The sequence below is a fragment of the Candidatus Paralachnospira sp. LCP21S3_A2 genome, assembly GCF_052118925.1.
Lineage (GTDB): Bacteria > Bacillota > Clostridia > Lachnospirales > Lachnospiraceae > Lientehia.
Window position 1 is genome coordinate 115,344 of sequence record NZ_JBQKGG010000003.1, and the last position, 166,127, is coordinate 281,470.

Here is a 166,127-nt window from a genome sequence, read left to right on the forward strand (position 1 = left end):
TTTTCTGTGATCCTGGCGCTGGGAATCTTTGTCATGCTGCCGATGTTCTTATCCAGTCTGTTTCGGAAGCATATCCCGTCCAGAGCACTCATGGGATTTATCGAGGGATTGATCCGCCTGGTGATCTTTATCGCCTATGTGCTGCTGATCTCTCTCATGAAGGATATCCGCCGGGTTTATATGTACCACGGAGCAGAGCATAAGTGCATCAACTGTATTGAGCACGGACTGCCCCTGACGGTAGAAAATGTGCGGAAAAGCTCCAAGCAGCATAAGCGCTGCGGAACCAGCTTTCTGTTATTTGTGGTACTGATCAGTATTTTATTTTCCATGGTGATCCAGACGGATACGGTGTGGCTGAAGGTGCTGCTTCGGATCCTTTTGATCCCTGTGATCGCCGGAATCTCCTATGAGATCCTGCGGCTGGCCGGAAACAGCGATAATCCGATCATCAATCTGATCAGCAAGCCGGGGCTGTGGCTTCAGGGGCTGACGACCAGAGAACCGGACGACGACATGATCGAGGTGGGGATCCGGTCGGTGGAAGCCGTGTTTGACTGGAAGAATTACGAGAAAGAAAACTTTTGATGTCATGGAGCATGTTTATCATGCAAAAGACACGGATGAGCCGGTGCGATAAGAGAACGGTTATTTTTCGGAAAAGCAGGGGGTGCCATGAAAGCAAAGGGAAGTTATGGAGAACTTCTGGACGAAGGAAGCCATTATCTGGCGGAACGCGGTATCACAGAAAGCCGTCTGGATGCCTGGTATCTGTTCTCTCATGTGTTTTCCATGGAACGAAGCCAATATTTTCTTCAGGCCAATGAGACGGTTCCGGAGGAAAAACGGAGGCAGAAAGAGGAATTCGGGCGGCTGCTGAGGCTTCGGGGAGAACGGATCCCTCTGCAGCAGCTTTTGAGAAGCCAGGATTTTATGGGACTTTCGTTTTTTGTCAATGAGCATGTGCTGATTCCAAGACAGGATACGGAAACGCTGGTGGAATGTGTCCTGGAGGACGAAAAGCAGGGGCAGCTTTGCAGAAGGGAAGGACAGCCTTTAAGGATCCTGGATCTCTGCACCGGAAGCGGCTGTATCGGGATCAGTCTGGCGGAATATCTGTGCAATGTTCAGGTGACGCTCAGTGATATTTCCGGAGAGGCTCTGGCTGTGGCAGAGGAAAATATCCGACGGCTTGGAAAAGAAGCTGTGTGCCGGACGGTCCGTTCCGACTTGTTTGAAAACCTGGAGGGCGGATTTGATGTGATCGTATCCAATCCACCCTATATAAAAAGTGCCGAGATTGAGACCCTGGAACCGGAGGTACGGGATCATGAACCGCGTCTGGCACTGGATGGAAGCGAGGATGGGCTTTTGCTTTACCGGAGGATCGGTGCGCGTGCGCCGGAGTATCTGGCAGCAGGCGGCCGGATCTATCTGGAAATCGGCTGGGACCAGGGAGCGGCGGTTTCGGAAATCTTAACAGAAAACGGATTTACAGATACAGAAATAATCAGGGATCTGCCCGGGCTTGAACGGGTTGTAACAGCAGGATTCCGGGGAAGAAAATAGAACAGGAGGAGTTTCATGTTTGACAGACTCGATGATATTCTGATTCGGTATGAAGAAATTATGGAAGAACTGAACAGCCCCTATGTGGTGGAAGATCAGAACCGCTTCCGTAAGCTGATGAAGGAGCAGAATGAACTGACCCCCCTTGTGGAGACCTATAAGGAATATAAGGGTGCAAAGCAGGATGTGGAGGACAGTCTTGCCATGCTGGATGGCGAGAATGACGAGGAAATGCGGGAAATGCTCAAGGAGGAGCTTTCCGGTGCAAGAGAAAAGATCACGGAACTGGAGCAGAAGCTGAAGGTGCTGCTTCTTCCAAAGGATCCCAATGATGATAAGAACGTTATCGTGGAGATCCGTGCCGGCGCCGGCGGTGATGAGGCGGCATTATTTGCGGCGGAGATCTATCGGATGTATGTTCATTATGCCGAGAGCAGACGCTGGAAGACGGAGCTTCTGGAGGCGGATGAGATCGGAATCGGCGGAATGAAGAGTGTAAGCTTCATGATCAAGGGCCAGGGTGCCTATTCTGTTATGAAGTATGAATCCGGCGTGCATCGGGTACAGCGTGTGCCGGAAACCGAGTCCGGCGGGCGGATCCATACCTCCACCGTGACCGTGGCAGTGATGCCGGAGGCCGATGAGGAAGTGGACATTCAGATTGATGAAAAGGATATCCGAATCGATGTAATGCGTGCGTCCGGAAACGGCGGTCAGTGTGTCAATACGACGGACTCTGCGGTTCGTCTGACTCATTATCCCACCGGAATCGTGGTATACAGCCAGACGGAGAAATCTCAGATCCAGAACAAGGCGAAGGCGTTTGCCCTGTTAAAGACCAAGCTGTATGATATTGAATGTCAGAAGCGGCATGACGCGGAGGCAGAAGCAAGAAGAAGCCAGATCGGAACCGGAGACCGCTCGGAGAAGATCCGTACCTATAACTTTCCCCAGGGGCGTGTGACAGATCATCGGATCGGACTGACACTTTATAAGCTGGATAAAATCCTGAACGGAGATATCCAGGAGATCATTGATGCCTGCATCGCGGCCGATCAGGCTGCAAAGCTGGCAAAGATGAATGAAAATTAACCTTGTAATCTGTTAAGAAATTGTTTATAATAAAGAACAAACAGCAAAGCCTTCCGGGACTTGGCAAAAGCGCCTGGGAAGGCTTTTTGTGTAACAGGAAGTTTTTTGCGTAACAGGAAGTTTTTTGCGTAACAGGAAGTCTTTTGTGAAAACAGAAGATTCTTTTACAAAGGAAATGGAGAACCAGTGTGATTCGGATATTTGTATGTCCGCAGTGCGGGAAAACGCGGGTAGTATCGAAATTCCTGAAGGCAGAATGTTATCAGTGCGGTGCACAGATGAAGCCTATGGATATTTCCTATACTGACTGGGTGGAGCTTCCGGAGAAAGAACGGGAAGCGCTTGCCAGGGACTGCCGGACAAAGGAAAGAGACAAAAGGGTGTAAGCCATAAGCAATAAAGCCGGCCGGGTACAAAAGGGCGGAGCATGAAAAAGACAGAAACAAAAGGATACACGCGGACAAAACATCAACACAAAAGGGAGGACTTGTATGTCTGGAACAGCTTGGGCGCTGCTGCCGCCGGTCGTGGCGATTGCACTGGCGCTGATCACAAAGGAAGTTTATTTGTCACTGCTCATCGGAATCCTTTCGGGAGCACTTCTGGTAACGGGATTTAACCCGCTTACTTCAGTAGAAACCACATTTACGATCATGGGAGAGAAGATCGGCGGAAACGCGGATATTCTGATATTCCTGGTACTCCTCGGAATCCTCGTGGCACTGATCACAAAATCCGGTGCATCGAGGGCCTATGGAAACTGGGCGTCCAAGGTCATCAAATCCAAGCGCGGAGCTCTGTATTCTACCGTGCTTCTCGGATCTCTGATCTTTGTAGATGATTATTTCAACTGTCTGACTGTGGGAACGGTTATGCGTCCCGTGACGGACAAGTATAAGGTAAGCCGTGCGAAGCTGGCATATATCATTGATGCAACGGCGGCGCCTGTCTGCATCATTGCACCCATCTCAAGCTGGGCAGCGGCAGTGGGCTCCTCTCTTCCGGAGGGAAGCGGGATCGACGGCTTTAATCTGTTCCTGCGGACGATTCCCTTTAACCTGTATGCAATCCTGACCATCGTGTTCATGCTCTATATGATTGGCCGGAACATGGATTACGGCGCGATGAAAAAGTATGAAGAGCTGGTTGCCAGAGAGGGAGAAGAAACCACTGACGGCGAAGAGGACTTGAAGATCACCGGCCGTGGCAAGGTGATGGATCTGATCATTCCCATTGCGGTCCTGATCGTGTTCTGTATCGCAGGAATGCTTTATACCGGCGGAATCCTGGACGGTGTCGGCATCGTGGAAGCATTTGCAAACTGCGATTCCGCAAGAAGCCTTGTGCTGGGCTCCTTCTTTACGCTGGTTGTAACCTTTATTCTGTATCTGCCGAGAAAGGTCATTACCTTCAAGGAGTTCTGTGAGAGCTTCACCGAGGGCTTTAAGGCCATGACACCGGCCATCATGATCCTCTGTCTCGCATGGACACTTTCCGGCGTATGCCGCGAGGATTATCTGAACATCGGCGGCTTTGTAGGAAGCGTGGTGGGTGGAAATATGCTGGTTGCCATGCTGCTTCCGGCCATTCTGTTTGCTGTGGCAACGGGACTGTCCTTTGCGACCGGAACCTCCTGGGGAACCTTCGGAATCCTGATCCCCATTGCCTTTGAGGTGGTTGGAACCGGAAACATCAATATGCTGACCATCACAACAGCAGCAATCCTGGCAGGTGCTGTCTGCGGCGATCATATTTCCCCGATCTCCGATACAACGATCCTTGCTTCGGCGGGAGCTCAGTGCAACCATATCAATCATGTATCCACCCAGATTCCCTATGCGCTGACGGTTGCGGCATGCTGTTTTGTGGGATATCTGGCGGCCGGCATTACGGCAAACGGCTGGGCCGGCACGCTGCTGGGTCTGGTCCTGCTTATGATCGTTCTGACGGTGATCGCAGGAAAAACAAAGAAAGCGAAAGCGTGACAGCCGGACGGCAGAGCATAACCGGCTCCGGATAACAAGTATTTTTCTATTATTTTTAGAAAACAGGAGGACGTTCGATGAATCTGTTCAAACATAATGTAATCGTTTCGGAACGGAGAGATATGGTAAAGCTGACGGACATCGTCAAAAAAGATGTGAAGGAGAGCGGGATCCGAAACGGGATTGTAGTGGTCCATTGTCCCCATACCACGGCGGCGCTTACCATCAACGAGAATGCAGATCCGGACGTTTCTCACGATATTTTGTATTCACTGGAAAAAACTTTTCCCACCAGGGATATCCGCTACCGTCATTACGAGGGAAATTCCCATGCCCATGTGAAATCCTCGGTCATGGGTGCGTCTGTAACACTGATCCTGGAGGAGGGAGAAATCATTCTCGGCGTATGGCAGGATCTGTACCTGTGTGAATTTGACGGACCGAGACAGAGAACGGTTTATGTAAAGGTAATGGAGGGATAAGATTGGAGATTCAGGAACTGGTAAAAAAACAGCGGGCTTTTTATGCCACAGGTGCGACACGCCCTGTGGCTTTTCGCCTGGAGGCCCTGGCGCGTCTGGAAACGGAGATCAAAAACCGGGAGAGTGAGCTGTTTGCGGCTTTTCGGGAGGATCTGAATAAGGCACCATCGGAGTCCTACATGACGGAAACCGGAATGACACTTTCGGAAATTTCCTTCATGAAAAAGCATCTGATCCGCTATGCAAGGCCGAAGCGTCATCTGACGCCTCTGGCGCAGTTCCATGCAAAGAGCTTTTCCATTATGGAGCCTTACGGTGTGACTCTGATTATGTCGCCATGGAATTATCCGTTCATGCTCTGTATGGAACCGCTGGTGGGAGCTATCGCGGCGGGAAACTGCTGCGTGTTAAAGCCGTCTGCCTACGCACCGGCCACGTCGGCGGCCATCAGGCGCCTCATCGAATCCGTGTTTCCGCCGGAATATGTGGCGGTTGTGGAGGGTGGAAGAGCCGAAAACGCCGAGCTTCTGGAGCAGCAGTTTGATTATATTTTCTTTACCGGCGGCGTGAAGGTCGGAAGGCTGGTCATGGAAAAGGCAGCAAAGAATCTGACACCGGTGACGCTGGAGCTGGGCGGCAAAAGCCCCTGTATCATAGATGAGACTGCGGACCTGAAGGTGGCAGCCAGACGGCTTGCGTTTGGAAAATTTTTAAATAGCGGACAGACCTGCGTAGCGCCGGATTATCTGCTGGTCCAGAGCTCCGTCAAGGATCGGTTTCTGAAGCTGTTCCGCGCGGAGACCAGGCGGATGTACGGAAAAAATCCGCTGGAGAATCCCGATTATCCGAAGATCATCAATGAGAAGCATTTTAACCGGATCAAGGGTCTGATGAACTCCGGAACGGTATTCATGGGCGGCGAAGTCAGGGAGGGCACACTCCAGATTGCCCCGACGGTTCTCGATCAGGTAAAGCCCTCCGATCCTGTGATGCAGGAGGAAATCTTCGGGCCGCTGCTTCCGGTACTGACTTTTGAGACCATTGACGAGGCCGAGAACTTTGTCCTGGAGCGGGAAAAACCTCTGGCCTGCTATATTTTCACCCGAAACAAAGAAACAGAAAGGCGGCTTCTCGGTTCCCTTAGCTTCGGCGGCGGATGCATCAACGATACGATCATTCACCTTGCCACCTCACGCATGGGCTTTGGAGGCGTTGGAAACAGCGGTATGGGAAGCTATCATGGAAGGAAAAGCTTCGAGACCTTCAGCCATGAGAAAAGCATCGTGAAAAAATACAACTGGATCGATCTGCCGATCCGGTATCAGCCGTACCGAAAATGGAAAGAAAAGCTGCTGAGGCTGTTCCTGAAATAAATACAGAACAGTTAAACTGGGGGAAGCCCGGGAACGTTCCAGACGACTCCGGCTGGCAGGCCTGGGTGGACCCGTGAAATCTTTTTGACGATCAGAGCTTGACAAACCATTGTTTTCGTTGTAACCTAATGGTAAATAAAATATACAATCAATTACCTGCGATAAGCAGGTAAAATTTAAAGCCAAATAGTATATTTAATTTACAATAAGAGGAGAGAAAATTATGTTAGCGAATCTGAATGATGTTCTGAAACCGGCACGAGAAAATCATTATGCAGTAGGGCTGTTCAATACCTGCAGTCTGGAATTTGCCCGCGGCGTGATCGCGGCAGCGGAGGAGACGAAATCTCCTGTCATCATTGGAACGGCGGAGGTGCTTCTGCCTCTGGCTTCTCTTGAGGAGATGGCGGATATGCTGATCCCCATGGCAAAGCGTGCCAGTGTACCTGTAGTTGTTCATCTGGATCATGGTCTGACGGCAGAGTGCTGCAAAAAGGCTCTGGAGCTGGGCTTCAGCTCCATTATGTATGACTGCTCCACAGACCCCTATGAGGAGAATATCAAAAAGGTAGCGGAAATGACGAAGCTGGCGCATTCTTGCGGTGCAACCATCGAGGCGGAGCTTGGACATGTGGGCAACAACCCGACAACTGGTGACGCGGCAGATCCGTCTGCATTTTATACCGAGCCGGAGCAGGCTCTTGATTACGCCACAAGAACCGGTGTAGACGCACTGGCGATTGCAGTCGGCACAGCCCATGGCGCATACAAGCTTCCTCCAAAGCTGGATTTTGCCAGAATCCGAGAAATTGCGGAAACCATCGGAACCAGCCTGGTGCTTCATGGTGGATCCGGACTGACAGACGATGATTTCCGCAAGGCCATCACTGAGGGAATCAGCAAGATCAATATTTTTACGGACATCAATCTTGCCGGAGCGAAAGCCGCGCATGATTTCTATGAGAACGGAGAGCATTTACTGACTGATCTTCAGCCTCATATGGTGGAGGCCATCAAGCAGGCGACCATGAAGAAGATGAGAGTGTTCCAGAATCGGTAATTAAGTGAAAGTGGACTTGGGAGAAGGTTAAAGAATATAAAACAAAAGCCACGCATGAGAGGTGCTGTCTTTTTGGGGAAGAGACAGAGCCGTCCTGCGTGGTTTTTATTTTCGTTATGACTTCAGTTTAAAGTAGACAAGCTGGACATTGCTGTTGGAATTTGCCTGGTTGCGCTTCACATCGAACATCCCCAGGGAATTGATAAAGGGGGTGAACTTGGAAAATCCGAAGTTTCGGACATCGAAATCGGGGAATCGTTTGGCCAGCTGATTTCCAAGCTCGGCGGAAAAGATCCAGCCGTCGTCGTCGGAGCATTCTTCCACAAGGGAAAGGATTGCTTTTTTGATGGTTTTCAGGTTCGTCTGGGGCTGAGGCTCCGGTTCCTGTTTTTTTTGTTTGGTACGCTTGGACTGGCTCCGGTTCTTCTTGACAGCCACTGCCTTTTCCGATTCTGCAGATGGCAGATCAGCCGGTTCCGTTACGGTCTCCGGTTCTTCCTGACTTGAGGATAAGAGAATATCCAGATATTTGAACTGGTTGCAGGCCGAAATAAAGGCCTTTGGCGTTTTACTCTCGCCCATGCCGATGACCTGCATGCCGGATTCCCGCAGCCGTGCTGCCAGACGGGTGAAATCGCTGTCGGAGGAAGCCAGACAGAAACCGTCCACGCCGCCGGTATACAGGATATCCATGGCATCGATGATCATGGCGGAATCTGTGGCGCTCTTTCCGGTGGTATAGCCGTACTGCTGGATCGGAATGATGGAGTTGTCCAGAAGCACCCGTTTCCAGGAACTGAGCTGAGGGTTCGTCCAGTCGCCGTAGATCCGCTTATAGGTGGCAATACCGCTCTTTGCGGTTTCGTCCAGAATAATCTTAATGTATTTTTCAGAAATGTTATCTGCGTCGATCAGAATCGCGAATTTTAATTCCTTGTTCATAAAAACCTCATGTCGTCTTATTTAATAGGAAATGACTTCCTGTTTTATTATAAAGCAGAGGGCGGGAAAACTCAATGGAAAGTAACCACAAAGCATATCATAAATTCCGATTCTGTTCAAACTCATGAAAACGTGCTATGATAGGGGCAGGGCCGCCGGCCGCGGAGAAACCCGGGAAAGTGAGCGGAAGATCTGTGACGGCGAGAACAGGAGGATATTTGGATTATGAAGGAAACCATACAGGATCTTACCACAAGAAGAAGTGTGAAGAGGTATCAGCCGACTCAGATTAACCGGGCAGATCTGGAGAAAATCTTAAAGGCGGGCATGAATGCACCCAGTGGTATGGGACGGCAGTCGGCAGTGATGGTGGTTGTTCAGGAGCCGGAGACGGTAAAGAAGCTGTCGCGCATGAATGCGGAAGTCATGGGGGTTCACACAGATCCGTTTTACGGTGCGCCGACGGTGATCATTGTGTTTGCCGACAAGGAGGTTCCGACCTATAAGGAGGACGGAAGCCTGGTGATGGGCAACCTGCTTAATGCGGCACATGCACTGGGGCTTGGCTCCTGCTGGATCCACCGGGCAAAAGAAGTGTTTAACAGCGCGGAGGGAAAAGCCCTCATGAAGAAGTGGGGCCTGAAGGACAGCCTGGAGGGGATCGGTCACTGTATTCTTGGCTATGGAGAGGGGCCGGAGCCTGCGGAAAAGCCCAGAAAGGACGATTATATTGTCTGGGCAGACTGAGTCTCAGAGGGTGATTCACGAGATTCCCCCGGTGTACGATGAGCATTCGCGCATCCTGATCCTTGGAAGCTTTCCGTCGGTGAAATCCAGGGAGGGACATTTCTTTTACAATCATCCGCAGAACCGGCTCTGGAAGGTTCTGGCGGTATTGTTCGGGGACTGCAGGTGTGAAAAAAATACCTGTGAGGGTACGGTTCCGTCTGCGATCGAAGAGAAAAAACAGTTTCTGCTGGATCATGGAATTGCCATGTGGGATGTGATCGCAAGCTGTGAGATCATCGGTTCCAGTGACAGCAGTATCCGGAATGCAGTTCCCAATGATTTAACGGAGATCCTCGGGCGGGCAGCGATTGAAACCATTGTCTGCAACGGCGGAACCTCGTACCGTTTATATGAAACGTATCTGCGGGAACAGACCGGCATGGAGGCGGTAAAGCTGCCGTCCACCAGTCCCGCCAATGCAGCGTTCAGCCTGGAACGGCTGGTAAAAGCCTGGAGTGTGATCGTGTGACGGAGAAGTAAAAAAGGAGTGATCCTTTACTACAGGAAAAACTGAGAGTTTGCAGGGCGCGGGGAACCGGCGCCCTGAATTTATAGGCCCTGAATTTTTACATATTCTATAGGGTATTTCAGCTTGATTTTTCTGTTTTGAACGTTTAAAATAAAACTGGAATATGGAAAAATTCAAATAATTAAAACGCTTCAGAGCCTGGCTCAGAAGCGTTACAAAAATTTACAGGAAAGGCAGGTGGACAGAATGGACGGCTGTGATTCTCACGGGCGAAGTAGCAGCATAGGACGGGAAATAAAAAGAACACAGCGGGCTTTCGGCCGTTCTGTCGTCGTCTGATTTCTGATTCTTTTTCTTTCTTATCCTATGAAAACCGGACTGGAACAAGGAGGATAAGAATATGGAACGTGCACAGGATTACACACAGGAGATCCTGAAGATCGTGCGAAGCAATGCCTCCCCGGCTGTCATGAGCAGCAGACTGGAGGATTTTCACGAGAACGATCTGGCAGACGCACTGCCGGAAATGACGGTTTCGGAACGATGTAAATTATATCGGATTCTGGATACCGATATGCTCTCCAATATTTTTGAGTATACGGAAGAGGACAACGCAGCGGCGTACCTGGGTGAGATCGATGTCAAAAAAGCGGCGGCGATCCTTTCCCGCATGGAGACAAATGCCCTGGCGGATGTCCTTCAAAAACTGGACAAAGACCGGAAGAAGATCTTAATTGATCTGCTGGAGCCGGAGGTGCGGCATGATATCGAGGTGATCGCATCCTATGATGAGGATGAGATCGGAAGCCGCATGACCACAAATTATATTGTGATCTCCTCGAAGCTGACGGTGAAGCAGGCGATGAGCAGCCTGATCTCCCAGGCGGCAAAAAATGATAATATTTCCACGATTTTTGTGGTGACGGATCAGCAGAAGTTCTACGGAGCCATTGATCTGAAGGAGCTGATCATCGCCAGGCAGGGCGACACCCTGGAGGATCTTGTAGTGACCTCCTATCCGTATGTGTATGCGGAAGAGGCCATCGATGACTGTATTGAAGAACTGAAGGATTATTCGGAGGATTCGGTTCCTGTTCTGGATAACGATAACCAGATCCTCGGTGTGATCACATCTGCCAGCATCATCGACCTGGTCGATGATGAGATGGGTGAGGATTACGCAAAGCTGGCAGGTCTGACGGCGGAGGAAGATTTAAAGGAACCGCTGGTCCAGAGTATGAAAAAACGTCTCCCCTGGCTGATCATTCTGCTGGGGCTTGGCATGGTGGTATCATCGGTGGTCGGTGCTTTTGAAAAGGTCGTGGTGGCCCTCCCGATCATCATGAGCTTCCAGTCGCTGATCCTTGATATGGCAGGAAACGTCGGAACCCAGTCGCTGGCTGTGACGATCCGCGTCCTGATGGACGAATCCCTGACCGGAAAGCAGAAGCTGGGGCTGGTATGGAAAGAAACCAGGATCGGGTTCTGCAACGGTGCACTGCTGGGGCTCCTGTCGTTCATCCTGATCGGACTGTATATTTTCTTCTTTAAAGGAAAAACGCTTCTGTTTGCTTATGCGGTATCAGCATGCATCGGAACGGCGCTTCTTCTGGCAATGGTGATTTCCAGTGCCGTCGGAACGTGCATCCCGCTGTTTTTCAAAAAGATCCATGTGGACCCGGCAGTGGCATCCGGCCCGCTGATCACGACGGTCAACGACCTGGTTGCCGTTATAAGCTACTATGGACTGAGCTGGATGTTCTTAATTGAAATGTTCCACATGGCCGGATAAATAAAGGAAAGTCATAAAATTTTATATGAGAGAAGAAAGGCTCAAACCGTTGTGGTTTGGGTCTTTCTTCTTATGTATGTGGTTTATCGTGTTCACAAAATCTTCACAAAAAATTAGCACTCACCTCTTGACATTGCTAATAATGCGTGCTATATTACACGTAGAACAAAGGAAGGGGAACAAGATAAGGAGCCTGAAATGATACATAGCTCCGGAGCGGTTCCGAAAAGCCTTCCGGTTCCAGAAAAGCAAGGTATAAAAGGAGAGATGACTTATGTTAATGCCTAGTATTTTTGGAGAAAACTTATTTGATGATTTCTTTGATGGCGGTTTTCCGTTCTATGATGATAAAGCATTGAGAAACACAGAGAAGAAGCTTTACGGAAGAAAAGCTGATCACGTTATGAAAACCGATATCAAGGAAATGGATAACGGTTACGAACTGGTGGTTGATCTGCCCGGCTTCAAGAAAGAAGAAGTCAAGGTTGCTCTGGAGGATGGTTATCTGACCATCAGCGCTGAAAAGGGTCTTGACAAGGACGAAAAGGAAAAAGATACCGGCCGGTACATTCGGAGAGAACGTTATGCAGGCGCCTGCACAAGAAGCTTTTATGTGGGCGAGGGCCTGACAAACGAGGATATCAAGGGCGAGTTTAAGCATGGTATTTTAACCCTGTTTGTTCCGAAGAAGGAAGTAAAGCCTGTAACCGAAAACAAGTACATTGCCATTGAGGGATAAGCCTCAGGGTTAATGAATCGACTCCGGCGTGTTTGACGCGCCGGAGCTGAGGAATAAAATAACGATACTTAACATACCTCTTGTCGAAGGCTGCTAAGGAGATCAATCAGATTTGGAGGAAAAGATAAAATGAATACTTTAAAAGCTGAAAAGAGAACCATGGACGTCAAAGCAAAGAAGCTGAGAAGAGAGGGATACGTCGTAGGCAACGTGTTCGGAAGAGAAATTAAGGGTTCGATTCCCGTAAAGATGGGCAAGAAGGAAGTGGAAAAGCTTCTGAAGACCGATGGAAAGGGAAGCCAGATCATGCTGGATGTGGATGGAACCCAGTACGATGTGCTGATTAAGGATGTTTTGTTCAATCCGACGGCAGGCCGGATTGATGAGATTGATTTTCAGGCACTGGTAAGCAACGAGATGGTTCATTCCGTTGCAGAGCTGGTATTTGAGAATCATGAGAAGATTGCCGAGGGCGTTCTTCAGATCAACCTGGAGGAGATTGCGTACAAGGCTCTTCCGGCAGCTCTTGTTGACAAGGTAAAGGTTGATGTCGGTGAAATGAAGATCGGTGATGTGATCCGGGTAAAGGATCTGACGCTGGCAGCCGACAAGGATGTTCATATTACAACGGATCTTGATGCTGTAGTTGCAACTGTAACAGCGGTTCATAACGCAGCAGTTCCGGAAGATGCCGATGCAGACGAAGAAACGACAGAGGAATAAAGCGGCAGGATACGAAAAAAAGACAAGGGAGAGCAGGAGAAAGTCCTACTCTCCTTTATATCTATATTATTATGACAGAAAAAGAGAGAGAGGGTGATGTCCTTGACGAAGAGAGACTATTATGAGGTACTCGGTGTCGACAGAAACGCCGATGAAGCCGCCATTAAGAGGGCATACCGGAAGCTGGCAAAGAAGTATCATCCGGATTCCAATGCCGGAGATAAAAAGGCGGCGGAGGCATTTGCGGAGGTGTCAGAAGCCTATGCAGTGCTCGGCGATAAGGAAAAGAGAAAATTATATGACCAGTTCGGTCATGCGGCCTTTGACGGTTCTGCTCAGGCAGGAGACACAGGAGGAGCAAATCCCGGCGGCGGGTATCAGAGCTGGCATTTTGAGGGTAATCCGGAGGATATGGATGATCTTTTCGGAAATATATTCGGGAAATCTTTCCGCGGCGGATCAAAGGGAAGCGGAAAGCATTTCTACCGGAGCTACAGTAGCGACGGAAGCGGAAATTTCTATGAAGATTTCGGAAACGGAAGTAGCGGCAGGTTCAGCGGCTTTGGAGCAGATGATTTTGGCGAAACCCGGAAGGGCCGGGATCTGACGGCCGAGGTGGAAGTCACCTTTGATGAGGCAGCCTTCGGCGGAAAGAAGACCATCCATTTAAAAAGCGATTCTGGAATAAAATCCTACGAGGTCAATATCCCTGCCGGGATCGAATCCGGAAAGACGATCCGTCTGAAAGGAAAAGGAATGCCCGGAGCCGGCGGCGCCGGAGATCTTCTTCTGAAGGTTCAGGTACAGGAGAAACCGGGCTTCCGCAGAGAGGGCATGGATGTGTATACCATGGTCAAAATCCCCTTTACGACCGCAGTGCTCGGCGGAGAGACTATGGTACAGACCATTTACGGAAATGTTCTGTGCAAGATCCGTCCGGGAACACAGTCCGGTTCCAAGATCCGTCTCAGAGGAAAGGGAATTGTTTCCATGAAGAATCCGTCTGTCCACGGAGACCAGTATGCAGTGGTGGAGATCGAGGTACCGAAGAATGTAAGTCCTGAGGTAAAGAAGAAACTTCAGGAGCTGGATGCATTGCTTGGCGGAAAAGGAAGCACCAGCAGTGCGGCATAATTGAATCAATAGGAAGAAACGGAGTCCCCCGGTGTATTACTGGCGGGACTTTGTTTTGTTTCAAAGGAACGTACTCCTGTGAGTCTGTCTGCACGGATGCTTCCGGCGGAGGATAACGGGATGAACATGGAAATTGCAGAATTTCTGTCGGAAAATGCTGGCATATCGGGTATAAAAGGGTATAATGGAAAGGAGGCACCGAGCTGCTTAAACAGTCTTCTCATAAAAAATGACAGACCAGACAGCGCGGCAGTCAAAAACAAAAAAAGACAGGAATTCGACCGCATGAAAGAAAATTTAACTACGGGACCTATTTTAAAAACCTTGACCAGACTGGCGATCCCCATTATGGCATCGTCCTTTCTGGGAACTTTATATAATATCACCGACATGGCCTGGATCGGGCAGCTCGGCTCAAAGGCCGTAGCCGGTGTCGGCGTCGGAGGCATGTTCACCTGGCTGTCTCAGGGGCTGGCCTCCATGGCGCGTATGGGCGGACAGGTCCAGACGGCTCAGTGCATTGGGCGCAGAGACCGGGAAAAGGCACATTGCTATGCCCAGGCGGCCCTGCAGCTTTCGATTCTCATGGGGCTGTTATTTGCTGCAGTCTGTCTGATTTTCACAAAACCGCTGGTGGGCTTTTTTCAGCTACAGGATAAAGAGGCGCTGGATGCGGCGCTTTCCTATACCAGAATTGCCTGCGGACTGATCGTGTTCTCGTTTCTGAGCCTGACCCTTACCGGCCTTTATACCGCACAGGGGGATTCCAAGACGCCGTTTTTTGCCAATCTTATCGGTCTGGCGGCCAATATGATCCTGGATCCGGTTCTGATCCTGGGCATGGGACCGTTTCCGAAGCTGGGAGCCGCCGGGGCTGCCATTGCCACTGTGACGGCGCAGGCCATTGTCATGAGCATCATGCTTCTGGGGATCCTGCGGAAAAACCGGGAAAATGTGCTGAAGGGAAGCCGCCTGTTTGCAAAAATTCCGAAGGAACAGCTGGTGGGGATCTGCCGGATCGGAATTCCCACGGCGATCCAGGGCATGGCCTACTGCGCGATTTCCATGGTGCTGACCCGTATGGTTTCCGCGTTCGGAGCAGAAGCTGTTGCCACTCAGCGGGTGGGCGGACAGATCGAATCCATTTCCTGGAATACGGCAGACGGATTTTCATCGGCTCTTAACGCTTTCGTGGCACAGAATTATGGAGCCGGAAAGATGGAGCGGGTGAAGAAAGGCTATCGGGCATCCCTCTGGACAGTAGGGGCCTGGGGGCTGTTGATCAACCTTGCGTTTGTGCTGGCGCCCGGAGCCATCGCAGGTGTCTTTTTCTATGAGCCGAAAGCGATTAAGACAGCTGTCGATTATCTGGTGATCGTCGGGTTCAGCGAGGCCTTCTTATGCGTGGAGCTTACCACGGTAGGAGCGTTGTCCGGACTTGGAAGGACAAAGCTGTGCAGCATCATCAGCATTATCTTTACCAGTGCAAGAATTCCGCTTGCAGTCTTTCTCAGTAAGACCGCTCTCGGTCTGTCGGGAATCTGGTGGGCACTTTCGATCACATCGATGATAAAGGGGGGAGTATTTGTATTTACCTTTTTCAGAGTGACAGGGAGAAAAAATCCGCAGAATTGCGGAAAGGAAACTTGCACGCAGAAAAAGGATGTGTTATGATGAGAGGCAAACAGGGAAAATGGTAGCAGGCTGCCAGGCTCCTTGTATTAACAAAAGGATTGTAGAGAAAAAATAATAGAATAATCAGAAGCGTTTGAACAGCAGCAGAACAGTTCTTAAATGACCTGTTCGGGAAGTCCGGTGTGATTCCGGTACGGTTTCTCTCCGCTGTAATAGGGACGAACGCTGTCAGATCCACTGAGAAATCGGGAAGGGACAGCAAGTAGGATTGAACCTTGAGTCAGAATACAGGCGGCTGGAGCTTCAGCATAAATGTCCGAAAGCAAATCGGAGGTTTATTTTTTGTGCCATAAACCGGTAAATGGGTTTGACACAAGGCGGTAAAAAATGACATTGAAGGAATCGGATGATTTCCGCGAACAGCTTTCGGTTGATATAAATGAACCACTTATGGCGTCTGAACGTGGATTACCCGCAGAACGGGGAAAACGTCAGACAGTATGAAATGAAAAGGAGGAACATATGAAAAAGAGAAGCAGAAAACTTCTGTCACTGCTGCTTGTGCTGGTCATGGCCTTTGGCATGGTATCAGTTACATCGGCTGCGGAGTCCGGACAGATATCGGCAGCTGTTCAGAGTGACGAAGAAACGGCTACAGCTCCGGCACCAAAGTTTGACAGCTGGAATAACCTGAAAAACAGTTCAGCGACGTATTATGAAGCGGACGATGGTGCAGCAAAACAGCTGTGGGTAGAAATTAAGCGGGACAATTCATCCTATACGGTCGATACGCTGACTGTAAACTGGCAGGTTTCGGATGATGGAATCAACTTTACGGATATCGAAGACGCGTCTGCAGCATTCAATTCGAATCTGTACAGCTACTATACTCCGGATATTAAGGCGGGTGAGACGAAATATTACCGTGCGGCCGTAACAAACAAGGGGCTTACCGAGGGTATGACGCCGACGACGGTTTATTCGTATGTAGCAACAATTGTATTTAAAACCGGTGAACGTCCTGGTCTGCTGATCGAAAAGCCCATGCTGCGCCAGAGTGACGGAACTCTGATTTCCGATGCGACTGTATCAGCAATCCAGTTATACGGAGGAAATAATGCTCTTCCCAGAAAGATTACCGGTGTCGGAACTTATACGGGTGAGCTGGCGAGATTTTATGAAGGTACCTATGACACAGATAAGTATGCGTTCTGCGGATGGCAGATCGATGGTACTTTCTATTCCGGGACAGCCGATCAGGAGAGTGCGATCAATGCGGTTCCTACCGAGGCGAATGGCTGGAAGAGCTTTATAAATGGAGATGGCTGGTATTTCTCCATGTACCGTGAAACTTATAATTTAAAAAGTCAGTACCGGCTTCAGTTTGCAGGTGAAAAAGTCGATGAAGGTGCATTAAGCGTTCTTAAGGTAATCCCTGTCTTTGAAGCGAAGACAGATATGGCTTATAAGATCACCATGACAGATTCCACCGGAGGAAAGGTACAGCAGGTTCGTGCTGATGGTGAAACTCATACGCTGCGGGCAAAAGCGGATTCTCTGTATCAGTTTTCTCATTGGGAGCAGTCTTCGGACGGAGAGACCTGGACAGCCATCGAGGGCGGAACAGAAACTCAGGTAACTCTGACTGCGGATACTTTTTATCGTGCCGTATTCGAGAGCCCTTATAACGTCACCGGTCTGGAAGTGAAAGAGTATGCGCTCCCTTCCGAGGGGGATACCTGGTACCTGAATGTAGGAACGACTGTAGATCAGGCATTGCCGGATTACCTCATCGCAGCAGTTTCTGTTTATGATGGCGAGACGGCCGATGAGGAGCATCTGCTTGGAAGCTACAATGCCCGTCTTACAACAGATGAAACACAGATGACAAACAAGGTGAAGATGAAGAAACGTCCCTCCGGCAATAACGGAAAGATCCTTGTGGTCATGAACACAGCAACCGGTAAGACGGCACAGACCGTTTACCAGCTAAAGGGAACTCTGGACGCATCTGCATCAGAGACGACTGTTAACTCTGCAAAAGCATTTTTTGGAACAGAGCCGGCAGAGGTACAGCTTTCCGCATCCGGCGATCCGGCGGTTAAGAGTGTGTTCTGGTCCGGCGGAGACAGTACGCTTGGAACAAGCAATTCCAGTGTTGTTAATGAGCATACCGGTCTGGTTACATACAGCCCCTGGAATCAGAACAGATCTGTTGCCTATACGGTAAGGACCGGCGACGGAAGATACGCTGAAGTAAGCGTTTCCTATAAGATGACAGTTGCCAGCAAGATCAATGCGAACGTCCTGAAGGTTACTGCGGGGGAAACGAAGGAGTTTGATGCAGTCAATGTACCGAGCCCGCTTGACCGGGATCGGTATAAGGTAACGGCAGTCTCTTCCGACGAGGATATTTTTAAGGTTGAGATGGTAACAAAAACCGTAAATCCCTGGACGGCCAAAAATGCAGTGGTTCAGTACAAGATCACAGCTGTTAAAACAGGAACCGCGAAGCTGACCATCTCCACGAATTTCCAGAATAACCCGGTAATCTGGGAGTGTCCGGTGGTGATCCAGAGCGCCGATATTCCGGTAACCGGACTCACGCTTTCCACCAATAAGACGGAGCTGACCAGGGGCGACAGCATGACCCTGGAGGCAGCGGTTGTTCCGGAGACCTCCCTGACAACAATCACATGGGAAAGCTCCGATCCGAAGACGGTCAGCGTAGAAGACGGAAAAATCACCGGCCTGAAGACAGGAAGCGCAACGATCACAGCGACAGCGACCGATGCAAAAAATAATAAGGTAACAGCAACCTGTGAAGTAACCGTAACAAAACCAGTTTACAGTGTTGAACTTTATGTTCCGAAGAACACTGTTGGAGAGAACGGCCTGACTGTATATCCTACAACCGGAAAGGATGAATCCGAAAAGGACACCTTTGCGGCAGACAGTGCTGTTTCCGGCATCACCCGTGACACAGAAAGCAACCAGCTTTATGATATTTATGAGTTTACTGCTTCCGAAGGAACGTATTCCTACCGTGCGGTAAGCGCAGACGGAAAGAGCCTTGGCGGCGGAGCCTTCAGCTTCCCGAACAGCGCGGCAGCCTCCGTGGACGGAAAGACCGCCCGCGTGACCCTGCGACTTGCAGAGGTTTCCGCGTCAAACGAGTTTGGCGGCAGGAAAGCGGAAGCAAAGGATTTCATTGCAGGACTGACAAATGAAGTAAGCGCTGTGACCATGGGCGATGCGTATACCAACGCAGACGGTTATGCCGTTTACCCGGCGCTGATCAGCGTCAATGATTCCCAGACCTACTACATGACACTTGTTCCGTCCGCAGAATATCGGGCAGCACATAACCTTATGGAGTATCGAAAACAGGATGTGACCGCGGAAAAGGACGCATCTGTCCTGAAGCTTTCTGCAGAGATGGCAGCAGGCTGCTTCACTGTCAATGCACCGTCGGATGCAGAGGTTTTCATCTGTGAGCAGATGTCTGATGGGATCGTAAATGAATACAAGCCTGACGGAACCGCTGTACAGGAAGACGGAACCGTTGATTATCAGTTCCACATTGCGATCACAGACAAGATGTTCTACCGCGTTGCCGGCGATTCCTATGTAACTTATAACGGAACCGTGGCAGACGGCAGCACCGAGCGCAAGGTCGTAACCGCAGAGATGTTAAATCCCTCCGGTGCTTCCAAGACAACGATCGACCGGAACACAGCATCCAATGGCGGCGCAAACATGGGTGACCTGTACCTCAATGTAAACGCACAGGGTTATCTGAAGCTTGACGCCGGCAGCAGCTACCAGCTGAATGCACAGCGTAACTGGTGGGGCAGCAATGTTACCTGGGTTCTGGGCAAAGATTACCGTCTGATCCAGCCTGATTTCCATTATCAGGTCGTTGATCTGGACGGACAGGCAAGCGACAGTGTCATCAAGGTAAACAGCGACGGTACTGTGACCGCAGTAGGAGCAGGCACGGCGATCGTTCTGGTAACTTATGATTCCATGACCCTGAACTACCATGATGAGATCAAGTATTCCTACGACAATTACGATCCTAACGGTTTCTACGGTGCAATCTGGCCGGAGGATACCGGAGTATTTGTTGTTTCGGTTGACGCCGGAAACAGCGGCATCAAGACTGGAATGACACTCAATGCAGATCTGAACAAGGATACCAGCAAGGAAGCAGGCGCCGCCATTGATGCCGAGCTGGATCCCATTTACTTCACCGGTGACCAGGGTGAGTATCAGTTCACTCCGGAAACCGAGGGCGTGAGCGTATCTGTTGCCAACCCGACAATGGGTGCAAATTCGTTAAGCTTCAGTGGATTTAAGACACTGAGCGCCAACGAGGACGGAAGCTACACCGTACCGCTGACAAACGGCAGAAACATCGTCAAGGTTGAAAAGAACGGAAATGCCGAGTATCAGGTGATCACCGGAAAACAGATCTCTGTCAAAGTAAATGGAAAGTCTCTGGAGGATGCAGTGGTTGCCCCCGGTGAGAATGTATCTGTAACCTTTGATACGCTGTTCAACCCGGTAACAAGAATGAGTCTGTACAACACAGATGCAGCAGCCATGTACCGCAGCATCAGCGGCATGGACGGTAAGATTGCCGGAACTGCCCGCGGTTCCTACGGCTATTACTTCTTTGGTTCCACTGCGGAAAAGCAGACCATTACGAACCTGGTGGAAGAGGAAACCGATGCTTCCGGTTATAACAATCCGATCGTTAGTGTGAAGGATGCACTGACCGTTCCGGAGGATTTCCAGGGTGACCAGTTTGTTCTTTCCAATGGTACATTCAACGTAGCCGGATTCGGTGCCGACTTCGGCGGACACCGTGCCGGCGTAAAGACCTGGGGCAACTTATCTCCGAACACGCTGGCATACATGGGCAAGCTGCCGGATCTTTCCATCACCGTCGGTACTCTGGATAAGATTGAGGTAACGGCTCAGCCTTCCAAGACCGAGTACCATGTAGGCGAAGCATTTGATCCCGCCGGCATGACCGTAACTGCTTCTTATACGAGCAGTAACGGAACCATTACCAGAGAGATCGATGGCTATACATTCAGCCAGGATGCGTTTACTGAGGCAGGAGAGCAGAAGGTAACCATCACCTATACGCAGGGCAAGGAAACCAAGACAGCAGAAGTTGCTGTTCAGGTGAAGGAAGCACAGGTTGAGAAGATCGAGGTGACAACACCTCCGACCAAGACCGTATACCGCGCAGGCGATACCTTTGATCCTGCCGGCATGGTAGTAACGGCAGCTTACAGCGATGGTACCACCAGGGAAGTAACGGATTACACCGTTGCACCGACCACCATTGCAGCGGATACCGAGAGCGTTGAGGTAAGCTACAACGGAAAGACTGCTTCCGTTCCAATCCAGCTCAGCAAGGTGGCATCTATTGCAGTGACAAAGATGCCCGCAAAAACCGAGTACACCGAGGGTGAGCTGTTTGATCCTGCCGGCATGAGTGTGGAGATCACCTATCAGGACGGCACCATCGAAGAAACCACCAATTACAGCTATGCACCGACCGGCCATCTGACGACTGACGATACTGAAATTACCATTTCCTATGCCGGAGCAGATGCAGTTGACGGAATCGCAGCTGCAAAGATTGCGGTCACTGTAAACAAGAAGGATACGGATGACGGAGAATCTATTCAGGTAACGGTATCCTACAGCAGAGGCGGTGCATTTGTGTCTGGTTCCGAGGGAACGCTGTTAAGTAAAGCTCCTGTTACGGTATATGATACCAACGGTGATGGAAAGTTTACCATGAGCGACGCGTTCCGATCCATGCATAGGGAGTATTATAATGGCGGGACAGACGGTTATGCAGATACGGAAAGCGGCTGGATTACCAGGGTTTGGGGTGTTAACACCGGAATGGTATCGTATGTTCTGAACCACTCCTGGGTATTCGGCACTACAGAAGAAATTCATAACGGAGATGATATGGCACTGTATGAGTATGTGGATACGACCATGTATTCTGATCTGTATACCTACTTTGACAGCGATAGCTACACGGCTGATCCCGGTACAGCAACGACATTCACCGTAACCGGAGTGAGTGTCATGAACAGCGGCAAGTGGGACAATGAGAATGTCACCAACGTGATTGCCGCACCCGTCGGTGCGACCGTAACGGTTTATGACCATAACGGAGCTGTAGTGGAAGGTCTGACAGCGACCACCGATGAGAATGGACAGTTTACGCTGACCTTCCCGAAGGATGAGGTTTATACCATTGAGGTAAGCGGAATCTGTGATTATACCTGTGCAGGCTGGGCCGGATCTGGAAACACCACCTATAAGAGTGCTCCGGTTGTTCCTGCCCGCTGCAAGGTAACTGTCGGCAAGGGCGCAGGTCTTCTGGGCGATGTGAATGGGGACGGTCAGGTCACTCTGGCAGATGCCATCCGTTTGCTGGATCAGGTAACTGCCGGAGAAAATGACATACTGCTGGCAGTCGGTGATATGGACGGAGACGGTCAGATTACTCTGGTAGATGCCATTGCGCTGCTGGATTTTGTAACCGCAAACCAGAACTAAAAGAAATAATAGAAGAATAATAGAAGAATAATAAAAGAATAATAAAAGAAATCCCCGCCCGGTCCACCCTGGTCCGGCGGCAGGTACATACAGAAGCTGCCTGCGCCGAACCGGGGACGTGGACTGTGACGGGGATTCCTATATCGAAAGAAACGACAGATTATTCTTCCGAAAACTGATCTTTTCCAACGCTACACAGTGGACATTCAAAATCTTCGGGAACATCTTCCCACTTCGTTCCGGGTGCGATCCCTCCTTCCGGATATCCAGCTTCCTCATCATATTCCCAGCCGCATACATCACAAATATACTTCATAGTTGTGTCCTCCTTCAAAAAAATGATAATGATTACTGTTATTATATTTATATTATATAGGATAAAGCAGAGAATGTCAATGATTATTCACGGTAAAGCCTTGAAAGCGGCTGGAAGCCGGAGTTTATTGGCAGCGAAGTTGATTTGCGTATCAATATTTATCGAGGTCAGGTTGACGGCACTGTTGACCTCAATGATCTCAATAACGCCATTAAAGTGCCGGATACTATTGATAAAGTGCCGGATAGTGACAATGAAGTGCCGGATACTATGAAAAAAATGCCGGATAGTGAACAGGAACAACAAATCTATAAATATGTATTGGAAAATGGTTCTATTACTACTGCTGAAACAGTAGAGATTTTAGATGTAAAACATCGTAGAGCCAGAGCTGATGCCTCCTATTTCATCGCATACCCTTCGTCATACGGGATGTACCAGACTGGGTGAAAACAATGTCAATCCCAAAGTTATGCAGTATGTCATGGGGTGCTGGATGTCCAGTGGACATCCGTTTAGCACCGACCGTAGCGGAGCGAAGAACATTCAGATGCACAGATCACCATGAATGTCTATAATTATATTGCGGAAAAGTCTCATGTGGAGAATGAGATGTTTAAAATGAACCTGCCGGAAATCGTACCTGCTGTGGTATAAACCAGAAGTCGTTGCCGTAAAATGTGGTAAGAAAATCAGACGAATATATTTTTCCAAGAATTTATCGTAAAAATGTGGTCAAATCAAGAAAATCGAGTGCGAAAGTAAGTGAAAATCCCTGTGAAGCTACGCGATACGCCATGCACAGCTCGGGAATAAATCCCCTCGCTGTCGGGTTGTCGCCCTGTAAAATAGCAAAAAAAGACGTCCTCGCAAGTAAACTTGCAGGGCGTTATTTTTGCTGCTTTGCATGGCTCGCAGCGTTCACACAATCTTCACAAAAGAATTAGCACTCACCTCTTGACAGTGCTAATAATGTGTGTTATAGTTCGTGTAGAACAAAGAAATGGTAAGGAGGTGTCCTTATGAACATCAATAAATTTACCCAGAATTCCATGCTGGCTGTACAGAACTGTGAGAAGCTGGCTTATGAATACGGAAATCAGGAGATCGATCAGGAGCATCTGCTCTCCAGCCTGCTGACGCTGGACGACAGCCTGATTAAAAAGCTTCTGGTGAAAATGGAGATCCAGCCGGAATACTTTATGAACCGGGTGGAAGAAGCATTAAATAAGAAAGTAAAAGTGTCCGGTGACACGAAGCTTTATGTCAGCAATGATTTAAATAAGGTTCTGGTCAATGCGGAGGACGAGGCAAAGCAGATGGGAGACGAATACGTTTCTGTGGAGCATCTGTTCCTGGCGCTGATCAAATACGCCAATAAGGGTGTTAAGGAACTCTTTAAGGAGTTTGGGATCACCAGAGACCGGTTTTTACAGGTGCTTTCTACGGTCCGTGGAAACCAGCGGGTAACAACCGATAATCCGGAGGCAACGTATGATACCCTTGCGAAGTACGGAACCGATCTGGTGGAGCGTGCAAGAAAGCAGGAGCTTGACCCGGTGATCGGCCGTGACAGCGAGATCCGGAATGTGATTCGGATCCTGTCCAGAAAGACTAAGAATAACCCGGTGCTCATCGGTGAACCCGGTGTCGGCAAGACGGCTGTTGTGGAGGGCCTGGCGCAGCGGATCGTCCGCGGTGATGTGCCGGAGGGCCTGAAGGATAAGATTGTATTCTCCCTGGATATGGGCGCACTGGTAGCCGGTGCCAAGTACCGTGGAGAATTTGAGGAGCGTCTGAAGGCTGTTCTGGAGGAAGTAAAGAAGAGCGAAGGCAAGATCATCCTCTTCGTAGATGAGCTTCATCTGATCGTTGGTGCCGGAAAGACGGATGGCGCCATGGATGCCGGCAACATGTTAAAGCCCATGCTGGCGAGAGGCGAGCTGCACTGTATTGGTGCAACAACCCTTGATGAATACCGGAAATATATTGAAAAGGATGCAGCTCTGGAGCGGCGGTTCCAGCCCGTTATGGTGGATGAGCCGACGGTGGAGGACACCATCTCGATCCTGAGAGGGTTAAAAGACCGTTATGAAGTATACCACGGCGTAAAGATCACCGACTCGGCGCTGGTAAGCGCGGCGGTACTTTCCAACCGCTATATTTCCGATCGGTTTCTGCCGGATAAAGCCATTGACCTGGTGGATGAGGCATGCGCCCTCATTAAGACCGAGCTGGATTCCATGCCGACCGAGCTGGATGAACTCTCCAGAAAGGTAACGCAGCTGGAGATCGAGGAAGCAGCTCTGAAAAAAGAAACAGATAATCTGAGCCGGGAGCGTCTGACAGTGCTTCAGAAAGAACTGGCTGATCTGAAGGAAGAGTTCGGCCAGAAGAAGGCACAGTGGGATAACGAAAAGAATTCGGTGGAGAAGCTTCGGAAGCTTCGTGAGCAGATCGATGATCTGAACAGCAAGGCGGAAATCGCAGAGCGGAACCACGAACTGGAAGAAGCCGGACGGATTCGTTACGGCGAACTGCCGAAGCTGCAGAAACAGCTGGAGATTGAGGAAGAGAAGGTCAAAGGCGAGGATCTGTCGCTGGTTCATGAGGCCGTTACCGAGGACGAGATCGCACGGATCGTTTCCCGCTGGACCGGAATTCCGGTGGCAAAGCTCAACGAGAGCGAGCGGAATAAGACGCTCCATCTGGCAGACGAGCTTCATAAGAGAGTCATCGGTCAGGACGAGGGTGTGACCAAGGTGACGGAGGCCATTATCCGTTCCAAGGCCGGGATCAAGGATCCTACGAAGCCCATCGGTTCGTTCCTGTTCCTGGGACCTACCGGTGTCGGAAAAACGGAACTGGCCAAAGCGCTTGCAGCAGCTCTGTTCGATGATGAATCGAATATGGTTCGGATCGATATGAGTGAATATATGGAGAAATACTCCGTATCCAGACTGATCGGAGCGCCTCCGGGATATGTTGGTTACGATGAGGGTGGTCAGCTTACCGAGGCTGTCCGGAGAAAACCGTACTCGGTGGTGCTGTTCGATGAGATCGAGAAAGCACATCCGGATGTGTTTAACGTATTGCTTCAGGTGCTGGACGATGGCCGGATCACGGATTCTCAGGGCCGGACCGTGGACTTTAAAAACACGATTCTTATCATGACCTCCAACTTAGGCTCTTCCTATCTGCTGGAAGGTATTGATGAGGCCGGAAATATCCGTCCGGAGAATGAGAAGCTTGTCATGGATGAGCTGAAGAATCACTTCCGTCCGGAATTTTTAAACCGGCTGGATGAGATCATTATGTTCAAGCCGTTGACCAGGGACAACATCAGCCATATCATCAATCTGATGGTGGCAGATGTCAACAGACGTCTGGAAGACAGAGAGATTTCCATCCGTCTGACAAAGGCGGCGGAGGATTACATTGTGGAGCATGGTTACGACCCGGTTTACGGTGCAAGACCATTAAAGCGGTTCCTCCAGAAGCATGTGGAGACCCAGGCGGCAACGCTGATCCTTGCCGATAAGGTACGCGCCGGAGATACCATCGTGATGGATGTGAAGGATGGCACACTGACCGCTTCTGTGGAAGCTCACTAAGCAGGAAGGAGACGATCATGGATTTACCCAAGGATCCCATGATCCTGTTAAGCGTTGTGAATACGAAGCTTCGCGATTTTTATCCGACTCTGGAAGCGTTCTGCCGGGAGGCAGACGTTTCCGAGGCGGAGCTTCGGGAAACGCTGGCAGGAATAGAGTATGAATATGATCCGGAAACGAATCAGTTTGTTTAATGATTCATGGAACCGGTGGAATATTGACCGCATAGAATAGTATAAGGCTTCTTTTGGAGGACAAAGTTGCAGAAGCGCAGCGTGACAGTGATATTGGCGGCTCTGCTGACCGTAAGCCTGATCGGGGCTCAGAAGATCCGGCAGAACAGTGGGAGACAGGGCGAGAGCGTCTCGGAAGCGGCTGGCAGGAGACAGGATGCTTTGGAAGCAGCTGATCTGAAAAGTATTACAAAACTCAATACAGAAGTAAAGAAACAGGTGGCACTGACCTTTGATGACGGTCCGGGTCCTTACACAGATAAACTGCTGGAGGGGCTTCGGGAGCGGGAGGTCCGTGCCACTTTTTTTCTGATCGGGGAAAACCTGGCGGGGCGGGAGGAGACGGTGAGGCGCATGGTACAGGACGGACATCTGATCGGAAGCCATACCGATACGCATGTGGAGCTGACAAAGCTGCCGCTTCCGGAGGCTTTATCCGAAATTCGGCGTACCAATGAGAAAATTGAGGCTGTCACGGGAGTCCCGGTGGAATATATCCGTCCGCCCTACGGCTCCTGGAATCGGGAACTGGAGCAGGAGGTCTGGATGACCGAGGCAGGGTGGACAGTGGATCCCAGAGACTGGGAGGTAAAAAACACAGATACGGTAACTGCTCATGTGCTGTCCCATGTAAAGGATGGCAGCATCGTTCTGCTCCATGATATATATGAAACCTCGGTGGAAGCAGCGTTTCGGATTGTGGATGCCTTGAAAGAAGAAGGTTATGAATTCGTGACGGCAGATTTCCTGATACCGGATTAATCCTCTTTTTTCAGCCAGTCCAGCCATTCTCCGAGCTTTTTTTCGTAGCCGAGATCGGTGGGGTGATAGAAGGTCGTTCCGACCACTTCATCGGGCAGATACTGCTGTTTCACATAATGGTTCGGGAAGTTGTGGGCGTACTGATAATCCAGCCCATGTCCCAGCTTGGCGGCTCCGCTGTAATGGGAATCCTGAAGATGGGGCGGAACGGTTTTGATCTTTTCGGAAGCCACCCGCTCCAGGGCAGCATCAATGGCCATATAGCAGGCGTTGCTTTTAGGTGCACAGGCAACATAAATAGCTGCCTGAGATAAGGGAATCCTTGCCTCCGGCATCCCGACACGTTCTACCACCTGGGCAGCGGCAGCAGCTACCTGGATCGCCTGGGGATCGGCATTTCCCACATCCTCGGCCGCACAGATCATGATCCGACGGGCAATGAACTTGATATCTTCCCCGGCATAGAGCATGCGTGCCAGATAGTAAACAGCCGCGTCCGGATCGGAGCCACGCATGCTTTTAATAAAAGCGGAGATGGTATCATAGTGGTTATCCCCGGTCTTGTCGTAGCTGACAGCGCGCTTCTGGATACATTCCTGTGCCACATCGAGTGTAATATGGATCCTTCCGTCCTCATTTTTCGGAGTGGAAAGCGCTCCGAGCTCCAGGGCGTTTAACGCACTTCTGGCGTCTCCGCCGCAGATATCTGCGAGAAATGAAAGGGCTTCCTTGTCGGCAGTGACATTCAGCGCTCCCAGCCCCTTTTCCTTATCGGTCAAAGCTCTGATTAAAAGCTCTTCGATGTCGGCCGGCGTCAGGCTTTCCAGCTGAAAAATAATAGAGCGGGAGATCAGCGCACCGTTGACCTCGAAGTAAGGATTTTCTGTGGTGGCACCGATGAGGATCAGGGTTCCGTCTTCCACAAACGGCAGCAGATAGTCCTGCTGTCCCTTATTAAAGCGATGGATCTCGTCAATGAACAGGATCGTTTTCTTTCCGTACATACCGAGGGCGTCCTTTGCCCTGGAAACGACCTCCTCCATGTCTTTTTTTCCGGCGGAGGTGGCGTTGATCTGGGTAAAGGACGCTTTTGTAGTATTGGCGATGACACGCGCGATGGTGGTCTTTCCCGTTCCGGGCGGGCCGTAGAGGATAATCGAGCTTAGCTTATCGGCGGCAATGGCTCGGTAGAGCAGTGTTCCTTTACCGATAATATGCTTCTGGCCAACGATCTCCTCCAGGGTAGTCGGGCGCATGCGGGCGGCCAGAGGCGCCTCCTGCTTCTGGGTGGTTTGTCTCATATAATCAAACAGATCCATAACTGCCTCCTGTTGCATTCAAACATATGTTCTTGCAGACCATTATAGCGCATGAGGAGCAGGATAGCAAGATGAATTTAATATAGAATTTTCGAGCAGCTTCCCGGCATATCGCCGCTGCGGGAGTTAAAAAGCCTGTGGAAAAAATGTGCCTGCCGTGGTAGGATAGAAGAACAGAAAAATGGCGGGAGCAGAGCCTGCTTTTTGAAGAGGAGAACGGACGATGAGTAAATTTTATGAACCGGAGATTTTAAAGCAGGTGCAGCAGATGGAGCTGGAGATCCTGCGGGATTTCATGGATGTCTGCGAGGAGAACGGGCTTCGCTATTTTGGATTTGCGGGAACCGGAATCGGGGCGATCCGTCACGGCGGGTTTATTCCCTGGGACGATGACATTGATGTGGCCATGCCGCGGGCGGATTTTGAAAAGGCTATGGCGATCATTGAGAAGCAGTATGCCGACAAGTATTATGTCCTCAATACGGAGCATGATCCGGCATATCCGCTGATGACCACCAGACTGTGTCGGAAGGGTACGCGGTTTGTGGAAGAAGCGATTAAAGATGTAACCTGTAATTTCGGGATTTTTCTGGATCTGTATCCGTATGATAATCTGGCGGACGGTAAGTTTGCTTACAACCGCCAGGTCTGGAGTGCCTGGTTTTGGAGCAAGCTTCTGATCCTGCGGAGTATTCCCCACCCTTATATGAGCCTGACCGGCTGGAAGCGGTCCGCGGCACAGGGGATCTGCGGCTTTGTGTCCGGCGTCATGAAGCTGTTTCATATTTCGCCGCAGTGGCTGTACCGTCGCTGTAAAAACCAGTGCCGGAAGTATGAAAATCAGGAAACAAAGCGTATGGGCTTCCCCTGCGATACCGATCCCAACTGGAATACCATTGAAAAGGCGGAAACGTATCCGCTGGTACAGTATGATTTTGAAGATCTGAAATTGAACTTTCCGAAGAATATCGATGGAATGCTCCGGAATTTTTACGGAGATTATATGATACTGCCGCCGGTGGAGAAACGAAAGACGCACTATCCGTATATTCTTGATTTCGGGGATGGGGTAAATCGGGCGGAAGAGAAAAAATAATACAAAGAGGCAGCCGGCAGAGAAGGGGGGAATGTTGGACCGGCTGCCATAGGAAAATGTCAATGATTATAAAAACGGTGACTTCGGGAAGCTAAGAGAGATAGAGGGTGTCCAGGAGCCAGAGTCCTTCGGTGGTCCGGAAGATTTTTTCGCGGACGCTTTCGATGGCAGGGCGGGACTGGTTTTCCTCAAAAATGTTCACCAGAAAGTCGGCTTCTACCAGGATCTGATAATCCAGATCGCGGATATCATGGTATGTGTGATGATGACCGATCAGATAGCAGATCCGGTCGATCTGTGCTGCGGTGAACCCATATTTTTCAAGCATCGGAGCCGCGATAACAGGGCCTTCAAGCTCCTGGTAGTTTCCGGCGGAAGAATGATATTTTTCTTCGCTTGGCTTGATCCCGATGTCGTGCATGAGTGCTGTGATCTCCAGAAGAAACTGCATTTCATCGGAAAGCTTCTCGGAGAGTCCAATCTGTCTGGCAAAGGACCAGACCTTTAAAAAGTGATTGACTCTGGCGGGGGTTTCCCGATAAAAAGAGGTCATTTCATGAAGAATGGCGGTAAACTGATCTTTCTGAGTCATATGAAAAGCCCCTTTCTGTTCCGTTTCTTATAGCATACCATGAGATGAGGAAAAAATCCAAGTTTTTTTGCTAAAAAAATGGTTTTCTAGTGCGAAGTATGGCATTTTATGCTAAGATAAAGGAAGCAAACGGTACGGGTAAGGCAGGTGACAGCGAACATATGAAAGAAAAGATCAACCGTCTCGCGAAAGGAATCTTGGAGGAGGAAGAACTCCAGGTTTCTTTTTCTGCTGTAAAAATCGAGGACAGTGTGGCATTGGACGACAGAAAACGGGGCGAGTTCCGGATCGCTGAGGATCATGGACGGCCGGTGAAGGGTCTGGTTTATTCGACTGACCAGCGGGTAAGTCCCATAAATGATAATTTTATGGGAAAAGACTGTCGGATCGTATACGAGGTGGATTCTGCCGGTGCAGATGCGGATCTGCAGGGAGAATTTCAGATCGTATGCAGCGCGGGGGAGTACCGGCTTCCGTATGTGTTCCATGTCTGTGCGGCAGACCCGGAGGGACAGCAGCTCACGGAGCTTTCGGACTTTGTGTCTTATGCGGAAACAAATCCGGAAGAGGCACTGCGCCTGTTTGAATCCCATGAGTTAAAAAAGCTGCCGTTTATGCAGGACATGTGTGTACGGACGATTTACGAGGAGCTCTGGGGACATGGTGACCGAAGGAATGCCATGGAGGAATTCCTTACGGCCTCCGGAGCAAAGCGTCCGGTTCACCTGACCTGGTCGGAGGACAAAAAGGAGTATCTGCTTCCGGAAGAATCCTTTTCGGATCGGATACTGGTGAAACCGAGCGGCCGGGGATATACTTGGGCGGAAGTAACTTCCGATTCGGAGTGGCTGGTTCCGGAGCAGGACAGGATCGCGGGCAGTGACTTTGCAGGAGAAGGAGCAGAAGTCCGTTATGCGGTACGGCTGGAGCTTCTCCATGCGGGAAATAATTATGGGGAGCTTCGGATCAGAGGGCTTTATGAAGAGCTACGGATCCCGGTCCATGTGAAGCTTCCGGGAGATCCGGAGCGGGAAATCAGGAGCTCCTATGAGCGGGACATGCTCCAGTTTTACACCTGTTATTTAAAGCAGATGGCGGGCGAGTATGAGGAACAGCCTGTGCTTGTTTCTATGCAGTCGGCGCTGGCGCGGGCATACAGCGAAGCACCGTATCCGGAGCTGATCCGCCTGTATCAGGCGGACACAGCGCTTCTGCAGGATAAGGCGGAGCAGGCAAGAGAATATCTGGAGGACGCAAAGGAAAAGATCCTGGATAACCGGGACAAGGATGTGGCTTCCTACTGTTATTATATGTATCTGAAGGCGAAGGAGAGTAAGGAGCCGGTACAGCGCCAGACCATGGTGAAGCTTCTGCGCCGTTATTATGAGGATGGAACCGCACCGGATATGGCCTTCTTTATTCTTATGCAGACCGATCCGGAGCTGCAGGAAAACGACAGCCTGGCCCTTTCCAGATTGAAGGGTCATTTCCGACGCGGGAGCCGGAGTCCGTATCTGTATCTGGCGGCCTGCCGGATCATAAAAAGAAATCCGGGACTTCTGCGGGTACTGGAGGATTTCGAGCTTCAGAGTCTCTGGTTCGGGCTGCGGTACGGACAGCTGGATAAAGAAGCGGCCAAAGCAGTGGCGCGTCTGGCGATCCAGATGAAAAAAGGGCCGGGAATCTGTCTGCGGCTGTTGAAAAAATTATATGAGCTCTTCCCGTCTGAAGAGGCACTGACGGCGGTGTGTGCACTGCTGATCCGCAGAGACTGCCGGGATGAAGAGGCTTTTCACTGGTATGAGAAGGGCGTGAACGAGGATATTCATTTAACGAGACTGTATGAATATTATCTGTATGCGCTTCCGGCAGATCATGAGGGAGCACTGCCGCGGATCCTGCTGTTGTATTTTTCCTATAATAATACGCTGGATTACCGGACGCAGGCAGCGCTGTATCTGAATGTGCTGACTTATATGCGGGAGGATACGGAAATCTTCCGGGCATATGAAAATCAGATTGAGGCATTTGCGGTCGACCAGCTGTTCCGGTGCCACATGAACCGGGATCTGGCGAAGATTTACAGCAGGATGATCCTGCCGGAAATGGTGGATGAACGGATTGCAAAGGTGCTTCCGAGACTTCTGTATGCCAGAGAGATCCGCTGTGCGGATCCGGCCATGTGCCAGGTGATCGTAGCATATGAGGAAATGCAGGGAGAGACGGCGGTACCGCTGCGGAATGGACGGGCGTATGTGCCGGTTTATCTGGAAAATGCTCATGTGTTTTTCCAGGATGATCACGGAAACCGGTACGGAAGTATCTGTTATGAAGAAGAGCCCATGATGGAAGTGCCGGAGCTGGAGGAAAAAACCAGAAAGCTGTACCCCGCTCATGAGATGCTTCGTCTGGGACAGTGTCGGAAAATCCTGGAAAAGGGCAATTATACGGCGTCGGAGATTGCCCTGTTAAAAGAGGTATCGCAGGAGGATGAGCTGGAGGAGCTGTTCCGGAGATATTTGGTTTCGGAGATCATTTCCTATTATTATCGGATCGAGGAAAGCGATGCCTGTGATGAATATCTTCTGGGGATCGATAAGAAATTACTGCGCCCCGATGACCGGAACAAGGTCATGGATGCGCTGATCACCAAGGATTTTTATGAAGATGCCTATAAGATGGTGCTTCGATACGGCTATCGGAATCTGAAGATCAGCCGGATCCTGAAGCTGACTTCACGGATGATCGTGAAGCGGCTGTTTGAGAAGGACTCCATGCTGCTGGAAATGGCGTGGTTCTGTTTTGACGCGGGACGCAGCGATGATGTGATCCTGGAATATTTATGCAGCCATTACAACGGGCTTTCCATGTCCATGTACCGCATCCTGCGGGAGGCCTGGGCAGGGCATGTTCCCTGCGGTGATCTTCCGGAGCGTCTGCTGGCGCAGATGCTGTTTGACGGAAGCGTGACGTATCTGGATCAGGTATTCCGGATCTATATGGAGGGAAAGTCCGTCGAGGAAATGCTGGTACGGGCATATCTGGCGGTGAAGAGCCGGAGATACTTTGAGGGCGCCGAGGACTGGGAGCCGGAGACTGCGGCATGGCTGGAAGTACAGGCGGAAGAAGATGAGGGAAAGCATGGACTTCCGGAGATCTGCCTGCTGGCGCTGACGAAGTATTACAGTGAGGCAGAGAGCTTGACGGATCAGCAGAAGGCCCTTTGCCGGAGTATGATTGAGGAATTGTATCAGAAGAGGATCCTGTTTTCCTATTATCAGAAGCTGGAAGGGATAATCCGGCTTCCGGATGCAATCCGCGGGAAATGTGTGATTGAGTATCATGGAAAGCGGTCGGATCAGATCTGGATCCATGAAACGCTGGAGCCGGACGGAACGAAGCTTGCGCCGGAACAGATCCCCCATATGTTTGATGGGTATTTTGTGAAGCTGGTATCACTGTTTTACGGGGAAACAATGGAGTATGAGATTAGGGACGGAGACGGAGCACTCCTGAACAAAGGAAGCGTCGCTTATCCGGATGACGGCCAGACCAGGGAGGGAAGGGCCGGCCGGCTCGACGAAATCCTTCGCGCCTTTGCCGGTGGAGATGACTCATTAAAGGAACGCATGATGACTTATGCGGTCCGTGATGAACTGACGGAAAAGCTGTTTCAGTCTTTGTAGTTTGAGGTGGATAAATGCTGCGAGTAGGAATCGATATTTGTGATGATTATACACAGGTCGCCTGTTATGATCCGCGTACCATGGAGGCGGAGAGTATCGGCCTGACGGAGGAGGAAGCTTCTTCCATGGTACCGACGGTGGTCTGTAAAGAAAAAGGAGCGGATTCCTGGTTCATCGGCGAGGAGGCATACCGCTGCGCCCTTTACGGAAAGGGTACTATGGTGGACAAGCTGGTGAAGCTGGCGAAAAAAGGCGGAACAGCGACCATTGAGGGCATCCGGTATACAGCGGAGGATCTTATGAAGATCTTTATCCGCCAGATTCTGGAGCTTCCTCTTGCCAGAAAGCCGAAGGAGGAGATCGGGACGGTGGTCTTTTCCTTCCAGAAAAAAGACAGTGCGCTTATGGAAATGGCCATGACGGTGACGGATGAGCTTCAGATCCCAAGGGAACAGGTCCATATGGCCAATCATGCGGAGGCATATCTGTTTTATGTACTGAGCCAGAAAAAAGAGCTGTGGATCAACCAGTCCTGTCTGTTCGACCTGTCGGAAAACGGGCTTCATTATTATGAATTCGGCGTGACCAGAGGCCGGAAGCCTCAGGTGGTCGAGGTGCAGCATGAGGAGCTGGAGGAGGGCTTCAGCCTGGAGATCCTGGAGACGAGCGCCGGGAAGAAGCTGGGAGACACGATCTTATCCTCCTGTGCGGAACGTCTGCTGCAGCGGAAGGTCATGACTTCCGTGTTTTTAACCGGAAAGGGCTTTGAAAGTACCGACTGGGCGCCGGGATTTCTCCGGTTTGTCTGCAATAAGCGGCGAGTGTTTGCAGGAACGGGCCTGTTTGCAAAAGGGGCGGCACGGATGGCATACGACCGGACGCTGGCGGAGAATCCGTATCCGTATATCTGCCTGTGCGAGGGAAGGCTTGCATCTACGGTAAGCATGCAGGTGTACCATGAGGGCAGAGAACGGGAGCTGGTTCTGGCACCGGCCGGAAGTGACTGGTATGAGGCGAAGGCATCGGCTTCGTTTATTCTGGATGATACAAACGTGCTGGAGTTTACGGTGACACCGGCGAAAACGGGACGGAGCGGACGGCTTCAGATCCAGCTGGATGAGTTTCCGGCGAGACCGAACAAGACAACAAGGGTGGAAGTGATCGCCGCGTTTTCCAGTGAATCAAAGATCAGTATCCGGGTCATTGACCGCGGATTCGGAGACTTTTTTCCGGAGACGGGAAAAATGATCCGGCAGGATTTTCAGATATAAATAAAAGGGGCAGTTATGAGCGGATTATTATTATGCAGGGACGGGAAAGCGAAGAAGCCTTATCCGGTGCCGGAGCTTGGGATCTCCCTTTACTCGGCGGAGGAGCTGTGTTATTACATTTATCATTATGTGTTTCTGCTGGAACCGGATTTTGTAGATGAGGAGCTTCTGGAGTTTATCGGAACGGGACTCGGCCTTTCCGGTCTGGAAGCAAAGATCCGGCGATGGATCGCCGAGGAGGCAGATCTGTCCCAGGTGCTTTATATGATCCTTCAGGACGTTCATTATTATAATGAAACAGAGCTGGCAGCCTTCCGGGCACAGCTTGAATGGTTAAAGAAAGCAAGACCGTCGGAGCGGGCAAAAAAGAAAGCAGACTATCTTCTTGAAACGCGGAAATATGAGGCGGCAATCCGTGCGTATGATCAGATTGAGGCAGGAGAGCCGGACGGCGGCATGACCAGAGAGTTTATGGGAGCACTGTATCATAATAAGGGAATGGCCTGTATCGGTCTGTTTGACGGTCCGCGGGCACTGTCGTGCCTGGAACAGGCCTACGAGAATCTGGAGCAGGAGAGTCTGTTAAAGGAAATCTTTCTGCTATGCCAGATGGAGCCGGAGCTGGAGCTGCCGTCGGCCATAAAAACAGCGGTGTCAGCAGAGCAGCAGATGAAGTGGAAGGAAGAATATGAAACATTCTGCACCCATCTGCGCTATTCCGGGAATGCAAAGGAGGTCGGAGCTCTCTGGGAGACGGATTCGATCCGGAGAAAAGCCGGGATCCAGAGACTTCTGAAAACCTGGAAGCAGGAATACAGGGAGATGACAAGAGTATGAATATTGCATTGATCGGATTTATGGGCGTGGGAAAAACAACCGTTTCCCACGCTTTAAGTAAGCATCTCGGCGCGGAGGAAATTGACATTGACCGTTGGATCGAGGAACAGGAAGGCCGGCGGATTCCGGAGATTTTTGAGACGGACGGAGAGAAGGCATTCCGTGATCTGGAAACGGCAGCGGTAAAAACGCTGGGAAACCAGGATGGAAGGATCTTATCCTGCGGAGGCGGAGCAGTGCTTCGCCCGGAAAACGTGGAGGCCTTAAAGAAAAACGGCGTGATCGTGCTTCTGACGGCAGAACCGGAAACGGTTTACGGCCGGGTGAAAAACGGACAGGACCGGCCGGTATTAAAGGGCCGCATGAGTGTTGAAGGGATCAGCGAGCTGATGGAGAAGCGTCGTCCGGCCTATGAGTCGGCGGCAAGCTTTTCGGTGGCAACGGACGGAAGAACTCCCCGGGAGATCGCCGAGGAGATTGCTCAAAAGGCAGAATGGGTCTGCGGAAAGGATAACTTATGGAATACGGACTGATCGGGGAGAAGCTTGGGCATAGTTATTCCAAACTGATCCATGAAAAACTGGCGGATTATACGTATGACCTTTGTCCGCTGAGCCGGGAGAAATTTCCGGTTTTTATGGAACAGCGTGCCTTTAAGGCAATCAATGTGACGATCCCTTATAAAAAAGAGGTAATCCCGTATCTCGATGAGCTGGATGATAACGCGGCAGCTATCGGTGCGGTCAATACGATTGTGAATAAAGAGGGCCGGCTTATCGGCCATAATACAGATTTTTCCGGGTTTGCCTACATGGTTCGGGAGAGCGGTGTGGAGGTTTTCGGAAAGAAGGCACTGGTGCTCGGAACCGGCGGTGCGTCCAATGCGGTTCTTGCGGTTCTGAAAAAGCTGGGAGCAGATCCGGTGATTTCGGTGAGCAGGACGGGAAAGAACGGTGCTGTGACCTATGAAGCCTGTGTGGCGGAGCATTCGGACGCATCCGTGATCGTCAATACCACACCGGTCGGCATGTTTCCCAACATGGATGCATCGCCCCTGGATCTGACACCGTTTAAAGCCTGTGAGGCAGTTCTGGATGTGATCTATAATCCGGGAGAAACGAAGCTGACGGCTCAGGCGAAGGGCCTGGGCATGAAGGGCGTGACCGGTCTTACCATGCTGGTTGCCCAGGCAAAGTATGCCTGCGAGCTTTTCCTGGAAACGACGCTGGATGATGCAGTGATCCCGGTGATCACGAAAGAAATCGCTGATCAGATGTACGGAGCGGAGGAACAGAAATGAAGCCGTTAAAGGTGAAGAATGTTTCTTTTGGAGAGGGAATGCCGAAGATCTGTATTCCCATCACGGGAAAAACGGAAGAAGAGATCGTTTCGGAGACAGCGCTGGTCAAAACTCTGCCCCATCAGGTGGTAGAGTGGCGTGCCGATCATTACAGGGAAATTACGGATCACGGAAAAACAGAGGCGGTGTTAAGAAGTCTTCGGGAGCTTTTACCGGAGTCGGTTCTCTTATTTACGTTCCGCACGCACCATGAAGGCGGCGCAAGGGAGCTTTCAGAGAAGGACTATCTGGAGATCTGTGAGCATGCTGTTTCCACGGGACTCTGTGACCTTGTGGATTTTGAATTGTTTACCGGCTGTAAGGAACGCTTTCTGAAAGGAGCGTCGGCACCGGGGCCGGAGGAAGGGCCGCTTCCGGGCTTTCTGGAAACAGCCCGTATGCATGGCGTGCCGGTGATCCTCTCCAGTCATGATTTCCGGAAAACGCCGGAGCCGGAAGAACTGCTGCTTCGGCTTCGTACCATGGAGCGGCTGGGAGCAGGGATCGCCAAACTGGCAGTCATGCCGAAATCGGAGAAGGATGTACTGGCGCTGCTTGCGGCAACCAGGGAAGCGGCGGACACCGTATCCTGTCCGGTCATTACCATGTCCATGGGAGCCATGGGCGTGATCAGCCGTGTAAGCGGCCGCCTGACCGGTTCCTGCATGACCTTCGGAAGTGCCGGGCGAGCTTCCGCACCGGGGCAGCTTCCCGCCGGAACGCTGTCGGAGATCCTGGAAATCTTATAATCTGCGGGCTAAACGGAACGGACGGAAATCAGAAAATGGATTGTTCCGCAGATCTGCCGGGGATGATGTGCAAAAAGGAGAATAAAGCATGGAAGAGATCGAAGAAGCCGTATTTAACGGGTTCTGCAAAACACTGAACGAGACCCGCTCGGTGTTCTGCGAGTTCGAGGTGCAGGACGGAAGGCTGTGTCTTGCCGAAGCAGACTGCGATTACGGAGCCTGTCCCCATACAGAGACCTGCGTGCTGATGAAACAGGCAGGAGATCTGATGGAGGAGTATAACAAATGATGACCGGCAGGCCGGGCCGGAGCTGGAACAGTGGCTTCGGCAGAATGGAGTAAATAGGAGTATGAAATAAGGGGATTCTTATGTGGTTATGGATTCTGGCTGTGCTGGCGGCTTATTTTATCAAGGGGCTGTGCGGCTTTGCCAATACGCTGGTGCTGACAACGATCCTGAGCTTTGGAACGGATAATGCCGATATTTCGCCGGTGGATCTTCTGCTGTGTTATCCCATGAACGGGATCATGACCTGGAAAAACCGGAAGAAGCTGGACCGGAGAGTTTGTCTGACGCTGTCAGTGCTGGTGCTGGCGGGAAGTATTCCGGGGGCGTTTCTTTTAAAAAATCTGGATGCTCATGTTCTGAAGCTTCTGTTCGGAGTGGTCGTGGTGTTCATGGGGCTGGAGAATCTGTGGCGGAAAAAGGGAACCATGCGTTCCTCTAAAATTGTTATGGGTATCATCGGTATGGCGGCCGGACTGCTCTGCGGACTGTTTGGTGTCGGAGCGCTTCTGGCGGCGTATATCAATCGCGTAACCGATGACAGCGAGGCATTTAAGGCCAATATCTGTGCGGTGTTTCTGGTGGAAAATACCTTCCGGGTGATCCTGTATTTATGCCTGGGACTGATCACCCTTTCAACCGTGAAGCAGGTATTATGGCTTCTGCCCATTGCGTTCGTAGGGTTGGCTTTGGGTATCATCAGCAGCAGGAAGCTCAATGAGAAGCATGCAAAGACCGTCATGGCGGTTCTGCTGATCGTATCGGGACTGTCACTGATCGTGAAAAATCTGTAGGAAAACATGGAGCATCGAGATTTTATGAAACATAGGATTCACCGAAAGAAACAGGATAGGATTTCGGTGCTTTGCAAATAAATGTCTACCCCAGCATAACATCTAACAGCATCATCACAGCGAATCCGGCAACGATCCCCAGAGTGGCGGTATAGGGGCGGGCACCGCGGTTCTGCTGACATTCGGGGATCAGCTCATGAACGACCACAAGGATCATGGAGCCGGCGGCAAAGGACAGGGCATAGGGAAGAATGGCTTCCACATAGACCACGAGGATTGCGCCGATGATTGCCGCAATGGGCTCCACCAGGCCGGATGCCTGACCGATGAGAAAGCTTTTTCGTCTGGAAAAGCCTTCCCGTCTCAGAGGAAAGGAAACTGCGGCACCCTCAGGGAAATTCTGGAGACCGATACCAAGAGCAATGGAGACAGCAGCCATCAGGCTTTCCGGTGATGTGCTGCTGTTTTTTAATGCGCCGAAGGCGACACCGATGGCAAGCCCTTCGGGAATATTGTGGAGCGTAATGGAAAGCACCAGCATAATGATCCGCTTCAGATTGCCGGAGCCGATCCGCAGTCTGGAAACGCTGACGGCTTTATCGGAAGCCCACATGAACAGGGCGCCGAAGAGAAAGCCGGCAGTAGCAACCAGCCAGGCAGGAGTACCGCCAGCGGCCTCGGCCCGTTCAATGGCAGGCTGCAGCAGAGACCAGAAGCTGGCAGCGATCATGACGCCGGACGCGAACCCCAGCATGACATTTAAGGCTGTCGGATTGGGGGATTTAAAAAAGGCAATGGTCGCAGCGCCGAGCGCCGTGATAAACCACGTTCCCAGCGATGCAATCAGTGCCATAAGAACAAATTGATCCATATTGCACCTCCTGGGTTATTATATGCCGCAGGAAGTAAAAGGGTTTTAGTCTTCGAATTGTTTCTTCTGTATCCTTAATTCACGCAATAATACCGCCGCGGAATAGACTGCCGTGCAGAGCTCTGCGGCGGGAAGAGCCGCCCAGACGCCGGAAAGCCCGAACAGCCCGGAGAAGAGAAAGGCCAGCGGCAGGACGATGACCAGCTGGCGGAACAGCGTCACCAGAAGGCTGGGAAGTCCCTTGCCGATGGATTCAAACACGGCGGAGGTGATGATGCTGAGCGCCGAGGGCAGGAAGCCCAGGCTGATGATCCGGAGAGCCCGTTCGCCCAGAGAAAGCATGTCCGGATCGGAATTGAAGATTTTCAAAACCGGAAGCGGAATGAGCTGGGAAAGAATCAGGCCCATGGTCATGATCACGGCAGAGATCAGCAGGGACTGACGGATCGCATCGGATTCCCGTTTTACGTTTCCGGCACCGTAGTTGAAGGCGATGATGGGACGGATCCCCTGAACCAGTCCGTTGACAGGCATGTAAACAAAGGTCTGAAGCTTGTAATAGACGCCGAATACGGTCACTGCCATGGCAGAAAATCCGGAAAGGATTCCGTTGAGTCCGGCCACCAGGACAGAGGGAAGTGCCATGATCATGGAGGACGGAATGGCAACACCGTAGATCTGCTTTAAGATCGGTCCGGTGATCATGTCTCTGCGGGGCTTTTTCAGGGGAAGACCGGCGCGGCCTCTGGCTACCATGAGGATACCGATGGAACCGGAAATAATCTGGCCGATAACGGTTGCGGCAGCAGCTCCGGCAACGCCCATGGCGGGAAAGCCCAAAAGACCGAAGATCATGATCGGGTCAAGAACCACATTGATGGCGCAGCCGATTCCCACAAGGACCAGGGGCGCGGTCATGTGGCCGGTGGCCTGCAGGATCTTTTCCGCAGTGATGTGAAAAAGCTGGCCGAAGGAGAACAGCATGACAATGTAGCCGTACTGGTAGCACATGGAACGGATCTGACTGTCCTCTGTATACATGCTGACAAAGGCAGGAATCAGAAGGCTGGTGAGAACGGCCAGGATCACATAATGGATTCCGGTAAGGATCATGCCGATGGCCGGCGTGTCATCGGCGGCCTGCTGGTTTCCGGCGCCCATGTTTCTTGCAATATAGGAATTCAGGCCGACACCGGTTCCCACTGCCAGGGCAAGGGAAAGATTCTGGATCGGGAAGATGATGGAAACAGCGGAGAGTGCGTTGCTGCTTAACCGGGCAACGAAGATGCTGTCCACGATGTTGTACAGAGACTGGATCAGCATGGAGATCATCGGCGGAACCGCCATTTTAATAAGAAGAGGGAACATGCTTCCCGTTCCCAGGGATGTATTCTGGTTCGTATTCTGGTTCATAAAAAATCCTCCTGAAGAGCTGCAAAAGAAAGAGGCTATATATTCCCGCTGTTTTGAATCAGAAAACAGAGAAAATATATAGCCTTATCGGCGAAGCTGTGAACTTGTTTTTATTTCTTTGCGGTCTGCTTGTCCGCTTTTCTGTCCTTTTTCTTTTTCTTGGACGGCGGCGGTGTGATGCCGGAACCGCGGACACTCTTGATCGCGGTTATGTAGATACCGCTGACAACGACCTTTGCCTCCTGCTTTACGGGAAGAACCGCAAATACCTTTTCATCACACATCAGAGTCATGATCCTGGGGCCGACCTTTGCCTTTACCACAGGAACCTTGGCGCGGCGGAGATATTTGGGGGTCTGTTCGTAAACCATCGGGGGAAAACCGGCATCCTTCAGCTTCATCCGCTTTTTATCGATGACCAGCATGGACACCGTTTGAGCCATGGCCTCCATCATGGACTGCTGTTCTGCCTGTTTTTTCTGGAGCTTGGTGCCGACAAAGTAAAGAACAACGAGAATGGCGGCAACGACTGCCAGGATAATAAGAATAATCGTTAACCATAAAGGCATGGGGGTACCCTCCTGAAATTTTTTCGTGCATTTTACATTATACCATTATTTGGGACAGGTTGCAAGCACCGGAAACACCAAAACTGGAGTTTTCTACCGGGCTTTTTGCAAAAAACAGTAAATATAAGGAAAAAACTCATTGACAGCTTGACATTGAGGTGTTAAGATGGAATGTGCACTATTGTGGTCTCATGTGCCCTGGGATCAAGTGTTAAAAATGGATAGCTTATAGTTGATTATAAAGAAAACAGGGGTGAAAGGTCAATGGAAAATTGCAGAATACGCCCGGTGAAAGCCGGCAAGAGCATGAGGATGAGCTTCGCAAGACAGAAAGAAGTTCTTGAGATGCCCAATCTGATTGAGATCCAGAAGGACTCCTATCAGTGGTTCCTGGACCAGGGGCTGAAGGAAGTTCTGGAGGATATTTCTCCCATCGCAGACTTTGCCGGACATCTGAGTCTGGAGTTTGTTGATTTTACCTTATGTAAGAACGATACCAAATATACCATTGAGGAGTGCAAGGAACGTGATGCGACCTATGCGGCTCCTTTAAAGGTGCGTGTACGTCTGATCAATAAGGAAACGGACGAGATCAGTGAACATGAAATTTTTATGGGCGATCTTCCGTTAATGACAGATACAGGCTCTTTTGTGATCAATGGTGCGGAGCGTGTAATCGTAAGCCAGCTGGTCCGTTCTCCCGGTATCTATTACGGAATCGCACACGATAAGGTAGGAAAGACCCTTTACTCCTGTACGGTAATCCCTAACCGCGGTGCATGGCTGGAATATGAAACGGATTCCAACGATGTGTTCTTCGCCCGTGTGGACCGGACGAGAAAGGTTCCCGTAACCGTTCTGATCCGTGCTCTCGGTGTGGGAACAAATGCGGAGATCCGCGAGCTGTTCGGTGATGAGCCGAAGATCGAGGCGAGTATCTTAAAGGATACGTCTGATAATTATGAAGACGGCCTCCTGGAGTTATATAAGAAGATCCGTCCCGGCGAACCGCTTTCCGTGGACAGCGCCGAAAGCCTGTTAAAGAGTATGTTCTTTGATCCCAGAAGATATGATCTGGCAAAGGTAGGACGTTATAAGTTTAATAAGAAGCTTCACCTTAAAAACCGGATCACCGGACAGATCCTGGCAGAGGACGTGGTAAATACCGAGACCGGTGAGATCATCGCAGCGGGCGGAGAAAAGGTAACAAAAGAACTGGCAGTCGAGATCCAGAATGCAGCAGTACCCTATGTGTTTGTTGAAACAGAAACGAGAAGCAGGGTCAAGGTACTGTCGAACCTGATGGTTGATATGGCTGAGTATGTTGACTTTGATCCGGCAGAAGCAGGTGTGACGGAGGCTGTGTTCTATCCGGTGCTGAAACAGCTCCTGGAGGAACATGCAGATGCTTCCGAGGAAGAATTAAAGGAAGCAGTTCACAAGTCCATTCATGAGCTGATCCCGAAGCATATCACAAGAGAAGATATCTTCGCATCCATTAACTATAATATGCATCTGGAATGGGGCGTTGGAAACGATGATGATATCGATCATCTGGGCAACCGCCGTATCCGTGCGGTCGGAGAACTGCTCCAGAACCAGTACCGTATCGGTCTTTCCAGAATGGAACGTGTGGTACGTGAACGTATGACAACACAGGACATTGAGGGAATTACGCCTCAGTCCTTGATCAATATCAAGCCGGTAACGGCGGCTGTGAAGGAATTCTTCGGAAGCTCCCAGCTGTCCCAGTTTATGGATCAGAACAACCCGCTGGCTGAGCTGACCCACAAGCGTCGTCTTTCTGCCTTAGGCCCTGGCGGTCTGTCCAGAGAGCGAGCCGGTTTCGAGGTGCGAGACGTTCATTATACCCATTACGGAAGAATGTGCCCCATCGAGACACCAGAAGGTCCCAACATCGGTCTGATCAACTCCCTTGCAAGCTATGCAAGAGTGAACCAGTACGGCTTTGTTGAGGCTCCTTACCGTGTGGTTGACCGTACAACCGACCCCAAGAACCCGGTGGTTACGGACGAGGTTGTATATCTGACCGCAGATGAAGAGGATAATTATATTGTAGCGCAGGCAAACGAAGCACTGGATGAGGAAGGCCATTTCATCAGAAATAACGTATCAGGCCGTTTCCGTGAGGAAACATCCGAATTCCAGAAGCAGAAGATCGATCTGATGGACGTATCTCCGAGAATGGTATTCTCCGTGGCAACTGCCATGATCCCGTTCCTGCAGAACGATGATGCGAACCGTGCGCTGATGGGATCAAACATGCAGCGCCAGGCTGTACCGCTTCTGTCCACAGAGGCTCCTGTAGTAGGAACCGGTATCGAGGCAAAGGCTGCCGTCGACTCCGGCGTATGCGTGGTGGCCAGAAATGCCGGTGTGGTAGAACGCTCCGCTTCCAATGAGATCATTATCCGTACGGATAAAGGAGAAAAGGATGTATATCATCTGACCAAATTCTCCAGAAGCAACCAGAGCAACTGCTACAACCAGAAGCCCATTGTCTACAAGGGTGACCACGTAGAAAAGGGTGAGGTGATCGCGGACGGTCCTTCCACGAAGGACGGCGAGATCGCACTGGGCAAGAACCCGTTGATCGGTTTTATGACCTGGGAAGGCTACAATTACGAGGATGCGGTTCTCTTAAGCGAACGCCTTGTTCAGGATGATGTATATACCTCCGTTCATATTGAAGAATATGAGTCCGAATCCCGTGATACCAAGCTGGGACCGGAGGAGATCACAAGAGATGTTCCCGGTGTCGGTGAGGACGCACTGAAGGATCTTGATGAGCGCGGTATCATCCGGATCGGTGCCGAGGTCCGTGCCGGAGATATTCTGGTCGGCAAGGTAACTCCCAAGGGTGAAACTGAGCTGACAGCTGAGGAGCGTCTGCTCCGCGCAATCTTCGGTGAGAAGGCAAGAGAGGTTCGTGATACCTCTTTAAAGGTACCTCACGGTGCTTACGGTATCGTTGTGGATGCCAAGATCTTCACCAGAGAGAACGGCGATGAGCTGGCTCCCGGCGTAAATCAGAAGGTTCGCATTTATATTGCACAGAAGAGAAAGATTTCTGTCGGTGACAAGATGGCAGGCCGTCACGGAAACAAGGGTGTTGTTTCCCGTGTACTTCCCGTAGAGGATATGCCGTTCCTGCCCAACGGTCGTCCGCTGGATATCGTTCTGAATCCTCTGGGCGTGCCTTCCCGTATGAATATCGGACAGGTGCTGGAGATCCATCTGTCTCTGGCTGCAAAGGCCCTTGGCTTCAACGTATCCACTCCTGTATTTGACGGTGCAGACGAGGATGACATCATGGGAACCCTTGATCTGGCAAACGATTATGTCAATATGGAATGGGACGAATTCAAGAAGAAATATGACGGCGAGTTAAAGCCCGGCGTTATGGAATTCCTGGAAGAGAACAAGGATCACAGAGAACTCTGGAAGGGCGTTCCGATCCGCAGAGACGGCAAGGTTCGTCTTCGTGACGGACGGACCGGCGAATTCTTCGACAGTCCGGTAACCATCGGACACATGCACTACCTGAAGCTGCATCATCTGGTAGATGATAAGATCCATGCGCGTTCCACCGGCCCTTACTCCCTGGTAACCCAGCAGCCTCTCGGCGGAAAAGCCCAGTTCGGCGGCCAGCGTTTCGGTGAGATGGAGGTATGGGCACTGGAGGCATACGGTGCGGCTTACACACTGCAGGAAATCTTAACCTCCAAGTCCGATGATGTTGTGGGCCGTGTAAAGACCTACGAAGCCATCATCAAGGGCGAAAATATTCCGACTCCCGGTGTTCCCGAGTCCTTTAAGGTACTGTTAAAAGAGCTTCAGTCCCTTGGCCTCGATGTACGTCTGCTGGATGAGGAAGGCGAGGAAGTGGAGATCGCCGAGGATACCGATTACGGCAATACCGATATCAATGCGCTTATCAACAGTGACCGGGTATTCAATAACTATGAAGAGTCCTATGGTGACATGGGCTATCAGAAGCAGGAGTTCAGCAGCGATGGTGAGCTGGTGAGCGCAGAAGGCGAAAAGACAGAGGATGCGGATGATGATTATGTAAATGATGATTATACCGAGGATTCTGACGATGACGCAGAGTAATACCGGAAACTGAATGGATATAGATTTAGAAGGGAGAACCACTCATGCCTGAAACAACGAATGAAACCTATCAGCCGTTGACCTTTGACGCGATCAAGATCGGTCTGGCTTCCCCGGAAAAGATCCTGGAGTGGTCCCATGGCGAGGTTAAAAAGCCGGAGACCATTAACTACAGAACCTTAAAGCCGGAGAAGGACGGTCTGTACTGCGAGCGTATTTTCGGGCCCAGCAAGGACTGGGAGTGCCATTGTGGGAAATATAAAAAGATCAGATATAAGGGCGTTATCTGCGACCGCTGCGGCGTTGAGGTAACAAAGTCCAGTGTCCGCCGTGAGCGTATGGGCCATATCGCCCTGGCTGCGCCGGTATCTCATATCTGGTATTTCAAGGGAATCCCCAGCCGGATGGGACTGATCCTGGATCTGTCCCCCAGAACCCTGGAGAAAGTCCTTTACTTCGCATCTTATATTGTACTGGATAAGGGAACCTCCGATCTCCAGTACAAGCAGGTGCTTTCCGAGAAGGAATACCGGGAAGCATACGATAAATACGGAAATACCTTCCGTGTCGGCATGGGTGCCGAGGCAATCCAGGAGCTGTTAAAGGCCATCGACCTGGAGAAGGATTCCGAAGAATTAAAGAATGCACTGAAAGATGCCAGCGGACAGAAGCGGGCAAGAATCATCAAGCGTCTGGAGGTTGTCGAGGCCTTCCGTGCCTCCGGCAACAAGCCCGAATGGATGGTTATGGATGTGATCCCGGTCATTCCGCCGGATCTGCGTCCTATGGTACAGCTGGACGGCGGTCGTTTTGCAACCTCCGATTTGAATGACCTGTACCGTCGGATCATCAACCGAAACAACCGTCTGGCAAGACTGCTGGAGTTAGGCGCTCCGGACATCATCGTCCGCAACGAGAAGCGTATGCTCCAGGAAGCTGTCGATGCGCTCATCGACAACGGCAGAAGAGGCCGTCCCGTAACCGGCCCCGGAAACCGTCCGTTAAAGTCTCTTTCTGATATGTTAAAGGGTAAGCAGGGACGTTTCCGCCAGAACCTGTTAGGAAAGCGTGTAGACTACTCCGGCCGTTCCGTTATCGTTGTAGGCCCCGAGTTAAAGATCTATCAGTGCGGTCTGCCGAAGGAAATGGCAATCGAATTATTCAAGCCCTTCGTTATGAAGGAGCTGGTTGCCAGAGGCATCACCCACAACATCAAGAGTGCCAAGAAGATGGTGGAGCGTCTTCAGACTGAAGTATGGGATATTCTGGAAGATGTTATTAAGGAGCATCCGGTTATGTTAAACCGTGCACCAACTCTGCATCGTCTTGGTATCCAGGCTTTCGAGCCGATCCTGGTAGAAGGTAAGGCAATCAAGCTTCACCCCCTGGTTTGTACCGCGTTCAACGCAGACTTTGACGGTGACCAGATGGCTGTCCATCTGCCCCTGTCTGTAGAAGCACAGGCAGAGTGCCGGTTTATGCTGCTGTCACCGAATAACCTGTTAAAGCCCTCCGATGGCGGCCCCGTTGCCGTTCCGTCCCAGGATATGGTTCTTGGTATTTACTATCTGACCCAGGAGCGTCCCGGATCTGTGGGCGAAGGCATGGTATTCAAGAGCATTAATGAAGCGATCCTCGCTTATGAAAATAAGGCTGTTACTCTTCACTCCCGTGTAAAGGTGAGAGTGAGCAAGACGATGGAAGACGGTAGCGTAAAGAGTGGTGTGGTAGAATCCACCGTAGGCCGGTTCCTCTTTAATGAGATCATTCCTCAGGATCTTGGATTTGTAGACCGGAGCGATCCGGAGAACGAGTTCAAGCTGGAGATCGATTTCCATGTAGGAAAGAAGGGCCTGAAGCAGATCCTTGAGAAGGTCATCAATACCCACGGCCCCATCAAGACAGCCGAGACGCTCGATGCGATCAAGGCCATGGGCTACAAGTACTCCACAAGAGCAGCCATGACTGTATCCATTTCCGATATGACCGTACCTGCGACAAAGAAGCAGCTGATCTCTGACGCACAGGCAACGGTTGACCGGATTGCAAAGAACTTCCGCCGCGGTCTTGTAACCGAGGAGGAGCGTTACAAGGAAGTTGTTGAGACCTGGAAGAAGACCGATGAAATCTTGACACACGATCTGCTGTCCGGCCTTGATAAATATAATAACATCTTCATGATGGCAGATTCCGGTGCCCGTGGTTCCGATAAGCAGATCAAACAGCTTGCCGGCATGCGTGGCCTGATGGCTGATACAACCGGCCGTACCATCGAGCTGCCCATCAAGTCCAACTTCCGAGAAGGTCTGGACGTACTGGAGTACTTCATCTCCGCTCATGGTGCAAGAAAGGGTCTGTCCGATACAGCTCTCCGTACCGCTGACTCCGGTTACCTGACAAGACGTCTGGTAGACGTATCTCAGGATCTGATCATCCGTGATGATGACTGCTGCGCCGGAAAAGCGATCCCCTACATGGAGATCAGCGCATTTACCGACGGCCGTGAGGTTATCGAGAGCCTGGAGGAGCGTCTGACAGGGCGTTTCATCGCTGAGGATATCGTCGATCCCGACACCGGCGAGGTAGTGGTGAAGGCAAACCAGATGTGTACACCGAAGCTGGCTGCCGCAGCCATGAAGGTGCTGGATAAGCTTGGACGCAAGTCCGTGAAGATCCGTACCATTTTAAGCTGTAAGTCCCATCTTGGTGTATGTGCAAAGTGCTACGGTGCCAACATGGCAACCGGCCAGCCGGTCCAGGTTGGTGAGGCTGTCGGCATCATCGCGGCGCAGTCCATCGGTGAGCCCGGTACACAGCTTACTATGAGAACCTTCCATACCGGCGGTGTGGCCGGTAACGATATCACACAGGGTCTTCCCCGTGTGGAGGAGCTTTTTGAGGCAAGAAAGCCCAAGGGCCTTGCCATTATCGCAGAGTTCGGCGGCACAGTCGCGATCAAAGATACAAAGAAGAAGCGTGAGATCGTTGTTACCGACAACGAGACCGGAAATTCCAAGACTTATCTGATCCCTTACGGATCCAGAATCAAGGTCCTTGACGGTCAGGTACTGGAGGCCGGTGATGAGCTGACCGAAGGTAGTATCAATCCTCACGATATCCTGAAGATCAAGGGCGTCCGCGCCGTACAGGATTATATGCTCCAGGAAGTACAGCGTGTATACCGTCTCCAGGGTGTGGAAATCAACGACAAGCACGTTGAGGTTATCGTTCGCCAGATGTTAAAGAAGATTCGCATCGAAAACAGCGGCGACAGCGGAATCCTGCCCGGCATCTCCATGGAGGTTCTGGACTTCGATGAGATGAACGAGAAGCTGATCGAGGAGGGCAAGCGTCCCGCAGAGGGCAAGCAGATCCTTCTTGGTATCACAAAGGCTTCCCTGGCAACCAACTCCTTCCTGTCCGCAGCATCCTTCCAGGAGACCACAAAGGTTCTGACGGAGGCTGCCATCAACGGTAAGGTCGATCCGCTGATCGGTCTGAAGGAGAACGTACTGATCGGTAAGCTGATCCCGGCCGGAACCGGTATGAAGCGTTACCGTTCCGTAAAGCTGAACACCGATGTAGAGCCCGATGATGAGATCGTTCTCTCCGAGGATTTCGGTGAAGACTTCGGCATGGATGAGCTTTCCATGGCCGAGGAACACGAAGCAGACGCCCCCGATGCAGAAACAGCAGAGGCTGATACTGCTGAAGCGGAAGAAGCAGAGGCTCCTGTGGCTGAAGAAGATACAACTGAAGAATAAAGAATTCGAAGGGGAATCCAGGAAATTGGATTCCCCTTCGTTCGCGAAATAGTAGAGCTCTGGAGCACGCGGGCAGGATTTCAACCAGCCGGAAGCGTGCATGTTTGCTGCGCAGGGGATGTTATGATCCATGGCAGCATGGTATTTAATATATCATGCATTAGCGAGGTAAGTTCTTTTTCGGATCCAAAATAGCAGCATTGAATTTCCGAAAATTTTTCAACTATGTGAAGGGCTTGGGAAACTATATCCAAAATCCGATACTTGCATAAAACAAAGTAGAGAATATCCCACATATTTCCTCAAAAGTCCAGCAATATGCTACAAAATATGAATTTTTCAAGGTACTATAGAAATAGAAAAAAGTTATTTATGGTTTTGACCCCGACATCATATAATAGGATTACAATTGAGAAAGGAGAATGAGGCCTTCTTTTTATTTGAACGATTTTGATATAAAATTTTTAGGTATATATTGTGATACAAATAGCTGAACATTCTGAAAATAAAAAGTTGGTTTGTTTTTTGATAATTAATAATATTAATTGGTCTATTCAGTCACATAAAAATGAAAATATAGATATATTGACATAAAAAATAAAAATGTGTTATCATAATAGAACAAATATATTATTGTTATATATTGATTATAGGAGGTGAATACAATGGGAATTAAATATTAATTTGGAGAGGCGGTGGCTATTATTATGAAAAAAAAGATGATTGCAATATTAATAGTAGTTGTGTTGATAGGGACTATTGGATTAATTCTTGTTATAAGAATGAAGCATACACCATTTTTTCTGGAAGCATCTCAAATAGAAAATATGAAGATAACTTATTTGGTAGGCGATGGGGAAATTCGAGAGAAAATATTAAAAAGAGATGAAATAGAAACGATATGCAACATGCTGAATTCTTTTGAAAAAGGCACTTGTAAATTGACTGATCCAGGAAAAGGTTGGAAAATATGGATTCAATATTCTGATAATAAGAGTTTACGCATTTTGGGTGACTTGTTGGTGATAGATGGTTTTGTGTGTAAAACGTATTCCGTACCTTTTGATAAGTTAAATGAATTGTTTCAGTACATTAATTCTTTAGATTAGTTAGGAGGTTGTTATGAGGAAGCGTATAAGATTTATATAATGATGGACATGGAAACCGTGGAGTATCTATTAATCTGGCATATACAGATTGGGTTATTCAATAGCTATTAAATTAGCTGAGATTAGTTTTAACAATCAAAGCTAATAAAAAGAGAGAAAGGCTGGAAGAAATTCTGACCTTCTTTTATTTAGTTATCATTGATACTCCTTGTTAATATTCGTGTTTCTTCGCGGATCCACTGCCCGGGCCAGACAGAGGCAACTAGTAAATGTGCCGGTTGGCTGGCCTGGGTGGAGCCGCGAAAAGGCAGATAAACTAAGCACGATAGCAGATTGCCCGTTCGGAAAACCTGTGCTATGATAACAGTAGTATGACGAGTCGGATGACGGGCAGCCGCATATCCGGCCGGAACGAATAATGCGCCGGCAGGCGTAAAAAAGGAGGAGCTTTTCATGGATCTTGGATTAAAGGGAAAAACCGCCGTGGTACTTGGCGGCAGCAAGGGAATCGGTTATGCCATTGCAAAGGCGTTTCTGCAGGAGGGCGCGAGGGTTGCCATCTGTGCAAGAAAGGAAGAGGAATTAAAGAAAGCGGCAGAGGAGCTTGGCGCTCTCGGCGAAGTATATTATGAAGCCATGGACGTGAGCAAGGAGCAGCAGGTGTATGATTTCGCCGATCATGTGGCTGCGAAGTTCGGAACGATTGATGCATGGGTGAACAATGTGGGAATCACCGTATTCAAAGAGGGCGATGAGTTCACCGATGCCGACATCGAGCTAATCACCGGCGTGACCTTCAAATCTGCCGTATTCGGCGGACAGGCTGCCTTCCGTTATATGAAGAAGCAGGGCGGCGGTGCCATTGTCAACATCAGTTCTCTGGCAGCGAGATGCCCCACAGCCGGAAGAAGTACCCTGTACGGCCCCATGAAGGCCGCCATCGTGAACCTGACCCAGACCCTGGCCGGTGAATATGCCGCTTACGGTGTCCGTGTCTGCTGCGTGATGCCCGGCTTTACAGCAACTCCCGCAGTGAAGGCAACGATCCCTCAGGCAGAGCTGGACTACAATGCAAGAGGCACGCTGTTAAACCGTGTGGCAGAGCCGAAGGAAATCGCAGCTCCCGTGGTATTCCTCTGCGGACAGGGTGCATCCTACATGACCGGAACCACCATCGAGGTATCCGGCGGACGGAGCGTGACCTTAAATCCCACCTACTCCTGGGACGAGAAGGCAAAAGCAGAGCAGGCGTAAAACAGGCGGGATCAGAAAATCCTGAAAGAAAAGAAAGATGGCAGCTGGCATGGATTTGCCGGCTGCTGTTGTCCTGGAGGAACAATCATGAGTAAACCGAGCATGGAGGAGCAGTTAAAAAGCGGAAAGATCCTGCCGCTCCTGTTAAAGCTGGCAATTCCCGGCACCATTGCCCAGATCGTCAATGCGTTGTACAGCATGGTGGACCGGATCTTCATCGGCCGCATGGAGGGCGTCGGCTTGACGGCCCTTGCGGGACTGGGGCTTACCATGCCCATCATTCAGATCATTTCGGCGTTCAGCTATCTGATCGGCCGGGGCGGCGCACCGCTTCTTTCTATAAAATTAGGGGAGAGCGACCGCGAAACAGCCGCGAAGCTCCAGGGACTTTCTCTGAGTCTCCTGCTGATTCTGGGCGCTGTTCTGACAGCGGTATTCTATGTGTTCTGTGATCCGATCCTGCGTCTGTTCGGCGCCAGCGCCGAGGCACTTCCCTATGCCTCTTCCTATCTGAAAATATATGTTCTGGGAACGATCCCGGTCATGATCAGCCTTGGAATGAATTCGTTTCTGAACGCCCAGGGGCAGGCTCTTTACGGGACTGTGACCGTGGTGATCGGTGCGCTCTTAAATCTGATCCTGGATCCGATCTTTATTTACAAGCTTCACATGGGGATCGCCGGAGCCGCGCTGGCAACGCTGATCTCCCAGACCGTTTCCGCCATCTGGGTGCTGTATCTTTTAGTGTTTTCCAGACGGCTTTCGGTACGGATCAGGTTCAAAAACATGGCGCTCAGCTGGTTCCATACAAAAAAGATCTGCGCCCTCGGTGTTTCGACTTTTATCTTTCTGTTCAATGAGAGTGTGGTTCAGATCCTGGTCAATCTGCTTTTACGCTACTGGAGCCCGGACAGTGCCTCCGGAGATCTGTATATTGGCTGCATGACCATTGTTTACAGCATGTCCCAGATCTTTTTCATGCCGCTTCAGGGAATTACCCAGGGCGCACAGCCCATTGTGGGCTACTGTATGGGTGCTTCTGATTACGGCCGTATGAAGAAAACGATCCATTATGCCCGGATCTGTTCTCTGACCTGCTCGGTGACACTGTGGCTGGTCTATATGCTCTTCCCCGGGCAGGTGGCAGCACTGTTTACCAATGATGGAGCACTTCTGGCAGCCTGTACCACCTCGATCCGTATTGCGTTCTGCATGAACTTTGTGATCGGTATGCAGATGGTGAACCAGCACATGTTCATCGCCATGGGAAATGCCAAGTATTCCCTGATCTTCGGACTTATGCGGAAGATCTTCGTACTGGTGCCGCTGGTTCTGGTGTTCCCGTTCTTTATGGGCGTCATGGGCGTGTTCCTGGCAGAGCCCGTGTCCAATGTGATCACGGTAACAGTGACTTATCTTGTATTTACAAGGTACATCAACGGACTGGAGAGGGAGGCTTTATGAAAAAATTGTTTATTGGCCTGATATCCTGCGTTGCCGGACTGCTAATCATTTTGAGTGTGATGGGTTCTTATAAAAAAAGAAAGCAGGCAGAGGATAGATGTTTAGCATTGACGACATTAGAATCACCGGACATGATTTATCTGGAGAAAGACAATCGGAAGGTAATGATATCTGCCGGCGATTCGGAATACGAGGAGATTCACCAGCTTGTGTCGGACTGCTGGGAAAACAGCTTGAAAAACGGAAAACTGGAATTTGTGTTATTATCGTATATCACAGAACCGGAAGAGGATACGATTCGACTGACGTATCATTATGATTCGCCGATCTTATGGCAGCGTTATGGCACGGATGGGATGGTAATCGAGGCAGATACGTATACATTTTTTCCGTTTTATAAGCCGTATGCAGAGAATGCAGTGATTTCCGAAAAGCAAAACTATACAACAGAAGCATATGTGATCCGATTTCATGCAAGTGAAGAACTGAGGGAGAAGCTCACGGAAATCTGGACAGATCATGCGGAAGCTCTTGGATAGAACATTCAGCCGGCCGGTCCGGGTGGGCCGTGAAAAGCGATTTTTTCGGAGTTTTTGTGCATTTTCCTGTCTGTTTCCCCCTTGACTTTTCTTCCGCCCGCTTCTATAATGAAAAACGATAGGCAAAATGCCCAGACGGAGACAGTAGGCCGGCAGGAAAGTCACAGAGACCCGGGGACAGGTGGGAGCCCGGGATGAGTAATGGCGGACTGAAGATCACTCCCGAGCAGCAGGCTGAAGAACAAAGTAGGCCGGGCCGGTTTCCCCCGTTAAAAGGAGCGTGTATGACCGGAAACGGTGTACGCAGAACAGGTGGTAACACGAAGAATAAGCTTCGTCCTTTTCTGGACGGAGCTTTTTATGTTAGCAGGATTCCGTTGGAATTCCTGCTAACATAAAAGCCCTGCCGGGCGGGATCGCACTGCGGCGCAGAGGAAGCATGCCGCGAGAGCGGCGCGCCGCAGGCGAAGAATGTGCCAAGGCACATTCTTATCGTATATTTATCGGATTTATTTAATCTATCAGGAGGTATACTATGTATAACAAAGTCCCCACAAACATGAATTTTGTGGAACGGGAAAAGAAGGTCGGAGAGTTCTGGAAAGAGAACGAGATCTTCGAGAAGAGTATTGAAAACCGGAAGAAGGGTGAAACCTATACCTTTTATGATGGCCCGCCGACTGCAAACGGCAAGCCCCATATCGGTCATGTGCTGACCCGTGTTATCAAGGATATGATTCCCCGTTACCGTACCATGAAGGGGTATATGGTACCCAGAAAGGCCGGCTGGGATACCCACGGACTTCCCGTTGAGCTGGAAGTCGAGAAGATGCTGGGACTGGACGGAAAGGAGCAGATCGAGCAGTACGGTCTGGAGCCGTTCATCGAGCATTGTAAGGAGAGCGTCTGGAAATACAAGGGCATGTGGGAGAAATTCTCGGATACCGTCGGATTCTGGGCGGATATGGAGCATCCTTACGTAACGTATGATAATGATTTCATCGAGTCCGAGTGGTGGGCATTAAAGAAGATCTGGGATAAGAAGCTGTTATACAAGGGCTTCAAGATCGTACCCTATTGCCCTCGCTGCGGAACTCCGCTGTCCAGCCATGAGGTTGCCCAGGGCTACAAGGATGTCAAGGAACGTTCCGCCGTTGTCCGCTTTAAGGTAAAGGACGAGGACGCCTATTTCCTGGCATGGACGACGACTCCCTGGACGCTGCCCTCCAACATCGCCCTCTGCGTAAACCCCGATGAGGACTATGCAAAGGTCAAGGCGGCAGACGGATATACCTATTATATGGCGACCGCGCTTCTGGACACCGTTCTCGGAAAGCTCGGAAAAGACGGTGCTCCTGCGTATGAAGTGCTGGAGACCTATAAGGGCAGGGATCTGGAATACAAGGAATATGAGCCGTTATTTGAGTGTGCGAAGAATGTGGCAGACAAGCAGCATAAGAAGGCATTCTTTGTGTTATGTGATACGTATGTTACGATGGGCGACGGTACCGGCGTGGTTCATATCGCTCCGGCATTCGGTGAAGATGATGCCCGTGTATGCAGAAAGTACGGCAATATGCCGTTTGTACAGCTGGTTGACGGAAAAGGTGACATGACCGCAGATACACCGTTCGCCGGACTGTTTGTCAAGGATGCCGATCCCAAGGTGCTGCAGTGGCTGGACGAGAGAGGACAGCTTTTCGATGCGCCCAAGTTCGAGCACAGCTATCCTCATTGCTGGAGATGCGGAACGCCTCTGATCTACTATGCGCGTGAGTCCTGGTTCATCAAGATGACCGAGGTAAAGGAGCACCTGATCCGCAATAACAACACTATCAACTGGATTCCCGAGAGCATCGGAAAGGGACGGTTCGGCGACTGGCTGGAGAACGTTCAGGACTGGGGCCTTTCCAGAAACCGTTACTGGGGAACTCCTTTAAATATCTGGGAATGTGAGTGCGGCTGCCAGCATTCCATCGGAAGCATTGAGGAGCTGAAGAGCATGTCTCCCAACTGCCCCGACAATATTGAGCTGCACCGTCCTTACATTGATGATGTGACCATCACCTGCCCCGACTGCGGAAAGCAGATGCATCGTGTTCCCGAGGTGATCGACTGCTGGTTCGATTCCGGTTCCATGCCGTTCGCACAGCATCATTATCCCTTTGAGAACGAGGATCTGTTCAAGCAGCAGTTCCCGGCACAGTTTATCTCCGAGGCTGTTGACCAGACAAGAGGCTGGTTCTACTCCCTCCTTGCCATCTCCACCTTGCTGTTCGACAAGGCGCCTTATGAGAACGTAATCGTTCTGGGCCATGTTCAGGATGAGAACGGCCAGAAGATGAGCAAGTCCAAGGGCAACGCGGTAGATCCCTTCGATGCACTGGAAACCTACGGAGCCGATGCAATCCGCTGGTATTTCTACATCAACAGCGCACCCTGGCTGCCCAACCGGTTCCATGGCAAGGCGGTTATGGAGGGACAGAGAAAGTTCCTGGGAACCTTATGGAACACCTACGCATTCTTTGTCCTGTATGCGAATATTGATAACTTTGACGCAACAAAATATACACTGGACTACACGAAGCTGTCTGTTATGGACAAATGGATCCTGTCCAAGATGAACAGCATGGTCAAGGCTGTGGACGACAACCTGGCAAACTACCGGATTCCCGAAGCGGCAAGAGCACTTCAGGAGTTCGTGGATGATCTGTCCAACTGGTATGTAAGAAGAAGCCGTGAGCGTTTCTGGGCAAAGGGCATGGGACAGGATAAGATCAATGCCTACATGACCCTCTACACTGCACTGGTAACGGTCAGCAAGGCAGCGGCACCCATGATTCCGTTCATGACCGAGGATATTTACCGCAACCTGGTCTGCTCCATCGACAAGACCGCGCCCGAAAGCGTTCATCTGTGTGACTTCCCCACCGTATGTGAGGAGCATATAGACAAGGAGCTGGAGGATAACATGGAGCATGTCCTGAAGGTTGTTGTCATGGGACGTGCATGCAGAAATACCGCCAATATCAAGAATCGTCAGCCCATTGGCAAGATGTTTGTGAAGGCACTGTTCACGCTTCCGGAGTTCTACGAGGAGATCGTGGAGGATGAGCTGAATGTGAAGAAGGCTGTATTCACCGATGATGTGCGTGAGTTCACAACCTATACCTTCAAGCCTCAGATGCGGACGGTAGGACCGAAGTACGGAAAGCTGTTAGGTCAGATCAAGGCAGCACTCTCCGGTCTGGACGGCAATGCAGCCATGGATGAGCTTAATGAAAAGGGCTTCTTATCCATGAGCATCGGCGGAACGGAAGTAACTCTCGGAAAAGAAGATCTGCTCATCGACATGACTCAGAAGGAGGGCTATGTGACCGAAGCAGATAAGGAAGTAACCGTGGTTATGGACACCAACTTGACGCCGGAGCTGATCGAGGAGGGCTTTGTCCGCGAGATCATCAGCAAGATCCAGACCATGAGAAAGGAAGCCGGCTTCGAGGTCATGGACCAGATCAATCTGTATCAGGATGAGAACGAGAAGATCGCCGGAATCCTGAAGGATTACACCGATCAGATCAAATCTGAGGTCCTGGCAAAGAATATTTACATCGGAAAGATCGCCGGATACGAAAAAGACTGGAATATTAACGGCGAACATGTTATGCTTGGTGTGGAGAAAGCGACTGTTTAAGAGCGACATCTGGGGTTACACCGATGGGGCCGCGAATAAAATGTTCAGTCGGGGGGCTGAAATGACCAAAGGAGGTAATCATGTCCAGCTATCAGTTTAATAAGGAACAGTTCAAGCAGGAAGTAGTCAGTAATGTAAAGAATCTTTACCGCAAGACCATTTCCGATGCGACACCGGCACAGGTGTTCCAGGCAGTAGCCTACGCTGTGAAGGATGTCATCATCGATGAATGGATTGCAACCCATAAGCAGTATGTGGAGCAGGACGCCAAGACCCTGTATTACATGTCCATGGAGTTCCTCATGGGCAGAGCCCTTGGCAATAATATCATCAATATCCGCGCCAGAGAAGGGATCCGCGAGGCACTCGATGAGCTTGGCTTTGATCTCAATGTGATCGAGGACCAGGAGCGTGATCCGGCTCTCGGAAACGGCGGCCTCGGCCGTCTGGCGGCTTGTTTCCTGGATTCCCTGGCAACTCTGGGCTATGCGGCCTACGGCTGCGGAATCCGCTATAAGTACGGGATGTTCAAACAGGCCATCCGTGACGGCTTCCAGATCGAGGAGCCCGATGACTGGCTGAAGGACGGCAATCCGTTTGAAGTGCGCCGTGACGAATATGCCTGTGAGGTTAAGTTCGGAGGCTATGTAAAGACCGAATGGAGAGACGGAAGAAACTGGTATGTCCAGGAGGGCTATCAGTCTGTCCGTGCAGTGCCCTATGATCTTCCGATTGTCGGCTACGGCAACAACGTAGTCAACAGCCTGATGATCTGGGATGCAGAGCCCATCAACACCTTTAACCTGGATTCCTTTGATAAAGGCGATTATCTGAACGCCGTAGAGCAGGAGAACCTGGCAAAGAACATCGTTGAGGTTCTTTATCCCAATGATAACCATTATGCAGGAAAAGAGCTGCGGTTAAAGCAGCAGTACTTCTTTATTTCTGCCAGCGTGCAGCGTGCCATCAAGAAGTTCAAGGCACTGCACAGCGATATCCATGAGCTTCCGGAGAAGGTGATATTCCAGATGAACGATACCCATCCTTCAGTTGCCGTGGCAGAGCTGATGCGGATCCTGGTGGATGAAGAGGGTCTGGGCTGGGATGAAGCATGGGATATCACAACGAGAACCTGTGCGTACACCAACCATACCATCATGGCAGAGGCACTGGAAAAATGGCCCATCGACCTGTTCTCCAGACTGCTGCCCAGAATCTATCAGATCGTTCAGGAGATCGACCGCCGCTTCGTTCTTCAGATCCAGGAGCAGTATCCCGGAAATGAAGAGAAGATTCAGAAAATGGCGATCCTCCGCGACGGACAGGTAAAAATGGCTCATCTTGCCATTGTCGGAAGCTTTTCCGTCAACGGTGTGGCAGAGCTTCATACCGAGATCCTGAAGAAAGAGGTTCTGAAAGACTTCTATGAGATGACACCCTGGAAGTTCAATAATAAGACAAACGGTATTACCCAGAGACGGTTCCTCCTTCACGGAGATGAGCTTCTCGCAGACTGGGTGACGAAGAAGATCGGAACGGACGAGTGGGTAACTGACCTGTCCAAGATCAAGGCGCTGGCCGGGTATGCGGACGATAAGAAGTCCCAGAAGGAATTCCAGGAGATCAAGTACAAGAACAAGGTACGTCTGGCCCGGTATATCAAGGAGCACAACGGCATCGATGTGGATCCCAATTCCATCTTCGATGTTCAGGTAAAGCGTCTCCATGAGTACAAGAGACAGCTCATGAACATCCTTCATGTCATGTATCTCTATAACCAGTTAAAGGACAATCCGGACATGGATATGGTGCCCAGAACCTTTATCTTCGGTGCCAAGGCTGCTGCCGGTTATAAGATCGCAAAGCTTACGATCAAGCTGATCAATTCAGTGGCCGATGTGATCAACAACGACAAGTCCATTGGCGGCAAGATCAAGGTCGTATTCATTGAGGACTACCGGGTTTCCAATGCGGAGATCATTTTTGCGGCAGCTGATGTCAGCGAGCAGATCTCCACAGCCAGCAAGGAGGCTTCCGGCACCGGCAACATGAAGTTCATGTTAAACGGTGCACTGACTCTGGGAACCATGGACGGCGCCAATGTGGAGATCGTGGAGGAAGTCGGAAAGGACAATGCATTTATCTTTGGCATGAGCGCCAAGGAGGTCATTGACCTGGAGAACAACGGCGGCTACAATCCCATGGATATCTTCAACAGTGACGCGGAGATCCGCCAGGTACTGATGCAGCTCATCAACGGCTTTTATTCACCGAAGGATCCCGAGCTGTTCCGTGACCTGTACAATTCTCTGCTGAATACCATGAGCACCAGCAAGGCGGATACGTACTTTATCTTAAAGGATTTCCGTTCCTATGCAGATGCCCAGAAGCGTGTGGACACCGCTTACCGTGACAGGACCTGGTGGACAAAGGCTGCGATCCTCAATGTAGCCTGCTCCGGAAAGTTCAGCTCTGACCGGACCATCCAGCAGTATGTCGATGAGATCTGGCATCTGGATCCTGTGACAGTGACCATGGAGTAAAAACAGAAAATAAATAAAAAAGCAAGTAACCGGCCCGCAGGAGAATGAATCCCTGCGGGCTGTGGTATCTGCAGAAAAATGCTCCGGGACGCTTTTTGCCCGGAGGAAGGAACGATACAGCACAGCGGGAGGGAGAGTATGAAACAAACATCCAGAAAAACAGTGGATCTGACAGAGGGGGTGATCTGGAAGCAGCTGTTGTTTTTTGCCCTGCCTCTTCTTGGCTCCAGCCTGATCCAGCAGCTTTACAACACGGTGGATCTTTTGTTTGTGGGGAATCTGGTTGGAAAGAATGCTTCGGCGGCCGTCGGCTCCAGCGGGATTCTGGTGGCCTGCGTGGTGGGATTCTTTACCGGTGTCAGTGTGGGAGCCGGGGTGGTGACGGCACAGCGGATCGGCGCAGAGGATGTGGCCGGGACAAAAAAGGCAATTCATACGGCTGTCTTTCTGGGACTTTTCGGCGGAGCGGTTCTGTCGGTGTTTGGAGTCCTTCTGGCTCCGGTGCTGCTTACCTGGCTTCATGTTCCGGAGGAGATTTTTTCGGACGCATCGGCCTATCTGCGGCTCTATTTTGGCGGACTGTTTTCCATTGTGACCTTTAACATGTGTGCCGGGATCATCCGTGCCACGGGGAATTCCAGAGTGCCTATGGTGATCCAGCTGATCGGCGGAATCATCAATGTGGCTGTGGATGCCGTGTTTGTGGCAGGGCTGCGCTGGGGAGTCCTTGGAGCGGCCATGGCCACACTCCTGTCCCAGACGGCGGCAGCACTTCTGGCGTTTGCTTTTCTGCTTCGGGAGGAAGAACCGTATCGCCTGCATATCAGATGCATCAGGCCGGACCGGGACAGTGCAAAACGGATCCTTGCCATCGGCATACCGGCCGGGCTCCAGAGTCTGGTCATCGAGTTTTCCAATGTGCTGATCCAGTACCAGATCAACGGATTTGATGTGGATGCCATTGCGGCATTTGCTGTTTATTTTCAGGCGGAGCTTCCCATCTACTATCCCATTGCGGCTTTCGGACAGGCAGCCACAACGTTTTCCGGTCAGAATACCGGCGCAGGAAACATGAAACGGGTAAAGCAGGGGGCGCTGGTCTGTATTGCCATGGGAATCGGAGTCACCGTTATTACCTGTGGGCTGATGACCGTCTTTGCCCGTCCGATCTTCGGCCTCTTCAACAAAGAAGAGGCAGTGATCGCTTACGGTATCCAGGCGGCCCGCTATTCCTTCCCCTTTTACTGGATCTATGTGATTCATGAGGTCCTGGCCTGTACCATCCGCGGGACAGGAAAATCACTGCCGCCCATGCTCATCATCTTAATGAATCTCTGTGTGATTCGAAGTATTCTGCTGTTCTGGATCATGTCCTTCTTCCACGACATCCGTGGGGTGGCCATTGTGTACCCCATTACCTGGGTACTGACCTCAACGGTGATGGTGCTGTACTACCGGTTTGGGCACTGGGAGAGGTTGACAGAAAAAATAGTTTTATAGTATAACTATATTAGTAGAAAAGGTACGCCGTTTCTTACGGTTGTACCTTTCTTTTGTAAAACAGAAAATTTCCCGGAATTTATCAGTCTATAAAAGCAGAACAGCAGGAAAGAGGGAGGACAGTGACAGAAAAAGAGATCTGTGAGCTTCTGGAGAAGAAGCAGTATAAAACGGTTAAGGAAGCGTTTGCGGAGATGAACGAGGTCGATCTGGCGGAGCTTCTGGAAGAGCTTCCGGAGAAACAGATGGTCATGGCATTTCGGCTTGTCGGAAAAGAAAAAGGTGCAGAGACCTTCAGCAACATGGAGGCGGAGCAGCAGCAGATCCTGGTAGAAGCCTTTACCGACCGGGAGCTGAAAGAGATCCTTGACGATATGTTTCTGGATGATACGGCAGATCTTCTGGAGGAAATGCCGGCTAATGTGGTAGAGCGTATTTTGTCCAATACAGATCTGCAGACCAGAAGGCAGCTGAATCAGCTTCTGAGCTACCCGGATGACAGTGTAGGCAGTGTCATGACGGTAGAATATGTGGATCTGAAGCCGCAGATGACGGTGAAGGAGGCGATCACCAAGATCCGCCGGGTCGGGATCGACAGCGAGACGATCTATACCTGTTATGTGATCCGGAATAAAAAACTTCTGGGGATCGTTACAGCCAAGGATTTACTGATCGGGAATGAGGACCGGGTCATTGAGGACATCATGGAGACGAATATTATTTCTGTGAATACCCATGATGACCAGGAGGAGGCCGCGAAGCTGATCCGCAAGTACGGCCTTATTGCACTTCCTGTTGTGGACCGGGAAGGCTGCATGGTCGGGATCGTGACTGTGGATGATGCTATGGAGGTGTTACAGGATGAGGCAACGGAGGATATTGCCCTCATGGCAGCTGTGGCACCCAGTGAGGATCCCTATTTTTCCACACCGGTCTGGAAGCATGCAAGAAACCGGCTTCCCTGGCTGCTTCTTCTGATGCTTTCCGCAACCTTTACGGGAATGATCATCAATAAATATGAAGAAGCCTTTGCGGCAATCCCGGCGCTGGTCGGTTTTATTCCGATGCTGATGGATACCAGCGGAAACGGCGGCTCCCAGAGTGCGGCGCTGATCATTCGAGGTATGGCTATTGACGAGATCAGTCTTGGCGACTTCTTTAAGGTCGTCTGGAAAGAGATCCGCGTGGCGCTTATGGTCAGTACGACTCTGGCCATCGTCAATGGGATCCGGATCTATATCATGTACGGCCAGAATATGAAGCTTGCGGTTCTGATCGGTATGACTCTGGTATGTACGGTCAGCCTGGCGGAGCTCATCGGCAGCAGTCTTCCCATGCTGGCAAAACGCCTGAGGCTGGATCCGGCGCTGGTGGCGGCCCCTCTGATCACAACCTGTGTGGATGCGGCGGCTATCACGATCTATTTTTCCATTGCGACCAGCCTGTTTAAGCTGTAAGACGGAAACGCTGAAAGCGGGAAGGATGCAGACGAATGTTCCAGACATGGAAGAAAGAAACAGGAGAACGAGATGCCAACAAGAAAAGAAATGAAAAAACGGAGTAAGCATGCTCTGAAACGTCATTATTTCATTTATCTGGCGGCCTGTCTCATTGCCGCATTTCTGGGGACCGAGTTTACCGGCACGCTGCGGTCTGTCCGGTCGATCCGTCCGGGAACAGAAACAGAGAGTGTTTCCGGCGTGGCGGCCTCCGGAGCCGGTATCAAAAAGGGAATTTACGATGTCTATACCGATATTGTGACGGGCGATACGGAGGCGGGAAAAACACGCTCCGAGGCCATAAAAGAAGCTGCTGTTCAGAAAGCGGAGAACGGAAATCCGGCTCTGGGGAGGACGCGCGGCGTTTTCGCACAGATCGTTAACAATATCACCAGCGGAACCTTTCTGGTGACTCTGGCAAGTGCGATCTTTAATATTACCGGCTCGGAAAATTCTGTGACAGCCGTGTTCCTGCTTGGGAGCATGCTGCTCAGCTTTTCCCTGTGGTTTCTTTTGACGAATATGTACCGTGCGGTATCCAGGAGGATCTTTCTGGAGGGACGGACCTATGAAAAGGTATCGATCCAGCGGTTTCTGTATTTTTACCGGGTCAAGAAATGGATCCATGTGTCCTGGGTCATGTTTGTGCGTGTGATCTGGGAAATGCTCTGGTGGCTCACCATTGCCGGCGGCGTCATCAAGCATTATTCCTACTATATGGTGCCTTATATTATCGCGGAGAATCCGACGCTTTCCGCAAGAGAAGCCGTCACCCTCTCCCGGCAGATGATGAAGGGGCACAAGTGGGAGTGCTTTGTGAACGGCCTGTCCTTCCTTGGATGGAACCTGCTGGGAATCGTGACCTTCGGTCTGCTTCCGTTATTCTTTACAAACCTGTATGAAAGTGCTTTTTACAGCGAATACTATGCGGTACTGCGCCACGAGGCGCGAAAAAACCGGATCGAAGGCTTTGAAAAGCTCAACGATACTTATCTGTTTGAGCCTGCGCCGGAACGGGTGCTCCGGAAAGCCTATGCCGATGTCTATGAAGTAAACCGGGAAAAAATACCGGAGCTTCAGCTTCACGGCTTCAGGGGCTTTCTGGCCAGATGGTTCGGTGTTGTCCTTACAGAATCGGAGGAAGAGCGTGCCTGTGAAAAGCAGGAGGCAAAAAGGCTTCAGTATACGGTCTACAAAAGTGCGGCAGAGGGACTTTCCTATCCCGGCCGTCTCCATCCGATCCCGGAGAGGGAGAAGCGGAGAAAGGCCGAGACGATCCTGTATACCAGATTTTATTCCGTGTGGTCGGTGATTCTTCTGTTCTTTACCTTTTCCTTCATCGGCTGGCTGTGGGAGGTAAGCCTCCATCTCATCAGCAACGGCGAGTTTGTGAACCGTGGCGTGCTCCATGGTCCCTGGCTTCCCATCTACGGAACCGGCGGTGTCCTGATCCTTTTACTCTTAAATCGTCTGCGGAAAAAGCCGGTGGCTGAGTTCTTTGGTGCTGTCGTACTCTGCGGCATTGTGGAATATTTCACGGCCTGGGCACTGGAGCTGACCCATAATGGCATGAAATGGTGGGATTACAGCGGTTATTTCCTGAATCTTCATGGCCGGATCTGCGCCGAGGGGCTTCTGGCGTTCGGACTCGGCGGAATCGCCATCGTCTATGTGGCTGCGCCCATGCTGGACAATCTGTTCCGGCAGATTCCGAAAAAAGCCGTGATCCTGCTCTGTGTGGTACTGGCAGGCATTTTTGTCACCGACACCGTATATTCCAAATTTAATCCAAATACCGGAAAAGGAATTACCAGTGCAGCAGCCGCGAAAGAGGATTCTTCCGTATAGATACCGACGTTTCTAACGGAACTTGACTCCCGCTTGAAATCGTCGGTATCCATTTCGTATCTATATTTCTCCACGGATCCACTGCCCAGGCCAGACAGAGGCGGCTTATAGATGTGCCGGCTGGCCGGTCTGGGTGGAGCTGCGAATGGTGACGTTTCCGAGACTGCAAAGCAGTGTAAAAGTATTGACTATCCGATGAATTTGTGGTAAGATGGGGGAGCGTATGGAAGCAAAGGGCTCTTTTTTTTTGGCCCGAATTACAAAAAAACGATAACGGAGGTGGAAGTTGTGCGTGTAAGAGTAACATTGGCATGTACGGAATGCAAGCAGCGGAATTACAACATGACAAAGGATAAGAAGACACATCCTGAGAGAATGGAAACCAAGAAGTATTGCAAGTTCTGCAAGACACACACGCTGCATAAGGAGACCAAGTAATTGGTGACTGCGGCAGGAAAGTGAGATCGAACATGGAAGAAAGCGCAAAGAAGAAAAAAAGTGTGTTCAAGAACCTGAAAGCAGAGTTCAAGAAGATTATCTGGCCCGACAAGAAGTCTTTCACAAGAGAGACCGTTGCGGTCGTGCTCACATCTGTGTTCCTGGGTGCAGTGATTGCATTGCTGGATCTGGTGATCAAGTTCGGCATCAATTTCGTAATATAAGGATAGGTGAGGGATATGGCAGAGTCGAATTGGTATGTAGTGCATACTTATTCCGGATATGAAAACAAGGTAAAAGTTGATATTGAAAAAACAATTGAAAACCGCAACCTGCATGACCAGATCCTGGAAGTGACCGTTCCTATGGAAGATGTTGTGGAGGTCAAAAACGGAGTAAAGAAACAGGTTCAGAAGAAACTGTTTCCCGGTTATGTCCTGATCAACATGGTTATGAATGACGAAACCTGGTATGTCGTAAGAAACACCAGAGGTGTGACTGGTTTTGTTGGACCGGGATCCAAACCGGTTCCCTTATCCGATGCAGAGATGCTGCCGCTGGGGATCCAGAAGGGCGAGCTTACCCTGGATCTGGAGCTTGGAGATGCCGTGGTTGTAACTGCCGGCGCCTGGGAGGGTACCGTTGGAAATATCCGCGAGATCAACGAGAGCAAACAGTCTGTTACCATCAATGTCGACATGTTTGGCCGGGAAACACCGGTTGAACTGAGTTTCACAGAAGTGAAAAAGATGTAGCTAAACGTCTGCCGGTTTTATCCGGGCAGCGCGTGGGAGGCGTAAAGCCGTTAATCGGGACAGCGTGTCTGTCCAATACCACATGATTTAGGAGGTGCCTAAAATGGCAAAAAAAGTAGTTGGTTTTATTAAATTACAGATTCCTGCTGGTAAGGCAACACCCGCTCCGCCGGTTGGTCCTGCACTGGGTCAGCATGGTGTGAACATTGTTCAGTTTACAAAGGAATTCAACGCAAGAACCGCTGACAAGGGAGATCTGGTTATCCCCGTTGTCATCACCGTTTATGCGGACAGAAGCTTCAGCTTCATTACAAAGACTCCGCCTGCAGCTGTTCTGTTAAAGAAAGCATGCAACATCAAGTCCGGTTCCGGCGTTCCCAATAAGACAAAGGTTGCTTCTATCTCCAAGGCAAAGCTTCAGGAGATCGCTGAGATGAAGATGCCCGACCTGAACGCAGCTTCCCTGGAAGCAGCAATGAGCATGGTCGCCGGTACAGCTCGCAGCATGGGTATCACCGTAGAGGACTAATTGAACAATGATGGTGTGGGAGGGATATTCCCGCAATTACCACTAGGAGGTTTGTTTTATGAAAAGAGGAAAAAAATACGCAGAAGCTGCTAAATTAGTTGACCGTACTGTTCAGTATGATCCCGCAGAGGCGGTTGCACTTGTTAAGAAGACTGCAGTAGCAAAGTTCGATGAGACCATCGAGGCTCATATCAGAACAGGCTGCGACGGACGTCATGCAGATCAGCAGATCCGTGGCGCTGTTGTTCTTCCCCACGGAACAGGTAAGACTGTCCGCGTTCTGGTTTTCGCTAAGAATGCGAAGGCTGACGAGGCTCAGGCCGCAGGCGCAGATTTCGTAGGCGCTGAGGAACTGATTCCGAAGATCCAGAATGAAGGCTGGCTTGATTTCGATGTAGTTGTTGCTACTCCCGATATGATGGGTGTTGTTGGACGTCTGGGCCGTGTACTTGGACCGAAGGGCTTAATGCCCAACCCCAAGGCTGGTACCGTAACCATGGACGTAGCAAAGGCAATCGCTGATATCAAAGCCGGTAAGATCGAGTACAGACTGGACAAGGCCAATATCGTACATGTACCCGTTGGTAAGGCTTCCTTCACAGAGGAACAGCTTGCTGACAACTTCCAGACGTTAATGAATGCAATTATAAAGGCAAAGCCCAGCACCTTAAAGGGTCAGTACCTGAAGAGTGTTACCCTGACCTCTACCATGGGCCCTGGTGTAAAGGTTAATACCGTAAAGTTCATGGCTTAATCGGTTCGGAAGCAGTCCGGTGAGAGAGCCGGAGGCGGAAGGATCTGCTGTGAAGATCAGGCTGCGGGAAAAACTTCCGCAGCCTGTAAAAAAAGAATTGACATGGGAGCGATCTTATGTTAATTTATACAGGTACGGTTTCCGTACATTCGCCGAAGACAGCAGGTACCGAAAGGTGTAAGTCGAAACGCCTGCCGAGGATAATAAGATTGACAATATGTGAATCCTTATAACCCTTGTATGTTCAGGCATAGAAGGGTCTTTTATTTTCACTGAAACTTGGTTTTGGTGGTCGGCGATAAAATAAAATAAGGAGGAAAATGGAATGGCAAAAGTAGAACTGAAGCAGCCGGTAGTAGAAGAGATTTCTGCACTGTTAAAAGACGCAAAGTCTGCTGTAATCGTTGATTACCGTGGTCTGACTGTTGAGCAGGATACCGAGCTGAGAAAGCAGCTTCGCGAAGCCGGTGTTCATTATAAGGTATACAAGAACACCATGATCAACTTCGCAATTCAGGGAACAGATTTCGAGCCCATGAAGGATCAGCTTGAAGGCCCCACCGCTCTGGCAACCTCTGCTACCGATGAGACTGCTCCCGCTAGAATCCTCAATACATTCGCTCAGAAGGCTGATAAGCTGGAACTTAAGGGCGGTGTTGTAGAGGGAACCTACTATGATGCAGAAGGCATTAAGGTGATCGCTACGATCCCCAGCAGAGACGAGTTACTGGGCAAACTGCTCGGAAGCATCCAGTCTCCCATCACGAATCTGGCTCGTGTACTCAACCAGATCGCAGAGTCCAAGGCAGAGTAATCTGCGGATTTCAAACGGTTTTGTCATCAGAAATTATAAAAGAGTATTTACGAATAATAAAATTTATGGAGGTAAATTCAAATGGCAAAGTTAACTACAGCAGAGTTTATTGATGCTATCAAAGAGTTAAGCGTATTAGAGTTAAACGACCTGGTAAAGGCTTGTGAGGAAGAGTTCGGCGTATCCGCAGCAGCAGGCGTTGTTGTTGCAGCAGCAGGCGCTGGCGCAGCTGCAGCTGAAGAGAAGACTGAGTTCGACGTTGAGCTGACCGAAGTTGGCCCTAACAAGGTTAAGGTTATCAAGGTTGTTCGTGAAGTAACCGGTCTTGGCCTGAAGGAAGCTAAGGACGTTGTTGACGGCGCTCCCAAGGTTCTCAAAGAGCAGGCTTCCAAGGAAGAAGCTGAAGAGATCAAGACAAAGCTGGAAGCTGAAGGCGCTAAGGTTACTCTTAAGTAATTTTGGTTTCGGTAAAAGTTTAAAGCTTGTGATGAAGGAGATGGAGAAATCCATCTCCTTTTTGTGATGGAGGATTTTCCATACAGATCCCGACATTTCAGACGGGAGTCAAGTTACGTTTCCTGTGAATCTCCATGCGCTGATTCGCCGCCATTCGCGCTGGAACTCGCCCTGCGGGCTCAGACAAAGACGCTCGGTGTCGGCTGCTGGCATGGATATTCACGATGGAAGCCTCACATACTCCCGCTTGAAATTTCCGGGATCTGGCTATGTCCCCTAATCGTCCAGCAAATATTGACGGTTATTATGCTTTCTGATATCCTATAACTATCATAAGGTTTGTCATATAAATGAGTGAGTCCATGCGGTGAATCAGTCTATTGATTACCGGAAAGGAGCGAATTATGGGAAAAACGCAAAGGGATTCTTTTGGAGATCGTTCGCCTGCAACAAAACGTTGTTCCTGGGTACTGATCGCAGTCAATGTGATATTGGTTCTTCTGCTCTGGGGACTTCCGATCCTGCGGGATTACGCCCAGGCGGTTATGGTGCGGACCTACAATCTTTCCATGGTTTATCTGGTGTATGCCTGCCAGGGGGTGATTCTGCTCCTGATCAGCTTTGACGCCTTTTTCTATTCTTACTGCCCGCGTTCCATGCGAAGAATCTGCCAGATCATAACAGCTCTGATCATGGCGGTTCTTGTGTTTGTGTGCCGGTTCCGTACGGATTTTCTGTTTCTGGTTTTTATGCTTCTGTTGTATCTGGTCAACTGGGGATTTAATGAGATCAAATACGGGAAGGGATGATAATATGAATAGGAATAAAAAGCTAAATATAATAAAAATGATAATTGTATTCGCTGTTTTGGGGATAGCGCTGATTATTTCGCGATTTTCTGAACATAAAATGATATATAACGCGAACACACTTGAAATAAACAGAATAATTTACTGCGGAGATGATGTTACGAATGAAATAAATGGGGCGAAATTAAAAGAAGAACTGATAAAGTTGAGAGTAAGAAGAAGCCTGGCTGTGATGAAATCTTATAGGCAGGAGGATTATTTAATAGAAATAGATGCAAATGCGGATGGGAAACCGTTACATATATTGATTGGAAATGAAAGTTTGTGTTATGAGGGAACAGGTAAAATTATAAAAAGAATCTCAGGAGGTGAAAAAATATTGAATAGTTGGAGTTCTCTGTATGCAGTGGATCAGTACTGACAATACAGAGAACTCTTTTCCATTTCACAGGAAAGTTCGTCCTATGAAATAAAAAACGAATCAGACTATTTTGCGGCTTCCCAGTCGGCTTCGCTGTCGAAGCATTCTACTTCAATCTTATAGTTCTTTACTTCGCCGGGCTTTAAGAAGTGGAGAGCGCCGTTTTTACGGAGTTCCGCGCGGCCTTCCAGCTTGCTGATGCAGGGCTCCAGGCCAAGGACATAGTCCCGCTCGCCCATCATCTTCCATTCGGTCATATAGGGAATCTCTTTTTCATCCCAGCGGATCGCCAGGCCGACATTTACATCGGGATTGTAGAGCTTCGCGCAGGCGGCATGATCCTCGAATTCATGATAGTAGCACTGCTCCTGGAAATTGGGGAGTGGCGTGAGCATCTGATCCCAGGTATCGAGATCCTCGGCGGCGCGGGGATCGCGGGGAATCACGTTCTTGGAAGAAACCTTCAGCTTTGCATGCTCGCTTAAAAGCGGATAGCCCATGTTCATATGGTAGAGCAGCATAAACGGCTCATCGGCGGAGCCTTCGTTTTTAATGGTGTCCTCGATCGTCAGCTTATTGCTGCCGTACTCACAGGAAATGGTTCTGGTGAGCGATAATTTTTGCTTGAAGATCTCCATGTCATTGATCTTTGCATGGATCTGAATTTTTCCATCTTCCTCAGTGTAATAAATCTGATCCGCAGGGGTGTTGGAAATCGTTCCATGGAGCGGGCAGGGAACATCACCGTCCACGCTGGGGGTACCGATGGACTGTAAACCGCAGGTGGTCAGGAAACCACAGGTGAATGATTTTAAAAATCCGAAGCCGGGCTGGTCGTAGTAAGCAGGCGCGACATAACCGGCAGGCCCCATATAATTCAGACTGACACCACGGAAAGAAAGGCGGGAAATATCAGCTGCGCGGTCTGCCGAAACTGTGAATTCCAGGCCGCTTCCGTTACGAACCTGAAACAGCCGCATACCATCACCTTTTCCTCCTACAAGACGGTGCTCTTCCACACCGCAGAACTGAGTATCATGTCCATAATAATTTCTGTTTACCATATCGGAATCCTCCTTGATCTGTCTCTCTCTGAAATGAAACGGGGGTGAAGAGGCAAGAGCGTTGTTCTGAAGTCTATTATAAAGCCGGGAGGCGGGACGGTCAATGGGGCAGGGAACCAAAATATTGGTTAAAATCTTGTTGAACTGTCCGGGGTATGCTATGATAGTACAATCAGAACAGGGAGCGATGCAATGATTTTTTTATATGAACAGTCGGATAAAAAAAGCCGGGAAGAACGGCTCCGGGAAGCGGGAGAATTTTATCTGAATAAGCTCGGGAGGTCAATGCCGCAGGCAGAGGACTGCTGGCGGGTAGAACGGACGAAGCGCGGGAAACCGTTTTTTCCGGATCAGCCGGGTCTGCAATTTTCTATCAGCCACAGTGGAAGTGTCTGGGCATGTGTCATGGCAGAGCATCCTGTGGGGCTGGATATTCAGAAACATACCCGGCTTTCCCATGAAACGGAGCAGGAAGCTGCAGAGCGGTACGGGCGTATGGCTGTCCGCTTTTTTCATGAACGGGAAGCGGCGTATGTGAAGAAAGATCCGGGAACAAGGTTTTTTCAGATCTGGGCGGCAAAGGAGAGCTATGTAAAATATACGGGCCGGGGAATTGAGGCAGATTTTTCAAGATTTTCGGTGATCCCGGATGAGACCGCAGCAGAAGAGACTGAGCGGAAGATGAAGCAGAAACATACGGAGCAGGGAGAGCTTCTCTTTTTCCGGGAATGGTCATATCCGGCAGGGATGAGCCTTTGTGTCTGTACGGAATGGCCGGAGGAACAGGAAATCTGGCTGCGGACAGAACAGGAACTGATTTTGAAGAGAACGGACAGAACAGAATTATTGGAATGGTCGATAAAAAAGACTGATAAGATATATAATAAAATGAAATAAACAAACAGATGAAATATTATTTCATGTTTTTATCCAATCCGGATAATTTCATATAAAGGCATCGTAAATGTTTCACTAAAATACACAAGTAATACTTGACAGCATGACATGTTTGATATAATATGATGGCATAGGGCGTTATTTCATAGTCATATAAAGTAAGTTTAGGAGGAAAGTTAATTATGTTAATGAACATGAAAGACTTATTAGCAGTAGCTAACGAGCACAATTTCGCTGTTCCTGCTTTCAATGTAAGTAGCAACATGATTCTGAAGGGTGTTATGCATACATGTGAAGAAATGCAGGCTCCCGTTATCATCGCTATTCATCCCGATGAGCTCTCTTTCGTAGAGGACAGCTTTGTAAAGGCAGTTATCGAGGAAGCACATAAAGCAACGGTTCCCGTATGTATCCATCTGGATCACGGCGCAAAGTTTGAGCAGGTTCTGCGTGCAATTCAGGACGGTTTCACTTCCGTAATGATCGATGGCGCTCACCTTCCTTTCGAAGAGAACATTGCTATCACAAAGAAGGTAGTTGAGGTTGCTCATCCCGTAAACGTATCCGTAGAGGCTGAGCTTGGAACAATCGGTACCGCTGATGACTACGGCGAAGCTGGTTCCAAGAAAATTATCTACACTGAGGTTGATGATGCTGTTAAGTTCATCAAGGAGACAGATATTGACTGCCTGGCAATCGCAATCGGTACTGCTCATGGTCTGTATCCGAAGGACAGAAAGCCGAAGTTAGCTCTTGACAGACTGAAAGAGATCAAGGCTGCTGTAAGCATTCCGCTTGTACTTCACGGTGGTTCCGGTAACCCCGATGATGAGATTGCTCAGTCCGTAAAGCTTGGTGTAAACAAGATCAACATCTCCAGCGATATCAAGGATGCCTTCTATCAGGAATGCCGTATCGTTCTTCAGGACAAGGCAATCCGTGAGCCCATGGCTATCTACCCTAAGTGCATCGATGCTATGAACGAGGTTGTCCGTCATAAGATCAACCTGTTCGATGATGCAGACAAGGTTAAGTTCTACAAATAAGTCTTGTTTTAAACATAGTTAATCATTGCACGATTGGCACCCCCGGAAGCTTTCCGGGGGTGCGTTTGTTTTAATATGAAATGTCCCGGGATCTGTATGGACAGGATTCCGGGACATTTTGCTGACATTTATAATTTTACAATCTTCATCATATCAATAACGCCGTTTTTCTCATGAGGTCCGCCGGAGATCACGATGGTATCACCTTCTTCTACGATACCGGATTTCAGGGCAATCTCTTTTGCGTGTTCAAAGAGACTGTCGGCACTCTGCTGCTCATCAGAAGGAAACGGATAAACGCCCCAGGTGAGGTTCAGCTGCCGGAGGGCTTTCCGGTCCACAACAGGAGCAATGATGGGAACGGCGGGACGGTAGTCGGCTATCATACGGGCACTCCGGCCGGTTCTTGTCACGGCAACGATGGCCTTGGCGTCCAGATAGTGGGCGGAGGTTACGGAAGCAATTCCGATGGCAACCGGAGTGATCTTCTCCAGAGTCAGAAAGTCGTGCATTTCCGCGAACCTTGCTTTATAGTCGATATCCTTTTCGGCGGCTTCAGCGATCTCGGCCATGGTATGGACCGCCTCGGTGGGGTAGTCTCCGGCTGCGGTTTCACCGGAAAGCATGATCGCGGTGGTGCCGTCATGGATGGCATTGGCAACATCGGATACCTCTGCTCTGGTAGGGCGGGGACTGTGGGTCATGGACTCTAACATCTGGGTGGCAGTAACAACGTGCTTGCCGGCACGATAGCATTTCTCAATGATGCTTTTCTGGATTCCGGGCAGCTCACGGAACGGGATCTCCACGCCCATGTCGCCTCTGGCGACCATGATACCGTCTGCCAGATCCAGGATCGCGTCCAGATTTTCAATGCCCTGTGTGTTCTCGATTTTGGCAATGATCTGAATCTTCTTTCCGCCGTTGTCATCCAGAAGCTTTCTCATTTTACGGATATCATCGGCAGTTCTTGTAAAGGAAGCGGCAACAAAATCCACATTCTGGGAGATTCCAAAGAGAATATCGTTCTTGTCCGTTTCGCTGATATAAGGCATGGGAATGTCGAGGTTGGGGATATTGATGCTCTTGCGGTTGCTGATCGTTCCACCGTTGATGACACGACAGACCACATCGGTTCCATCGATCTTTTCAACGAACATGGCGATCTTTCCGTCATCAATGAGAATTCTGGTTCCGATGCTGACACAGGAAGCCAGACCGCCGTAGGTAAGCCCGATCCCTTCAATTGTTCCCGGTTCGGTACTGGTGCTCAGAGTAAAGCTTTGACCCGGCTCCAGAACGACGGAACCCTCGGCGAAATCACGAAGCCGGATCTCGGGGCCCTTGGTATCCAGAAGAAGGGCGATAGGTCTGTTCAATTCGGCACTGACACGCTTGACCCGATCCATACGGGTACGCTGTTCCTCATGGGAGCCGTGTGAAAAATTAAAACGGGCGCAGTCCATGCCGTTGCTGATCAGGGAACGAATTGCGTCATCATTGTCAACAGCGGGACCCATGGTACAGATAATCTTGGTTTTTCTCATAAAGTCTCCTCCTTTTTGTGGATGAAATCAATCAATGACTTATTGGAAACAGTCTGTCCACCCGGAACTGAACGATGGGGCAGACCACAGATCTTACAGCGATTTCATCAGCTGGATATATTCCAGATTTTCATATCCGAATTTTTCATAAAGCGGGATCACATCCGAGTTCTTCGGTGCAACCTCCAGACGATAGCCGGCGGCGCGGTCCCTGTATTCTTCAAAGAACCAGCGGAAAAATTCCCCCGCATAGCCCTTGCCTCTTGCTCCGGGAATCAGATAAAGCTCCTCCAGAATGATCATGGGGCCACCGGCCTCGGTGCTCCAGGAATGGGCGATAATGATATAGCCTGCCGCCCCATCCTGATCCTCCAGCATCAGACAGCGTACATAGGGAGATCCGGCGATGGCTCCGGCCAGATTCCTTTCCTGGGTTTCCCGGTCGAAATCATGGAGCGCAGCATCGGACGTATAAAAATCTGCCGACATTTTCAGAAAAATTTCCTTGTCGTCAAGTGTCATATCCCTTATAATCATAGTGAAAAATCCCTTTCCGGCCGACAGAATCCATAATCTGAAAAGGAAAAAAATCGGCCATAATAATATCATAGTGGATAATGAAAGAAATTTCAAGTAAATAGAGCGTTAAGAGATGAGGAGGTGCGTCCAATGACAACAAAATGGGTTAAACGAAGAAGAGCAAGGAGAATTGAACTGGCGGTCTTTCTGGTCGCCCTGGCAGTCTTCTGTTATTCCGGGTGGAGGCTGTTCGGGATCTGGAGAGAATATAAAAAAGGAACGGATACGTATGATAATCTGGCATCGGAGGCAGAAAAGATCCTGTCTGCGCCCGATGAGGAAACCCCGGCAGCAGACGGAAACAGTCAGGCGGAGACGGAAAATGATCCGAAAGCGGTATCTCTTTATGAACTCATGCACGGACAGAATCCGGATTATGTGGGCTGGATCACCATTCCGGATACGAAGATCGATTATCCCATTGTTCAGTGCAGCGACAATGATCATTATTTAAAGCACACGTTTGGGCAGGAAGAGAATGCAGCCGGAACACTGTTTGTGGACAGCAACATCACGGATGGCATGGACGCCCGCCATGTGATCATCTATGGCCATAACATGAAGAACGGTTCCATGTTCGCAGGCTTGAAAAAATTCCGGGAAGATGACTTTTATGAGAACCATAAGACCTTTACCGTCTATACGGCGGATCATGTCTATACGTATGAGATTTTTGCGGTTCATGTGACCAGTCCGGACAGTGATGCTTACACGATCGGTTTTGGAGAAATGGCAGATTTTGTGGATTATGTGAGCCGGATGCAGAGCCAGTCCCTCATGAATACCGGAGTGATCGTGGGGGAAGAGGATCATATCATGACCCTGTCCACCTGTGTGAATCAGAACAGGGACCGGCTGGTGATCCAGGCAAGACGTTTAGAAAATTAAGTTTAAAGTGCCGGTGTACTGAAAAAAGTGCTTGCAATTCTGAAGAAAATGAGGTAAGGTTATTCCCAGATGGAGCGCATCTCCAGAAATAGGCTTGGCAATCGAACGAAGACGTTCCACAAAGGGCGTCTTCTCTTTTTTTAAAGCTGTTATACGGCGGCGGTCCGGGCCTCGAGGAACAGAAAAAGTGATGGAGGAAAAATCTATGTGTGAAAAGGTACTGAATGTGGAAGAGATTTTCGGTGAAAATGTCTTTAACCTTGGCAAGATGAGAGAACGTCTTCCAAAGAAGGTATTCGCCGAGGTAAAAAGTATCATTGACAACGGCGGAGAGCTTTCTCTGGCAACCGCAGATGTTGTGGCAAAGGCGATGAAGGATTGGGCAGTGGAGCATGGTGCAACCCATTATACCCACTGGTTCCAGCCGTTGACCGGCATCACCGCAGAGAAGCATGATTCCTTTGTGACGCTTCCCGATGAGAACGGCCACATGCTGATGGAATTTTCCGGAAAAGAACTGATCAAGGGTGAGCCGGACGCTTCTTCCTTCCCCTCCGGCGGCCTGCGTGCAACCTTTGAGGCAAGAGGCTATACGGTATGGGACTGCTCTTCCCCCGCATTCTTAAAAGAAGATGCAACCGGAATCGTGCTCTGTATCCCGACTGCGTTCTGTTCCTATAAGGGTGAGGCACTGGACAAGAAGACACCTCTTCTTCGTTCCATGGAAGCTCTCTCCGAGCAGGCACTCCGGATCGTTCATCTGTTTGGAAACAAGGAGGCAACGAAGGTAACTGCTTCCGTCGGACCGGAGCAGGAATACTTCCTGGTTGACCGTGACTTATATATGCAGAGAGAGGATCTGATCTATGCAGGCAGAACCCTCTTCGGCGCACCGGCCCCCAAGGGACAGGAGCTGGATGACCATTACTTCGGTGTCATCAAAGAGCGTGTCGGCGCATTCATGCACGACTTAAACGTAGAACTCTGGAAGCTGGGAATCTCCGCAAAGACCCAGCACAACGAGGTGGCTCCCGCACAGCATGAGCTGGCGCCCATTTTCGATACGGCAAACATCGCCGTAGATCATAACCAGCTGGTTATGGAGACCATGAAGCGTGTGGCTGTAAAGCACAATCTGACCTGCCTGCTTCATGAAAAGCCTTATGCAGGCGTAAACGGCTCCGGTAAGCATGACAACTGGTCCATCGGAACCGACAACGGCGTGAACCTGCTGGATCCCGGCGAAACACCGAATCAGAACATCCAGTTCCTGCTGGTTCTGGCCTGCATCATCAAGGCTGTTGATATTCATGCAGACCTGCTTCGTCAGTCCGCCTCCAACGTCGGAAATGACCACAGACTGGGAGCAAACGAGGCTCCGCCCGCAATTATCTCCATTTTCCTAGGCGAGCAGCTGGAGGATGTGGTAAAGCAGCTCATCGAGACCGGTGAAGCCGCTTCCTGTAAGGAGGGCGAGAGACTGTACACTGGTGTCAGCACCCTGCCGGATCTTCAGAAGGATGCCACAGACCGGAACAGAACCTCACCGTTTGCATTTACCGGAAACAAATTTGAGTTCCGTATGGTTGGCTCCTCCGATTCGATCGCAAGCCCCAACACCACGCTCAATGCCATTGTGGCAGAGGCATTCTGTGAGGCGGCCGATGAATTAGAGAAGGCGGATGATTTCGATATGGCTGTTCATGATATGATCAAGAAGTACTTAACCGAGCATCAGCGGATCATCTTCAACGGCAACGGCTATTCCGAGGAATGGGTAGCAGAGGCGGAACGGAGAGGACTTCCCAATATCAAGTCCATGGTGGATTCGGTAGCAAGCTTAAAGACCGAGAAGGCTGTAAAGCTGTTTGAAAAGTTCCATATCTTCACAAAGGCTGAGCTGGAATCCCGTGCAGAGGTTCTTTATGAAGCATATGCAAAGGCCATCAATATCGAAGCATTGACCATGATCGATATGGCCGGAAAGCAGCTTGTCCCCGCCGTGATCAATTACACGACCGACCTTGCTTCCTCCATGGGAACGGTTCTCGATGTCTGCCCCGATGCAGATGTAAGCGCCCAGAAGGAGCTTCTGATGGAATCCTCCGCCCTGCTGTCTGAGGGCCAGAAGGCCCTGAAGGCACTCCGCGAGATTACCGCAAAGGCGGCAGCCATGAGCGAGGGCGAGGCACAGGCAAGAGCATACCATGATGAGGTAATGCCTGCCATGAGCGCACTCCGTGCTCCCTTTGACAAGCTGGAGATGATCGTGGATAAGGAGCTGTGGCCGATTCCGTCCTACGGTGATCTGACCTTCGAGGTGTAGGAGCGATCCGAAGAGCCAATCCAAAATTCGAGATAAAACAAAATCAAGAAGGTACATATTATATATAGAAGAAACGCAGTTTTCCCGGAGCGGAGAGCTGCGTTTTTTCTGATCATAATTCGAAAAGTACTTGCATCCTTACTATTCAGATAGTATACTAAAAGAAAAGACTGAAAAGGAGGAATCACTTCCATGGAAGAAAACAGGAAACAGTATGAGCAGCCGGTGAAATATGAGCTGAGCACCAGCGAGACTATGATCATGAAGGTGATCTGGGATGCGGGGGAGGATATTTGTGTTCCGGATCTGACAGAAGGACTGCGGGTCCGGTTCGGAAAGGATTACAAGCGGACCAGCATCGGAACCTTCCTGTCTAAGATGGCGGATAAAGGCTTTTTAACGACCTACCGCGTCGGACGTCTGGCTTATGTGCATGCCCTGCGGGATGAGGAAGAATACCGTGACGACCTGATCCGGAGAGAGACGGAGTTCTGGTTTGACGGAAAGCTTTCGAAGATGGTAGCCGCAATGGGCGACAGCCAGGGAATTACAAAAGAAGAAGCGGATAAAATCAGGAGCATTTTAGATGATATGGACGATTGATCTTACGGTTTTTGTATTGCTGACGTCTCTGACAGCATCGGTATTTCTGGTGTTCTGGTACTGGCTGGGCGGTATATTTGAACGGATGGGATATCAGAATTTCCGGTATCATGTCTTGCGATTTGTGCTGATCCTGTTTCTGGTCCCCGTGCTTCCGTGCCTGCTTCTGGTGCTGGCGGCAGGAAACGCGGACTGGGATGCAGGGCTGTTATTTCTCCAGACGCCGGTGATCCGGATCTGTTCGATCGTGTTTACAGTGATCTGGATTTCGGGCGTTCTGATTCTGGGCTTTATCATGGTGTGCAGCCTGATCCGTCACCGAAAGAGCTATGGGACACTGGTTAAATGTGAGCTGTCATATCAGGAACAGTTTTCGAAGGTATGCAGAGAGCTGGGAATTCGGCCGGGGCGTGTTCAGCTGAAGGAAAGCTATCGGATCAAGGTCGCGGAGTTCACCGGATTTTGGAAGCCGATGGTCGTGATCCCGTCGAAAAAGTTTACCGAGGAGGAGCGTCAGGTTATTTTTGTTCATGAGCTGACTCATTATAAGCAGCAGGATCTTCCGGCACTCTGCCTGGTCAGTCTGGTGACGGTCCTTCATTTCTTTAATCCAACGGTCTGGTGGCTGTATCTTCGGATCCAGCGGTACAGCGAGCATGCCTGTGACTGCCTTTCCTATGAAAAGGCCGGTGGATTTAAGAGGTATTTCGGGATTATCACAAACCTGCTGGAAGAGGCCGGAACAAAAGATAAGAACTCATTTTTCAGGATCAGCCTGGTGGAACACCGGGGGCATTTACAGGAGAGGGTGGAGTATATGAAGTGGTACAGAGAACGGAAAAAGAGATCCAAAAGGGCCGTGGCGATGTTGGGGGTACTGTTTCTGGCTGTGAATACGGTTTCGGTTTATGCGGCGGGGAAGGGATTTTTCCAGTTTTATAAATTTGCCGTGGAGGAAACAGCAATTATGGTAGAAGAAGCGCCGCAGGTGTACGACGAGCTGGAAGAGTATACCATGGATGCCAGCGAATGGGACGGGCCTATCGAAATCGGGGAGGTTGATCAGTACAGGCGATCTTCGGCAACTTTTTACTGGACAGTAGGTGCCGGAAAAATGAAAACAACACCGGCGTTCCAGGCGAAGAGCGGGGGAAGTATTATTGTTTCTGTTGGGATTACACCAACAAATCAGTATGTCAATGTCGGAATCATCGAACCGGACGGCCAATGGAGATATATAAAAGATAAAGGAAACATTTATCATGAATTTTCACTTACCAAGAACGGAAGCTATCAGGTATTTGTTCAGAATAAAAATTCGGTATCCGTGACGGCAGACGGAGCCTATCGGGTGAATTAAAATATAAGAAGAAAAGCCCTGTATAACCGGAGAAACTGTGAAAACAGAATATTCGGTTTTACAGGGCTTTTTATATTAAAAATAGAAGCGTTAATCTCGAAACAGATATTATAAATAAAAGGAACAAGAAAGAAATGTAAAAATTCAACAAAAACTGATTGACAGAAGATTATTATTATAGTATGGTTGTTATATAGAAAGAGACGGAACGGAAACAGCGGCAGCTGATTCAAACAGGCAGTAAGGATTACAGATTTCCTGCAGAGCGGATGGCAGGAATTATTTTTCAAATAAGAATACTATCATAATAGTATAATTGTGCATATTGAATGGACAATTAAGAAAATAAGATCAATTGTTTCATGTGGGGAACGGGTCAGAAGAATGATAGGCATATGCTTAATAAAGCTGCAGAAAACCGACGGGTGATCTGTAAATAAAAGACTGTGGCATTTGGGATGACGTCGATGGCAGCTGCAAATACAGCGACCCAAGCGAATGCAACAGGAAGTATATTTAATAGCTAGAGGGATAGGTATTAAGCCTATCCCTTAGTAAAAGAGGAGAAAACGTGATTATAAAAAGAATAAGCATTTTGGTTATTATGTGTTTATTTGTTAGTGGGTGTGGGAAAAAGAATACAATATCGGAGACAGTATCGTCTTGTTATATGTATAATTGGTGTTATACAGAAAATGGGATTGTTTATCAAAATCCAAATGGGGGAAAAAATAGAAAAACAGAATATTTTGATTATGAAACAAAAAAATATTATCCATTGTGTGGGAAACTTAATTGTTTGCATAATACAAATGATTGCATGGCAATTCGGTTGAGTGAAGAAACAGGAATAGGGCGGTTAGGAGATCAATGGTACTATTTTAGATCAGATGAGAAATTGGGGAAGGGGTTGTATTCATGTGATTTGGATGGAGAAAATGAGCGCAGAATCGGAGCATTTACAGAACAGCCTGGGACAATTGGGCTATATTTTGATGAAACATATATTACAGCTGTTAGTGAGTATGAATATGATGATCAAGGAGAACAAATCAACCAGAAAAGTACAATTTATCAGATGGATGTATTAGATGGCAGCAGAAAAAAGTTATATCAAACATCAGAAAATGTTCTTGCTCTATATGGGAAATATGAAAATTGGCTTCTTTATCAAGAAATGGGAGAAAAAGGATGCTTGCTGCGCATGATAAATTTAGAGACAAATGAAATTACAAAGCCGTTAGGCGAAGATAAAATAAGTACAAATGGAGTCGTTTCTGGAGAACTGTTTATATATAGTAAACAAGAAGCTGATGGACAAAGCGTAGTAGCAATGAATTTGAAAACGGGTACATCTGAAAAATTGATGAGCGGAATAAATGCAAAATATACAATCAATGTGTTTTGGGAGGATAAATTAAAGACAATAACACTTACAGATTATAGTCGTGAGAATTATCCATATGAGGTATATGTATATCAGAAAAATAAAATATCGGATTTGATACGAAAGGGAACCGAACAATCAAATGAAATGGTACTTTCTGTAAAAAATGAGATGGTAATTGGACGTAAATATGCAGAAGGACAGGTGTTTGATATGGCAACAATCAGTCTGGAGGATTATCTAGCGGGAAAAACCAACTGGAAAATATTAGAGTATTAAAAGAAAGGGATAGATTCCGAGACTGTAAAACTGAATTGGCGGTTTTTAATATGAGAGGTGACCGGGAGATCTATTATGAAAGCCTGAATATATCAAAAGGGAGATAGAATTAAAAGTGAAGGGCAGCCAACTTGTTTCATGACGCATTGGTGCCTTTCGCAGAAAGGCGGATGATATCTATGAAAATACGAATAAAGCGATGGATCATAGGAATCGTATGGATTGGGATTGTTTTAAACAGCAGTGGTTGCGGAAAAAATAAGACGCAGAGTCCTTCCGGATCGGTTCAAAAATACAATTATACGTTTATGGAAGATGGAATCCTGTATTGTAATCCGCAAACGAGGAGGGCCGAATTCTATGATTATGCAGCGCAAAGCTATATCCCGATATGTGGGAAGGCGAATTGCCGGCATCAGTATGGAGATGAAACCTGTACGGCTGTTTGGTTAGACAGAGGAGGGTGTGTCGGGAGAATCGGAGATAAATGGTATTATCATTGTGATTCCTTTTTTAGCTGTGATCTGGACGGAAGTAATGAGAAAGAACTTGGGGAGTTTCATCATATGCTATCTCCACTGGGAGTAAGGATTTTTCGCGATAATTCTATTATCTGTGCGACGTTTGATATTGATTTTGATGAAGAGACAGAGGAGCCGCTGGACAGCAGTGCGATCTATCGATTCCATTTTGATACAGGAGAAATCGAGACAATCTGTCCGGAAATCCAATCAGATCTTCCGGCGTATGAAGTAGTTGGGCTTTACGAGAATCAATTGATTTATCGGGAATGGACGAGAGAATACGGGAGGCGGACGAAGATGATCGATCTTGATTCCGGAACGATCACAGAACCGATCGGAACGGTTGAATCGGCCAGAGATATGGTCATAGAAGGGGATTCTTTAATTACGACTGTAGCAGACGGGGGAGATTGTTCGGCTGCTGAATTCAATTTAAAGACGGGAGAGCAGAGAACGCTGCTGGAAAAAGTGAAGTCTGGGGTAAATGTTTATTGGGGAACGGAGTTAAAGCAGCTTCAGACCATTGAAACCAGGGGCTTCCGTGATTGGCATATGGAAACCTATCAATACCAGGAGGACAAAGGCTGTGCCCTTTTTCGGGAAGGGGATGTATATCATGAAATGGAAGTTCTTATGGTAAAGAATGGACAGGTGATCGGAAGAATCGGTGATCCCGGCGATGAAGACGTGATGTTTGATCTTGTAGTGATCAGTCTGGAGGATTACCTGGCGGGAAAAACCAACTGGAAACTATTAGAGTATTAAAAGCAAGAGGATGAAACGATAGCTTTGAAATCATTCAGGCTATTATAACGGACGAGGAGGGCAGGGCATGAAGAAAGCGATCATAAAATTGTTGGCGGGTTTGCTGGCGGTTAGTCTGCTGTCGGGCTGTGGCAGTAAGAAGGGGAAAAACGGAGATTCCGAGACTGTGAAACTGAATTGGGTAGTTTTTAATATGAGAGGTGACCGGGAGATCTATTATGAAAGTCTGAATCGTGTGATGAAGAAAAAAGGTTTGCCGTATGAAATTATGTTTAACAGTATTGAACCGGAGTTCCATGGGGATTATCGGGCATATGTGGAGGAGTATCTAAAGCAGATAAAAGAGGGAAACTATGATCTGGTAAGTTGTCCCGGATTGCAGAATTGCTATGATACCTATCAAATGGCAGTGGATGCGGAACTATTGGAACCGATGGGAGAATTTCTGAAAAAGACGGACAGCGGAACTGCGTTAAAAGGAGCTTATCCGTCAGTGGTCTGGGAATCGTTGGAGCGGGACGGAGAGATTTATGGAGTCCTGACACCAAATATGAATCTGGATTATTATGCAGTATTCCAGCAGGAGTATGCAAAAAAATATGGAATCGATGCATCAGAGGTTACACTTTTGAATCTGGAAGATATTATGATGAAAGTCAAGGAAGGTGAAAAGGAAGCTGGAAATGGTGATTTTGTGGTTTCGACAGGATGGCAGTATCTGCCATGGGGAGCATTTGAACTGAGTCCCTGTGAATTAATTGTACTTTCCAAGGAAGATGGAAGCTGGACGGCAGAGAGTGCCCTTGAAAATGAGACAACATTGGAACATTTCCGGCGAATTAATTCCTGGGGAAAGCAATGGCTGATCGGAAGTGAACTGGATCAGAACTATCTGGAAAAGGGAGAATTTCTGGTAAGCGGATGTTATTCCTACAGTGAGGCCGCGGCGGAAAATCAGGTTCGAAGTAATTACCGGATACCGGAAGAGATTTCACTGGAGGCAGTAAAGCTTCCGGAGTTCACCCAGAGCTTTTCCGGAAATGGTTATAAGACCGGAGTGGGGAGGAACAGTACACATAAAGAAGCGGCAATGGAGGCATTAGCTGCGATTTATACGAATCAGGAGCTTTCGGATGCGCTGGTATACGGGGAAGAAAATGTCAGCTATGAACAGAAGAATGGCTATGCAGAATCAACGGAAGATTATGGTATGACTGGCTTTTTACAGCAAATTACTTTCGGAAATTCACTTCTGACAACACCATCTGTTCGAGAATCCAAAGAGAAAAACAGGGAAATGTGTGCAAGACTGGAGAACGGAAAAACATCGGAATTGATGGGATTTTCGTTTGATCTGGAATCAATCGGCCTGCAGATCAGTGAGATCAATGTTCTGGTTCTTGAACAATATCAGGATCTTTTAAACGGAAAGAGTATAAATCCGGAAGGCGACCTGGAAAAACTGCGAAGAGACGCAGACGAACTGGGGATGCAGGAGGTTTTAAAAGAACTGAATCGCCAGTTGAAGGAACGATAAAGCATGATTATTCTGAACAAAAGAAACAAGAACGAACAAGAAAGAAATGTGAAAATTCAACAAAAACTGATTGACAGAAGATTATTATTATAGTATGGTTGTTATATAGAAAGAGACGGAACGGAAACAGCGGCAGCTGATTCAAACAGGCAGTAAGGATTACAGATTTCCTGCAGAGCGGATGGCAGGAATTATTTTTCAAATAAGAATACTATTACAATAGTATAATTGTGCATATTGAATGGACAATTAAGAAAATAAGATCAATTGTTTCATGTAGGGAACAGGTCAGAAGAATGATAGGCATATGCTTAATAAAGCTGCAGAAAACCGACGGGTGATCTGTAAATAAAAAACGGAAGGAGGAGATTCCGGTGGAGAGGGAATGGCAGTATAAAGGTACTGGTTGATAAAAATAAGAAAAACGGATGTATTCTATGAAAAAGCATAGATTATTAGCGATTGTAATGGCAATGATGATGGTTGTGGCGTTTGGGATGACATCGATGGCAGCAAGTACATATAAACAAGGACAAAATGATCGTGTCTCCGGAAAAGTTGAATATAATGGATCAACTGCAAGTGGGACTACTACATCATTGCTGGTAACTGATCGCAGAGTATGGGCGTGTGTTACAGCTGAGTATATGACATCTTCGGGAAGAACATATACATCTGGGACCACAAGCAAGTCCGGAACAGGATCAGTGGCAGCTAGAAAGACTGTTGAGGGTTCTGTAATTTCAGCGTGGAGTTCTCATGGGATAGTAGGAAAAGAATTTACTTTATACATTTAAGAAAAGGGGATAGGCAGTGCCTATCCCTTTATAAAAATAAAGGAAACAAAATGAATAAGAAAATAGGAATATATGTATGGTGTACTATTTTGATGATAGTTTTAAATGGCTGTGGTCAGAAAAAAATGACTGGTCAGTTCGGTTCAATACAAAAATATAATTACACTTATACTGCTGATGGATTGTTATATTGTAATCCACGTACCGGAAAAGCAGAATTTTATGATTATGAATCAAAGAAATATTTCCCGTTGTGCGGGAAGGCAAATTGTCGACATCAGGATAAAGATTTAAATTGTACTGCGGTTAAGCTGGCACGGAATGGATGGATCGGGAGAGGGAAAGATAAGTGGTACTATCAGCTTGATGGAGATAATGGCGAAAGGGCTTTTTATTCCTGTGATCTGGATGGAACCAATGAAAGGAAAATAGGAGAATTTCCATATAGGATTGATAGTGATGGAATTACTATTTGCCAAAGTGATTCCATAATTTTCACTTCATGGGATCTCGTATATGAGGAGAAAACGGACGAAACATATTTTGCCAGTGGAATTTATCGCTTTTGGCTTGATTCCGGAAAGGCGGAGGAAATCTGCCCCCAAATTCAAGCAGAACTTCCGGTTTATGAAATCATTGGAAATTATGAAAATCAGTTAATCTACAGAGAATGGACAGGAAAAATCGGCAAAAAAACAAAAATGATTGATTTAGACAGTAAGGAGATAACGGAGCCAATCGGAGAGAAAGAGACTTTTGGAGATATGGTTATTGACGGTAATTATCTGATTGGTACAGTTGTGGAGGCGCAGGGGTGTACCGTAACAGCGTTTGACTTGCAGAATGGAAGCAGCAGGGAAATATTGGGCGGATTAACGAATAATCCGAAGATTTATTGGGGAGAAACGTTAAAGCAGATCCAAACCGCAGAAACATCGGAATTTCGGGATTGGCATAAGGAAACTTATCAGTATCAGGAAAATAAGGGGTGTACTCTTTTTCGGGAAGGGGATGTATATCATGAGATGGAAGTTCTTATGGTAAAGGATGGAATAGTAATTGGATACGTTGGAGACATTGGGGATGAAGAAGAACAGTTTCATCTTGCAATTATCAACTTGGAGGATTACCTGGCGGGAAAAACCAACTGGAAACTATTAGAGTATTAAAAGAAAGGGATGAAACGATAGCTTTGAAATCATTCAGGCTATTATAACGGACGAGGAGGGCAGGGCATGAAGAAAGCGATCATAAAATTGTTGGCGGGTTTGCTGGCGGTTAGTCTGGTGTCGGGCTGCGGCAAAGCGGTAAAAACGGAAGAAAAGAAGGAGGTTTCTGAAAAGCTGGTTGATGTCTGCGAACATTTTTTTGAGACCTCAAAGGGAGAGTATCGGGCGATTGATAAGGATGGAAAGGATATAACGGATGACTTTTATGAACAGTATCAGTCGGCTTATGCGGAAAAGGATTATGAAACCATAGCGGATGCAGCGGCGAATGATCTGAAATATATCAAGTGGATGGAGCAGACAGAGGATCAGGAGAAGTCCTCTGAGCTGACAGCCAGAACGATAACAGAGGATTTTTATGTAATGGGGCAGGCGAAGGAGCTGTTTAAAGGAAAGTCCTTTGATATGGTTTTCAGCATAACCGGAGAATTTCAGTTCTTAAATAAAACCGGAGAGGTTCAGGAATATGGGGATTCGATGTTCTCTGTGGAATATTTCAATGCAGGAACAGGGATCACTTATATGGCACAGGATGTGTCCACCGAAGCCAGAAAAAATGCGGACGGCCAGGTGGAGTTCTCCGCTGATTTCAGTGTGAAGCTGTCCGGACAGAATGAGAAAGGCGATGTAGGGGAGGAAATCGCAGGGCCGTATCATGGGGAAGTCCTGGGAGAGGGAGAAAAGAAATAAAAATTTTATATGGGAGGCGGCAGGATGAAGAAAACACAGATCAGTATGATGATACTTATGCTTCTGGCAGTGCTGTTGGCAGGCTGCGGAGCACAATCTTCGAAAGAGTCTGCCGTCTCCCATATTGTATGGGGAGTTTTTACCAATCAGGAGGATTCGTTCCCGGAGGAATGGCAGAACGGATTTAATGAACTGCTGAAGGCGAAAGGCATTTCGGCGGAGGTGGAGTTCTGTCCGGTGATTGTTGACCGGAGGGCGGAGGGGCTTCCGATCGGGAGCTATCAGGAATATGGAGAATTGTTTGCCGAGCGAGTGGACGGGTGCGACCTGTTTACAGATCTTGGTGTTTTTGGATTTTATCAATATTATGGAAATTTTATTCGAAAAGGGTTGTATGAACCGCTGACACCATATCTGGAAACGGGAACGGCGCTTCGGGAAAGTTATCCGGAGATTTTCTGGGAGGCGATGAAAGCGAACGGAACGATTTATGGTGTTCCATCGCGGTATGGGATTTATGACCGTTCCTACGGGGTACTGCGAAAGGACGCCGCAGATGCCTATGGGCTGACAGAAGAAGATTCGATCGGAGATCTGGAGCTTCTGGGGCTGGCCAGGCGGTTTTCGGAGGAGCAGGGGATTCTGTATCAGGTTCCGGGTGGAGAGCTGATCCTCCCGGAAGAATTTGAAACCATGTGGGAGAGTGAGCTTCTGGCAGCATGGAACAACGGAGGGGAGTTTCAGGTGGATTCCATGATGGAAAATCCGGTGATTCAGGAGCGGATTGAGGCGTATGACAGTTATGAGAAAGAGGATTACTGGAAGTACAGATTCGATCCGGCAAGGAATCAGCTTTTTGGGACATATGTGCGCTCCTACAGTCCGGAGGCGGCTGTTCGGACGGTATGTGAAATGTATGGTACAGATCCAGAAGAGTATCTTGCAGTGAAGCATCGGGATCTGCCATTTCGGCAAAGAGGCACAGTGACTGGGATTTGGTCCGGATCGAAGGAAAAGAAAGCTGCATTCGCGGTCCTGCAGGCGGCCTTCAGTGATCCGGAGATTGCAGAATATCTGGCATATGGACAGGAAGGAAGAGAATATCGGAGAGAGAATGGATTTATTGTGACGGTGCGGCCGGTAACGGAAAACAGTCAGATCGATACCAGGTGTATGACAAATCATCTGCTGCTGACGCCGGAAGCGGGGGAGGATGAATCAAAACAGACCGTTTTAAGGGACTATTATGAACAGTGTCAGAAATCCATATTATGTGGAGTATGGTTTGATTATGACGCATACAAGACAGAAATAAAAGAAATGAGCCGGGTTGTCAGTGAAAACGGATGGTTTTTGGGAGCGGCAGCAGATGGAATGGGAATAAAGGAAAGCATGGTACAGATGGAAGAACAGCTTTCTGATATCAATCTGAAGGGACTGGAGCAGGAGTTTTCCGGACAACTGCGGGAACAGAAGTGAGGAGGTACATATGAAAAAACGGCTGATGACAGGGCTGCTGTTTCTGGGAGTTATGTTCGGAATAACCGGCTGCGGGGAGAAAGAGAAGGAGCCGGTTTCTCTGACCTGGAGTGTGTTTTCGGACTGTGAGGATTCTTTTTCCAAAGAGTGGCAGGATGGATTTAATGCGCTTTTAAAGGAAAAGGGAATCTGTGCAGAGGTGCAGTTTCAGGCGGTTTCGGTTGACTGGCAGGCAGCGGGGGAGGAATCCTTCGGAACCATCTGCAGAAACGGATTTGCCGGGCAGACGAAGCAGAGCGATATTCTTACGGATTTCGGGCGAACAGAGGATGTGTGGTGTTATCCGGATTATATTCGGAACGGAATCTATAAAGACCTGACTCCGTTTATGGAAACAGCAGACGGGAAGAAACTGAAAGAGGCATATCCGGAGGCTATCTGGGAAACGGTTCGATATGAAAGGAAAATTTATGGGATTCCCAGCTTTGGAGAGCTTACTTTTTCCGAGTATTTTGTGATGAAGAAAACAATGGCCGAAGCTCTTGGAATTTCGGATAAAACAGAACTACCAAAATCGGAGATTCTTGCGTTAGCAGAAGTATATTCGGAGAAGAATGGCAGAGTGTATAAGATTCAGTACGGATCACTGACTGCACCGGAGGGATATGAAGTGATTCCTGGGGCGTCCTGGTTTTTAGCCGGAAAGATGAATGGAAACTATGAAGTCAGTCTGCGACTGGACAATCCGGCGTACCTTCAGATGTTAAAGGAATATCAGTCGTATCATGAAAAGGGAATCTGGGACGGGATCAGCCTTACGGATCCAAATCTGTTCGGGTACAGTGTCGGAAGCTACAGTGCGGAAACCGCAATGCAGGCTGCTTCGGCAGAAATGGGATTAGATCCGGATCAGTATCAGGTTTTTCATGTGGAGGATTATCCGCTGTTCCTTTCCGGAAATACAACCGGTATTCACAGATCGTCGGAACATCAGGAGGAAGCTTTTCAGGTTCTGGCGGCGGCTTTTTCCGATGAGGAGCTTGTAAATTATCTGGTTTACGGAAGAGAGGGAATAGAATATCATCTGGAAAACGGAAAAGCGGTGGTCGATCGGGGAATTACAGAATCGGGCGGTGTGACAACAAAAAGCATGAGCAATCATATTTTGTGTCTACCGTCTGAACGAGAGACCGAGCAGAAACGGGAAATCCTGATGGCATATTATGCTACACTTCCGAAATCCATCTTTCTGGATCGCTGGATCGATACCGCTCCTGTGCAGGAGGAAACTGCAAAACTGCAGAAGGCGTATGGATATGAGGAATGGCAGGACGGATTGACGGATGACCTGGAGCGTGATATTCAGGAAGTAAGGGAACGGATTTCCGGCACAGAAACGGAAGCAATCCGAAAGCTGCTGGAGAGTCAGCTGAACGAGCAGGAGGAGACATGGGAAGACGGAAACAAATAACAGCAATGATTCTGGCAGCGCTATTCCTGATCAGCGGATGCGGAGGCGCAAAGCAGACGGTTCGGACATCCGAAAAAACGGAGAAAGATGGAATCCGGTCAAATGGGTTTTCTTGTGTGACCGATTATGGTGTACTGTTCTGTGGAAATACCGATATGCTGTACCTGTATGATTATGGTGCAAAGGAAGCGGTGCCGTTCTGCGCCCGTCCTAATTGCCGTCATGATTCACGGGACTGTACGGCAAAGCTGTTTGAAGATCGGGCAATCCTTCCGGTCCTTTACGAAAACGGGCTGTACTATATGAAGCTGAACGGGAGCGCGGACGCATGGGAATATTGCAGGGCGGATCAGAACGGGGAAAACGAGAAAGTGCTGACAGAGGTATCCTATGATGTGATCAATCCGCTGAATGCCATTTTATATCATGGAAAAGCTTATATGATCGGAGAACGGGCCACGGTTCAGGAGGATGGCCATTACGATGGGAGCAATGACGTGTTCTCGGTGGATCTGCAGACCGGGGAAACAGAAACGATACTGACGCAGACCTTTGGAACGGATGGCATTGCATTGATCAATTTCGAGCATGCAGAAAACGGAACAGCATATCTTTATCTGTACGGAAGAAACATAACAGAAGGATTTTCCGATGGATATTATGCGCTGGACATGGAAACGAAGAGTATTACCCGGCTGGAAAATGAGGAAAACAGTTCTGCCGGTGCCTGGGGATACGGAAGGATGATATACAGCCGGATCAATGGTGCGCAGGAGAATGGATTCTGGAGCTATCGGCTGGATAACGGAGAAACGGAAAAGCTGTGTTCCTGCGAAAATCCGGGGCGGGGGCTGATGATGAAGGATGGATTTTTGCACAGAGTCTGTGATTCCGAATATAAAACCGGACGCTGGCATTTCTACGAATGGGACACCGGGGAAGACCGGGAACTTCAGAAATCTGATACAGAGGAAGATTTTTTAACAGAGCTTGCCGTTGAGGCAGACGGAGAGGAGCTTCTGATCGGATGGTATGGGGAAGGAGAGGCGGAAGGGCATTATCTGATCCCTGCAAAAGCATTTATGGACGGATCAAGAGACTTTCAGTTTTTGTGTACGGTGAATCAGTAGGTGCTGGGATTGGAAATCGACTAAGTGTTGGAAAATAGAAAAGGGTGCTGTATGAAAAAATATTGGAGAACAGGTCTTTTGGGTGCAGCGGCAGCTCTGATTGCTTTAAGCGGATGCGGGAAAAAGACATCGGTATCGGAAAGCAGGGAACGGGATTCTTGGGGTTTTTTGAACTGGACATTTACAGCAGATGGTGTTCTTTACCGCAATCCGAATCCGCCGCGGAATGGAAAGGCGGAATATTATGATGCCCTGTCGCAAAGTTATTTTCCTCTGTGCGGCAGAGCAAATTGCCTCCATAAGGATGACACCTGCAGTGCAGTTCATCTGAATAAGGCGGAGCTTCTGGGGCAGTGCGGGGATCGCTGGTATTATCTGATGAACGAGGAGGATGGCAGTCTGGCGTTTTACAGCTGCAGCATGGATGGAAGCGGAGAAAAGAGGGAAGGGGATTTCCCTCATAATAATTATGGTTCAGTCGGAACGCGGGCGCTGTACACAGATCATTCCTGTGTATATACAGCGGAGGATGTGGATCTGGGAACGGAGCAGCCGGTGGGGGAATGGTATCCAGAGCACTGGAACAGCGGGATTTATCAGTATCAGTTTGATACGAAGACCGAACAGGTACTCGTTCCGGCAGAAGCGGATGTTCATATGGAACTGATTGGAAAATATGAAGACAAATTGTTGTATCGGCAGTCAGATGAGAATTCCAGTGTGATGGGAATGCTGGATCTGGGAACAAAGGAGATCAGTCATCCCATGGGTAAGCGGTTCCTGACACCGGTAAACAGTTTCCATGACGGGCTTTTGGCAGGCAATCTTCTGGAAAATGATACACGAAGCATCGTGGAGTTTAATCTGGAAACAGGAGAAGTGAATGAAATCCGGACAGGATTGGAGCGGGGCGCGAGGCTGTACTGGAGCCGTGATCTGAAGCTGATCACAGAAGCGGAAAAATCGGACAGTGGGATCAAATATCGAACATATCAGTATGGCGCGGATGGAAAGCAAAAACTGATCCGGGAGGATGAAGAGGGAAATTGTCTGGAGGTTATGGCAGTAAACAATGGTATGATTTACGGCGAACTGGACTTGGATGGAGAAACGGTATTCAAAATGGCAACAATCAGTCTGGAGGATTATCTGGCTGGGAAGAGTAACTGGACGGTGCTGGAGTATTAAAATTAGGATTCCCTGCAAAAACAGAAAAAATGGAATCCAACAGGGAATTCAGACCGGGATCCAGCAAGGACAAACGCAGATCATCGTTCAGTTGATTCAGAATGGAACGATTTCGGTGGAAGCTGGTGCGGAAATGCTGAAAAAGAGTCGGGAGGAAATGAAGCAGATCTGCGAAGAAGCCGGATGTACGTTAAACAACGGTTCCTGAGACAAAGGAATAAAGCCTGAAAAATAGCATAACGGTACATAACAGAAACAAAAAACAAAGCAGGAAATGATGAATGAGTTGCATTTTTCGCGGATCCACTGCCAGGCCAGACAGAGGCAACTTTTAATTGTGCCGGTTGGCTGGCCTGGGTGGAGCTGCGAAAGGTAATCTTCGGAGCCGCAATATGCCGCTCGGCGTGATGTGATTCTGTATGAAAGAAAGTGTCAGCGTTTATCTGACAGCAATAATAGACAGCAATAATATTCAGAAATCGGTTGAGATTTCCGACCGGATATAGTATACTTTTTGTAAGAAACCAATCGTGATTTCTTTTCTTTTTATCAAAGACTACTATTGCAATAGTATAAATTGTTTCACACAATTAAGACGATTTGAAACAGGGATGGAGAGACGCAGTGAAAAGGATCGGACATGGAAGGCAATGGGGAATTTTTTTCCTGGTTTTTGGAATCCTCCTGGGACTGGGCGGATGCAAAAAAGAAACCACGGAAACGGTGGCTGATGATTCCGTAAGCCTGATGGACTGGTGTTATACATCGGAGGGACTGCTGTACCAGAGAGCAAAAGGCGGAGCGGATGGGATCGGCAGAGTCGAATATTATGATTATGAGACAGGAGCATATCTGCCGTTATGTGCAAAGGCAAACTGCCTCCATCAGGACGAGGAATGTATGGCTGTTTATCTGGGGCAGAATGCAGAGCAGATCGGACGGTGCGGAGGGAACTGGTACTACCATGTGACGGAGGCAGATGGGACAGGAAGCTTCCGGCGCTGCGAGCTGGACGGATCCGGCGAGGTGACGGTTGGAGCATTCCCGCATCGGCTTGGATGGAAAGCAGTTTATGAAGCGAACAGCTGTATTACACTGACCTGGGACCTTGTGCTGGATGAAACAAAAAATGAAGTTATATATCGAAGCGGGATCTATCGGATCAATCTGGAAAACGGAAAGGCGGAGCCTTTGCTTTCGGAGACAGAGAGTGATGATATGGCCTATGAATTGTACGGGATATATGGAAAGCTGCTTGTTTACGGAGAAAAGGAGCAGTTTGGGTATCGGGCCGGTGTGTATCATCTGGACACGGGTGAAACAGACGGGCTGTTTCAGGGACAGGAGGTACTGGCAGGGAATCTGAAAAATATGGATGGAAGCCGGCTGCTTTGTGCAGTCCGTGAAAATGGATCATATACAGTGAAACTGATCGACATGGATTCCATGGAGGAAAAAACCGTCATGGAGGGACTGAGCGCCGGGCCGGTATTCTGTGCGGACGGCGGGGAGCTGCTTATGAGTATGCCGGAAGAGACGAAAGCAGAAACCTCGTGGAGCATTTACCGGATTCAGGAAGACGGAGCCTGTGAGAAAATCCGGATGGAAACCGGGGACAGTGCAGTGATTCCGATTGCTGTGACAGAGAAACAGGTGGTGGGACGGCCATGCAATGACGAGACACAGGCGCTGGCGGTTATGCCGCGGGAGGAATTTCTGAAAGGAAGCGGAAGCTGGGAAGAACGAAAGGCAGAGTGATCTAGGGAGAAAACCTTACGGAATCGTAACGTGATTTTTAGAGGAGGCTGTGTCATACTGGAAGAAACAGGAGGTGGAGCAGATGAGAAAAAAGTGCGGATTGTTTATATTGGGAATGCTTATTGCTGGACTGTTTGTGATGGTTAAAATATATAAAAGCAGCACAAAAATAATTACCCTTTCCTGGGCAGTATTTGATTCTCCATACGATTATTCTGTTGCAGAGCAGGCGTTAAATAAGAATCTGGAGAAAAAGAATTATCCATATGAAATAAAATTTATGAATTTCTCCATGGATTATGAAAAAACATATGCGGAGAATTTTGATGCTTACATGGAATTTATAAAACAGGAGAACATTGATCTGGTAAATTGTCCTGGAATCTGGGGAGCGTATGATGTGTATGCAATGATGATTCAGAACAAGATGCTGGAACCGTTGGATTATTGCATCAATAAAACAGATATTGGAAAAGCACTTTATGAAAGTTATCCGGAAAAACTTTGGGAAACCATGAAAGATGGCGGTAAGATTTACGGAGTTTTAACGCCGTACACAAATTTAAATTATTATGCAGTAATTAAGGCTGAGTACGGTCAAAAATATGGAATAGGAAAAGAAGAGTTATCTATACAAACATTGAAAAAAATTCTTTTAAAAGCGCAGAAAGAAGAGGAGGCTGCGGGGAATGAAGCGTTTATAGCAGGTGTGTCCCTTCCGTATTATCATTTTGCGGCGAATTATGAATATACAGTATGTAATTTTGTGGAAGTTAGTACGGACGAGAATATAAAGGCTGTAAATATTTTGCAGGAGCCAATGTATGAAAACTGGTTAAAGGATATAAATCAGATTTATTTAGCCGGTGCGCTGGCAGATGAAAAAGATTATTGGGAGAAGCTGGAAAATGGAGAGTTTTTGATGGTAGGAGGATATTCTTACAGTTCAGAAGCTACGGTCGAAGCAATTCGGGCTGCATATGGAATACCGGAAGAGTGTGAGCTGTATGCGGTAGAAATGCCGGAACTCAAGAACCCATTAAATGGATCAGGAATGAAAAATGCTGTATCTGCAAACAGTGGGAATAAAGAAAAGGCAGCAGAAGTACTTGCAGCAATTTATTCTGATTCAGAGCTATCCAATGCGATCGTATATGGAGAAGAGGGAGTAAGTTATACAAATAAAGATGGATTTGCAATATATACGGATGATTACGCCGAAACGGGAATGTTTTTGCAGGAAGCATTTGGAAATCCGTTTCTCGTGTATCCAGGCCAGAATGATATTGCTGATAAGCAGCAGAGATTATGGGAGGCAATGGAAAATGCGGAACTTTCTAAATTAGCTGGATTTCACTTTAATATGGAGCAGATAGGAGAAACGATTCAAGAGTTAAATACCATATCGATGAAGAATCAGCTATTGTATGGAAAAACAAAGGATCTGCAGACAGATCTGGAAAAGGCACGGGAAGAAGCTGATAAAGCAGGAATAGAAAGTATTGTGGAAGAAATGAATAGACAGTTGTCGGATTGGTAACGGGAATGGGAGGAGAGCGTATATGAAAAGAAGAACTGTGATATGGATAGCCGTGTTCGCTCTGCTCGGAAATTTCGGATGCGGAACGAAAAAGGTGGTGGAAGAAAAAAGAGATGAAAAACAAACAGATGATTCGGAATGGCAGGTAAATATGTGTTATATGGAATCAGGATTTTTGTATAAAAACCCAGATTCCGGAAAAATGGAATATTATGATTATCAGACTCGAAAATACAGGCCATTATGTGCGGAACCCAATTGTGAGCATAAAACAGAAGAATGTGAGGCTGTTTATTTGGCTGAAAAGGCAGATTTTATTGGGAGATATAAGGAGCGATGGTATTATTTTTGTGAAGGTGAAGAAGGTGAACGGGCCTTTTATTCCTGCGATTTAGATGGGGCAGGGGAAAAGAAAATTGGAGAGTTTGCCCATCATGGCGGGACGTTTGCTGCCAGTAAAGTAATTTTTTCGGAAGGAAGCTGTCTGATTGCTACATGTGAGGATGTTTTAGATGAAAAAACATATGAGTGGACCGGAAAGGTAATCAGCGGTATTTATCGATTCAATCTGGAAACAGGAGAAGAGACTGTTTTTTGTGAGGAAAAAGAAAATACAAGACCATCTTATTGTATTTATGGAATGGTAGAAGGGAAATTACTTTATACAGAATGGAATGATCAGGGATGCATGGTGAAAGCAAAAGATTTGGAAAGTGGAGAAGAACAGATTATTCAGAATAGTGGAGTTATAGTTCAAGCGGCAGGAACAGATAATGGAATTGTTTTTCAAATACAGGAAAATGGAAAGTATGAACTTAAAGAAGTAGATATGAAACATAAAACAGAAGCAAGTATAGAAATGGAGGAGGCGGTAGGAGATATTTTCTGGTCTGATGAAATAAAATCAGCGATTGCGTATGACGAAAAAGGATTGGAAAGTCGAATTTATTTGTATGAAGAGCAAAAAAAAGCATTTGAATTGATTCGGCAGGTAAAAAGTGAAGAAACTTTTGTACCGTGTAAAAGCCGAGGGGAAATGCTAATTGGCAGGGATGCGGATGGAATAGCAGTCATGTCCGAGAAAGACTATCTGGCCGGAAAGACAACATGGGAAAAACTGAAGGCGGAGTAATTGAACGTACATCCCAGGGAGGGCATTATGAAGCTGGAGATTTGTTCGCTGGTTAAGAATTACGGAAAGAAGCAGGCGTTAAAGGGAATCAATGCGGTGCTGTCGGAGGGTGTTTATGGATTTCTCGGACCAAACGGGGCCGGAAAAAGCACCTTTATGAACATTCTGACGGGAAATTTGAAGGCAACCTCCGGCGAGATCCGTTATAACGGAGAGGAGATCGGGAAGCTGGGGCGGGAGTTCCGGGCAGTTCTGGGCTATATGCCACAGCAGCAGGCCCTTTATCCGAATTTCACGGCGGTGGGCTTTCTGTCCTATGTGGCGGCGCTTCGGGATATGAAGAAGGCGGAGGCGCGGGAACGGATTCCGAAGGTGCTGGAGCAGGTGGGGCTTTCGGAGGTGGCGGGAGATAAGATCCGATCCTTTTCCGGCGGCATGAAGCAGCGGCTTCTGATCGCACAGGCCGTTCTGGCGGATCCGAAGATCCTGGTGCTGGACGAGCCGACGGCGGGGCTGGATCCAAAGCAGCGGATCGCGATCCGGAATCTGATCGCGGAAATCTCGGCGGGAAAGATCGTTCTGATCGCCACCCATGTGGTGACAGACGTGGAATCGGCGGCCAACCGGATCCTGCTGATCCGTGAGGGCGAGCTTCTGGCGGATTCCACCAGAGAGGAGCTGACGGCGTCTCTGGCGGGGCAGGTCTGGGAGATCCGGATTCCGGAAAGCGAGCTTGGTGCCATCGAAAAACGGGAGGATTTTCTTCTGGGGAACATATCCAGAGAGGGGGAAACGCTGTTTGTCCGCCTGATCTCGGAGCATGAGCCGGAGGGGCTTCCCCACAGTGCGGTGCGGCCGGGACTGGAGGACGTGTATCTGTACTATTTCAAGGAGTAGGAGGCGCCTATGGGGAAACTGTTCATTTATGAGGGCAAAAAGCTGTTTTCCAGACGGCTGATCCCTGCGCTGATCCTGTTTCTGTTTCTGTTTAACGGGCTCATGGTTTATCGGGAAAGCCGGACAAGGGTGGGCTGGTATTATAAGAAAACCGACGTAGGGCGGGTGTATGACGATCTTTCGGGCATGACGGCGCCGGAGGCGGAGGTGTGGCTTTCGGAGCGGCTGGACTATTTAAAGGCAGTAGCGGTCTGGCGGGAGTGGGCAGACAATGCGGAGGCCTGGAATGAGGAGGACCGGGCGGCCTTTAAGGAACGGAACCGGGAAATTTTAAGCCGCTATCCCGATCTGGACATTGAGGAAAGCAGCCTCCGGTATCTGAGAAGCTTTTACAATGAACAGCATCTGCTGTCGGAGATCCTGGAGCAGGTTTCGGCAGTGGCCCATTATGAGGATTACCTGAACCGGATCGGTGAGGAGGCGAAGATCATGACCTCTTCCTCGCTGTTTGGAAAGCCGGGGACGTTTTCTTATCGGAATATCGAGAAAACGCCGCCGGTCTATGAGCATTTAAAGGGAACGGTGCTTCCGGCGGAGGATTCGGAGGGCATGCTCTTAGCAACCGGCTCGAGGATCACGGATCTTCTTCTGCTCTGTCTGTTTGTGGTCCTGGGGCTGTCCATGCTGATCGGTGAACGGGAGGATGGGACGCTTCTGCTGATCAAGCCCATGAAGCGGGGCTATCTCGATACCATCGCAGCGAAGCTTGCTCTGATGTTATGTCTGGCGGCGGCCGGGACGGTTCTGTTTTATGGAATGGATTTTCTCCTTGCAGAAAAAACGCTGGGACTGGGAGATTTAAGCCGGCCGGTTCAGAGCCTGCGGGGCTTTTTAACTTCGCCCTATGCCATGACGGCCGGACAGTATCTGGCGGGATTCTTACTGGCAAAGGTGGGGGCGGCGCTTGTGTACGGAGCGCTGATCTTCTGTCTGGGGACTGTGTTTAAAAATGCGCTGAGTGCCTGTCTTGCCATGGGCGGCGTGCTGGCGCTGGAATTTCTTCTGTACCTGACCATCGGGATCCATTCCTGGCTGAGCCCGTTAAAGATCCTGAATCTGGTCTGCCTGGCGGATACAGGATGGTTTTTTGCCGATTATCTGAATATGAATATTGCCGGTTATCCGGTCAATATCGTTCCGGTCTGCATGGGAACTGCGCTGCTGGTCTTTGGGCTCTCGGTATTTTTTGCACTCCGCCGGTTCGTGACGGAGACCTCGGCCCTGAGCCGTGAGAGCAGGCTTCTTGCCCTTTTTAAGCGGCGTGGAAAAAAGCGGCGGAGACGGAAGCTTCGGATCCGGGTGGGGCTGTTCGGAAAGGAAGGATTCAAGATTTTTTTCATGGAGCACGCCTGGATTCTGCTGGTGCTGTTCGCCCTGATCCAGTGGAACAGCTATCGGGATTTCCGGATCTATACGGATGCCGATGAAAATTTTTACCGGTATTATGTCACAAAGGCAGAGGGGAAAACGCTTCCGGAGACGGCGGTTCTTTACCAGGAGGAATATGACCGGTTTGAAGAACTGGCGAAGGAGATGGAGCAGCAGACGAAGGACTATGCGGCGGGAAAGCTTTCCTATATGGATTATCAGGACGCGGCAGCCCTTTATCAGGCAAAGACCAGAGGACAGATCGGCTTTGAGCGGGCGGCAGGCCAGTATGAATATGTGCTTTCTATGACCCGTGAGGGTGATCGGGCAGAGCTGTTTTATGACAGTGGCTGGGATGCGCTTTTTAACCAGATGGGACGGCGGGAGGATGTCATGAACGCCGGAAAGCTTTGCTTTTTCCTGGTGCTTGGGCTGGCGGCCGTTTTTTCTGTAGAGAAAAGCTCCGGAATGATCCAGCTCCAGCATGCGTATCTTCGCGGGCGGAGCGGTGTCTGCGCCGGGAAATTCTTATCCGGTGCCATTTACGGGACGGCGGCTTATGTGATCGCTTATCTGCCCCGGTATCTGACGGTGTTCCATGCCTATGGGAGATCCGGGCTTACGGCACCGCTTCGGAGCCTTTCGGAGCTGTCGGCAGTTCCGTTCAATGTACCGCTCTGGGCCTATCTGGCTCTGGTGGGGCTTTCCAGATATCTCGGTATGCTGGCGGCTGCAGGACTGATCCTCTGGCTGTCGGCGAGGACGGGGAACATGATCCATACGATCCTGATTTCTCTGCTGATCCTTCTGCTCCCGGTATTTCTGTATCTGATGGGGCTCATGGGAGAGCCGGCGTTTTCCTTTCTTCCCATGATGACCGGGGCGGATATGTATCGGATCACGGCAGGACGGCTTCTTTACTGGGGCGCGGCGCTGGGAATTGGGCTGTGGTTCTATTTTCAGACCTATGAGGAGGGGAGTGTATCATGAAGATCAAAAAGAAATGGCTGGTGTTCGGGCTGATCCTGCTGTTCCTTCTGGGAGCCGGGATCGGGATTCTTCTGAAAAATCCGGCAGCGCAGCAGACCGCGGAGAGTGCGGCTGTTCCGGTGCAGTCAGTGGCGGCGGTTACGGGCTGTCTGGATAAGCTGGATGTGCGGAACCGGTTTTTAGGCATGGTGCTCCCTATGGAAACGGTAGAGATCCGGCTGGATGAGGGACGGGAGACCGGAGGACTCCTTGTGGAGCCGGGTTCTCGTGTGGAAGCCGGGGCGGTACTGGCGATTTACGATAATACAAATCTGTCTCTGGAACGGGAGGAGCTGATCCTTTCGAAGGAGCAGGCAGAGCTGAATGCCTCCTCTCTGGAAACGCAGCGGAGGTCTCTGGAAAAGAGTCGGAGAGAGGCTCAGACGAAGGAGGAACGGGAGAGTCTGGAGCTTCAGCTCCTGGAGCTGAAAGCCCAGTCGGAGCAGGCGTCCTTTGAGATTCGCAGTAAGGAGCGGGAGATTGCAGTCCTGGAGCAGAAGCTTTCTCAGACCCAGGTGACGGCCCCCTGTGCCGGGATCATTACGGCGGTGGGGGAGGACGGAAAGAGCCTGACGCTTGTTTCGGAGGGTACCTATGAGCTGACGTTTTCGGTCAGTGAGGAGGAAGTGAAGTCCTTTTCCGGCGGCGCGGCAGTCACAGTCACAGACCGGAAGGGGGAAAGCGGCTGCGAGGGAATTGTCAGCAGGGTGGAGACAGGAAATCCTCAGGAAAACGGCGGTTTATCCGAGTATCAGGTTCATGCGGTTCTGGAGGGGGCGGAGCAGTTTTTCCCGGGACAGCATGTTTATGCAGAGCTAAAAAACGAAGCAGGCTCTGTTTTAGACAGTCAAAACAGTTCTGCGGAGAAGCCCTCTGAGCCCTTGTCTGTCACAGAAATCATTCTTCTTCCGGAGGGCTACATTTCTGATCTGGACGGATCCCCCTGGGTCTGGGCAGCAGGCCGGGACGGGCGGCTGGAAAAGCGTACAGTGACCCTTGGTGCATATAATGACCGGCACAGTGCCTGTGAGATCACCGGCGGCCTTTCCATAACGGATTATGTGGCATGGCCGGGCGCAAATCTCCGGGAGGGACAGCAGGCGGATTTCGGAGAGGAGGGCTGAGCATGAACGTCATGAAAGCATGGAAGCGGAGGATCCTTTTTGGCCTCCTGTTTTTCGCAGTCCTGCTCCTTGGAATCATAAGCGGTCTTCTGTTTTTTCGGAAAATCCCCAAGGAGACGGCAGTGCCTGTCTGCTCGGTGGAAGCGCTTCGGGACAGACAGTGGTCATCGGCAAAGACCGTGGAGGCGAAGGCAGTTTCTGGGATGGTAAAGTCCTATTATGAGACGCAGGAGCGTCCGGTGGCAGAGGTGTATGTATGCGCCGGACAGTCGGTGGCAGCCGGGGAGGCACTTCTTCGCTATGACAGTTCAGGGCTTCAGGAGGAATGGAACCGGACGGAGCTCACCCGGAAAAACGAGGAGATCTATCTGGGGCGGCTGGCGGCCTATATTCTGACCCTGAAGCAGACGAGGCCGGTCATGGACGGGCTTGGTCGTGGGATGGATTCCAACCTGTTTACCGTAAGCTATGAGACGGAAACAAATCGTGAAGCCGGTCCTGAAACCGATCTGAAAATCAATCAGGAAGAGAATCAGAAAACCGATCCTGAAACGATTCGGGGCCGGGAGGAAGTACCTGTGGTTTATGAGCGGATCACGGCGGAGAGCATTCCCTTTCAGGGAAGGGGAACGGCGGAGGATCCCTGTTCCTATTATCTGAAACGTGGAGGCGAGGTGGAGGCGGCAGTCCTGGTGTCTCTTATGAGGCTGGAAAAATGCGGGCAGTTTGTGATCGTGGAAAATGAGGAGACGCTGGATGCACCGTTACTTATCTGGAAGTTTGACGGGAAAGCATATGAAGAAGCCGTAAAGGGAGAGACCGATCCCTCTCAGCCGGAGGAGGAGAAGGAGACGACGAAGCCGGAAGAGGAGAAGGAGCCGATGAAGCCGGAGGAAAGTAATCCCTCTCAGCCGGGAGAAGAGAAGGAGCCGACGAAGCCGGAGGAAAGTGATCCGTCTCAATCGGGAGAAGAGACAGGGCCGGCAAAATCGGAGGAGACCGAACCCGCCCAGTCCGGCAGGGAAACACTGCCTCAGCCGGAGGAACCGGAAATCCCGGATTTTGACGGAGTGTTTGATGACGGACAGCTTGAGGAGGCTTTAGGCGGTCTGGAGGAACCGAAGGGTTATACAAAGGAAGAGCTGGCAAAGCTGTTAAGCGACCGGCTTCTGGAATATGAAAAGCTGGAGCTGGCAATTCGGAAAAAAGAGGCGGCCTTAAAGGCACTGGAAAAGGAAATCGCGGCGTGTACGGTGACTGCTTCACAGGCAGGAACGGCATCGGAGGTCCGGACACCGGAGGAGGCCGCTCATTTCGGACAGCCGGTGCTGACCTTTCAGGGAGCAGAGGGTGTCCATATCGAGGGACTTCTCGGAGAAGCGCTGTTTGAGAACGTTTTCGGAGGAGAAGCGGTGACGGTCCTTCTGGAGCGGGACGGAAAGCTGGTTTCTCTGGAGGCGGAGCTTTCTTCCGTTTCGAGAGAGCCGGAGGAGACGGAAAGCAGCAGCGGAAATCCGGCTATGAGCTGCTACCGTTTCCGGGCATCGGCAGCAAAACAGGTTCTCCGCGCGGGCGAACCGGTCAGTGTTTTGTTTCCGTCCGGGGAAGAAAAATCGGGGACTCTGGTGATTCCCGCAGAAATGATCTTTTATGAGCATGGGCAGGCCTTTGCCTATGTTATGGGAGCAGATGAACGGCTGGAAAAACGGGCAGTGGAGACCGGAAGAACCATTCTCGGAACAAAGCTCGAGATCTGTTCCGGCCTGGCGGAAACCGATTATCTGGCAGAGCCGGGAGCGGATGGGGTAAAGACCGGGGCAAAGGCACGGATCGTTTACGGAACAGAGATGGAGATCGGGCCGGAGGAAACCACAGAGACGGCGGAGCCGCTGACAGAGGCCGTGCCGGAGACGACAGAATGAAAGCAGAGCATACCGGAGACGACAGAATGAAAGCAGAGTGTGCCGGAGCGTAGGATGACGGAGCATTTTTAAAAGGAGGAGTCATGAAGAACAAACGAATGATCGCAGGGCTTGGGCTCCTGATTTTTATCGCCGGAATCGGAGGTCTCTGTTTTTTCCTGGGACGACAGAGCGGGAAAAAGCAGACCGCCGATTCCGGCGGAAGGGTATCGGCGAGTAACGAAAATGGCCGTTCCGGAGAAAATAACCGGCCGGATGGAAACGGAGAGGAGAAAACAGCCGTTTCCTTCGGCGGTCTGTTCGGCTCGGATTCGGCGGCACTGGCCCTCTGTGAAAACGGAATCAGGTGCAGCGTTGCGGTATCCGAAACCGGCGGCTCCGGAAGCAGGCGCTTAAATGACCTGGCGGATCAGATGGAACCGATTCTTTCGGAGACAGACGGGATCGCGGAGGCGGAAGCCTTTTACTGGCGGGAGGCCGGAGATACGGTCTGGCGCAAAACGGCGGCTTTGGAGGGCGGAAGTGTCATCGGCGCCGGGAAAGATTTCTTTTCGGCTGCCGATCTCTATATTATCGAGGGGCGCGGCCTGACGGAAAAAGACCAGACAGACGGCGTGCGTGCGGCAGTGCTCAATGAGCGCGCCAGACAACAGCTTTTTGACGGGAAGGAAGCGCTGGGTGGAATGATCGAGGTAAACGGGATCCCTTATCAGGTCGTCGGAATTGCGGAAACGGGGGCAGAGAAGGCAGGAAGCGGTCTGGTTGTGATCCCGGAAAGCACCTGGGCACAGGTGTATGCTCTGGAGGAGCCGAAGGCAATGGCGATACGGCTGGATCGGGAAAACGCTGCAGAGGAAAGGAAGAAGGATTCCGGACAGATATGGGCGGAAGAGACAGCAGAGTATGCCTGCCGGATGATGAACAGCATGATCCCGGAGGGAGAACCGGGACAGTATGCGGTGCAGTGAAGAGACCGGGATGAATTCTGTTAAGAAGTTATCATTTTCGGTAAAACAAGGGTTGATTTTTTTAAGATGCGTGCTATAATACATCTGTCTGAAAACGGAATAAGGAAGCAGATGGTGCCGCAGCCATGCGGAGAATAGGGAAACAGGTGAAAGGCCTGTGCGATCTCGTCACTGTATACAGGAGGGTACTGCCAGTATGTCACTGAGTCATCGGGAAGACGGCGGTATGCGTTTGAACTGTAAGCCAGGAGACCTGCCATTCTGTGATACAGGAACAAGGTGTTCCGGGTCACGAGGATTTGATCCAGTATCGAATAAAACGATAACAAGGGGAATCCAGCGTGAAGTTTACGCTGGATTTTTATATTGAGATTTTTTTTCAGCATCACGGCCTGTATTCTGAAGGATCCGCTTTTCGGAAAACAAAAAAACAAAGATACGAGGAGAAAACGAAGATGAAAAGAAAACTCACAGCAGTTCTCTGCATTTCTGTTCTGACAGCATCTGTGCTGGCAGGCTGCGGAAAGAAGCAGAGCGAGACAACAGCAGCAGAAACCACAAAGGCTGCAGAGACGACAACTGAGGCACAGGAAACAGAGACAGAAGCAAAGGCAAACGATGATCAGGCAGCAGCCGATCATGTAGCTGAGCTGATCGATGCCATCTATGTGCAGACAAGAAACGACCAGACCGATGAGCAGTGCAAGGCAGCAAAGGAAGCATGGGATGCGTTAACGGATGCACAGAAGGAGCTGGTAGAGGGCGAGAACGCAGATCCTGATTATTTCGGAAGAGATACCGGCGATGCCTCCAAGGATGATCCCAGAAACCAGGACGAGATCGGTGAGAATGAGCTTCTGGTTGTAAGCTTCGGTACCTCCTTTAATGACAGCCGTGTAAAGGATATCAAGGGGATCGAGGATGCGCTTCAGGAAGCAAATCCTGACTGGTCCGTAAGAAGAGCATTTACTGCTCAGATCATCATCAACCATATCCAGGCCCGTGACGATGAGCACATCGACAACATGGAGCAGGCGCTGGAGCGTGCTGTAAACAACGGCGTAAAGAATCTGGTCGTTCAGCCGACGCACTTAATGCATGGCGCAGAGTATGACGAGCTGATGGAAACCGTTGAGGCATATAAGGATAAATTCGAGTCTGTAAAGGTCGCAGAGCCCCTGCTCGGCGAAGTGGGAGAGGATGAGACCGTTGTAAATGCAGACAAGAAGGCTGTTGCAGAAGCCGTTACCGCAGAAGCAGTAAAGACCGCAGGCTTTGATTCTCTGGATGCAGCAAAGGAGGACGGTGTGGCATTCGTATTCATGGGCCACGGAACCTCTCATAATGCAAAGGTTTCCTATACCCAGATGCAGACTCAGATGAAGGAGCTTGGCTATGAGAACGTCTTCATCGGAACCGTTGAGGGTGAGCCTGAGGAGACTGCATGCGAGGCAGTGATCGAGGCAGCTTCCGCTGCCGGCTACAAGAAGATCATTCTTCGTCCTCTGATGGTTGTAGCAGGCGATCATGCAAACAACGATATGGCTGGTGAGGATGACGATTCCTGGAAGAGCCAGTTTGAAGCATCCGGAAAGTTTGACAGCATTGACTGCCAGATCGCAGGCCTGGGCGAGATCGATGCTATCCAGGCGCTTTATGTTGCACATACTGCTGACGCGCTTGCAAAATAATTGAGACATCAGCAATAGGAGAATCAGATATGAAACGAAAACTCACAGTGATCCTGTGTGCTTCCGCCCTGACAGCGCTGCTGCTGTCAGGCTGCGGAACCAAGAAGAATGAAACAACTGCGGCAGCGGAAACAACCGTGGCAGCAGAAACAACAATCGAAGAGACAGAGACAGCGACCGAAGAGACTGCCACAGAGGCGGCAACGGAGGCATCGAAAACAGCAGCGCTGGAGGACGGAACCTACGAAGCGGAGTTCAATACTGACAGCAGTATGTTCCACGCGAATGAAGCATGCGACGGAAAAGGAACCCTGACCGTTGAAAACGGTGTTATGACGCTTCATGTATCGCTGGTTTCCAAGAGCATTGTCAATCTGTTCCCCGGAACGGCCGCAGATGCCCAGAAGGAGGGTGCAGAGCTGCTGCAGCCGACCACCGATACAGTAACCTACAAAGGTGGTTCGACCGAAGAGGTATACGGGTTTGATATTCCGGTTCCGGCTCTTGATGAAGAGTTTGATCTGGCCTTGATCGGGAAAAAAGGAAAGTGGTATGACCATAAGGTGAGCGTATCGAATCCGGTAAAGGCAGAGGAATAAACAGGATTGTCCCTGAATGACAGATAGTTCATAGAAAGTTCATGCCCCGGAAAGCGTTTCCGGGGCATAAAAAATCTCCTGTTTTGACGAGGAACAGGAGATTTTTTATATAATAGTAAAAAGGGAGGAGAGCTGATAACTCAGCTCGGTATGAAAAAAAGTTTTCGCAACAGCTAAATGCTTTGCTCAAATCTTTGTGAATGTCTTGTCTGTTTCTTATGGTTACAGTATAGGTGGGAAACGTGAAGAAATCGTGCCCAGACTGTAAAAAGATTTTGAATGATATTTGAACAAAATATGAACACGAAAGAGCAGGGATCTCGCTGGATGACGGGATTCTTTCTTGAATGGTTTTTTAGTCTGTGTTATGATGGAGGAGGCAAAGGGGGCAACTAAGCTATGGAGAAGAAAGGAGCCATTCATGGTAATCAATTATAAGTGTCCGTCCTGCGGCGCACCGATGCTGTTTAATCCGGAAACGCAGAAGCTTTCCTGCGATTACTGCGGAACGACGCTTTCCGTTGAAGAGTATAAGAAGCAGTTCGGAGATCCGGAGAAGCGGGAAGAAACGGCTGAGGAGAAAGCAGCGGAAAAAGCGCAGAAGGTAGAAACCGAAGAGGAGGGAGCAAAGGCCGAGGGCGAAACCGGACCCTCCATGAAGGTGAAGCGTTATATCTGTCCGTCCTGCGGTGCAGAGGTGGTGACAGATGAACTGACGGCGGCAACCATGTGCAGCTTCTGCGGAAATACAACGCTGATGGAGGATGTGCTGGAGGAGAAATGCCCGGTGGAGGTCATTCCGTTTAAGATCACAAAGGAGCAGGCGCTGGAGAAGTTCAAGGCATGGACAAAGAAGGGCCTGTTTACACCGAAGGATTTTAAGAGTGCAAATACCATGGAAAAGATGACCGGGATCTACGTTCCGTTCTGGCTGGTAGATTATAAGGCGAATGTAAAGCTTCATGCCCATTGTACCAGAACCCGGACGACAAGAACCCGCGACATGGAATACATATACACCGACCATTTTGATGTACGGCGTGATGTGGATGCCGGTTATACAAAGATTCCTATGGACGCCTCCGAAAAGATGGAGGATAAGACCATGGATCTTCTGGAGCCGTTCCACTATGAGGATCTGAAAAAATTTGAAATGCCGTATCTTTCCGGTTATCTGGCTGAGGTATATTCCCAGACAGATAAGGATATGGAGGAGCGTGGAAAGGGCCGGGTGCGGAAATATGCAGTCGATGAGGCTATGGCAACGATAACAGGCTACAGCGGTGTCAATATCGTTCAGCAGAATCTGAGGATCGATGAGGAAAAGGCGGAGTATGTCATGCTGCCGGTCTGGATGCTCAACTACCGGTATAAAGATAAGACGTATCAGTTTGCCCTTAACGGACAGACAGGAAAGCAGGTGGGTACGCTGCCGCTGAGCAAGGGGCGCATGGCAGGCTTCTTCGGCGGACTGACGGCCGGAATCTGGATTCTGCTGACGTTGATCCATATTATCGGAGGTGTCGTATGAAAAAGCTGAGAAAAATTTCCATGCTTCTGCTGCTGCTTCTGACAGCGGGTACGCTGTTATGCGGCTTCGACAGTGAAGAGCAGAAGGTTTATGATGATGCAGATCTCCTGACAGAGGAGGAGGAAGCAGAGCTTCAGGAGCTGCTGGTGGAGACGGCACAGCGGATCGGGCAGGATCTCATCATAGTAACTACCGATGATGCGGAAGGCAAAAGCTCCATGGAGTATGCCGATGATTTCTTTGATGAGCATGGATTTGGTTATGAAAAATCCAATGGCTCCGGCGTGCTTTACCTGATCGATATGGATAACCGCCAGATCTACATCAGTACAGCCGGAACCGGAATCGAGCAGTATACGGATAATGAGATCGAGAGCACGCTGGATGTGCTGTATGAGCACGTTTCTGATCAGGATTATTACGGCTCCTGTACCGCATTCGTGAAGGAGGCCGAGAAGTGCCTCACCGGCGGCGAGTCGGCGGACAACGGCTATTATGATTCCGAACGGGAGTCTTTCGTTGATTATGACAGCAGCGATTATAAGAAGATCCGCTGGCAGGACAGTCTGGCAGAAGCGTTCCGGCCGGGCACGCTGTTCATGAATCTGGGAATCGCAGCGGTGATCGCCGGAATCATTACGCTGATCATCAGCCATAACCGCAAAACCCAGACGACGGTCAGCAGCAGGACGTATCTGAAGCAGGGCAGCCTTCACCAGAACGAGCATACCGATTTCTTCACGCATACCACCGTTGTGACAAGAAAGATCGAGCATGATAACAATAGCAGCAGTGGCGGAGGAGGCGGCGGTCACAGCTCCAGCCATTCCAGCAGCAGCGGTGCCAGCCACGGAGGCGGCGGAAGAAGCTTCTAAATTAAGAACAGAAGAAGCTTCTGAGGATCAAATCATTTATAAGGAGACAGAATATGGCAGATACAAAGAATCCCATTGTAACGATTGAAATGGAAGACGGAGGCATCATCAAGGCAGAGTTATATCCCGATGTGGCTCCCAATACCGTAAACAACTTCATCAGCCTGGTAAAGAAGGGCTTTTATGACGACCTGATCTTTCACCGTGTGATCCGCGGCTTTATGATCCAGGGAGGCTGCCCGCTGGGACAGGGAACCGGCGGACCCGGATACCAGATTAAGGGTGAGTTTTCCATGAACGGCGTGGAGAATGATCTGGCACATGATCCCGGAGTCCTTTCCATGGCACGGGCCATGCATCCCGATTCTGCAGGCTCCCAGTTCTTCATCATGCATGAGAAGGCGCCTCATCTGGACGGCCAGTATGCAGCCTTCGGAAAGGTGATCGAGGGGATGGATGTGGTAAATGCCATTGCCGAGACACCCACCGGATATGCAGACCGCCCCGTAACACCCCAGAGAATGAAAACGGTCACAGTGGAAACCTTCGGAGTGGAATATCCCGAACCGGAGAAGTGCTGAATAAAACAGGAAGACAGAGAAACCGCCCCGAGAGGATCGAGGCGGTTTCTCCATGTCATACAGTATAGTAATGTGAGGGAAAACAAAATGTCGGCAGTGCCGGTCTGCCTGACAGGGCAACAGAACTGATTTCGTTCCCCCTGTAAGATTGGGGGATCAGGGAGATCGAAAACACTTTGGATCCGGGAAAATAATTCCTGGAAATAAAAAAACGGAATGCCTGTATACAAGCACTCCGTTGTTCTGTATGGTTTCATTATAGGTGGTTTCGGAAAAAAGTCAAAGGTTTTTTGAAAAAAAGATTGTATTTCCTTTCATACAATTTTATACTGGAATAGTACAGAAGACGGCACGAAGGAGGTACCGTATGAATATTGATATCAGAAAAGAGACAGAACAGATCCGCAACTATGTTGTGAACCTGCGAAAGCATTTCCATCAGAATCCGGAGCTTTCCATGGAAGAGTGGGAAACCTCCAAGCGGATCAAGACCGAGCTGGAGGAAATGGAAATTCCTTATATAGAACTGGCAGAGACCGGAGTGATCGGTCATGTGGGAACGGGAGAACCGGTGATCGCGCTGCGGGCTGACATTGACGCCCTTAAAATCGATGAAAAAACCGATGTGGCGTATAAGTCCTGTACGCCCGGTGTCATGCACGCCTGCGGTCATGATGCCCATACAGCGGCCCTTCTTGGCGCAGCAAAGATCCTGAAAGCCCATGAGGAAGAGTTAAACTGTACCATTAAGCTTCTGTTCCAGCCGGCAGAGGAGGTCTGCAGGGGAGCGAAGATGGTCATGGATTCCGGCTATCTGGATCATGTGGAGCAGATCTTCGGGCTTCATGTGTTTGCCGATATTCCGGTGGGATATATCAATATCGAACCGGGGCCGCGGATGGCAGAGTCTGATCTGTTTACGATTACCGTGACCGGGCGGCAGGGCCATGCGGGAAAGCCGCAGCAATGCGTGGATGCAACGGTGGCGGCAGCGGCCGTTATTATGAACCTTCAGCAGATCGTTGCCAGGGAGACGAATCCCATTGACTCGGCGGTGGTCAATATCGGCCATCTGGTCAGCGGAACGGTCCGCAATGTGGTGGCAGGATCGGCATTCATGGAAGGAACGGTGCGGACGTTTTCCAGAGCCGAGGGAAAACGGATCGAGGATGCGGTCAAGCGGGTATCCGTGGGAACCGCGGCGGCGTATCATGCAGTCGCCCATGTGGATTATGTGCTGGCGGCGCATCCGGCGGTGGACAATGATCCTGATGTGGCAGAGATCGCTTACTGCGGCGCCAGAAAGGTGTTTGAGGAACGTGCGTTTCTGGAAGTGCCGAAGATGATGCTGGGCGAGGATTTTTCCGTGTATCAGCAGCGGATCCCCGGAGCCTTTGCCTTTATCGGTGCAGGAAATGAGGAGATGGGGCGGGCCTATCCCAACCACCACGAGAAGTTCAATATTGATGAGCGGGCTGTGACCAATGCCGTGATGGTCCATCTGGCTTATGTTCAGGAGTATGTGAACCGCAGGGCGGAAGCGGCGAAGGGCCATAAGGTGGAGCATGAGGCGGTATTCCCGGAGAAGGGATTAAAGGGCCGGTTCCAGCGGCTGAAAAAGGAAAAAGAAGCGGCAAAGCGGTCGTAAAAGCGAAAAAACCGGAATGCCCGGCAGATGCAGGAAAGAATTGGCGGCTTGTATTTTTATGAGAAATTGTGTATACTTGAAAAAGTACTTCGTATACAAAATACGGGGAAAAACCAAAACAGCGTGTCTGTTCCGTGGGCGGAACCATGAAGAATGATGGAGAAGGCATCCGCCTGTCCGGTTTGCACAGGACAGGCAGATACCTGGCAGCGGAGAAAACTATGAGGAATGAACTATCGCTTCGGGCATACGGAAAGATCAATCTTGGCCTGGATGTCCTCAGAAAGCGGGAAGATGGATATCATGAAGTAAAGATGATCATGCAGACCGTGAGCCTTTATGATCAGATCAGGTTAAGACGGGAAAAGAAACCGGGAATCCGAATCCGGACGAATCTTCCGTATTTGCCGACCGGTGAGGGAAACCTGGTTTATAAGGCAGCGGAGCTTCTTATGAAAGAGGCGGGGATTCCGGATGGGCTTTTCATTGATCTTTATAAAAAGATCCCCGTTGCGGCAGGCATGGCGGGCGGCAGCAGTGACGCGGCGGCCGTTCTGGTTGGAGTAAACAGGCTGTTTGGCCTGCAACTGTCAAAGAAACAGCTGGAGGAGCGGGGGGTAACGCTGGGAGCGGATATTCCGTATTGTATTATGAGAGGAACAGCCCTTTCTGAGGGAATCGGAGAAAAGCTGACCAGGCTGGCGTCCATGCCGGACTGTCATATCCTGCTGGCGAAACCGCCGATCAGTGTTTCAACGAAGTTTGTGTATAGTAATCTGAAAGCGGCAGAGCTTTCATACCATCCGGATATTGACGGCATGGTGCAGGCACTCGCAGATCAGGATCTTCCGGGAGTTCTTTCCCGGATGGGAAATGTGCTGGAAACGGTGACGATCCCGGCGCATCCGCAGATTGGCATCATCAAAGAACGGATGCTGGAGGCAGGTGCAAAGCAGGCACTGATGAGCGGGAGCGGGCCGACTGTATTTGGGATTTTTTCGGAAAAGGAACAGGCGGAGCGGGCCGGAAAACAGATCCGGCGCGAGGGTCTGGCAAGACAGATCTATACCGTAAAGCCGTATCATACAAAGGGAGAAAGCGGAGGTAACCGATGGACGGGCTCAAGGTAAATGAGAATGAGTATCTTCCCCTGCGGGATGTGGTATTTAACACCCTGAGGCGGGCGATTTTAAGAGGTGAGCTGGTTCCGGGGCAGCGCCTGATGGAGATCCGGCTTGCCGATCAGATGGGAGTCAGCAGGACTCCTGTAAGAGAGGCAATCCGAAAGCTGGAGCTGGAGGGGCTGGTGGTAATGGTCCCGCGAAAAGGCGCGGAGGTTGCCCATATCTCCGGGAAAAATTTAAGAGATGTGCTGGAGGTACGCCGTGCACTGGAGGAGCTGGCGGGTGAGCTGGCCTGTGAACGGATGAGCGCAGAAGATTTTAAAAAGCTGGAGCAGGCAAACCTTAAGTTTGCATCGGTTCTTGACAGTGATGATATTACCGTTTTAGGGCAGGCCGATGAGGAGTTTCACGGTCTGATCTATCAGGCGACAGACAATGACCGACTGGTTCAGATGGTGAACCATCTTCGGGAGCAGATGTACCGTTATCGGATCGAACATCTGAAAAACAAGTCCCAGAGAACCATTCTTCTCCAGGAGCACCAGGATATCATGCGGGCACTGGCGGCGAGGGATGTGGAAGCCGTGCGGAGGGCAATCCGGGCCCATATTAACAAACAGGAAGCGCAGATCGCAAAGATGATCAAGGAGCAGAGCAATGACCTTTAAAGAAAAGTATCTGGCCGGCGAGCTGGAATTCGAGGAGATCGATGATTATATCGCCCGCTGGAATGAAAGCGATGATACCAGAACCCTGAGAGAATACCTGGGGCTGAACGCCGATGAAGAGGATGTCTGGATCGACGACAGCGATGAGGCATTAAAGGAAATGCTGGACAAGCAGAAAAAATAAACGGGTTAAAACAGCCGTTTCAGCCATTCGCCCAGCCGGAATCCGGCCTGAGGCTTCTGATGGAGGAGGCTTTCGTAGGTGTCGGCCTGTAAGGTGCCCCGCAGAGCGGCCTTGGAAGAATCAGGCACAATACTATATGTGGAATCGATAAAACAGAGAGAGGGATAGAGCACGCACCACCAGTTCTTTCCCTCTCCTTTTCCGATAATGACCCGGAAGGCGTCGTATGTTCCACTGGGGAAGGTCATGTCGCCGTATGTCTTTGTCGGGAAATACCATGGCTCCAGACGGAATTCTACCGGATAATCAAAGCCGTTTTGCCGGACGATCCGGCAGGCAGTTTCCTGAAGCAGTGCCTCATGGGAGGACAAATAGGCTTTTGTATCGGAAAGATCGGCGTCGTCTGGGAGTTCCTCGTTGATCTCCTGCAGCAGGGCGTCCCGAACCTTTCGTTTTAAGGCCTGATCCTCCTCGGAATCGCTGTTGGCAAGGACATGGAACCGCAGGACATGATCGGCGAGATCGGACTGGATCTGAACCGCCTTTTTTTCAGTGAGGATGACCAGGATCATAGTTCCGGTACATAAAAGAACCAGCAGGATTCGAAGATATATGGATTTTCGCAGCTTCATAAAATAATTCCCCCTTCCGTTTGAATATCCAGAGTATATCCATTTTCCGGGATTTCTTTCAATTAGACGTTGAAGAAACGGGAAAAGCAGGGTACAATGGGAAAGAAACCGAAAACCAAAGAAGAACGATCATCAAAGGCAGATTAAAACTGAAATTAGAATAGAAAGAAGGAATCAAAATGGAAAAGCAGACCGTAGCAGTGCTCTTTGGCGGACAGTCCTCTGAGCATGAAGTTTCCTGCGTATCCGCAGCGACTGTGATTGATCATATTGACCGTGAGAAGTACGAGGTGGTTCTCATCGGAATTACAAAAGAAGGAAAATGGCTTCTTACGGAATCCGTGGATGCGATCCGCTCCGGAGAATGGAAAAACGGCAGGGTCCGGGCAGTTCTGTCACCGGATGCCGAAATGAAAGCGGTTCTTCTCATTGACGGCGACCATGTGGAGACGAAGAAGCTTGATGTGGCATTCCCGGTGCTCCATGGCCTTTATGGCGAGGATGGAACGATTCAGGGAATCTTTGAGCTGGCGGGAATCCCCTATGTGGGCTGCGGCGTGCTCGCTTCCGCTGTTTCCATGGATAAGCTGTATACGAAGATCATTGTCGATACGCTGGGAATCCGTCAGGCAAAGTATGTGGCAGTCCGGAAGGAAGAGCTGAAGGATCCGGATGCGGCAGCGAAAAAAGTGGAAGCAGTCCTTTCTTATCCGGTCTTCATTAAGCCCTGTAATGCAGGCTCCTCCCAGGGTGTTTCCAAAGCCCATGACCGGGAAGAACTGAAAACAGGACTTCTCGGCGCGGCAAAGCACGACCGGAAGATTCTGGTGGAGGAGACCATTGTAGGCCGTGAGATCGAATGTGCAGTCCTGGGCGGCAGCGAGGTACAGGCGACCGGAGTCGGCGAAATCCTGGCGGCGGCTGATTTCTATGATTATGAAGCGAAGTATCATAATGCGGAGTCCAAGACAGTCCTGGATCCGGAGCTTCCGGCAGAAACTGTGGAGGAGATCCGGAAAGACGCAGTGGCGATTTTCAAAGCAGTGGACGGATTCGGCCTGTCCCGCGTGGATTTCTTTGTGACAAAAGACACCGGAGAAGTGGTATTCAATGAGATCAATACCCTTCCCGGCTTTACATCCATCAGCATGTACCCCATGCTCTGGGAGAACCGGGGACTTTCCAAGTCCCAGCTCATTGATAAGCTGATCCGCATGGCGTTCTCCAGAAAGGAGAATTAAATGTCCAGCAATGCACCAATCGGCGTGTTTGATTCCGGTGTCGGCGGTCTGACCGTGGCACGGGAGATTATGCGCCAGCTTCCGGAGGAACGGCTGATCTATTTCGGTGATACGGCGAGACTTCCTTACGGAAGTAAATCGAAAGCAACCATTATCCGTTATTCCAGACAGATTCTCCGCTTTCTGGAATCGCAGAATGTCAAAGCCATCGTGGTTGCCTGTAATACGGCGACGGCTCTGGCGCTTCCGGTGCTTCAGGCAGAGGCAACGGTCCCGGTTCTTGGAGTGATCGATGCGGCAGCCAGGGTGGCCAGTGAGAAGACGAGAAACGGCCGGGTCGGCGTGGTGGCAACGACGGCTACCATTGAGAGCAGTATGTATACCAAGGCGCTGAAGGCCTGTAATCCGAAGATCCAGGTCTACGGAAAGGCCTGTCCGCTTCTTGTGCCGCTAGTGGAGGAGGGCTGGATCCATGATTCCATCACGGAGGAAGTGGTAAACCGCTATATTAAAGATATGGAATATAAATCCATCGATACCCTGATCCTGGGCTGTACCCATTACCCGCTTCTGCGTTCCACGTTCCGCCGTGTGGTGGGTGAAAATGTGATACTGGTCAATCCGGCCTATGAGACAGCCATGGAGCTTGGGCGGGTTCTGGAAAAGCTGGATCTTTCCTGTGATGAACAGGTAACGCAGGCGGGAGAAAAGTATGAATTTTTCGTCAGTGATGCCGAGGAACGGTTCTGCGCGTTTGCAAATTCGATTCTGCCTTATGACATTGAGGCGGTGAAGCAGGTCAACATTGAGGAAGAAAACGAGTAGCAGGAGGGAAGGATGCAGAAGGAAGTCCTGATATTCATGACAAGTGTCCAGCGCGGCGGAAGCGTTGGCGAGGATAAACTGGAGATTATCACAGCCGGTCAGTATCATTTTAAGAATGGAAAGCATTATGTGACTTATGATGATGTCTCCGAGGACGGACGGACAAGGGAACGGAATATCATCAAGATCCGGAATGACCGGGCGGAGGTGATTAAAAAGGGTGAAACCAGCGTTCACATGATCTTTGAGAAGGATAAGAAAAATGTTTCCTGCTACGATGTACCGTACGGGAAGATGATGGTGGGACTGGAAACCAGCCGGATGGAAGTCACCGAGGAGGAAAATCTTCTGAACCTGCGGCTGGAATACCGGCTGGAGATGGACGATCAGCACATTGCGGACTGTCTGGTGGAGATCCGGGTGGAATCCAAGGATACCTGCAAGGTGGATCTGTCTTAGGAAAACTTACGCAGAGCAGCGATCTCTTCTTCGCGCAGCGGGCGGTACTGTCCCGGAGGAAGCGTTTCGTCCAGCGTAAGACTTCCCATGGAAAGACGTCTTAAATAAAGAACCGGTTTACCGACAGCCTGGAACATGCGCTTGACCTGGTGGAATTTTCCCTCGTGGATGGTAAGCTCCACTTCGCTGACCGGACCGGAGGACAAAAGCGCTGCCCTTGCCGGGAGCGTGAGCCGGTCCTCTCCGATGTCTACGCCGGCTTCCAGTCTGGAACAGTCGTCTTCCGTCACAGCACCGTCGGCACGGACAAAGTAGGTTTTGTCCACATGGTGACGAGGGGAGAGCAGACGATGGGCCAGAGCGCCGTCGTTGGTGATCAGCAGAAGCCCTTCAGTATCCTTGTCCAGTCGTCCCACCGGAAACAGGTCTTTTCCGGGAGCGCCCTTTAAAAGCGAGAGCACTGTGGGCGCAGTGTTGTCATCGGTGGCTGAGACATAGCCGGACGGTTTGTTTAACATATAGTAATAAAATTCAGTGTAGGAGAGTACGGTTCCCTGGAAAACGATAAGATCGGTTTCCGGGGATATTTTTTGTTCCGGCTTTCTGGCCGGTTCACCGTTGACGGTCACCAGGCCCTTTTTCAGAAAGCCTTTTACCTGGCTTCTGGTGCCGGCTCCGGCATCGGCGAGAAATTTATCAAGTCTGACTTGTTTTGACATAGGGACTCCTTTATGAATTAGACAGAACCGGTCGGATACAGGCGCTGGTTGAATACAGGCGCTGGTCGGATTCAGACTCTGGTTGGATTCAGGCTTCGGCTGGATCAATGCTGCGGCTGAAAAAGGCCAGCCCGAAGGCAAGAAGAGCACAGACTGCGCAGTTCCAGAAGACGGAACGGCTTCCTGCCAGGTCGTAAATTCCTCCGAACAGCAGACTGAACAGCGCCCGTCCGCCCATGAATACCGCATTATAAACGGAAGCGGCAAGTCCGATGGAGGTTTCGGGAACGACTTTATGGATATACTGAACATTGAGGCCGGTGGTGCAGGCACTTGTCAGAAAGCACATACAGGCGGCCAGGAAAAACAGCGGGACACTGTCGAATACGGCAAACAGGACCATTCGGAGTCCGAGAGCACCGGCGGAGATGAGGAACAGCCGACGGAAGCCAAGCTTCGGCAGCAGGAGCCTGTTTAATAACAGAAGAAACAGGATCTCCGGTGCCGCGCCGATGATGGAATAAATGCTCACCAGATATTCGGCTCCGTGGAGAACGGAAACCAGGTGGAGGGAGGCGTAGGTATTAACCGCTTCGGCCAGAGCTCCGGTCAGCAGAGCAAAGATTACGATCAGAAGATAGCGGCGGTTTTTCAGCAGTACGCCGAGAGAACCGCGGGACGCGCTGTGTTCGGAAAGGTGTCCGGACTGCGCAGAGGCGCTGCTGGCGTTTTTTATTCCGGGGAGAAAGACTATATTCACCAGAGAGCAGGCCATAGCGCCCATGAAAAAGCGGAAAAATATATGGTCCAGACCGAACCGGCGGACCAGGAAGGCACAGAGGGCACTTCCGGTGATCCAGCCCACACAGCCGAAGCAGCGAATGCTGCCGTAGGGCTGTCCGTAGTCGCTGCAGTAGCGGATGGTCTGGGTATCTGCCATGGCAAGGATTGAGCAGCGGTTCAGCTCAAAGCCGATGCCCATGACGATCAGCAGAAAAAAGCCGGTCTGCATGGAAAGCAGGAAGGAAAACAGGATTGTTCCGGCACTGCAGACCATGAGGATCTCCCGGTACTTCCCGGTGCGGTCGCCCAGGGCTCCGTAGAGCGGCATGACCACCAGCCCGGCGATCATGGATACCGAGAGAAAGCAGCCGATCTGGAAGCCGCTTAGATGGAGATACTGCTCCAGATAGACACTGATATAAGAATCATAGCAGCACAGGGCAATCAGGGTCAGGAGATAGTAGAGACGATAGAGATTGGAACGAAGCGCAGGTCTGTTCATAAAATTTTCCTTTTCTTCTTATTATAATTATAAACGGATACCTTATTATAACAGGAGGGAATGAAGAGGGTCAAGCAGAGCAGAGAATCTCGAAGTAAATAAGCAGGATAATGGATATGATTGACGCAGAAACCGGATTCGGTTAAAATAAACCCTGGAAGGAGACGAGGCAGCTATGGCACAGAGAATACCAGGGCCGGGGGAGTTTTACCGGCATTTTAAAAATCGACTGTATCAGATCGTGGCGGTGGCGGAGCACTCCGAGACCGGAGAGGCAATGGTGGTCTACCAGGCGCTTTACGGAGAATTTAAGATCTATGTCCGTCCGCTGGAAATGTTTCTGGAGGAGGTGGATCATGATAAATATCCCCGCGTGACCCAGAAATACCGGTTTGAACCGGTGAACATGGCGGAGACCGGAAAACGGCAGGAGCAGATTTCTCATGCAGAAGAAGACGAAAGCCGGAAAACAGCACGCCGGACAGAACCGGAACGAAGAACTTCGGAAGAACGAATGAAGCGGGAGGCAGAGGAAAAACAGGCGCTTCTGGATACCTGGAAGGAGGTCAGCGGACTTTCGGATTTTGAGGATTATGAGGAAGCCGATGAGATGGCCGAGCAGGAGAGCGTGGTGATCCCCCGGAGCGGACGGGCGGAGGAGACGGAGGATGATCTCTGGGAATCCTTGACCGACGAGGCGGTGGAGGCTGCAAAGGGGCAGGGAGAGGAGGAAGAGACAACCGACGAGGTGAATCCCCATTTTCTGGATTTCCTGGAGGCACGGACTTTTGAATCCAAGGCAGTGATCCTGGAGACCATGCGGGAGGAGCTGGATGATGAGCTTATCGACGGCCTGGCCATGGCTGTGGATGTGGAGATCCCGGCCGGTCCGATCGAGGAACGGTATCATCAGCTTCGCCAGTGCCTGGAGACTATGGCGAAGTATGAGGACACAAGGCTGCGCTGAAAACAGCCTGTCCCGGTAACGGTGGTCTGCTTCACAGAAAGCCGGTTTCTGTGAAAAAACAGATAAGTTTTACCTGATATTTGCAGGTTGGCTCTTGACATGGAGAAAATCCAACTATATAATAGTAAGGCGTGCGAAAAATGCAATTGTATTTTGGTGCGCAAAAACAGACACTTAACCAATATCACAGGAGGTGAAAAACATGCCCACATTCAACCAGTTAGTAAGAAAGGGTAGACAGACATCCGTAAAGAAAGCAACCGCTCCCGCTCTGTTAAAGGGTTTCAACTCTTTAAAGAAGAAGGCAACCGATGAGGCTGCTCCTCAGAAGAGAGGCGTCTGCACAGCAGTAAAGACCGCTACCCCCAAGAAGCCTAACTCAGCACTTAGAAAGATTGCCAGAGTACGTCTTTCCAATGGTATCGAAGTAACAAGCTATATCCCCGGCGAAGGCCACAACCTTCAGGAGCATAGCGTTGTTCTGATCAGAGGCGGCCGTGTAAAGGACCTGCCCGGTACCAGATACCATATCGTCAGAGGAACCCTCGATACCGCAGGTGTTGCCAACAGACGTCAGGCCCGTTCCAAATACGGCGCTAAGAGACCGAAGAAGTAAGGCAGTCAGTAAGATTTGTATTAGTGCACGGAATGTAGCATATTTTTCCCTGTGAGACGGGTCCAATATAGTTAGCATGACCGGGCGCGAACATACAAGCGTGTGAGTACCGACGATTTAATTCTAATAATTAAGGAGGGAAGTAACGTGCCTCGTAAAGGACATACCCAGAAAAGAGATGTTTTAGCAGACCCGCTTTACAACAATAAGGTTGTTACAAAGCTGATCAACAATATCATGTTGGACGGCAAGAAGGGTGTTGCACAGAAGATTGTGTACGGCGCTTTTGAGCAGGTTGAGGAAAAGACCGGAAAGCCCGCACTGGAAGTTTTTGAAGCAGCAATGAACAATATCATGCCTGTACTGGAAGTAAAGGCAAAGCGTATCGGTGGTGCAACCTATCAGGTACCCATCGAGGTTAAGCCCGAAAGACGTCAGGCGCTGGCTCTGCGCTGGATCACTCTGTTCTCCCGTAAGAGAGGCGAGAAGACCCAGGAGGAGAGACTGGCAAACGAGCTTATGGATGCAGCAAACAACACTGGTGCAGCCGTAAAGAGAAAAGAAGACATGCACAAGATGGCAGAGGCCAACAAGGCGTTTGCACATTACAGATTCTAAAAGGAGGGAAATCCCTTGGCTGGAAGAGAATATCCATTGGAGAGAACCAGGAACATTGGTATCATGGCTCATATCGATGCGGGTAAAACCACTCTTACAGAGCGTATCCTGTACTACACAGGCGTAAACTATAAGATCGGTGATACTCACGAAGGTACAGCTACCATGGACTGGATGGAGCAGGAGCAGGAGAGAGGTATCACAATTACTTCCGCTGCAACCACCTGTCACTGGACTCTGGAAAAGGAAACAAAACCGATGCCGGGCGCTCTGGAGCATCGTATCAATATCATTGATACCCCCGGACATGTTGACTTCACCGTTGAAGTTGAGCGTTCTCTGCGTGTACTGGATGGTGCCGTAGGTGTGTTCTGTGCAAAGGGCGGTGTTGAACCTCAGTCAGAAACTGTATGGCGCCAGGCCGATAAATACAACGTTCCCAGAATCGCATTCATCAACAAGATGGATATCCTGGGTGCAAACTTCTACAATGCAGTAGATATGATCAAGACCCGTCTTGGTCACAATGCAGTACCTGTTCAGCTTCCGATCGGCAAGGAGGATGACTTCAAGGGCGTCATCGATCTGTTCGAGATGCAGTCCTACATCTATGAAGATGAGAAGGGCGATAAGATCTCTCTGGAGCCCATTCCGGACGATATGAAGGAACAGGCAGAAGAATACAGAACTGCCATGATCGAAGCAATCTGTGAAACAGATGACGATCTGATGATGCAGTATCTGGATGGTGATGAGCCCTCCACAGAAGACCTGAAGAAGGCTCTGAGAAAGGCTACCATCTCCGTAGAAATCATTCCGGTACTCTGCGGTACCGCATACCGCAACAAGGGTGTTCAGAAGCTTCTGGATGCAGTTGTTGAGTATATGCCCGCACCTACCGATATCCCCTCCATCAAGGGAACCGACATGGACGGCAATGAGGTTGTAAGACATTCTTCTGATGAAGAACCCTTCTCCGCACTTGCGTTCAAGATCATGGCAGATCCCTTCGTTGGAAAACTGGCATTCTTCCGTGTTTACTCCGGAACCATGAATGCAGGCTCTTATGTGCTGAATGCAACAAAGGGCAAGAAGGAGCGTGTTGGCCGTATCCTTCAGATGCACGCAAACAAGAGAATGGAGCTTGACAAGGTTTACTCCGGCGATATCGCTGCAGCAGTAGGCTTCAAGTTCACCTCCACCGGTGATACCATCTGCGACGAGCAGCATCCGGTAATCCTGGAGTCCATGGAGTTCCCTGAACCCGTTATCGATATCGCAATCGAGCCTAAGACAAAGGCCGGACAGGACAAGATGGGCGAGGCTCTTGCAAAGCTGGCAGAAGAGGATCCTACGTTCCGTGTTTCCACCAATAAGGAAACAGGACAGACCATCATCGCCGGTATGGGTGAGCTTCATCTGGAGATCATCGTTGACCGTCTCCTTCGTGAATTCAAGGTAGAGGCAAACGTTGGTAAGCCCCAGGTTGCTTATAAGGAAACCATCACAAAGAGTGTTGACGTTGACAGCAAGTATGCAAAGCAGTCCGGTGGACGTGGTCAGTACGGTCACTGTAAGGTACGCTTTGAGCCCATGGATGCAAACGCTGAGAAGACTTACGAGTTTGTTTCCGAGGTTGTCGGCGGTGCAATCCCGAAGGAATATATCCCTGCAGTAGATGCCGGTATCCAGGAAGCAATGAAGTCCGGTATCCTGGGCGGATTTGAAGTACTCGGTGTAAGAGCTGTCTGCTACGATGGTTCCTATCATGAAGTCGACTCTTCCGAAATGGCATTCAAGATTGCCGGATCCATGGCATTCAAGGACGCTATGGCAAAGGGCGGCGCAACACTCCTTGAGCCGATCATGAGAGTCGAGGTAACAACTCCCGAGGATTACATGGGTGATGTTATCGGCGATATCAACTCCCGCCGCGGACGTATCGAAGCATTTGAGGATGTAAACGGATCCAAGCTGATCAAGGGTTATGTTCCGCTGTCCGAGATGTTCGGATACGCAACAGACCTTCGTTCCAAGACTCAGGGCCGTGCGGCATACTCCATGTTCTTCGATAAATACGAGCCCGTACCGAAGAGCGTACAGGAGAAAGTTCTTGCTGAAAGAGCGAAATAAGGCTTGAAAAAGCGTTTGTTATGCAATATAATGTTATTCAGTGTGAAACGCTGAAACGTAAATAATTGAAGCCCGCCAGGGCAAATATTAAGGAGGACTTTTAAAATGGCTAAAGCTAAATTTGACAGATCTAAGCCCCATTGTAACATCGGTACAATCGGACATGTAGACCATGGTAAAACTACTCTGACTGCTGCAATCACCAAGGTTCTGGCAGAGAGAGTTCCTGGTAATGAGAAGGTAGATTTCGAGAACATCGATAAGGCTCCCGAAGAGAGAGAGCGTGGTATTACCATTTCTACCGCTCACGTTGAGTATCAGACTGCTAAGAGACATTACGCTCACGTTGACTGCCCCGGACATGCTGACTATGTAAAGAACATGATCACCGGTGCTGCTCAGATGGATGGCGCTATCCTCGTAGTTGCTGCTACCGATGGTGTTATGGCTCAGACAAAGGAGCATATCCTTCTGTCCCGTCAGGTAGGTGTACCTTACATCGTAGTATTCCTGAACAAGTGCGATATGGTAGATGACGAAGAGCTGATCGAGCTGGTAGAGATGGAAGTTACCGAGCAGCTTGAAGAGTACGGCTTCAATGACTGCCCGATCGTTAAGGGTTCCGCTCTGAAGGCTCTGGAAGATCCCATGGGACCTTGGGGAGACAAGATCATGGAGCTGATGGACACTGTAGATTCCTACATTCCCGATCCTCAGCGTGATACTGACAAGCCTTTCCTGATGCCTGTAGAGGATATCTTCTCCATCACCGGTCGTGGTACTGTTGCAACCGGTAGAGTAGAGCGTGGTGTGATCCATGTATCTGATGAAGTTGAAATCGTTGGTATTAAGGAAGAGACCCGTAAGGTAGTTGTTACCGGTGTTGAGATGTTCCACAAGCTGCTTGACGAAGGCCAGGCTGGTGATAACATCGGTGCTCTGCTCCGTGGTGTTCAGAGAAATGAAATCGAAAGAGGACAGGTTCTGGCTAAGCCCGGTACTGTTACCTGCCATAAGAAGTTTACCGCTCAGGTATACGTTCTTACCAAGGACGAGGGTGGCCGTCATACTCCTTTCTTCAACAACTACAGACCTCAGTTCTACTTCAGAACAACTGACGTAACCGGCGTTGTAAACCTTCCCGAAGGTACTGAGATGTGCATGCCTGGCGATAACGTAGAGATGACCATCGAGCTCATCCACCCCATCGCTATGGAGCAGGGTCTTACATTCGCTATCCGTGAGGGTGGCCGTACAGTAGGATCTGGCCGTGTTGCTTCTATCATCGAGTAATTTCGATAAGCAACGAGCAGTGCGAAGCCGAGAGTTGTGTTTGCTGGGAGCTTGCTCACAGTGAGGCAGCATTGCATATATAAAATAAACGTACCGAAAGGTGCATGTGCTCAAACGTAAGATGCCCCGGAACCGAAAGGTTTCCGGGGTTTTTCTGTACTGAAAAAAATACAAAAAAAACCTTGCATTTTTGAAGAGGCTTGTGTATAATATATCATGCTGTGGCATGATAGCGATGAAGCGTGAGGTTGCTGCCCACTGTGGCAGGTTTTTCCGCGGAGCGAATGTCAAGTTAGGAAACTGGCGACAAGTCACTGTACAAACAGAATCATCTACAACAGGTAAAGAAGTAGAAATGACGTGTGTAGGAATTGATGATACACACGGGAGAGTGTACAGTCACCGCTTGTCGTACTTACATTGAAAAGTGCGAAAAGGAGGCGACTTTTTTTATGGCAAGTCAGGTAATGAGAATCACATTAAAGGCTTATGACCACCAGCTGGTAGATCAGTCCGCTGGTAAAATCATCGACACTGTAAAGAAAACCGGATCTCAGGTGAGCGGACCTGTGCCGCTGCCCACCAAGAAGGAGGTTGTAACAATCCTTCGTGCAGTCCACAAGTACAAGGATTCCAGAGAACAGTTCGAGCAGAGAACTCATAAGAGACTCATCGACATCACGGCTCCCACTCAGAAGACCGTAGATGCACTTTCCAGACTGGAAATGCCTGCCGGTGTTTACATCGACATCAAGATGAAAACAAAGTAATTCCATTAAGAAAATCCAGAATTGGTTTCGGCCTGTTCTAGGATGATTGCCCAGGTGGTAATCCGCTGTAGAATAACAGGAGGTAGAAAATGAAGAAAGCGATTTTAGCGACAAAGGTTGGAATGACCCAGGTCTTCACAGAAGACGGCGCGCTCGTTCCTGTAACGGTTCTTCAGGCTGGTCCCTGCGTAGTAACTCAGGTGAAGACAGTTGAGAACGACGGTTACGCAGCAGTTCAGGTAGGTTTCGCAGATAAGAGAGAGAAGCTTGTAAACAAGCCTCTGAAGGGCCACTTTGATAAGGCCGGCGTTTCCTATAAGAGATATATCAGAGAGTTCAGATTTGAGAACGCAGCTGACTACAAGCTGGCTGACGAGATCAAGGCTGATATCTTCGCAGCAGGCGACAAGGTAGACGCAACCGCGATCTCCAAAGGTAAAGGCTTCCAGGGCGCCATCAAGCGTCACGGACAGCACAGAGGACCTATGGCTCACGGTTCCAAGTTCCATCGTCATGCAGGTTCCAACGGCGCTGCATCTGATCCCAGCAAGGTATTCAAGGGAAAGAAGATGCCCGGTCAGATGGGTAACAAGAAGATCACGATCCAGAATCTTGAGATTGTACGCGTAGATGCTGAAAACAATCTGCTTCTGGTAAAGGGCGCTGTACCCGGACCGAAGAAGTGCATGGTAACCATTAAGGAAACTGTAAAGACGGTTTAAGGTTTATACTTGGAAAGGAGGAACACACAGATGGCAAACGTATCTGTTTACAATATGGAAGGCAAAGAAGTTGGTACTTTAGAGCTGAATGATGCCGTGTTCGGTGTAGAAGTAAACGAGCACCTGGTACACCTGGCTGTAGTTAGCCAGCTTGCAAACAATCGTCAGGGAACACAGAGTGCCAAGACACGCTCTGAAGTAAGCGGCGGTGGAAAGAAGCCCTGGAGACAGAAGGGAACCGGTCATGCAAGACAGGGTTCAACAAGAGCTCCCCAGTGGACCGGCGGCGGAATGGTATTTGCTGTAAAGCCCAGAGAGTACACAATCAAGTTAAATAAGAAGGAAAGAAGACTGGCGCTCAAGTCTGCCCTGACTTCCAGAGTAGCTGAGAACAAGTTCATCGTTCTCGATGAGCTGAAGCTTGATGAGATCAAAACAAAGGCAATGAAGAACGTTCTTGACAACGTAAAGGCTCCCAAGGCTCTCGTTGTTATGGCTGAGAAGAACGAGAACGTGATCAAGTCCGCTAACAACCTTGAAGGTGTTAAGACTGCTCTTGTTTCCACCATCAATGTATATGATATCCTGAAATACAACACAGTCGTTACCACAAAGGCTGCTGTTGCAGCAATTGAGGAGGTATACGCATAATGGCAGATATTAAGTATTATGACGTGATCTTAAAACCCGTCGTTACAGAGAAGTCCATGAACCAGATGGCTGAGAAGAAGTACACATTCCTGGTGCATGTAGATGCTAACAAGTCCATGATCAAAGAAGCAGTTGAGAAGATGTTTGCAGGAACCAAGGTTGAGTCCGTAAACACCATGAACTGCGAAGGCAAAGAGCGCAGAAGAGGCCGTACATCCGGCAAGACTGCTGCAACAAAGAAAGCAATCGTTAAGCTGACTGCTGACAGTGCAGATATCGAGATCTTCGAGGGACTGTAAGACGAAAGCAGCTTGGCGAATCCATCCGCAGCGTTTGAAATAACTATACGGCGAACGTTATGCCGTGACAAAACACACTCGAGAGAGTTGTACAGTAGAAAGGAGAAAGGAAATGGGAATTAAAACATATAATCCCTATACACCTTCCAGAAGAAACATGACCGGCTCTGATTTCTCTGAGATCACAAAGAAGACTCCGGAGAAGTCCTTATTGGTTTCTCTGAATAAGAATTCCGGTCGTAATAATCAGGGTAAGATCACTGTGAGACACCGTGGAGGCGGCTCCAGAAAGAAATACAGAATCATCGACTTCAAGAGAAGAAAAGACAATATCCCCGCAACTGTAATCGGCATCGAATACGATCCCAACAGAAGCGCAAACATCGCTCTGATCTGCTACGCAGACGGCGAGAAGGCATATATCCTGGCACCTGAAGGACTGAAGGACGGAATGAAGGTTATGAGCGGTTCCGAAGCAGAAGCTAAGATCGGCAACTGCATGGAGCTGAAGGACATCCCGATCGGTACTCAGGTACACAACATCGAGCTGTACCCCGGTGCAGGCGGACAGATGGTTCGTTCTGCCGGCGTAAGCGCACAGCTCATGGCAAAGGAAGGCAAGTACGCAACACTCCGACTTCCCTCCGGTGAAATGAGAATGGTACCCATCATCTGCCGCGCAACCATCGGTGTCGTAGGCAATGGCGAGCATTCCCTGATTAACATTGGTAAAGCAGGACGTAAGCGCAACATGGGCATCCGTCCCACAGTCCGCGGTTCTGTTATGAACCCCAACGACCATCCTCATGGCGGTGGTGAAGGTAAGGCTGGTATCGGTCGTCCCGGTCCCTGCACTCCTTGGGGCAAGCCTGCTCTGGGTCTCAAGACCAGAAAGAAGAATAAGCAGTCCAACAAGTTAATCGTAAGACGTCGCGATGGCAAGACCATTAAGTAATTCGGATAAGAAGGAGGTAAACCAATGGCACGTTCATTGAAAAAAGGACCGTTTGCAGATGCTCATTTATTAAAGAAGGTAGATGAGATGAACGCAGCAGGACAGAAGCAGGTTATTAAGACCTGGTCCCGCCGTTCCACTATTTTCCCGCAGATGGTTGGACATACAATCGCAGTACACGACGGCAGAAAGCATGTTCCGGTATATGTTACTGAGGACATGGTAGGCCATAAGCTTGGCGAATTCGTTGCAACCAGAACCTACAGAGGTCACGGCAAAGACGAGAAGAAGAGCAAGCGCTAATCGGGAAATAGAGAAAGGAGGTTTTATCCATGGCTAAGGGACATAGAAGCCAGATTAAAAGACAGAGAAACGAGAACAAAGATACAAGACCTTCAGCAACACTGTCTTACGCAAGAGTATCTGTTCAGAAGGCATGCTTCGTATTAGATGCCATCAGAGGCAAAGACTTAAATACTGCAATCGGTATTGTTACCTACAATCCCAGATATGCTTCTACTTTAATCAAGAAATTACTGGAATCTGCAAGAGCAAATGCAGAGAACAACAATGGTATGAACCCCGACAATCTTTTTGTTGAGGAGTGCTACGCAAACAAGGGGCCGACCATGAAGAGAATCAAACCGAGGGCAAAGGGCAGTGCTTACAGAATCGAGAAGAGAATGAGCCACATCACTGTTGTGCTGAATGAGAGATAAGGAGGACAATAATGGGACAGAAAGTTAATCCTCATGGCTTAAGAGTCGGCGTGATTAAGGATTGGGACTCCAAGTGGTATGCGGAAGCTGACTTTGCCGACAACCTGGTTGAGGACCATAAGATCAGAGTATATCTGAAGAAGAAGTTATACAGCGCAGGCGTTTCCAAGATCGAAATCGAAAGAGCGTCTGACCGCGTTAAGGTTATCATCTACACTGCAAAGCCCGGTATTGTAATCGGTAAGGGCGGTGCTGAGATCGAAAAGCTGAAGGCTCAGGTTCAGAAGATGACCGACAAGAAGCTTTTCATCGACATCAAGGAAGTTAAGAGACCCGATAAGGATGCACAGCTCGTTGCAGAGAGCATTGCTCTTCAGCTTGAGAACCGTATCTCCTTCCGTCGTGCTATGAAGTCCACCATGAGCAGAACCATGAAGGCTGGCGCTCTTGGTATCAAGACCTGCGCTTCCGGCCGTCTGGGCGGTGCTGATATGGCACGTACCGAGTTCTACAGTGATGGAACCATCCCGCTGCAGACATTAAGAGCTGACATCGATTATGGCTTCGCTGAGGCAAATACCACATACGGCAAGGTTGGCGTAAAGGTATGGATCTACAAAGGCGAGGTTCTTCCGGCTAAGAAGGAAGGAGGAGCTAAATAATGTTAATGCCCAAGAGAGTTAAACGTCGTAAACAGTTCCGCGGAACCATGGCTGGAAAGGCCATGAGAGGCAACAGAATCAGCAATGGTGAGTTTGGTCTTGTTGCAACTGAGCCCGCATGGATCAGATCCAATCAGATCGAGGCTGCCCGTATTGCTATGACAAGATATATCAAGCGTGGCGGTAAGGTTTGGATCAAGATTTTCCCCGATAAGCCCGTAACTACGAAACCGGCTGAAACCCGTATGGGTTCTGGTAAAGGATCTCTGGAATACTGGGTAGCAGTTGTTAAGCCCGGCCGTGTAATGTTTGAGATCGCAGGTGTACCCGAGGAAACAGCCAGAGAAGCATTACGTCTTGCTATGCACAAGCTGCCAGTAAAATGTAAAATCGTTTCTCGCGCAGACTTAGAAGGCGGTGATAACAGTGAAAATTAATAAGTATGTAGAAGATTTGAAGACAAAATCAGCTGCAGAATTAAACGAAGAATTAGTAGCTGCTAAAAAGGAACTTTTCAACCTGAGATTTCAGAATGCAACCAACCAGCTGGATAACACAAGCAGAATCAAAGAGGTTCGCAAGAACATCGCCAGGATTCAGACCGTGATTACCGCAAAGGCTGCTGAGTAGTCATAAGCGCTATGAAAGGAGAAAAATCCGTGGAAAGAAATTTAAGAAAGACTCGTACCGGTAAGGTTGTAAGCGACAAGATGGATAAGACTGTCGTAGTTGCAATCGAGGACCATGTAAAACATCCTTTATACGGCAAGATCGTTAAGAGAACTTACAAGCTGAAAGCACATGACGAAAAGAACGAGTGTGGTATCGGCGATACTGTAAAAGTAATGGAAACAAGACCTTTATCCAAGGATAAGAGATGGAGACTTGTCGAGATCATTGAAAAGGCGAAATAAGCTTTTCATTCGACTGAAAGGAGAAATAACATGATTCAGCAGGAAACAAGACTGAAGGTGGCCGACAACACCGGTGCCAAAGAGCTCCTTTGCATCCGTGTTATGGGTGGCTCCACCAGAAGATATGCAAGCATCGGCGATGTAATCGTTGCTTCCGTTAAAGACGCCACACCAGGCGGCGTTGTAAAGAAGGGCGATGTGGTAAAGGCCGTTGTTGTACGTACTGTAAATAGCACCCGCCGTAAGGACGGTTCCTATATTCGTTTCGACGAGAACGCTGCTGTCATCATCAGAGATGACAAGACCCCCAGAGGAACCCGTATTTTCGGGCCTGTTGCAAGAGAGCTGAGAGAGAAACAGTTCATGAAGATCGTTTCCCTGGCTCCCGAAGTACTGTAAGGAGGGACTTAAGGATGGCAACCATGAAAATTAAAAAAGGCGATATGGTAAAAGTAATCGCCGGTAAAGATAAGGATAAGGAAGGCAAGGTTGTTAAGGTTGATCACGAGAACGGCCGCGTAGTCGTTGAGGGAATCAACATGCTGACAAAGCACACGAAGCCCAGCGCTCAGAATCAGCAGGGCGGCATCGTGAACGTAGAGGGCGCAATCGATGCTTCCAACGTAATGCTCCTGGTAGACGGCAAGGCAACAAGAGTAGGCTTCTCCGTAGAGAACGGGAAGAAGGTTCGTGTTGCAAAGTCCACAGGTAAGGTAATCGACTAATCACGGAAAGGAGGTCAGAAAAGTTGGCTAGATTAAAGGAATTATACAACAGCGAGATCAAAGACGCTATGATGAAGAAATTCGGCTATAAGAACGTTATGGAGATCCCGAAGCTTGAGAAGATCGTCATCAACATGGGTGTCGGCGAAGCAAAGGAGAACGCAAAGGTTCTTGACACAGCCGTTAAGGATATGGAAACCATCACCGGCCAGAAGGCAGTCCTGACAAAGGCTAAGAAGTCTGTTGCAAACTTCAAGATCAGAGAGGGTATGGCAATCGGCTGCAAGACAACCCTTCGCGGTGAGAAGATGTATGAGTTTCTTGATCGTCTCGTAAACCTGGCTCTGCCCCGTGTACGTGACTTCCGCGGCGTAAATCCCAACGCTTTCGACGGCAGAGGAAACTACGCTTTAGGTATCAAGGAACAGCTGATTTTCCCTGAGATTGAATATGATAAGGTTGACAAGGTAAGAGGTATGGACATCATCTTTGTTACAACAGCAAAGACCGATGAAGAAGCCCGTGAACTGTTAAGATTATTCAATATGCCTTTTGCAAAATAATAGGAGGAAAATCAAATGGCTAAAACTTCAATGAAGATTAAGCAGCAGAGACCGGCGAAGTTCTCCACCAGAGAGTACAGCCGCTGCCGTATCTGCGGACGTCCCCATGCTTACCTTAGAAAATACGGAATCTGCAGAATCTGCTTCCGTGAATTAGCATACAAGGGCGAAATCCCCGGCGTAAAGAAAGCCAGCTGGTAGGCATTGAGCACTTAGCGAGTTCGAGCCGCAGGCGATGAACGAGGTTAGTGCGAAAGCCCTTCCCGAACCTTAGCGAAGTCAAGCCGTAAGGCGCCGGCTGAGCTTAGTTGAGGGAAGAAACCCCAGACACTTAGCAAGTTCGAGCCGCAGACAGCTAACCTGAATTTATAAACAATCCCTCTCAATCCCCGTCCGGGGATTTGACTGGGTTCGGCGGTCGGGATTCCGGCCCCGGCATGAACCATTTTCAACAAGTTTTCGTTGATCATATAAAGGAGAAAAACAATGACGATGAGCGACCCTATTGCAGATATGCTTACAAGAATCCGTAATGCAAATACTGCGAAGCATGATACAGTAGATATCCCCGCATCCAAGATGAAGCTTGCAATTGCAAACATTCTGGTAGATGAGGGATACCTTGCAAAGTATGACCTCGTTGAGGACGGCGCTTTCAAGACAATCCGCGCTACTTTAAAGTATGGCGCAGATAAGAACGAGAAGATCATCACCGGTCTGAAGAGAATTTCCAAGCCTGGTCTTCGTGTATACGCAGGCAAGGAAGAGCTTCCCAAGGTACTGGGTGGTCTCGGCATCGCAATCATTTCCACCAACAAAGGTGTGATGACTGATAAAGAAGCAAGAGTACAGGGCGTAGGCGGAGAAGTATTAGCTTTCGTTTGGTAGGCATTGAGCACTTAGCGAATTCGAGCCGACAGGCACTTTTGCTTCATGTTGATAGTGAAGAGTGAACGGCTTATCCGGGCCGCCTGCTCGCGCGATTAACAGAAACTATTAACTAATTTATTTAAGGAGGTACGGGCATGTCACGTATAGGTAGAATGCCAATCGCGGTACCGGCTGGTGTAACAGTTGATATTGCAGAAAATAACAAAGTAACCGTTAAGGGTCCCAAGGGAACACTGGAGAGAGTTCTCCCTGCTGAGATGGATATCAAGCTGGAGGATGGTCATATCGTAGTTACCAGACCCAACGACTTAAAGAAGATGAAGTCCTTACACGGCTTAACCAGAAGCCTGTTAAACAACATGGTTCACGGTGTTACCGAAGGATATGAGAAGGTTCTTGAGGTAAACGGTGTTGGTTACAAAGCGCAGAAGCAGGGCAAGAAGCTGGTTCTGTCCCTGGGTTACTCCCATCCTGTTGAAATGGAAGATCCCGAAGGTCTTGAGTCCGTAGTTGACGGCCAGAACAAGATTGTCATCAAGGGTATCGACAAAGAGAAGGTTGGCCAGTACGCTGCCGAGATCAGAGACAAGAGACGTCCTGAGCCTTATAAGGGCAAGGGCATCAAGTATGCTGATGAGGTAATCAGACGTAAGGTCGGCAAGACAGGTAAGAAATAATAGATAGGAGGAGTGACAAGAATGATTAGCAAGGAATCAAAGACGGAAATCCGTCGCAGCAAACATAGAAGAATCCGTAATCGTTTCACCGGCACAGCTGAAAGACCTCGTCTTGCTGTGTTCAGAAGCAACAATCACATGTATGCTCAGATCATTGATGATACAGTTGGTAATACGTTAGTATCTGCCTCTACATTGCAGAAGGATGTAAAGGCTGAGCTTACCAAGACCAACAATGTGGAAGCTGCTGCTCATCTTGGAACTGTAATCGCAAAGAAAGCTCTGGAAAAGGGTATCACCACAGTTGTATTTGACCGTGGAGGATTCATTTACCAGGGTAAGATTCAGGCGTTGGCTGAGGCGGCTCGTGAAGCTGGCCTTGAATTCTAATTGAGGAGGAGAATACACACATGAAACGTACCATTATTGATGCCAGCCAGTTAGAGCTGACAGATAAAGTAGTTGCCATCAAGCGTGTATCCAAGACTGTTAAGGGCGGACGTACAATGCGTTTTACCGCACTGGTAGTTGTTGGTGACGGCAACGGACATGTGGGAGCAGGCATGGGCAAGGCTGCTGAAATTCCGGAAGCAATCCGCAAGGGTAAGGAAGCTGCAGTAAAGAACATGATCGAGATCCCCGTAGACGAAAACAGAAGCATTCCCCATGACTTCATCGGAAAATTCGGAAGTTCCTGCGTACTTCTCAAGAAAGCTCCCGAAGGTACTGGTGTTATCGCCGGCGGCCCCGCTCGTAGCGTGCTGGAGATGGCTGGCATTAAGAACATCAGAACAAAGTCCCTGGGTTCCAACAACAAGCAGAACGTTGTTCTCGCAACCCTGGAGGGCCTGAAGGCTCTGAAGACACCCGAAGAAGTTGCCAAGAAGCGCGGCAAATCGGTTGAAGAGCTGATCGGCTAAAGGAGGAAACGAAAATGGCAGAGAAATTAAAGGTAACACTGGTAAAATCTCCCATCGGTGCTGTTCCGAAGCATAAAAAAACTGTTGAGGCTCTTGGCCTTACCAAGCTGCACAAGACAACAGAGCTTCCCGACAACGAAGCTGTCAGAGGTATGATCTGGCAGGTTAAGCATCTGGTGAAGGTAGAAGAAATCTAACAGGAGGAGGTGCACAAGATGGAGTTATCAAACTTAAGACCTGCTGAAGGCTCTAAGCACAGCGATGCTTTCAGAAGAGGCCGTGGACACGGTTCAGGAAACGGCAAGACTGCTGGTAAGGGACATAAGGGTCAGAAGGCACGTTCCGGCGCTCCCAGACCCGGTTTTGAAGGTGGTCAGATGCCTTTATACAGAAGACTCCCTAAGAGAGGCTTCACTAACAGAAATTCCAAGGTAATCGTAGGCATTAACGTTGATGTTCTCGAGAGATTCGATAACGATACCATTGTAACAGTAGAAATGCTGAAGGAATGCGGTGTGATCAAGAACCCCAGAGATGGTGTCAAGATTCTTGGCAACGGTGAATTAACCAAAAAGCTTACGGTTCAGGTAAACGCTTTCAGTGAGGGCGCAAAAGCAAAGATTGAAGCTGCTGGTGGAAAAGCAGAGGTGATCTAATATGTGGAAGACACTCACAAACGCATTTAAGATCAAGGAAGTACGGAAAAGAATCATCTACACGTTCCTCATTCTGATTGTTGTGCGAATCGGAGCTCAGCTCCCGATTCCGGGTGTTAATACGACATATTTTGCTACTTGGTTTGCAAGCCAGTCCGGTACGGCGTTCAATTTCTTTGACGCCATGACCGGCGGCTCCTTTACACAGCTTTCTGTGTTTGCGTTAAGCATTACCCCCTACATTACATCCTCCATTATCATTCAGCTTCTGACGATTGCAATTCCGAAGCTGGAAGAGATCCAGAAGGAGGGGGAAGAGGGAAGAAAGTTCATCGCCAAGCTGACCCGTTATGTGACTATCGGCCTGGCTCTGATCGAGTCTACCGCAATGACCATCGGCTTCGGCCGTTCCGGTCTGCTGGTAAACTTCACCTGGTACAATGTGATCATCGTGATCGTAACCATGACCACCGGCAGTGCAATGTTGATGTGGCTTGGTGAGCGGATCACAGATAAGGGAATCGGAAACGGTATTTCCATTGTCCTTCTGATCAACATCTTATCCGGCCTGCCCAACGATTTCGTAACGCTTTACGATCGTTTCCTCAAGGGCAGTTCCATTGCAAAGGGAGCTCTTTCCCTGGTGATCATTCTTGCAGTGATCCTGGCAATGGTTTGCTTTGTTGTTGTTCTTCAGGATGGTGAGAGACGGATTCCGGTTCAGTATGCAAAGAAAATGCAGGGCAGAAAGCTTTACGGCGGACAGTCCAGCAATATTCCGTTAAAGGTCAACACCGCAGGTGTGATCCCGGTCATCTTTGCATCCTCTCTGATGAGTTTCCCGGTGGTGATCGCCCAGTTCTTTAATGTGGATTATTCCACTGTCGGTGGACGGATCCTTTTAGGACTTTCCTCCTCCAACTGGTGCAAGCCGTCTGATCCGATCTTAAGCATCGGACTTCTGGTTTACATCTTACTGATCGTGGCATTTGCTTATTTCTACACCTCGATCACCTTCAATCCGATCGAGATTGCAGATAACATGAAGAAGCAGGGTGGATTTATCCCCGGTATCCGTCCGGGCCGTCCCACTTCTGATTATTTAAACAGGATCCTGAACTACATCGTATTTATTGGTGCCGCAGGCCTGATCATCGTTGCAGTGATCCCGATCCTGTGCTCGGGCCTCTTTAATATCGGCTCGCTTTCCTTCGGAGGAACATCGATTATCATTATCGTCGGTGTAATTCTGGAGACACTGAAGCAGGTAGAATCTCTTATGCTTGTGAGATACTACAAGGGCTTCTTAAACGACTAATCTCAGTACAAAAGAACAGTCCCGGCAGGAGCATTGTCTTCTGCCGGTGTCCTGGACTTTAGCAGTGATTCCTATTCCGTTACAGGAGGAAATGACATGAAGATCATTATGCTGGGAGCGCCGGGAGCAGGAAAGGGAACCCAGGCAAAGAAAATTGCCGACAAGTACGGGATTCCTCATATTTCCACAGGCGACATCTTCCGCGCCAACATCAAAAACGGTACGGAGCTTGGCAAAAAGGCAAAGGCTTATATGGATCAGGGGGCTCTGGTTCCCGATGAACTGGTTGTAGATCTGGTGGCTGACAGGGTAAAACAGCCTGATTGCGAAAAGGGATATGTCCTTGACGGATTTCCGAGAACCATTCCCCAGGCAGAAAGCCTGGACAGTGTGCTGGCATCCATGGGACAGAAGATTGATTATGCGATCAACGTAGAAGTGCCTGATGAGAACATTGTCCGGAGAATGTCCGGCAGACGGGCATGCGTCGGCTGCGGTGCAACGTATCATGTTGTTCATGCTCCGACCAGGCTTGAGGGTGTATGTGACCGCTGCGGCGAGAAACTGATCCTCCGGGATGATGACAAACCGGAAACAGTAACAAAGCGGCTTTCCGTATACCATGAGCAGACCCAGCCCCTGATTGACTATTATGGAGCAAAAGGAAGCTTAAAGGAAGTAGACGGCACTATGGACATGGAAGATGTTTTTGCGGACATCTGCAATATATTAGGAGAGTAGAAGTGGCAGTTACCATCAAATCAGAAAGAGAAATCGAATTGATGAGAGAAGCCGGACGGCTCCTTGCCAGGACCCATGTGGAACTTGCGAAAGAACTCCATGCTGGAATGACGACAAAGGAAGTCGATAAGATCTGCGAAGAGATTATCCGAAGCTACGGCTGTATCCCGTCGTTCCTGAATTATGAGGGATTTCCGGCATCGGTGTGTGTATCCATCAACGATGAGGTTGTCCATGGAATCCCCAGAAGAGACCGGGTGCTCCATGACGGCGATATTGTAAGCCTGGATACCGGTCTGATCTATAAGGGCTATCAGTCAGATGCAGCCCGCACGTATGGAATTGGAGAAGTATCTGCGGAAGCAAAGAAGCTGATGGAGGTTACCGAGCAGAGCTTTTTTGAGGGAATCAAGTTTGCGAAGGCAGGGAATCACTTAAATGACATCGGAACCGCGATCCAGAAATACTGCGAATCATTCGGCTACGGTGTCGTAAGAGATCTGGTTGGCCATGGAATCGGTACGGAAATGCATGAAGCACCGGAAATTCCGAACTTCGATATGGGAAGACGGGGAATCAAGCTCCGCGCCGGAATGACACTGGCGATTGAACCCATGATTACACTGGGACGGTATGATGTGGCCTGGAGCGATGACGACTGGACGGTCGTTACCGAGGATGGTTCGCTGGCCTCCCATTATGAGAACACGATCCTCATCACCGAAGGTGAGCCGGAAGTCCTGTCACTGTAGAGGTCCGGCCATGGAGAATAACATCGGCGGATTTGCTGTTTCGACAGCCGGTCATGACAAGGATACGATGTATGTGATCATTGGCCAGGAGGGCGATCGGTTCTTACTGGCAGACGGAAAGTACAAAACACTTGAAAAGCCCAAGCGGAAAAGCAGGAAGCATCTTGTACTCCTCCATGCACAGGGGGAATTTCCCAAGGGAAGACCGGAACGGAATGAAGAAGTAAAACGGGCCCTCAAGCTGCAAGCGGCCAAGGTCCCCACCAAGTAGGAGGTAACGGGATGTCCAAAAGTGACGTAATTGAAATCGAAGGAACTGTAGTTGAAAAGCTGCCCAATGCCATGTTCCAGGTTGAACTGGAAAACGGGCATCAGGTACTGGCTCACATCAGCGGGAAGCTCCGTATGAATTATATCCGGATTCTTCCCGGAGACAAGGTTACCCTGGAGCTTTCCCCCTATGATCTTTCAAAGGGACGGATCATCTGGAGAGACAAATAACAAGAAGAAACCGGAAGAAATCCCATAAAATGCGCTTGCTTTTATTGAAAACAGGTGCTATAATAATATGCGGACTTTTTTGGGAAAGGAGTGTATACCAGTGAAAGTTAGATCTTCTGTAAAACCGATCTGCGAGAAATGCAAGGTTATTAAGAGAAAAGGCAGCATTCGGATCATCTGCGAGAATCCGAAGCACAAACAGCGTCAGGGTTAATTGCGCTGTAAAACCAATGGCACGATACTGTGCTTGATTCATGCGGCTGCATTGTGAACACACCCGGCAGAGTTGTTCATAATGATTACAAATACAAAAAATGCAAACAGAAACACAAATAATTATGGAGGTACAATACACATGGCTCGTATTTCAGGTGTCGATTTACCTAGAGAAAAGCGCGTTGAAATCGGATTGACTTATATCTATGGAATCGGTAGGGCTAGCTCCAACCGTCTCCTCAAGGAAGCCAATGTAAATCCTGATACCCGTGTGCGTGATCTTACCGATGATGAGGTTAAGAGAATCGCAGCTGCCATCGAGGCTGATCATCAGTTAGTAGAAGGTGATCTCCGCCGTGAAGTGGCAATGAATATCAAGAGATTACAGGAAATTGGCTGCTACAGAGGTATTCGTCACAGAAGAGGTCTGCCTGTTCGTGGTCAGAAGACAAAGACCAATGCAAGAACAAGAAAAGGCCCCAAGAAGACTGTAGCAAATAAGAAGAAATAATTCTTGAGCTTCAGGTAATGCAGGTAATTGCAATCGTATCAACCCAATGCGCGCACCCTGCATATTAAGTAACAGGTAAACATCAACAAGAAAGTAGGTTAGTTTAAAATGGCTAAAAAAGTGTCCACTGTAAAAAAAGTGACAAAAAAGCGTGTTAAGAAAAACGTTGAACGCGGACAAGCGCACATCCAGTCATCTTTTAACAATACCATTGTAACGTTAACAGATACACAGGGCAATGCTCTGTCATGGGCAAGTGCAGGCGGTCTGGGATTTAGAGGTTCAAGGAAATCTACTCCCTATGCAGCACAGATGGCTGCAGAAACTGCTACGAAGGCAGCGTTAGTACATGGGCTGAAGTCCGTAGATGTTATGGTTAAGGGTCCTGGTTCAGGACGTGAGGCTGCGATCCGTGCTCTGCAGGCATGTGGCCTTGAAGTTACCAGCATCAAGGATGTAACCCCGGTTCCTCACAACGGATGCCGTCCACCCAAGCGTAGAAGAGTTTAATTAGGAGGTAAGAAAAGTGGCAGTAGATAGAGTTCCTGTTCTTAAAAGATGCAGGTCTTTAGGACTTGACCCGATTTATTTAGGAATCGATAAGAAATCCAACAGAGAGTTAAAGAGAGCCAACAGAAAGATGAGCGAGTACGGCTTACAGCTTCGTGAAAAGCAGAAGGCTAAGTTCATCTATGGTGTATTAGAGAAACCTTTCAGAAATTATTATGCAAAGGCTGAGAGAATGAGCGGTATGGTTGGTGAGAATCTCATGATCATGCTGGAGTCCAGACTGGACAACGTTCTCTTCAGAGCCGGTTTTGGCCGTACAAGAAAAGAAGCAAGACAGATCGTTGACCATAAGCACGTTTTAGTAAACGGCAAGTGTGTAAACATCCCCTCTTACCTTGTAAAGGCTGGTGACGTTGTCACCATCAAAGAGAAAGTAAAAGATTCCCAGAGATACAAGGATGTTCTGGAAGTGACAGGCGGAAGACTTGTACCCGAGTGGCTGGACGTTGATCAGGAGAACCTCTCCGCAACTGTAAAGCAGCTCCCCACAAGAGAGATGATCGATGTTCCCGTAAATGAGATGCTGATCGTCGAGCTGTACTCCAAATAATCCGTGAGAGTTAGGAGTGTCCGAATCTTTTTCGGCCCTACACCCATAAGGAGGGCTTAGTTCATGTTCGATTTTGAAAAACCCAATATCGAAATAGCAGAGATTTCAGAAGATAAAAAGTATGGAAGATTTGTCGTTGAACCTCTGGAGAGAGGCTATGGTACGACTCTGGGCAACAGCCTTCGCCGTATCATGCTTTCCTCCCTGCCCGGCGCAGCAATCAGCCAGGTAAAGATCGACGGCGTTCTCCATGAATTCAGTTCTATCCCCGGAGTTAAAGAGGATGTAACTGAGATCATTATGAACTTAAAGAGCCTGGCAATCAAGAACAACAGTGAGACCAACGAACCCAAGGTGGCTTATATCGAGTTCCAGGGGGAGGGCGTTGTAACTGGTGCTGATATTCGGGCAGATCAGGATATTGAGATCATCAACCCTGATCAGGTCATTGCTACGTTAAGCGGCGGCAGTGACTGTAAGCTCAGCATGGAGCTGACCATTACAAAGGGACGCGGCTATGTGAGCGCAGATAAGAATAAGAGCGAGGATCTTCCCATCGGTGTGATCGCCATTGATTCCATTTACACACCTATTGAGCGTGTAAATCTGGCGGTGGAGAATACCCGTGTTGGTCAGATTACCGATTTCGATAAGCTGACTCTGGACGTATACACCAATGGAACCCTGGCTCCCGACGAGGCGGTAAGCCTTGCGGCTAAGGTACTGAGCGAGCATCTGAATCTGTTTATTGATCTTTCCGAGAATGCCAAGACTGCAGAGGTTATGGTAGAGAAGGAAGATAATGAAAAAGAAAAGGTGCTGGAAATGAACATTGATGAGCTTGAGCTCTCTGTTCGTTCCTATAACTGTCTGAAGAGAGCCGGAATCAATACCGTTGAGGAATTGACCAACCGTACCTCCGAGGATATGATGAAAGTCAGAAACCTGGGCCGGAAGTCTCTGGAAGAGGTTCTCGCTAAGCTCAAGGAGCTTGGTCTGGAGCTGAATCCCAGCGACGAATAATACTAGACAATTTATGGATTGAAAGCAGGCGGTCAGTAAGACCGAAGATGCGTGGCCGCCTGTTCCACAAATGGAGGAATAATATATCATGGCAGGTTATAGAAAGCTTGGAAGAACTTCCAGCCAGAGAAAAGCATTACTGAGAAACCAGGTTACAAACCTTTTATACAACGGCAAGATCCGTACAACGGAAGCTAAGGCAAAAGAGATCCGCAAGATCGCTGAAGGCCTGATCGCTCTGGCTGTAAAGGAAAAGGATAACTTTGAAGAAGTTACCGTAACCGCTAAGGTTGCCAGAAAAGACAGCGACGGCAAGAGAGTAAAGGAAGTTGTAGACGGAAAGAAAGTTACCGTTTATGATGAAGTTCAGAAGACCATCCAGAAGGATAAGCCCAGCAGACTTCATGCTCGCCGTAAGATGCTCGAGGTTCTTTATCCTGTAACTGAGGTTCCCACCACGGTTGCCGGCCGCAAGAAGAACACCAAATCCATCGACATGCCCAAGAAGCTCTTTGATGAGATCGCTCCCAAGTATGTTGATCGTAAGGGTGGCTACACCAGAATCGTAAAGATTGGTCAGAGAAAAGGCGACGGCGCTATGGAAGTGCTTATTGAATTGGTATAAGCTGCAAGTCGTGCAAAACGTAAAAAAGCTCCTCGCGGATTTATCCGCAGAGGAGCTTCTTTTGCGTCTTATAGTACATGAACTGTCCGCGGCCCACCCAGGCCAGCCATCCGGCACATATATTGAGTTGCCTCTGTCTGGCCTGGGCAGTGAATCCGCGGGCGCGATTATCCCAGGCGGCAATAACTGTATGTATGGAGAAAATCTGGTTGCGGGAACAGAAGGAGATACCGGCGATTTCGGAAGGGAGTATGTGAGGCTTCCGTCGGGAATCTCCAGGCAAGCAACCGCCACCGAGCGCCTTTGTCTGAGCCCGCAGGGCGAGTTCCAGCGCGAATGGCGGTGAATCAGCGCATGGAGATTCGCAGGAAATGCAACTTGACTCCCGCCAGAAACGCCGGTATCGGATTAGGAAACGGAAACAGTCGCGTGGCGGCCCGCAAGTAGACAATCCCGCCCGCTCTGTGCTATACTAAAGCAAGCAATTACAGAGGAGGAACCCTTATGAAAGCATTGATCTGGGATCTGGACGATACCCTTTACGATTTGATGATCCCGTTTCGGGATGCCTGTGAAGGCGTCATGGGAATCCGTCTGGAGGATCCGGAGGCGGCCTATAAACAGTTTCGTTTTCGGGGCGATGAGGTATTTGAGGCCAGCCAGCGGGGCGAAATGAGCCTGTACGATTCCAGAATCCTGCGGTTTACCCGTGCTATGGCAGACTGTGGCATCGAAGCCGGCGAGGAGCAGGCAGACCGCTTCCAGAAGGCCTATGAGGCGGCACAGGGGCAGATCCGGCTGTCTGAACGCATGAAGGGGCTTCTTGCACACTGCAAGGCCGCAGGTGTGCCCATGGGAGTTATCACAAACGGGCCGGAGTCCCATCAGAAGATGAAAATTCATGCGCTGGGACTGGAGTCCTGGATTCCGAAGGAAAAAGTGGTGATTTCCGGAGCTGTTGGTGTCATGAAGCCGGAGACCGGGATCTTCCGGATCGCGGAGACCGTCATGGGACTTGGCCCGGAGGACTGTATCATGGTCGGAGACAACTATAAAAGCGACATCTGCGGAGCTATGGAGGCCGGATGGCAGGGTATCTGGTTCAATCGGAGGAAAAAGCCCATGCCGGATGGTGGTTCTAACGCATTGGTGATTGTGGAGACGGAAGAAGCGCTGGAAGAGGCAATTAGGAAGCTTATAACGTTCTGAATGAAAAGAGGAGAAAAAAGACGTGACCTATCAGGAAATTTTAGAAAATGCAAGACTCTGTATCGGGAAATACTGCAAGGTCTGTCCCGTATGCAACGGCCGGGCATGTAAAAATCAGGTTCCCGGACCGGGAGCGAAGGGTGTCGGAGACACGGCGATTCGTAACTATGACAAGTGGCAGGAAATCCGCGTCCAGATGGACACATTGTGTGCCAATGAGCCGGCAGATACCAGCCTGGAGCTGTTCGGCAAAACGTTTAAATATCCGATCTTTGCCGGGCCTGTGGGTGCGGTAAATCTCCATTACGGCGACAAATACAACGATGAGAGCTATAATGAGGTTCTGGTGTCGGCCTGTGCAGAAGCAGGGATCGCGGCCTTTACCGGCGACGGAACAAATCCGGCGGTTATGGCCGGAGCTGCAGCGGCTGTCAAAAAGGCAGGCGGCCTGGGAATTCCTACGGTAAAGCCCTGGAATCTGGCCACCATTGATGAAAAACTGGCGCTGGTAAAAGAGGCCGGAGCCTTTGCCGTGGCCATGGACGTTGATGCGGCCGGACTTCCCTTTTTAAAGAATATGACGCCTCCGGCCGGAAGAAAGTCGGTGGAGGAGCTTCGTGCCATCGTGGAATCCTGCGGCGAGATTCCGTTTATCGTAAAAGGTATCATGACGGTCCGTGGTGCCATGAAGGCAAAGGAAGCCGGTGCTTCCGCCATTGTGGTATCCAACCACGGCGGACGGGTGCAGGATCAGTGTGCGGCAACAGCAGAGGTGCTGGAGGAGATCGTAAAGGCTGTGGACGGCTCTATGAAGATCTTCGTAGACGGCGGCCTGCGCAGCGGTACCGATGTGTTCAAGGCACTGGCGCTTGGTGCGGATGCGGTTATTATTGCAAGACCGTATGTGACGGCCGTTTATGGCGGCGGAGCAGAGGGCGTGAGTGCTTATACGGAAAAGCTGGGCGCCGAGCTTGCCGATACCATGTCCATGTGCGGTGCATCCTCCTTAAAGGAGATCACCAGAGATATGGTGCGTTAAAAACGCGGTATCACAGGCTCTGAATGGACGGAAAAGACAACGCTCCGGAAATAGGAGCGTATAAAAAATGTCGGCAGACGGAGAAGGAAAGGATCAGCAGTGAAAAATCAATTAACGCAGAAGGATGTAAAACGGATCAAGGATGAGATTGAATACCGGAAGCTGGTAGTCCGGAGGGAGGCACTGGAGGCGGTAAAAGAAGCCAGGGCCCAGGGCGATCTCAGTGAGAATTTCGAGTATTATGCGGCAAAAAAGGATAAGAACCAGAATGAGAGCCGGATCCGTTATCTGGAGCGCATGCTGAAGAACTCGGTGGTCGTTTCAGATACCTCCAGGGCAGATGAGGTCGGCCTCAACAATACGGTGACGCTGTACTGCGAGGATGATGACGAGGAAGAGGTTTACAAGCTGGTGACCTCCGTGCGGGGAAATTCCCTGAATAACTATATCAGTACGGAATCTCCCATTGGCCGGGCAATCCTGGGGCATAAGGTTGGCGACCGGGTTCATATTAAGGTCAGTGATTCTTATGAATATGATGTGGAGATCCGGAAGATCGAGAATACCGGAGATGATGGAACGGATAAGCTTCGAAGCTTTTAGCGGATCAGGCATACTGGCAGTGCCGAAGCAGCTCGGTTTCGGGCTGTCCGGCATCGTCTGAGAATCAGAAATACAAAAAAAGTACAGGAAAAGCCTTGTTAGTTAAAACTAACGAGGTTTTTTCTCATTTAACCTACTATACAAATCCCCAGTAATCCGCTATGATATAACCATAGGTTAGCTTCACCTAACCAATATAAAGAGCAAAAGAACCGGAAACAAAAGCATCGAAAACAAAAGTGTCGGAAGTAAAAGTGTCGAAAGCAAAATGCCCGGAAACAGAGGCTGTTCAGCAGAAAAATCAGAAGCCTGGAAAGACCGGAAGAAGAGAGAATGGGGTGGGAGGAAGAGGATGTCAGAAGGGGTAGCGTTTGTATCAGAAAAGCTCGCAGCGCAGTGTTCACCGGTGATCAAGGGAATCAAGCCGTCGAATCTGTTAATGCTTCGGGATTACGGAGCAGGAGAAGGCTGGTGGCTGGTGAGAAGGGCGCTGTGGGGAACCAGTCTGGAAGCCAAGTGTCTTTATGGAACCTCTCAGACCAGCATGTGGCTGGTGTATCGAAAGGATCTCCTGGGTGACCAGCTTGACGGAAGGGAGCAGAAGCAGTTCCTGGAAGCCTACGGGTATCGGACCGGAAGCCTTCCGATCCTGCTGGGGCGGCTTTCCAAAAGGCTGGGAAGCTACAAGCGGGGAGAACAGGAATTTCCCCACGAGCTGGGCGTGTTTTTAGGGTATCCCATGGAGGATGTCCGGGGATTTATCAGTCATAAGGGAAAGGATTCTATCTGCACCGGATACTGGAAGGTATATGGCAACGCGGCACAGGCCAGACGGCTGTTTGCTCTTTATGATGATGCCAGGGAGGACGTTTCCCGGAGAATGAAGCAGGGGCTCGGTTTAAAGCAGATCGCAGTATAGCGTCAGACTGGAGCTTCAAAAAGCAAATAATGAGTCAATTGATGAGTCAATCCATTGACGCAATTATTATAACATCTTAGGAGGAAGAAAAAATGAGTCAGATTGTAGTAGCATACTGGAGCGGTTCAGGAAACACCGAAATGATGGCAGAGGCTGTCGGCAGGGGAATTGAGGCAGCAGGAAAAGAAGCAAAGGTTGTCAGCGTAGATGACATTCAGGCTTCCGAGCTGGAAAACTGTCCGGTATTTGCTATGGGATGCCCGGCGATGGGGGATGAGGTGATCGAGGAAGAGATCATGGAGCCCTTCGTGGAGGAGGTTGAGAAGTTTGTATCTGGCAAGAAAATCGCCCTGTTCGGCTCTTACGGCTGGGGAGACGGCGAGTGGATGAGAGCATGGGAAGCGCGTATGAAGAATGCAGGTGCCGAGCTGATAGCGGAGGGCCTGATCGTAAACGATGCTCCTGATGAGGAGGGATGCGCGTCCTGTGAAGAGCTTGGAAAGAAGTTAGCAGAAGCATAAACGTTTACAGAGAGCAGCTGTGAAATAACGGATAACAGAACGGTTTCATATCATCCGGGAAGGCAGCCCCCTTCCCGGGCTTAAAAAGGAGAAAGACTTATGAGTATTGTGATCGTCGGCGGACATGACCGTATGGTCTGTCAGTATAAAAAGATCTGTAAAAATTACAACTGTAAGGCAAAGGTATTTACCCAGATGGCAGCAGATATGGGAAAGCAGATCGGAAAGCCGGATCTTCTGGTGCTGTTTACCAACACCGTGTCCCATAAAATGATCAAATGTGCGGTAGATGAGGCAAAGCGCAGTGGAATTGATATTGTGCGGAGCCATACCAGCAGCGGATCGGCCCTCAGCGAGATCCTGGAGGAGAAATGTTCGGGTTAATGAAAAAAAATTCCGGTAAGGGCTTGACAAATGAGTTAGTTGGTGCTAATCTATGACTGCGGGTTAGAGAAATCTAACCAGTTAGAAAAGAGGTGCCGGTCATGTTGGAATTTATAAGTAAGAATCTGTCTACGATCATAATTACGCTTGTGATTCTTGTTCTGGTCGTTTTGGCAGTCAGAAGTCTTCGGAAAGATAAAAAGAACGGGAAATCGTCCTGCGGCGGCTCCTGCAGCGGCTGCAGCGGCTGTAACGGATGTGGTACAAACGTCAGCAATTCCCATGGAAAGTAAGAGGTGAGCTGATGAAAACAAGAGATGATGTGATTCAGGAGATGAGAAATCGCGGCTATCGGATTACGGAACAGAGAAAGATCCTGGTGGACATCATTCTGAAGGATAAACACCATTGCTGTAAAGAAATTTATTATGAGGCATTGAAACATGACCCGACGATTGGGATGGCGACGGTATACCGGACCATCAGTGCCCTGCAGGATATGGGTATTTTAAAGCGGGATTTCAGTCGTCCGGTTCTGTCGAATGTCTGGAACTGCGGAAAGCGGTGCAGGATCATTCTGGAGTGGGGAGAATCAGTACGGGAAGAGGACAGCGAAGCGCTGTATCAGTTTATTCAGAGCTTTCTTCTGGAACGGGGTTACCTGAAGGGCGGGAATTTCCAGGCAACAATCGTTGTGGAAGCCTGAAGCATAAAAAGATAAAAAGACAGAAAAGCGGGAAACAGCTGTTTCCCGCTTATTTCATGTTCTTTGTAACGTGAGCCTTGATGGCCGCGAAGCTTTCAGGGCTGATCACATGCTCCATACGGCAAGCGTCTTCAGCGGCGATCTCAGCGGGAACACCAAGATGCATCAGCCAGTTTGAGATCAGGGTATGACGCTCATAGATGGTTTCGGCAATCTTCCGTCCGGATTCGGTCAGCCTGATATAGCCGTCATTGTCTACAACGATATGTCCCTGAGTCCGCAAGTTCTTCATGGCAACGCTGACGCTGGGCTTGGAAAATGCCAATTTGTTGGCAATATCGATGGAACGGACGTTACCGTTTTTCTGACTCAGGATCAGAATTGTCTCCAGATAGTTTTCTGCTGATTCATGAACTTTCATTTCTTATCCTCACTTCCGACTATAATCATAAACTAATTATATCATGTCGGATTCAGAAAGGCAATTACAAGAAAAATAATATCAGACAATAATCAGACAATTAGGAAGATAATTTCTGAAAAAATGTATTGAATAAAATACAATCTTGGTGTATGATGGTTGAGGATGATTGTTAAGGACTTAACAGAATCTTAACACTACCTGAATATCCAAATTATGGATCTGCAAAAATGACGAGAAAAAGGAGACAAAAAAATGCCAGTTTTACAGAAAAGCAAAATCGTAGTTGTTGGAGCCGGAAATGTTGGAGAAGCTATTGCATATACCCTGATGTTACGCCGTCAGGCCAGTGAGATCGTCCTGGTCGATCTGAATGAAGAGCGGGCAAAGGGAAGTGCCCTGGATATTGCTCATGGTACTGCGTATTTCCGTCAGGTGAAGATCCGTAAGGGTGGTTATGAGGAGTGTGCAGATGCACAGATTATTATCATTACAGCCGGAATTGCAAGAAAGCCCGGACAGACCCGTCTGGATCTTGCAAAGACCAATGTTTCGATCATCAGGAGCATTACAAAGAGCATTATGCAGTATGCGGAAAACCCCATGATCGTTGTGGTTTCCAATCCTGTTGACATAATGACCTATGTGGTTCAGACAGAATCCGGTCTGCCCTCCGGTCAGGTTATCGGTACCGGAACGGCGCTTGATACCGCAAGATTCCGTTATCTGATCAGCGAGAAGTGCAATGTGGATGTGTGCGATGTCAATGCCTTCATCCTTGGCGAGCATGGAGACAGCCAGGTACCGATCTGGAGCCGTGCAACCATCGGCGGCAGCTCCGTGGAGAGCTTTCTGGCAGAGAGCGGACAGACCATCGATATGAATGAGATTGCGGAAAAAGCACGTGATTCAGGAGCAGAGGTTATCTCCTTAAAGGGTGCAACATTCTATGGAATCGCCATGAGTGTATCCCGTATTGTGGAAGCAATCGCGGAGGATGAGAATGCCGTTCTTCCTGTGGCACATGTGCTGGATGATGAGTTTGCCGACTGGAGCGGCGTTGCCATCAGTATGCCCTGTGTACTGAACCGCAACGGAATCGTAAAGACCATTAAGATCCCGTTCAGCATCCGGGAGCAGGAGGCCATGGATTCCTCCACAAAGACTCTGAAAAATTTCCTGGGAAAGGTTCTGGAAAAAGAGGAAAAGAAGTAATAAAATACCATTCGAATTAAGCCTTCTGCTTTCCAGCAGGAGGCTTTTGTGATATGATGGAACCATTCAGAGCGAAGCGGAATCGAGCGAGACTCTGAATCGGTATAAGGAAACAGTGAGGCGGGGGGGAATCAAACAGGATTTATTTAACGGGGGTGCGTAATCAGGTTCAGTTTATGAAATGTCTACGGGGGACTTACGGACGATACGGACAGAAAGGGTACGATGAACGGACGAAAAGCTTGGAAAGAGAAAAGCCGCAGGATGATGAAGGCGCATTACTGGAGGGTTGTAGCAGTCAGTTTTCTTGTTGCATTTCTTGCGGGGAACTACAATGGAACTTTTACGGCAATCCTGTCGTATGATTCCTCGAAGGAACTTGTCAATGTGATCCAGGAGAATATTCTTCCGGATCTGGATAATTATCAGGGGAAAAGTCTTCATGAGATCCTGATTCCGGATTTTGAAAAGAAAAGTCTGGAGGTGGAAGACTATATTGCCAACAGTCCTTATCAGCGGGGCGTGTTTGCATCACTGTTCAATCACAGTATGGCAACCGGCTCTGTATTTTCCGGTGTTATTGCCATGCTATTGAGACCGGTGTTAAAGGGACACTGGTATGCATTGTTTTCGGCGGCAGCCGGAGTGGTGCTTCTTATGCTCTGGTGGTGCTTTGTACGGAATGTGATCCTGGTGGGAAGCTGCCGCTTTTATCTGGAGCTGGTTACCTATGAGCAGACGGGAGGCAGCCGGATCTTTTTTCTGTACCGGATCCGTCGAGTCTGCCGGATCGTCGGAGCCATGCTGCGGAGGTACCTTTATCAGTGGCTTTGGTCTTTGACCATTATAGGCGGATGGATCAAACACTATTCCTACATGATGGTGCCATATCTTCTGGCGGAAAATCCGGAGCTTACGGGAAAGAAGGCCATTGCTGTTTCCAGGGAGATGATGAGGGGCCATAAGCGGGAGGCTTTTTTACTGGACTGTTCGTTTCTGGGCTGGACCCTGCTCAGTATTGTTACACTGGGGCTGGTGAATATGATCTATACCAATCCGTACCGCGCCGGGGCCAAAACCATGTTTTATCTGGAGCTGCGGGAACGGGCATCGGAGGAGCAGGCACCGTATATCTGGGCATTTACTGACCGGTTTTTGACAACACCGCCCACGGAAGAGGAGTTGCGGGCAGGGCTCTGCCGTGCGGCAGCCATGGCGGACCGGCCGGACTGGCAGGAGCTGGTGCAGCAGACGAAAGAGCAGCCGGTCGCGGTTTCGGGGACTTATCCCAGCGTTCTGTATTTTCTCCGGGCGGGACAGCCCATCCGGTTTCCTCTGGATTATCAATGCTGTTACGGACTGACCGGGCTGATCCTGCTATTTTTCCTGTTTTCCGGGATCGGCTGGCTCTGGGAGGTGGCACTCCATCTGATCCAGACCGGACAGATCGTAAACCGTGGTGTGCTCCATGGCCCGTGGCTTCCCATTTACGGCTTCGGCGGCGTGCTGGTCCTTGTGGCATTGAAAAAAATCCGGAATCATCCGGTGGCAACGTTCCTTTTGTCCATGCTTCTTTGCGGAATTCTGGAATATGCGACCAGCTATGTACTGGAGCAGATCCACGGCGGTGTGCGCTGGTGGGATTACAGCGGCTATTTTCTGAATCTCAACGGGCGGATCTGTGCCGAGGGACTGGTGATTTTCGGGCTGGGCTGCTGTGCGTTTATCTACATTCTGGCACCGTTTTCCATGACAAGGCTGATCCGGAGGATTCCGTTTCGTGTGCGGGTGGTGCTGTGTGTGATCCTGATCTGCGCATTTACAGGTGATTTCATTTATACAAGAGGCTGTCCCAATGTGGGTGCGGGAATCAGTAAAGAGATAAAATTCGTGCTTTAGGAGGAAAACCGATGCGGTTAAGTGATATCAGAACGTATAAGCTCAATGTGGAGACCTCGGGCGGCGAGGGGGACTTTCTTCGGGAGGATACGGATCTTTCGGTGGACGGAGAGGAGCTTCTTCATGCAGCAGTAACCTGTGGGATCCCGGAGGAGATCCTGCTCCAGGAGGATCTCCAGGGAGCACTGAGACGCCGGATCTTTATGATGGAATATGCCCTTGACGGGAACGGCGAATATCTCCAGAAATCCAACCGGATCCTGGAGCTGGACGAAAATATCCGGGCCATGATCTCCTACTATCTGGGACGGTACATGACAAAGCTTATCGGTACACGGTTTTACGGAATTCCGTTTCTTGTGCCGGTGCAGCAGGTCTGCGGCTCCAATCTCCGATTTCACGGAAAGCGCCGTTCGGATCTTCTGGGCTATCACACAGGTACCTACAGTGTCTGGGAGGCCATCGGCCGCAGCAACAACAGCGGGAAAGCACTGGAGAGTGGCTGCCGCCAGGGCGGGGAGATCCTGACCGTTAACGGAAACGCTCCGGAGCAGGCGGCCGCCTGCATGACCTACTATGGTGCCAGATGCCTTTCAGTACGGTTAAAGGACGCCGAGCCGGCTAAGGAAGGACTGGAGCTTCAGTTTTCCGAAGCAGCTTATTTTACGGCCTATTATGATCAGGTGTACCGTCTTCTGGCTCAGTGCTACGAACGGGAATCGATCCATAACCGTCTGGCCCTCGGCGAGGAGCGGATCGAGGCGGAGGTTGAGATTTCAGAAGGCCGCCGGCTGTGCGTCGGAATGCCGAGAAAGCTGTTTTTTGCGCTTCGTGAGGGGGATGAGGCAGCGGTCTGTGCAGAGGCATTCAAGAAGCGGGAGGCCAATACGGAGTCTCATGTGGAGGGCTATCTGGGGGCAGACGGGATATCCGTGCGATTTACGGAATCGAAGCGGAAGAGCGGTCAGTACTAAAATCCCTAAAAATACCTATTGACTTCATGGGAAAGTTCGTCCTATGAAATAAAAAACGCTCCGCGGGGATCGCACTGCGGCGGAACGGTAGAACCGAGGCTGGCAGAGAGCTATGAGGTGGCTGATGACCACACCAGCTTATACCGTAAAGATCACGTCTCCATCGACGGCGAGCGGGTCGAAATGGTAAAAAATGAGGATTACTTCCTTGGGGCACCGGATATTGACCGCCTGGTGCTGCGCGTGGTAGAAGGCAGTCAGCTGTTATCCGGTCTCCTGAGCGGCGAAGTCGATGTCATTGCCGGAGCCGGAGTGGCGTCTCTTCCCCTTTCTGACTGGCCGGCAGCTCAGGAGGACGAAAACCTGGATACAGCGTCCATCTCAAACTTTGCATACCAGTCCATGATCATCAATACCACCAGCGACAAGATCCCGAATGCGGAATGCCGAAATGCACTGAACATGGCCATCAACCGTCAAGCCATCGTGGATAACCTGCTGGAAGGTGAGGGTACGGTTTTATATGCACCGTTCTCCAACGAGCATCCTTTTGTAGATGAGTCCAAGCTGAAGCTTCCCACATATGATCCCGAAAAGGCGAAGGTACAGCTGGAGGAAAATGGTTTTGATTTTAACCAGACACTGGAGCTGATCGTTCCCACCGGAAATGAAGTCCGGATCCAGTCTACCGTTCTGATCCAGCAGGATCTGGAAGCCATCGGCGTAAAGACCAACATTACCCAGTATGATTTCCCGACCTTAATGCAGATGATGAGGGACGGCGACTATGATCTCGGTATGTGCGGTTCTGCCGGCGGCATCGATCCCACCGAGCCTCTGGGCTGGCTGAATAATGAAGGAACGACCAATTTCCCCTGCATTCAGTATACGGATTATGTAGATTTGTTTACAGCAACAAACAGCATTCTGGATATGACCGAGAAGGAAGAAGCATATGTATCGGTATGGCAGTATGTACTGGACGATTCGGCCGTATGCTACCTGTACTCTTCCAATGCACTGGTAGCGAATAATAAGCGGGTTGTTGGAGTTGATTATGATACCGCAATGCAGCTGAACTGGTGTGCATGGAAGTGGACCGTCAGCGAGTAAAACATCCGAAAGAAACGTGAATAAAGTTCCCTCCGAGGGCTGAGGGCAGGAATGAGGAGACAACAGATGGAGACAGAAGTGCGGAGCAGAGTGGTGCTGATTCCCTGTGATACTTATGAAGAAGAGACGGTATATGAACGGCTGAAGGAAGGAGTTGCGCTTCTGGGAGGCATGGGGCAGTTCGTGAAGCCGGAGGATAAGGTATTGTTAAAGCCTAATCTGGTGCGGAAGGCGGAGCTGTCCAGAGCCGTTGTGACGCATCCGGCGGTCATGGGAGCCGTGGCAAGGCTGGTGCGGGAGGCCGGAGTAAAAACTGTCACGGCAGGTGATTCCTGCGGCTTCGGCGAGGCAACGGCAGCAGCGGCAGAGGTTGGTATGGATCAGATCCTGCAGAAGTATGAGGTGCCGGTGGTGGATTTTTCCGGTGCCGGACTGATCCCCTATGAGGCCGGGGCTCAGGCGAAAGGCTTTTATCTTTGCAGGGAAGTGCTGGAGGCCGATGCTCTGATCAATGTCTGTAAAATGAAAACTCATGCGCTGGAGCGCGTGACCGGAGCCGTGAAGAATCTGTACGGCTGTATTTATGGCCTTCATAAGGCCAAGGGACATACCTGCTTTCCGGGTGCCGACAGCTTTGCCCGTCAGCTCATCGACCTGAATCGGTTTGTAAAGCCGCGGCTTGCCATTATGGACGGAATCATTGCCATGGAAGGGAACGGGCCCACCTCCGGGGACCCGATCCCCATGAAGGTACTGCTGGTGTCGGCAGATCCGGTGGCACTGGACAGCGTTTACTGTCGTCTGATCAATCTGAAGCCGGAGCTGGTTCCAACCAATTATCATGGAGAAAAGATGGGGCTGGGGCATTACCGTGACAATGAGATCGAGGTGGCAGTTCCGGGAGAGGGAGTGATCGCTCCGGAAGACTTACTGGAGCGGTACGGAAATCCGAACTTTAACGTAGATCGGAAGCTGGTGCGGACCGGGAAATGGGTGAAGCTGAACCGGTTTTTGAAGCTGTTCCAGAAGAAGCCTTACATTGATCCGGGAAAATGCGTCCGCTGCGGAATCTGTGTGGAAAGCTGTCCGGTAGACGGAAAGGCTGTGAGGTTTTCCGGTGGACGGAAAAATCCGCCGGTCTATGATTATAAAAAATGTATCCGGTGCTTCTGCTGCCAGGAAATGTGTCCCCATAAGGCGATACAGGTGAAGTAGGGAAAGGGAAACAGAGAATAGTTTGAACTGAAAAAGGGCCTGTCGGGGTTATTCCCCGGCCAGGTCCTTGATCTGATTATGGAGCAGTGCATCATATTTTTTCAGGAAATGCTCCGTTTGCGGCGTATTCAGAAGCTCGGAGGCGAAGATACCGGTTTCCAGGCTGTCGGAAAATTCCCGGAGCAGGAAATCGAGAACAGCATGAAACCGGGTGAGCAGTGGCTGTCTTCCAGCCTCCAGATCATTTTGTCTGGTGCGGAGCATACTGCGGAAGCCGGCGAGCGGGGAGGTTGCTGTATTCAGGCGAAGGTTCTGGAGAAACGTTGTCACCTGTGCAGACAGCAGATGCTCCAGGCGTTCCTCCTCCGGTGCGAGCAGGCCGAGGCTCTGTTTTGTATTCATGGCAAGCGTTCGCTTTTTCAGAAGGCTTTGACAGGCTGTGGAGAAGGCCGGAAAGGAAGCAGAAGCAGAGGAAGCTTCAGAGGTCGGCCGGATCAGATCGAAATCTGTCTGTGAAGCGGCCGGCTGTACGGCGTTCAGGCTGTGCTCCAGTCCGTCGGCGAAGTAGGAGAGGCTCTGTAACAGGGTCTCCTCTTCCATATAGTCCTGACTTTCCCGGCGGAGCATACCGGAAAGCTGGGTGATCAGGCAGAACCGCTCGTCCGCCGGGCGGGAGGCCAGGGAAAGGGAAGCGGGCGGCATGGTGCCGGATTCCAGAAGTTCAGCGAACGGGGCATCTTCAGAAAGCTTCCGGCAGAGTCGATAGTAGGAAGCAAAGGATTCGCTGACGGTACGGCTCTGAAGATACTGAGAAAAGAAACTGTCCTCTACGGGAAGCTCCAGCGCTTCATAAGTCTTTAATGCCTGAGACAGATCCTCCCAGCTTCGCGGCGTTACAAATTCCCGGCCGTATTCGCTGCGGGAAAAGGTGGTAAAATCCTCCCGGTTCAGCCGCAGATAAGACAGAATGGAATCATGAACGGAACGGCCGGCGGCGTAGGAAAGCCAGGTGTCCAGGTCAGCCTCCAGCTCCATGTATTTTACGCGGTCCAGCGTGACCACATCGAATTCCCGGGCGGAACGGTTATATTTGGGCGGATTTCCGGCGGCCGCAATGATCCAGCCATCGGGGAGCACATGCGTCCCGAACATCTTAAACTGAAGAAACTGGAGCATGGTGGGCAGAAGGGTTTCGGACACGCAGTTGATCTCGTCGAGAAAGAGAATCCCTTCTTCCTGTCCGGTCTGTTCGATCCGGTCGTAAACGCCGCCGATGATCTCGCTCATGGTGTATTCCGTCATGGAATAGGTTTCGCCGCGGAAGCTGTGCTCGCGGATCAGCGGCAGACCGATGGCACTCTGGCGGGTGTGATGGGTCATCGTATAGGAAAGAAATCCGATCCGGCATTCCCTGGCAGCCTGGGAGATGATGGCGGTTTTTCCGATTCCGGGGGCGCCCATGAGAAAAATCGGGCGGCGGGAACGCGCGGGAATCCGGTAAAGTCCGGCGTTGTCCTTGGCTGTGTAAGCTTTTATGGTGCGGCAGATCTCGTCTTTTGCTTCTTTAATATTCATAATCCGCTCCTTTCGGCGGTTCGGCAGGCAGAATCAGGGTTTTTGCCCAGCCGGGTACATCAATGTCATCATAGCGGTGGTTCAGAAAGATAAAGGTGGTCGGAATTTCCGGATTCTGCTCCGGGTAAATTCCCAGCCCGTCAGTGAAATAGAGGATTCCGGACAGATGGGAAAATTCCCGGTTCTGGATCAGCGCTTTTATATGGGAAAAGGCAGGACGGAAATCAGTTCCGCCCATGCCGCAGATCTCCAGGCTGTCAATATAGGTATGCCAGTCCTCCGGCGAGGTGATCTTATCGTCCCGGCGGACATCCGTATCACACTGGAGAATATGAAGATTGAACGGGTGAAAAAACAGATCCTCTTCCTCCATGAGCGCCCGTGTTTCCTCCAGAAAGGCCTGGGTAAGTGTCCGGGAACAGGATCCGGAGGTATCAATCACGATGGCAAGCTCCCGGATCTTTTTTGCTTCCTCCGATTCCAGCGGCTCGATGAGCGGCAGGCCGTCATAATGCTCCAGCCCATATAAATAAGAAGGATAATAGAATTCACGGGAGCTGAGCCGGAAATCCTCGCCCCAGCAGGACAGGTCTTTTAACAGCTCCCGGTAATTGCCCCGTCTTGCATCGGTCAAGGTCAAACGGCGTTTCCCGGTTCCTGGATTTCGTCCCATGGAGGGCCGCCCGTTTCCGCTTCGCTGAGTTCGTCCGGACTGTTTTTGAGCAGCTGAAGAACGGGAGAGCCGGTCATACGATAACAGAGCGCCTCGTCCGGTTAAGCTTTTCCGAAGCTTCGCCCAGGAGGTCTCCTGCTTCGAAAAGGAAGAAAGACGGTTTGTATCATGAGCTTCGTCCCGGTTTTCGCGGGAAGCAGGGCCGCTTTCGTTTCCGTCCGGGGATTCTCCGTCACCGGAGGCACGGGCGCGTTTTGCAGATCCGTCACCGGCGGCATAGATTGGCCATGCCTCATGGGAATCCGGCGGCAGTACCGAACCGTCCGGAAACAGCTCCGGAACAAGAGCCGAAAGAAACCGGGCTGCCTGTTCATCACAGCAGCGGTTCCATTCCTCCGCCGGGCAGTCTGCCGGTTTTCGGAAGGGATGGCCGAGAATGCAGTGAAGCAGCTCATGAAGAAGAAACAGAAGCGGCTCTGCCGGGGAAACTGCGGCGGTGTCCCTGTCGGACACCGCAGGCCGGAAATTCAGAGAAGCCGGAGAATCTGAGAGTGAAGGAAAATCCTGGCTTTCAAAAAAACGGACAGGCCAGTAGAGATGAACTCCGTCCGTACCGCCCAAAAATAAACTATCCGATTTATGGGACTGATTATCGCTGCCGATTTGTGTGTCGGTGGGAGATAAACTATCTGATTTATCGTACAGATTATAATTGCTGTTGTTACTCAGATCCGGAATAACATCTTCCAGCGAAAGCAGTGGAAGCGCCAGAGATGGAAACCGCCGGTACAGCTCTTTTTTTGTCCGGGCGGGCTGAAATGCTCGGGTATTGTCCATCAGAGGCACCTCCGTTTCCATAGTTTCTGTAATGATATTTAAGTGTAACACGGAAGCACAAAAAGGAAAAGAGGTTCTTCGCGGGACGGCGTGAAGATGCAAAATGGTTGACAGTCCCGAGTGAATGAAGTAAGCTAAAAAAAGCGGAAAAATACCGAAGCTATGGAAAAACGGAGGCAGGAGCCATGAGAAAGCCGTATGAACGGTGCGTACATTATTATGAAACAGATCAGATGGGAATCGTTCATCATTCCAATTATATCCGCTGGTTTGAGGAAGCCAGAACGGCATATCTGGAAGAAGCCGGAGCCGGATATAAGGGAATGGAGGAGGCCGGGATCATCAGCCCGGTGGTGTCGGTGGCCTGCCGTTATCGTTCCATGGTGCGGTTCGGCGATACGGTAGAGATCACCTTAAAGCTTACCGGATACAATGGCGTGAAGCTGTCCCTGTCTTATGAGGTAACAGACAAGGAGACGGGTGTGCTGCGCTGTGAGGGGGAAAGCAGCCACTGTTTTCTGGACTGTGACGGGCGGCCGGTGTCGCTGAAAAAGACTCACCCGGAATACCATGAGATTTTTAAAAAGGAACTGGAGGCAGAACAGGCATGAAAACAACTGTAACAAGAGAACAGGCACTGGGACTTTTAAAGAAGTACAATCAGGAGCCGTTTCATATTCTTCACGGGCTGACTGTGGAGGGGACTATGCGCTGGTACGCAAAGGAGCTTGGATACGGAGACGAGGAAGATTTCTGGGGACTGGCAGGTCTGCTTCATGATGTGGATTTTGAAAAATATCCGGAGGAGCACTGCAAAAAGGCACCGGAGCTTCTGGAAGAGATCGGAGCGGAACCGGATCTGGTCCATGCCATCTGCAGCCATGGCTATGGATTGGTGGTTGACATTAAGCCGGAGCATGAAATGGAAAAGGTGCTGTTTGCGGCAGACGAGCTGACCGGACTGATCGGAGCGGCAGCGAAAATGCGTCCCTCAAAGAGCGTTATGGATATGGAGGTTTCCAGCCTGAAAAAGAAGTTCAAGGATAAGAAGTTTGCGGCAGGCTGTTCCAGAGAGGTGATCCGCCAGGGTGCGGAAATGCTTGGCTGGCCGCTGGAAGAACTGATGGAAAAAACGATCCTCGCCATGCGTTCCTGCGAAGCAAGTGTTCAGCAGGAGATGGAGTAAAAAAGAAAAAGGAGAATGAGTATGGGAAAGGACAAGAAGAAAAAGGGAATTTTTGCGGAGTTCAAGGAATTTATCATGCGCGGAAATGTGATGGATCTGGCGGTTGCTGTCATCATCGGCGGTGCGTTCCAGAAGATCATCACCTCGTTGACCAACGACATTATCATGCCGATCATTACCCTGGTGACCGGCGGTATTGATTTCAACAACTGGTTTATCGCACTGGATGGCAGTCATTATAAGACGCTGGCGGAGGCTCAGGAGGCCGGAGCCGCGACCTTTAACTACGGTGCCTTTATTACCGTAGTTCTGGATTTCCTGATTCTGGCGTTTATCATCTTTATGATGGTCAAGGGCATGAACAAGCTGGCCGAGAAGGCGATTTCCAAGAAGGTGGAGGAGCCCAAGGAGCCGACTACGAAGAAATGTCCGTATTGCCTCAGTGAGATCCCGATCAAGGCAAGCAGATGTCCGCACTGCACCTCAGAATTAGAAGAAAAATAGAAAAAAGGCAAAAAAAAGAACCCCCCGGGAGGCTTGTGGGGTTCTTTTTTTTCTGGTATGCTGAGGTGTGTTTGAGATGTTTGCCAAAGCAGTTACGGAAAAGAGCGGCGGCGTATAAAACCAACAGGAGGTAGTGCGTAAATGAGAAAAACCGGAAAAAAGCTGATCTCTCTTGCCATGGCAGCAGTCCTGACACTGGGGCTGGCAGCCTGCGGCGGGAAGGATTCGGATACACAGACAACGGCAGGTGAGACGGGAACAAAGACGGAGACTTCCGCAGGGACAGAAAACGGAAGCAGCAGTACAGACGGAGACGAAAAGGTAATGCGGTTCGGTTCCACCGGCTATTTTGCCACAGAGACGCTGGATCCGGGAAATGGCTGGGACGGCTGGTATCTGATGTACAGTGGAGTAACAGAGACTTTATTTAAATTAGATGAAACGATCACACCGGTTCCGAACCTGGCGCTGTCCTGTGAGAGTGATAACTATAAGGACTGGACCATCACCCTGCGGGATGATGTGACCTTTCAGAACGGCGAAAAGATGACGGCCGAGGCAGTAAAGGCATGTCTGGAGCGGACCTATGAGACAAATGAACGGGCAAAGGAGCAGATGGCGATGGATTCCATCGAGGCTGACGGACAGACTCTGACAATCCATCTGACCGGCGAGGATGTGGCGCTGAAGAATACACTGACTGACCCGCTGTGGAGTATTTATGATGCGGCCAACAGTGATTATGAGACAACGCTTTACTGCACCGGCCCGTACATGGTGACGGAGTTTGAGCCGTTTGTGGAGACGGTGGTAAAGCGGTATGACGGCTATTGGGGCGGTATGCCGAAGCTTTCCGAGGCGCATCTGATCACCATCAGTGATACGGAATCCCTTTCCATGGCGCTTCAGAACAACGAGATCGACATGGCAGTGGCAATGCCGACCTCCGCGATCTCGACCTTTGAAAATAACGATGATTACGTGATCGATGCAGTGACCACCTCCAGAGGAAACCGGATGTATTACAATATGGACCATGAGGCCATGAAGGATCCGGCGGTACGGCAGGCGATTGCCATGTGCATTGACCGGGAGGGCGTTTCCAGGACAATCTACAACGGAAAGGCTGAGGCATCCTGGGGCCTGTTTCCGTCCTTCCTGCCCTACGGCGGAACGGATGGCCTGACGCTTACCGTGGACAAGTACGATCCGGAGGGCGCGGCAAAGCTTCTGGCAGAGGCCGGATGGAGTGACAGTGACGGAGATGGCATTCTGGATAAGGATGGTGTGAAGCTGGAGCTGAAGGCCATTACCTTTGCATCCAGAAAGGAGCTGGCTCAGATGCTGGAGCTTCTTCAGGCGGAGCTTGGAACCATCGGGATCAAGCTGAATGTGGAGGTTATGGAGAGCACGGCAGATGCAGTGAAGGCCGGAGAGTATGATCTGGACTGCGAGACCGGTGTTATGGTTCCTACCGGAAATCCCCAGTATTTTATCAATCTGATGCTGGTGACCGGAGCATCCTCCAACTACTCTCATTATTCCAACGCAAAGTTAGACGAGCTGGCCAAGACACTTTCGGGAACGGCTGACGAAGCAGAACGGATCGATCTGGTTCGCCAGATGGTTCAGATGGTGCTGGATGATAATGCCATGACCGTATATAACCATCAGATGATGACAAATATCTACACATCGGCAGTGAAGGGCTTTTCCACCCATCCGTCCGAGTATTACCTGCTGGATGTGAATACAGATATTGAGCGGTAAGCTGCGGAGGAACCAATGATCAGATATCTGCTGAAAAAGACCGGGAGTTTTCTCCTGGTCTTTCTGGGAATTACTTTTTTATCCTTCTGCCTGACTTATTTATCGCCCAGCGATGCGGCAGAGATCAAACTGAATAAAACAGGAGTGGCGCCGAGCGCGGAGCTTCTGGAGCAGACAAGAGCGGAGATGGGGCTTGACAGGCCCCTTCTTGTGCGTTATGGAGAATGGCTGGGAAACTTTCTGAAGGGAGACATGGGAACATCCCTGAAAAGCGGAAAGCCGGTGGTGGCGGAGCTGAAAAAGGCACTGCCGAATACCATTCTCTTAACGCTGGTGTCCATGGCGGCGGTCATGCTGCTGTCGATTCCTCTGGGGATCCTCTGTGCAAGATATAAAAACCGGCCCGTCGATCTGGTGATCCGGTTTGTGACGTATCTGTTTGCGTCCCTGCCATCGTTTTTTCTGGCACTTACGGCGCTTTATCTGTTCAGCGTCCGGTTTCATCTTGTTACAGTCATTGCAGCGAAGGGAGCAAAGGGCATGATCATGCCGGTGCTGGTCATGACACTTTCCCTCAGTGCCTGGTATATCCGCCAGGTGAGGACCATTGTGCTGGAGGAATTTTCCAGGGACTATATCATCGGCTCTAGAGCCAGAGGAGTTCCGGAGCGGCAGATTCTGTTTTCCCATGTGCTGAAAAACGTATTGCTTCCTGTCATCACGCTGGCCGGAACTTCCCTTGCCGGGATGTTGGGCGGCTCTACCATCGTGGAAAATATCTTTTCCTGGCCGGGACTGGGAAAGCTGGCCATGGATGCTATTTCCGCCAGAGATTATCCGGTGATCCAGGGGTATGTGGTCTGGATGGCGCTGATCTTTCTGGCAGTTAATTATCTGGTAGATATTTCCTACGGAATCATTGATCCCCGTGTACGGGCAGGACAGGAGGCACGGCATGGCAAAGCATAGACAAAAACGGAAAGCGGTGCTCTTTCTGATCCTGCTGGTGCTCTTTCTGCTGTTCACCCTGTTCGGACGGTATCTGGCGCCTCATGATCCTTATGAAACAAATCTTTCGGCGGCATTGTTAAAGCCCTCTGCGGAATATCCCTTCGGAACGGATAATCTGGGACGCTGCATTTTTTCGAGAGTGCTGGAAGGGGCATCGGCATCCGTATTTTCCGCGCTGGCAGTGGTTGTTGTGGTTTCGGTATTCGGAACGGCAGTTGGCGTGCTGTCCGGCTATCTGGGAGGAGCTGTTGATACAGCTCTTATGAAGCTGACAACGATCTTTCAGGCATTCCCCAGCTTTGTGCTGGCGGTGGCAGTGGCCGGCATGCTTGGGCCGGGTCTCAGAAATGCCATGATCTCGCTGGGGATCATGTACTGGACAACGTATGCAAGACTGGCGCGGAGCCTGGTTCTCCGGATCAAGGGGGAGACCTTTATCCAGGCAGCAAGGCTCTGCGGCGCGAAGCGGCGGAACATTCTGGTGCGCCACGTGCTTCCCCATATTTTTTCTCCGATCTTGATCACAGCAACACTGGATGTTGGGAACGTGGTGCTCAGTATGGCAGGACTGTCGTTCTTAGGGCTCGGCGTACAGGCACCACAGGCGGAGTGGGGTCAGATGATCAGCACCGGCCGCGCGTATCTGCAGACGGCGCCCTGGTGTATTCTGTTTCCCAGTCTGGCGCTGTTTCTGGCGGTGATTTTATTTAATCTGACCGGCGACTGTGTACGGGACGCTTTAGATGTGGGAGGTGAGAGTCATGCTGCGGATTAACAAGCTTTCGGTATCATACGGAGAAGGACTTGCGGTGGATCAGGTGAGCCTGTCCGTAGAAGAAGGACAGATTGTCGGCATCGTCGGCGAGAGCGGAAGCGGGAAAAGCACGATGCTCCGTTCCATTCTCGGTCTTTCAGGCGGAACCGTGACCGGAGGAGAGATCCTGTTTCAGGATACCGACCTGACGGGACTGGACCGCCGTGCCATGGGAAAGATCCGCGGAAAGGAGATTGCCATGGCCTTTCAGCACCCGGAGCTGTCTCTGGATCCGTTGTGGAAGCTGGGAAAAACCTTTTATGAAAGTATCCGTGTCCACAGACGGATCTCAAAGCAGGAGGCATCTGCGCAGTGGAGAACGCTCTGCGAGGCGCTGGAATTAAAGAACTCCGAACGGCTGGAGCAGTCCTATCCGTCCCAGCTTTCCGGCGGTATGTGCCAGCGGGTGGCACTGGCCATTGCAGTTGCCAACGGGCCGAAGCTTTTGCTTGCAGATGAACCGACCAGTGCGCTGGATGTGACGGTTCAGAAGCAGGTTATGGAGACGATGATGGAAATGCGGGAAAAGCTGGGCATGTCGATCCTCATTGTATCCCACAACATCGGAGTGATCGCCGCCATGGCGGACATGGTCGGTGTCATGAACCACGGAAGGCTGGTGGAATGGGGGACGAAGGAGCAGGTGCTTTATGCCCCGGAGCATGAATATACGAAGGAACTGATCCGGTCGGTGCCCCGGCTGGACGGCAGGCTTCCGGGAACAGGAGGGGCGGAACAATGAGCTGGAGCAAGAAATACAGACATGCCGAGCATGCGCATACAGTTACGGAGCATGGATCTTCGGCTGCTGGACAGGAGCACGGAGCACATCACAGCCATGAGCATGTGCATGGAGCGAATCAGGAACAGTCCTATTCTCCCATGCACACCCATCATCACGGCGAGGGCCATGCGCCCATGACGGAACCGCTGACGGAGCCGCTTCTGGAGCTTCGGAACCTGGAAAAACGGTTCGGGCAGGTTCAGGCCGTGGATCAGGTAAGCCTTTCTATTCGGGAGGGCGAGTGTCTGGGACTTATCGGCGAGAGCGGCAGCGGAAAGTCTACTACCGCGTATCTGGCCGCAGGCCTTCTTCTCCCGGACAAGGGGGAGGTCATCTACCGCGGCGGTCATCTGCAGATGGTTTTTCAGAATCCCAGGTCATCTATGGATCCCAGGAGGAAGGTGTTAGATAACATCTGTGAGGGCATGTGGTATCACCGTCACGGCCTCAGCAAGGAAGAAATCCGGAAACGGGCACTGGAAATGATGGACATGGTACAGCTGAGCCGTTCCTATGCCGACCGTTATACCAGAGAGCTTTCCGGCGGCGAATGCCAGCGGGCGGCTATCGCAAGGGCCATTCTGGTGAAGCCGAGACTTCTGATCTGTGATGAGGTGACCAGTGCCTTAGATGTGTCGGTACAGGCACAGATCATCCGCCTTCTTGATCAGCTGAAGCGGGAGCTGGGCCTTTCATTCCTGTTTATTTCTCATGACATTGCCCTGGTGAGCAGCTTCTGTGACCGGGTGGCGGTCATGTATCAGGGAAAGATCGTGGAGGAAGGAACGGCCATGGAGGTCATTCAGACGCCGAGGGAAGCATATACCAGAAGGCTCATCGATTCAGTGCTGACGCTGTAGGAGAGAAAACCGGGTAATCGGCAGCAGGATTTGATCGGAATAATTGAAAAATTGAATTGAGAATTAACGAAAGCTGTTCTTTATGCGGAGACGTATGAGGGATGGCTTTTTGTTATGGAAAAACGGTTAGGAAATGGAAAACGTATAATAGTTCTTTTCTTTTTTAAAAATTTTCTAAAAAAGTTCTACTAACAGGTTGAATTAAAAACAGATGTGTGCTATTCTGGAAGAAAGTAACTCTTCGTATTACAAACAATGCAAACCGACATCTAAGGTAAGTCTGAACGAAACCCCAAGACATGAATAAAAGATAACAAAGAAAGGAAACCGAATTCTTTTTCCATAGTAACTGCACCGGAGGACAGGCCGGTGTTTTACACATATACAAACGAAGAAAGGGGAACGGTATGAAAAAACGAATGTTCCGACAACTGACGGCGGGGCTTTTAGCCCTGGTGATGCTCTTAGAGTACGGGACGGCAGAGGCTCTGGCGCGCCTTATACCGGAACGGAGTATGGGGCGGAGACGGAAGCACAGGAGGAAACCGGAGCGGAGGAAGAAAAAGTGGTCCATGGAATGGATCCGGAGCTTCCTTATGGAACCGCAGAGGATCCGGAGGCGGAATATATCATCGCGGAAGAGGTGAAAAAGCGGGAAGCCGGGATGAAATATTTCCTGACGGAACGAAACGGCCATGTGGCGGTTTTGTATCCGGAGCCGGTCCATTACCAGACAGACGACGGCTGGGAAGAGATCGATAACCGTCTGGTGCTCACAGAGGATGCAGGGACCGGCGAAGAGGCTTATGAAAATGCGGCCTCCGATGTGAAGGTGTCCCTGGCCCGCTATTCCGATGCGGAGGAGTTAGTATCGTTAGAATGGGACGGGAGAAGGATCTCCTGGAGCCTTGTGACAGAACTGGAGGAGGAAGAAAACGGGGAAGAGACAGAGCCTTCCGGGGAGACGGCGGCAGAAGAACCTTCCGGGCAGAAAGAAAACGCGGAAACTGCGGCAGAGAAACCTTCCGGACAGAAGGAAAAAACGGAAGCGGCGGAAGAAACCGCAGGATCAAAGCATGGAGAACCTGTGGCAGAAACCGTGAAAGAAACCACGGAACCGGAGCAGGGGGAAACGGTGAAAGAATCGGAGGAACAGGGAGAACCGGCAGATGAACCTGCAGGAAAACCGGCGGAAACGCAGAAGCCGGAGGAATCAGAACCGGGATCCCGCAGCCAGTCCTCCGGGCAGGCCGTAAAACCGGCCAGACGGGAGTTCCTTCCCCAGACGCCGCTCTATGAAACGGAGACGGGCGGAGAGTCTTCCAGTCATGGAGCCGGTGTTTCGGATGAGGCTGGAGAGGATGATACAGCCGTTTCTCCCGCCGGCAGCATTCTTCCGGAGATCCCGGAAGGGTGGCCGGAGATCCCGGTCCCGGACGAGTGGAAGAAAGTGACAAAAGAGCGGGACGGCCTGGCGGCAGACCGGTATAATGCCCAGGTGGCCGGTGTCCCGAACCTTTCCTCCGGCGGGATCTACCAGGAGGTCTTCCCGGGGGTCGATCTTCAGTACCGGATCGACAGCGTGACCTTAAAGGAAAATATCTTCCTGAATGACCGGGACGCAGCCGGACAGACGATCCGCTTCCGGATCCATCATCCGGGGATGCGGATGGTGTTGTCCGGGGAGGGAGAAGTACAGCTTGTGACCGGGGAAGGAGAGGGAGAGGCATATACCTTTCTGCGCCCTTACATGTACGATGCGGCAGGAGAGACCAGCAATGCCGTGGCGTATGAGCTTTTGGAGTCCGGGGAAGACGAAACGGTTTTGACGGTTTCGGCGGATCAGGAATGGCTCTTAGCGGAAAGCCGCACCTATCCGGTGACGATCGATCCGAACACGGAAACCAAACGGGAAAGCCGCATGATCATCGATACGTTTATCCGGGAAAAACAGCCCGGCGAGACGGACTCCGGCTGGGGATCTGCGGCAGTCGGCTATGTGCCCTCCTACGGGCGGTGCCGGATATTGGTAAAGTTCAAGGAGCTTCCGGCGCTGGATGCGGGGGATGTGATCTATAAAGGGGTCTTTGCAGCGCACCAGTATAAATACGATGCCAGCGCGGCCCAAAGCTTTCCGGTAACGGTCCATGAGCCGTTATCCGACTGGGATCAGACGGTCACCTGGAACAGCCAGCCGTCCTGTTCCGATACGGTCCTGGATTTCAAGACG

Annotated in this window: 160 protein-coding genes, 1 pseudogene, 2 riboswitches and 1 other annotated feature (1 of these 164 only partly in view); of the genes and pseudogenes, 145 read left to right on the top strand and 16 right to left on the bottom strand. The window is 49.9% G+C overall.

The window, feature by feature from the left end:
- The 8 genes from ACTQ3K_RS03875 to ACTQ3K_RS03910 all read left to right on the top strand — a co-directional run.
- Positions 1-588, top strand: partial view of a DUF1385 domain-containing protein gene (locus ACTQ3K_RS03875; RefSeq protein ID WP_441565998.1) — the 3' portion only. The gene continues 360 nt to the left of window position 1, outside the view; 588 of the gene's 948 nt are visible here — the last part of the coding sequence; its start codon lies beyond the left edge, outside the window; the stop codon is at positions 586-588.
- A gap of 87 nt (positions 589-675) precedes the next feature.
- A complete protein-coding gene (prmC, locus tag ACTQ3K_RS03880) occupies positions 676-1,569 on the top strand; it encodes a peptide chain release factor N(5)-glutamine methyltransferase (RefSeq protein WP_441565997.1) in 894 nt (297 codons plus the stop codon).
- A 15-nt stretch (positions 1,570-1,584) separates the two neighbouring features.
- Positions 1,585-2,661, top strand: coding sequence for a peptide chain release factor 1 (gene prfA / locus ACTQ3K_RS03885; protein ID WP_441565996.1), 1,077 nt, complete (start codon positions 1,585-1,587; stop codon positions 2,659-2,661).
- A 188-nt stretch (positions 2,662-2,849) separates the two neighbouring features.
- Complete coding sequence (locus tag ACTQ3K_RS03890; protein WP_441565995.1) at positions 2,850-3,047, top strand: DNA-directed RNA polymerase subunit M; 198 nt, start codon at positions 2,850-2,852, stop codon at positions 3,045-3,047.
- A gap of 105 nt (positions 3,048-3,152) precedes the next feature.
- Entirely contained in the window at positions 3,153-4,646 is a 1,494-nt protein-coding gene (locus ACTQ3K_RS03895; protein ID WP_441565994.1) for a Na+/H+ antiporter NhaC family protein, read from the top strand.
- Between the two features lie 77 nt (positions 4,647-4,723).
- Positions 4,724-5,128: a secondary thiamine-phosphate synthase enzyme YjbQ gene (locus ACTQ3K_RS03900; protein ID WP_441565993.1), complete on the top strand. Its 405-nt coding sequence runs from the start codon at positions 4,724-4,726 to the stop codon at positions 5,126-5,128.
- A 2-nt stretch (positions 5,129-5,130) separates the two neighbouring features.
- Complete coding sequence (locus ACTQ3K_RS03905; RefSeq protein ID WP_441565992.1) at positions 5,131-6,501, top strand: aldehyde dehydrogenase; 1,371 nt, start codon at positions 5,131-5,133, stop codon at positions 6,499-6,501.
- Between the two features lie 223 nt (positions 6,502-6,724).
- Positions 6,725-7,561, top strand: a complete 837-nt coding sequence (locus tag ACTQ3K_RS03910) for a class II fructose-bisphosphate aldolase (RefSeq protein WP_441565991.1) — start codon at positions 6,725-6,727, stop codon at positions 7,559-7,561.
- A 114-nt stretch (positions 7,562-7,675) separates the two neighbouring features.
- Here the strand turns inward: ACTQ3K_RS03910 and ACTQ3K_RS03915 are convergent, their stop codons facing one another.
- A complete protein-coding gene (locus ACTQ3K_RS03915) occupies positions 7,676-8,503 on the bottom strand; it encodes an NYN domain-containing protein (RefSeq protein WP_441565990.1) in 828 nt (275 codons plus the stop codon).
- 225 nt (positions 8,504-8,728) lie between these two features.
- Here ACTQ3K_RS03915 and ACTQ3K_RS03920 point away from each other — a divergent pair, with 225 nt between their 5' ends.
- From ACTQ3K_RS03920 to ACTQ3K_RS03955, 8 genes are all read left to right on the top strand, one after another.
- Complete coding sequence (locus tag ACTQ3K_RS03920; protein WP_441565989.1) at positions 8,729-9,250, top strand: nitroreductase family protein; 522 nt, start codon at positions 8,729-8,731, stop codon at positions 9,248-9,250.
- A complete protein-coding gene (locus ACTQ3K_RS03925; protein ID WP_441566085.1) occupies positions 9,186-9,761 on the top strand; it encodes a DNA-deoxyinosine glycosylase in 576 nt (191 codons plus the stop codon). The genes ACTQ3K_RS03920 and ACTQ3K_RS03925 overlap by 65 nt, the downstream gene beginning before the upstream one ends.
- A gap of 400 nt (positions 9,762-10,161) precedes the next feature.
- Complete coding sequence (mgtE, locus tag ACTQ3K_RS03930) at positions 10,162-11,553, top strand: magnesium transporter (RefSeq protein WP_441565988.1); 1,392 nt, start codon at positions 10,162-10,164, stop codon at positions 11,551-11,553.
- Positions 11,554-11,827: 274 nt separating this feature from the next.
- Complete coding sequence (locus ACTQ3K_RS03935) at positions 11,828-12,292, top strand: Hsp20/alpha crystallin family protein (RefSeq protein WP_441565987.1); 465 nt, start codon at positions 11,828-11,830, stop codon at positions 12,290-12,292.
- Between the two features lie 129 nt (positions 12,293-12,421).
- The gene (locus ACTQ3K_RS03940; RefSeq protein WP_441565986.1) at positions 12,422-13,015 is read left to right on the top strand and encodes a 50S ribosomal protein L25; all 594 of its coding nucleotides are present in this window, start codon (positions 12,422-12,424) and stop codon (positions 13,013-13,015) included.
- A gap of 96 nt (positions 13,016-13,111) precedes the next feature.
- The gene (locus ACTQ3K_RS03945) at positions 13,112-14,149 is read left to right on the top strand and encodes a DnaJ C-terminal domain-containing protein (protein ID WP_441565985.1); all 1,038 of its coding nucleotides are present in this window, start codon (positions 13,112-13,114) and stop codon (positions 14,147-14,149) included.
- Between the two features lie 285 nt (positions 14,150-14,434).
- On the top strand, positions 14,435-15,823 hold the full coding sequence (locus ACTQ3K_RS03950) for an MATE family efflux transporter (protein ID WP_441565984.1): 1,389 nt from the start codon (positions 14,435-14,437) through the stop codon (positions 15,821-15,823).
- Positions 15,824-15,911: 88 nt separating this feature from the next.
- Positions 15,912-16,095: riboswitch (cobalamin riboswitch) on the top strand.
- A gap of 211 nt (positions 16,096-16,306) precedes the next feature.
- Positions 16,307-22,387, top strand: a complete 6,081-nt coding sequence (locus ACTQ3K_RS03955; RefSeq protein WP_441565983.1) for a bacterial Ig-like domain-containing protein — start codon at positions 16,307-16,309, stop codon at positions 22,385-22,387.
- A 160-nt stretch (positions 22,388-22,547) separates the two neighbouring features.
- Here ACTQ3K_RS03955 and ACTQ3K_RS03960 read toward each other — a convergent pair whose 3' ends face one another.
- Positions 22,548-22,703: a rubredoxin gene (locus ACTQ3K_RS03960; RefSeq protein ID WP_441565982.1), complete on the bottom strand. Its 156-nt coding sequence runs from the start codon at positions 22,701-22,703 to the stop codon at positions 22,548-22,550.
- Between the two features lie 144 nt (positions 22,704-22,847).
- On the opposite strand from ACTQ3K_RS03960, the gene ACTQ3K_RS03965 reads away from it, so the two are divergent.
- From ACTQ3K_RS03965 to ACTQ3K_RS03980, 4 genes are all read left to right on the top strand, one after another.
- A complete protein-coding gene (locus tag ACTQ3K_RS03965; protein ID WP_441565981.1) occupies positions 22,848-23,153 on the top strand; it encodes a hypothetical protein in 306 nt (101 codons plus the stop codon).
- Between the two features lie 572 nt (positions 23,154-23,725).
- On the top strand, positions 23,726-26,317 hold the full coding sequence (clpB, locus tag ACTQ3K_RS03970; RefSeq protein WP_441565980.1) for an ATP-dependent chaperone ClpB: 2,592 nt from the start codon (positions 23,726-23,728) through the stop codon (positions 26,315-26,317).
- Positions 26,318-26,334: 17 nt separating this feature from the next.
- Positions 26,335-26,511 (top strand): DUF4250 domain-containing protein, encoded by a 177-nt coding sequence (locus ACTQ3K_RS03975; RefSeq protein WP_441565979.1) that lies wholly within the window; start codon positions 26,335-26,337, stop codon positions 26,509-26,511.
- A 66-nt stretch (positions 26,512-26,577) separates the two neighbouring features.
- Positions 26,578-27,312 (top strand): polysaccharide deacetylase family protein, encoded by a 735-nt coding sequence (locus ACTQ3K_RS03980; RefSeq protein WP_441565978.1) that lies wholly within the window; start codon positions 26,578-26,580, stop codon positions 27,310-27,312.
- Here ACTQ3K_RS03980 and ACTQ3K_RS03985 read toward each other — a convergent pair.
- Positions 27,309-28,631 carry a replication-associated recombination protein A gene (locus ACTQ3K_RS03985; protein WP_441565977.1) on the bottom strand — a complete coding sequence of 441 codons (1,323 nt, stop codon included), beginning with the start codon at positions 28,629-28,631 and terminating at the stop codon, positions 27,309-27,311. The two genes, ACTQ3K_RS03980 and ACTQ3K_RS03985, sit on opposite strands and share 4 nt — an antisense overlap.
- A gap of 223 nt (positions 28,632-28,854) precedes the next feature.
- On the opposite strand from ACTQ3K_RS03985, the gene ACTQ3K_RS03990 reads away from it, so the two are divergent.
- A complete protein-coding gene (locus ACTQ3K_RS03990) occupies positions 28,855-29,727 on the top strand; it encodes a LicD family protein (protein ID WP_441565976.1) in 873 nt (290 codons plus the stop codon).
- A 91-nt stretch (positions 29,728-29,818) separates the two neighbouring features.
- Here ACTQ3K_RS03990 and ACTQ3K_RS03995 read toward each other — a convergent pair whose 3' ends face one another.
- On the bottom strand, positions 29,819-30,319 hold the full coding sequence (locus tag ACTQ3K_RS03995; RefSeq protein WP_441565975.1) for an HD domain-containing protein: 501 nt from the start codon (positions 30,317-30,319) through the stop codon (positions 29,819-29,821).
- 161 nt (positions 30,320-30,480) lie between these two features.
- On the opposite strand from ACTQ3K_RS03995, the gene ACTQ3K_RS04000 reads away from it, so the two are divergent.
- From ACTQ3K_RS04000 to ACTQ3K_RS04035, 8 genes are all read left to right on the top strand, one after another.
- Positions 30,481-34,005: a DUF5717 family protein gene (locus tag ACTQ3K_RS04000; protein ID WP_441565974.1), complete on the top strand. Its 3,525-nt coding sequence runs from the start codon at positions 30,481-30,483 to the stop codon at positions 34,003-34,005.
- Positions 34,006-34,019: 14 nt separating this feature from the next.
- Complete coding sequence (locus ACTQ3K_RS04005) at positions 34,020-35,276, top strand: DUF5716 family protein (RefSeq protein ID WP_441565973.1); 1,257 nt, start codon at positions 34,020-34,022, stop codon at positions 35,274-35,276.
- A gap of 15 nt (positions 35,277-35,291) precedes the next feature.
- A complete protein-coding gene (locus tag ACTQ3K_RS04010) occupies positions 35,292-36,113 on the top strand; it encodes a hypothetical protein (protein WP_441565972.1) in 822 nt (273 codons plus the stop codon).
- Positions 36,110-36,646: a shikimate kinase gene (locus ACTQ3K_RS04015; RefSeq protein WP_441565971.1), complete on the top strand. Its 537-nt coding sequence runs from the start codon at positions 36,110-36,112 to the stop codon at positions 36,644-36,646. Before ACTQ3K_RS04010 ends, ACTQ3K_RS04015 begins: the two co-directional genes overlap by 4 nt.
- Positions 36,631-37,413: a shikimate dehydrogenase family protein gene (locus ACTQ3K_RS04020; protein WP_441565970.1), complete on the top strand. Its 783-nt coding sequence runs from the start codon at positions 36,631-36,633 to the stop codon at positions 37,411-37,413. The genes ACTQ3K_RS04015 and ACTQ3K_RS04020 overlap by 16 nt, the downstream gene beginning before the upstream one ends.
- A complete protein-coding gene (locus ACTQ3K_RS04025; RefSeq protein ID WP_441565969.1) occupies positions 37,410-38,201 on the top strand; it encodes a type I 3-dehydroquinate dehydratase in 792 nt (263 codons plus the stop codon). The genes ACTQ3K_RS04020 and ACTQ3K_RS04025 overlap by 4 nt, the downstream gene beginning before the upstream one ends.
- Positions 38,202-38,289: 88 nt before the next feature.
- Complete coding sequence (locus ACTQ3K_RS04030; protein WP_441565968.1) at positions 38,290-38,490, top strand: ubiquinone biosynthesis protein UbiE; 201 nt, start codon at positions 38,290-38,292, stop codon at positions 38,488-38,490.
- 80 nt (positions 38,491-38,570) lie between these two features.
- Positions 38,571-39,281: a sulfite exporter TauE/SafE family protein gene (locus tag ACTQ3K_RS04035; RefSeq protein ID WP_441565967.1), complete on the top strand. Its 711-nt coding sequence runs from the start codon at positions 38,571-38,573 to the stop codon at positions 39,279-39,281.
- Positions 39,282-39,366: 85 nt separating this feature from the next.
- Here ACTQ3K_RS04035 and ACTQ3K_RS04040 read toward each other — a convergent pair whose 3' ends face one another.
- The 3 genes from ACTQ3K_RS04040 to ACTQ3K_RS04050 form a co-directional block, all read right to left on the bottom strand.
- Positions 39,367-40,152: a ZIP family metal transporter gene (locus ACTQ3K_RS04040; RefSeq protein ID WP_441565966.1), complete on the bottom strand. Its 786-nt coding sequence runs from the start codon at positions 40,150-40,152 to the stop codon at positions 39,367-39,369.
- 45 nt (positions 40,153-40,197) lie between these two features.
- Positions 40,198-41,565: an MATE family efflux transporter gene (locus tag ACTQ3K_RS04045; protein WP_441565965.1), complete on the bottom strand. Its 1,368-nt coding sequence runs from the start codon at positions 41,563-41,565 to the stop codon at positions 40,198-40,200.
- Positions 41,566-41,675: 110 nt separating this feature from the next.
- Positions 41,676-42,134, bottom strand: a complete 459-nt coding sequence (locus tag ACTQ3K_RS04050; protein ID WP_441565964.1) for a hypothetical protein — start codon at positions 42,132-42,134, stop codon at positions 41,676-41,678.
- Between the two features lie 264 nt (positions 42,135-42,398).
- On the opposite strand from ACTQ3K_RS04050, the gene rpoB reads away from it, so the two are divergent.
- The 20 genes from rpoB (at position 42,399) to ACTQ3K_RS04150 (ending at position 70,461) form a co-directional block, all read left to right on the top strand.
- Positions 42,399-46,271, top strand: coding sequence for a DNA-directed RNA polymerase subunit beta (gene rpoB, locus ACTQ3K_RS04055; protein ID WP_441565963.1), 3,873 nt, complete (start codon positions 42,399-42,401; stop codon positions 46,269-46,271).
- 44 nt (positions 46,272-46,315) lie between these two features.
- Positions 46,316-50,035, top strand: coding sequence for a DNA-directed RNA polymerase subunit beta' (gene rpoC, locus ACTQ3K_RS04060; RefSeq protein ID WP_441565962.1), 3,720 nt, complete (start codon positions 46,316-46,318; stop codon positions 50,033-50,035).
- 707 nt (positions 50,036-50,742) lie between these two features.
- Positions 50,743-51,144, top strand: a complete 402-nt coding sequence (locus ACTQ3K_RS04065; RefSeq protein ID WP_441565961.1) for a hypothetical protein — start codon at positions 50,743-50,745, stop codon at positions 51,142-51,144.
- A 453-nt stretch (positions 51,145-51,597) separates the two neighbouring features.
- A complete protein-coding gene (locus ACTQ3K_RS04070; protein WP_441565960.1) occupies positions 51,598-52,398 on the top strand; it encodes an SDR family NAD(P)-dependent oxidoreductase in 801 nt (266 codons plus the stop codon).
- 87 nt (positions 52,399-52,485) lie between these two features.
- Positions 52,486-53,862, top strand: coding sequence for an MATE family efflux transporter (locus ACTQ3K_RS04075; RefSeq protein ID WP_441565959.1), 1,377 nt, complete (start codon positions 52,486-52,488; stop codon positions 53,860-53,862).
- Positions 53,863-53,969: 107 nt separating this feature from the next.
- Entirely contained in the window at positions 53,970-54,401 is a 432-nt protein-coding gene (locus ACTQ3K_RS04080) for a hypothetical protein (protein ID WP_441565958.1), read from the top strand.
- 535 nt (positions 54,402-54,936) lie between these two features.
- Positions 54,937-58,095, top strand: coding sequence for an isoleucine--tRNA ligase (gene ileS / locus ACTQ3K_RS04085; RefSeq protein WP_441565957.1), 3,159 nt, complete (start codon positions 54,937-54,939; stop codon positions 58,093-58,095).
- Between the two features lie 80 nt (positions 58,096-58,175).
- Entirely contained in the window at positions 58,176-60,638 is a 2,463-nt protein-coding gene (locus ACTQ3K_RS04090; RefSeq protein WP_441565956.1) for a glycogen/starch/alpha-glucan phosphorylase, read from the top strand.
- 138 nt (positions 60,639-60,776) lie between these two features.
- Positions 60,777-62,138 (top strand): MATE family efflux transporter, encoded by a 1,362-nt coding sequence (locus ACTQ3K_RS04095; RefSeq protein WP_441565955.1) that lies wholly within the window; start codon positions 60,777-60,779, stop codon positions 62,136-62,138.
- Between the two features lie 122 nt (positions 62,139-62,260).
- Positions 62,261-63,595, top strand: coding sequence for a magnesium transporter (gene mgtE / locus ACTQ3K_RS04100; RefSeq protein WP_441565954.1), 1,335 nt, complete (start codon positions 62,261-62,263; stop codon positions 63,593-63,595).
- A 72-nt stretch (positions 63,596-63,667) separates the two neighbouring features.
- Positions 63,668-65,485, top strand: coding sequence for a DUF975 family protein (locus ACTQ3K_RS04105; protein WP_441565953.1), 1,818 nt, complete (start codon positions 63,668-63,670; stop codon positions 65,483-65,485).
- Positions 65,486-65,773: 288 nt separating this feature from the next.
- A complete protein-coding gene (gene rpmG / locus ACTQ3K_RS04110) occupies positions 65,774-65,923 on the top strand; it encodes a 50S ribosomal protein L33 (protein WP_441565952.1) in 150 nt (49 codons plus the stop codon).
- A 32-nt stretch (positions 65,924-65,955) separates the two neighbouring features.
- A complete protein-coding gene (gene secE / locus ACTQ3K_RS04115; protein WP_441565951.1) occupies positions 65,956-66,147 on the top strand; it encodes a preprotein translocase subunit SecE in 192 nt (63 codons plus the stop codon).
- Positions 66,148-66,162: 15 nt separating this feature from the next.
- On the top strand, positions 66,163-66,678 hold the full coding sequence (nusG, locus tag ACTQ3K_RS04120) for a transcription termination/antitermination protein NusG (RefSeq protein WP_441565950.1): 516 nt from the start codon (positions 66,163-66,165) through the stop codon (positions 66,676-66,678).
- Between the two features lie 103 nt (positions 66,679-66,781).
- Positions 66,782-67,207: a 50S ribosomal protein L11 gene (gene rplK / locus ACTQ3K_RS04125; RefSeq protein WP_441565949.1), complete on the top strand. Its 426-nt coding sequence runs from the start codon at positions 66,782-66,784 to the stop codon at positions 67,205-67,207.
- A 58-nt stretch (positions 67,208-67,265) separates the two neighbouring features.
- A complete protein-coding gene (gene rplA / locus ACTQ3K_RS04130) occupies positions 67,266-67,961 on the top strand; it encodes a 50S ribosomal protein L1 (protein WP_441565948.1) in 696 nt (231 codons plus the stop codon).
- Positions 67,962-68,095: 134 nt separating this feature from the next.
- Positions 68,096-68,235 (top strand) — a sequence feature (ribosomal protein L10 leader region).
- Between the two features lie 51 nt (positions 68,236-68,286).
- Positions 68,287-68,775 (top strand): 50S ribosomal protein L10, encoded by a 489-nt coding sequence (gene rplJ, locus ACTQ3K_RS04135; protein ID WP_441565947.1) that lies wholly within the window; start codon positions 68,287-68,289, stop codon positions 68,773-68,775.
- Between the two features lie 81 nt (positions 68,776-68,856).
- Positions 68,857-69,231, top strand: a complete 375-nt coding sequence (gene rplL / locus ACTQ3K_RS04140) for a 50S ribosomal protein L7/L12 (RefSeq protein ID WP_441565946.1) — start codon at positions 68,857-68,859, stop codon at positions 69,229-69,231.
- A gap of 404 nt (positions 69,232-69,635) precedes the next feature.
- The gene (locus ACTQ3K_RS04145; protein ID WP_441565945.1) at positions 69,636-70,040 is read left to right on the top strand and encodes a hypothetical protein; all 405 of its coding nucleotides are present in this window, start codon (positions 69,636-69,638) and stop codon (positions 70,038-70,040) included.
- 4 nt (positions 70,041-70,044) lie between these two features.
- Positions 70,045-70,461: a hypothetical protein gene (locus ACTQ3K_RS04150; RefSeq protein WP_441565944.1), complete on the top strand. Its 417-nt coding sequence runs from the start codon at positions 70,045-70,047 to the stop codon at positions 70,459-70,461.
- A gap of 65 nt (positions 70,462-70,526) precedes the next feature.
- Here the strand turns inward: ACTQ3K_RS04150 and ACTQ3K_RS04155 are convergent, their stop codons facing one another.
- Positions 70,527-71,525 (bottom strand): aldose 1-epimerase family protein, encoded by a 999-nt coding sequence (locus tag ACTQ3K_RS04155; protein WP_441565943.1) that lies wholly within the window; start codon positions 71,523-71,525, stop codon positions 70,527-70,529.
- 192 nt (positions 71,526-71,717) lie between these two features.
- On the opposite strand from ACTQ3K_RS04155, the gene ACTQ3K_RS04160 reads away from it, so the two are divergent.
- Together ACTQ3K_RS04160 and ACTQ3K_RS04165 are read left to right on the top strand one after the other, a co-directional pair.
- Positions 71,718-72,422 (top strand): 4'-phosphopantetheinyl transferase family protein, encoded by a 705-nt coding sequence (locus ACTQ3K_RS04160; protein ID WP_441565942.1) that lies wholly within the window; start codon positions 71,718-71,720, stop codon positions 72,420-72,422.
- A gap of 182 nt (positions 72,423-72,604) precedes the next feature.
- The gene (locus ACTQ3K_RS04165; protein ID WP_441565941.1) at positions 72,605-73,468 is read left to right on the top strand and encodes a ketose-bisphosphate aldolase; all 864 of its coding nucleotides are present in this window, start codon (positions 72,605-72,607) and stop codon (positions 73,466-73,468) included.
- 128 nt (positions 73,469-73,596) lie between these two features.
- Here the strand turns inward: ACTQ3K_RS04165 and pyk are convergent, their stop codons facing one another.
- Both pyk and ACTQ3K_RS04175 read right to left on the bottom strand, forming a co-directional pair.
- Entirely contained in the window at positions 73,597-75,015 is a 1,419-nt protein-coding gene (gene pyk, locus ACTQ3K_RS04170) for a pyruvate kinase (RefSeq protein ID WP_441565940.1), read from the bottom strand.
- A 93-nt stretch (positions 75,016-75,108) separates the two neighbouring features.
- Positions 75,109-75,552: a GNAT family N-acetyltransferase gene (locus ACTQ3K_RS04175; RefSeq protein ID WP_441565939.1), complete on the bottom strand. Its 444-nt coding sequence runs from the start codon at positions 75,550-75,552 to the stop codon at positions 75,109-75,111.
- Positions 75,553-75,684: 132 nt separating this feature from the next.
- Between ACTQ3K_RS04175 and srtB the strand changes: the two genes are divergently transcribed.
- From srtB to ACTQ3K_RS04330, 31 genes are all read left to right on the top strand, one after another.
- A complete protein-coding gene (srtB, locus tag ACTQ3K_RS04180; protein WP_441565938.1) occupies positions 75,685-76,482 on the top strand; it encodes a class B sortase in 798 nt (265 codons plus the stop codon).
- Between the two features lie 205 nt (positions 76,483-76,687).
- The gene (locus ACTQ3K_RS04185) at positions 76,688-78,808 is read left to right on the top strand and encodes a glutamine synthetase III family protein (protein ID WP_441565937.1); all 2,121 of its coding nucleotides are present in this window, start codon (positions 76,688-76,690) and stop codon (positions 78,806-78,808) included.
- A 192-nt stretch (positions 78,809-79,000) separates the two neighbouring features.
- Positions 79,001-79,411 carry a BlaI/MecI/CopY family transcriptional regulator gene (locus tag ACTQ3K_RS04190; RefSeq protein WP_441565936.1) on the top strand — a complete coding sequence of 137 codons (411 nt, stop codon included), beginning with the start codon at positions 79,001-79,003 and terminating at the stop codon, positions 79,409-79,411.
- Complete coding sequence (locus ACTQ3K_RS04195) at positions 79,395-80,771, top strand: M56 family metallopeptidase (RefSeq protein ID WP_441565935.1); 1,377 nt, start codon at positions 79,395-79,397, stop codon at positions 80,769-80,771. The genes ACTQ3K_RS04190 and ACTQ3K_RS04195 overlap by 17 nt, the downstream gene beginning before the upstream one ends.
- A 571-nt stretch (positions 80,772-81,342) precedes the next feature.
- A complete protein-coding gene (locus ACTQ3K_RS04200) occupies positions 81,343-82,437 on the top strand; it encodes a hypothetical protein (RefSeq protein WP_441565934.1) in 1,095 nt (364 codons plus the stop codon).
- 566 nt (positions 82,438-83,003) lie between these two features.
- Positions 83,004-83,726 carry a hypothetical protein gene (locus ACTQ3K_RS04205; protein ID WP_441565933.1) on the top strand — a complete coding sequence of 241 codons (723 nt, stop codon included), beginning with the start codon at positions 83,004-83,006 and terminating at the stop codon, positions 83,724-83,726.
- A gap of 67 nt (positions 83,727-83,793) precedes the next feature.
- On the top strand, positions 83,794-85,263 hold the full coding sequence (locus ACTQ3K_RS04210) for a DUF3502 domain-containing protein (protein WP_441565932.1): 1,470 nt from the start codon (positions 83,794-83,796) through the stop codon (positions 85,261-85,263).
- 437 nt (positions 85,264-85,700) lie between these two features.
- Positions 85,701-86,060, top strand: coding sequence for a hypothetical protein (locus ACTQ3K_RS04215; RefSeq protein WP_441565931.1), 360 nt, complete (start codon positions 85,701-85,703; stop codon positions 86,058-86,060).
- Positions 86,061-86,110: 50 nt separating this feature from the next.
- On the top strand, positions 86,111-87,229 hold the full coding sequence (locus ACTQ3K_RS04220) for a hypothetical protein (protein WP_441565930.1): 1,119 nt from the start codon (positions 86,111-86,113) through the stop codon (positions 87,227-87,229).
- A gap of 66 nt (positions 87,230-87,295) precedes the next feature.
- Entirely contained in the window at positions 87,296-87,979 is a 684-nt protein-coding gene (locus tag ACTQ3K_RS04225) for a hypothetical protein (protein WP_441565929.1), read from the top strand.
- 24 nt (positions 87,980-88,003) lie between these two features.
- A complete protein-coding gene (locus tag ACTQ3K_RS04230) occupies positions 88,004-89,458 on the top strand; it encodes a hypothetical protein (RefSeq protein ID WP_441565928.1) in 1,455 nt (484 codons plus the stop codon).
- Positions 89,459-89,468: 10 nt separating this feature from the next.
- The gene (locus ACTQ3K_RS04235) at positions 89,469-90,929 is read left to right on the top strand and encodes an ABC transporter substrate-binding protein (protein WP_441565927.1); all 1,461 of its coding nucleotides are present in this window, start codon (positions 89,469-89,471) and stop codon (positions 90,927-90,929) included.
- Entirely contained in the window at positions 90,908-92,059 is a 1,152-nt protein-coding gene (locus ACTQ3K_RS04240) for a hypothetical protein (protein ID WP_441565926.1), read from the top strand. The genes ACTQ3K_RS04235 and ACTQ3K_RS04240 overlap by 22 nt, the downstream gene beginning before the upstream one ends.
- A 51-nt stretch (positions 92,060-92,110) precedes the next feature.
- The gene (locus ACTQ3K_RS04245; protein ID WP_441565925.1) at positions 92,111-93,247 is read left to right on the top strand and encodes a hypothetical protein; all 1,137 of its coding nucleotides are present in this window, start codon (positions 92,111-92,113) and stop codon (positions 93,245-93,247) included.
- Positions 93,248-93,871: 624 nt separating this feature from the next.
- Positions 93,872-95,005 (top strand): hypothetical protein, encoded by a 1,134-nt coding sequence (locus ACTQ3K_RS04250; RefSeq protein ID WP_441565924.1) that lies wholly within the window; start codon positions 93,872-93,874, stop codon positions 95,003-95,005.
- A gap of 49 nt (positions 95,006-95,054) precedes the next feature.
- Positions 95,055-96,545 (top strand): DUF3502 domain-containing protein, encoded by a 1,491-nt coding sequence (locus ACTQ3K_RS04255; protein ID WP_441578589.1) that lies wholly within the window; start codon positions 95,055-95,057, stop codon positions 96,543-96,545.
- 22 nt (positions 96,546-96,567) lie between these two features.
- Positions 96,568-97,677, top strand: coding sequence for a hypothetical protein (locus tag ACTQ3K_RS04260; protein ID WP_441565922.1), 1,110 nt, complete (start codon positions 96,568-96,570; stop codon positions 97,675-97,677).
- Positions 97,678-97,704: 27 nt separating this feature from the next.
- Complete coding sequence (locus ACTQ3K_RS04265) at positions 97,705-98,574, top strand: ABC transporter ATP-binding protein (RefSeq protein WP_441565921.1); 870 nt, start codon at positions 97,705-97,707, stop codon at positions 98,572-98,574.
- Between the two features lie 9 nt (positions 98,575-98,583).
- Entirely contained in the window at positions 98,584-100,992 is a 2,409-nt protein-coding gene (locus ACTQ3K_RS04270; RefSeq protein ID WP_441565920.1) for a hypothetical protein, read from the top strand.
- Entirely contained in the window at positions 100,989-102,155 is a 1,167-nt protein-coding gene (locus ACTQ3K_RS04275; RefSeq protein ID WP_441565919.1) for an efflux RND transporter periplasmic adaptor subunit, read from the top strand. Before ACTQ3K_RS04270 ends, ACTQ3K_RS04275 begins: the two co-directional genes overlap by 4 nt.
- A 2-nt stretch (positions 102,156-102,157) precedes the next feature.
- Positions 102,158-104,077, top strand: coding sequence for an efflux RND transporter periplasmic adaptor subunit (locus ACTQ3K_RS04280; protein ID WP_441565918.1), 1,920 nt, complete (start codon positions 102,158-102,160; stop codon positions 104,075-104,077).
- Positions 104,078-104,160: 83 nt separating this feature from the next.
- A complete protein-coding gene (locus ACTQ3K_RS04285; protein WP_441565917.1) occupies positions 104,161-105,045 on the top strand; it encodes an ABC transporter permease in 885 nt (294 codons plus the stop codon).
- 98 nt (positions 105,046-105,143) lie between these two features.
- Positions 105,144-105,320, top strand: a riboswitch (cobalamin riboswitch).
- A 180-nt stretch (positions 105,321-105,500) separates the two neighbouring features.
- Positions 105,501-106,736 (top strand): sirohydrochlorin cobaltochelatase, encoded by a 1,236-nt coding sequence (locus ACTQ3K_RS04290; protein ID WP_441565916.1) that lies wholly within the window; start codon positions 105,501-105,503, stop codon positions 106,734-106,736.
- A 29-nt stretch (positions 106,737-106,765) separates the two neighbouring features.
- A complete protein-coding gene (locus ACTQ3K_RS04295) occupies positions 106,766-107,335 on the top strand; it encodes a hypothetical protein (RefSeq protein ID WP_441565915.1) in 570 nt (189 codons plus the stop codon).
- 421 nt (positions 107,336-107,756) lie between these two features.
- Positions 107,757-108,866, top strand: coding sequence for a hypothetical protein (locus tag ACTQ3K_RS04300; protein WP_441565913.1), 1,110 nt, complete (start codon positions 107,757-107,759; stop codon positions 108,864-108,866).
- Positions 108,863-109,741, top strand: a complete 879-nt coding sequence (locus tag ACTQ3K_RS04305; RefSeq protein ID WP_441565911.1) for a TPM domain-containing protein — start codon at positions 108,863-108,865, stop codon at positions 109,739-109,741. The genes ACTQ3K_RS04300 and ACTQ3K_RS04305 overlap by 4 nt, the downstream gene beginning before the upstream one ends.
- Positions 109,742-109,794: 53 nt before the next feature.
- Positions 109,795-110,322 (top strand): peptidylprolyl isomerase, encoded by a 528-nt coding sequence (locus ACTQ3K_RS04310; protein ID WP_441565909.1) that lies wholly within the window; start codon positions 109,795-109,797, stop codon positions 110,320-110,322.
- A 367-nt stretch (positions 110,323-110,689) separates the two neighbouring features.
- Positions 110,690-111,970: an amidohydrolase gene (locus ACTQ3K_RS04315; RefSeq protein ID WP_441565907.1), complete on the top strand. Its 1,281-nt coding sequence runs from the start codon at positions 110,690-110,692 to the stop codon at positions 111,968-111,970.
- 221 nt (positions 111,971-112,191) lie between these two features.
- Positions 112,192-113,100, top strand: a complete 909-nt coding sequence (ispE, locus tag ACTQ3K_RS04320) for a 4-(cytidine 5'-diphospho)-2-C-methyl-D-erythritol kinase (protein ID WP_441565906.1) — start codon at positions 112,192-112,194, stop codon at positions 113,098-113,100.
- Positions 113,082-113,762: a GntR family transcriptional regulator gene (locus tag ACTQ3K_RS04325; RefSeq protein ID WP_441565904.1), complete on the top strand. Its 681-nt coding sequence runs from the start codon at positions 113,082-113,084 to the stop codon at positions 113,760-113,762. The genes ispE and ACTQ3K_RS04325 overlap by 19 nt, the downstream gene beginning before the upstream one ends.
- Entirely contained in the window at positions 113,752-113,946 is a 195-nt protein-coding gene (locus ACTQ3K_RS04330; RefSeq protein ID WP_441565902.1) for a hypothetical protein, read from the top strand. The genes ACTQ3K_RS04325 and ACTQ3K_RS04330 overlap by 11 nt, the downstream gene beginning before the upstream one ends.
- A gap of 5 nt (positions 113,947-113,951) precedes the next feature.
- Here the strand turns inward: ACTQ3K_RS04330 and spoIIR are convergent, their stop codons facing one another.
- Positions 113,952-114,578 (bottom strand): stage II sporulation protein R, encoded by a 627-nt coding sequence (gene spoIIR / locus ACTQ3K_RS04335; protein ID WP_441565900.1) that lies wholly within the window; start codon positions 114,576-114,578, stop codon positions 113,952-113,954.
- 179 nt (positions 114,579-114,757) lie between these two features.
- Here spoIIR and ACTQ3K_RS04340 point away from each other — a divergent pair, with 179 nt between their 5' ends.
- The 3 genes from ACTQ3K_RS04340 to ACTQ3K_RS04350 are packed head-to-tail and all read left to right on the top strand — an operon-like array spanning position 114,758 to position 117,103.
- Positions 114,758-115,819 (top strand): D-alanine--D-alanine ligase family protein, encoded by a 1,062-nt coding sequence (locus ACTQ3K_RS04340; protein ID WP_441565898.1) that lies wholly within the window; start codon positions 114,758-114,760, stop codon positions 115,817-115,819.
- A complete protein-coding gene (murI, locus tag ACTQ3K_RS04345; protein ID WP_441565896.1) occupies positions 115,820-116,644 on the top strand; it encodes a glutamate racemase in 825 nt (274 codons plus the stop codon). It begins immediately after the preceding gene.
- A 12-nt stretch (positions 116,645-116,656) separates the two neighbouring features.
- Positions 116,657-117,103 (top strand): DUF1934 domain-containing protein, encoded by a 447-nt coding sequence (locus tag ACTQ3K_RS04350; protein WP_441565894.1) that lies wholly within the window; start codon positions 116,657-116,659, stop codon positions 117,101-117,103.
- On the opposite strand, the gene ACTQ3K_RS04355 is transcribed toward ACTQ3K_RS04350, so the two are convergent.
- The gene (locus tag ACTQ3K_RS04355) at positions 117,100-117,822 is read right to left on the bottom strand and encodes a pseudouridine synthase (protein WP_441565892.1); all 723 of its coding nucleotides are present in this window, start codon (positions 117,820-117,822) and stop codon (positions 117,100-117,102) included. The genes ACTQ3K_RS04350 and ACTQ3K_RS04355 overlap by 4 nt on opposite strands.
- Positions 117,823-117,910: 88 nt before the next feature.
- Positions 117,911-119,107 (bottom strand): MFS transporter, encoded by a 1,197-nt coding sequence (locus ACTQ3K_RS04360; protein WP_441565890.1) that lies wholly within the window; start codon positions 119,105-119,107, stop codon positions 117,911-117,913.
- 175 nt (positions 119,108-119,282) lie between these two features.
- Here ACTQ3K_RS04360 and ACTQ3K_RS04365 point away from each other — a divergent pair.
- The 46 genes and pseudogenes from ACTQ3K_RS04365 to ACTQ3K_RS04590 all read left to right on the top strand — a co-directional run.
- Positions 119,283-119,514: pseudogene (locus tag ACTQ3K_RS04365) on the top strand (DUF1653 domain-containing protein); the annotation flags it as partial.
- A 762-nt stretch (positions 119,515-120,276) separates the two neighbouring features.
- Positions 120,277-120,690: a 30S ribosomal protein S12 gene (rpsL, locus tag ACTQ3K_RS04370; protein WP_441565888.1), complete on the top strand. Its 414-nt coding sequence runs from the start codon at positions 120,277-120,279 to the stop codon at positions 120,688-120,690.
- Between the two features lie 147 nt (positions 120,691-120,837).
- Entirely contained in the window at positions 120,838-121,308 is a 471-nt protein-coding gene (rpsG, locus tag ACTQ3K_RS04375; RefSeq protein WP_441565886.1) for a 30S ribosomal protein S7, read from the top strand.
- A 15-nt stretch (positions 121,309-121,323) separates the two neighbouring features.
- Positions 121,324-123,441 (top strand): elongation factor G, encoded by a 2,118-nt coding sequence (fusA, locus tag ACTQ3K_RS04380; RefSeq protein WP_441565884.1) that lies wholly within the window; start codon positions 121,324-121,326, stop codon positions 123,439-123,441.
- 105 nt (positions 123,442-123,546) lie between these two features.
- A complete protein-coding gene (tuf, locus tag ACTQ3K_RS04385; RefSeq protein ID WP_441565882.1) occupies positions 123,547-124,734 on the top strand; it encodes an elongation factor Tu in 1,188 nt (395 codons plus the stop codon).
- A 452-nt stretch (positions 124,735-125,186) separates the two neighbouring features.
- Complete coding sequence (gene rpsJ, locus ACTQ3K_RS04390) at positions 125,187-125,504, top strand: 30S ribosomal protein S10 (RefSeq protein WP_441565880.1); 318 nt, start codon at positions 125,187-125,189, stop codon at positions 125,502-125,504.
- An 89-nt stretch (positions 125,505-125,593) separates the two neighbouring features.
- The gene (gene rplC / locus ACTQ3K_RS04395) at positions 125,594-126,226 is read left to right on the top strand and encodes a 50S ribosomal protein L3 (RefSeq protein ID WP_441565878.1); all 633 of its coding nucleotides are present in this window, start codon (positions 125,594-125,596) and stop codon (positions 126,224-126,226) included.
- 30 nt (positions 126,227-126,256) lie between these two features.
- The gene (gene rplD, locus ACTQ3K_RS04400) at positions 126,257-126,877 is read left to right on the top strand and encodes a 50S ribosomal protein L4 (RefSeq protein ID WP_441565876.1); all 621 of its coding nucleotides are present in this window, start codon (positions 126,257-126,259) and stop codon (positions 126,875-126,877) included.
- The gene (rplW, locus tag ACTQ3K_RS04405) at positions 126,877-127,176 is read left to right on the top strand and encodes a 50S ribosomal protein L23 (RefSeq protein WP_441565874.1); all 300 of its coding nucleotides are present in this window, start codon (positions 126,877-126,879) and stop codon (positions 127,174-127,176) included. The genes rplD and rplW overlap by 1 nt, the downstream gene beginning before the upstream one ends.
- A 112-nt stretch (positions 127,177-127,288) precedes the next feature.
- Positions 127,289-128,131, top strand: coding sequence for a 50S ribosomal protein L2 (gene rplB / locus ACTQ3K_RS04410; RefSeq protein ID WP_441565873.1), 843 nt, complete (start codon positions 127,289-127,291; stop codon positions 128,129-128,131).
- Between the two features lie 24 nt (positions 128,132-128,155).
- Positions 128,156-128,434, top strand: coding sequence for a 30S ribosomal protein S19 (gene rpsS, locus ACTQ3K_RS04415; RefSeq protein ID WP_283231457.1), 279 nt, complete (start codon positions 128,156-128,158; stop codon positions 128,432-128,434).
- A 29-nt stretch (positions 128,435-128,463) separates the two neighbouring features.
- Positions 128,464-128,850, top strand: coding sequence for a 50S ribosomal protein L22 (gene rplV / locus ACTQ3K_RS04420; protein ID WP_441565870.1), 387 nt, complete (start codon positions 128,464-128,466; stop codon positions 128,848-128,850).
- A gap of 11 nt (positions 128,851-128,861) precedes the next feature.
- Positions 128,862-129,512 (top strand): 30S ribosomal protein S3, encoded by a 651-nt coding sequence (gene rpsC, locus ACTQ3K_RS04425; protein ID WP_441565868.1) that lies wholly within the window; start codon positions 128,862-128,864, stop codon positions 129,510-129,512.
- Positions 129,512-129,949, top strand: a complete 438-nt coding sequence (gene rplP / locus ACTQ3K_RS04430; protein WP_441565866.1) for a 50S ribosomal protein L16 — start codon at positions 129,512-129,514, stop codon at positions 129,947-129,949. Before rpsC ends, rplP begins: the two co-directional genes overlap by 1 nt.
- Positions 129,939-130,142, top strand: a complete 204-nt coding sequence (gene rpmC / locus ACTQ3K_RS04435) for a 50S ribosomal protein L29 (protein ID WP_441565864.1) — start codon at positions 129,939-129,941, stop codon at positions 130,140-130,142. Before rplP ends, rpmC begins: the two co-directional genes overlap by 11 nt.
- Before the next feature lie 11 nt (positions 130,143-130,153).
- Positions 130,154-130,426 carry a 30S ribosomal protein S17 gene (rpsQ, locus tag ACTQ3K_RS04440; protein ID WP_441565862.1) on the top strand — a complete coding sequence of 91 codons (273 nt, stop codon included), beginning with the start codon at positions 130,154-130,156 and terminating at the stop codon, positions 130,424-130,426.
- A 30-nt stretch (positions 130,427-130,456) separates the two neighbouring features.
- Positions 130,457-130,825 (top strand): 50S ribosomal protein L14, encoded by a 369-nt coding sequence (gene rplN, locus ACTQ3K_RS04445; RefSeq protein ID WP_191446617.1) that lies wholly within the window; start codon positions 130,457-130,459, stop codon positions 130,823-130,825.
- Between the two features lie 14 nt (positions 130,826-130,839).
- Positions 130,840-131,151, top strand: coding sequence for a 50S ribosomal protein L24 (gene rplX, locus ACTQ3K_RS04450; RefSeq protein WP_441565860.1), 312 nt, complete (start codon positions 130,840-130,842; stop codon positions 131,149-131,151).
- A gap of 23 nt (positions 131,152-131,174) precedes the next feature.
- Positions 131,175-131,714: a 50S ribosomal protein L5 gene (gene rplE / locus ACTQ3K_RS04455; RefSeq protein WP_441565858.1), complete on the top strand. Its 540-nt coding sequence runs from the start codon at positions 131,175-131,177 to the stop codon at positions 131,712-131,714.
- 15 nt (positions 131,715-131,729) lie between these two features.
- On the top strand, positions 131,730-131,915 hold the full coding sequence (locus tag ACTQ3K_RS04460) for a type Z 30S ribosomal protein S14 (RefSeq protein WP_441565856.1): 186 nt from the start codon (positions 131,730-131,732) through the stop codon (positions 131,913-131,915).
- A 285-nt stretch (positions 131,916-132,200) separates the two neighbouring features.
- Positions 132,201-132,602, top strand: coding sequence for a 30S ribosomal protein S8 (gene rpsH, locus ACTQ3K_RS04465; RefSeq protein WP_441565855.1), 402 nt, complete (start codon positions 132,201-132,203; stop codon positions 132,600-132,602).
- Between the two features lie 137 nt (positions 132,603-132,739).
- Positions 132,740-133,282, top strand: a complete 543-nt coding sequence (gene rplF, locus ACTQ3K_RS04470) for a 50S ribosomal protein L6 (RefSeq protein WP_441565853.1) — start codon at positions 132,740-132,742, stop codon at positions 133,280-133,282.
- A 21-nt stretch (positions 133,283-133,303) separates the two neighbouring features.
- The gene (gene rplR, locus ACTQ3K_RS04475) at positions 133,304-133,672 is read left to right on the top strand and encodes a 50S ribosomal protein L18 (protein ID WP_441565851.1); all 369 of its coding nucleotides are present in this window, start codon (positions 133,304-133,306) and stop codon (positions 133,670-133,672) included.
- A gap of 20 nt (positions 133,673-133,692) precedes the next feature.
- Positions 133,693-134,202, top strand: a complete 510-nt coding sequence (rpsE, locus tag ACTQ3K_RS04480; protein WP_441565849.1) for a 30S ribosomal protein S5 — start codon at positions 133,693-133,695, stop codon at positions 134,200-134,202.
- 14 nt (positions 134,203-134,216) lie between these two features.
- Complete coding sequence (gene rpmD, locus ACTQ3K_RS04485) at positions 134,217-134,399, top strand: 50S ribosomal protein L30 (protein WP_441565847.1); 183 nt, start codon at positions 134,217-134,219, stop codon at positions 134,397-134,399.
- Between the two features lie 18 nt (positions 134,400-134,417).
- Positions 134,418-134,858 carry a 50S ribosomal protein L15 gene (gene rplO / locus ACTQ3K_RS04490; protein WP_441565846.1) on the top strand — a complete coding sequence of 147 codons (441 nt, stop codon included), beginning with the start codon at positions 134,418-134,420 and terminating at the stop codon, positions 134,856-134,858.
- 1 nt (position 134,859) lies between these two features.
- Complete coding sequence (gene secY, locus ACTQ3K_RS04495) at positions 134,860-136,176, top strand: preprotein translocase subunit SecY (protein ID WP_441565844.1); 1,317 nt, start codon at positions 134,860-134,862, stop codon at positions 136,174-136,176.
- A gap of 96 nt (positions 136,177-136,272) precedes the next feature.
- Positions 136,273-136,917, top strand: a complete 645-nt coding sequence (locus ACTQ3K_RS04500; protein WP_441565842.1) for an adenylate kinase — start codon at positions 136,273-136,275, stop codon at positions 136,915-136,917.
- A gap of 2 nt (positions 136,918-136,919) precedes the next feature.
- Positions 136,920-137,669 carry a type I methionyl aminopeptidase gene (gene map, locus ACTQ3K_RS04505; protein WP_441565840.1) on the top strand — a complete coding sequence of 250 codons (750 nt, stop codon included), beginning with the start codon at positions 136,920-136,922 and terminating at the stop codon, positions 137,667-137,669.
- 10 nt (positions 137,670-137,679) lie between these two features.
- On the top strand, positions 137,680-137,940 hold the full coding sequence (locus tag ACTQ3K_RS04510; RefSeq protein ID WP_441565838.1) for a hypothetical protein: 261 nt from the start codon (positions 137,680-137,682) through the stop codon (positions 137,938-137,940).
- Positions 137,941-137,951: 11 nt separating this feature from the next.
- On the top strand, positions 137,952-138,170 hold the full coding sequence (infA, locus tag ACTQ3K_RS04515) for a translation initiation factor IF-1 (RefSeq protein WP_147595151.1): 219 nt from the start codon (positions 137,952-137,954) through the stop codon (positions 138,168-138,170).
- A gap of 100 nt (positions 138,171-138,270) precedes the next feature.
- Positions 138,271-138,384, top strand: coding sequence for a 50S ribosomal protein L36 (gene rpmJ, locus ACTQ3K_RS04520; RefSeq protein ID WP_003022746.1), 114 nt, complete (start codon positions 138,271-138,273; stop codon positions 138,382-138,384).
- 141 nt (positions 138,385-138,525) lie between these two features.
- Complete coding sequence (gene rpsM, locus ACTQ3K_RS04525; RefSeq protein ID WP_441565836.1) at positions 138,526-138,897, top strand: 30S ribosomal protein S13; 372 nt, start codon at positions 138,526-138,528, stop codon at positions 138,895-138,897.
- A gap of 108 nt (positions 138,898-139,005) precedes the next feature.
- Positions 139,006-139,407, top strand: coding sequence for a 30S ribosomal protein S11 (gene rpsK, locus ACTQ3K_RS04530; protein ID WP_441565834.1), 402 nt, complete (start codon positions 139,006-139,008; stop codon positions 139,405-139,407).
- Positions 139,408-139,423: 16 nt separating this feature from the next.
- Complete coding sequence (gene rpsD / locus ACTQ3K_RS04535; protein ID WP_441565832.1) at positions 139,424-140,017, top strand: 30S ribosomal protein S4; 594 nt, start codon at positions 139,424-139,426, stop codon at positions 140,015-140,017.
- Positions 140,018-140,080: 63 nt separating this feature from the next.
- On the top strand, positions 140,081-141,040 hold the full coding sequence (locus ACTQ3K_RS04540; protein WP_441565830.1) for a DNA-directed RNA polymerase subunit alpha: 960 nt from the start codon (positions 140,081-140,083) through the stop codon (positions 141,038-141,040).
- Positions 141,041-141,128: 88 nt separating this feature from the next.
- Positions 141,129-141,665: a bL17 family ribosomal protein gene (locus ACTQ3K_RS04545; protein WP_441565828.1), complete on the top strand. Its 537-nt coding sequence runs from the start codon at positions 141,129-141,131 to the stop codon at positions 141,663-141,665.
- Positions 141,666-141,855: 190 nt separating this feature from the next.
- Positions 141,856-142,011 (top strand): hypothetical protein, encoded by a 156-nt coding sequence (locus ACTQ3K_RS04550; RefSeq protein ID WP_441565826.1) that lies wholly within the window; start codon positions 141,856-141,858, stop codon positions 142,009-142,011.
- 158 nt (positions 142,012-142,169) lie between these two features.
- Positions 142,170-142,874, top strand: a complete 705-nt coding sequence (locus tag ACTQ3K_RS04555) for an HAD family hydrolase (protein WP_441565824.1) — start codon at positions 142,170-142,172, stop codon at positions 142,872-142,874.
- Positions 142,875-142,896: 22 nt separating this feature from the next.
- Positions 142,897-143,913, top strand: coding sequence for an alpha-hydroxy-acid oxidizing protein (locus ACTQ3K_RS04560; protein ID WP_441565822.1), 1,017 nt, complete (start codon positions 142,897-142,899; stop codon positions 143,911-143,913).
- Between the two features lie 99 nt (positions 143,914-144,012).
- Positions 144,013-144,516, top strand: coding sequence for a transcription elongation factor GreA (gene greA, locus ACTQ3K_RS04565; protein ID WP_441565820.1), 504 nt, complete (start codon positions 144,013-144,015; stop codon positions 144,514-144,516).
- Between the two features lie 352 nt (positions 144,517-144,868).
- Positions 144,869-145,435 carry a DUF3793 family protein gene (locus ACTQ3K_RS04570; protein WP_441565818.1) on the top strand — a complete coding sequence of 189 codons (567 nt, stop codon included), beginning with the start codon at positions 144,869-144,871 and terminating at the stop codon, positions 145,433-145,435.
- Positions 145,436-145,527: 92 nt separating this feature from the next.
- Positions 145,528-145,956 carry a flavodoxin gene (locus ACTQ3K_RS04575; protein ID WP_441565816.1) on the top strand — a complete coding sequence of 143 codons (429 nt, stop codon included), beginning with the start codon at positions 145,528-145,530 and terminating at the stop codon, positions 145,954-145,956.
- 99 nt (positions 145,957-146,055) lie between these two features.
- Entirely contained in the window at positions 146,056-146,340 is a 285-nt protein-coding gene (locus ACTQ3K_RS04580) for a DUF2325 domain-containing protein (RefSeq protein WP_441565814.1), read from the top strand.
- 101 nt (positions 146,341-146,441) lie between these two features.
- The gene (locus ACTQ3K_RS04585) at positions 146,442-146,633 is read left to right on the top strand and encodes a FeoB-associated Cys-rich membrane protein (RefSeq protein ID WP_441565812.1); all 192 of its coding nucleotides are present in this window, start codon (positions 146,442-146,444) and stop codon (positions 146,631-146,633) included.
- Positions 146,634-146,644: 11 nt separating this feature from the next.
- Positions 146,645-147,046: a Fur family transcriptional regulator gene (locus tag ACTQ3K_RS04590; protein ID WP_441565811.1), complete on the top strand. Its 402-nt coding sequence runs from the start codon at positions 146,645-146,647 to the stop codon at positions 147,044-147,046.
- Positions 147,047-147,095: 49 nt separating this feature from the next.
- Here the strand turns inward: ACTQ3K_RS04590 and ACTQ3K_RS04595 are convergent, their stop codons facing one another.
- Entirely contained in the window at positions 147,096-147,467 is a 372-nt protein-coding gene (locus ACTQ3K_RS04595; protein ID WP_441565809.1) for a metal-dependent transcriptional regulator, read from the bottom strand.
- A 255-nt stretch (positions 147,468-147,722) separates the two neighbouring features.
- On the opposite strand from ACTQ3K_RS04595, the gene ACTQ3K_RS04600 reads away from it, so the two are divergent.
- The 5 genes from ACTQ3K_RS04600 (at position 147,723) to ACTQ3K_RS04620 (ending at position 153,883) form a co-directional block, all read left to right on the top strand.
- Positions 147,723-148,682, top strand: a complete 960-nt coding sequence (locus ACTQ3K_RS04600) for an L-lactate dehydrogenase (protein WP_441565807.1) — start codon at positions 147,723-147,725, stop codon at positions 148,680-148,682.
- Between the two features lie 225 nt (positions 148,683-148,907).
- Complete coding sequence (locus ACTQ3K_RS04605) at positions 148,908-150,581, top strand: DUF975 family protein (protein ID WP_441565805.1); 1,674 nt, start codon at positions 148,908-148,910, stop codon at positions 150,579-150,581.
- Between the two features lie 11 nt (positions 150,582-150,592).
- On the top strand, positions 150,593-151,555 hold the full coding sequence (locus tag ACTQ3K_RS04610; RefSeq protein WP_441565803.1) for a hypothetical protein: 963 nt from the start codon (positions 150,593-150,595) through the stop codon (positions 151,553-151,555).
- Positions 151,556-151,573: 18 nt separating this feature from the next.
- Positions 151,574-152,668 carry an ABC transporter substrate-binding protein gene (locus tag ACTQ3K_RS04615; protein WP_441565801.1) on the top strand — a complete coding sequence of 365 codons (1,095 nt, stop codon included), beginning with the start codon at positions 151,574-151,576 and terminating at the stop codon, positions 152,666-152,668.
- Between the two features lie 66 nt (positions 152,669-152,734).
- Positions 152,735-153,883, top strand: a complete 1,149-nt coding sequence (locus ACTQ3K_RS04620; protein ID WP_441565799.1) for a DUF362 domain-containing protein — start codon at positions 152,735-152,737, stop codon at positions 153,881-153,883.
- Positions 153,884-153,931: 48 nt separating this feature from the next.
- Here the strand turns inward: ACTQ3K_RS04620 and ACTQ3K_RS04625 are convergent, their stop codons facing one another.
- Both ACTQ3K_RS04625 and ACTQ3K_RS04630 read right to left on the bottom strand, forming a co-directional pair.
- Entirely contained in the window at positions 153,932-155,458 is a 1,527-nt protein-coding gene (locus tag ACTQ3K_RS04625) for an ATP-binding protein (RefSeq protein WP_441565797.1), read from the bottom strand.
- Entirely contained in the window at positions 155,448-156,968 is a 1,521-nt protein-coding gene (locus ACTQ3K_RS04630) for a VWA-like domain-containing protein (RefSeq protein ID WP_441565795.1), read from the bottom strand. The genes ACTQ3K_RS04625 and ACTQ3K_RS04630 overlap by 11 nt, the downstream gene beginning before the upstream one ends.
- A 185-nt stretch (positions 156,969-157,153) precedes the next feature.
- Between ACTQ3K_RS04630 and ACTQ3K_RS04635 the strand changes: the two genes are divergently transcribed.
- The 9 genes from ACTQ3K_RS04635 to ACTQ3K_RS04675 all read left to right on the top strand — a co-directional run.
- Positions 157,154-157,579 (top strand): acyl-CoA thioesterase, encoded by a 426-nt coding sequence (locus ACTQ3K_RS04635; RefSeq protein WP_441565793.1) that lies wholly within the window; start codon positions 157,154-157,156, stop codon positions 157,577-157,579.
- Positions 157,576-158,154 (top strand): hydrolase, encoded by a 579-nt coding sequence (locus ACTQ3K_RS04640; RefSeq protein ID WP_441565791.1) that lies wholly within the window; start codon positions 157,576-157,578, stop codon positions 158,152-158,154. The genes ACTQ3K_RS04635 and ACTQ3K_RS04640 overlap by 4 nt, the downstream gene beginning before the upstream one ends.
- Positions 158,155-158,175: 21 nt before the next feature.
- Positions 158,176-158,658, top strand: a complete 483-nt coding sequence (gene mscL, locus ACTQ3K_RS04645; RefSeq protein ID WP_441565789.1) for a large conductance mechanosensitive channel protein MscL — start codon at positions 158,176-158,178, stop codon at positions 158,656-158,658.
- A 141-nt stretch (positions 158,659-158,799) separates the two neighbouring features.
- On the top strand, positions 158,800-160,428 hold the full coding sequence (locus tag ACTQ3K_RS04650; protein WP_441565787.1) for an ABC transporter substrate-binding protein: 1,629 nt from the start codon (positions 158,800-158,802) through the stop codon (positions 160,426-160,428).
- A gap of 15 nt (positions 160,429-160,443) precedes the next feature.
- On the top strand, positions 160,444-161,397 hold the full coding sequence (gene nikB / locus ACTQ3K_RS04655) for a nickel ABC transporter permease (RefSeq protein ID WP_441565785.1): 954 nt from the start codon (positions 160,444-160,446) through the stop codon (positions 161,395-161,397).
- Positions 161,384-162,214 carry a nickel transporter permease gene (gene nikC / locus ACTQ3K_RS04660; protein WP_441565783.1) on the top strand — a complete coding sequence of 277 codons (831 nt, stop codon included), beginning with the start codon at positions 161,384-161,386 and terminating at the stop codon, positions 162,212-162,214. The genes nikB and nikC overlap by 14 nt, the downstream gene beginning before the upstream one ends.
- The gene (locus tag ACTQ3K_RS04665; RefSeq protein ID WP_441565781.1) at positions 162,201-162,995 is read left to right on the top strand and encodes an ABC transporter ATP-binding protein; all 795 of its coding nucleotides are present in this window, start codon (positions 162,201-162,203) and stop codon (positions 162,993-162,995) included. The genes nikC and ACTQ3K_RS04665 overlap by 14 nt, the downstream gene beginning before the upstream one ends.
- Positions 162,992-163,897 carry an ATP-binding cassette domain-containing protein gene (locus ACTQ3K_RS04670; RefSeq protein ID WP_441565779.1) on the top strand — a complete coding sequence of 302 codons (906 nt, stop codon included), beginning with the start codon at positions 162,992-162,994 and terminating at the stop codon, positions 163,895-163,897. Before ACTQ3K_RS04665 ends, ACTQ3K_RS04670 begins: the two co-directional genes overlap by 4 nt.
- Before the next feature lie 565 nt (positions 163,898-164,462).
- A partial coding sequence (locus ACTQ3K_RS04675; protein WP_441578590.1) for a DNRLRE domain-containing protein occupies positions 164,463-166,127 on the top strand: 1,665 nt, incomplete at its 3' end.

What these genes read in the sequence shown, in the direction of transcription:
- ACTQ3K_RS04665 (WP_441565781.1), top strand. Translation starts at nt 162,201, where the DNA reads ATGCTGCGGATTAACAAGCTTTCGGTATCATACGGAGAAGGACTTGCG.
- ACTQ3K_RS03955 (WP_441565983.1), top strand. Translation starts at nt 16,307, where the DNA reads ATGAAAAAGAGAAGCAGAAAACTTCTGTCACTGCTGCTTGTGCTGGTC.
- srtB (WP_441565938.1), top strand. Translation starts at nt 75,685, where the DNA reads ATGACAACAAAATGGGTTAAACGAAGAAGAGCAAGGAGAATTGAACTG.
- rplA (WP_441565948.1), top strand. Translation starts at nt 67,266, where the DNA reads ATGAAAAGAGGAAAAAAATACGCAGAAGCTGCTAAATTAGTTGACCGT.
- ACTQ3K_RS03925 (WP_441566085.1), top strand. Translation starts at nt 9,186, where the DNA reads ATGGAGAGGGGCCGGAGCCTGCGGAAAAGCCCAGAAAGGACGATTATA.
- ACTQ3K_RS04285 (WP_441565917.1), top strand. Translation starts at nt 104,161, where the DNA reads ATGAAGAACAAACGAATGATCGCAGGGCTTGGGCTCCTGATTTTTATC.
- ACTQ3K_RS04275 (WP_441565919.1), top strand. Translation starts at nt 100,989, where the DNA reads ATGAAGATCAAAAAGAAATGGCTGGTGTTCGGGCTGATCCTGCTGTTC.
- ACTQ3K_RS04360 (WP_441565890.1), bottom strand. Translation starts at nt 119,107, where the DNA reads ATGAACAGACCTGCGCTTCGTTCCAATCTCTATCGTCTCTACTATCTC.
- ACTQ3K_RS04265 (WP_441565921.1), top strand. Translation starts at nt 97,705, where the DNA reads ATGAAGCTGGAGATTTGTTCGCTGGTTAAGAATTACGGAAAGAAGCAG.
- secY (WP_441565844.1), top strand. Translation starts at nt 134,860, where the DNA reads ATGTGGAAGACACTCACAAACGCATTTAAGATCAAGGAAGTACGGAAA.
- ACTQ3K_RS04160 (WP_441565942.1), top strand. Translation starts at nt 71,718, where the DNA reads ATGATTTTTTTATATGAACAGTCGGATAAAAAAAGCCGGGAAGAACGG.
- ACTQ3K_RS04105 (WP_441565953.1), top strand. Translation starts at nt 63,668, where the DNA reads ATGCCAACAAGAAAAGAAATGAAAAAACGGAGTAAGCATGCTCTGAAA.
- ACTQ3K_RS04220 (WP_441565930.1), top strand. Translation starts at nt 86,111, where the DNA reads ATGAATAAGAAAATAGGAATATATGTATGGTGTACTATTTTGATGATA.
- murI (WP_441565896.1), top strand. Translation starts at nt 115,820, where the DNA reads ATGTCCAGCAATGCACCAATCGGCGTGTTTGATTCCGGTGTCGGCGGT.
- rpsL (WP_441565888.1), top strand. Translation starts at nt 120,277, where the DNA reads ATGCCCACATTCAACCAGTTAGTAAGAAAGGGTAGACAGACATCCGTA.
- ACTQ3K_RS04300 (WP_441565913.1), top strand. Translation starts at nt 107,757, where the DNA reads ATGGTAATCAATTATAAGTGTCCGTCCTGCGGCGCACCGATGCTGTTT.
- ACTQ3K_RS04585 (WP_441565812.1), top strand. Translation starts at nt 146,442, where the DNA reads ATGTTGGAATTTATAAGTAAGAATCTGTCTACGATCATAATTACGCTT.
- ACTQ3K_RS03950 (WP_441565984.1), top strand. Translation starts at nt 14,435, where the DNA reads ATGAAAGAAAATTTAACTACGGGACCTATTTTAAAAACCTTGACCAGA.
- ACTQ3K_RS04230 (WP_441565928.1), top strand. Translation starts at nt 88,004, where the DNA reads ATGAAGAAAACACAGATCAGTATGATGATACTTATGCTTCTGGCAGTG.
- ACTQ3K_RS04210 (WP_441565932.1), top strand. Translation starts at nt 83,794, where the DNA reads ATGAAGAAAGCGATCATAAAATTGTTGGCGGGTTTGCTGGCGGTTAGT.
- spoIIR (WP_441565900.1), bottom strand. Translation starts at nt 114,578, where the DNA reads ATGAAGCTGCGAAAATCCATATATCTTCGAATCCTGCTGGTTCTTTTA.
- rplP (WP_441565866.1), top strand. Translation starts at nt 129,512, where the DNA reads ATGTTAATGCCCAAGAGAGTTAAACGTCGTAAACAGTTCCGCGGAACC.
- ACTQ3K_RS04330 (WP_441565902.1), top strand. Translation starts at nt 113,752, where the DNA reads ATGACCTTTAAAGAAAAGTATCTGGCCGGCGAGCTGGAATTCGAGGAG.
- ACTQ3K_RS04010 (WP_441565972.1), top strand. Translation starts at nt 35,292, where the DNA reads ATGAGCGGATTATTATTATGCAGGGACGGGAAAGCGAAGAAGCCTTAT.
- ileS (WP_441565957.1), top strand. Translation starts at nt 54,937, where the DNA reads ATGTATAACAAAGTCCCCACAAACATGAATTTTGTGGAACGGGAAAAG.
- ACTQ3K_RS04075 (WP_441565959.1), top strand. Translation starts at nt 52,486, where the DNA reads ATGAGTAAACCGAGCATGGAGGAGCAGTTAAAAAGCGGAAAGATCCTG.
- ACTQ3K_RS03985 (WP_441565977.1), bottom strand. Translation starts at nt 28,631, where the DNA reads ATGGATCTGTTTGATTATATGAGACAAACCACCCAGAAGCAGGAGGCG.
- ACTQ3K_RS04245 (WP_441565925.1), top strand. Translation starts at nt 92,111, where the DNA reads ATGAAAAAATATTGGAGAACAGGTCTTTTGGGTGCAGCGGCAGCTCTG.
- ACTQ3K_RS04215 (WP_441565931.1), top strand. Translation starts at nt 85,701, where the DNA reads ATGAAAAAGCATAGATTATTAGCGATTGTAATGGCAATGATGATGGTT.
- rpsS (WP_283231457.1), top strand. Translation starts at nt 128,156, where the DNA reads ATGGCACGTTCATTGAAAAAAGGACCGTTTGCAGATGCTCATTTATTA.
- ACTQ3K_RS04575 (WP_441565816.1), top strand. Translation starts at nt 145,528, where the DNA reads ATGAGTCAGATTGTAGTAGCATACTGGAGCGGTTCAGGAAACACCGAA.
- ACTQ3K_RS04595 (WP_441565809.1), bottom strand. Translation starts at nt 147,467, where the DNA reads ATGAAAGTTCATGAATCAGCAGAAAACTATCTGGAGACAATTCTGATC.
- ACTQ3K_RS04190 (WP_441565936.1), top strand. Translation starts at nt 79,001, where the DNA reads ATGGAAGAAAACAGGAAACAGTATGAGCAGCCGGTGAAATATGAGCTG.
- ACTQ3K_RS04310 (WP_441565909.1), top strand. Translation starts at nt 109,795, where the DNA reads ATGGCAGATACAAAGAATCCCATTGTAACGATTGAAATGGAAGACGGA.
- ACTQ3K_RS04305 (WP_441565911.1), top strand. Translation starts at nt 108,863, where the DNA reads ATGAAAAAGCTGAGAAAAATTTCCATGCTTCTGCTGCTGCTTCTGACA.
- rplF (WP_441565853.1), top strand. Translation starts at nt 132,740, where the DNA reads ATGTCACGTATAGGTAGAATGCCAATCGCGGTACCGGCTGGTGTAACA.
- ACTQ3K_RS04235 (WP_441565927.1), top strand. Translation starts at nt 89,469, where the DNA reads ATGAAAAAACGGCTGATGACAGGGCTGCTGTTTCTGGGAGTTATGTTC.
- ACTQ3K_RS04315 (WP_441565907.1), top strand. Translation starts at nt 110,690, where the DNA reads ATGAATATTGATATCAGAAAAGAGACAGAACAGATCCGCAACTATGTT.
- prfA (WP_441565996.1), top strand. Translation starts at nt 1,585, where the DNA reads ATGTTTGACAGACTCGATGATATTCTGATTCGGTATGAAGAAATTATG.
- ACTQ3K_RS04065 (WP_441565961.1), top strand. Translation starts at nt 50,743, where the DNA reads ATGAAAAAAAAGATGATTGCAATATTAATAGTAGTTGTGTTGATAGGG.
- ACTQ3K_RS04040 (WP_441565966.1), bottom strand. Translation starts at nt 40,152, where the DNA reads ATGGATCAATTTGTTCTTATGGCACTGATTGCATCGCTGGGAACGTGG.
- ACTQ3K_RS03975 (WP_441565979.1), top strand. Translation starts at nt 26,335, where the DNA reads ATGGATTTACCCAAGGATCCCATGATCCTGTTAAGCGTTGTGAATACG.
- ACTQ3K_RS03960 (WP_441565982.1), bottom strand. Translation starts at nt 22,703, where the DNA reads ATGAAGTATATTTGTGATGTATGCGGCTGGGAATATGATGAGGAAGCT.
- ACTQ3K_RS04165 (WP_441565941.1), top strand. Translation starts at nt 72,605, where the DNA reads ATGTTAATGAACATGAAAGACTTATTAGCAGTAGCTAACGAGCACAAT.
- ACTQ3K_RS04000 (WP_441565974.1), top strand. Translation starts at nt 30,481, where the DNA reads ATGAAAGAAAAGATCAACCGTCTCGCGAAAGGAATCTTGGAGGAGGAA.
- ACTQ3K_RS04185 (WP_441565937.1), top strand. Translation starts at nt 76,688, where the DNA reads ATGTGTGAAAAGGTACTGAATGTGGAAGAGATTTTCGGTGAAAATGTC.
- ACTQ3K_RS03915 (WP_441565990.1), bottom strand. Translation starts at nt 8,503, where the DNA reads ATGAACAAGGAATTAAAATTCGCGATTCTGATCGACGCAGATAACATT.
- rpsE (WP_441565849.1), top strand. Translation starts at nt 133,693, where the DNA reads ATGAAACGTACCATTATTGATGCCAGCCAGTTAGAGCTGACAGATAAA.
- rpsM (WP_441565836.1), top strand. Translation starts at nt 138,526, where the DNA reads ATGGCTCGTATTTCAGGTGTCGATTTACCTAGAGAAAAGCGCGTTGAA.
- ACTQ3K_RS03995 (WP_441565975.1), bottom strand. Translation starts at nt 30,319, where the DNA reads ATGACTCAGAAAGATCAGTTTACCGCCATTCTTCATGAAATGACCTCT.
- ACTQ3K_RS04095 (WP_441565955.1), top strand. Translation starts at nt 60,777, where the DNA reads ATGAAACAAACATCCAGAAAAACAGTGGATCTGACAGAGGGGGTGATC.
- clpB (WP_441565980.1), top strand. Translation starts at nt 23,726, where the DNA reads ATGAACATCAATAAATTTACCCAGAATTCCATGCTGGCTGTACAGAAC.
- tuf (WP_441565882.1), top strand. Translation starts at nt 123,547, where the DNA reads ATGGCTAAAGCTAAATTTGACAGATCTAAGCCCCATTGTAACATCGGT.
- ACTQ3K_RS04500 (WP_441565842.1), top strand. Translation starts at nt 136,273, where the DNA reads ATGAAGATCATTATGCTGGGAGCGCCGGGAGCAGGAAAGGGAACCCAG.
- ACTQ3K_RS04025 (WP_441565969.1), top strand. Translation starts at nt 37,410, where the DNA reads ATGAAGCCGTTAAAGGTGAAGAATGTTTCTTTTGGAGAGGGAATGCCG.
- pyk (WP_441565940.1), bottom strand. Translation starts at nt 75,015, where the DNA reads ATGAGAAAAACCAAGATTATCTGTACCATGGGTCCCGCTGTTGACAAT.
- ACTQ3K_RS04570 (WP_441565818.1), top strand. Translation starts at nt 144,869, where the DNA reads ATGTCAGAAGGGGTAGCGTTTGTATCAGAAAAGCTCGCAGCGCAGTGT.
- ACTQ3K_RS04600 (WP_441565807.1), top strand. Translation starts at nt 147,723, where the DNA reads ATGCCAGTTTTACAGAAAAGCAAAATCGTAGTTGTTGGAGCCGGAAAT.
- ACTQ3K_RS03940 (WP_441565986.1), top strand. Translation starts at nt 12,422, where the DNA reads ATGAATACTTTAAAAGCTGAAAAGAGAACCATGGACGTCAAAGCAAAG.
- rplJ (WP_441565947.1), top strand. Translation starts at nt 68,287, where the DNA reads ATGGCAAAAGTAGAACTGAAGCAGCCGGTAGTAGAAGAGATTTCTGCA.
- ACTQ3K_RS04510 (WP_441565838.1), top strand. Translation starts at nt 137,680, where the DNA reads ATGGAGAATAACATCGGCGGATTTGCTGTTTCGACAGCCGGTCATGAC.
- ACTQ3K_RS04610 (WP_441565803.1), top strand. Translation starts at nt 150,593, where the DNA reads ATGCGGTTAAGTGATATCAGAACGTATAAGCTCAATGTGGAGACCTCG.
- ACTQ3K_RS04020 (WP_441565970.1), top strand. Translation starts at nt 36,631, where the DNA reads ATGGAATACGGACTGATCGGGGAGAAGCTTGGGCATAGTTATTCCAAA.
- ACTQ3K_RS04050 (WP_441565964.1), bottom strand. Translation starts at nt 42,134, where the DNA reads ATGCCTTTATGGTTAACGATTATTCTTATTATCCTGGCAGTCGTTGCC.
- ACTQ3K_RS04030 (WP_441565968.1), top strand. Translation starts at nt 38,290, where the DNA reads ATGGAAGAGATCGAAGAAGCCGTATTTAACGGGTTCTGCAAAACACTG.
- ACTQ3K_RS04630 (WP_441565795.1), bottom strand. Translation starts at nt 156,968, where the DNA reads ATGGACAATACCCGAGCATTTCAGCCCGCCCGGACAAAAAAAGAGCTG.
- ACTQ3K_RS04015 (WP_441565971.1), top strand. Translation starts at nt 36,110, where the DNA reads ATGAATATTGCATTGATCGGATTTATGGGCGTGGGAAAAACAACCGTT.
- ACTQ3K_RS04005 (WP_441565973.1), top strand. Translation starts at nt 34,020, where the DNA reads ATGCTGCGAGTAGGAATCGATATTTGTGATGATTATACACAGGTCGCC.
- nikB (WP_441565785.1), top strand. Translation starts at nt 160,444, where the DNA reads ATGATCAGATATCTGCTGAAAAAGACCGGGAGTTTTCTCCTGGTCTTT.
- ACTQ3K_RS04155 (WP_441565943.1), bottom strand. Translation starts at nt 71,525, where the DNA reads ATGGTAAACAGAAATTATTATGGACATGATACTCAGTTCTGCGGTGTG.
- rpsK (WP_441565834.1), top strand. Translation starts at nt 139,006, where the DNA reads ATGGCTAAAAAAGTGTCCACTGTAAAAAAAGTGACAAAAAAGCGTGTT.
- rplR (WP_441565851.1), top strand. Translation starts at nt 133,304, where the DNA reads ATGATTAGCAAGGAATCAAAGACGGAAATCCGTCGCAGCAAACATAGA.
- ACTQ3K_RS04205 (WP_441565933.1), top strand. Translation starts at nt 83,004, where the DNA reads ATGCTATCTCCACTGGGAGTAAGGATTTTTCGCGATAATTCTATTATC.
- ACTQ3K_RS04260 (WP_441565922.1), top strand. Translation starts at nt 96,568, where the DNA reads ATGAAAAGAAGAACTGTGATATGGATAGCCGTGTTCGCTCTGCTCGGA.
- rplD (WP_441565876.1), top strand. Translation starts at nt 126,257, where the DNA reads ATGGCAAACGTATCTGTTTACAATATGGAAGGCAAAGAAGTTGGTACT.
- ispE (WP_441565906.1), top strand. Translation starts at nt 112,192, where the DNA reads ATGAGGAATGAACTATCGCTTCGGGCATACGGAAAGATCAATCTTGGC.
- ACTQ3K_RS04280 (WP_441565918.1), top strand. Translation starts at nt 102,158, where the DNA reads ATGAACGTCATGAAAGCATGGAAGCGGAGGATCCTTTTTGGCCTCCTG.
- rplO (WP_441565846.1), top strand. Translation starts at nt 134,418, where the DNA reads ATGGAGTTATCAAACTTAAGACCTGCTGAAGGCTCTAAGCACAGCGAT.
- ACTQ3K_RS04635 (WP_441565793.1), top strand. Translation starts at nt 157,154, where the DNA reads ATGAGAAAGCCGTATGAACGGTGCGTACATTATTATGAAACAGATCAG.
- ACTQ3K_RS03910 (WP_441565991.1), top strand. Translation starts at nt 6,725, where the DNA reads ATGTTAGCGAATCTGAATGATGTTCTGAAACCGGCACGAGAAAATCAT.
- rpmD (WP_441565847.1), top strand. Translation starts at nt 134,217, where the DNA reads ATGGCAGAGAAATTAAAGGTAACACTGGTAAAATCTCCCATCGGTGCT.
- ACTQ3K_RS04290 (WP_441565916.1), top strand. Translation starts at nt 105,501, where the DNA reads ATGAAAAGAAAACTCACAGCAGTTCTCTGCATTTCTGTTCTGACAGCA.
- infA (WP_147595151.1), top strand. Translation starts at nt 137,952, where the DNA reads ATGTCCAAAAGTGACGTAATTGAAATCGAAGGAACTGTAGTTGAAAAG.
- ACTQ3K_RS03935 (WP_441565987.1), top strand. Translation starts at nt 11,828, where the DNA reads ATGTTAATGCCTAGTATTTTTGGAGAAAACTTATTTGATGATTTCTTT.
- ACTQ3K_RS04340 (WP_441565898.1), top strand. Translation starts at nt 114,758, where the DNA reads ATGGAAAAGCAGACCGTAGCAGTGCTCTTTGGCGGACAGTCCTCTGAG.
- ACTQ3K_RS04070 (WP_441565960.1), top strand. Translation starts at nt 51,598, where the DNA reads ATGGATCTTGGATTAAAGGGAAAAACCGCCGTGGTACTTGGCGGCAGC.
- secE (WP_441565951.1), top strand. Translation starts at nt 65,956, where the DNA reads ATGGAAGAAAGCGCAAAGAAGAAAAAAAGTGTGTTCAAGAACCTGAAA.
- ACTQ3K_RS03895 (WP_441565994.1), top strand. Translation starts at nt 3,153, where the DNA reads ATGTCTGGAACAGCTTGGGCGCTGCTGCCGCCGGTCGTGGCGATTGCA.
- ACTQ3K_RS04195 (WP_441565935.1), top strand. Translation starts at nt 79,395, where the DNA reads ATGATATGGACGATTGATCTTACGGTTTTTGTATTGCTGACGTCTCTG.
- ACTQ3K_RS04650 (WP_441565787.1), top strand. Translation starts at nt 158,800, where the DNA reads ATGAGAAAAACCGGAAAAAAGCTGATCTCTCTTGCCATGGCAGCAGTC.
- mscL (WP_441565789.1), top strand. Translation starts at nt 158,176, where the DNA reads ATGGGAAAGGACAAGAAGAAAAAGGGAATTTTTGCGGAGTTCAAGGAA.
- ACTQ3K_RS03920 (WP_441565989.1), top strand. Translation starts at nt 8,729, where the DNA reads ATGAAGGAAACCATACAGGATCTTACCACAAGAAGAAGTGTGAAGAGG.
- ACTQ3K_RS04460 (WP_441565856.1), top strand. Translation starts at nt 131,730, where the DNA reads ATGGCTAAAACTTCAATGAAGATTAAGCAGCAGAGACCGGCGAAGTTC.
- ACTQ3K_RS04240 (WP_441565926.1), top strand. Translation starts at nt 90,908, where the DNA reads ATGGGAAGACGGAAACAAATAACAGCAATGATTCTGGCAGCGCTATTC.
- ACTQ3K_RS04225 (WP_441565929.1), top strand. Translation starts at nt 87,296, where the DNA reads ATGAAGAAAGCGATCATAAAATTGTTGGCGGGTTTGCTGGCGGTTAGT.
- rpoB (WP_441565963.1), top strand. Translation starts at nt 42,399, where the DNA reads ATGGAAAATTGCAGAATACGCCCGGTGAAAGCCGGCAAGAGCATGAGG.
- ACTQ3K_RS04045 (WP_441565965.1), bottom strand. Translation starts at nt 41,565, where the DNA reads ATGAACCAGAATACGAACCAGAATACATCCCTGGGAACGGGAAGCATG.
- ACTQ3K_RS04035 (WP_441565967.1), top strand. Translation starts at nt 38,571, where the DNA reads ATGTGGTTATGGATTCTGGCTGTGCTGGCGGCTTATTTTATCAAGGGG.
- prmC (WP_441565997.1), top strand. Translation starts at nt 676, where the DNA reads ATGAAAGCAAAGGGAAGTTATGGAGAACTTCTGGACGAAGGAAGCCAT.
- ACTQ3K_RS04325 (WP_441565904.1), top strand. Translation starts at nt 113,082, where the DNA reads ATGGACGGGCTCAAGGTAAATGAGAATGAGTATCTTCCCCTGCGGGAT.
- mgtE (WP_441565988.1), top strand. Translation starts at nt 10,162, where the DNA reads ATGGAACGTGCACAGGATTACACACAGGAGATCCTGAAGATCGTGCGA.
- rpsC (WP_441565868.1), top strand. Translation starts at nt 128,862, where the DNA reads ATGGGACAGAAAGTTAATCCTCATGGCTTAAGAGTCGGCGTGATTAAG.
- ACTQ3K_RS04355 (WP_441565892.1), bottom strand. Translation starts at nt 117,822, where the DNA reads ATGTCAAAACAAGTCAGACTTGATAAATTTCTCGCCGATGCCGGAGCC.
- ACTQ3K_RS04670 (WP_441565779.1), top strand. Translation starts at nt 162,992, where the DNA reads ATGAGCTGGAGCAAGAAATACAGACATGCCGAGCATGCGCATACAGTT.
- ACTQ3K_RS04145 (WP_441565945.1), top strand. Translation starts at nt 69,636, where the DNA reads ATGGGAAAAACGCAAAGGGATTCTTTTGGAGATCGTTCGCCTGCAACA.
- rpsH (WP_441565855.1), top strand. Translation starts at nt 132,201, where the DNA reads ATGACGATGAGCGACCCTATTGCAGATATGCTTACAAGAATCCGTAAT.
- ACTQ3K_RS04555 (WP_441565824.1), top strand. Translation starts at nt 142,170, where the DNA reads ATGAAAGCATTGATCTGGGATCTGGACGATACCCTTTACGATTTGATG.
- rplX (WP_441565860.1), top strand. Translation starts at nt 130,840, where the DNA reads ATGGCAACCATGAAAATTAAAAAAGGCGATATGGTAAAAGTAATCGCC.
- ACTQ3K_RS04590 (WP_441565811.1), top strand. Translation starts at nt 146,645, where the DNA reads ATGAAAACAAGAGATGATGTGATTCAGGAGATGAGAAATCGCGGCTAT.
- ACTQ3K_RS04090 (WP_441565956.1), top strand. Translation starts at nt 58,176, where the DNA reads ATGTCCAGCTATCAGTTTAATAAGGAACAGTTCAAGCAGGAAGTAGTC.
- ACTQ3K_RS04150 (WP_441565944.1), top strand. Translation starts at nt 70,045, where the DNA reads ATGAATAGGAATAAAAAGCTAAATATAATAAAAATGATAATTGTATTC.
- ACTQ3K_RS04545 (WP_441565828.1), top strand. Translation starts at nt 141,129, where the DNA reads ATGGCAGGTTATAGAAAGCTTGGAAGAACTTCCAGCCAGAGAAAAGCA.
- rplC (WP_441565878.1), top strand. Translation starts at nt 125,594, where the DNA reads ATGAAGAAAGCGATTTTAGCGACAAAGGTTGGAATGACCCAGGTCTTC.
- ACTQ3K_RS03900 (WP_441565993.1), top strand. Translation starts at nt 4,724, where the DNA reads ATGAATCTGTTCAAACATAATGTAATCGTTTCGGAACGGAGAGATATG.
- rpsJ (WP_441565880.1), top strand. Translation starts at nt 125,187, where the DNA reads ATGGCAAGTCAGGTAATGAGAATCACATTAAAGGCTTATGACCACCAG.
- rplN (WP_191446617.1), top strand. Translation starts at nt 130,457, where the DNA reads ATGATTCAGCAGGAAACAAGACTGAAGGTGGCCGACAACACCGGTGCC.
- ACTQ3K_RS04270 (WP_441565920.1), top strand. Translation starts at nt 98,584, where the DNA reads ATGGGGAAACTGTTCATTTATGAGGGCAAAAAGCTGTTTTCCAGACGG.
- rpoC (WP_441565962.1), top strand. Translation starts at nt 46,316, where the DNA reads ATGCCTGAAACAACGAATGAAACCTATCAGCCGTTGACCTTTGACGCG.
- ACTQ3K_RS03945 (WP_441565985.1), top strand. Translation starts at nt 13,112, where the DNA reads ATGTCCTTGACGAAGAGAGACTATTATGAGGTACTCGGTGTCGACAGA.
- rplV (WP_441565870.1), top strand. Translation starts at nt 128,464, where the DNA reads ATGGCTAAGGGACATAGAAGCCAGATTAAAAGACAGAGAAACGAGAAC.
- nikC (WP_441565783.1), top strand. Translation starts at nt 161,384, where the DNA reads ATGGCAAAGCATAGACAAAAACGGAAAGCGGTGCTCTTTCTGATCCTG.
- ACTQ3K_RS04620 (WP_441565799.1), top strand. Translation starts at nt 152,735, where the DNA reads ATGGAGACAGAAGTGCGGAGCAGAGTGGTGCTGATTCCCTGTGATACT.
- ACTQ3K_RS04540 (WP_441565830.1), top strand. Translation starts at nt 140,081, where the DNA reads ATGTTCGATTTTGAAAAACCCAATATCGAAATAGCAGAGATTTCAGAA.
- ACTQ3K_RS03990 (WP_441565976.1), top strand. Translation starts at nt 28,855, where the DNA reads ATGAGTAAATTTTATGAACCGGAGATTTTAAAGCAGGTGCAGCAGATG.
- ACTQ3K_RS04175 (WP_441565939.1), bottom strand. Translation starts at nt 75,552, where the DNA reads ATGATTATAAGGGATATGACACTTGACGACAAGGAAATTTTTCTGAAA.
- ACTQ3K_RS04605 (WP_441565805.1), top strand. Translation starts at nt 148,908, where the DNA reads ATGAACGGACGAAAAGCTTGGAAAGAGAAAAGCCGCAGGATGATGAAG.
- ACTQ3K_RS04350 (WP_441565894.1), top strand. Translation starts at nt 116,657, where the DNA reads ATGCAGAAGGAAGTCCTGATATTCATGACAAGTGTCCAGCGCGGCGGA.
- rplK (WP_441565949.1), top strand. Translation starts at nt 66,782, where the DNA reads ATGGCAAAAAAAGTAGTTGGTTTTATTAAATTACAGATTCCTGCTGGT.
- rpsQ (WP_441565862.1), top strand. Translation starts at nt 130,154, where the DNA reads ATGAAAGGAGAAAAATCCGTGGAAAGAAATTTAAGAAAGACTCGTACC.
- nusG (WP_441565950.1), top strand. Translation starts at nt 66,163, where the DNA reads ATGGCAGAGTCGAATTGGTATGTAGTGCATACTTATTCCGGATATGAA.
- ACTQ3K_RS04640 (WP_441565791.1), top strand. Translation starts at nt 157,576, where the DNA reads ATGAAAACAACTGTAACAAGAGAACAGGCACTGGGACTTTTAAAGAAG.
- ACTQ3K_RS04295 (WP_441565915.1), top strand. Translation starts at nt 106,766, where the DNA reads ATGAAACGAAAACTCACAGTGATCCTGTGTGCTTCCGCCCTGACAGCG.
- ACTQ3K_RS04550 (WP_441565826.1), top strand. Translation starts at nt 141,856, where the DNA reads ATGTATGGAGAAAATCTGGTTGCGGGAACAGAAGGAGATACCGGCGAT.
- rplL (WP_441565946.1), top strand. Translation starts at nt 68,857, where the DNA reads ATGGCAAAGTTAACTACAGCAGAGTTTATTGATGCTATCAAAGAGTTA.
- rplW (WP_441565874.1), top strand. Translation starts at nt 126,877, where the DNA reads ATGGCAGATATTAAGTATTATGACGTGATCTTAAAACCCGTCGTTACA.
- rplB (WP_441565873.1), top strand. Translation starts at nt 127,289, where the DNA reads ATGGGAATTAAAACATATAATCCCTATACACCTTCCAGAAGAAACATG.
- ACTQ3K_RS04580 (WP_441565814.1), top strand. Translation starts at nt 146,056, where the DNA reads ATGAGTATTGTGATCGTCGGCGGACATGACCGTATGGTCTGTCAGTAT.
- ACTQ3K_RS04625 (WP_441565797.1), bottom strand. Translation starts at nt 155,458, where the DNA reads ATGAATATTAAAGAAGCAAAAGACGAGATCTGCCGCACCATAAAAGCT.